This is a genomic window from Streptomyces sp. NPDC033131, assembly GCF_055578365.1.
The window spans coordinates 479446-643407 of the sequence record NZ_JBVIPA010000001.1; the positions used below are offsets into that span (position 1 = coordinate 479446).

Consider the following 163962-nt stretch of genomic DNA (forward strand, 5'->3'; position numbering starts at 1 on the left):
CGCGGACGAACGTCCCGAACTCTTCGACAGCGCGGGTGTGCCCCTGCAGCCCAACGGCGGCATCAGCGGCGAGTTCTGGTTCGGCCTGGAACCGGGCAACGGCTACGACGTCTTCACCAAGCTGCTCTACGGCATCCGCAACTCCCTGATGATCTCCCTGGCCGTCACGGTCGCCACGGTCGTCACCGGCATCCTCCTCGGCGTCGCCGCGGGCTACCTCGGCGGCAGGCCCGACTTCTGGATCAGCCGGCTGATCGACTTCCTGCTCGCCTTCCCCTCGCAGCTCTTCTTCATCGCGAGCATGCCGGTCGTGGTCTCGCTCTTCGTGAGCCCCAGGGACGAGACGCCGGTGTACGTCCGGGTGGTCGCGCTCATCACGGTGATGTGGTTCCTGGGCTGGATGAGCCTGGCCCGCATCCTGCGCGGCACCACCCTGGCCCTGCGAGAACGGGAGTTCATCGAGGCGGCCAAGGTGAGCGGGGCGCCGCCCGGCCGCATCATCCGCAAAGAGGTCCTGCCCAACGTGGTCACGCCGATCCTGGTGCAGTCGACCTACATGCTCCCCAACTTCGTGACCGCCGAGGCCGGTCTGTCCTTCCTCGGCGTCGGGATCGTCGAACCGACGCCGGACTGGGGGCAGATGTTCTCCAAGGCGTCCACCGAACTCGTGATGCAGAACGACATCACCTACATGTTCTTCCCGGGCATCTCGATGATCATCTTCATCGTGGCGTTCAACCTGCTCGGGGACTCGGTCAGGGACGCCTTCGACCCCAAGTCGGAGCGCTGACCGAGAGATCGTGGGCATCCCGCCCGACGCGTACCGGATGGCACTTGTACCGGTCGGCATTTCATTGGCACTGGTGACACAAGATGGGTGGAATCTGTGATGGGTAAGGGTGGACGCCCCGCGTACGCCGCACTGTCACTGCTCGCGGCGGGGGCTCTCGTGCTCACCGGCTGCAGCGAAGGTGGCAGCAAGGACAGCACCAACGACAAGGAGAACGAGGAGAACGCCGCACGGCAGCAGGCCGGCATCGACTTCGGCGACGCCAAGGCCTCGACCGGTCCGGCGGCCGAGATCGCCGGCGCCAAGCCGGGCGGCACGATCACGGTTCTCCAGCGCGACAGCTTCGCGCACCTCGACCCGGGACAGATCTACGTCTCGGACGAGATGGCGCTCTCGCAGCTGATCCACCGTGGTCTGACGAGCTACAAGGCCACCAGCGACGACGGGCAGAAGCACGAGGTCGTCGGAGACCTGGCCACCGACAGCGGCAAGACCACCGACGGCGGCAAGACCTGGACGTACAAGCTGAAGGACGGCATCAAGTGGGCCGACGGCTCCGCGATCACCGCCGCTGACGTCCGGCACACCTTCGAGCGAATGTTCGCGCCGTTCGTCTCCAACGGCCCGACGTACATCCAGCAGTGGATGGCCAACACCCCGGGCGCGGAGTACCGCAAGCTCCTCCCGGACGGCCCGTACAAGGGCAAGCACCTGCCGGACACCGTCCTGTCGACGCCTGACGACAAGACCATCGTCTTCCACTTCGAGCAGGCGAAGCCCGACCTGCCGTACGCGCTGGCCATGGCGGGCTACTCCATGGTGTCGGAGAAGAAGGACACCAAGGAGAAGTACGACAAGGCCCCGATGGCCGCAGGCCCGTACAAGATCCAGGAGTTCAAGTCCGGCAAGTCGATGAAGCTGGTGAAGAACACCAACTGGGACCCGGGCACCGACGCCGTCCGCCACCAGTACGTCGACCAGTTCAACTTCGAGTTCAACAAGCAGTACGAGGACTCGACCAAGGCCATCCTCGACGACAGCGGCGTGAACGCCACCGCGATCAGCTTCAGCAACCAGGTCGACGCGGGCAACCTGTCGAAGGTCCTGCGCGACTCGGCGCTGAAGCCCCGTACGGTCTCCGGCTACCAGCCGTACGTCGGGCAGATGAACATCAACCTGTCGCAGCCCGAGATGCAGGAGAAGGCGGTCCGCGAGGCCATCGCCTACGCCCTGCCGATCACCCCGTTCGTGCGGGCCTACGGCGGCACCGACGCGATGGAGACCGCCGGCGGTCTGATCAGCCCGACCGTCTCCGGCTACGACGCGACCTTCGACCCGTTCGGCAAGAAGAAGAAGCCCGCCGGTGACCCGGCCAAGGCCAAGGAACTGCTGGAGAAGGCCGGCAAGACGGGCCTGAAGCTGACCTTCGGCTACATCAACACCCCCGAGGGCCAGCAGTACTCCACCGCCATGGCGGCGGGCCTGGAGAAGGCCGGCTTCGACGTCCAGCGCCAGGAGATCCCGGCCGAGACCTACTACGACCAGGTCAGCAAGGTCAAGAACAACTACGACATCTACCACACCGCGTGGGGTGCCGACTGGCCGAGCGCGTCGACCGTGATCCCGCCGCTGTACGACGGCCGCCAGATCCAGGACGGTGCCTCCAACTACTCGCACATCAACGACGACAAGGTCAACGCGGACATCGACCGGGTCTCCGCCATCACCGACCCCGTCAAGGCCGCGGAGGAGTGGAACAAGATCAACGAGTACATCGTGAAGGATGTCGTCTCCAACATCCCGACGGCGTACTACAAGCAGACCCAGATCGCCGGGTCCAAGATCGGCGGCCTCGTGTACGACGACGTCATCGGCGGCGTCGACCCGCGCAGGCTGTTCGTGAAGTAACGCCCGTCCAAGCGGCGTCAGGTGCGCCCCGTCCCGTGACGGGGCGCACCCCGCCGCAGGCTTCCGACGCCCGAAAGCTGCCCTGAGATGCTGCGCTTCCTCTTCCGCCGGATCCTCGGCTCACTCGTGATCCTGGTCCTGCTGACCGTGGTCGCCTTCCTGCTCTTCTTCGGCATGCCCCGTGACCCGGCGCTGCTGATGTGCGGCAAGACGTGCACTCCCGACGCTCTGGCGAACATCCACCAGACCCTCGGGCTCGACAAGTCGATTCCGGAGCAGTTCTGGATCTTCCTGCAGGGGCTCGTCATGGGCCGCGACACCTTCCCGCAGGGGCCGTGCCCCGCCCCTTGCTTCGGCTACTCGTACCACACCAACGAGGCCGTCTGGTCGACCCTGATCGACAGGCTGCCGCTGACGCTGTCGCTGGCCTTCGGCGCCACCATCCTGTTCCTGCTCGTCGGGCTCGGCACCGGCCTGCTGGCCGCGTGGAAGCGCGGCACCCTCATCGACAAGTCGTTCACCGCGGGTTCCATGGTGATCAGCTCGATGCAGATCTACTTCCTGGGCCCCCTGGCGCTGGCGCTCCTGGTGTACCAGGCGCACCTCTTCGACGAGCCCAAGTACACCAGCATCACCGAGAATCCGGCCGCCTGGTTCACCGGGCTGCTGATCCCCTGGGCCGTCCTGTCGACGATCTTCGCCGCGCAGTACACCCGTATGGCGCGCTCCGCGATGATCGAGCAGCTTCAGGAGGAACACGTCCGCACGGCCCGGGCCAAGGGCATGAGCGGTCGCTACGTCTTCTTCCGGTACGCCTGGCGCGGCTCCCTCATCCCCATCATCACCATCCTCGGCATCGACCTCAGCTCGCTGCTCGGCGGCGCGATCATCACCGAGTACACCTTCGGACTGCCCGGGCTCGGGCGGCTCGCGGTGGACTCGGTGCAGTTCAGCGATCTGCCGCTGCTGCTCGGCGTGATGCTGTTCTCCGCCGCCGTGATCCTGCTGTGCAACATCGTCGTCGACGCCTGCTACGCCCTCATCGACCCGCGCGTGCGGCTGTCCTAGGAGCACTGTCGTGACCACTCTGACCAAGGAAGCCGCATCCCCGAACCCGGCGGACGCGGACGCCTTCCTGTCGGTGCGGGACCTGCATGTGAGGTTCAGGACCGAGGACGGCATCGTCAAGGCCGTGGACGGGCTCTCCTTCGACCTGCAACGCGGCAGGACCCTGGGCATCGTCGGAGAGTCGGGTTCCGGCAAGTCCGTCACCAACCTGACCATCCTCGGGCTGCACAACCCGAAGTTCACCACCGTCGAGGGCGAGATCCTCCTGGAGGGACAGGAGCTGACCACCGCCCGGGAGTCCGAGCTGGAGAAGCTGCGCGGCAACAAGGTCGCCATGATCTTCCAGGACCCCCTCACGGCACTGTCGCCGTACTACACGGTGGGCCGGCAGATCGCCGAGCCCTTCATGAAGCACACCGGCGCCTCCAAGAAGGCGGCCTGGGAACGCACGGTGGAGATGCTCGGCAAGGTCGGCATCCCCCACCCCAAGGAGCGGGCGAAGGACTATCCGCACCAGTTCTCCGGCGGTATGCGCCAGCGCGCGATGATCGCGATGGCGCTGGTGTGCGACCCCGACCTGCTGATCGCCGACGAGCCGACCACCGCCCTGGACGTGACCGTCCAGGCGCAGATCCTGGACCTGCTGAAGGACCTGCAGAGCGAGTTCGGCACGGCGATCGTCTTCATCACGCACGACCTCGGGGTCATCGCCGACATGGCCGACGACATCATGGTGATGTACGCGGGCGGCGCGGTGGAACGCGGCACGGTGAACGAGGTGCTGCGCTCGCCCCAGCACCCCTACACCTGGGGTTTGCTGAATTCGATGCCCCGGCTGAACTCCGACCTCGACGCCCCCCTCGCGCCGATCCCCGGCGCACCGCCGTCGCTGCTCACGCCTCCGTCCGGCTGCCGTTTCCATCCCCGCTGCACCTTCCAGGACCGGGTCGTCGGCACGCGCTGCGTGGACGAACGCCCGCTGCTGGGCCCGGACCGCGACTCGGCCTGCCACCTCACGGCGGAGCAGAAGCGGACCATCTTCATCGAGGAGATCAGGCCCCGCCTGGGGTAGGACGACATCGTCGTGACGGGCATGGTCGTGGCGGACACGGCAGTGATGGACACGGCAGTGGCGGAACACGGCAGTGGCGGACACGGTCGCGGCAGACACGGTCGTGACGGACACGAAAGAGGAGTCATGAAAGAGGATCTCGTCCTCCCCGCCCCGCGCGAGGCCGTCACCGGCGGCGCCGGGGAGCCGCTGCTCGTGGTGGAGGGGCTCACCAAGCACTTCCCGGTCAAGGGCGGCTTCCCGATCCGGCGGACCGTCGGCGCCGTGCAGGCCGTCGACGGCATCGACCTGACCGTGAACGTCGGCGAGAGCTTCGGGCTGGTCGGCGAGTCGGGCTGCGGCAAGTCGACGACCGGACGCCTGATCACCCGGCTCCTGGAGCCGACCGGCGGCACGATCTCGTACCGCGGCCAGGACATCAGCCATGCGAGCCGCAAGCAGCTCGCGCCGATCAGGTCCGAGATCCAGATGATCTTCCAGGACCCGTACTCCTCACTGAACCCGCGGCAGACGATCGGAAAGATCATCTCCGGTCCGATGGAGGTCAACGGGATCGAGCCGGAGGGCGGGCGCGAGAAGCGCGTCCGTGAGCTGCTGGAGACCGTCGGTCTCAACCCCGAGCACTACAACCGCTTCCCGCACGAGTTCTCCGGCGGCCAGCGGCAACGTATCGGTGTGGCACGGGCGTTGGCCCTGGAGCCGAAGCTGATCGTGGCCGACGAGCCGGTGTCCGCGCTGGACGTGTCGATCCAGGCGCAGGTGGTCAACCTGCTCAAGAAGGTCCAGCAGGAGCTGGGCATCGCGTTCCTGTTCATCGCCCACGACCTGGCGGTGGTACGGCACTTCTCGCACCGCGTGGCGGTGATGTACCTCGGCAAGATCATCGAGGTCGGCGACCGCACCTCCATCTACACCCGCCCCCGCCACCCCTACACCCACGCCCTGCTGTCCGCCGTACCCGAGGTGGACCTCACGGACGCCGGGGCGGGCCGACGCGAGCGCATCCGCCTGGCCGGCGACGTCCCCTCTCCCATTTCGCCGCCCTCCGGCTGCCGGTTCCGTACCCGGTGCTGGAAGGCGCAGGACAAGTGCGCGGCGGAGGAACCGCCGCTGATCCGGCTCTCCGGCAACCACGACGGCCATCTGACGGCCTGCCACTTCCCGGAGGAGCCGACGATCGAGGGCCGCGAGGAGGACATCGTCCTGGACCCGGCGCTGGCGGCGCTGGAGGAGGAGTAGGGGAGGGCTGCGGCAGGACTGCGGGGAGGATTGCCGGGAGGACCAGGGCTGTCCGGCGGACCAGTGCAGGAGAACGGCGGTGACCCGGCAACACCGGCGACCCGGCAACACCGGCGCGGCGGGCTCGGGGTCCGCGAACGACCGGTGGGCCAACACGGCAGTCCGCCACGACGAGGTGCGGCGGCGGATGACAGGATCGGGGGTTCATGCGGGTCTGTTGCCGTGCGGGCCTGTTGCCGTGTGGCCTGTCGCCACGGCTTGGAGAGGGCGGACGTTGCTGCATCACGCGGAGCTGTGGGTGCCGGATCTGGAGCGCGCGGTGGGCTCCTGGGGATGGCTGCTGGAGCGGCTGGGCTACCAGGAGTACCAGCGCTGGGCGGCCGGGCGCAGCTGGCGGATGGCGGACACGTACATCGTCCTCGAACAGTCACCGGCACTGCGTCCGGGCGAGCCGTACGACCGTATGCGCCCGGGTCTGAACCACCTGGCCTTCCACGTACCGAGCCGCGCGGACCTCGACGCGCTGGTCGAGGCGGCGCCGGAACACGGCTGGACCCTGCTCTTCCCGGACCGGCATCCGTACGCGGGTGGGCCCGAGCACTGCGCGGGATATCTGGAGAACGGGGACGGGTTCGAGGTGGAGCTGGTGGCTCGGAAGGACTGAGTGGGCTCACCGGCAGCCCGCAACCTCAAGGATTCGCTTAATGGTTCGACACCCGGTCGCCGGTCCGGGAGCATCCTCCTCGATGACAAGAACAGACACTCCTCCCGCGTGGGACGAGCGCACCCAGCTGACCACCTTCCTCGACTACGCCCGCGACACCGCCCGCGCCAAGTGCGAGGACGTGTCGCCGGAGAACGCCCGCAAGGCCCCGCTGCCGGGCTCGCCGCTGATGACTCTGAGCGGGCTGGTCAACCACCTCCGCTGGGTCGAGTACTTCTGGTTCCAGGTGGTCTTCCTCGGCGAGGAGGACGAGGGTCCCTGGACGGACGAGGACCCCGACCGCGAGATGCGCATCGCCGTGGACTTCCCGCTCCCGGACCTCCTCAAGGAGTACGCCGAACAGGCGTCCCGCTACCGGGAGTTGGTCGCCGCCCACGACCTGGACACCAAGGCCAAGCGCACGAACAGCTCCGGCCGCCGGGTCGACCTGCGCTGGATCCTCCTCCACCTGACCGAGGAGACGGCCCGGCACAACGGGCACCTAGACATCCTGCGGGAGATGGTCGACGGCAGAACGGGTGTCTAGGTCTGGTCGGCGAATCAGCGATTCAGGTTGACGACTCGGGTGAAGTGCTTCTCGTAAAGGCCGGGGCGGACCGTCGCGATGAAGGGGTCTTCGTACTCCTCGCCCACGCGGCGGGCTGCCTCCACCGCGGCGGCGGCACCGAACGTCAATCCCTCCTGGTGTAGTTGGCAACACGTCAGTACGGCGGAGTAGTCGAGGTCGACGGTGGCGATGCCGAGTTGTCCGATATGGGCGGCGATGCCCGCCCGCTCACGCTCGGCCTCGATGACGCAGAGCGCCGGCGTGTGCAGAAACACGAACGGCTCCATCCTGGCCGCGTGCACGAGACCGGAGACCTGGCGGTTCCCGCCCAGAGCCAGCAATGTCACGTCATCGAGGATGTAGTGCTCTCGGATCACGCCGCGCCCTGCTCGTCGGCGTAATGCGCCACGACCTGGCCGCGCACGTTGCGCAACACGTCGATGCTGGACTCGTCCGTGACGGCGACGCCGAAGTGCTCGGCGAGATAGTCGGCGGTGTGAGCGGCGCGCTCCTGCAGCTCGGCGGGCGTGAGGGTGCTCTCGGCGAACTCCTCGATCAGGCGGCGCATGGTCGTCCCGCGGGCTTCAGCGAGGACGGCGAGGCGGTCACGGGTCTTCGCGTCGACCTTGATCGTGGTGTCCATGGCTGGAGTATACCGGCCGGAATACCGGGTGCGGGGTTGGATGAGCTGCGATTGGCTCATGCCTCTTCCTCCTTCGGTGAAACGCTGAACCACACCGCTTTGCCGTACGGATAGTCCCGCACGCCCCACTGGTCGGCGCACGCTTCGACGATGCCGAGCCCGCGACCGCGCTCGTCGTCGGCGCCAGGGTTGCGAGTCGCCGGCGTGCCGGGAGCGTGGTCCCAGACGGTGACCCGGAAGTCGTCGGGCGTGCGTTCCATGCGGACGTAGGTCTCCATGGGGGAGTAGCGGTAGGCGTTGGTGACGACCTCGGAGACGAGCAACTCGACCGTGTCCATGATGCAGTTGAGCTTGGCGGCGGCGAGGATGCTGCGGATCGTGGCTCGGAGAGAATCCTCCTCGGGTCCACGCCATCGTTCACGAGGCGGCGTTGCACCCGTCGTACGGAGATGGGCGTGTCATGCGTGATCAGCTGGTTCGGCTGATCGAGCTGTCACGTCTGCCTCACGTCACCGTCCAGGTGCTGCCCTTCGACGGTCCGGTGCCCTTCGGTACGTCCTTCACCATGCTTCTGCCGCCTGTGAAGCGACTCGGCACGGTGGTCGTCGCGCACGTCGAAAGGTCCTTGTATCTGGGCGATGCCGAGGCCCTTGCTCGGTACACCGACCTGTTCGCTAGGCTGCGGAACACGGCCCTCCCGCCTGTGGACGTGGCCGTACCGCCCGAGGGACACCTGGCGAAGGACTCCTTGGGGCTGATCCAGAGACTCCTCTATCCCCTCCTCTGAGAAGGCGAGCATGACCGGGCTGCGGTGGCAGAAGTCGACCTACAGCGAAGGCGGTGCCGACACCTGCGTCGAGGTCGCCCGCGACGACACCGGCACCGTCCACCTCCGCGAGAGCGACACCCCCGGCACAGTCCTCGCCTCTGCTCCGTCCGCCCTCGCGGCGCTGCTCGGCGGGATCAAGGGCGGCGGGACGGCCCCTTGGCCGTCGTCGTAACCGGTTGATGGCACGACTGGCGTACAGGTGACGAACAGCCGTAAATGGTGAAGGCCCGCGCCTGGGTGGGCGCGGGCCTTCGTCCCCTGGACCGGACGTTCGTGGGCTCGGGTCAATGGGCCGGGAAAGCCCGGTCCGCAAGGAGGCGGCTGACGGAATTGGGGTGTTGTCAGGCCGCCGCCTGGGGGTCCTTGGAGAGGCGGGGAGCAGGGACCGTGTCCGCCGTCTCGGGGTAGTGGCAGGCGGTGAGGTGGCCTGGCTTGTTGCCCTCGACCTGGACCAGCGGCGGGGCCTCGCTCGCGCACTTGTCCGTCGCCTTCCAGCAGCGGGTGCGGAAGCGGCAGCCGGAGGGCGGGTTGATCGGGGACGGCACGTCGCCCTTGAGGAGGATGCGCTCACGGGCCGGCACGTCGTCCGCGGTGGCCTCGGGCACGGCGGACAGCAGGGCCCTCGTGTAGGGGTGGCGCGGATTGCCGTAGAGGTCCTCGCGGTCGGCGATCTCGACGATCTTGCCGAGGTACATGACCGCCACGCGCTGGGAGAAGTGGCGGACGATCGCCAGGTCGTGGGCGATGAAGACGAAGGCGATGCCCAGGTCCTTCTGCACCTGCTGGAGCAGGTTCACGACCTGCGCCTGGATCGACACGTCCAGCGCCGACACCGGCTCGTCGGCCACGATCAGCTTCGGCTCCAGGGCCAGCGCGCGGGCCACACCGATGCGCTGGCGCTGGCCGCCGGAGAACTCGTGCGGGAAGCGGTTGTAGTGCTCGGGGTTGAGGCCGACGATCTCCAGCAGCTCCCGGACGCGGTTCTCGCGGCCGGCCGCCGGGTTGATGTCGTTGATCTCCATCGGACCGGCGATGATCTTGCCGACCGTCTGCCGCGGGTTCAGGGACGCGTACGGGTCCTGGAAGATCATCTGGATCTCGGACCTGATCGGCGCGAGCTGCTTGCGGCCGGCGTGCGTGATGTCCTGGCCGCGGTACGAGATCGTGCCGCCGGTCGGCTCCAGGAGCCGGGTGATCAGGCGTCCGGTGGTCGACTTGCCGCAGCCGGACTCGCCGACCAGGCCCAGGCTCTCGCCCTCGGCGACCGAGAAGTCGAGCCCGTCGACGGCCTGCACGGCACCGACCGTGCGCCGGATCGGGAAGCCGCCCTTGATCGGGAAGTGTTTGGTCAGGCCGCTGACGTCCAGGAGGGGGTTCGCGTTGCTCATGATGGTGAAGTCCCGTCTCGTGTCCGTCAGTTGTGCCGTGATGCGGCGAAGTCGGCGAAGAATTCCCGGCGCTGGTCCGGCGTGAGGTGGCAGGCGGAACCCCTGCCCTCCACGACCTCGAGCGCCGGCTGCTCGGTCGAGCACAGCCCGCCCGCGACCTTCTCGGCGAAGGTGCACCGCGGGTGGAAGCGGCAGCCCGTGGGCGGGTTGAGCAGCGAGGGCGGCGAGCCCGGGATCGGCGACAGCGGCACGTCGACCGGACCGTCCAGGCTCGGCATCGAGTTCATCAGACCCAGCGTGTAGGGGTGCCGCGGGGCGCGCAGCACCTCCCGCTTGGTGCCGCGCTCCACGCACCGGCCGCCGTACATCACCAGTACGTCGTCCGCGATGTCGGCGATGACACCGAGGTCGTGGGTGATGAAGACGATCGCCGTGCCGAACTCCTGCTGGAGATCCTTGAGGAGGTCCATGATCTGCGCCTGGACCGTCACGTCGAGGGCCGTGGTCGGCTCGTCCGCGATCAGCAGCTCGGGGTCGCACACCAGCGCCATCGCGATCATCGCGCGCTGGCGCATACCGCCGGAGAACTGGTGCGGGTAGTCGTCCACCCGCATGTCCGGCTGTGGGATCCCCACCCGCTTCAGCATCTCGATCGCCCGCGCCCGGGCCTCCTGCTTGGAGGCGCCGGTGTGCTTGCGGTACGTCTCACCGATCTGCTTGCCGATGGTGTGGTACGGCGACAGCGAGGCCAGGGCGTCCTGGAAGATCATCGCCATCTTGTTGCCGCGCAGCCGCTCCAGTTCCTTCTCGGAGGCGGTGAGCAGTTCCTTGCCGTCGAGCAGGATCTCCCCGTCGATCGCCGTGCGGGCACGGTCGTGCAGGCCCAGGATCGTCAGGTTGGTGACGGACTTGCCGGACCCCGACTCGCCCACGATGCCGAGCGTCTTGCCCTTGGCGACGTCGAAGCTGAGGCCGTCGACGGCCTTGACGATGCCGTCCTCGGTGGAGAAGTGGACTTTCAGGTCCCTGACGGACAGGAAGGGCTGCTGATCGGTGCTCGTCACGGGGACGCTCCTGAGGGGGGTGATGCGAGGTCGGGGCTGGGGCGGAGGTCAGGCGAGCCGGATCCGCGGGTCGATGAGGGCGTAGACGGCGTCCACGATGATGTTGGCGAAGACGATGCCGGCGGCCGCGACGACCGTGACACCGAGCAGCATAGGCAGGTCACTGTCGGTGACCGCGCGGACGGCGAGCGTGCCGATGCCCTGGAGGCTGAAGGTCGACTCGGTGATGATCGCGCCGCCGATCAGCGTGCCCATGTCGATGCCGAAGATCGTCACGATCGGGCCCATGGCCCCGCGCCAGGCGAAGCGGAAGAAGACCGAGCGGCGTGACAGACCCTTGGCCCGGGCCGTGCGGACGTAGTCCTCACTCAGCTGCTCCACCAGCTGGGAGCGGGTCATACGCGTGTAGTTGGCCGTGAAGATGATGGACAGCACGAGCCACGGCAGCAGGAGGCCCGAGACCCAGGCGCCCGGGTTCTCGGTGACCGGTGTGTACGAGGGCTGGCTCAGGATGCCGGCCTGCTGGACCAGGAAGAACATCGCGATGTAGCCGACGAAGTAGATCTGCATCGACGAGCCGAGCAGCGACACCGAGCTGGCGATCTTGTCCAGGGCCGTGCCCTGCTTGACGGCTGCCAGCATGCCCGCGCCGACACCGATGATCAGGAAGAAGAAGGCCGCACCGAAGGCGAGGGACAGCGTCGTCGGGAAACGGTCCATGATCGTCTGGAAGACCGGCTCGCTGTTGGCGAACGAGTAGCCGAGGCACGGTGCGTCGCAGTTCCCGACGCCCGTGTACTCACGGCCCACGAAGATGCCCTGCAGCCAGTGCCAGTACTGGACCGGCATCGGATCGGCGATCCCGAGGTTCTGCCGTACCTGCGCGAGCAGTTGGGCGTCACAGACCTTGCCGCAGGCCATCCGCGCGGGGTCGCGCGGGATGGCGTAGAACAGGAAGAAGGTGACGGCGCTGATGATCAGCAGAATGACGAGCGCGCCGAGCACTCGACGGATCAGGAAACGGAACATGGGTGAGGGCTTTCCGGACGGGGCGCCGTCGCCGGGGGGTGTGGGGAGCGTGGACGGGGCCGGGGCGGCGGTCGCGAGGACCGCCGCCCCGAGGAAACGTCAGGCCTTGGCGAAGACCTTGCCGATGGCGACGCAGGTGTCACCGGCGTTGTAGATGACGCCGCCGACCTTGGAACCGTAGAAGTAGTTGCGGACCGGGTTGTAGTCCGGGACGCAGGCCGCCATCTCCATGATCTGCTTGTCGATCGCGCCCCAGGCCGCGTTGGCCTTGTCCGCGTCGGTGATGGCGGTGGCCGCGGCGATGGCCTTGTTCACGCTGGTGTTGTTCAGCTGCGACCAGTTGACGCCGCCGTCGGAGATCTGGCTGCCGTCCCAGCAGGGCTGGATGACCGCGTAACCGGCCGGCCAGTCCGGGCCCCAGCCCGCGGCGAACATGTCGAACTTGTTGTCCAGCTGGCCGATCTGGCTGTAGAAGGTCGTCTTGTCGACCTGCTGGGTCACCACCTCGAAGCCGGCCTTGGTGAGCGCGGTCTTGATGGTGACGGCCGACTTGACGGCCTGGTCGGACTGCTGGAAGGCGATGACGATCTTCTGGCCCTCGGCACCGGCCTCCTTCAGCAGCGCCTTGGCCTTCTCCGGGTCGCCCATCGGCTTGGTCTTCTTGCCGTACAGGTCGAAGTCCACGTGGCCCGGGGTGAGCGGGCTGATGATGGTGGTGGCGGTCGAGGTGACGGCCGAGCCACCGCGCAGCTGCTTCAGCTGGGCCGCGGGCCACGCCCAGTTGAGCGCCTGGCGGACCTTGACGTCCTTGACGCGGGTCAGGTTGATCGGGAAGTAGTAGCAGGTCGTGTCGACCTGGGTCAGCACGCGCTTCTTCAGCGTGGCGTCGCCGAGCACCTTCGTGATGCGCTCGGGGGCGACCTCGTTGAGCAGGGAGAGCGAGAACTGGTCGTTGCCCGAGTCCGCGATGTAGCGGTCCGTGGAGGCCAGCGACTGGAAGCCGAACTGCATGACGACCTTGTCGGGGTAGCCGTTGCGGCACGGGTCCTTGGCGGCGTCCCAGTGCTCGTTGCGCACCAGGGTCAGCGACTTGTCGACGCTGCGGGACTGGATCTTGTACGGGCCGCAGGAGTAGGGGCGCTTGTCGTACTTCTTCTGCGTGTCGTGCTTCTTCGGCACGATCGCGAAGCCGCGCATGGCCAGCATGAACGGGAAGTCGGCGTGCGCCTCCTTGAGGCGGAAGGTGATGGTGCTGCCGTCGACTTCGATCGACGACAGGTGCTTGCCGTCGTAGGGACCCTTGTACTTGTCGCCGCCCTCGAGCCAGTTCTGCGGGTAGCGGGGGCCCTCGGTGACGAAGTCCGCGAAGAGGCGCTCGAAGCTGTGGCGGACGTCGTCGATGGTGACGTCGGCGCCGTCCTCCCACTTCACGCCGTCCTTCAGGGTGAAGGACCAGGTCTTGCCGCCGTCCTTCACGGTGCCCGCGTCGGTGGCGAGGTCGCCGACCAGGGTGGTGTTGCCCTTGGCGTCGACCCGGTAGCCGGTCAGACCGCGCAGGAACAGGACCGAGCCGGCACCCGTGTACGACGAGTAGATCTGCGCCGGGTCCAGGTGGTCGAAGTCGATCTGGTCGAGCGTGTAGATCGTGCCGCCCTTGACCGCGCCCGGCATCTCGGGGGCGGGGCCCGCGGAGTCGGCCTTGGTGCCGACGTCGATCTTGGCGGCCTTGCCCTGGGGAGCCTTGGTCGTGCCACCGCTGCCACCATCGGCGTTGCCGCTGCTGCACGCGCTCAGAACGGTGGACGCACCTGCAGCCACGGTGGTGGCTATCAGGAAGTTTCTGCGGGAAAAGGACATGGCTACCTGCCTAGACGTGATGGATGAGAGAGACGGGCTACGAGCTGCCGGTTTCCGGACGACGGCGACCGGGCCGGCGTGTGACTCAGCGCTTGGACTTCGGGTCGAGTGCGTCGCGGACCGAATCGCCGAGGAGGTTGAACGCCAGGACGAAGAGAATCATCGAGACGCCCGGGAAGATCATGAAGGTGATGTCGTCCGTGTAGAACTGCGCACCGCGCTGGATCATCACGCCCCAGTCCGGGGTCGGGTCGATGATGCCGACGCCGAGGAAGGCGAGGCCCGCCTCCGCGGTCACGAAGGCCGGGAGGGCGAGGGTGGACTGGATCAGAATCGGAGTCCACAGGTTGGGCAGCAGTTCCTTGAAGATGATGCGGGCCGGCGAGGCCCCGGTCACCTTCGCCGCCTCCACGAACTCCCGCTCCCGCAGGGCCAGTACCTGGCCGCGCAGGAGACGGGCGATGGACGCCCATCCGAAGGCCGTGAGGACGAGGATCAGGCAGGTGGCCCGCAGCGAGGTGGGGATGTCGTCGTCGGGCGCGACGAACACGCCGTACACGACGGGCATGAAGGCGATGAAGAACAGCGTGGACGGGAACGACAGCAGGATGTCGATGACCCGGCCGATGAGGTAGTCGGTCTTGCCGCCGAGGTAGCCGGCGGTGATGCCGATGACCACGCCGATGATCGTGACCAGGACCGTGGTGGCCGTCGCGATCATCAGCGAGGTGCGGATGCCGTAGAGCAGGAAGGTGAAGACGTCACGGCCCAGTGCCGGCTCGACGCCGAACCAGAAGTCGCCGTCGATGCCGCCGTTCGGCTTGATGGGGAAGCCGGCCTCGTTCAGCAGGCCGGCCTGCTCCTGGCCGTAGAGCGTGTACGGGTCCTTGCCGTACAGCGCGGAGATCAGCGGGGCGCAGATCGCGATCACGAAGAAGAAGATCACGATGTAGGCGGAAATCACGCCCGTCCGGTCCCGCTTGAACCGGGTCCAGGCGAGGCGGCCCGGGGAGCGGCTCTCGGCGCCCTTGAGGGTGGGGGACGCCGCCGGCTTCTCGACGGTTTCGTCGGTCACCTCGAGCGGGGCAGCCGCAGATGGAGATGGGGGGGTCATGGTGCTCCTGGCCCACGGGAAAGTCTGATGACTCCGCAGGGCACTCCCCTACGGGCTACGCCGGACTTTTTCAACGCAATTCGTTCAAGGTCAATAAAATCTGGGTCGACTTGGGTTTCTCTTTACCTTCTTTACCTCTACATGACCATCCCGTAGCTACGCGTGTAGCGTGCCGTGATCGACTCGTGTCCTACATCAGGCGAATCGGGCCATTCAGGCAATGAGTTCGATATACGGACGCCTCAGTGTCGGAATGCGTACACCAGGAGGTTCTTTTCCAACGGTTCGGCATCGCTTCGTGAAGATCCATTGCGCCCCGTGGCGAAGATCCACTGCTCCCGAAACGGAACGTCCGTTTCGTCGCCCCGACCGGACGCGTGCATCCGGATGACCCGTCCCTCCAAAGGGCCGAGCCCGTGTGCGGCATCTCCCGTTTGCCCGGATATTTACCGATAACGGATCGGCGCCCGAGCGTCGGCGTCACAGGGCATTTCATAGGAGGCACTCCATGCGTGGAGCCACGCACGCCACATGGGTCGCCTGCGCGGCGGCGGCAGCCCTCGCGGCGACGGCTTGCGGGGGCGGGGGGAGTGGCAGCGCGGGCGACACCGGCGCGGTGCTCAGTTCCTCCTGGGGAGACCCGCAGAACCCGCTGGAGCCGGCCAACATCAACGAGGTGCAGGGCGGCAAGGTCCTCGACATGATCTTCCGGAGCCTGAAGCGGTACGACCCGCAGACCGGCGAGGCCACCGACATGCTCGCCCAGAAGATCGACACCTCGGACTCGCAGAACTTCACCATCACCATCAAGGACGGCTGGACCTTCAGCAACGGCGAGAAGGTCACCGCCAGGTCCTTCGTCGACGCCTGGAACTACGGCGCGAGCCTGAAGAACAACCAGAAGAACGCGTACTTCTTCGGCTACATCGAGGGCTACGACAAGACCCACCCCGAGGACGGCGGCAAGCAGAGCGCCGACACGCTCTCCGGCCTCAGGGTCGTCGACGACACGACCTTCACCGTCAGGCTCAACCAGAAGTTCTCGATGTTCCCCGACACCCTCGGCTATCCCGCCTTCGCCCCGCTCCCGCGGGCCTTCTTCGACGACCACGACGCCTGGGTGAAGAAGCCGGTCGGCAACGGGCCGTACGCGATCGACTCGTACACCAGGGGCTCGCAGATGTCGCTGCGGGCCTGGGCCGGCTACCCCGGCACGGACAAGGCGCAGAACGGCGGCGTGGACCTGAAGGTCTACACCGACAACAACACCGCCTACACCGACCTGATGGCCGGCAACCTCGACCTCGTCGACGACGTTCCCGCCGCCCAGCTCAAGAACGCCAAGAACGACCTCGGCGACCGGTACATCAACGCCCCGGCCGGCATCATCCAGACCCTCGCCTTCCCGTTCTACGACGCCCGGTGGAACAAGGCCGGCATGGAGAAGGTCCGCACCGGACTGTCCCGGGCGATCAACCGCCGGCAGATCACCGACACGATCTTCCAGAAGACCCGTACCCCCGCGAGCGACTGGACCTCCCCGGTCCTCGGCGAGGAGGGCGGCTTCAAGCAGGGCCCGTGCGGGGACGCCTGCGAGTACGACGCCGGCGCCGCCAGGAAGCTGATCGAGGAGGGCGGCGGCCTCCCCGGCGGCCAGGTCAAGATCACGTACAACGCGGACACCGGCTCCCACCGGGAATGGGTCGACGCGGTCTGCAACTCCATCAACAACGCACTCGACAACGACAAGGCGTGCGTCGGCAACCCGATCGGCACCTTCGCCGACTTCCGCAACCAGATCACCGACCGGAAGATGCCCGGCCCGTTCCGCGCCGGCTGGCAGATGGACTACCCGCTGATCCAGAACTTCCTCCAGCCGCTCTACTACACCAACGCCTCCTCCAACGACGGCAAGTGGACCAACAAGGAGTTCGACCAGCTCGTCGACGAGGCCAACGCCGAGACCGACACGGCGGCGGCGGTGAAGAAGTTCCAGCAGGCCGAGGAGGTACTCCGGGACAACATGGGCGCCATCCCGCTCTGGTACCAGAACGGCAGCGCCGGCTACTCGGACCGGCTCTCCAACGTGAGGCTCAACCCCTTCAGCGTCCCGGTCTACAACGAGATCAAGGTCGGCTGAGCGTCGATGGGACGGTACGTCGTCCGGCGGCTGCTCCAGATGATCCCGGTCTTCATCGGGGCCACCCTGCTGATCTTCCTCATGGTGAACGTGATGGGCGACCCCATCGCGGGCCTGTGCGGGGAGCGGCAGTGCGACCCGGCGACGGCCGCCCGGCTGGAGAAGGAGTTCGGCCTCGACAAGCCGGTCTGGCAGCAATACCTGACCTACATGGGGAACGTCTTCACCGGCGACTTCGGCACCGCCTTCAACGGCCAGGAAGTCACCGAGCTGATGGCGACGGCCTTCCCGGTCACCATCCGGCTGACGATCGTCGCCATCGTCTTCGAGATCGTCATCGGCATCACGCTGGGCGTGATCACGGGGCTGCGCCGCGGCCGGCCCGTCGACACCTCGGTCCTGATGTTCACCCTCGTCGTGATCTCCGTCCCCACCTTCGTCACCGGCCTGCTGCTCCAGCTCCTGCTCGGCGTCGAGTGGGGCTGGATCAAACCGTCGGTGTCGACGGACGCCACCTTCGGCGAGCTGATCGTGCCGGGCCTGGTCCTCGCCTCGGTCTCCCTCGCCTACGTGACCCGGCTGACCCGCACCTCCATCGCGGAGAACAAGCGGTCCGACTACGTCCGTACGGCGGTCGCGAAGGGGCTGCCTCGTCGCCGGGTGATCACCCGGCACCTGCTGCGCAACTCGCTCATCCCCGTCGTCACCTTCATCGGCACCGACATCGGAGCGCTGATGGGAGGCGCGATCGTCACCGAGCGCATCTTCAACATCCACGGCGTCGGCTACCAGCTGTACCAGGGCATCCTCCGCCAGAACACCCAGACCGTCGTCGGCTTCGTGACGGTCCTGGTCCTGGTGTTCCTGGTCGCCAACCTGATCGTCGACCTCCTGTACGCCGTCCTCGACCCCAGGATCCGCTATGCCTGAGCCCCGGGAACCCGAGGGTGCGATCGCCGCGACCGGCATGGGCGGCGCCATGGACCTGGCCACGAGCGAGGGCGGGACGCTGGAGAAGCGCCCCGCCGGCCAGGACGGCTCGGACCCCTTCGACAAGCCCCGCTCCCTCTGGTCCGACGCCTGGCGCGACCTGCGCCGCAACCCGGTCTTCGTCATCTCGGCCCTGGTCATCGCCTTCCTCGTCGTCATCTCCCTGTGGCCGTCCCTGATCGCCTCCGGCAACCCCCTCAAGTGCGACCTCGCCAAGGCCCAGGAGGGCTCCCAGCCCGGTGCGCCGTTCGGTTACGACGGCCAGGGCTGCGACGTCTACACCCGCACCGTCTACGGGGCCCGTACGTCCGTCACGGTCGGCGTCTGCGCCACGCTCGGGGTGTCCCTGCTCGGCTCGGTGCTCGGCGGGCTCGCCGGGTTCTTCGGCGGGTTCTGGGACTCGGTCCTGTCCCGGGTCACCGACGTCTTCTTCGCGATCCCGGTCGTCCTCGGCGGCCTGGTCCTGCTGTCCGTCGTCACCAGCAACACCGTCTGGCCGGTCATCGGCTTCATGGTGCTGCTGGGCTGGCCGCAGATCTCCCGGATCGCCCGCGGCTCGGTCATCACCGCCGGGCAGAACGACTACGTGCAGGCCGCCAGGGCGCTCGGCGCCTCCAACTCCCGGCTGCTGCTGCGCCACATCGCACCCAACGCGGTCGCGCCGGTGATCGTCGTGGCGACCATCGCGCTCGGCACCTACATCGCGCTGGAGGCGACCCTGTCGTACCTCGGCGTCGGACTGAAGCCGCCGACGGTCAGCTGGGGGATCGACATCTCCTCGGCCTCCGCCTACATCCGGCAGGCCCCGCACATGCTGCTGTGGCCGGCCGGAGCGCTCGCCCTGACCGTGCTCGCGTTCATCATGCTCGGCGACGCGGTGCGCGACGCCCTCGACCCGAAGCTGAGGTGAGCCGCCGTCATGCTGCTCGAAGTGCGTGACCTGCACGTGGAGTTCCGGACCCGGGACGGGGTCGCCAGAGCCGTCAACGGCGTCGACTACGGCGTGGACGCGGGCGAGACCCTCGCCGTGCTCGGCGAGTCCGGCTCCGGCAAGTCGGTCACCGCACAGGCGATCATGGGCATCCTCGACATGCCACCGGGGCGGATCACCGGCGGCCAGATCCTCTTCCAGGGGCAGGACCTGCTGCGGCTCAAGGAGGAGGAACGGCGGAAGATCCGCGGCGCGGAGATGGCGATGATCTTCCAGGACGCGCTGTCGTCGTTGAACCCCGTGCTCTCCGTCGGCGACCAGCTCGGCGAGATGTTCGTCGTGCACCGGGGGATGTCACGCAAGGACGCGCGGACCAAGGCGGTCGAGCTGATGGACCGGGTCCGCATCCCCGGCGCCGGGGAGCGGGTGAAGCAGTACCCGCACCAGTTCTCCGGCGGTATGCGCCAGCGCATCATGATCGCGATGGCGCTGGCCCTGGAACCCGCGCTGATCATCGCCGACGAACCGACGACGGCCCTGGACGTGACCGTTCAGGCCCAGGTCATGGACCTGCTCGCCGAGTTGCAGCGCGAGTACCACATGGGGCTCATCCTCATCACCCACGACCTCGGCGTGGTCGCGGACGTCGCCGACCGCATCGCCGTCATGTACGCGGGCCGGATCGTGGAGTCGGCGCCGGTGCACGACATCTACAAGGCGCCGGCCCATCCGTACACCCGCGGCCTGCTGGACTCCATCCCGCGCCTGGACCAGAAGGGCCAGGAGCTCTACGCCATCAAGGGCCTGCCTCCCAACCTCACGCACATCCCGCCGGGCTGCGCCTTCAACCCGCGCTGCCCGATGGCCGAGGACGTGTGCCGGACGAAGGTACCCCCGCTGTACGAGGTCTCCGACGACCGCGGGAGCGCCTGCCACTTCTGGACGGAGTGCCTGTATGGCTGAGCCGATTCTGGAGGTGAGCGGGCTGGTCAAGCACTACCCGCTCACCACGGGCATCCTCTTCAGGAAGCAGGTCGGCGTGGTGAAGGCGGTCGACGGTGTCGACTTCGCCCTGGGCCGCGGCGAAACCCTCGGCATCGTCGGCGAGTCCGGCTGCGGCAAGTCGACGGTCGCCAGGATGCTGGTCAACCTGGAGAAGCCGACGGCCGGTTCGATCAGGTACCGGGGCGAGGACATCGGCAAGCTGTCCGGCCGCGCCCTGAAGGCCGTACGACGCAACATCCAGATGGTCTTCCAGGACCCCTACACCTCGCTCAACCCCCGGATGACGGTGGGCGACATCATCGGGGAGCCGTACGACATCCACCCCGAGGTGGCGCCGAAGGGCGACCGCCGACGCAGGGTCCAGGACCTCCTCGACGTCGTCGGCCTCAACCCCGAGTACATCAACCGCTACCCGCACCAGTTCTCCGGCGGCCAGCGCCAGCGCATCGGCATCGCCCGGGGGCTGGCCCTGCGCCCCGAGGTCATCGTCGCCGACGAGCCGGTGTCGGCGCTGGACGTGTCCGTGCAGGCACAGGTCATCAACCTGATGGCGAGCCTGCAGGACGAGTTCGGCCTCTCGTACGTCTTCATCGCCCACGACCTGTCGATCGTCCGGCACATCTCCGACCGGGTCGGGGTGATGTACCTGGGCCGGATCGTCGAAATCGGCAAGGACGCCGAGATCTACGACCACCCCACCCACCCCTACACCCAGGCGCTGCTGTCCGCGGTCCCCGTACCCGACCCCGAGGCCCGCGAACACCGGGAGCGGATCATCCTGGCGGGTGACGTGCCGTCCCCGACGCACATCCCGTCCGGCTGCCGCTTCCGCACCCGCTGCTGGAAGGCCCGGGAACGCTGCGCCCTGGAGGTCCCCGCACTGGCGGTGCCCGCCGGGTTCCGCCACGCCCCCGGCCCGGCGGCCCACGACTCGGCCTGCCACTTCGCGGAGGAGAAGCAGGTGGTGACCCCGGACGATCACGCAGCGGGCGCGGCATAAACGTACAAATGCACAGCAACCGCGTTTACAAGCAGGCAACTCGGCTGACCCGATCCCGATATACGGACGCGTCAGTCTGAGCAGCGTACGGCCGTGCGGGTGCCGTAAACGGGCCGGAGCGCGCCATGTCGCTCCGGCCCGTTGCCATACCCGAACCCCTTACGTCAGCTTCAAGGACCGCTTCAGGAAGTCCAGTTGGAGCCGGAGCAGGTTTTCGGCGACGGTCTCCTGCGGGGTCATGTGGGTCACGCCGGACAGCGGCAGCACCTCGTGCGGGCGGCCGGCGGCCAGCAGGGCGGAGGACAGGCGCAGCGAGTGGGCGACCACCACGTTGTCGTCCGCGAGGCCGTGGATGATCATCATCGGGCGGTGCGGCTCCGCGGCGTCCACCAGTCCGGCGTCGTCGAGCAGGGAGTTGCGGCGGTAGACCTCCGGCTGCTCGTCCGGGTGGCCCAGGTAGCGTTCCTGGTAGTGGGTGTCGTACAGCCGCAGATCGGTGACCGGGGCACCCACCACGGCCGCGTGGAAGACGTCCGGGCGGCGCAGCGCCGCGAGCGCGGCCAGGTAGCCGCCGAAGGACCAGCCGCGGATCGCGACCCGGGTCAGGTCGAGCGGGAAGTCGGCGGCCAGCGCCTGGAGCGCGTCGACCTGGTCCTGCAGCACCACCTCGGCGAGGTCGTCCCGGACTGCCTTCTCCCAGGCGGGGGACCGGCCCGGCGTGCCCCGGCCGTCCGCGACGACCACCGCGAAGCCCTGGTCGGCGAACCACTGCGAGGTCAGGTACGGATTGCGCGCGGCGACCACCCGCTGGCCGTGCGGACCACCGTAGGGATCGAGGAGAACCGGGAGAGGAGTGTCGCCGTGGTAGTCCGCAGGCATAAGCACGGCGCACGGGATTCGGCGTGCGCCCCCCTGGGTGAGGGTCACGCGCGGGGACATACCGGGATCTTCGGCGTACGAGATGACAGTCGCCATCGGCTTCCCGTCCCGCAGGACCTGGGCCCGGGCGCCCGGGCGGTCCAGTGCGGCGGACACCAGCACGGTCACGCCTCCGGCGCGTACCGCCGAGTGCACGCCGGGCTCCTGCGAGACGCGCTCCAGGCCGAGCTCGTTCACCCGGTAGACGTGCACCTCGCCGGTCTCCGGGGACTCGGCGTCCTCGCCGGCCGACGCCGAGACCAGTACGTCGTCGTCGGAAACGTCCAGCACCGCCCGCACGTGCAACTGGGCGCGCGTCAGTGGCCGTTCACCCACCGCGAGCACCCGCGCGCCCCCCTCGTCGGCGATGCGCACCAGCTGCCCGGAAGGGCTCCAGGACGGCACTCCGGGGAAAAGATCCAGCCAGATCGGATCTTCGTCCGCGTGCACCATCCGGGTCGCGCCCGTCTCCGGATCCACCGCCAGGTACAGCTGACTGCGCTGGTCGCGCGCCTGTACGAGCAACAGCGGCGCACCCGCCGCTGACCAGTGCACATGCGCCAGATACGGATAGCGCGCCCAGTCCCAGACAACCTCCGTGCGCACCCCGTCCAGCCCGACCACGAACAGCCGTACGTCCGCGTTGTCGGTGCCGGCCGCCGGATACGCCACGTGGTGTGGCTCACGCTCCGGGTGAGCCGGATCGGAGATCCACCACCGCCGTACCGGCGTGTCGTCCACCCGCGCCACCAGCAGCCGGTCCGACTCCGGCGACCACCAGAAGCCCCGCGAACGGCTCATCTCCTCGGCGGCGATGAACTCCGCCAGACCATAGGTGACCTGCTCCGACTCGCGCTCGGCGAGCGCCCGGTCGCCCTCCCCCTCGGCGCCCACGACCCGCAGGGCGCCCTGCGCGACGTAGGCGATGTGCCGCCCGTCGGGGGAGGGGCGCGGGTCGATCACCGGTCCGGGGACGGGCAGTTCACGGGCGGTACCGGCCCGCAGCTCCGCCGCGAAAAGCCGCCCTGACAAGGCGAAAGACGCCAACTCGACGGCGGCGTCGGTGGCGTAGCCGACGATGCCGGCACCGCCCTCACGGCTGCGCTCGCGCCGCGCCCGCTCCTCGGGCGAGAGGTGCTCCTCGGCACCGCCCAGGAGGGCGCGCGGGTCCGCCGCGACGCGCTCCCCGGCGTCCGGGAGGTCGAGCACCCACAGTGAGTTGGCCCGGTCGGTGCCGGAGCTCGAACGCAGGAAAACGACACGGGAACCGTCGGGCGCCACGGTGAACGCGCGTGGCGCGCCGAGCGTGAACCGCTGGGTGCGGGCGTGCCGGCGGGGGAAGGAGTCAGGCTCGGTCGTCATGCCCCGACCATATTGGCCGTGCGCCCCCTTGTGAGGCTGTGCGCCGACCGATGCGCACGTACGGATAGTTATGATCACTAGCGCATAGTGGGTATCAACCTGCTGGCCTCTTGTATGGATTTATCTGCCCCCATGGTTCCGTCCTGTCCGACTCCCCACGTCCCTGGGTCCTTTGGAGGTGAGCCGCCGTGGCACTCTCGATTTCGGCGGTGGTGCTGCTGGCGATCGTCGTCTTCCTTCTGATCAAGAAGTCAGGACTGAAGGGCGGGCACGCGGTCGTGTGCGTCCTGCTCGGCTTCTACCTGGCTTCGTCGACGGTGGCGCCGACGATCAGCGAGCTGACGACGAACATCGCGGGCATGATCGGAAGTATCAAGTTCTGACCAGCCCTTTAGGGTGGGGTCCATGACGGAACTGCCCGCCCGGCGTCTGCTGCTGGTGCACGCGCACCCGGACGACGAGTCGATCAACAACGGCGCGACCATGGCCCGGTACGCGGCCGAGGGCACCCGGGTGACCCTGGTCACCTGCACCCTCGGCGAGCGTGGCGAGGTCATCCCGCCCGGGCTCGCGCATCTGACCGGCGCCGACCTCGGCGCCCACCGGCTGCGCGAGCTCACGGCCGCCATGCGTGAGCTCGGCGTCGAGGACTTCCGTCAGCTCGGCGGCGCGGGCCGTTACCAGGACTCCGGGATGATGGGCCTCGCCGACAACGACGACCCGGCCTGCTTCTGGCAGGCCGACGTCGACGAGGCCGCCGGGCACCTGGCCGAGGTGATCCGCGAGGTACGCCCCCAGGTCCTCGTCACCTACGACGAGAACGGCGGGTACGGCCACCCCGACCACATCCAGGCGCACCGCGTCGCCATGCGCGCGGTCGAGCTCGCCGCCGAAGCGGGCTTCGAGGTCGCCAAGGTCTACTGGAACCGGGTGCCTCGCTCGCTGGCCGAGAACGCCTTCGCACAGCTCGAGCGGGACCTGCCCGGTCTCCCCTTCACCAAGTCCGCGGTCGTCGACGACGTACCGGGCGTGGTCGAGGACGAACGCATCACCGCGGAGATCGACGGCACCGCGTACGCCGCCGCCAAGGCCGCCGCCATGCGCGCGCACGCCACGCAGATCACGGTGACCGAGCCGTACTTCCTGCTCTCCAACCACCTCGGGCAGCCTCTCTTCACGACCGAGTACTACGAGTTGGTACGCGGCGAGCGGGCGTCCGACTCACGGGAGACCGACCTTTTCGCCGGTGTCGGGGAGACGTCATGAGCGGCCGGACGACTTCCGCACTGGCCCAGCCCCTGCGGCGGCCCTCCCTGGGGCGGACCGCCGCCCACCTCGGGCTGTTCGGGCTCGGCGCGCTGGTCGGGGTGGCCGGGGCGCTGCTGCAGTCCGCCTGGTTCCCGGGCGGGCTGCTGCTCGCGCTCGCCGCCGAGGCCGGGCTCTGCCTGGGCGGGGCGCAAGTCACCGGCAGCCGGGCCGGGGCCGTCGCGCCCGCCGGTGGCTGGATGCTCGCGGTCATCCTGCTCACCGCCAGCCGCCCGGAAGGCGACTTCGTCTTCGCCGCGGGCAGCGGTTCGTATCTCTTCCTGCTCGGCGGGATGGCTGTGGCTGTGATCTGCGCCACGCTTGCCCAGGGGCGGCAACCGGGCGGTGATGGCGTCCGACTTGGCAAGTGACGTACCACTTCGCCACACGCAGTGCGTGGGAGTCCGGTGATGGTTTCCCCGGCGGTCGTGGGATACGCGCCAGAAGTGGCCAGTATGGTGGTGCGCGCCGCCGAGTCGCCCGAGAGAGGTCGTAACGCGGGCGGCGGAGCCAACCGGGAGAACCTGCCTTGAGTCGTGAAACTGACAGTCCGTCCTCCGGGCCCAACGGGCGCGGCGGAGCCGCATACCCCTCGGGCACGCCGCCGTACGGGACGCCCACGGCTTCCGACGGCGGCCCGGACGCGGGCCGTTCGGCCGCGCAGCCGGAGGAACGCAAGACCGAGACCACGCTGACGACCCGGATCCGGATCAACATCCCCGGATCCCGCCCCATTCCGCCGGTCGTCATGCGCCAGACCGTCACCGAGGCCGAGGTCGAGGGCACCGACGACGGCACGGACACCGAGGCGTCGGTGCCGAGCGCAGCCACGCCCACGGGCGCCGCCGAGCCTCCCGCCGAGGCCGGTCCGCCCGGTGACGAGAAGACGAGCGACTGGTTCGCGCCCCGCAAGTCCGGGCCGGCCAAGGGCAGTCCGGGCGGCGACTCCACCAACGGGGCCGGTCTGCCGGGTGGTTCGGGCCCGGCCGGTGCCGGTGCCGCCGCGGGTGCGGCTGCGCCCGGCGGTACGCGGCCCGGTGGCGCCCGTCCCGGTGGCGTGGTCGGCTCCATGAACGTGCGGGGCGGCTCCCGGCCCGGCGGTGCGAACGGCACCGGGACCGGTGGCGCCCGCCCGGGCGGGACGAACGGCTCCGGGCTCCCCGGCGGTGCCACCGGCGGCCCTGTCGCCCCCGGGCACGGCGGCGGCACCGGATCCTTCGACGTGACCGAGGCGCTGTCCGCGGGCGGCCCCCCGCCCGGCGGCTCCCGCCCCGGCCCGGGCCGCGACGACCTGCCGTACTTCTCGGAGAACGGCAACGGCCAGAACGGCAACGGCCAGAACGGCAACGGCCAGAACGGCAACGGCCAGAACGGCAACGGCCAGAACGGCAACGGCCAGAGCGCCCTGAGCGGCTACGACAGCGATCTGAGCGGCTACGGCCAGAGCGGTCCGAACGGACCAAGTCCCTACGGCGTCCAGGGCGGCCCGGGCGGCCCCAGCGGGTTCAACGGCCCGAACGGCCCCGGCGGTCCTGGCGGATCCGGCCCGCAGGGCCCCGCAGGTCCGACCGGCGGCCCGGTCACCGGCGACGGTTCGCTGATGCCGCCCGGCGGAGGAGGGCCCGACACCCTCGGCGGTTCCTACGACTTCAACGGACCCGACGGGCTCGGCGGCTCCGGTGCACCCGGCGGACCCGGTGGCCCGGCCGGTCCTGCCGGGGTCCGCGGCCCAGGCGCTCCGACCGGCCCCTCCGGCCCCGGTGGGCCAGGCGCACCCGGCGGCCGCCCCGGTACTGCCCCCAACCCCTCCGGCCCGGGCGGCCCCGCCGCAGGCCCTGGTGCCCCCGGCGGTTCCGGTGCGTCGCAGGCCTTCGGCCCTCCCGCCGGACCCGGCAGCGCCCCCCACGCCGGGCGCGGCCCCGGTGGCGGACTGAGTGACGACACCGCGATCCTCACCCCGCAGAAGCCGGCCCCCGAACCCGGCGGCCACGGCTACGGCGGTGCCGCCGACAACGTCTCCGGGCACACCGTCACCAGCGGTATCCCCGTCGTGCCGTCGGACCGCAACGCGACCTTCCCCCCGGGCGCCCGCACGGACGCCCCGGCGCCGCCCGCGGCTCCGAAGCCCGAGTCCGGCAAGCCGGCCGCCGCCGCGGCCAAGAAGGCCAAGAAGAAGGGCCGCAACAAGCCGGCGCTCCTCGGCGGCCTGCTGATCGTCATCGCGGCCGGTGCCTACGGCGCCGGGCTCCTGATGAACAGCTCCGACGTGCCCAAGGGCACCACCGTGCTCGGCGTCGACATCGGTGGCGGCACCCGGGACGACGCCGTCGAGAAGCTCAACAAGGCCTTCGACCCCCGGGTGAACAAGGACCTGAAGCTCACGGTCGACGGCAGGACCGTCACGCTCAAGCCGGAACAGGCCGGCCTCCAGTTCGACATGGCGGCCACCGTCAGCGGGGCGGCGCACAGCGACTACAACCCGGTCTCCGTGATCGGCTCGCTGTTCGGCAACCACCGGGTCGTCGATCCGGTCATGCCGGTCGACGAGGAGAAGCTGCACGCCGAGCTCCAGGACACCGCGGGCGGCACCGGCTCGGCGACCGATGGCACGATCCAGTTCAAGTCCGGCAAGGCCGTCGCCGTGTACGGCAAGGCGGGCAAGAGCATCGACGTCACCAAGTCGACCGCGGCGGTCGAGGAGGCGTACCGCACCCAGGTGGAGACCGGTACGGCCCCCGCGGTGACGCTCCCGACGACCACCAAGGAGCCGACGGTCTCGAACGCCGAGGTCGACCGGATGATGAAGGAGTTCGCGGAGCCGGCGATGTCCGAGCTGGCCACCGTTCAGACCGACGCCGCCCACAGCATCCAGTTCGGCTCCTTGTCACTGCCGAAGATCCTCGGCTTCAAGGCCGTCGACGGCAAGCTCGTGGAGACGTACGACCTGGATGCGCTCAAGGAGGCGTACGGCGCCACCTTCGAGGGCGTGCAGATCGACGGCGCGAGCGGCAAGCGGGACATCCTGCCGCAGGACGTCGCCTCCGCACTGGGCAAGGCCCTGCGCGGCACGACGACGGCGGAGCGCACGGTGGTCATCGACACCACCCCGAACTAGCGGAGCACCGCCACGACGAGGGGTCACCCGGCACCACGCCGGGTGCCCCCTCGTCGTGGGGGTGGGGGACCACCGTGAGAGCCGTATGACATCTGTCATCCGTTGGTCAGGATCACCGGCACTGCCGGGCGCCCGGGCGCTCACGGCCACCCTCCCGCTGCGGCTCGCACGGCTGACCATCCCGGCGGTGGCCGCCCTGCTGACGGCGACCGCCCTGGCCGTACCGGACGGCGTGAGACGCCGACAGGGGCAGCGGCCCCACGCGACGAGCCACGCCGCACCCGCGGTCGCGCGACAAGGGTCAGTTCAACCTGGACCGCGCCGCATGAGCCTGCTGCCGGACGCGAGCCGCAGCAGCCTCGTCCACCGCGACCACCACCTCGGCATACGCGTCCAACTCCGCCGCCCCCGCCACGAAGTCACCCCGCTGCACCAGCAACTGCGCCCGCTCATAGCGCAGCCGCGCAGGATGCGAAGGCAACAGCAACGACAGCTCCACCGCCCACAACGACACGTCCGACCGCTCCGGGCGCGCCGCGGCCCACGCCCGGATGTTGTTCAGGATCCGCAGCACCACCTCCAACGGCTCCGCGGGACCGAGCATCGACGGCTGCAGCGAGGCCCCCGTCGCCCCGGCCACCATCAGCTCGGCGTCGCCCCCGGTCAGCACCCGCCCCCCGTCGAACGGATCGGCGAGGACCTGCTCGTCCGGCGGACCGAAGCCGACGACGAAATGCCCGGGCAGGGCCACCCCGTACACCGGCGCCCCCGCCCGCCGCGCCACCTCCATCCACACCACGGACAGCAGGATCGGCAGCCCGCGCCGCCGCCGCAGCACCTCGTGCAGCAGTGAGGACTCCAGCCGCTGGTAGTCGGCAGGGGCGCCACGGAAACCGCACCGGTCCCCGAGCAGCTCGCGCAGCGACACCGCCCAGGAACGGGGCCCGCCGGGCCGGAACGGCAGGTGTCCGGCCAGCCGGTCCAGCTCGACCTGCGCGGCGTCCAGGCCCGCCTCGTCCAGCGCGCCGTCCGCCTCGGCGCCCACCAGCAGGCACAGCGCGGACAGGTCGGGCCGCTCGGAGCGGGCTTCCTCGGCGAACCGGCGGCGCAGTTCGGCGGAGCGTTCGGGGGGCGGGGGGTACGGGGGACGCATAGCTGGCTCGTGCCCTTTCACGGCGATCGCTACCGGTGGTTTCGCTACCGTTCGTCGTCGGCACGTCCGGGCGCGCGGTAGTGGTGGTACGCATGATGCGCCGCGAAGCCCATCCCGGCGTACATCGCCCGCGCACCGGCGTTGTCGGTCTCGACCTGGAGCCACGCCGCCGAGGCGCCCTCGTCGAGGGCCCGCCGGGCGAGCGCGGCCATCACGGCCGAGGCCAGCCCCTGCCGCCGTAGCGCGGGATCCACCTCGACGGCGGCGAAACCGGCCCACCGCCCGTCGACGACACACCGGCCGATGGCGGCGGGCGCGCCCGCACCGGGAACCGTCGCGAACCACACGGAAGGCCCGCTCCCCAGCACCTTCAGGGCCACCTCGCTCATCCCCTTGCGCTGATACCGGGCCAGCCAGGCCTCGTCCGCCTCCCGGGACAGCACCACCGCGGAGCTCTCCGGGCGGTCGGCGAGCGGTGCCAGCGCCCCGATCCACAGCTCGGCGGTCACCTCCCGCGTCCAGTCCCGCCGCTCCAGCTCCGCGCACAGCAGCTCCTGCGTGCCCTCGGCGCCGGTCGCGGTCTGGACGTAGGCGGGCAGCCCGCGTTCGCCGTACCAGCGTCGTACGGCCGTCAGGGCCTCGTCGAGGGGCATGCCCGGGTCGCCGAGCGGCAGCACCGAGTTGGCGCGGCGCGTGAACCCGGCGGCGGCCCGCAGCTCCCACTCGCCGAGATCTTGGCGCTCCACCGGCCGCCAGGCCCGGGAGGCGATGCGCGCCAGCTCCTCGTACGAGGCCGCCGGACCCCGTCGGCGGGCCGGTGCGGGCGGCACGACCTTGCCCGCTACCAGCGAGGATTCCGGAATCCGGACGCTCTCCCCGTCCCGTCGTGTGATCAGCAGCACACCGTTGTCCCATGATGTGAGAACACCCACCGTGTCGGTGAACTTCTCACCGGTCACCCCAGGTTCGCCCAGGCGCCGTACGGACACCCGTTTCCCCACGTCAGCAGCGGTGATGCGGACGACGAGACGTCCGGTCGCAGATATTTCCACAGGTCGGTCCACCCCTCCTGTTCGGATCATGCCCCGGAACGGAGATACTAGGGGCGGGCATCGACGACGCCGCGCTCCCGCGCGCCAGGCGGCGGAGCCTGAGGAGGCCCGCCAGCGCCCTATCGAGGAGGAACGACAGCGTGACCTACGTCATCGCGCAGCCTTGTGTCGACGTCAAGGACAAGGCGTGCATCGAGGAGTGCCCGGTCGACTGCATCTACGAGGGCTCCCGGTCCTTGTACATCCACCCGGACGAATGCGTCGACTGTGGTGCCTGTGAGCCGGTCTGCCCGGTCGAGGCGATCTTCTACGAGGACGACACTCCGGAGGAGTGGAAGGACTACTACAAGGCGAACGTCGAGTTCTTCGACGAACTCGGCTCTCCCGGTGGTGCCAGCAAGCTGGGGCTGATCGAGCGCGACCACCCCTTCATCGCCGCGCTGCCGCCGCAGAACGGCTGAGAGCGGCCCGCGTCACCAGCGCCGCCTCGGTCCCGTACGGCCTGATCTCCTTGATCATGACCGTCGTACGGGACCGAGGCGTTTGCCGTACCAGAAAGTGAGCCAGACCCGTGTCCGCAGTCTCCGACCGTCTCCCCACCTTCCCCTGGGACAAGCTGGCGCCGTACAAGGCCACGGCCGCCGCGCATCCGGACGGCATAGTCGACCTGTCCGTCGGCACCCCGGTCGACCCGGTCCCCGAGCTGATCCAGAAAGCACTGGTCGCCGCTGCCGACTCGCCGGGCTACCCGACCGTCTGGGGCACGCCGGAACTGCGCGACGCGATCACGGGCTGGCTGGAGCGCCGCCTCGGCGCCCGCGAGGTCACCCACCGCCACGTCCTGCCGATCGTCGGCTCCAAGGAACTCGTCGCCTGGCTCCCGACCCAGCTGGGCCTCGGCCCCGGCGACCGGGTCGCCCACCCGCGGCTGGCCTACCCGACCTACGAGGTCGGCGCGCGCCTGGCCCGCGCCGGGTACGAGGTCTACGACGACCCGACCGACCTGGACCCGGCCGGTCTGAAGCTGCTCTGGCTGAACTCGCCGTCCAACCCCACGGGCCAGGTCCTGTCGAAGGCCGACCTGACCCGGATCGTCGCCTGGGCCCGCGAGCACGGCGTCCTGCTCTTCTCCGACGAGTGCTACCTGGAGCTGGGCTGGGAGGCCGAGCCGGTCTCCGTCCTCCACCCCGACGTGAACGGCGGCTCGTACGACGGCATCGTCGCCGTCCACTCCCTGTCCAAGCGCTCCAACCTGGCCGGCTACCGCGCCGCGTTCCTGGCGGGCGACCCGGCCGTCCTGGCCCCGCTCCTGGAGATCCGCAAGCACGGCGGCATGATGACGTCCGCGCCCACGCAGGCAGCGGTGGTGGCGGCGCTGGGCGACGACACCCACGTCCGCGAGCAGCGCGAGCGCTACGCGGCCCGCCGCACGCTCCTGCGCGAGGCGCTGGTGGGCCACGGCTTCCGCATCGAGCACAGCGAGGCCAGCCTCTACCTCTGGGCCACCCGCGACGAGTCCTGCTGGACCACGCTCGCCGACCTGTCCGACCTCGGCATCCTCGTGGCCCCGGGCGACTTCTACGGCGAGGCCGGCGAGAACTTCGTACGCGTGGCGCTCACGGCCACGGACGAGCGGGTGCGGGCGGCAGTGGAACGGCTCGCGTAGAGCAGGCACAGGGAGCAGGCGGACCGCAGGCGCCGCGAGCAGACAGAGCGACGGGGCCCAGGAGAATCCTGGGCCCCGTCGTCGGATCCGGGTGCCTAGCCGAGCGGCAGGCCGCCCTTCACCGGCAGCGAGTCGGCCGCCGGCAGTCCACCCTTGGTGAGGGAGTCCGTGGGCAGTCCGCCCTTCGTCGCCGTCGACGTGGTGCCGCCGAGGACGTCTCCGGCGGAGCCCGCCGCGTCGCCCGCGGTCTTCTGTGCGGTGGGCGCCGCCTTCTTCACGGCCTTCTTCACGGCCTTGCCGCCGGTCTTGCCCGCGGTGTCGGTCACGTTCTTGGTCGCACCGTCGACCGTGTTGCCGACGCTCGCCCCGTCCAGGGCGGTCAGCCCACCGAGGTTCGGGGCGGCCGGCAGCTCGGGGGCCGCGCTGGCGGAGCCGGCCGCACCGACCCCGGCAGCCGCTCCCGCAGCGACGAGCAGCGCGGCACGGGCGATCCGTCGGGTCAGGGGGAGGGACATGTTGCTCCTTTGACGGAAGAGAACGAGGAAGTGTCCGACCTGCCCGGCAGTGGACCGACTGGCTGTCGGTCCGGCTGTTGATCTCCGGGCTCGGACGCAGTGACTACCGCTCGAGGCCCGGGAAGGTTGCGGCGGGCCAACGTAAAGAGTTGGCAATGCGTCGCATTATCGGCTGCGGATAAACACGGGCAAAAAGCGCCCGGTCCGAAAGTCTGCCGAATCCTTACAGCCCTTTGTTCTCAAGGGTTTCTCCAGATACGGGGGTGACGCGACGAAAACCTGCACACACCCACGCCCGAACCCGGCGGACGTAACCCTTCCGAGTGAGCGTCCGTACTACTGCGCAGTGACGATCCGGACCGAGTCCGCGGTCCGCTCCGCGCCTGCGGCGCCCTTGGTGTCGGCGCTGCGCCACTGGCTGTCGGTGTTCCCGGCCGTCCACTGCCGTCCCGCGTACGAGACCCGTTCGATGTGCAGCGCGGAGGCGTTGGCCACGGCCCAGTGCGCCAGCTGCCAGCCCCGCTGCCGCAGGCTGCGACCGGAGCCGGAGCCCGCCTCGCTCACCGGCAGCGTGACGGTCCGTCCGCCGCCTCCGGCCCCGCCCGCGGAGGGCGTCGGCGTGGGAGCCTGCGCGCCCACCTCGGCCGAGGCCGGCTCCAGCACGTCCCGCCCGAAGTCCCGCACGAGCGCCGTCCGCACCGCGTCCGTACCCGCGGCCTGCGTCATGGCCGGACGGCCCTCGCAGGTCAGCGTGGCCGCGGACTGCCCGGTGAGGGCGGCGGCGAGCAGGGTGGCGTCCGGTTCGTGCTTGGCGTACGCCGTCGGAAAGCCGCTGCGCTGCACCTTCTGCGCGGCGACGGTCAGCGGCAGCCGCGTGTAGTCGGGCACCTTGGCCAGGTGCGTGTAGAAGGCGTTCGCCGCGTACGTCGGGTCCAGGATCTCCGTCGGCGTGCCCCAGCCCTGCGAGGGCCGCTGCTGGAACAGGCCGAGCGAGTCGCGGTCGCCGTGGTCGATGTTGCGCAGCGCCGACTCCTGGAGCGCGGTGGCGAGCGCGATCGTCACGGCCCGCTCGGGCATCCCGCGCCCGGTGCCGACGGCCGCGATGGTCGCCGCGTTCACCGCCTGCTCCGGCGAGAACTCGTACGTGGCGCCGTCGCTCCTGCCCGAGACGACCTTGCAGCCTGGTGTGCCCGCGCCTCCGGTGAGGTACTGCACCACGAGGTAACCGGCGACGGCACACATGACAACCAGGGCCGCCAGGGAACGAAACAGGCGGCCGCGGCGCTTGGGAGTGGGGGACAGCTCTGGCACGCGCCACAAGATACTGGAGAGTACTGTGCGGCTGCGCCGGGTGCGGAAAGTCTGTGCGAAGGCACGGGGCGTTAGGGTCGACAGCATGGCCGACACCTCACTTGACCTGACGCTGGACGCAGCGAAGCTCACCGCGCAGCTCGTGGACTTCCCCTCCGAGAGCGGCTCCGAGAAGCCCCTCGCGGACGCGATCGAGATCGCGCTGCGCGCCCTGCCCCATCTGACGGTCGACCGGTACGGCAACAACGTCGTCGCCCGCACGCACCTGGGCCGCCCGGAACGCGTCATCCTGGCCGGCCACATCGACACCGTCCCGATCGCGGACAACGTCCCCTCCCGGCTCGACGACGAGGGCTACCTGTGGGGCTGCGGCACCTGTGACATGAAGTCCGGGGTGGCCGTGCAGCTCCGCATCGCGGCGACGGTCCCCGCCCCGAACCGCGACCTCACCTTCGTCTTCTACGACAACGAAGAGGTCGCCGCACACCTCAACGGCCTCAAGCATGTGGCCGCGGCCCACCCCGAGTGGCTGGCGGGCGACTTCGCCGTCCTCCTGGAGCCGACGAACAACCAGGTCGAGGGCGGCTGCCAGGGCACGCTGAGGGTGTTCCTCAAGTTCACGGGGACACGGGCGCACTCCGCGCGCGCGTGGATGGGCTCCAACGCGATCCACGCCGCCTCCCCGGCTCTCGCCAAGCTCGCCGCGTACGAGCCGCGCAAGCCCGTCGTGGACGGCCTCCAGTTCCACGAGGGCCTCAACGCCGTGGGCATCGAGGGCGGTGTCGCCACCAACGTCATCCCCGACGCCTGCACCCTCGTCGTCAACTTCCGCTACGCGCCGGACCGCAGCGAGGAGGAGGCGGAGGCCTTCGTCCGGGACTACTTCGCGGACTGCGGCGTCGACGAGTTCGTCGTCGACGACCACACCGGCGGCGCCCGCCCCGGCCTCACCCACCCGGCCGCGCAGGCCTTCATGGCGGCCGTCGGCGGCGAGGCCCGCCCCAAGTTCGGCTGGACGGACGTGGCCCGTTTCAGCGCCCTCGGGGTACCCGCGGTGAACTACAGCCCCGGCGAGCCGCTTCTCGCCCACAAGGTGGACGAGAAGGTGAAGGCGTCGCTCATCCCGCAGGCGGAGGAGCGTCTGAGGTCGTGGCTGACGGCATGAGGGGGCGCGTGAGGCCGTGATGGTGCTTGACGGCGCTTCATGGCGGACATGCTCACGTCCCCCGTCCGTAACCCGCGTAGATCTACGCTGAGGTGGAAAGACGGCAAGCGGAGGGAGCGCACATGGCTACTGGCAACCCCGAGGGCAAGAAGCAGCCACCGGAGGAGCAGCGCCTGGGACCTGTCCTCCGGAGGCGCGAACAGGTCCAGGCCAGCACCACCGACCAGCGTCTGCTGGACGCGGGCGGCCCCTCGGACTGGGTCCACACCGACCCGTGGCGGGTCCTGCGCATCCAGTCGGAGTTCATCGAGGGCTTCGGCACACTCGCCGAGCTCCCGCCCGCCATCAGCGTGTTCGGCTCCGCGCGTACGCCCGCCGACTCGCCGGAGTACGAGGCGGGTGTGCGGCTCGGCCGCGGCCTGGTGGAAGCGGGCTTCGCCGTGATCACGGGCGGCGGCCCCGGGGCGATGGAAGCCGCCAACAAGGGCGCCTGCGAGGCGAAGGGCATCTCCGTCGGCCTGGGCATCGAGCTCCCCTTCGAACAGGGCCTCAACCCCTACGTCGACATCGGGCTCAACTTCCGCTACTTCTTCGTCCGCAAGATGATGTTCGTGAAGTACGCCCAGGGCTTCGTGGTCCTGCCGGGCGGCCTCGGCACGCTGGACGAGCTGTTCGAGGCGCTGACCCTGGTGCAGACCCAGAAGGTCACCCGCTTCCCGATCGTCCTCTTCGGTACGGAGTACTGGGGCGGGCTGGTGGACTGGCTGAAGAACACACTGATCGCCCAGGGCAAGGCCTCCGAGAAGGACCTGCTCCTGTTCCACCTCACGGACGACGTGGACGAGGCAGTGGCGTTGGTGTCGAAGGAGGCGGGCCGCTAAGGGCGCGCTTCTTCGCCCCCGCCGCGCTTCGCGCTCGTCCTCGAACGCCGGACGGGCTGAAAATCCAGCCCCTCCGGCGTTTGAGGAGCGGGGTCTGGGGCGGAGCCCCAGAAGGACGGGAACGGGAAGGGGCGGCGGGGGCGACGAAAAACCTACGCCAGCCCCCGCCGCGCCACCGCCGGCGCCCGGTGCCCCGCGATCGACGCCACCATGTCCACCACCTGCCGGGTCTCCGCCACCTCGTGCACCCGGTACACCTGGGCACCGAGCCACGCGGACACGGCCGTCGTGGCCAGCGTCCCCACCACCCGCTCCTTCACCGGCCGGTCCAACGTCTCGCCCACGAAGTCCTTGTTGGACAGCGACACCAGCACCGGCCACCCGGTGTCGACCATCTCCCCGAGCCGCCGCGTCGCCTCCAGACTGTGCCGCGTGTTCTTCCCGAAGTCGTGCCCGGGATCGATCAGCACGGACTCCCGGGGGACCCCCAGCGACACCGCCCGCTCGGCCAGGCCCACGGTCACCCGCAGAATGTCGGCCATGACGTCGTCGTACGTCACCCGGTGCGGCCGCGTACGAGGCTCCGCACCGCCCGCGTGCGTACACACCAGCCCCACCCCGTACCGCGCGGCGACCCCCGCCAGCCCCGGGTCCACGCCGCCCCACGCGTCGTTCAGCAGATCGGCGCCCGCCTCGCAGACGGCCTCGCCGACCTCCGCCCGCCAGGTGTCCACGCTGATGACGACATCGGGGAAACGCCGCCGGACCTCCGCCACGAAGCCGACCGTCCGCCGCGCCTCTTCCTGGGCCGTCACCTCTTCGCCCGGCCCGGCCTTGACCCCGCCGATGTCGACGATGGCCGCGCCCTCCGCCACCGCCTGCTCCACGCGCGCGAGCGCCGGTTCGTCGCGGAAGGTGGCGCCCCGGTCGTAGAAGGAGTCCGGGGTCCGGTTCACGATCGCCATGATCACCGGCTCGTGCGCGCCGAATTCACGCCTGCCCAGCCTGAGCATCCCCTGTGACCTCTTCTCGTACGTCGTGGTCCTCGGCGTCTGTGACCGCCTGCGACCCTAACTGTCAGACTCGCATGGCACGATCGGACCCTGACACATTCGACGCCGGCGCCCAGCACGCCGGCACGGATCATGGGGACCTCAGCGATGGTTATGTTCTTGTTCCTGGTCATCGCGCTGGCCGTGGTGGTCGCCGCGGTGACGCTCGCCGTCGTGGGGGGAGGCGAGGGCGGCGGCCCGCTGCCGGAGGCCGCTCCGGAGCGTCTGCAGGACCCGCTGCCCCCGGACCGCCCGGTGAACCGCGCGGACATCGAGACCCTGCGCTTCCCGCTCGCCGCCCGCGGCTACCGCATGGCGGACGTGGACGATGCGCTGGGCCGCCTCGGCGCGGAGCTCGCCGAGCGGGACGCCCGGATCGCCGACCTGGAGTCCGCGCTGGCCGGTGCGCAGGCCGCCGTGCACCACGTCTCCATGGAGAAGCCGGCACAGGAGGAGCGGCCGTGAGCGACAAAGCCGCCATCGCCGGTCCGGACGGCGCGCTGCGCTGTCCCTGGGCCCTGTCGGCCGCGGAGTACGTGACCTACCACGACGAGGAGTGGGGCCGCCCGGTCCACGGCGACGACGCGCTCTTCGAGCGGCTCAGCCTGGAGGCCTTCCAGTCCGGCCTGTCCTGGATCACGATCCTGCGCCGCCGCCCCACCTTCCGCGACGCCTTCGCCGGCTTCGAGATCACGAAGGTCGCCGCCTTCACGGACGACGACCGCGCGCGCCTGCTCGCCGACGCGGGCATCATCCGCAACCGCGCCAAGGTCGACGCGACGCTCGCCAACGCGCGCCTGCTGGCCGACTGGGCCCCGGGCGAACTCGACGACCTGATCTGGTCCCACGCCCCCGACCCGGCGGACCGCCCGACCCCGAAGACCCTCTCCGACGTCCCCGCGGTCACTCCCGAGTCGACCGCCCTGTCGAAGGCCCTCAAGAAGCGCGGCCTGCGCTTCGTCGGGCCGACGACGGCGTACGCGCTGATGCAGGCGTGCGGGCTGGTGGACGACCACCTGGAGGCATGCGTGGCGAGGCGGGGCTGAGCCCGCCCCCGCCCCGCGCCCTCGGCCGCGCCTCCCGGCTCAGCGGCCGAGGTACTTCGGCTTCTCCTTGTTCACGAACGCCTGCACCGCGATCGCGTGGTCCTCGGAGGAACCCGCCCGGGTCTGCAGCTCATCCTCCTTCTCCAGGGTCTCGGCCAGGGAGTGGGACAGCCCGTAGGCCATCGCCTCCTTGATCGCCCCGTACGCCACCGTCGGCCCCTCCGCCAGCGCCCGTGCCACCTTCTCCGCCTCGGCCCGCAGGTCGGCCGACGGCACGATCCGGTTGGCGATGCCCAGCTCGTACGCCTCCTGGGCCGTGATGCTGCGCGGGAAGAGCAGCAGGTCGGCCGCCCGGCCCGGTCCGATCACCCGGGGCAGCGTCCAGGAGATGCCCGAGTCGGCGGTCAGCGCCACGCCGGCGAACGACGTGTTGAAGGCCGCGGTGTCCGCCACGATCCGGTAGTCCGCGGCCAGCGCGAACCCGAATCCGGCCCCGGCCGCGACGCCGTTCACCCCGGCCACCACGGGCTTGCGCATCTCCGTCAGCGCCCGCGCGACGGGGTTGTAGTGCTCCCGCACCGTGCTCATGGTCTGCCCGGTTCCCGCCTCGCGGTCGGAGGCCAGCAGCCCGATGTGCTCCTTGAGGTCCTGCCCCACGCAGAACGCCCGCTGTCCGGCGGCCGTCAGCAGGACCGCCCGTACGGCCTCGTCGGCCGCCGCGGCCTGGACCGCGTCCCGCAAGGCGACCTTGGTGGCGATGTTCAGCGCGTTCATCGCCTCCGGGCGGTTCAGCACGATCGTCGCGAGTCCGTCGTTCACCTCGTACAGCACAGTGTCGGCCATGGCGTGTCCCCTCCGGTCCGCGGCTCGGACGTACTCGTCGGTACGTCCCTGTGTCCGAAGGACAGCATGGCGGAGATCACCGTCCGGGGACCGGACCGGACGTGTGACCTGCGTCAAAGATTTCGGGACCGCTTCCGCCCGGCGGATGTCCGTGCGGCGGCGAAGTATCGCAGTCACATCGCCGAATTGAGTGGTTTTGCTCGCGCGCGTTGCCCAAGCGATGCCGACTGATGTTGGTCATCGGGTCCTGAGATGCGGGATAATGGCCTGGAAGCAATGTGTTCGATGCCGGTGTCGTGCGTCCCACCCCGGGACGAGCGTGCCCTCCAGGGCCGTCGGCTTTGACGATGAGCTGGTTTCAGGAAGGGGAACGAGCATGGCGGCCATGAAGCCGCGGACGGGCGATGGCCCGCTCGAGGTGACCAAGGAGGGGCGGGGCATTGTCATGCGCGTTCCGCTCGAAGGCGGCGGGCGGCTCGTCGTCGAGCTGACCCCCGATGAGGCCGACGCGCTCGGTGACGCCCTCAAGAAGGTCGTCGGCTGACGCGGAGCGCGACCATACCCTTTCGGCGACCCCGGTACCGCATGCGGTACCGGGGTCGCGGTTTGTCGTCCGCAAGGCCGTTCCGATGCCGTTGCCGGAAGGGTCAGCGCTTGACCGCGCAGAGCAGCCCGTCACCCACTGGGAGCAGTGACGGCACGAGTTCCTGGCTCTCGCGCACGGCGCGCAGCAGCTCTCGCAGCCGCAGGACCTCCGTGGGCTGCGGGCCCGAGTCGACCGTCCGGCCGTTGGCGAAGACGCCCTCGAAGACGACCAGGCCGCCGGGGCGCAGCAGCCGCAACGATTCAGCGAGGTAGTCCATGACCTCCTGCCGGTCGCCGTCACAGAAGACGAGGTCGTAACCGGCGTCCGCGAGCCGGGGCAGGACGTCCAGGGCGCGGCCCGGGATGAAGCGGGCCCGGTTGCTGGCGAAGCCGCAGGCGCGGAAGGCCTGGCGGGCGAACTGCTGGTGTTCCGGCTCGGGGTCGACCGTGGTCAGGACACCGTCCGGACGCATTCCGTACAGCAGATGGATCCCCGACACGCCGGTGCCGGTTCCGATCTCCGCGACCGCCTTGGCCTCCACGGTGGCAGCGAGCAACCCGAGCGCCGCGCCCGTGCCGGGCGACACCGAGCGCAGCCCCGCCTCGCGGGCCCGGTCACGGGCCCAGTGCAGGGCTTCCTCCTCGGCGACATAGGCGTCGGCGAACGCCCAGCTCGTCTGCCGGTTGCCGGTAATGACCCTCTCCTGTCCCCGTGGTTGCCTGGGCGTGACTGTATCCGTTGGCGTCGGGAACCCGCAGATGGGACCGGGCGTTTAGAGGGGTGGGAGACAGGGCGGAGGACACGGTTGGATCACGATGACGAGCAGGCGCTCGAGCAACTGCTGACGCAGCCGCACGAGCCGTGTCAGCACAGATCAATTTCTCGTAAAACCGCTTATCCGGAGCTAACGGGCGAGGTGGCTATGGTAGGGGCTCCACTGGACACCACCAGAGCCGACAGGGGAGGTGCGGCTGCACCTGTGGATCGGGGAGGAGTGCTGCGGCGCTTCCTCGGATCGGCGGGCAGGCCGAAATCCGTGAACGACACCGCTGCTGACCACAGTCACGCCGCCGAGTACGCCCAGACCGCGACCTTCTCCACCGACGCGGACGGGCAGGCGTGGACTCCGCCCACCTGGGAGGAGATCGTCAGCACCCACAGCGGCCGGGTATACCGGCTCGCCTACCGTCTGACGGGCAACCAGCACGACGCCGAGGACCTCACCCAGGAGGTCTTCGTCCGCGTCTTCCGCTCGCTGTCGACCTACACGCCTGGCACCTTCGAGGGCTGGCTGCACCGCATCACCACCAACCTCTTCCTGGACATGGTCCGCCGAAAGCAGCGCATCCGTTTCGACGCCCTCGGGGAGGACGCGGCCGAGCGACTGCCCAGCCGCGAGCCGTCTCCGCAGCAGGTCTTCAACGACGCGCACTTCGACGCCGACGTCCAGCAGGCCCTCGACACCCTCGCCCCCGAGTTCCGCGCCGCGGTCGTCCTGTGCGACATCGAAGGACTGTCGTACGAGGAGATCGCCGCGACCCTGGGCGTCAAGCTCGGCACGGTCCGGTCCCGCATCCACCGCGGCCGTTCCCAGCTGCGCAAGGCCCTCGCGCACCGCTCGCCGGAGGCCCGGGCCCAGCGCCGTTCCTTCATGGCCCGTGTTCCCGCGCTGGGGGGAGGGGGCGCGACCGCGTGAGTGGATCACGGCCTACCCCGTCCGAACAGCATCTGGGAGACCGACTCGCCGCCCTCGTGGACGGAGAGCTCGGTCATGAGTCGCGCGACCGTGTCCTCGCGCACCTGGCCACCTGTGCCAAGTGCAAGGCGGAGGCCGACGCACAGCGCCGACTGAAGAACGTCTTCGCGGAGGCGGCACCCCCGCCGCCCTCCGAAAGCTTCCTCGCACGCCTCCAGGGTCTTCCCGCGGGAGGCGACGCCGACGGCGGCGGCGACTCGCCGTTCGGCGGCTCCGGCTTCGCCGGCCCACTGGCCGGACGGCCCGGGTCCACCGGGGTCTTCGGCCTGAGGCGCGGCGAGCGGTTCGAGTTCGACTACCTGCCCGCCCGCCCGCATACCCCGGTGTTTCCGCCCTCCCCGGCGAACCGCGGCTTCCGCATCCACGACGTCAGCCGTCACGAGGCCGAGCGGTCGGCATCACGCGGGTTGCGGTTCGCGTTCGTCGCCGCCGGGGCGGTGTCCCTGGCCGCGATCGCACTGGGCGGGGTCGCCACGGTGACTCCGGGCGACACCGTCGCCGACGCCCGCGGCGGGTCCGGCACGGGGAGCAACGTGACACCGGCCCGCACGCAGGGCGCGGGAGCCGTCACGGCGCCCGAGAGCCAGCGACGCCGTGGGCTCGGCCCGCTGCTCGCCCAGGGCCAGAGCCAGGGCTCGCTCGGTGACACCCCGGTCGCCCCGACCGAGGTCTCGGCACCCTTGCTGCCCGGGGTGCAGGCCGCCGCGGTGGGCCGGCTGCACGAGGGAGTCCACTCGCTGGCCGCGCCCGTCATGGCCGGTGCGGCCGCCATGTCCCCCCTGATACGTCCGCTCAGCGCGGCCCCGCCGATCGACCTCACCGCGTGGTCCGCGACCCCGGACCTCCTCGCCACCCCCGGCCTCCTCGCCGCGACGGTCCCCGACTCGGCCTCCTCCCCCTCGGCGTCCTCCGTCACCCCCCGCTGACTCGCCGGCCGATCCCGGCCGACGCCCCGCCTGACCTGCCCCTGCGCGGCGGCTCGGGAACCTGGTTGAATCCAGGGAGTCGTACGTTCGGCGCGTGGGGGCCGCGAGGCGGAGCCCGAGCTGTGGGGGAAGCATGAACGAGGGGAAGCCCGCGAAGGCGAAGTGGTGGAGCCGTCCTCGACCGCAGGACCTCGCGGACCAGGCACAAGCGCCCGGTCCGGTCGAGGACGCGGTGCCCGGCGACGCCGGGAACGGCGTCCACGGCACCGGCGCCGACGGAGACTTCGAACTGAAGGCTCCGGAGAAGAGGCCCGACACGGGGGGCGACTTCGAGCTGGCCCTGCCCAGCGCGATGCCCGCGGTGCCGGAAGGGGAAGCGGCGGTGCCCGGGTCCGCCGCCGACCGCGTGACCGGGGCCGGAGTCGAGCGAGCCCCCGTGCCGGTGGCGGACCGTTCCGGCCGCACCGACCGCCTCGTCCAGCCGGAAGCCGAGACGGCCGCTCCCGCCGCGCCGGCCTCCGAGCAGTCCCCTGTGCCCGTTGCCGATGCGCCCGTTGCCGAGCGTCCCCGGCCCCTGCACGACCCGGACCCCTACAGCACCCCGCCCTACGGCGAGCCGGGCCCCTGGGCCCCTGCCCCGCCCGTACAACACCCGGCGACCACGCCGGCGCACGGCACGCCCGCACTGGCGCCGACCGGGCAACCCGGCCCGTACGTCCCGGCCCCGGGCGCCGACGTCCCCGTCTCGGACCCACACGCCTTGCCGACCCCGACCCTGGCCCCGGCCGTCGACACGCAGGTTCCGGCCTCCGCGCACCCCGCGGTCCCCGCCCCCGGCGTGCCCACCCCGCCCCGCCGGCCCGCCGTCGCCCCGGCGGCCCCTGGAGGCCCGGCTGCGCCCGGCGGGGCCCCGGAAGCGCCCCCTGCGCTTTCGTTCGCCGCGGGGCCATCAGCGGCCCCGCACAGCCCCGCGCAGGGTGCGCCCCCCTCCACCCCTTGGCAGAACTACGACCCCTGGGCCCCGCTTGCCGCCGCTCCCCTCCAGCAGAACGGTGCGGCCGTCCTCAGCAAGGACCAGCGGCGCAGGCACGTGAGGAAGGCGCTCGTCGGCGGGGCCGCGCTGCTGGCGCTCGTGTCCGGCGGCGTCGGCGGCGTCGTCGGGACGTATCTGGAGCGCAACGGCGGGGTCGGGGCCGTCGAGCTGCCGCAGGCCGGGGCCGAGTCGGCGGGCCGGGCTCCGGACAGCGTGGCGGGGATCGCCGCGCGGGCGCTGCCCAGTGTGGTGACCCTGCATGTGAACGGGTCCGACGAATCGGGTACCGGCACCGGATTCGTGCTCGACGACCGCGGTCACATCCTCACCAACAACCACGTCGTCGAACCCGCCGCCGCGGACGGCGAGATAACCGTGACCTTCCACAGCGGTGACACCGCCGAGGCCACCGTCGTCGGCAGGGACAGCGGCTACGACCTCGCCGTCGTCAAGGTCAGCGGTGTGACGGGGCTCAGGCCCCTGACCCTCGGCAACTCCGACAACGTCCAGGTCGGCGACCCCGTCGTCGCCATCGGCGCCCCCTTCGATCTGGCGGGCACCGTCACCTCCGGCATCATCAGCGCCAAGGGGCGGCCCATCACGGCCGGCGGCGAGAGCGGGGACGGGAGCGACGTGTCGTACGTCGACGCCCTGCAGACCGACGCGCCCATCAATCCCGGCAACTCCGGCGGGCCCCTCCTCGATGCGCAGGCCCGTGTCGTCGGCATCAACTCCGCCATCCGGTCCGCCGACAGCGGCTCCGCCCCGGACGGCGGCCAGGCCGGTTCGATAGGCCTCGGTTTCGCCATACCGGTCAACCAGGGCAAGCGCGTCGCGGAGGAGCTGATCAACACCGGCAAGGCGACCCACCCGGTGATCGGCGTCACCCTCGACATGGACTACGCCGGCGACGGCGCCCGCGTGGGCACGAAGGGAAGCGACGGCGGCCCCGCGGTCACCGTCGGCGGTCCCGGCGACCGGGCCGGCATCGAGGCAGGCGACGTCATCACCGAGGTCGACGGCCAACGCGTCCACTCCGGCGACGAGCTCATCGTCAAGACCCGCGCCCACCGCCCCGGCGACCGCCTCGAGATCACCGTGGAGCGCGACGGCAGGGAGAGGACGATCTCGCTGGTCCTCGGATCCTCCGACGGCGGATGAGACTCACACGGACATCACAGAAGAGGGCCCGTAATGGCCCGATCAGTGGCCTCACAAGGCAAACAACCCGGAAAACCCCACACGTACCCGCACTCGGAGGGCTCGGGACAGTACCCGTCCGACGGGAAGGCCGGGTACCGTGGACCCGGCCCGGACCACGGAAGACCGCACTGACCCCCGAGGGCCGAGGACCGAGGACATCGCAAGGAGCTTCAGGTGTTCAATGACATAGGACCGCTCGAGCTGATCACGCTCGTTGTCCTCGCCGTGCTCGTCTTCGGTCCGGACAAGCTCCCGAAGGTCATCCAGGACGTCACGCGGACCATCCGCAAGATCCGGGAGTTCTCGGAGAGCGCCAAGCAGGACATCCGCAGCGAACTGGGCCCGGAGTTCAAGGACTTCGAGTTCGAGGACCTCAACCCCAAGACGTTCATCCGCAAGCAGCTGGACAACGACGAGCTGGGGCTCAAGGAGATCCGCAACGGCTTCGACCTGAAGAAGGAGATGGCCGAGGTCACGGACGCGGTCCACGGCCGTGACAGCGACTCGTCGTCCTCTTCGTCGTCGTCCGCGTCCTCCGGCGGCACCGTCGACATGACGAAGAAGCCCGAGACGCCCGCGGAGCGCCCGCCGTACGACGCGGACGCCACCTGAGCGTGCGCCCGGGCGCACGCTCCGCCGTACGTGACGCGTTTCATACTCCTGAGGGACCCTCCACGGCCTGAACGCGCCCTCTGGGCGACCCACCCGCCGGGCGGTTTCCCGGCTGTCCGCAGCGGGGTGGCTATGCTGCCGAGTTGTTGTGCGGAGCGGACGAGTACGCCCGAAGGGGGGCGGGCCGTTCGTTCCGACGAGAGCGAGGAGGCGTCCGGGCACATGGAGACGACGAGTCGGGCAGTCGGGCAGGCGTCGGCCGCGGAGGGTGGACAACAGGTCCCCACCGCCCGGCGCACGGTCGACGGCTACCTGCTGGCGCCCTTCCCGTGGTACGGCCTCGACGAGGCCTTCACGGGACCGCGCTGGCTGATGCAGGTCGGTACGGCGGCCGACGGAGCCGTCGAGCACGGTTCCATCGGGCACGGCGACGAGCCCTCCGTACGGAACGAGGCGTCGGAGGACAAGGAGAAGTTCGCGGTGGTGGTCACCGTCGCGGCCAACCCCGTGCGGCGCAGCGCCGACGGCACCGGCCTCCTGGAGGCCACGTCGGTGTCCTCGGCGGCCTGGCTGGCGGGAGTGGGGCTGCTGTCCTTCACCTGGCCCGGCCAGATGGACCACAGCCTGCGTGACGACTGGCTGGACCAGCAGACCGAGACGGCCTGGGCCCTCGCGGACGACCTGGACGGCGACGACTGGTCGACGCTGTCCCTGCCCGTGGACGGCGTTCCGACGACCTTCCACTACCGCGAGTCCGAGTTCGGCTGGGTGCTGGCCGGGTCGACTCAGCAGGGGGTTCACGTGGGGGCGTACGGAAGAGGCATGAGCGCGTACGGGCTCGGCTTCGCCATGATCAAGGACATCGGCACCTACGCATGAGAAAGGGGCGCCGGTGGTGTCCGGCGCCCCTTCGCCCGCGCCCCCAGGGCGTTCTAGAACTTGTTCCTCGGCGTGATGCCCAAGGACAGTCCCGACAGACCCCGCTGCCGTCCCCCCAGCTTCCCCGCGATCGCCCGCAGGGCCGCGCCCGCCGGGGAGTCCGGGTCGGTCAGGACGACCGGCTTGCCCTCGTCGCCGCCCTCGCGGAGACGGACGTCGATGGGGATGGAGCCGAGGACCGGGACGGTGGCGCCCGTGGTACGGGTCAGGCCGTCCGCCACCGACTGGCCGCCGCCCGTGCCGAAGACGTCGACCATCTCGTCGCAGTGCGGGCAGGGCAGGCCGGACATGTTCTCCACCACGCCGACGATCTTCTGGTGGGTCTGGACGGCGATGGAGCCCGCCCGCTCGGCCACCTCGGCCGCCGCCTGCTGAGGCGTCGTCACGACCAGGATCTCGGCGTTCGGGACCAGCTGGGCCACCGAGATGGCGATGTCGCCCGTGCCGGGCGGCAGGTCGAGCAGGAGCACGTCCAGGTCGCCCCAGTACACGTCCGAGAGGAACTGCTGCAGCGCCCGGTGGAGCATCGGGCCGCGCCAGACGACCGCGGAGTTGCCCGGGGTGAACATGCCGATCGAGATGACCTTCACGCCGTGCGCGGACGGCGGCATGATCATGTTCTCGACCTGGGTGGGACTGCCGTCGGCGCCCAGCATGCGGGGCACGCTGTGGCCGTAGATGTCGGCGTCGACGACACCGACCTTCAGCCCGTCCGCGGCCATCGCCGCCGCCAGGTTCACCGTCACCGACGACTTGCCGACGCCGCCCTTGCCGGAGGCGATCGCGTACACACGGGTCAGCGAGCCCGGCTTCGCGAAGGGGACCTCGCGCTCGGTCTGGCCACCGCGCAGCGCGGTCGCCAGTTCCTTGCGCTGCTCGTCGCTCATGACGTCGAGTTCGACGTCGACACGGGTGACGCCCTCGACCGCCGAGACCGCATCCGTCACGCGCTGCGTGATCGTTTCGCGCATGGGGCAGCCGGAGACCGTCAGGTACACGGCGACCGCGACCGCTCCGTCCGCGCCGATCTCCACGGACTTGACCATCCCCAGTTCGGTGATGGGTCGGTTGATCTCGGGGTCGTTCACCGTCGCCAGTGCTTCACGCACCGCGTCTTCCGTAGCCATAAGGACGATGGTACGGCGCCCGGAGGGGGCTGCGGAAAGCCCCGTCACCGGTCGTCTACGTCACGTGCCCGCGACCGTTCTGCCGGGAATACGACATGGCCGTCGTGCCGCCCGTCCAGTTCCTTCACCAGGTCCTGCAGTTCGGAGCGGATCCAGTCCCGGGTCGCGACCTCGCCGAGGCCGATCCGGAGCGAGGCGATCTCGCGGGTCAGGTACTCGGTGTCGGCGATCGACCGCTCGCTCGCCTTGCGGTCCTGTTCGAGGTTGACCCGGTCACGGTCGTCCTGCCGGTTCTGCGCGAGCAGGATCAGCGGGGCCGCGTAGGAGGCCTGGAGCGACAGCATCAGCGTCAGGAAGATGAACGGGTAGTTGTCGAAGCGCAGGTCACTGGGCGCGAAGATGTTCCACAGCACCCACAGGATGATGACGATCGTCATCCAGACGATGAACCGGCCGGTGCCCAGGAACCGCGCGATGCGCTCCGACAGCCGTCCGAAGGCCTCCGGGTCCCACTCGGGCAGGAGCCGGCGCCGGGGCGGGCGGGGCTGGTCGAGGCGGGGACGGGAGCGGGTGGTGGCGGTCGCGCCCGCCAGAGTGCGCTCGCGGGCGGCCTCGCGGGTGCTCTCGCGCTCAGGAGCCATGAGGGGCCACCTCCTCGTCCTCGTCCTCGTCGAGGTGGAACTCGGTCTCCCGCCAGTCGTCGGGCAGCATGTGGTCCAGGACGTCGTCCACGGTCACCGCGCCCAGCAGCGACCCCGCCTCGTCCACGACGGGCGCCGCGACCATGTCGTACGTCGCGAAGAACCCGGCGACCAGGGGAAGCGCCGCGTCCGGCGCCAGTGACTGCAGGTCGTCGTCGAGGATGGAGCTGACCAGGGTGTACGGAGGGTCGCGCAGCAGCCGTTGGAAATGGACCGTGCCGAGGTACTTGCCGGTCGGGGTCTCGTCGGGTGGCCGGCAGACGTAGACCTGGGCGGCGAGGGCGGGGGACAGGTCGGGATTGCGGACGCGGGCGAGCGCGTCCGCGACGGTCGCGTCGGGCCGCAGCACGATCGGCTCGGTCGTCATCAGACCGCCGGCCGTGTGCTCCTCGTACGCCAACAGGCGCCGCATGTCGGCCGCGTCGGAGGGCTTCATCAGGCTCAGCAGCCGCTCCTGGTCGCCCTGGGGCAGCTCGGAGAGCAGGTCGGCCGCGTCGTCCGGGTCCATCGCCTCCAGGACGTCGGCGGCCCGCTCCTCCTTCAGCTTGCCGAGGATCTCGATCTGGTCGTCCTCCGGCAGTTCCTCCAGGACGTCGGCCAGGCGGTCGTCGTCGAGGGCGGCGGCGACCTCGGCGCGCCGCTTGGGGGAGAGGTGGTGCAGAACGTTGGCGAGGTCGGCCGGGCGCAGCTGCTCGAAGGTGGCGAGGAGGCTCTCGGCGCCCTGTCCGTGCTCCTCGAGGGAGAAGCCGGTGACGGCGGACCACTCGGCGGTCAGGGTCTCGCCCTTGCGCCGGAAGGCGCCGCCCTTGCCGCCCTTGCGGACGAAGACGCGGTCGATCTCCCAGTCCCGGCGGGCCGGCAGCTGCTGCACCGCGACGTCCAGGACCGTGACCTCCTCGTTGGTCTCGACGAGCGTGACGCGCCGGTCGAGGAGTTCCCCGAAGACCAGCCGCTCGGTGGGCCGCTGCTCGAAGCGGCGGACGTTGAGGACGCCGGTGGTGATGACCTGGCCGGACTCGATGCCGGTCACGCGGGTGATGGGCAGGAAGATGCGGCGGCGCGTGGCGAGTTCGACGACCAGGCCGAGCAGGCGTGGCGGCCGCCGTCCGACGCGCAGCATGACGACCAGGTCGCGCAGGCGGCCGACCTGGTCGCCGGCCGGGTCGAAGACGGCGACGTCGGCGAGGTGCGAGACGAAGATCCGGGGGGCGCCCGCTGCCATGGCTGTGCTTCCTTTTCGTGCGGGATTCGTACGGAGTTGTGTCCTGGGCCGCTGGGTGGGTCTCTTTTCCGAATTGCCCGCTCGGGTGGGCTTCAGGCTAGCCCGTCCCGTTCGGATACGCGCTGGTGAGGAGTCCGGACGGTCTGGCTCCGCCCGTGCTGCCGGGCCCCGGTACGCTGCCGTACGCCGCTGAAGGACCCTTGTCAGAAAGGCAGCCCCATCTGTGACTGCGATTCCCCGGCGCCGTACCCGCAGGGCCGCACTGGCGGGCGCGCTGTGCGCCCTCGTCGTGACGGGGACCGGCCTGACGGGATGCGGCGAGGACCCGGACGCGGGGACCAACGGCGTCGGCAAACTGCCGGCCGACCAGATCCAGTCCAGGACGCGTACCGCGGCCGGGTCGGCCGTGGCGGTCCGGCTCTCCGGGAACGTGGTCGCCAGCGGGCGGACGTACAAGCTCGACATGCGCCTGAAGTCCGACGGGGGCTCCGGCTCGGTCACCTCCGAGGACGCGACCTTCCACCTGCTGCGGATCAAGGAGCAGCTCTTCCTCAAGGCGGACGCGGGCTTCTGGACCGACGCGGACGGCAAGGGCGACGGCTCCGACGCGGACGCGGCGGCGGCCGACAAGCTCGACGGCAAGTACGTGAAGGTGCCGCAGGGCGACCCCTCGTACAAGAAGTTCAGCGGCTTCACGGACATGGACGTCCTCCTCGACGGTCTTCTGACGCTGCACGGCACGCTGGAGAGGGACGGCCACCACGAGCAGGCGGGTGTGCGCACCATCCGCATCGCGGGCGACGACGGTTCCGGCGGCACGCTGGACGTCTCTTTGGAGGGCAAGCCGTATCCGCTCCGCCTGGTACGGGCGGGCGGCGCCGGCACCCTGACCTTCTCGGCCTGGGGCAAGACCTTCGCTCTGACGGAGCCGGACAAGGACGAGACGGTGGACTACGGCAAGAAGCTGCCGACGTCCTGACGGCTACCGTCGCTTGCGACGCTTCAGCAGCAGTCGCGGCAGCCCCGCCGGAACCGGCTCACGCGTCGTCGCCGGCGTCGGCAGCGGCGCCTGCGCCAGATCGCCGTCGGGCAGCGGTGACGTCGTGCCTGTCGGCTCCAGGCGGAGTACCCGGCATTCGCGGGCCCAGCGCTCCGTCATGGCCTCGCCGTCCGGGGCGTTCAGCCGTTTGCCCTTGAGCTCCGCGACCGCCGCCTCCCACTCGGGGGAGCGGGACGCCAGCTCCACGACCGTCGCCGCCCAGGAGACCAGCCGGCCGCCCTTGTCCTTGCTGCGGACCGTGACCTGGGCCGTGGTTCCGTCGGCGAGCCCGGGCAGCGGCTGTTCGCCGGGCCCGTCGCCGATCAGACAGGCCGCGCCCTCGTGCCACACGTGCCACAGTGCGCGGGCCGGGCCGCCGGGTCCCTCGACCCAGATGAGGCCGGACTTCTTCGTGGCCTCCTCGACGAGGGCCTGGTCGAGCAGCTCGCTAGTCATGGGCTCAGCCTATCCAGGGGTCTTCAGAGCCAGCCGTTGCGCTTGAGGGTGCGGTGGATGCCCACACAGAGGGCCACCGTGACCGACATGATCACGGGATAGCCGTACTTCCAGTGCAGCTCCGGCATGTGGTCGAAGTTCATGCCGTACACGCCGCACACCATCGTCGGTACGGCGATGATCGCGGCCCACGAGGTGATCTTGCGCATGTCCTCGTTCTGCGCGACGGACGCCTGCGCGAGGTTGGCCTGAAGGATCGAGTTGAGGAGTTCGTCGAAGCCGAGGACCTGCTCCTGGACGCGGGCGAGGTGGTCGGCGACGTCCCGGAAGTACTTCTGGATGTCCGGGTCGATCAGCCGCATCGGGCGCTCGCTCAGCAGCTGCATGGGCCGCAGCAGCGGAGAGACGGCCCGCTTGAACTCCAGTACCTCACGCTTGAGTTGGTAGATCCCGGCCGAGTCGACACCGCGCGAGACGCCGCCCCGGCGGCCCGGTGAGAAGACCTCGGTCTCCACCTCGTCGATGTCGTCCTGCACCGCGTCCGCGACCGCGATGTAGCCGTCGACGACATGGTCGGCGATCGCGTGCAGTACCGCCGAGGGTCCCTTGGCGAGCAGCTCGGGGTCGTCCTGGAGCCGGTGGCGCAGTGCCCGCAGGGAGCCCTGGCCGCCGTGCCGGACGGTGATGAAGAAGTCCCGGCCGGTGAAGCACATGACCTCGCCGGTCTCGACGACCTCGCTGTTGGCGGTGACCCGGTCGTGCTCGACGTAGTGGATGGTCTTGAACACGGTGAACAGGGAGTCGTCGTAGCGCTCCAGCTTGGGGCGCTGGTGGGCCTGCACCGCGTCCTCCACGGCCAGCGGGTGCAGCCCGAACTCACCGGCGATGCCGGAGAATTCGGCCTCGGTCGGCTCGTGCAGCCCGATCCAGACGAAGCCCCCGTCGCGGCGCACCAGGCGCATCGCCTCGCTCGGGCTGAGCGGCTTCGGCATGTCGACGCGGGCACCGTCGCGGTAGACGGCGCAGTCGACGACGGCGGACGGGGTCGAAGGGTCGCGGGTGGTGTCGTAGACGCTGCTGCTGTCCTTGCGCAGGGAGACGCGGGACGGGCGGACGACGGCACGCAGGTCGCGGATCATCGACATGGCAGGCTCCTTCGTGACAGGCAACGAAAGGCCGCCGAGGCGGTTGGAACTGCCCGGAATGGGGACGTCCTGACTGCGGATGTTTGGCACGTCCACAAAGCGGGGAGCACCGCACCGTCGCGGTGGCGAGCTTCGCTACTGATTCAGCTACTGCCTGGAACGGGCAGTTCGGACAGATCAGGTAAAACGAAACGAAGCGCTCTTCCGCGGTGAAGCGAGTGCGAGAGGTGGCAGCCAGCCAGAGCCAGAGCAGCTACATCAGCGGCGGGAAGAGCGGGTGCTACTGCACGGTCGACTTCGGTCCATTGCAGCCCCACCTCCTCCGGCCGGTCCCTCGTAAGGGAGTTCCTTCGGCGTCGGGGCTTGATCGCGACGCTTCTGCGTGCTGCCCCGAACCACCGGGCCAGAGTACCAGTCGACCGAAGTGTCAAGGCGCTGCTTTGCCCGGTACTGACGAGTTCTATGCTCGCGTCATGGCTGATGTTCTTCCTCTGGTCGAGGCCCGGTTGCGCAGCGCGCTGGGCGAGCCGGACGCGCGCGCGGCGGTCACCTTCCTCGGCACGGACCGTATCGAGGTGCTGCGTTTTCAGGACACCGGCCAGGAGGGCGGTGTGGTCCGCTACGCCACGCTCGGCATGTCCGCGCAGCCCATGGCCGACCCCACCGCGGTGCTCGCCGACCCCGTCAAGGGCCCGCGCGCCGAACTGGTCCTTTCGGTACGAAGCGGTCTCGCCGAAACCGACAAGGTACTCCGCCCGCTCGCCGTGCTCGCCGCTTCCCCGCAGGTCGAGGGCGTGGTCGTGGCCTCCGGCGCCTCCCTCGACGTCGGTGAGCCGCTGTGGCCCGGCGCCCCGTTCACCTCGGTCCTGGTCGGCGAGCCGGGCGGCCTGGTCGAGGATCTGGAACTGGACGAGCCACTGGACCCCGTACGGTTCCTGCCGCTGTTCCCGATGACGCCGAACGAGGCGGCCTGGAAGCGGGTGCACGGCGCGCAGGCCCTCCAGGAGCGCTGGCTGACGAACGGGACGGACCTGCGGGATCCGTCCCGCAAGTCCGTCCCTCTGGAGTGAGCGATCTCACCAACCGGTGGCTGAAAACCGTCAGTTGACTCAGCCGGCGAAGACGGTGACGCCGTCCTCGGCCGCGTGCCTCGGCTCCAGCTCCTGGGCCTCGTGCGCGAGTGCCTTCCGTCGTACGACGACCACGAGCGCACCCAGGGTGGCCGTCACGGCCGCGACGACGAACGGCATGTGGATGTCGCTCCACTCCTCGATCTTCGGCGCGAAGTAGGGAGCGGCGGCGGCCGCGAACCAGCGCACGAAGTTGTAGCCCGCGCTCGCCACCGGGCGCGGGGCGTCCGACACCCCGAGCGCCAGCTCCGTGTACACGGTGTTGTTCACGCCGATGAAGGCGCCGGACAGGATCGTGCAGACGATGGCGGCGGTGTGGCTGCCGTACCCGAGGACGAGCACGTCGACCGCGAGCAGTAGCAGTGAGCCGCCGAGCACCTTCAGCGAACCGAACCGCTCCTGCATGCGCGGGGCCACGATCACGGAGAAGACGGCGAGCGGCACACCCCAGGCGAAGAACACGGCACCCGACTTGTACGGGGTCATGTCCAGTACGAACGGGGTGAAGGCCAGCACGGTGAAGAACGTGTAGTTGTAGAAGAACGCCGACACCGCCGCCGAGGCGAGTCCGCCGTGGCCGAGTGCCTTGATCGGGTCGAGCAGTGCGATCTTCCGGGCCGGCTTCGGCTGCTCCTTCAGGAACGCCGTGATGCACAGGAAGCCGATCGCCATCAGGAACGCGGTGCCGAAGAAGGGGTAGCGCCAGCTGGCGTCGCCGAGCAGCGCGCCCAGCAGGGGCCCGCAGGCCATGCCGAGGCCGAGGGCGGACTCGTACAGCAGGATCGCGGCCGCGCTGCCGCCGGCCGCCGGCCGCCGGCCGACGATGACCGCGAGGGCGGTGGAGACGAACAGCGCGTTGCCGAGGCCCCAGCCGGCCCGGAAGCCGACGAGTTCGCCGACCGAGTTCGAGGTGCCCGACAGGGCGGCGAAGAGCACGACCAGGGCGAGGCCGAGCAGCAGGGTCCTGCGGCCGCCGATCCGGCTGGAGACGAAGCCGGTCACCAGCATCGCGATCGCGGTGATCAGGAAGTACGAGGTGAAGAGCAGCGAGACCTGGCTCGCCGTGGCGTCCAGGCCCGAGGCGATGGACGGCAGGATCGGGTCGACGAGTCCGATGCCCATGAAGGCGACGACGGACGCGCCCGCGGTCGCCCACACCGCCCTGGGCTGCCGCAGGATGCCACCGCCTCCCGCGTCGAAGGGGTCCTTGGGGTCTCCCATCGTGTTCTCCCGCCACGGCGAAGATAGTTGGTATATGCACATAGTAAGTTAGCTCGGCTAAGTAATGCAAACTACACGCAACTTCGCCGGTGAGGCGCTTCCGCCCGGACGGGTGATCAGTCCTTGACGTGGAGGAGCGGGGGTAGGACCGTGGGGCCCTATGAGGGGCGAACCCAGTTGCCCGAAGTGTGGTGGCCGGGTCAGGGCTCCCGGACTCTTCGCCGATACCTGGCAGTGCGATGCGCATGGCACCGTGCACCCGGTGCAGCCCGTGATCCCGCCCAGCGTCGAGGCCCTCGAAGTCGTGGTGCACCGCACGCAGGTGCCGGTGTGGATGCCGTGGCCGCTGCCCGTCGGCTGGCTGTTCACCGGTGTGGCCTGCGCGGGCGACGACCGCGGCGGCGGCCGGGCCACGGCCGTGGCGTGCTCCGGGCCCGGACCGCTCGGCGGAATGGGCGAGCTGATCCTGGTGGCCGAGGAACTCGGCGTCGGCCTCGGCGCGCGGTACGCGGGCATCGACGGCCCGGACCCGGGGCCCTACATGAGCGTCGAGAAGCCGCCCCAGGCCAAGGTCCTCGCCGCCGGCCGCCCGACCCCGCTGTGGCATGTGGCCGGCGCCCCGGACGACCGGGCGGTCTTCGCGGGCGAGGCGCTCGGGCTGTGGGTGTGGGCGGTCGTGTGGCCCGAGCAGTCCGGGCTGCTGATGTACGACGAGCTGGTGCTGACGGATCTGCGGGACGCGGGGGCCGAGCTGGAGCTGGTGCCGTGCGGGGCGTTGTCGCCGAGGCTGCTGGAGCCCTAGGCGGCGGCTGAGCGCTTGTGTAGGGGGCGCTATGGGGTTGCGGGTGTGACAGAGGAGCTCGAAAATCCGGTTATCCTTGAGCGTTCCTCCGTCCCGTCATCGCTTGGAGTCCGCGTCGTGCGCATCGACCTGCACACCCACTCCACGGCCTCCGACGGTACGGACACCCCGGCCGAGCTGGTGCGCAACGCCGCCGCGGCCGGTCTGGACGTGGTCGCGCTGACCGACCACGACACCACCCGCGGACACGCCGAGGCGATCGCCGCGCTGCCGGAGGGGCTCACGCTGGTCACCGGCGCAGAGCTGTCCTGCCGGGTCGACGGGGTCTCCCTGCACATGCTGGCCTACCTCTTCGACCCCGAGGAGCCTGCCCTGCTCGCCGAGCGCGAGCTGGTGCGGGACGACCGGGTGCCGCGGGCGCGGGCCATGGTCGCCAGGCTCCAGGAGCAGGGTGTGCCGGTCACCTGGGAGCAGGTGGCGCGGATCGCGGGCGACGGCTCGGTCGGACGCCCCCATGTCGCGACCGCTCTGGTCGAGCTCGGTGTCGTACCGACGGTGAGCGACGCCTTCACGCCGGACTGGCTGTCCGACGGCGGCCGGGCCCACGTGGCGAAGCACGAGACCGACCCCTTCGAGGCGATCCGGCTGATCAAGGGCGCGGGCGGCGTCGCCGTGTTCGCCCACCCGGGCGCGAGCAAGCGCGGGCGTACGGTCCCGGAGTCCGCGATCGCGGAGCTGGCCACGGCCGGACTCGACGGCATCGAGGTCGACCACATGGACCACGACCCGGACACCCGGGCGCGGCTGCGCGGCCTCGCCAAGGAGCTCGGGCTGCTGATCACGGGGTCCAGCGACTACCACGGCAGCCGCAAGACGTGTGTGCTCGGCGAGAACGTGACGGATCCCGAGGTGTACGGGGAGATCACGCGACGGGCGACGGGGGCGTTCCCGGTGCCGGGGGCCGGCGGAGCCTGAGGGCCACGCCCTCGCGCACGTCACGATCGTCGCGCTCATCGCGCTGGTCACGTTCGCCGCGTTCTTCGCACTGGTCACTGGTCGCGTTCTTCGCGCTGGTCACGTTTCTCGTGACCTCAGATCCCCATCCGTTTGTCGCTCAGCAAGGCCCTCATGTTCGACCTCGCCGTCTTCGGCTCCCTGTTCCTGACCCTCTTCGTCATCATGGATCCCCCCGGGATCACCCCGATCTTCCTCGCGCTGACCTCCGGGCGCCCCGGCAAGGTGCAGAAGCGGATGGCGTTCCAGGCCGTCTGCGTGGCCGGCGGCGTGATCACCGTCTTCGGGCTGCTCGGGCACCAGATCCTCGACTACCTGCACGTCTCCGTGCCCGCGCTGATGATCGCGGGCGGGCTGCTGCTCCTGCTGATCGCGCTGGACCTGCTCACCGGCAAGACGGACGAGCCGAAGCAGACCAAGGACGTCAACGTCGCCCTCGTGCCGCTGGGCATGCCGCTGCTGGCCGGGCCGGGTGCGATCGTGTCGGTCATCCTCGCCGTGCAGAAGGCCGACAGCGTCCCGGCGCAGGTGTCGGTGTGGACGGCGATCCTCGCCATCCATGTCGTCCTGTGGGTGGTGATGCGGTACTCGCTGCTGATCATCCGGGTCATCAAGGACGGCGGCGTGGTCCTGGTGACACGGCTCGCGGGCATGATGCTCTCCGCGATCGCCGTGCAACAGATCATCAACGGGGTCACCCAGGTCATCCAGGCGAGCTGAGAGCGGGAACCCGCCGGGTACGCGCAGAGCCCCCGTACGGCATCGACGCCGTACGGGGGCTCTGAAACCTGTCAAGGGATCCCGGGGTTACGAGGCCGAGGTCTCGGCCGGCCGGATCCACAGTCGCTGGCCGATCGCGGCAGCCTGCTGAACGATACGGTTGACGGAGGCGGCGTCCACGACGGTGCTGTCCACGGCCGTGCCGTCGACATCGTCGAGTCGCATGATTTCGAAGCGCATCGGCTTCTCCCTTCGTCTGGTCATCCTCCTGCGGAGAACTACTTCAGTTGCTTGCGTCTTGTGGCGTTGCGCCATCTGTACGTAGTCAACGGGCTGTGTGTTACAAACATTCCCTACGCTAAAGAAATTTTTCGCACGACTAATTACTGACCGGTAAGCCACATGGGCGGGACCGACCGGGACCAGTTGTGTTCGCAGCGTGACCGCCAGGACAATGGAGGCGATGAACGACGACCTCGCGGCCCTCAGCGCCCGCATCGACCGCACCAACGAGCTGCTTCAGCGCATGCTCGCCGAGGTGGCGAAGACGCCCTCGACCCATGCGATCTTCGTCGACGCGGGATATCTGTACGCGGCCGCGGGGCGCCTGGTCTCCGGGACGGAGGACCGCCGCGCCTTCGACCTGGACGCGGAAGGTCTCATCGAGGCGCTGATCGACAAGGCCCGCACGATCTTCGCGGACAGCAGGCTGCTGCGGGTCTACTGGTACGACGGCGCGAGACGCCGTATCCATACCGCGGAGCAGCAGTCCATCGCCGAGCTCCCGGACGTCAAGGTCCGGCTGGGCAACCTGAACGCGAACAACCAGCAAAAGGGCGTCGACTCCCTCATCCGCTCCGACCTGGAGTCCCTCGCCCGCCACCGCGCCATCAGCGACGCGGCACTCCTCGGCGGCGACGAGGACCTGGTCTCGGCCGTCGAGGCGGCCCAGGGGTACGGCGCCCGCGTCCACCTCTGGGGCATCGAGACACCGGAGGGCCGCAACCAGGCCGAGCCCCTGCTCTGGGAGGTCGACAGCCAGCGCACGCTGGACCTCGACTTCTTCAAGCCGTACGTGTCCCGCCGCACGGCCCCCGCCTACGAGTCGACGGCGTCCCGCCCCACCCGTGAGGCCGTCCGCTTCGTCGGCGCGCAGATCGCCGCGAAGTGGCTCGCGGCGAGGGGCCGCGAGTCGCTGGTGGAACTGCTGCCGGGCCATCCCTATCTGCCGGGCTCGGTGGACCAGGACCTCCTGGTGGAGGCGGAGGGCCTGCTCCAGTACTCGCTCCGTGGACAGCCCGACCTGAGACGCGCCCTGCGGGACGGCTTCTGGGAGCACCTGCAGGCGCAGTACTAGCCCGAACCGGCGCTGGTCCTGGTCTAGGTCCTGGTCTAGGTCCTGGTCCTGGTCGGTTTCGGTCCTTGCCGCGCGCCGCAGTCAGTTCTTGTCCGGCTGGAGGCCGTCCCAGAAGCCCGCGAGGGCGCGGGCGGTGGGCAGGGGCTGGTCGGTGTTGGGGGAATGCTCGGCGCCCGGGACGACCGTCCGCCGCGCCTTCAGCCGTACGGCCATGTCGTCCAGCAGCGCCACCGGCCAGGTGTCGTCGTGGGCGCCCGACAGGACGTGCAACGGGAGCGGGACGGCGGCCAGTTCGGCAACGCGGTTCGGCTCGGTGCACAACTGGTGGCCCGTCGCCCGGAGTTGGGCGGGCTTGTTGCCCAGCCAGCGGCGGCGCAGCTGCTCCATGCCGCCGATGCCGCGGGCCGGGCCGCCGACCTCCTCCGGTGGCCCCATGGCCAGGATGGCCTCCCACACCTCGGCCATGCCCATCACGGCGAGCGCGTCCCGCAACAGCTTCACGCGCTGCTGCTGGGAGTCGGAGATCTGAGCCGGTCCGGAGGCGACCAGGGTGAGCGAGCGGAACGGGGAGTGGTCGAGCAGGACGGCAGCGCGGGCGATCTGACCGCCGAGAGAGTGCCCGAGCAGATGTACCTGGCCATCAAGGGCGCCGGCCTGGGCGAGGACGTCCCGCGCCAACTCGTCCTGTGCGTAGGCGGATTCGTCCTCCTCGGGCCCGTCCGACTCGAACTGCCCCCGCCCGTCCACGGCCACGACACGGTAGCCGCGCCCGGCGAGCGGCCCGTGCAGCAGCGTGAAGTCCTCCTTGCTGCCCGTGAACCCGGGCAGCATCAGCACGGTGCCCTTCGGTTCGACACCGGGGGGCACGGGCGAATCGACGACGGCGAAGTCCCCACGAGGAGTGGGGAGGGGGTAGGCGCGGGCGTTGGGGGGTACGGCGAAGGAGGCTCGGCTGCTCACGGAGGGAGGGTATCGGGTCGGGGTTCCGCCTCCGGGCGCCGGTGAGGGCCGGGAACGCCGACGGCCCGGTTCGCGCGAGGCGAACCGGGCCGTCGGGCGGGAGATCAGCTCTCCGCGGGCTCCGTGGCCACCGCGGCCTTACGGGCCCGGCGCCGAGGCGCGGCCACCGGTTCTGCGGCGGCCTGGGCCGGGATGGCGGCGGTCACCGCGGGCTCCGCGGCCTTGCGGGTGCGACGACGAGGCTTCGTCTCCCCATCCTCTGCCGCGTCCACGGCCGGTTCGGCCGCAGCGGCGGTCTTGCGCGTACGGCGGGGCTTGACCTCAGCCGCCGCCTCGACCGCGTCACCCTCAACTGCCTTGGCGGCGGCGGTCTTCCGGGTACGACGCGGCTTGGCCTCCGCACCTTCGGCAGTGTCGACGGCTGCCTCGGCCGGAGCCGCGGCAACCGTCTTGCGCGTGCGGCGCGGCTTGGCCTCCACGGCCTCGGCGGTGTCGACCGCTGCCTCGGCCGGAGCCGCGGCGGCGGACTTGCGCGTGCGGCGCGGCTTGGTCGCCGTGCCCTCGGCGGTGTCGACCGCTGCCTCGGCGGTGGCGGCGGTCTTGCGCGTACGGCGGGGCTTGACCTCGGCCGGCTCCGCCTCCGGGGCCGGCTGCGCCGGGATCTCGGCGGCGACGGCGGGCTCGGCGGCCGCGGTCTTGCGGGTACGGCGACGCGGCTTGGCCTCCACGGCCTCGGCGGTGTCGAGGGCGGCCTCGGCCGGAGCCGCTGCCGCCGTCTTACGCGTACGACGGCGAGGCGTGGCCTCGGCTGCTTCGGCTTCCGGCGTGCCGGTCCCCTCGGCGGTGTCGACCGCGACCTCGGCCGCAGGGGCAGTCGCAGCCGTGGCCTTGCGGGTACGCCGGCGCGGCGCGGCGGCGGGAACCTCGGCCTCCGGCACCGCCGGGGCCTCCGTCACCGTCTCGGGCGTGTTGGACTCGGCCGTGTCGACCGCGGTCTCCGCGGCCTTGCGGGTACGGCGGCGGCGCGGCTTCGCCGGGATCTCGGCGGTGTCGAGCACAGCCGTGCCCTCGGCCGTGGCGACGGCGGCCTCCGCGGCCTCCGTGACCGGGGCGGCCTCGGACACCGTCGGCTCGGCCGTCACGGCTGCCGTGGCCGGCGCCGCCTCCGACGATCCGCCGCGGGTGCGGCGACGGCGACGCGGGGTCCGGGTCGCGGTGGTGGTGGCGTCCTCCGGCGCGGTGGTCTCCTGCGGGGAGACGACACCCTCGACGGGAGCCGTCCCGGCGGGAGCGGTCGTGTCCAGCGGGGTGCCGTTGCGCGTGCGGCGACGGCGACGCGGCGTACGCGCCGAACGCTCGTCATCGGCCGAACGGGACTCGTCCCGACCGCCTCGGCTGTCGCGGTCACCGCGGCCTCCTCGGTCACCACGTCCGCCGCGGTCACCACGGCCTCCGCGGTCACCGCGCGCACCACGGCCGCCCGTCTCGCCCAGGTCCTCCAGCTCCTCCGCCCCGAGCCCGGCGCGTGTGCGGTCGGCGCGCGGCAGAACACCCTTGGTGCCCGCGGGGATGCTCAGCTCCTCGAAGAGGTGCGGGGAGGTCGAGTACGTCTCCGGCGGGTCGTTGAACCCGAGGTCCAGCGCCTTGTTGATGAGCTGCCAGCGCGGGATGTCGTCCCAGTCGACGAGCGTGATCGCGATGCCCTTGGCGCCCGCGCGGCCGGTGCGGCCGATGCGGTGCAGGTACGTCTTCTCGTCCTCGGGGGACTGGTAGTTGATGACGTGGGTGACACCCTCGACGTCGATGCCGCGGGCGGCGACGTCGGTGCAGACGAGGACGTCCACCTTGCCGTTGCGGAACGCGCGCAGCGCCTGCTCGCGGGCGCCCTGGCCGAGGTCGCCGTGGACCGCGCCGGAGGCGAAACCGCGCTGCTGGAGCTGGTCGGCCAGATCGGCCGCCGTCCGCTTGGTACGGCAGAAGACCATCACGAGACCGCGGCCCTCGGCCTGCAGTATCCGCGCGACCAGCTCGGGCTTGTCCATGTTGTGCGCGCGGTAGATGTGCTGCTTGGTGTTCGCGACCGTCTTGCCCGCGTCGTCCGGCGAGGTGGCGCTGATGTGCGTGGGCTGCGACATGTAGCGGCGCGCGAGGCCGATGACCGCGCCCGGCATGGTCGCCGAGAACAGCATCGTCTGGCGGCGGGCCGGCAGCATGTTGATGATCTTCTCGACGTCGGGCAGGAAGCCCAGGTCGAGCATCTCGTCGGCCTCGTCGAGGACGAGCGCCTTGATGTGCTTGAGGTCGAGCTTCTTCTGACCCGCGAGGTCCAGCAGACGGCCCGGGGTGCCGACGATCACGTCGACGCCCTTCTTGAGGGCCTCGACCTGCGGCTCGTACGCCCGGCCGCCGTAGATCGCGAGAACGCGCACGTTGCGGACCTTGCCCGCGGTGAGCAGGTCGTTGGTGACCTGGGTGCACAGCTCGCGCGTGGGGACGACGACGAGCGCCTGCGGGGCGTCGGTGAGGTCCTCGGGCCGGGCGCGGCCGGCCTCGACGTCGGCGGGGACGGTGACGCGCTCGAGGAGCGGGAGGCCGAAGCCCAGCGTCTTGCCGGTGCCGGTCTTGGCCTGGCCGATGACGTCGCTGCCCGAGAGGGCGACGGGGAGCGTCATCTCCTGGATGGGGAAGGGAGTGATGATGCCGACGGCCTCAAGTGCTTCGGCCGTCTCGGGAAGGATTCCGAGCTCTCGGAAAGTCGTAGTCAGGGTGCTGCCTCTTCTGTGTGCGCGGCGCGAGGGCGAGCGCGGGGGTCGTCTAGGACCGTGCTGGGGACGTCGACTACTGCCTTACGGGCGAGCCGTATGACACGGGACCACTGCCGACGCTCTAGCGCTCGAACCGCTGAGGGTCCCCCTCCGAACTTCGTACGCACTGCGTCGTACGGGCGAGGAGGGCTGTCGGGTCGGAGCCGATCGGGCCACCGACCGGGCATCCTCATACATGCAGCCCGTCGAATAGTCGGCAGGCGCATTACCACTGTACCCCGGAAACGCGCACACGCGATGGCCGATTTGGTCACGTAGTCGTCGTCACACTGATTGAGCAGGGACTTCCGTGGCGCGGCGAGCGAGCTATTGTGCGCTGCATGACGACCTCTGACAAGCCTGACAACGCCTCCGCCGGATCTGTCGCACACACCGGAGTCGCCGCCCAGGACTGGACGCAGGCCTCCGCCGAACCTCAGTACCGCGCCGCGGTCGTCGACCTGCTCGGCGCGCTCGCTTACGGCGAACTGGCGGCGTTCGAGCGGCTCGCGGAGGACGCGAAGCTGGCGCCGACGCTGGCGGACAAGGCGGAGTTGGCGAAGATGGCGTCGGCCGAGTTCCACCACTACGAGAAGCTGCGCGACCGGCTGACGGAGATCGGCGAGGAGCCGACCTCGGCCATGGAACCGTTCGTCGCCGCGCTGGACGGGTTCCACAAGCAGACGGCGCCCTCGGACTGGCTCGAGGGACTCGTCAAGGCGTACGTCGGCGACTCCATCGCCAGCGACTTCTACCGGGAGGTCGCCGCCCGGCTCGACACGGACACCCGCGAACTCGTCCTCGCCGTCCTCGACGACACCGGCCACGCCGGCTTCGCCGTCGAGAAGGTGCGCGCGGCGATCGACGCCGAACCGCGCGTGGGCGGCAGGCTCGCGCTGTGGGCGCGGCGGCTGATGGGCGAGGCCCTGTCGCAGTCCCAGCGCGTGGTCGCCGACCGGGACGCGCTGTCGACGATGCTCGTGGGCGGCGTCGCGGACGGCTTCGACCTCGCCGAGGTCGGCCGGATGTTCTCCCGGATCACCGAGGCGCACACCAAGCGGATGGCGGCGCTGGGGCTGGCGGCCTAGCTTGCCGGCCGGTCTCGCGCCGACCCTGGCCGGCCGAGCCGGCTCGCTGAGCCGGCTCACTCGCCTGGCTGACTGACCCGGCTCGCTGATCTGCTCAACGGGGACGCCGCGACCGGCGGTGGATCAGGCGGTTGCCGATCGGCGGCGGAGTCTTCCCGCCGGGCGCAGCAGGAGCGAGAGCGAGGCCGTGGAGACGATCGTCGCGCCGACGAGGGTCAGCAGGGCGCCGCCCGCGTCCAGTGCGCTGTGCGTGACGAAGGAACCGAAGAGGGCGCCGGCCACGCCGGTCGCGAGGACCAGCGAACGGGCCGGCAGTCGGTGGGACAGCCGGTGGACCGCCAACCCCGCCAGCACAAGACCGAGCAGAGCGGAGCCGAGCGCTTCCAACAACATCATGGGGTCCCTCCCACACGGCCACACTGCGCGTTACGGTCGTACCCCGTCCTACCCGTGACCTGCGGAATACAATCCTCCCCTGTGCGCAAGTTGTGCTCCATACGTGGAGGAGAAATGCGGGGGAAAAGCGAGAGGGGCCCGGCGACACACGGTCGCCGGGCCCCTCTCGCCGCGTATGACTACAGCGCGCCGAAGCCCACCTTGCGGGGGGCCGGCTCACCGAGCTCGACGTAGGCGAGACGGTCGGCCGGGACGAGGACCTTGCGGCCGTGCTCGTCCACCAGGGTCAGCAGCTGCGACTTCCCGGCCAGCGCCTCGGACACCGCCCGCTCGACCTCATCGGCACTCTGACCGCTCTCCAGAACGATCTCGCGAGGCGCGTGCTGCACGCCGATCTTGACCTCCACGGCTATGTCCCTCCGACGGTCAGTGAAGTGCGCGACCTTCCGCGCCGTACTCCGCACACATTAGCCCGGTGAGGGGATGTCCATGTTCCGCGCAAGAACGCCAGAAGCGAACAGCGGGCGGGAACAAACCCTCGGGGCCGGTGCGGTCAGTGGTGCTCGGTGCCGTGCAGCGGGAAACCGGCGATGCCCCGCCACGCCAGCGAGGTCAGCAGCTGGACCGCCTGGTCGCGCGGGACACTGCGGTCGCTGTGCAGCCAGGAACGTGCCACCACCTGGGCGAGACCGCCGAGTCCGGAGGCCAACAGCATCGATTCCGCGCGGGAGAGGCCGGTGTCCTCGGCGATGACGTCGCAGATCGCCTCCGCGCACTCGTTCGTGACCTTGTCGACGCGCTCGCGCACCGCGGGCTCGTTGGTCAGGTCCGACTCGAAGACCAGGCGGAAGGCCCCGCCGTCGTCCTCGACGTACGCGAAGTAGGCGTCCATGGTCGCCCGGACGCGCTGCTTGTTGTCCGTCGTCGACGCGAGCGCCGTGCGTACGGACTGGATCAGCGACTCGCAGTGCTGGTCCAGCAGCGCGAGGTAGAGGTCGAGCTTGCCGGGGAAGTGCTGGTAGAGCACCGGCTTGCTGACGCCGGCCCGCTCGGCGATGTCGTCCATCGCGGCCGCGTGGTAGCCCTGTGCCACGAAGACTTCCTGCGCGGCGCCCAGCAACTGGTTCCGTCGGGCACGGCGCGGCAGGCGCGTGCCTCGCGGGCGTGCCGCCTCTGTCTGCTCGATGGCTGTCACGCCGCCTCCCAAAGTCGTCCCTCTGCGGTGTGCGCCGCGCCGCCATCGTACTTTTCGGTAACCGTGGTGTGCGCGGTGCGAGCGCAGAATTTCACGGACCGGACGCTGACGATTACCACGCACGGTGCCTCTAACCGGGACGGAACGGTCGCTCTCACCGATAGTCGTCCTCGTCGATGGAGACGACGCGGGCCTGTTCGATGAGGTCGGCCTCGCTGGCCCGGTCCGGGTCCACGCCGGTCAGCGGGTCGTCGCGGTCCGGCTTGACCTCTGTCAGTTGCTCCGCGGCGTCGTTCTCCGGCGCCTCGACGTCGATCTCGGTCGCCTGCTCGGCGTCCTCGTGCACGAACGTCTCGGGGTCGGTGGGGTCGACGGCCATGATGGGCTCCCTTCCTAGAAGATCCCTGAACAGAACAGGGGGCCACATGCGGGTGCCCTGTGCACGAGCCTAGGAGACACCCGATCTGCACGCCATGCGATCCGAGTGCCCTCTGTGACGCCGAACACATGAGCCACTGCGTGATCATCTCGTAACATTGCCGCATGTCTTCGACCGAGCAGCCGTTCGTGCCGCCCGCCAACGTGCTCCCCAAAGTGGCGCCCGTCAGGGTCGCGGAGGGTGAGAGGCTCAGGTCGGTCGGGCTGCCCGGGATCACGCTGTCCGTGCGGGCGAGGCCGCCCGCGCGCGCGGGACTGCCGCCCGCGCTGTACGTCCACGGCCTCGGCGGTTCCTCCCAGAACTGGTCGGCGCTGATGCTGCAACTGGAGGACGCCGTCGACGGCGAGGCCGTCGACCTGCCGGGTTTCGGCGACTCCCCGCCGCCGGACGACGGCGACTACTCGATCACCGGGCACGCGCGCGCGGTGATCCGCTATCTCGACGCCTCCGGACGCGGTCCGGTGCACCTCTTGGGGAACTCGCTCGGCGGCGCGGTCTCCACGCGCGTCGCCGCGGTCCGCCCCGACCTCGTCCGCACCCTCACCCTCGTCTCGCCCGCGCTGCCGGAGCTCCGCGTCCAGCGCACGGCCGTGCCGACGGGGCTGCTGGCGGTGCCCGGCGTGGCGGGCCTCTTCACCCGCTTCACCAAGGAGTGGACGTCGGAGCAGCGGGTCCGCGGGGTCATGGCGCTTTGTTACGGCGACCCCGGGCGGGTGACCCCCGAAGGGTTCCGACACGCCGTGGAGGAGATGGAGCGGCGGGTGCGGCTGCCCTACTTCTGGGACGCGATGACGCGTTCCGCGCGCGGGCTGGTGAACGCGTACACCCTGGGCGGTCAGCACGCGCTGTGGCGCCAGGCCGAACGCGTCCTCGCGCCGACCCTCCTCGTCTACGGCGGCCGTGACCAGCTCGTCGGCTTCCGCATGGCCCAGCGGGCGGCCCGCTCCTTCCGCGACTCCCGCCTCCTCACCCTGCCCGAGGCGGGGCACGTGGCGATGATGGAGTACCCCGAGACCGTGGCGGGAGCGTTTCGCGAACTGCTCGCCGACACCAGGGCCGTTGGCGGCGGGGTGGCGGCCGATGGCGGCGGCGAGGGTACCGTTGGCGACAGAGAAGGAGTCTCCGGCGACAGGGCCGGGATGTCGGACAGCATGAACTCGGGGAGCTGAGAGGCTACGTGGGACGCCACAGTCGACGTGGACCTGCTCCCAGGAGTGGCCCCACGGGGGACGGCGCTGATCCGACGGGGCGGGGCCGGACCCAAGGCCCACCGCCCGCACGGCAGGCACCGCCCGCCCCTCCGGCGGAGTACGGGCCACCGGCTCGTCCGGTTCCGAGATTCGCCGACGGCACGCCCGCGCGCGGGGTGCCGAGGTTTGCCGACGGGACGCCTGCTCACGGCGTACCCCGGCTTCCCGACGGCACGCCCGCGCGGGGTGTGCCGCGATTCCCCGACGGCACACCGGCGCACGGGTTTCCTCAGGTCCGTGGGGGGCACCCCGAGCAGCGTGAACCAGGTGGCGGATGGGGAGAGTTGAGCGGGCGCGGCGGCGGCGGGTACGGCAGGCCGGGCGGCCAGGGCAGTGCGGGCGGCCCGGGCGTCGGCCTTCCGCGGCAGCGGCAGGCGCCGCCCGCGGGGCTGAGGGGGCCCCGGCAGGACTACCTCGACGCGTTCGAGGGGGAGGACGAGGAATTCGAGTGGGAGGACGACGTCTTCGCGCCCCGTGCCCCCGCCACCGTGCCGCACCGCGACCCGGCCGTGGCGCACGCCTCCGGCCCGTACTCCTCCGCCACCGCCTGGCCCACCGAGACCGGCCGTGACGGCGTCGATGACGACGACGCGCCTCCCACGGGCGAGCCTGCGCCCGTCAGGGGCGGCAAGGGGCGGACGTTCACCGGCATCGCGGCCGCCGCCGTGACCACCGTGCTGGCCGTCGTCGTGGCCGGCCAGGTCGCCAACGGGCGGGACGACGACGCCGTGCGGTCCCAGTCCGCCACCGACCAGGCCCGGGACGCCCGCGACCCCGCCTCGCGCGGGGACGGCCGGCCGACGCCTTCCGGATCACCCGGCGTGGCGACGCTGACCTACGAGCAGAAGATGGACAAGCGGTACGCGCTCGGCGCCACGTCCAAGGGGCCGGGGGAGTTCGACGCCGTCAAGGGCATCGCCAAGGCGCCCGGCCGGGGGCAGAAGTACACCTACCGCGTCGACGTCGAGCAAGGGCTCGGCCTGGACGGCGAACTCTTCGCGCAGGCCGTACAGAAGACGCTCAACGACGACCGGAGCTGGGCCCACAACGGAGCCCGCACCTTCGAGCGCATCCACTCCGGCAAGCCCGACTTCGTGATCACTCTGGCCAGCCCCGGAACCACCGCCACCTGGTGTGCCAAGTCCGGTCTGGACACCACCGTGGACAACGTCTCGTGCGACTCGGCCGCCACCGAACGCGTGATGATCAACGCATACCGATGGGCGCGGGGATCCGAGACCTACGGTGACCAGATCCATGCGTACCGGCAGATGTTGATCAACCACGAAGTCGGCCACCGGCTCGGCTTCAGCCACGTCACGTGCGACAAGAACGGCGATCTCGCCCCGGTCATGCAGCAGCAGACCAAGTTCCTCGACCATGACGGAATCCGCTGCCGAGCCAACCCCTGGCCATACCCGGGGAGTTGACGGGGCCGCCCGCCGAGGAGCCGCTGGCGCACGCACCGGCGCTCGCCCACGAAACGGGGTGACGACCGGTGCGCGCATGATCTCCTAGCGCGACGGAACGCCACCCGCACGGGAAAGTTACGACCGTTCACCCCTTTTGGTGGCGTGATGGACAACCGTCCGTCGCGCCACCGCCTTGTCCGCATACGTTCGTCCCGCTGCGAGCCGCCGGGTCAACGGCGGCTCCCCATACGGGAGATCGGGGGTGCGCTGGTGCGCATCGGACTGCTTACGGAGGGTGGCTATCCGTATGTGAGCGGTGACGCCAGGCTCTGGTGCGACCGGCTCGTGCGCGGGCTCGAGCAGCACGAGTTTCACATCTACGCGCTCAGTCGCAGCGAGCGCCAGGAGGACGAGGGCTGGGTTCCGTTGCCGCCGCAGGTCAACAGGGTGCGCACGGCATCACTGTGGACGGCCGAGGACGACGGGGCCGGGTACGGACGGCGCGCGCGCCGGCGGTTCGCCGAGTGTTACGGCGAGTTGGTGGCCGCTCTGTGCGAGGGAGGTGCCGCAGAGGCGCCCGAAGGGCCTTCGGCCACTGAGGCGGACCGTTTCGCCAGTGCCCTGTACGGGCTCGCCGAACTCGCCCGCGACGAGGGCGGACTGGTGCGGGCGCTCCGCTCCGAGGCCGCCGTGGGCGCCCTGGAGCGCGCCTGTCGTGCGCCCGGCGCGCTACGCACGGCGCGCGAGGCTCGCGTACCGGATCTGCTCACCGTCGCCGCGCACCTGGAACGCGCTCTGCGCCCCCTCTCGCTCGACTGGTACGAGGACGACGACCTCGGCTCCGTCGACCTGTGCCATGCGACGTCCGGAGGCGCGGCGGCCCTGCCCGGACTGCTCGCGCAGCACTTCTGCGGCGTCCCCCTGCTGGTCACCGAGTACGGAGTGCGGCTGCGCACCCACTACCTGACCGCCACGGAGTCCTCGCCTCCGGTACGCGCCCTGCTCACCGCCTTCCACGGCAGGCTCGCCACCGAGACCTACGGCCGGGCCGCGATCGTCACGTCCGGCAACGCGCACGCGCGCCGCTGGCAGGCACGCTGTGGCGCCGACCGCGCCAGGCTCCGCACGGTCTACCCGGGCATGGACGCCTCCCGCTTCACGGATGTCGGCGAGTCGTCCGCCTGCGCGGACCCGCACACCCTGGTCTGGGTCGGCCGCGTGGAACCGGCCAAGGACCTGGTCTCCCTGCTGCACGCCTTCGCGGAGATCCGCAAGGAGGAGCCCAAGGCACGACTGCGGATCGTCGGCGCGCCCGTGGGTTCCGAGGGCACGGCCTACCTCGGCCACTGCCGGGCGCTGGCCGCGCAGCTCTTCCCCGACGAGGCCGACGGCCCGCACGCCGTCGGCGACAACCCGGTGTCCTTCGAGGAGATCGGCGGCCCGGAGCTGCTGGCCCTGGCCGACGCGTACGCCGCGGGCGCGGTGACCGTCCTGTCCAGCGTCGTCGAAGGCTTCCCGCTCAGCCTGGTCGAGGCCATGTTCTGCGGTCGCGCGACGGTGTCCACGGACGTCGGCGCCGTCGTGGAGGTCATCGGCGGCACCGGTCTCGTGGTCCCCCCGCGCAATCCGCGGGCACTCGCCGAGGCGTGCGTGGCGCTGTTGCGCGACACCGAGCGCCGCGAGCGCCTGGGCGCCGCCGCCCGCGCCCGCGCGCTCGAACTGTTCACCGTCGAGCAGAACATCACCGCTTTCCACGGCATCTACCTGGACATCGTCTCGCAGACCCCGGTCCGCCGCGTTCTTCTCGACGAGACCGGCAGACCCCTGCCGTTCGCCACCCCCGCCGAGGCCCACGTGCCCGGCCGCTGGACCGAGCGAGGCGTGCGCGTCGTGACCGGCGGCGGCCCCGGCTGGGCCGCCGGACCGCCCGTACGTGCCACCGCGCCGACCGCCGTCACGGAGGGAGCGTCATGAGCGAACTGGGCGAACTGGACCGCCCCGGCACCCCTGACAGTCCCGGAACCTGGGACCCCCGGTCGGAGGAATGGCTGGTCACGGAGCCGGACGTACCGGACTCGCAGGAACCGGCCGTGGGCCACGACTCCGTATCGGCGTCCGACCACGACCACGTAGCCGCGTCCGACCACGACCACGCCCCTGTTCCCGCGGCCGACCACGATCCTGAGCCCCACGCAGCCGTCGACCGAGGCTCACGCGGCACCGGAACGAGCGGAGCGCGCAGCCCCGTCACGCCCCGCCGCACCGCCGCGGATCCGGTGAAGGCCCTGATGCACCGTCACCGGGACCTGTGCGAGCGGGCCGTGGACCCTCTGGAGATCGCGGCGGGTCTGGAGGCTCACGGTGTGACGGACCGCACCGCGGCCCGTTTCCGCCACCGCGACGTCTTCTCGCTGGCCGAGGAGATGTACGCCCGGATCCCCCGCGACGGAGAGTCCCCGAAACGCCCCGCCCCTGAGGCTGCCCCCCGCCCACGAGCGGACTGGGCCCTGCTCACCCTCCTCCCCGGCGCGCTGTGCACGGCGACCGTGATCGGCCTGTACCTCACCCAGGGACGGACCCGCCCCACGGTCGCCGCCGCAGGCGTCCTCGCCGTGGCTCTGGCCCTGCGCGCGGCCCTCACCCGAGGACCACTGAGCCACAGACCCCCCAGCCCCGGCGCACCCGCGAGCGGCACCAGCACCTGGACGTACTGGCTCGTCGCGTACGCCCTCCTCGGTGACGGCCTGCTCCAAGCCGCCCTGCGCGGAGGCCCCGACGGACTGCCCGACGGCACCCCGGACGCCCCCTGGCCCCTCACCGCGGCCCCTCTCCTCGCCCTCGCCTGGGCCTGCGCTCCGGCGGCCTGGAGCACTCACCTCCTCACCGCACGAGCCCGCCGCAAACTGACGGCCAGCCGCGGCCTCGAGGACTTCGCCGCCTCCGTACGCCCCCTCCTGCTCGGCACGTTCGCCCTGTTCCTGTGCGCCCTCACCGCCCTCCTCACCGTGACCACCACAGCTCTGGACGAGCCCCCCGCCTACGCCCAGACCACCGCCCTGGGCGCTCTGCTCCTCCTGTCCCGCCTCCTCGCCATCCACCGCTTCACCCACGCCCCCGCGGTCATCCTCGCCGCCACCGCCACCGCCCAGGCAGCAGCCCTGGCCACGGTCTTCGCAGCCCGCCTCCCCGGTTGCGACCTCCTGTCGGTCCCGGTCCAGACCCTCACCGACACCTGGGGCCCGGGCAGCGTCCAAACGCTCACCTGCGGCACCGGGGCGCTGATCCTCCTGTTCCACGCAGCCCGCACCCTCACCAGGGCCTCGGCCCACGCCCCGGCGGAGAAGCAGTGGTGACGCGGCCGGCCCCGCCCCGGCGGCGCGGCACCCGCGTACGACGGCAAGGGGACGTGCCGGAGGGCGTCGGCCCGCGGCGGATGGCGTGTCCACACGTTCGCCCCGGTACGAGACCGATTCCGCGCCAGACCGAGGCCGGACACCCCCCGACGCGGCCCCGCCCCACGCACCCGCCGTAGGCGCGCACCCACTACTCGCACAGGCCGCCGCAGGCATTCCGCCCTGCCGCGGGAGGCACCCCGCATGACCTCCAAGAAGGAGACCACCAAATGATCACCTCCCGACCCGACGCCTCGGCCCCGGGAGCCGCCCGATGAGAGTTCTGCTGATCGGAGCCAACGGCTACCTCGGCCGCTTCGTCGCCGACCGCCTGCTCGCGGACCCGGCCGTCCAGCTCACCGCCCTCGGTCGCGGCGACGACGCCGACGTCCGTTTCGACCTCGCGTCCGGCAGCCCCGGCGCGCTCACCCGCTTCCTCGACGCGGTCCACCCCGGCGTCGTCGTCAACTGCGCCGGCGCCACCCGGGGCGGCGCCCGCGAACTCACCCGCCACAACACCGTCGCCGTGGCCACCGTCTGCGAGGCCCTGCGCCGCAGCGGCTGCGGCGCCCGGCTCGTGCAGATCGGCTGCGGCGCCGAGTACGGCCCCAGCCAGCCCGGCTCCTCCACCGCGGAGGACGCCGTCCCCCGCCCCGGAGGCCCGTACGGCGTCAGCAAACTCGCCGCCACCGAACTCGTCCTCGGCTCCGGCCTGGACGCGGTGGTTTTGCGCGTCTTCTCACCGGCAGGCCCCGGCACCCCCGCCGGCTCCCCGCTCGGCCGCCTCGCCGAGGCAATGCGCCGGGCCATGCAGTCCGGCGACGGCGAGCTCAAACTCGGCGGCCTCGGCGCCCAGCGCGATTTCGTCGACGTCCGAGACGTGGCCCGTGCCGTACACGCGGCCTCGCTCTCCGCCGCGCAGGGCGTCATCAACATCGGCTCGGGCCGCGCCGTCCGTCTGCGCGACGCCGCCGCGGTCCTCGCCCGCGTGGCCGGGTACGGCGGCGCCCTCCACGAACTCGACGGGCCGCCCGGCCCGTTGCGGGCGACCATCGGCCACCCCCGCATGGAGTCGGACCACGCGGCCCCGGTCGCGTACCCGTACCCCGACGGCTGCGGCAGCTGGCAGCAGGCCGATGTGCGCACCGCACGCGACCGGCTCGGCTGGCGTCCCCGGATCGGACTCGAGGAGTCCCTCGCCGACATCTGGATGGAGGCGGCATGCCGCATCTGACCCGCGCCAAACCGGGCACGGCGAGCACCGGCCTCCGTACCGGCGTAGGCATCCCCGGTTTCGCCCACCCCCTCGTCGCCGCGGCCGAGTGGGCCGAACTCACCCGCCCCGGCACCCCCCTGCACTGGGTCGTGCTCAACGTCTCGGACGGCCCCGGCAGCCGTCCCGACCCGCACTGCCTGGAGGCGGCCGGCCGGCTGCGCAACGCGGGTATCCGTGTCCTCGGCAGCCTCGACACCACGTACGGCGCCCGCGCCTTCGGCGAGGTGATCTCCGAGGCGCACCGCTACCTCGACTGGTACCAGGCGGACGGCTTCCTCCTGGACCGCTGCCCGACCGACCGCGCCGCGCTCCCCGAGATCCGCCGCACGGTCTCGACGCTCCGCGCGCTGCGTGACGACGCCCATATCGTCCTCGGCCACGGCATCCACCCGTATCCCGGTTTCGCCGAGAGCGCGGACCAACTCGTCACGTTCGCCGGCCCCTGGAGCGACTACCGCTGGTCGCAGGTGGCGGAGTGGACCGCCGACCACCCGCCCGAGCGCTTCTGCCACTTGGTCCACGGAGTGCCGCGCCCCCACCTTGAGGAGGCGTTGCGCATCGCCCGCTGGCAGGGCGCGTCGACGATCTACTTCACCGACCGCACGGACCGCGGCGGCCGCACCGACCCCTGGGAGGCCATGCCCGGCTACTGGGACGAATTCGTCTCGCGGATCGGAACGGGTGTCTCGGAATGAAAAAGGACATGGCACTGTTACGGGGAGAGCAACCGTAATGATTGACCGACCAACGGAGTCCCCGTGTCGCTGCCACCCCTGGTCGAGCCCGCTGCCGAGCTCACCGTAGACGAGGTCCGCAGGTACTCCCGCCACCTGATCATCCCCGACGTCGGGATGGACGGGCAGAAGCGGCTGAAGAACGCCAAGGTGCTCTGTGTGGGCGCCGGCGGCCTGGGCTCGCCGGCGCTGATGTACCTGGCCGCCGCGGGCGTGGGCACGCTCGGCATCGTGGAGTTCGACGAGGTCGACGAGTCGAATCTGCAGCGCCAGATCATCCACAGCCAGGCCGACATCGGCCGCTCCAAGGCAGCGTCCGCGCGCGACTCCGTCCTCGGCATTAACCCGTACGTGAACGTGGTCCTTCACGAGGAGCGGCTCGAGGCCGACAACGTGATGGACATCTTCAGCCAGTACGACCTGATCGTCGACGGCACGGACAACTTCGCGACCCGCTACCTGGTCAACGACGCGTGCGTGCTGCTCAACAAGCCGTACGTGTGGGGTTCGATCTACCGCTTCGACGGCCAGGCCTCCGTCTTCTGGTCCGAGCACGGTCCCTGCTACCGCTGCCTCTACCCGGAGCCCCCGCCGCCGGGCATGGTCCCCTCCTGCGCCGAGGGCGGCGTCCTGGGCGTGCTGTGCGCGTCCATCGGCTCCATCCAGGTCAACGAGGCCATCAAGCTCCTCGCGGGCATCGGCGAGCCGCTCCTCGGCCGCCTGATGATCTACGACGCCCTGGAGATGCAGTACCGCCAGGTCAAGGTCCGCAAGGACCCGAACTGCGCGGTCTGCGGCGAGAACCCGACCGTCACCGAGCTCATCGACTACGAGGCCTTCTGCGGCGTCGTCTCCGAGGAGGCCCAGGAGGCGGCCGCCGGCTCGACGATCACTCCGAAGCAGCTCAAGGAGTGGATCGACGACGGCGAGAACATCGAGATCATCGACGTCCGTGAGATCAACGAGTACGAGATCGTCTCGATCCCGGGCGCCAAGCTGATCCCGAAGAACGAGTTCCTCATGGGCACCGCCCTGGAGACCCTCCCGCAGGACAAGAAGATCGTCCTGCACTGCAAGACGGGTGTCCGCAGTGCGGAAGTCCTCGCGGTCCTGAAGTCGGCGGGCTTCTCCGACGCCGTGCACGTCGGCGGCGGCGTGATCGGCTGGGTCAACCAGATCGAGCCGAGCAAGCCGATCTACTGACCCGGTATCCCGGCCTGAACGGCGGGGGCCTCGCGCACCGACGGTGCCCGGGGCCCCCGCCGTCGTCATGAGCAGATCCTGCCGTCCCTCGGCACCGTCCCGGCCAGCAAGTACGCGTTCACCGCGGAGTCCACACAGTCGCTCCCGCTCCCGTACGCACCGTGCCCCTCGCCCTTCCAGGTGAGCACCACACCGACGTCCTTGCCCAGCTCGTCCGCCATCTTGCGGGCGCCCTCGTACGGGGTGGCCGGGTCGCCGGTGTTGCCGACCACCAGGATCGGCGCCGCACCGGGTGCGCTCACCTCCGGCGTCTCGTGCTGGCCGGCGACCGGCCAGTCGTGGCACCAGCCGGCCGTGTCCCAGCCCAGGAACGTTCCGAAGACCGGCGAGATCTTCTCGAACTGCGGCAGCAGCTTCTTGGTCTCCGCGGCTGTCGGCCGCTGCTTGTCGTCCAAGCACGATATGACCCGTTGCGAATGGGTCGTGGTGCCGTAGCGGCCCGAGGGGTCGCGCTCGTTGTAGCCGTCGGCGAGCGCCAGGAGCTCCGATCCGTCTCCCTGCTCCGCCGCCTCCAGGGCGCTGGTCAGCGTCGGCCAGCTGTCCTGGCTGTACAGCGGCAGGATGATGCCGGTGACGGCGAGCGTCTGCGTCAGCTTCCGCCCGGACGATGTCGACAGCGGTTTCGCGTCGATCTCCTTGAGCAGGTTCGCGATCTTCTGGCTGCCCTGCTTCGGGTCCTGGCCGGTGGACTTCAGGTAGCCGTCCAGCGCGCGCTGGAAGCCCCGGGCCTGGTTCTGCGCGTGGCCCACGGTGTCCGCGCTCGGGTCGACGACCGCGTCCAGGACCAGTCGGCCCACGTTCTTCGGGAACAGGTGGGCGTACACACCGCCGAGTTCGGTGCCGTACGAGATGCCGAAGTAGTGCGTCTTCTTGTCGCCCAGGACCTGGCGCATCAGGTCCATGTCGCGGGCGGTGTCGGTGGTGGAGACGTGCGCCAACATCTTTCCGGCGTCCTTCGCGCAGCCCTTGCCGAAGTCGGCGGCGTCCTGGAAGTAGGCACGTTCCTCGGCGGTGGTGTCCGGTGAGATGTCCACCGACTCGGCGGCCTGGATCTCCTTGTCGTCGCGGCAGCGGACGCCCCCGCTGGCGCCGACCCCGCGCGGGTCCCAGCTGACCAGGTCGTACCGCTCGCGAAGCGAGGAGACGGTGGCGGCATACGCCGGCATCGTGGACACACCGGAGCCGCCGGGGCCGCCGAAGTTGAACAGGAGCGAGCCGATGCGGTCGTCGCCCCGGGCCTTGGTGCGGATGAGTGCGAGGCGGATCGTCTCGCCGTCCGGCTTCGACCAGTCCAGCGGCGCCTTGAGCGTCGCGCACTGCCAGTCGCTGCCCGGCGCGGAGGAGTCCGCGGTGGCCTTGCAGCGCCCCCAGTCGAGCTTCTGGGAGGTCAGTGCCGAGGTCGGACCGGCGCCGGCCGTCCCGGACGACTGCGCCGACGGCTGCGCCCGCCCGGTCTTCCCACCGCTCTTGTCGTCACCGGACGAGCCGCCGCTGCAGCCCGTCACCAGGAGTGCGGCGGCGGTCCCCACCGCCGCCCACCGTACGAAACGCGTCATTGCAGGTTCCCCCCTCGCAGGCCCACCGCCCCGTGCTGCGGATGGCTGTTCGGCCATAGTAGGCGGATCGCAGCACGGTCGCTGCGGCCTGTGGATAACGTTCTGACCTGCGAGTTCGCCCGGGATTCGGGTGCGGTGTCAGGAGCAGGTCAGGAGCAGGTCAGGAGCAGACGGTTCCGGCCGCGGGAACCTTCCCGTCCAGCAGATAGCCGTCCACGGCGTCCCGCACGCACTTGTTCCTGCTGTCGTACGCCCCGTGCCCCTGGCCCTTGTACGTCAGCTCGACTCCGACTCCCGCGCCGAGCGCGTCCGCCATCTTCTTCGCGCCTTCGTACGGTGTTGCCGGGTCGCCGGTGTTGCCCACGACGAGGATCGGCGCGGAGCCGGGCGCGCTCACGTCGGGATGGTCGGCGGCGCCCGGCACGGCCCAGTCGGTGCAGCCGACCATGCCCCAGGCCAGGAAGTCGCCGAACAGGGCGGAGGCGGCCCGGAACTCGGGCAGCTTCCGCTCCACGTGGTCGGCGGTGTACCGCGCCTTGTCGTCGGCGCAGTTGATGGCGGTGTTGGCGGCGGTGATGTTGCTGTACTCGCCGTCCTGGTTGCGGCCGTTCATCGAGTCGGACAGTGCCATCAGGATCTGCCCGTTCCCGTCGTACGCCTGCTCAAGGCCTTCCGTGAGGTACTCCCAGAATTCCCGCGAGTACAGTGCCTGCGCGATGCCGCCGGTCGCGGCGGTCTGGGTCAGCTCGCGCGGGAAGATGCCGGGAATCGGCTTGCTGTCGAGGTCCTTGAGCAGCTTGGCGATGCGGCCCTTGACGTCCTGAGCGGTGTCGCCGACCGGGCAGTCCTCGGCCTGTGAGGTGCAGTCCTCGGCGTAGTTGTCGAGGGCGAGCTGGAATCCCCTGGCCTGCCCGAGCGAGCCCTGTTCGGCGGTCTGCGTCGGGTCCACGACCGCGTCGAAGACCGCACGGCCGACGTTCTTCGGGAACAGGTGGGCGTACACACCGCCGAGTTCGGTGCCGTACGAGATGCCGAAGTAGTGCAGCTTGCGGTCGCCGAGGATGTGACGCATCAGGTCCAGGTCGCGAGCGGCGTCGGTGGTGCGGACATGCGGCAGCACCTTCTCGGAGTTCGTCTCGCAGGCCTCGTTGAACTCCCTGGTGTTGTCCAGGAACGTGGCGCGCTCGGCCGTGTCGTCGGGGGTCGCGTCCTGCTGGAAGAGGACGTCGAGCTGGAGGTCGGTCTCGCACTCCACGGGGGCGCTGCGGCCGACCCCGCGCGGATCGAAGCTGACCAGGTCGTAGCGGGTGCGCAGTTTCGCGTACTCCTCGCCGAGGGCGGGCAGCGTGGTGACGCCGGAGCCGCCCGGGCCGCCGAAGTTGAAGACCAGCGAGCCGATGCGCGCGCTCTCGGCGCCACTCGCCTTCGCCCGGATGAGCGCCAGCTTGATCGTGTCGCCCTTGGGCTTGTCCCAGTCCAGGGGTGCCTTCATGGTGGCGCACTGCCACCTGTCGCCGTCCGCAAGAGGTGACGGAGCGTCACCGCCGCCCTCCGCCGCGGACGGTGCCGGACAGTCCTTCCACTTCAGCTTCTGGGCCGACACGTCCTCGTCCTGGGAGTCGTTGCCGCAGCCCGCCAGCACGGTGGACAGCACAAGAGCTGCGGCGGTCAGGGCAGCGGCGCGCAGCCGGCAAGGGTTCGGCATGATCCCATCCTGCGGGCGCGCCGGAGGGGGCGCGCGGGACGCGGGCCGTACGAGGTACGCCGTCGAGACCGCCGTACCGGAGGGTGGACTACAGCGCGCCCTTGCGCGTGAGGTGGTTGAAGACGAGCCAGCCCGGCAGCACCGGCAGCCACAGTGTCAGCAGGCGGAACAGCAGCACCGCCGGGGCGGCGACCTCCTTGGGAAGGCCGACGGCGATCAGACCGACCGTCAGGGTCGCCTCCACCGCGCCCACACCGCCGGGCGTGGGGGCCGCGGAGCCCAGCGCGTTGCCGGCGAGGAAGACGACGGCGACGCTGGCGATGCTGATCGAGGTCCCCTCGGTGCCGAACGCCCGGATCGACGCGTCCAGGCACATCACGAAGCAGGCCGTCAGGAGCAGCATCCCGCCGATGCCGGTCACCAGCTTCTGGGGCCGCTGAAGCACGTCGAGCATGCGCGGCACCACGCCCGCGAACAGCGACCGCACGCGCGTGACGACGAACTTCCGCAGGAACGGCACCGAGGTCACCACGAGCACGAGCACCGCCACCGTCAGCAGACCCGCGATGACCGTCCGGGACGGCGACAGCGACGGCGTCTTCTCGGTACCGGTCAGATAGCCGAAGGACAGCAGCATCAGGATGTGGCAGCCGAGCCCGAACAGCTGCGACGCTCCGACGCTCGCCACCGCGAGTCCGGGGCGTACACCGGCGCGTTGCAGGAAGCGCGTGTTGAGGGCGACGCCGCCCACGGCGGCCGGAGCGACGATCTTCACGAACGATCCGGCGACCTGGGCCGCCACGGTCCGCACGAACGGCACCCGCTCGGGCACGAAGCCCAGCAGGGCCATCGCCGCCGCCACGTAGCTCAGCGCGGAGAAGGCCACGGCGGCGGCGACCCAACCCCACTCGGCGTTCTCGATGAGCGGGCCGAACTCGATGTGCGTGAGCTGCGTCAGCAGGAAGTAGGCACCGATCGCGCCGGCGATGACGCTCAGCAGTGTGCGCGGCCGCACCCGCTCCAGGCGGGCCGGCTCCACCGGGGCCTGGGGCCGGATCAGCAGCACCTCGTGGCGGATCTGCGTGAGCAGGTCCTCCTCGCGCGCTTCGTCGAGGGCATCGTCGATGGCCCGCTTCTCGGCCCTGGCCTCCGCCTTCACCGCCTTCTTGGCAAGCTTTTCGAGTACGGGCCCGGCCTCGTGCGGCGCCTCCTCCAGGCGGGCCTGCTTGTCCTGCCGGGACGCCTCCAGGACCGCCTCCCGCTCGCGCTCGGCCCGCTCCCGGGCGAGTCTGCGCAGCGTCGCGCGCGTGGACCGGCTCAGGGCGATGGGCTGCAGCATCGGCAGACAGTCGGCCACGGCATCGGGGCCGAGCACACCGACCGCCGCGGTCACGGCACGCTCGGCGCCCACCCTGAGGCCGAGCGTGACCAGCAGCTGGGAGATGTCCATGCGCAGGAGCAGGTCGCCGGCCGCGATCTCGCCGACGCGCAGGTCCGTGAGGATCACCGTGCCGGAACGATCCACCAGAATCGCGTCGCCCACGAGCCTGCGATGCGCGATGCGCCGGGACTGCAGCGCCCGCACCTGGTGCCAGGTGTCGCGCAGCAACTCGTCGGTGATCTCCTCGTCGGAGAGGGAGTCCAGGGTGCGCCCGCCGGTGTGCTCGTAGACGAGCATCACCGCGTCGGGACCCAGTTCGGAGGTCGCGATCAGCTTGGGCGCGTTGGCGCCGGCCGCGATGGCGGCGTACGCGAGCAGTGCCTCCTGCTCCAGAGCCTGCCGCAGTGACTGGAGGCTGCTGCGGGTGGCGAAGCCGCGCAGCGTGAGGTTGCGCCAGGCGCGGTAGAAGAAGCCCTGGGCCTGTTGCTCCCGGTCGACCACCGTGACGTCCAGCGGTGGACCGTCCTCCAGGGCGACGAAGTAGCGCCGGCCGCGGTCTCCGGTCTCCGGAGTGTCCGGCACCTCCTCGCGGGACGCGCTCACCGGGTGGAAGCCGACGTGCCTGAGGCCCGCCATCAGTGTCCGTCCGGTGGGGCGGACGTTGGGCGAGCCGACCGCGTAGAGCGTGCCGTAGGCGACGGTCCAGCCGATGAGCACCGTCAGGATGATCGAGAAGGGTGTCGTGTAGCCGGTGACGAGCATCGAGAACGCGTCGAGCATCAGCACGATCCACAGCACGGCCCGCCAGCGCGGTCGGCGCGACATGCCGACGGCCGTCATATAGGCGATGACGGGCGCCAGATAGCCGTGTACGGGATCGGTGAGGGCGTGGATGTCGCCGGGGGAGGGCTGGGTGAGCGCGTCCTGGATGGAGTCGGGGGCGGCCTTGGCGACCCACAGATCGGTGGCGAGGGTCACCCCGTGCGCGAGGACGGCCGCGAGGACGCCGTCGGCGATGCGCAGCCCGTCGCGTTTGATCAGCCGCTCGATCGCGAACGCGACCGGCACCAGGAGGATCGCGATGCTGGAGGCCAGCCCCGCGATCTTGATCAGCAGGTCCGGTGCCTGACCGGTGCCCTTGTTGATGTCCTGTTCGAGACCCGAGGTGGTGCCGTGGGCGAACGCGGCGATCCCGATCAGAACGACCACGGCCAGCACGCCGACCATGAGCCGCATGAGGTCGGAAGGCCGGTGCACGCGCGCGGGGAGCAGCGGTTCGTCACCTTCGACCTCGTCGGCGTGCACCTCGTCGGGGTCGTCGGCGTCAGGTCCGGACCGGGTCGCGGGTGCCTCCTTGTCGGCGCTCACCTCGCCCTTCTCGTCTGTCGTCCCGTTCTGGTCGGCGGTGCCCGGGCGCGACGATGCGGCAGGGGTGCTTTCCGCGTCCTCGGGATGCACACCCTGCTCTTTCATCGTCTCTTCTTGGTCTCGTATCACCTGTCACCGCCCGCACGATGGTGGCATGCCCCACCGACACACAGCGGCGCCAGGGTGCACATGCGGGGGCGCACAGTCTGCCGGAAGCGCTGTCTCAGGGCGAGGGACGCCCGCCGTCGCGAGCGCGTCGCATTGTCGGTGGGGTGGGGCAGGATGGATCGGATGAGTGAGGAGAGCCTTCCGGACGACGCCCGCGCGGAGCATGCGGACGCGCTGCCGGAGTACGCCGAGCGGGTCCTCGACGTGGCCGAACGCATTCCGCCCGGTCGCGTCATGACGTACGGGGACGTGGCGGAGTGGCTGGAGGAGGGCGGGCCCCGGCAGGTAGGACGCGTCATGGCCCTCTACGGAGGAGCCGTTCCGTGGTGGAGGGTCGTCCGCGCGGACGGTGTCCTGCTCCCGGCCCACGAACTGAGGGCGCTCGGCCACTATCGCGCGGAGGGCACGCCCCTCAAGGAGGCGAGCAGGACCGCCGAGGGTCACCTGCCGCGGCTCGACATGAGACGGGCGCGGTGGGACGGCGGCGAACGCGCGGAGGGTCACACCTGACAGCTTCCGCCATCGGACGCCCCCACGGGCGGCCTGAGGTCCGTACGGGCGAAATGGGGCGCGTCCGTGACATGCCGGGGGAAACAGGGCATGTCCGTGGCATGGCGTACGTTCGTGGGGCGAGGGACGCAGGTGTCGTGAGTGTCCTGAGGGAAGAAGAGGAAGCCCTGCTTCCGCGTCTTCCCTGGGCGTAGCGTCGGCTGCGCGCGTCCCTCTCATCCCGCGATCACCGTTCTCCCCGCGCGGAGGTCGTCCCACCCGTCACCGACCACCACCCCCGAACGACGGCGCTTCGCGCCCGCAGCGACAGATGGCACACCCACCAGGACCGGCGAACCACGTGAGCTCCTTCTCCTCCACCAAGCGCCTGTCGCACCCGCAGGGGCGACAGGGAAACCGTGGCGCTTACCGACTGGTGCGTACCCCGCCGGTCCGCGTGGATCCCCCTCGTCTGGACGCCGCACAGCGCGCCGTGGTTGACCACACGACCGGCCCGCTGCTCGTTCTCGCAGGTCCGGGCACCGGAAAGACCACCACGCTCGTCGAGTCGGTGGCAGCGAGGATCGCCCGGGGCGGTGAACCCGCGCGCGTGCTCGTGCTGACGTTCAGCCGCAAGGCGGCCGTCGAACTGCGCGACCGCATGGCGCTGCGCATAGGGGCGGCCCGCGCCCCTATGGCGACCACCTTCCACTCGTTCTGCTACGCCCTGGTCCGCGCCCACCAGGACACCGACCTGTTCGTGGAACCCCTCAGGCTGCTGTCCGGCCCCGAGCAGGACGTCGCCGTCCGTGAACTGCTCGCGGGCCAGCCCGGCCTGGAACGGCTCGGCCTCGCGCACGTGCGCTGGCCGGACGAGCTTCGTGCCTGTCTGACCACCCGCGGCTTCGCCGACGAGGTCCGCGCGGTCCTCGCCCGCAGCCGCGAACTGGGCCTCGGCCCCGGCGCCCTGGACGCCTTCGCCCGACGTATCGGCCGCCCCGACTGGCGCGCGGCGGCCGCCTTCCTCGCCGAGTACCTCGACGTGCTCGACCTGCAGGGCGTGCTCGACTACGCCGAACTGGTCCACCGCGCGGTCCTCCTCGCCCGCCGCCCCGAGGTCGCCCGGCGACTCGCCGCCCAGTACGACGCCGTCTTCGTGGACGAGTACCAGGACACCGACCCGGCGCAGGTACGGCTGCTGCACGCGCTCGCCGGCGGCGGCCGTACCCTCGTCGCCTTCGGCGACCCCGACCAGTCGATCTACGCGTTCCGCGGCGCGGACGTGAACGGCATCCTGGACTTCCCCCGGACCTTCCCGCGCGCGGACGGCCACCCCGCGCCCGTGGAGGTCCTGCGCACCTCCCGCCGCTCCGGCGCGGGCCTGCTCGCCGCGACCCGGCTGCTGACCCAGCGCATGCCGCTGACCCGCCTTCCGGCCGACAAGGTGCGCGCCCACCGCGAGCTCGCCCCGGTCCGGGACGGGGGCCGCGTCGAGGTGTACACGTACCCGACGCCCGGCACCGAGCTGGACAACATCGCCGACATCCTGCGCAGGGCGCACTTGGAGGACGGCGTTCCGTGGGGCGAGATGGCCGTCCTGGTGCGCGCAGGATCCCGCACCATCCCGACGGTCCGGCGCGCGCTCACCGCGGCCGGCGTCCCCCTGGACATCGACGGCGACGACCTCCCGCTGCGGCACGAGCCCGCGGTGGCACCGCTGCTGACGGCGCTGCGGGCGGTGGCCGCGGCTGAGGCTGCGGAGGCTATGGAGCAGGCCGAAGCAGCGGTGGCTGCGGAGCAGGCCCAAGGAGCGGTGGCTGCGGAGCAGGCCGAAGTGCAGGCCGATGAGCAGCCTGAAGGAGCGCGGCCCACCGAGCAGCCCGAAGAAGCGGCGACCAGGAAACCCCCGGAAGAGGGGGATCCCTCTGACGTACGGGAGCCGGACACCTGCTGGCTCGACACCGAAACCGCCCTCACCCTCCTCGCCTCCCCCCTCGCGAGCATGGACGCCGCCGACCTGCGCCGCCTCGGCCGTGCCCTGCGCGACGAGGAGCGGGCCGCGGGCAACCCCCTGCCGCCGCCCTCGGACGAGCTGCTCGCCCGGGCGCTGGCCGAGCCGGAGCGCCTGGCCGTGCACGATCCCAGCTATGCGCGCGGTGCCCAGCGGCTCGGCGCGCTGCTCAGGAAGGCCCGCGAGCGTCTCGCGGGCGGCGGTACGGCCGAGGAGGCGCTGTGGGACCTCTGGGAAGGCACGCCGTGGCCCACGCGCCTGGAGCGGGCCGCCCGGCGCGGCGGCGCGGCCGGTCGCAACGCGGACCGCGACCTGGACGCCGTGTGCGCGCTGTTCGCGACCGCGGCCCGCGCCGAGGAGCGCACCGGCGGCCGGGGCACCCTGAACTTCCTGGAGGAGATCGACGCGGAGGACATCGCCGCCGACACGCTCACCCGGCGTGCCGTTCGCCCCGACGCCGTCCGCCTGATGACCGCACATCGTTCCAAGGGGCTGGAGTGGCGGCTCGTCGTCGTCGCGGGCGTCCAGGAAGGGCTGTGGCCGGACCTGCGCCGCCGTGGTTCCCTCCTGGAGGCCGACCGCATCGGCCGCGACGGCCTCGCCGAACCGCTCACTCCGGGAGCGCTGCTCGCCGAGGAGCGCCGTCTGTTCTACGTGGCGGCCACACGCGCGCGTGAACGCCTGGTCGTCACCGCGGTGAAGGCGCCCGCGGACGACGGCGACCAGCCCTCCCGCTTCCTGACCGAACTCGGCGTCGAACCGCGAGACGTCACGGGCCGCCCCCGCCGCCCCCTGTCGGTCGCCGCGCTCGTCGCCGAACTCCGCGCCACCACCGTCGATCCGCGCGTCTCGGACACCCTCAGGGAGGCCGCCGCCCGGCGCCTCGCCCGGCTGGCCGCACTCGCCGACGAGGACGGCCGCCCGCTGGTGCCTTCCGCCCATCCCTACCGCTGGTGGGGCATGTTCGAGCCGACCGAGAGCAAGGTGCCGCTCCGCGACCGGGACCAGCCCGTCGTGCTCTCCGGCAGCGCCCTCGACCAGCTCGCCAACACCTGCGCCCTGCAGTGGTTCCTGGGCCGCGAGGTGAAGGCCGACGCGCCCGCGACGGTCGCCCAGGGCTTCGGCAACGTGGTGCACGTCCTCGCCGACGAGGTCGCCTCCGGGCACACCCCGGCCGACCTCGCCGTCCTCATGGAGCGCCTGGACTCGGTGTGGAACGCGCTCGCCTTCGACGCGCCGTGGAAGTCGGCGCAGGAGAAGGACAACGCGCGCGTGGCGCTCGAACGCTTCCTGAAGTGGCACGTCATGGACCGCACCGGGCGTACGCCGGTCGCCAGCGAGCACGACTTCGACGTCACCCTGGACGCGGGCGAGGTCGAGGTGCGCATCCGCGGCCAGATGGACCGAGTGGAGACCGACGGCGAGGGCCGCGCCTACGTCGTCGACTTCAAGACCGGCAAACAGGCGCCCACCACGGCCGAGGTGGAGCGCCACCCCCAGCTCGCCGTCTACCAGCTCGCCGTCCGCGAGGGCGCTGTCGACGAGGCCTTCGACGGAGTGCGCCCCGAGCCGGGCGGCGCCGAACTCGTCCAGTTGCGCCAGGGCGCGCCCAAGCGGGACGGCGGCGAGACCCTGCCCAAGGTGCAGGCCCAGGAGCCGCTGGAAGGGGAGTGGGTCGGCGACCTGCTCGCCACGGCCGCCGGCAAGGTCCTCGACGAGCGGTTCACGCCGAGTGCGGGCCAGCACTGCACGCACTGCGCGTTCCGGGCGTCGTGCAGCGCGCAACCCGAGGGACGGCACGTGATCGAGTGACGGACGTGACCCTCCGCACTCCGTGTGATCGACCGCACCACACGTGCTGACCTGCTCTTCTCCCGGCCCCGAGGGCGATGTGGTCTCCGCTGTCAGTGGCCGCCGCTAGCCTCTCCGACATGCCCGCCCGTATCACCGATCCCGATCAGCTCAAGGAGCTCCTCGGTATCCCCTTCACCCCGGAGCAGACGGCCTGCATCACCGCGCCGCCCGCGCCGCAGGTGATCGTGGCCGGAGCCGGATCGGGCAAGACGACGGTGATGGCGGCCCGCGTGGTGTGGCTGGTCGGCACCGGCCAGGTCGCCCCCGAACAGGTGCTCGGCCTCACCTTCACCAACAAGGCCGCCGGTGAACTCGCCGAACGTGTCCGCAAGGCCTTGATCAAGGCCGGCGTCACCGACCCCGACGTCATCGACCCGGACTACCCCCCGGGCGAGCCGGTGATCTCCACGTACCACGCCTTCGCGGGCCGTCTCCTGACCGACCACGGCCTGCGGATCGGCCTCGAACCCACCTCCCGGCTGCTCGCCGACGCCACCCGCTTCCAACTGGCCGCGCGGGTGCTGCGCGAGGCCCGTGGCCCCTACCCGGCGCTGACCCGCTCCTTCGCCGACCTGGTCAGCGACCTCCTCGCGCTCGATGCCGAGCTCGCCGAACACCTCGTACGACCCGAGGACCTGCGCGCGTACGACGCCGATCTGCTGCGTGCTCTCCAGGGCGCCAAGCTCACCAACGAGGCCTTGCGCAAGGTGCCCGAGACGGCCGCCGCCCGCCGCGAACTCGCCGACCTCGTCGTCCGCTACCGCGCCGCCAAACGCGAACGCGACCTGCTGGACTTCGGCGACCAGATCGCCCTGTCCGCCCAGCTCGCCCAGGTCCCCGAGGTGGGGCGCGTCTTGCGCGACGAGTTCCGGGTGGTGCTCCTGGACGAGTACCAGGACACCTCCGTGGCTCAGCGCATCCTCCTGGCGGGCCTGTTCGGCGCCGGCACCGGCCACCCGGTCACCGCGGTCGGCGACCCCTGCCAGGCGATCTACGGCTGGCGCGGCGCCTCCGTCGCCAACCTAGACGACTTCCCCGAGCACTTCGCCGACGCCGACGGCCGCCTCGCCACCCGCCAGTCGCTCAGCGAGAACCGCCGCAGCGGCGGCCGCCTCCTCGACCTCGCCAACGGCCTCGCCGAGCCCCTGCGCGCCATGCACGCGGGCGTGGAGGCCCTGCGCCCGGCCCCCGGCGCCGAACGCGACGGCATGGTCCGCTGCGCCCTCCTGCCGACCCACGGCGACGAGATCGACTGGCTCGCCGACTCCATCGCGCACCTGGTGAACACGGGCAAGGCGCCCGGCGAGATCGCCGTCCTGTGCCGCACCGCCACCGACTTCGCCGAGATCCAGGGCGCGCTCGTCGCCCGGGACGTCCCCGTCGAGGTCGTCGGCCTCTCCGGCCTGCTCCATCTGCCCGAGATCGCCGACCTGGTCGCCGTCTGCGAGGTCCTTCAGGACCCCGGCGCCAACGCCTCTCTGGTGCGTCTGCTGACCGGCCCGCGCTGGCGTATCGGCCCGCGCGACCTCGCCCTCTTGGGACGGCGCGCCCGGCTGCTCGTGTCCCACGCGCGCGTGGACGGCGACGACGACCCCGACCGCAGGCTCGCGGAGGCGGTCGAGGGGGTCGACCCGTCCGAGGTGATATCGCTCGCGGACGCCCTCGACACGTTCCTGGAGACGCCGCTCGACGGTGACGGGGACGACGACGGGCTGCCCTTCTCACCGGACGCACGCGTGCGGTTCGCGCGCCTGGCCACCGAACTGCGCGACCTGCGCCGCTCCCTGTCCGACCCGCTGATGGACGTCCTGCACCGCGTCCTTGCCGTCACCGGCCTGGAGGTGGAACTGTCCGCGTCCCCGCACGCCCTGGCCGCCCGCCGCCGAGAGACCCTGTCCAACTTCCTGGACGTCGCCGCCTCCTTCGCCGCCGGCGACAACGAGGCCAGCCTGCTCGCCTTCCTCGCCTTCCTGCGCACCGCCGCCCAGTACGAGAAGGGCCTCGACAACGCCCTTCCCGGCGGGGAGAACACCGTCAAGGTGCTCACCGCGCACAAGTCCAAGGGCCTGGAATGGGACGTGGTGGCCGTCCCCGGACTGGTCACCGGCACCTTCCCCAGCACCCAGGGCCGCGAGAAGTGGACCGCCCAGGGCAAGGTGCTGCCGCACCGACTGCGTGGCGACACCGACACCCTCCCCGACGTCACCTCCTGGGACTCCCGCGGCCTGAAGGCCTTCCACGAGGACATGAAGGAGCACCAGCACACCGAGGAACTCCGCCTCGGCTACGTCACCTTCACCCGACCCCGCTCCCTCCTCCTCGGCTCCGGCCACTGGTGGGGACCCACCCAGAAGAAGCCCCGCGGCCCGTCCGACTTCCTGCAGGCCCTGTACGACCACTGCGCGGCCGGACACGGCGAGATCGAGGCGTGGGCGGACGAGCCCGCCGAGGACGAGCAGAACCCGGCCCTGCACCGGGAGACCGCCGACCAGGTGTGGCCCCTGCCCCTGGACGAGACGTCCATGGCCCGGCGCCGAGCGGCCGCCGAGACGGTCCTGTCCCACCTGGAACACCTCGCCTCCCACGAGGACGGCCACCCCGCGGCCACCCATGACCCTGACACCTTCGACGACCCGGACTGGCCCGTGCCGCCGGACGACGACACGGTTGTCGCGGATGACCTCTCCGAGGGGGACCTCGATGACCTCTACGAAGGGGACCCCTATGAAGGGGACCCCCACGAGGACGACCCCTTCGTCGCGGAGGACTCGGCCGACTGGGACTCCTGGAGCCCGGACCGCCCGACCGTCCCGCACCAGGCCGTGCGACCGGACGCCACCGAGCACCCCCGTACGGAACCCGCGCGCCCCCACCCCACGCAGCCCGGGCGTGCTCCTCTCACCCTGGAGGAGGCCCGCACCATCGCCTCCTGGGACCGTGACCTGGACGCCCTCAGCGGCGAACTCCTGCGCGCCCGCGCGAGCGTCACCGACGTCCCCCTGCCCGCGTCGCTGACCGCCTCCCAGCTGATGCGCCTGGCCGCCGACCCGGACGGCCTCGCACAGGAACTGGCCCGCCCCATGCCTCGCCCGCCCCAGCCCGCAGCACGCCGTGGCACCCGTTTCCACGCCTGGGTCGAGTCCCGCTTCGAGGCACTGACGCTGCCCATGCTGGAGCCGGAGGAACTGCCCGGCAGCGAGGCCGAGATCGCCGACGAACGCGACCTGGAAGCCCTCAAGGAAGCCTTCGAGCGCACCGACTACGCCCAGCGAACGCCCCACCGCGTCGAGACCCCCTTCCAGCTCGCGATCGCCGGCCGCGTGGTCCGGGGCCGCATCGACGCCGTCTACAAGGAAGGCGACGGTCCGGCTGCGACGTACGAGATCGTCGACTGGAAGACCAGCCGCACCCGTACCGCCGACCCGCTCCAGCTCGCCGTCTACCGGCTTGCCTGGGCCGAGCAGCAGGGCGTACCCCTGGAGTCGGTCACGGCGACCTTCCTCTACGTGCGCAGCGGCGAGGTCGTTCGACCAAACGACCTGCCGGGCCGGGCCGCGCTGGAGCGGCTGCTCCTCGAGGAGCCGGGAGGTGAGGAACCGCACGACGAGGATGTCGGTGCGGGCGGATAGGCTCGTGACCATGAGCCAGCCCGTTGACAGTGCCGTCAGCGCCGTCCGTACGTACATCGAGCAGCACCGTGCCGCCTTCCTCGACGACCTCGCCGAGTGGTTGCGCATCCCGTCCGTGTCGGCCCAGCCCGGCCACGCGACCGATGTACGCCGCAGCGCCGACTGGCTCGCCGCCAAGCTCCGGCAGACCGGCTTCCCGGTCACCGAGGTCTGGGAGACCCCGGGTGCGCCCGCCGTCTTCGCCGAGTGGCCCTGCGACGATCCCGAGGCGCCCACGGTTCTCGTCTACGGCCATCACGACGTACAGCCCGCCGCCCGCGAGGACGGCTGGGACAGCGAGCCTTTCGAGCCCGTCGTCCGTGACAACCGCCTCTACGCGCGCGGGGCGGCCGACGACAAGGGCCAGGTGTTCTTCCACACACTCGGCGTCCGCGCCCACCTCGCCACGACCGGCCGCACCGCCCCGGCCGTGCACCTCAAGCTGCTGATCGAAGGCGAGGAGGAGTCCGGCTCCCCGCACTTCCGGGCGCTGGTCCAGGAGCACGCGCAAAGGCTCGGCGCCGACGCGGTGATCGTCTCCGACACCGGCATGTGGTCCGAGGACACCCCCACCGTGTGCACCGGCATGCGCGGCCTCGCCGAGTGCGAGATCCGGCTGTACGGCCCCGACCAGGACATCCACTCCGGCTCCTTCGGCGGCGCCGTCCCCAACCCGGCCACGGCCGCCGCCCGCCTCGTCGCCGCCCTGCACGACGAGCACGCGCGCGTGACGGTCCCCGGCTTCTACGACGGCATTGTCGAACTCACCGACCGTGAGCGCGCACTCTTCGCCGAGCTGCCCTTCGACGAGTCGAGGTGGCTGCGCACGGCCAAGTCGTACGCCACCCACGGCGAGGCCGGGCACACGACCCTGGAGCGCATCTGGGCCCGTCCCACCGCCGAGGTCAACGGCATCGGCGGCGGCTACCAAGGCCCCGGCAGCAAGACGATCGTCCCCGCCTCCGCCATGGTGAAGCTGTCCTTCCGACTGGTCGCGGGCCAGGACCCCGACCACATCGAGAAGGCCGTCCGCGAGTGGGCCGCCGAGCAGGTTCCCGCGGGGATCCGGCAGGAGATCACCTTCACCGGTGCCACGCGCCCGTGCCTCACGCCTCTGGACCACCCGGCCCTGCAGTCCGTCGTCCGCGCCATGGGCCGCGCCTTCGACAAGCCCGTCCGCTTCACCAGGGAAGGCGGTTCGGGACCGGCCGCCGACCTCCAGGAAGTCCTCGGCGCCCCCGTGCTCTTCCTCGGCATCTCCGTCCCGTCCGACGGCTGGCACGCCCCGAACGAGAAGGTCGAGCTGGACCTCCTCCTCAAGGGCGTCGAGACCGCCGCGTATCTGTGGAGCGACCTCGCGGAGCACTGGCGCCATGCGCCCTGACGGTCCCGCGCCGCCCGGACCGGCGCGGCACACGGGGCACACTGGAACAACCGTCCCGTACCGCCACGCCCTGCCGGACCCGGTCGCCTCCCGCCGTACGTCCCGCTGAACCGCCCACGAAACACCCTTTCCACCGGGGGAGTTGGAAGCACTCGTGACCACCTGGACCGACCAGACCGCCGACCGCCCCGTCTCGCTCACCGCCCCGAGCGGCATCGACCGGGCCGCCCACCACCGGCTCGACGAGGCCTGGCTCGCGGCGGCCTGGAGCCACCCCACCACCCGCTGCTTCGTGGTCTCCGGCGGCCAGGTCCTCATCGACGAGACGGCCGACGGGCGTACCGAACTCGTCATGACCCCGTCCTTCGAAGCACCCCTCACCGAGGCACACCGCTATTTCCTCGGCATCGACGAGGACGGCGTGCGCTACTTCGCCCTCCAGAAGGACGCGTTTCCCGGCCGCATCGACCAGTCCGCGCGCGCCGCGGGGCTGCGCGAGGCGGGTCTGCTCCTGTCGCCCCGCGAGGCCGGGCTGATGGTGCACGCGGTCGGCCTGGAGAACTGGCAGCGCACACACCGCTTCTGCTCCCGCTGTGGCGAGCGCACGATCATCGCGGCGGCCGGTCACATCCGCCGCTGCCAGGCCTGCGGCGCCGAGCACTACCCGCGCACCGACCCCGCCGTGATCATGGCCGTCACGGACGAGGACGACCGCATCCTGCTGGGCCGTCAGGTCCACTGGCCGGAAGGCCGCTTCTCGACGCTCGCCGGCTTCGTCGAACCCGGCGAGTCCATCGAGCAGTCGGTGCGCCGCGAGGTCTTCGAAGAGGCCGGCATCAGCATCGGCCGCGTCGAGTACGTCGCCAGCCAGCCCTGGCCCTTCCCGTCCAGCCTCATGCTGGGCTTCATGGCCCGCGCCACCTCTACCGACATCAACGTCGACGGCGACGAGATCCACGAGGCCCGCTGGTTCTCCCGCGACGAACTGCGCGCCGCCTTCGATTCCGGCGAGGTGCTCCCGCCCTACGGAATCTCCATCGCGGCCCGCCTGATCGAGCTCTGGTACGGCAAGCCGCTGCCGATGAGGAGTTTCGTCTGAGGCGCGGGACATGCCGGACCCGTACTGGAACCACAACGTCCACTATCACCCGGTCGTGCTCGCCGCCGTGCCGGACGGCTGCGGCGCGGCCCTCGACGTCGGCTGCGGCGACGGACTGCTCGCGCGCAAGCTCGCGGCCAGGGCCCAGACCGTCACCGGCGTGGACCGCTCGCGGGAGATGATCCGGCTCGCGCGCGAGAGCGCGCGGGAGTACGGCGACGTGACGTTCCTCGAAGGGGACTACCTGGACGACCCGCGCCTGCCCGAGGAGACCTACGGCTTCCTGAGCGCGGTCGCCGTCGTCCACCACGCGGAGTTCGAGCACGCGGTGCGACGACTGGTACGGCTCCTGGCCCCCGGCGGGCGGCTGGTGATCGTAGGCCTGGCGCGCGACCGGGCACCGCTCGACCGGGTGATCGGCTCCCTGGGTGTGCCGCTGAACCTGGTCCACCGGCTCTTCCGGGGCGAGGGCGGCCCGGCAGGCATGCCCATGGAGGACTCGATGATGTCCTGGAGCGAGGTCCGGCAGGCCGCGCGCCGCGTGCTTCCCGGATCGCGCTTCCGGCGCAGGCTGCTGTGGCGCTACACGCTGGTGTGGGACAAACCACAAGACGGCGGCCCCTGAAACAACGTCAGGGACCGCCTGCCGACCGCTAGGTCCGTGCGGCCGTTACGCGCCGATCTTCTGCTTGACCTGAGCCAGCGAAGGGTTCGTGAGCGTCGACCCGTCCGGGAAGAGCACGGTCGGCACCGTCTGGTTTCCGCCATTCGCCTTCTCGACGAACGCGGCGGAATCCGGGTCCTGCTCGATGTTGATCTCGTTGTACGCGATGCCCTCGCGGTCCATCTGGCTCTTGAGCCGGCGGCAGTAGCCGCACCACGTGGTGCTGTACATCGTCACAGTGCCCGGCATGTCTCTCGTGCTCCTTCGGCGGTCGGGGATGTGCGCTCGCAGTGGGGAAACGTACGTGAAAGGGCCACCATTCCCAGCGGCCGGGTTCGCCGGACGTGACGCCTGCCGCATTAGTACGACTACGAGTGCCTGCCTGTGGACAACCGGCTCACCCGTCTCGGCCGACCTGGCAGCATGGCCGTGTGACAGCAGCAACGCACTCCCCGCCCTTCCCGCAGACACCGGGCTCTGCCGACGCGGTGCTCGAAGGGCTCGACCCCGAGCAGCGCGAGGTGGCCACCGCCCTCCACGGCCCGGTGTGCGTGCTGGCCGGCGCCGGCACGGGCAAGACGCGGGCGATCACCCACCGCATCGCCTACGGGGTGCGGGCCGGGATCCTCCAGCCCTCCAGTGTGCTGGCCGTCACGTTCACCAACCGTGCCGCAGGCGAGATGCGTGGCCGGCTGCGCCAGCTCGGCGCCGCCGGCGTCCAGGCCCGCACCTTCCACTCGGCCGCCCTGCGCCAACTCCAGTACTTCTGGCCGAAAGCCGTCGGTGGCTCCATGCCCCGGCTGGTCGACCGCAAGATCCAACTCGTCGCCGACGCTGCCGCCGCCTGCCGCATCCGCCTCGACCGCGGCGAGCTGCGGGACGTCACCGGCGAGATCGAGTGGTCCAAGGTCACCCAGACCGTCCCCGCCGACTACGCGCCCGCGGCCGCCAAGTCCGGCCGCGAGTCCCCCCGCGCCCCGGCGGAGATCGCCCAGATCTACTCCGCCTACGAAGACCTCAAGCGGGCCCGCGGGGTCATCGACTTCGAGGACGTCCTACTGCTGACCGTCGCAGTCCTCCAGGACCGGCACGACATCGCCGAGCAGGTCCGCTCCCAGTACCAGCACTTCGTGGTCGACGAGTACCAGGACGTCAGCCCGCTCCAGCAGCGCCTGCTGGAGCTGTGGCTCGGCGAGCGGGAGAACCTGTGCGTCGTCGGCGACGCCAGCCAGACGATCTATTCGTTCACGGGAGCAACTCCCGACCACCTGCTCGATTTCCGCACCCGCCACCCCGGCGCCACCGTCGTCAAGCTGGTCCGCGACTACCGCTCCACTCCGCAGGTGGTCCACCTCGCCAACGGCCTGCTCGCCCAAGCCCGGGGCCGTGCCGCCGACCACCGGCTGGAGCTGGTCTCCCAGCGTGCTGCCGGACCCGAGCCCGTCTACACCGAGTACACCGACGAGCCCGCCGAGGCCGAGGGCGCCGCCCGCCGCATCCGCGAGCTCATCGACGCAGGCAGCCGGGCCAGCGAGATCGCCATCCTGTTCCGCACGAACTCCCAGTCCGAGACCTACGAACAGGCCCTCGCCGACGCCGGAGTGCCCTACCAGGTGCGCGGTGCCGAGCGGTTCTTCGACCGCCCCGAAGTGCGCAAGGCGGGAGTCGCGCTGCGCGGCGCGGCCCGCTTCGGCGGCAACGACTCCCTTCTCGACGACGCCGTCGACCTGCCCTCCCAGGTGCGGGCCGTGCTGTCGGGCGAGGGCTGGACCACCCAGCCCCCGGCCGGCTCCGGGGCCGTCCGAGAACGCTGGGAGTCGCTGGCCGCCCTGGTGAACCTCGCGCATGACTTCGCCGTCTCCAGAGCCGGCGCCACCCTGAGCGACCTGGTGGCCGAGCTCGACGAACGGGCCGCCGCTCAGCACGCCCCGACCGTCGAGGGCGTCACGCTCGCCTCCCTCCACTCGGCCAAGGGACTGGAGTGGGACGTCGTCTTCCTGGTCGGTGTGGCCGAGGGCATGATGCCGATCACCTACGCAAAGACCGACGAGCAGATCGAGGAGGAACGCCGCCTCCTCTATGTCGGCGTCACCCGCGCCAGAGAGCGCCTGCACGTCTCCTGGGCCCTGTCCCGTGCGCCTGGTGGCCGTCCGAGCCGCAGGCCCAGCCGCTTCCTCGACGGCCTGCGCCCGGGCTCGGCGGGCGCCGCCGGGCGGAGTGCCGCGGTCGGCTCCGGGGGAGTCGAGCGCGGCTTCACCACCACCGGCAGGGCCGGCGCCGTCCCGCGGCGCACCCAGCGCACCCCGGCGCGCTGCCGGGTGTGCGGGCGCACGCTCACGGATGCCGGTGAGATGAAGCTGATGCGCTGCGAGGACTGCCCGTCGGACATGGACGAGGGGCTTTACGAGCGGTTGCGCGAGTGGCGTGCGGTCCAGGCGCAGCGCAGCGGGCAGCCCGCCTTCTGCGTCTTCACGGACAAAACACTGATCGCGATCGCCGAGGCCGTCCCTGACGACGACGGGGAGCTGGCGCGGATCCCCGGGGTCGGGGCGCGCAAGCTCAACCGCTACGGAGCCGATGTTCTGGCGATCTGCGCAGGCCAGGACCTCGGGGGAGAAGAAGTTGAAGGCTGACGCGAACTCGTCGAGAAAATAGTTTGCGCATGCCCCAGCAATCCCCATAGGTTCGTAGCCACGAGGACGGAGGCCTTCTCGGAGGCCCCGCTTTCGTGCTGTACTTGCATATCCGTCGGACTGGTTCACCCCGGTCCCTCCAGACGCCGAGAGGAGGCGATTCCAGTGATCAGCATCAACTTCAGCTCCATCAGCACCGCCAAAGTGACCGATCGCTCGGTCGTCTCCACGTGCATCCTCGGCGCCTCGAACCCGGGCACCGGTCTGTCCGGCATCCGTGCCGTCCGTCCGGTCTCCTCCGTGTCTCTCGCGGCCCTTCCTGTCCGGGAGCGCAATGAGCGACCGACCAAGGCACTGGAAGCAGTAAAGGCACAGGCGCATGTCTATGCCTTTGCGCCCGCCGGTGCCGGAAGCCGGAAGCAGACGACACAGCACCACCTGATGTGGGCCTTCCGTGGGCCAGAACCCTGGAGTGATCCAGCCTGATCGTCGATCAGGCCGGCGCCTTCAGGGCCGCGGAACCCCATCCGGGATCCGCGGCCCTTCTGTTTGTCCCCGAACGGGGACGACGGAGCGAAGGGGCCTCGGGACAAGAAAAGAACCCGGTACCAGCCGCCACTCGGCCCAACAGGGCCGAAACGACAGACGAGGAAGACGAACCGTGCAACTCGAAGCGCACGCCCCGTCCGTACCGCCTTCCGAAACGATCCCCCCGCCCGGCCTCACGGAGGACTCCCCCTTGATCCCGCTCACTGCGCTCACCGCGCTCGACGACGCCATCGAGAACCTCGGCGTACCCGTCCCCTGCCGTTCGTACGACCCGGAGGTCTTCTTCGCGGAGTCCCCGGCGGACGTCGAGTACGCCAAGTCCCTGTGCCGCACCTGCCCGCTGGTCGAGGCCTGCCTCGCCGGTGCCAAGGAGCGGCGTGAGCCCTGGGGCGTCTGGGGCGGCGAGCTGTTCGTCCAGGGTGTCGTCGTTGCCCGGAAGCGGCCTCGTGGCCGCCCGCGCAAGAACCCGGTCACGGCATGAACACCCCGGGAACCATCGACCGTCCTTTCACGCACGACCCCAAGAAGCAGGCCCCGATGAAGCCGTCCACGTACGAACCCGCAGGCACCGCGCCTGAAGACTTCACCACCAGTGGTGCGATCGACTCGCGCCAGAACAGGACCCGAGAGATGCAACTCATCCCAGAAGCCCTCGCTCGCGCGCATATGCACGAGCGACTGCATGAGGCCGAGCAGGAACGCCGGGCCGTGCGCCTGGCGACCGCTCGCCGGATGCAGCGCCGGGCGGAGCGCGCCTCGCTGCGTGCTCGCCGTGCGCTCGCCCTGGCCGTCATGCAGTAATCCCGAACACACCTGAAGCGGTGGCCTCCCGGTAAGGGAGGCGAAGCTCCCCGTCGGGGGCCGGTCCGTCCGAACGGACCGGCCCCCGCAGTGCGTTGTGCCAGCCGACGCACGTCACGGGGATATCGTCAGCGGGGTGACGAGTCTTCCCGGAGGCAGTGACGACGACGGCTCCGCCGAGCAGCCCGAGGCCCTTGTGTGCGCCCGGTGCGGCACCGCGGCCCAGGCACCGCAGCCCACCTGGATGTGCTCCGTGGAGAACGGCGTGCGCCAGTACTTCTGCGACACCTGCTCCCGGGAGAACCTCAGGGCGATCGAGGGGCGGCTGGACTCGGCCTGGTGGTGAGACCTCCGAGGAACCTCACGCCTCCGCCGCCGGCTTCTCCTCCAGGTCTTCTTCCAGACTCTTCTCCGGCACGAATCCGGGCAGCCACTCCTCCAGCTCCTCGCGCAGCCGCACCGTCGAGCCGAGCTGGCACAACACGCCGATCGTGCTCAACGTCACCCGGTGGATGAGCAGATACGCCGGGGGCAGGTTGATCTGCTTGCCCAACTGGTAGGCGGGGGAGCGCGGATCACCGATCCGGGTCGCCTGGCTGCGCATCCAGCCGCGATTGAAGGTGAACTCCTCGACCTGGGCCGGTTCGATGATCGGCAGGAGGTAGTCGAGGACGGCGTCGGGGTCCAGCTCTATGGACTCCTTGACGAAGCCTTCGGCGCACAGGAGCTCATAGACGGCTTCCGCCTCACCGTCGAGGGTCATCCTCAGGGACTTGCCGATCGTGGCCGGCAGGCCGCCCGGAAGGCGGTCGACCGTGCCGAAGTCCAGGACCCCCAGGCGCCAGTCGTCCTCGCCTTCCGGGCCGCCGGGCACGAGGCGGAAGTTGCCCGGGTGCGGGTCGGCGTGCAGGAGCCCGGTGCGGGCGGGGCCCGAGAAGAGGAAGCGGGCCAGGAGCTGGCCGGCCCTGTCGCGCTGCTCCTGGGTGCCGTCGGCGATCACCTCCGACAGCGGGACGCCGTCCAGCCATTCCGTGATCAGCACCTGGTCGCACTGGTGGACCACATCGGGCACCACGACGTCCGGATCGCCGGCGAACTCCTCGGCATGCGCATGCTGGGCCTGTGCCTCCAGGCCGTAGTCCAGTTCCTCGGAGACCCGGTCCCTGAGCTCCGAGATCAGCGGCTTGATGTCCACGCCCGGGATGAGGGGACCCAGCAGCCGGGCGAATCGACTCAGTTGGTTCAGGTCGGACAACAGCGCCTCGCCCGCCCCGGGGTACTGCACCTTGACGGCCACCTCACGGCCGTCGCTCCACACCCCGCGGTGCACCTGGCCGATCGAGGCGGCCGCCGAGGGCTTGTCCTCGAACTCGAGGAACAGCTCCTGCCAGTTCTCGCCGAGCCGCTCCTCCAGCACCGCGTGCACGGTGCGTGTGGGCATCGGAGGCGCCGCCTCCTGGAGTTTCGTCAGCGCCGCGCGGTAGGGGCCGGCGATCTCCTCGGGGAGGGCCGACTCGAAGACGGACAGGGCCTGGCCGAACTTCATGGCCCCGCCCTTGAGCTCGCCGAGCACCTTGAACAGCTGCTCGGCCGTGCGCTGTTGCAGCTCGCGGCCGACCAGCTCGGCGGACTCGCCGACGATCCGCTTGCCCAGTCCCCAGGTCGCCCGTCCGGCGAAACCGAGCGGCAGCGCGGCGAGCTTGGCGGTACGGGTGACCGCCTTGCGGGGAAGATCAGACATGCGCCCTCCAGGTCCCAGCCAGCCGCGCCGCGTGGGTCGTGCGGCGTAACTCCTTCGACGGTTGTTGCTCCGCCATTGTCTCGTGTGACTCCACTTCCTTGGGTGTGTGTTCCCCCTTACCTTTCTCCGCCGCCCCGCAAGGACATGCGGGGTGCCCCCAGACAGGCCGCGCATGCCAGTGGAGGGCGGGCAGCGAGACCTCCCAGCGTGCGCCGGCACTGGACGGAACCTGGCCGTCCAGGAAGGCCAGGGCGTGCGCGGCGGCAAGGCCCGCGACCGTCGTGGCCAGCGCCAGATCGCAGGACCGCACCTTGCGCTGTGTACCGGAGCGCCACTGGGCGATCAGACGGGGCCAGGTCTGGTCACGGTCCGTGCGGGCCTCGTGCAGACAGCCGGCGCAGCCCGTCTCACCGGGCAGCACGAACGGGCCGACCATCCCGGTCGCCTCCACCACGCCGACGTACAGATGGGGTGTGCCCGAGGTGATCAGCGGATCGGCGGCGGACGGGACGGGTGCGTGCACGTCGACGTCGTCCCGTGGGGCGAGGATCACCAGGGACAGGCCGGGGTCCTCGCCCTCGGAGGGCGTGCGGGTGCCGCGGCGCGGTGGGCGGTCCGGCGCCGACCGCCGTACGGCCCGCCGCGCCGCCTCCTCCCTGCGGTCGCCGACGGACTCGGCCGGCAGACCGCCCGGCGCGACGTCACCCGGCTCGACCGAGCCGACGTCGCGCACCTCGACCTCGCCGACCCCGGCGCCGGAAAGCAGTGAGGCGAGGACAGCGCCCACCCGTCCGGCACCCCTGACCTGGACGCGCAGGGAGCGGCGGGCGGCCAGGAGCCTGATCGCCTCGCCCGGTTCGGATGTGGTCAGGGAGAGTGAGGCCAGGTCGGGGCCAAGCCGGTCGAGCACCTCTTTCTTGGCGCGCAGTGTCTCGGCGGCGGGGCCGCCGCCCTTGGCGTCGTCGACGAGTCCGGCCCGTGACAGCCGCTCCACCAGCGCGTCGACATGCCCGTCCGGCAGGTCCATCCGACGGCCCTCCTCCCGTAGGAGCGGCAGTCCGCGCGTGCCGTTGAGCAGGTCCAGAAAGCTGCCCGTCGCCGTGTCCATCGGACCCAGCGTCATCGCGTGCGCCGGGGTCATCCCGAACTGCACGGTGTTGAGATCCCGCCAGCCGCGCCGGAGCGCGGGCTTCACGAGCGGAACCAGCGGAACGGTCGGAACCGGCGGAATCATTGGATGCGGATCCAGCGACTGCATGACAGGCCCCCGTAGCCCTCGTAGCCCTTGAAGAACATTCCCGCCTGCCGGTGGAGGTCGGCCGCAGCTCCGCCGGTGGTGCCAGCATGCCCGGGCCCGCCACCCGGCGCCGAAAGTTGTCCACAGGCAGTGGATATTCGTCGTACAAGTCAGTCGCATGAATCAAACGCATGTGGGGGATCGGAAGCGAACCGCCCCGGAGTCGGGACTTCCCGCGTGCGCAGCGGGTAACGTCGGGGCGTGCCCGCCGACCCACTACACCGCGCCGGAACACCACAGCGCAGTACGACGAGCCTGCCGCCGAGCGGCTCGGGGGCGAGCGCGATCGAGGTGCGCAGGAGTTCCCGTCGACGCCGGACGGTCTCCGCGTACCGCGAGGGCGATCGCACCGTGGTGCTCATCCCTGCCCGGATGTCCGAGGCAGAGGAGCAGCGCTGGGTGAGCGTCATGCTCGACAAGCTGGCCGCGCAGGAGAGCAAGCGAGTCCTCGGTGATGCCGAGCTGGCCGAGCGGGCGCAGCGCCTGTCGGCCCAGTACTTCGAGGGCAAGGCCCGGCCGAACTCGGTGCGCTGGGTCACCAACCAGAACACCCGCTGGGGCTCGTGCACCCCCTCCGAAGGCAGCATCCGGCTGTCGCACCGTCTGCAGGGCATGCCTGAGTACGTCGTCGACTACGTCCTTCTGCACGAACTCGCGCATCTGCTGGTCCCCGGGCACGGGCCCCGCTTCTGGCGGCTGCTGGAGGCCTATCCGCGCACCGAGCGGGCCCGGGGATATCTCGAAGGGGTCGTGGCCGCCGAGCGGTTGCCGCACCTGCCGGACGTACGGGGGGAGTGACGGCGGCCCCACGTGGGATTTTGTACCGGATCTGTACCGAGATCCTCTGGTGTCCGAGTTTGCCGTTAGCCTGTCGCGACGTACTTGCATTCGGGATGGGGGACGGTCGTTACGCATGGCCAGGGAATTCCAACGCGGCCACAAGGCCAAGATCAGTGACCTCACCGCGGGCACCGATCTGTACGTGGGTGTACAGATCTCCGGCCCCGGGCTGACCTTCGACATCAGCTGCTTCGGTCTCGACGCCGACGAACGGCTTTCGGACGACCGGTACTTCGTCTTCTTCAACCAGCCGAAGTCTCCCGAGGAATCCATTCAGCTGCTGGGCGCGCAGGCGGGCGACACGGAGGCCTTCAGGGTCACCCTCGACAAGATCCCGCCGCAGATCCACAAGCTCTCGTTCACGGCGACGATCGACGGCGCCGGACAGATGTCGCAGATCGCCCCGGGATACGTCCGTATCGTCGCCGGTGGCGAGGAGGTGGCCCGGTACTCCTTCGACGGCAGCGAGTTCTCCACGGAACGTGCCGTCATGCTGGGCGACCTCTATCTCAAGGACGTGTGGCGGTTCGCCGCGGTCGGGCAGGGCTTCGACGGCGGCCTCGACGCGCTGCTGAAGAACTTCGGCGGAGAGGTCGCCGAGGAGGAGCCCGCCCCCGCCGCCCCGCCGCAGACCCAGGCACCGGCCTTCGCACCTCCGCCGCAGCAGGCCGCCCCGCCATCGGCGCCCCCGGCGCCCAGCTTCGGAGCTCCCGCACCGGCGGCCCCGTCCCTCCACTCGGCTCCGACGATCGTCGGGACCACCCCGCCCGCCGGAACCGGCACCCCGCCCGGCGTTCCGCCGCAGGCGCCGCCCGCGCCGACGAGCCCGCAGATGTTCACGCCCCCCGGCGCCGTCCCCGGAACGTTCGCGCCCCCAGGCGCCCCCGCGGCCTTCCCGGGCCAGGGCCAGCCCTTCGGCGGTGCCACGACGATCGCGCCGGTGCCGCCCGAGGCGAACGTCCGCGTCGTCCTGACGAAGTACGCGGAGGCCCCCGTAGGGGACCGCTGGACGGAGCAGAACCCCCAGCTCGTGCGGGCCACGCTCACCAAGGGCGCCCCCATCCTTGCCAAGCAGGGCAGCATGGTCGCCTACCAGGGCGACATCGACTTCGCCCACAAGGGCTCCGGGCTGCTCGGCAAGCTCACCGGGGCGCTCACCGGCCAGGGCATGTCCCTGATGCGCTGCGCCGGCGACGGCGAGGTGTTCCTCGCGGACGAGGCCAGCCGGGTGTTCGTCATCCGACTTCAGGGGGAGCAGATCTACACCAGCGCCCAGGGCGTGCTGGCCTTCGACGAGGCACTGGACACCGAGGTGCGTCGCATCGAGGGTGCGGGGCTGCCTGGTGGCGGCCTGTTCAGCATGCTCTTCTCGGGGACCGGGGCGGTCGCCGTGAAGACCCGCGGCGTGCCGGTCGTCATCCCGGTGGGCCCGGCCACCTACGTCGACGGCAACGCCGTCATCGCCTGGTCCGCCGGTGCGCAGGCCGTCACCACGACCGCGCTCAGGCTGCGCCGTTCCGGGTACTCCCGGCAGACCTCGGAGGCCGTGAACCTCCAGTTCCGCGGCGCTCCCGGCAACTTCGTCGTCGTACAGCCCTTCGAGGTGTGAGGCCCATGGACACCCAGACTCTCAGCGCGCACCGCGCCGCTTCGACCGGCGTCCGGATGACGGTGCACAGCTCCAAGACGCTCAAGGTCACCATGGCCACCGGGCACGATCTGCTGGCCAAGGCCGGCTCGATGATCGCGTACGAGGGCTATGTGCAGTTCGACGGGCCGCCCGCCACCCTGCGCCGTTCGGCGGAGGAGATGGTCACCGGTGAGGGCGGCAAACTGATGCTGTGCCGCGGCGACGGCGATCTCTACCTCGCCGACTATGGGGGCGACATCCTCGTCCTCCACCTGAACGGCGAAGCACTTTCGGTCAACGGCGCCACGCTGCTGGCCTGCGACGCCTCGCTGGAGCTGGCCATCGAGCCCGTCAAGGGGCTCGCCAAGCTCTCCGGCTCGGGCCTGACGAACCTCGTCATCCGGGGCACCGGATGGGTCGCGCTGGTCAGCCGGGGCATTCCGATGGCCCTGGACTGCGCCGAACGGGAGACGTACGTCGACCCGGACGCGCTGATCGCCTGGACGACCGGCCTGGACATGAAGGCGCGCCGCACGGTCAAGGCGAGCGCCCTCATCGGCCGGGGCAGTGGTGAGGCCTTCCAGATCGGCTTCAAGGGACAGGGCTTCGTGGTCGTCCAGCCGAGCGAGGACACCGGCGACCGATTCAAGATCCGGGGCTGAAGGGAGCACCACGCACATCATGCACAGCACACTCTTCGCACACGTCCCGGTGGAGTCCACCGGCCGCTACACCCTGCAGAACCCGCAGCTCCTCAAGACCGACGTCACCCAGGGCAGCAGCGCCGTGCTCGCCCGCCAGGGTGCCATGGTGGCCTTCGAGGGGCAGGTGGAGTTCGACAGCCAGTACCGCAACCGCAGCTGGCGCAACGTCGAGCGGATGACCGGCGAGCGCCTGGAGCTCATGCGCTGCAAGGGCAACGGCGTCGTCTACCTCGCCAACCTCGCCCAGCACCTGCACATCATGGAGGTCGGCCGCGGCCTGACCGTCGACAGCTCCTACGTCCTCGCCTTCGACGGCTCCCTGGGCGTCGGCATCGTCGCGGTCGACAGTGCCGTGGAGATCGCGTCGGCGGGGGCCTACAACCTGGAGCTGTCAGGTTCCGGGCAGGTCGTCCTCATGACCTCGGGCGAGCCGCTGGTGATGGAGGTGACCCCGGAGAAGAACGTCTGCTGCGACGCCGACGCCGTGGTCGCCTGGTCCACGTCCCTGCGGACCCAGCTCCAGGCCCCCACCTCCACGTCCGCCGTGTGGCGCCGCAAGGGCTCCACCGGCGAGGGCTGGGAGATGCAGTTCTCCGGCACGGGACACGTCCTCGTACAGCCCAGTGAGCTGCTGCCGCCGCAGCATCTGCGCAACTCGGGGATGCTCGGCCAGTTCAACATGCGGGGGAACTCCCTCGGGGGGAGCAACGCCTGAGCCTCCGGCATCGCCCGGGAGGCAAACGTAAGGGGCGACCGCCATGGCGGTCGCCCCTTACACACGTTAAGAGCCTGGCGCGGGTCGCGTCCAGCAGTCGTACGACCGACTCGTCCGCCACGGCCGCCACCTCGTCGTATTCGAACCAGCGCACGTCAAGAGACTCGTCGCTCACCGCGTGCGCCGCGCCGGGCGGGGCGACGACCGCGTACTGGACGTCGAAGTGGCAGTGGCACGGCGGCGGGATCGGATGCCGGTCCAGGCGCACCGGACCGCCCGGAAGCGGCGTCAGCCCCTCGACGCCGGACTCTTCCGTGGCCTCGCGCAGGGCCGCCGCCTCCAGGGAGGCGTCCTGCGGCTCGCAGTGGCCGCCCGTCTGGAGCCACATGCGCAGCTTCTTGTGGAGCGTGAGCAGCACCCGCCCGCGCTCCGGGTCGATCACCAGGGCGCTCGCCGTGAGGTGACCGGCCCGGCATGCCTTCCACATGCCGTCCGGGTGTGCCGCGAGGTGGTCCAGGTAGGCCTGGCTCAGCTCTTGCTGGTCCTCGTAGCCCTTCAGCACGAGGACCGCGTCGTCGTACAGGCTCACTCGGTGTCGTCGCCCTTGTCCGCGTCCTTGGAGTCGTCCTTGGAGTCGTCCTTCTTCTTGAGGTCGGGCTTGCCGGCCGCCTCGCCGAGCATCTTGTCCAGCTCGGAGAAGTCCAACTGCTCGCGGTGCACGAAGCCGTCCGGGTCGTCCAGGTCGGAGGCCGTGGGCAGCATGTCCGGGTGGGCCCACAGGGCGTCCCGGCCGTCCACACCGCGCGCGTCGGTGAGCGAGGCCCACAGACGGGAGGCGTCCCGCAGACGGCGCGGGCGCAGCTCCAGGCCGATCAGCGTGGCGAACGTCTGCTCGGCCGGGCCGCCCGAGGCGCGACGGCGACGCAGGGTCTCGCGCAGCGCGTCCGCCGACGACAGGCGTGGCTTGGCGGCCGCGTGGACCACCGCGTCCACCCAGCCCTCGACAAGCGCCAGGGCCGTCTCCAGACGAGCCAGGGCGGCCTTCTGCTCGGGCGTGTCCTCCGGCTGGAACATGCCCTGCTGGAGGGCGTCCTGCAGCTGCTCGGGGTTCTGCGGGTCGAACTGGCCGACCACATCCTCCAGCTTGGCGGTGTCGACCTTGATCCCGCGCGCGTAGCCGTCGACCGCGCCGTACAGGTGCGAGCGCAGCCACGGCACGTGCGCGAAGAGGCGCTGGTGGGCGGCTTCCCGCAGGGCGAGATACAGCCGCACCTCCTCCTTCGGCACGCCGAGGTCCTTGCCGAACCCCTCGATGTTCACCGGCAGCAGTGCGGCCTTGCCGGCCGGACCGAGCGGCAGGCCGATGTCGGTGGAGCCGAAGACCTCGCCCGCGAGCACGCCGACGGCCTGCCCGATCTGCGTGCCGAACATGGCGCCGCCCATCGAGCGCATCATGCCGATCAGCGGGCCGGCCATGGCCTGCATCTCCTCCGGCAGGACGTCACCCATGGCCGCGCCGACGCGCTCGGCGACCGGGTCCACGAGCTCCTTCCACGCGGGCAGGGTCGCCTCGACCCACTCCGCGCGGCTCCACGCCACCGCGGAGCCCGCGCCCGACGGCAGGGACGTCGCGTCGTCCAGCCACAGGTCGGCGAGCCGGACGGCCTCCTCGACGGCATTGCGCTCGGCCGGGCCGACGCTCGCGTCCTTGGTGCCTTCCGCCGTGCCCTGGGAGACCGTCTGGCGGGCGATCTGTTTGGCCATGTCCCAGTTCACCGGGCCGCCCTCGTACGAGAGCATCTGGCCCAGCTGCTGGAAGGCGGCGCCCAGGTCGGTGGGGTTCAGCGAACCGAACATGGCGGCGAGCGGATTGTCCGCACCGGGGCCGCCAAAGCCTCCGGCACCGGGCAGCCCGCCGAAACCGAACGGGTTGGCCGGCCCCTGACCACCACCGCTCTCCTGGTCCTTCTTCTTGCCCTCGTCGCCGTCGTCCGGCTCCTCCGGCGGAAGGCCGAATCCGAATGGGGTGTCACTCACGGGATTCCTCGGCTGGTAAGGCCGTCGGTTGTCCGACGGCACGGCTGCCCGATAACACCACCCAGCGTAGACACCATGGGCGCTTCGGGCCTCGGTGCTTCGCCGACTCTCGGCCTGCGGCAGGATGGATGCCACCTGGTACGTACGCGTCACGCGCGTTCGTACTGAAGACAACCGCTGGAGACGCCCGGTGAGTTCCCCAGATCCGCAGGTTCGCGCAGCGCGAAACCACTCAACCACGTCCGGTGTGCGCGGGCCCGTCGTCGCGGTCACCGGTGCCGCGTCCGGAGTCGGCGCACTGCTCACCGAGCGGCTCGCCGCGTCGGACGAGATCAAGCAGGTCATCGCCATCGACGAGCGGCGCGGGGAGTGCGCGGCGGCACAGTGGCACATCCTCGATGTGCGGGATCCGGCCATCGCCGAGAAGCTGCGCGGCGCCGACGTGGTCGTGCATCTCGCGCTCGACCTGGACCTGGAGACCGACGCGGCCGCCCGTACGGCCTACAACGTACGGGGGACACAGACCGTGCTGACGGCTGCCGCGGCGGCCGGGGTGCACCGGGTCGTGCTGTGCACGTCGGCCATGGTCTACGGCGCTCTGCCGGACAACGAGCTGCCGCTCTCCGAGGACGCGGAACTGCGGGCCACCGCGGAGGCGACCGGGGTCGGCGACCTGCTGGAGATCGAACGGCTCGGGCGGCGCGCCCCGCGGGCGCATCCGGGACTCAACGTCACCGTGGTCCGGCCGGCCGTGCTGGTGGGGGAGACGGACACCGCCCTGACCAGGTATTTCGAATCCCCTCGGCTCCTGGTCGTGGCCGGCTCGAGGCCCGCTTGGCAGTTCTGTCACGTCGAGGATCTGTGCAGCGCTCTGGAGTACGCCGCCCTGGAGAAGGTCGACGGGGAACTCTCGGTCGGGTGCGACGGCTGGCTGGAGCAGGAGGAGGTCGAGGAGCTCAGCGGCATCCGGCGGATGGAGCTGCCGTCCGCCGTCGCTCTGGGAGCGGCGGCCCGGCTGCACCGGATCGGGCTGACGCCGTCCCCGGCGGGGGACCTGGCGTACACGATGTACCCCTGGGTGGTGAGCGGGAGCCGGCTGCACGACGCGGGATGGCGGCCGCGGTGGACCAACGAGGAAGTCCTCGCGGAACTCCTGGGGGAGGTCGCCGGGCGGCACACCGTGGCCGGGCGGCGGCTCGGGCGCAGGGACGCGACGGCGGCGGGCGCCGCGGGGGCGACGGTGGCTCTGCTGGGCGCGGCGGCGGTGGTGCGGCGGGCGCGGAAGGCTCGGCGGCGAATCTGAGGCGTACGGGGAGCGTCCTCGTGAGGTGCGCGGTGTGCGGCCCGGGCGGGGGCGCTGACGGAGGCGCCGCCGCCTGCGCCCATCCGTGCCGCCGTGCGGCACGGCTGCCCGCAGGCCGACGGAGGCCATCTGCCGGCATTCCCCGTTGTTCGCGGCGTGCGGCACGATAGGGGCATGGCACCCACACACGACCACCCCGGTGAGCAGGCCGCACAGGATCCCGTCAAGCTCCTCGCCATCCGGGAGACGCCTCTGTCCCTGGACGAGGTGTTCCGGGCCGTCGGGGACGACGCCGCGGGCGGGACCGCGCTGTTCGTCGGGACCGTGCGGAATCACGACGGTGGTGCCGACGTAGACGAGCTCGGCTACTCCTGCCACCCCAGTGCCGAGGCCGAGATGCGGCGGATCGCCGAGAAGGTCGTCGCCGAGTACCCGGTGCGGGCCCTGGCGGCGGTGCATCGGATCGGCGACCTCCGGGTCGGGGACCTCGCCGTCGTGGTCGCCGTGTCGTGCCCTCACCGTGGAGAGGCCTTCGAGGCCTGCCGGAAGCTGATCGACGACCTCAAGCACGAGGTGCCCATCTGGAAGCACCAGAAGTTCTCCGACGGCACCGAGGAGTGGGTCGGCGCCTGCTGACCCGCCTCACTCCCCGTGACGCGTTTTCCGGTTGCGTAACCGCACCCCTGGCGTGAGCGTTGTCAGTGCGGATGGTTAATCTGCTGATCAGTCAGGCGTGGTCACTCATCAGGGCAAGGAGGACGGCATGGCGGCGCTCGCCTGGTTGTTGATTCCGCTTGCGGCTGCGATCGGCGCCGGTCTCTGGGGCGGTTGGGCCACTCGGACCAGAAAAGCGCGCAGCGACGGCCCCGAACTCGACGGGTACGCCCGCTTCCGTGCCGCCATGGAGAAGCCCCGGTCCGGCACGTGACCCGGACGCGGCCCTGACGGTGCGCTGACAGAGGCGTCCCGTACTGTCGTGGCATGCCACGCCGCACCGCGACGATGCTCGCCTCCACTCTGATGCTGATCGGGCTCCTGTGCGCGGGAGTCTTCATCAACGTCCCGTATGCGGAGATGTCACCGGGCCCGACGGTGAACACGCTCGGGGACCACGGCGGCGAGCCGGTGCTGCAGATCTCGGGGCGGAAGACGTACACGACGAGTGGGCATCTGAACATGACCACCGTCCGGGTGACCAGCGCGGACTACAAGATGAACCTCGTCGAGGCCGTCTACGGGTGGCTTGCGCACGACAACAAGGTCGTGCCCCACGACACCCTCTACCCGGACGGCAAGACGGAGGAGCAGTCCACCCAGGAGAACGCCGAGGAGTTCAGCCAGTCCCAGGAGAGCGCCAAGGTCGCCGCCCTGGAGCAGCTGGACGTGCCGGTGCAGTCCTGGGTGATCGTCTCGACCGTGGTCAAGGACTCCCCGGCCGAGGGCAGGCTGCACGCCGGTGACGTGATCAAGGCCGTCGACGGCACGGCGGTGAAGGAGCCCGACGACGTCGCGAAACTGGTCACCAAGCACCAGCCCGGCCAGGACGTCGTCTTCACGATCGTGCCCGCCAAGGAACAGGCCGCCGCGGAGAAGGAGAACAGGGCGGCGACCGGGACCGAGGACATCACCATCACGACGAGGACGTCCGACGACGACGGCGACAAGCGTGCCATCGTCGGGATCTCCGCGGGGACGGACCACACGTTCCCGTTCACCATCGACATCAAGCTCGCGGACGTGGGCGGGCCGAGTGCCGGGCTGATGTTCGCGCTCGGCATCTACGACAAGCTCACCCCGGGCAGTCTCACCGGCGGCAAGTTCGTGGCCGGCACCGGGACCATCGACGACGACGGCAAGGTCGGCCCCATCGGCGGCATCGAGATGAAGACCGTCGGCGCGCGCAGCAAGGGCGCCCAGTACTTCCTCACCCCTGCCGACAACTGCGCGGCCGCCGCAAGCGACACCCCCGACGGGCTCACCCTCGTCAAGGTGAAGACCATCGACGATGCCCTCGGCGCCCTCAAGGACATCCGCGCCGGCGACACCGCCGACCTGCCGAAGTGCACGACCAAGGGCTGACGGGCTCGGGTTTGTACGCGGCTGGGGGCGCCCTTCACACAGGCGGACGCCCCCATCGCCGTACCGGAAGAACTCAGTCCTCGAACGTCGCCGACAGCGCCTCGGCAAGGCCGGGCACCAGGTCGCCGCCCGTGAGGACCTCCGTCGGTGAGTCCTTCTCGCGCAGTCGCAGGGCCGAGTCGCGTGCCCCGTCCCGCAGGACCGCGACCGTCATGCGGACCTCCTGACGGTCCGGATGCCCGGCCACCCACTGGGCGAGCTTCTTCTCGGTCAGCCCTTCCGGGACGGACGCCTCCGCCGACGGCGGCAGCATCAGGCGCTCCACCGTGAGAGCGCAGCCGACCACCGCGTCGGGCCAGGCGATCGTGCCGAGGAACTCGTCGAGCGGTTTGCCCGCGGGGATCTCCTCCTGCTCGATGGGGGTGAGGCCGGTGGTCTGCTGCTCCGCGTCGAGGCCGAGCTGGGCCGCGAGGGCGGGTTCCTGGGTGCGCAGCCGGGCGGTGTCTACGAGGGCGAAGAGGCGGGCGGGCTGGTCCCAGCCGAGGCCGGAGGTGTACTCGTCGATCTCGAGAACGGCCCGGGTGAGCGGGCTCGCCGCCATGGGGGTGTTGGACATGGTCACAATCCTCTCTCGTTCAGGGCCGGAATCGGGAACCGAGTAAAGCGTGAGTAAGTTGCATAGGTGAGGGCCTACGATCACGTGGCCCATGCACGGCCCGTGACGACGCGGGTCTGACGGACCAACAGCGAACTTCGAGGTGCGCACCTTGGCTTTCCAGATGCCGGACCGCGGCGGAGGCCCGACGGGGCCACGGATCAGAGTGGGCCGCCCGTCCCGGCGTGTCCGGACCCTGCTCATGACACTGGGCGTGCTTGCCGTCCTCGGCATGGCGTTCACCATGTTCGCCGGGTTCTGGACGGACTGGCTCTGGTACCGGTCGGTGAACTACTCGTCCGTGTTCACGACCACCCTGTGGACCAAGATCGGACTCTTCTTCGTCTTCGGCCTGCTGATGGCCCTGGCGGTCGGCCTCAACATCTGGCTGGCCCACCGGCTGCGCCCGCCGCTGAGCGCCATGTCGATGGAGCAGCAGAGCCTCGACCGCTACCGGATGGGCATCGCGCCGTACAAGAGGTGGCTGCTCCTCGGGATCACCGCCCTGGTGGGCCTCATCGCCGGCGCCTCGGCATCCAGCCAGTGGCGGACCTGGCTGATGTGGGTCAACGGCGTGCCCTTCAACCAGAAGGACCCGCAGTTCCACCTGGACGTCTCCTTCTATGCCTTCGACCTGCCCTGGTACCGGTTCCTGCTCGGCTTCGGCTTTGCCGCCGCGATCCTCTCCGTGATCGCCGCCGCGCTCACCCACTACCTGTACGGCGGGCTCAGGGTCACGTCCCCGGGCGCACGGGCCACGGCCGCCGCGACCGGGCACCTGTCGGTGCTGCTGGGCATCTTCGTCGCCCTGAAGGCGGTCGCGTACTGGCTCGACCGGTACGGACTGGCCGTGAAGTCCAGCGACTTCAAGGCCACCGACAGCTGGACCGGCCTAAGGTACGTGGACGCCAACGCCTACCTGCCGGCCAAGACGATCCTGTTCTGCATCGCGGTGATCTGCGCCGTGCTGTTCTTCGCCACCCTGTGGCGGCGGACCTGGCAGCTGCCGGTGATCGGGTTCGGCCTGATGGTCCTGTCCGCCATCCTCATCGGCGGCCTGTACCCGGCGATCGTCCAGAAGTTCCAGGTCCAGCCCAACGAGCAGGCCAAGGAAGCGCCGTACGTCGAGAAGAACCTCAAGGCGACGCGTGAGGCCTACGGCATCGACGACACCAAGGTCACCGAGTACGCGGGCAAGCCCACGACCACGGACAAGACCAAGCTGCGCGACGACGTGGACGGTGCGGCCAGCATCCGCGTCATGGACCCGAACGTCGTCTCGCCGACGTTCCAGCAGCTCCAGCAGATGCGTAACTACTACGCCTTCCCGACCAACCTGGACGTCGACCGTTACAGCAAGGACGGCAAGGACCAGGACACGGTCATCGGTCTGCGTGAGCTGAACCTCAACGGCATTCCGAAGAACAACTGGATCAACGACCACTTCCGCTACACCCACGGGTACGGCGTGGTCGCCGCCAAGGGCACCACGGCCGACGCCGAGGGCCGTCCGGTCTTCACCGAGTCCGACCTGCCGTCCCAGGGCGACCTCGGGACGTACCAGCAGCGGATCTACTACGGCGAGAAGACCACCACGTACTCGATCGTCGGCGGTCCCCAGAAGGAGATCGACTACTCCGACGACAGCGGCGAGAAGACCTTCAGCTACACGGACGACAGCGGGGTCAACCTCTCCAGCCCGGTCAACCGGGCCGCGTACGCGGTGGCCTTCAGCGAGCCGCAGATCATGTACTCCGGAGCGATCGGCGAGGGGTCGCGGATCCTCTACAACCGCACGCCCAAGCAGCGCGTGGAGGCGGTGGCGCCCTGGCTGACCATCGACGGCGACGCCTACCCGGCGGTCGTGGACGGCAAGATCCAGTGGATCGTCGATGCGTACACGACGACGAACGGCTACCCGTACTCCTCGCGTACGACCCTCGGTGACACGACGGCCGACTCGCTGACCGCGACGAACAACTCGCGTGCGGTGGTGGCCCAGCAGAACCAGGTCAACTACATCCGCAACTCGGTGAAGGCGACCGTCGACGCGTACACGGGCCAGGTCAAGCTCTACCAGTGGGACACCCAGGACCCGGTCCTGAAGACCTGGATGAAGGCGTTCCCGGGCACGGTGAAGGCCAAGAGCGACATCTCCGAGCCGCTGATGGCCCATCTCCGGTACCCGCAGGACCTGTTCAAGGTCCAGCGCGAGCTGCTCAGCCGCTACCACGTCGAGGACGCGGACACGTTCCTCAGTGGCAGCGAGGTGTGGCAGGTGCCGAACGACCCGACCAACAAGTCGGGTGACGCGGTGCCGCCGTACTACCTGAGCATGAGGATGCCCGACCAGTCGGCGCAGGCGTTCTCGCTGACGACCACCTTCACCCCCAACGGCCGTGACAACCTCAGTGCGTTCATGGCGGTCGACGCGGAGGCGGGCACACCCGACTACGGCAAGATCAGAATCCTGAAGCTGCCGACCAGTACGACCGTCAACGGGCCCAAACAGGTGCAGAGCCAGTTCAACTCCGAACAGGACATCGCCGAGTCCATCAGACTTCTGCAGGGCGGCGACTCCGAGGTGGAGTACGGCAACCTGCTGACGGTGCCACTCGACGGAGGACTGCTCTACGTGGAGCCGGTCTACGTACGCGGTGGTGGACTCAAGTACCCGCTGCTGCGGAAGGTGTTGGTGTCCTATGGAGGCAACACCGCCTTCGAGGACACCCTCGACCAGGCCCTCAACAAGGTCTTCGGTGCGCAGGGCCCGACCACCGAGCCACCGGACGAGGGCGAGGATGACGGCGGTACGGCCACACCACCGCCGACATCCGGCAACCCGACGGTCCAAGCCGCGTTGGACGACGCCCAGAAGGCCTTCGACGCCGGCCAGGAAGCCCTGAAGAAGGGTGACTGGGAGGCGTACGGCCGGGCCCAGAAGGACCTGGAGGACGCGCTCCAGCGGGCCGAGGACGCGCAGGCCGCAGCCGACAAGACGGGTGGTGGCGGCACCAGCAGCCCCCGTCCCAGCGGCAGTCCGAGCCCGAGCGGCAGCCCCGACAGCGGCTGATCAAAAGCCCACCCCGCGCCGTGATACGGTTGCAGAACAACGGCGCGGGGTGGAGCAGCTCGGTAGCTCGCTGGGCTCATAACCCAGAGGTCGCAGGTTCAAATCCTGTCCCCGCTACTACAGGTCGGCGATGAGAGTCGTAGGCCGACGAAGGCCCGGATCCTGAAAAGGATCCGGGCCTTCGTGATGTGCGAACGCATGTGCCGACACGAGGGACGGCTGTGCCGCCGTGGGGAGTTGGGCGGTCTGTGTTTGACTTGTCTCTCTGTGGGCATGTCGACAAAACGCTGTAGTGACCTCACTGGCTGCGGTATACCAGGTGTACCCAGGTTGCAGGTGGTGCGACGATGGACGTTATGGGGGACAAGGCAACTCTGTTCGAGACAGGGCGTTTTGTGCAACCTTCCGGGCGGGACGAGGCCGGGGAGGTGGTCGAGGGTGTCGCCGAGGACGCGGCCGAAGAGATCCGCCGACGGATCGCCGCCGAGACCGGCGACGTCGAGGCGATGAGCGTCCTCGGGGCCATGCTGCTGCGCCGCGGTGATCTCGGCGGAGCCGAGCCCCATCTGCGTGCCGCCACCGCGGCCGGTGACCGGGCCGCCGCCAACAACCTGGGAGTCCTCCTCCACCAGCGCGGATACGCCGACGACGCTGCCGGATGGTGGCGGGTCGCCGCCGTCGCCGGGTCCGCCGCGGCGGCGCACGCGCTGGGCCGGCACCACCGGGAGCGGGGCGACGAGCCGGCCGCGGAGTACTGGCTGCGGCAGTCCGCCGAACAGGGGCACGCGCTGGGCGCGTACGCCCTCGCCGATCTTCTGGAGCATCGCGGGGACGCCGGGGCCGAGTTGTGGATGCGGTCCGCTGCCGAGCGGGGGCATCGGGAAGCCGCGTACCGGCTGGCCCGCGCGCTTGATCGCAAGGCGATGGGCGAGGGGGACGCCGGGGTTGACGACGGCGTCTCCGGCGTCTCCCGCGCCTCCCGAGTCTCCGCTGCCTCCGGTGTCTCCGGTGCTTCTGCGACGGAAGAGGCCGAGCAGTGGTATCGGCAGGCCGCCGCGCGCGGACACCGGCGGGCCGCGCTGCACCTCGGGGCGATTCTGGAGAGGCGCGGTGAGCTCAAGGAGGCCGGGCGCTGGTATCTGACCTCCGCCAAGGACGGCGAGGCGCGGGCCGCCTGCGCGCTCGGGTTCCTGCTGAGGGACGCCGGGGACACCGACAGCGCCGCCGTGTGGTGGCTGCGGGCCGCGCAGGACGGTGACGGCAACGCCGCCAACGCGCTGGGCGCGCTGCACGCCGAGCGAGGTGAGCCGCAGACCGCCGAGCGGTGGTACCGGGCGGCGATGGATGCCGGCGACGACAACGGGGCGTACAACCTCGCGCTGCTCTGCGCCGAGCAGGGGCGTACCGCGCAGGCCGAGCAGTGGTACCGGCGGGCCGCGTACGCCGGGCACCGTGAGGCGGCGAACGCGCTGGCCATCCTGCTGCTGCAGGGCGGGGACGCGACGGGCGCGGAGCCGTGGTTCTCCAAGGCCGCGGAGGCCGGGAGCGTCGACGCCGCGTTCAACCTGGGGATTCTGTTCGCAGGGCGGGGCGAGGACGCCGTCGCGCTGCGGTGGTACGAGCGGGCGGCGGGCGCCGGGCACACGGAGGCGGCACTCCAGGTCGGGATCGCGCGGCTGCGGGACGGGGACGACCGAGAGGCGGAGCGGTACCTGCGGTGTGCGGCGGGGGGTGGCAGTGCCGAGGCGGCGTACCGGCTGGCCACCGTGCTGGACGCGCGGCGGCCGCCGGTGCCTTCCCATGAGCTCGGCGAGACGGTGCACGAGAAGAGCGAGTGCGAGGAGTGGTACGAGCGGGCGGCTTCGCTCGGGCATCGTCGGGCGCAGGTGCGGGTCGGGATGCTGGCCGCGGCTCGGGGGGACGTGGTGGAGGCCGCGCGGTGGTACCGGGAGGCCGCAGAGGCCGGGTCCCGTAATGGAGCGTTCAACCTGGGGCTGCTGCTGGCTCGGGAAGGGAGCGAGCCGGAGGCTGCGGTGTGGTGGACCCGGGCGGCTGATGCGGGGCATGGGCGGGCGGCGTTGCGGCTGGCGCTCGTCTACGCGCGTCGGGGGGAGCTGGCGGAAGGGCAGCGGTGGGCCGACCGGGCGGTGGTGCTTGGTCCCGGGGAGGTCGCGGAGCGGGCGGCTCGGTTGCGGGACGCGTTGCGGCAGGAACTGTCGGCGTGAGGCTGCGCTGAGCTGGGGCGGGGTTGGGTTGCCGGGCCGCTGTGGTTGGCGCCGGGCTGCTTCTCACCCCCGCCGCCCCTACTCGTCCCGTCCGCAGGGGCTCCGCCCCTTCGACCCCGGTGGGGACTGCGTCCCCTGCACCCCTTGGGGGCTGTGCTCGTGGGTTCCGGCGGCGGGTTCCGCCCTTGGCCGTGGCGGGGTTGCGTCCTGCTCCCTCGGGCTCTGCCCTTGGGTCCTGCGGGGACTGCGTCCCCTGCGCCCCTTGAGGGCTGTGTCCCCAGGTTCCGGCGGCGGTTCCGCCCGTGGGTCTTGGTGGGGGCTGCCCCGTTCTTCGGGTGGGGCGCGGTCTCCGGGCTCCTGGCGGGCTCTGCCTGTGGGAGGTGCGGGGTGGGGTCTGGTGGTGTGACCTGCGTTGATGGGGGGTCGGTAATCGATTTGCCTCTCTTGGCTTCCTTGACGTAGTGTTCCATTCATCGCCGCGGGGTGGAGCAGCTCGGTAGCTCGCTGGGCTCATAACCCAGAGGTCGCAGGTTCAAATCCTGTCCCCGCTACTGAAGGCCGAGGGCCGGAATCCAGAAATGGGTTCCGGCCCTCGGTGTTTGTCGGGAGTGGTGCCTCAGGGGCGGTGGCCAACCGCCGGCGAATTCCAGGGGTCGTAGCAACACGTGGTGAGTTGATCAAGCCGCGAGCGGCTTAGCGAGGCGCTTGGCTGGGGTTTCCCAGCCGAGCGTTTTGCGTGGGCGGCCGTTGAGTTCGGCGGCGACAGCGGCCAGGTGCTCGCGGCTGTGCTGGGACAGGTCGGTGCCTTTCGGCAAGTACTGCCGCAGCAGGCCGTTCGTGTTCTCGTTGGAGCCGCGCTGCCAGGGGCTGCCGGGGTCGCAGAAGTAGACCGGGATGTCGGTGGCGATGGTGAACGCCTTGTGTGCGGCCATCTGCGTGCCCTGGTCCCAGGTCAGGGACCGCTTCAGGTGCGGCGGGAGCGATGTGACGGCTTCGACCAGGGCGTCGCGGGTGCTGGATGCGCTGTGGTCGGTGGGAAGCGGGGCCAGCAGCACGTAGCGGGTACTGCGCTCGACGAGCGTGGCGATGGCCGACTTGCCGTCCTTGCCGATGATGAGGTCGCCTTCCCAGTGGCCGGGGACGGCCCGGTCGGCGGCTTCGGCGGGGCGCTCGCTGATCATCACCATGTCCCGGATGCGTTGCCGGCGCTTGTAGGACTGCCGGTGCGGCCGGCGCATGGCCCGGCCGGTCCGCAGGGCCCGGGTCAGTTCACGGCGGAGCTCTCCGCGGCCCTGGACGTAGAGGGCCTGGTAGATCGTCTCGTGGACCACGTGCATCTCCGGCCGGTCGGGAAAGGCGGTCCGCAGAGCGTTGCGGATCTGTTCCGGGCTCCAGCGCAGTTCGAGATGGCGCTGGATGAAGTCCCGCAGCTGCTGACTCTGGCCGATCTTGCCGGACTTGGGGCGCGGGCGGCGCTGCTCGGCACGGCGCTGGGCGGCGTGCGGCCGGTAGGCCCAGCGGGAGGCATCCCCGCGCAGGGGGATGCCGTTGCGGCGTATCTCCCGGCTGACCGTGGACGGGCTGCGGCCCAGCTCGGCGGCTATCTGCCGGACGGAGGCGTTCTCCCGAAGCCGGTCGGCGATGTGGATGCGGTCGGCCTCGCGCAGGTAGCGCGACGGCTCGGAAGCCGGACCTCCACGGTGATGGGAGGCTTCGGCTTCCCCGTCGGCGGAGAGTGCCGGCCGTTGCGCCACCGCTTGCCGGTCCGCGGGTTGATGCCGACGATCCGGCTGGCCTCTCGATTGCTGTAGCCCTGCTGCATGAGCTGGAGATATACCTCCCGCTCACGCAGCAGACGACCACCGCCCCCCGGTCCCCGGTTCTCCCGGATCTCGAAGTCCATCGCACCCCTTGAGCTGGGGTGTTGCCACGACCACTAGAACTCAAGCAGGGTGCCGGGGCTTGCGAAAGGGAGAGTGCTACGCCGCCGCGCAGTTCGGGCACAGGCCCCGGTACGTCACCTCGACGTCCGAGACGGTGAAGCCGAAGCGCTCCGAGTCGGGGAGATCGGCCAGCGGGTTGCCGCCGGGGTGGACGTCCCGGATGGTGCCGCACTGGGCGCAGACCAGGTGGTGGTGCGGCTGGTGTGCGTTCGGGTCGTAGCGCTTGGCGCGCTGGTCCGTGGCGACCTCGAGGACCTCGCCGAGGGAAACCAGCTCGCCCAGCGTGTTGTAGACGGTCGCCCGCGAGATCTCGGGCAGCTTGGCGACCGCCCGCGAGTGGACCTCGTCGGCCGTCAGGTGGACGTGTTCGCCGTCGAGCACCTCGGCCACGACGCGCCGCTGCGCGGTCATCCGCCATCCGCGTCCGCGCAGCCGTTCCAGAAGGTCACTCATGCGACCAGCCTAACAGCCAGAAGGACCAGGTCGCGACCAGGTGTTACTTTGGATGAATGCATGACTTGGACTTTGTCCATTGTGGTAGTTGCGGCTGAACGAACCACCAGCACTGGATCGCTTGTCGTGGGCGGGTGGGCCGGACTTCCCGGGAGGGGGTCCGGCCCCTTCGCGTGCGACGACGGGCTCTAGGCCGGTACCTGCTGCCGGACCGGGGCCCAGCAGCGGATGATGTCGCGGACGGAGACGATGCCGACCGGCTCGTCGTGGTCGAGAACGATGAGATGGCGGAAGCCGCCGTGCGCCATGGCGCGGGCCGCCTCCTCCAGGGTCCAGGTCGGGGCGGCGAACACGACGTCGGTGGTGGTGTGGGCGTGGACGGGTTCCGAGTCCGGGCTCTGGCCGAGGCCGACCGAGTTGAGGACGTCGCGTTCGGTGAGGATGCCGATGCCCCCGGCGTCCGGGTCGTGGACGATGGCCGCGCCGATCCGGCGGGCGGACATCAGGGCGGCGGCCTGGCGGAGGGTGTGGGTGGGGCCGATGGTGAGAACGACCGTGCTCATGGCGTCGCGGACCAGCATGGGTTCCGAGTCACCTCCTAGGAACCGCTGCGATAGTTCAGCGGTTCACAAGTTCACAAATGAGGGTCCCCTCAGAGTGGCAGGCAAAGCGGAGGTCAACAAGAGGGCGCGTGCGGCCGATCGGGGGCGTGCGCACTCTATCGTGCCGCTCAGTAGCGCTCGTATTGAACCGCCTCCCGGGCCACGTGCGATGTTGGGCCGCATCCGGCCTGAGGCCTGCGCGGTTGCCGTCGACCTTGGTCGTTGTTGGTCGTCGCCGGCCACCCGCGGACGGCCCACAGGCGGCCCGGTGGGGTGCCTGTGAGCCGTCTCTCCGGCTGTGCAGCCAAAGCGTCGTAGCCGACCGCAACAGGCGGACGCGAAAGCCACTCTGAACGGGCCAGGTTCGCGATAAGATTCAGCATGTCGTATGACGCGCGCGTTTTTACCGTACTGGTCGCATCCCCCGGGGATGTTGAGGAAGAACGCCAAGCAATTGCCGAGATTATCCACGAGTGGAATAATCTGAATTCTAGAGATCGAAGCGTTGTACTCCTGCCTCTCCGCTGGGAAACGCATGCGCATCCTGAAATGGGTGCCGAGCCACAATCGATCATCAATCGGCAACTTGTCGACGGCTGCGATATGGCGGTAGGCGTGTTCTGGACACGTCTGGGTACACCCACGACGACGGCAGGGAGTGGATCAGAGGAAGAAATTACCCGCGTCGGTGAATCCGGAAAACCAGTCATGGTGTACTTTTCGAACGCCCCAGTCCCCCCAGGAAACCTGGATTTGGCAGAGCTGTCGAGGCTAAGGGAATTTCAGGCACGGCAGTACCCTCAGGGTCTTATTGAAGCGTACTCTTCAATTCAAGAATTTCGGGATAAATTTTCGCGTCAAATTTCTGCAAAGATTATGGAGATGGCGGCCAATGACGCGAAGCGTCAGTCGGCTGAAGCGGAGACTTCAGGCGGAACTGCAGAAGGCTCCGAGCTTTTGACTCTTTCCGTAGCCAGGGAGCCGGGTAAGCAGGTCCTCGAGAATTCTCTACATATGCAAAAGCTAGTCTGTGTCGACAGGGACAAGATTCCTGACTATGTGACCCCCAAGGAAGTTGGTGGCGAGCACAGAACGTATTTGACTGGATCTGATCCAACCTCCCGAATCTACATCAGCGCTACAGGGGAGGATAAAAACTACTACAGGAAGGTTGTGGATTATACGGAGAAGATCTCAACTCAGATTTTTTTCAGTTTTGGACTAGAAGCAGATTATAAAGCCGTACGCGATGTGCACGTTCAAATGCGCATGACAACCGAAGGGTCCGTGACGCTCAGCAGATCGCCGCTTTACTCCCCGCCTAATAAAGGTGGCTCAGGCGTTGCCATCGGTGGGTTGTCTTTCCATTCGGTCGACCCGATGGAAATTTCCAGGGTTTCACGAAGTGAATGGGCGATCGAGTTCGATGTTTCGGTGGTGCAGGTGGGCCGCACAATCTTCTCGCCTGGTCTCTATATGCGCACTGATGGCACTGCCAAATTGCGATATGAAGCAACCGTTTATTCCAGCGAATCAAAGCCCTTCCTCCTGGCTAATGAGATTCAAATCCACGTAACGCCGAGAGAGCTTACGTATCTCGATATATTGAAAACTATGGGAGAAAGTTTGAAGAGCGTGAGTACGGAGTGAAAGGTACCTTGTAGATGCATGGGTGCCCGAGATTTCGACTCGGTTTGTTGGGGTCGCAGCGCATCGACGGCAGCGCAGCACCCACTTGCAGCCGTCTTCCGGCTGGGTGGAACAAGTACGGGCACAGGCTGCTCCGTTGACCGATCGTGCCTGCCTCTCACGGCGAAGGGATCCGGGCCCGCGAAGCAGGTGTTCGCGCTACCCAAGGGTGGCAAGGCGCGTACCGTCCCTCTGCCTGAGAGCGTCGCTCGCGCGCTTGAGGTTCATATCGCGCAGGATTCGCCCTTGGCAGTGACATTGCCGTGGCGGTCGGTTGACGGCTCACCGGTCACGGTGTCCCTCCTCTTCCCCAACGCCGAGGGGCGCGCGGTGAACCGCTTTGTCTTCAACGACAAGGCATGGCGGCCCGCTCTCGACAAGGCGGGTATCCCGCGCGGCAGGGAGAACGGCATGCACGCGCTCAGGCATTTCTACGCGTCCGTTCTGCTGGATGCGGGGGAGAGCATCAAGGCGTTGTCGGAGTACCTGGGACACCATGACCCCGGCTTCACGCTGCGGACGTACACGCACCTGATGCCGAGCAGCGAGAAGCGCACGCGGGAGGCGGTCAACCGCGCGTTCGCGGACGGCCCGAAGACCGATGACGGCCCCACGACGGCCCAGGAGGGGTGAGGACGGTCCTAACGCGCAGGTTCAAGCCGCAAGTGGCGTCAGTAGCGCTCGTTCAGATAGCCCAGGAACTCGTCGTGCAGCAGGCCGTTCGAAGCGGCCGCGTTGCCGCTGTGCGGGCCGGGGCGGCCGTCGAGGCCGGTGAAGGTGCCGCCGGCCTCCGTCACGACGATCGCGGTCGCGGCCATGTCCCACAGGGAGAGCTCGGGCTCGGCGCACAGGTCGACCGAGCCCTCGGCGACCATCATGTACGGCCAGAAGTCGCCGTACGCGCGCGTGCGCCACACCTCGCGGGTCAGGTCCAGGAAGCCGCCCAGGCGGCCCTGGTCCTCCCAGCCGGTGAGCGAGGAGTACGCGAAGGAGGCGTCCGAGAGCTTCGAGACGCGGGAGACGTGCAGTCGGGAGGCCGAGGTGAGGCTGCGGCCGGAGAAGGCGCCGTGCCCCTTGGCGGCCCACCAGCGGCGGCCGAGGGCGGGCGCGGAGACCACACCGACGACGGGCTGGTAGCCGCCCTCCGCCGCCTCCATGAGCGAGATGAGGGTGGCCCAGACGGGGACGCCGCGTACGTAGTTCTTCGTGCCGTCGATGGGGTCGATGACCCAGCGGCGGGGCCCGGTGCCCTCGATGCCGTACTCCTCGCCCAGGATCGCGTCCCGGGGACGGGCGCGCTGGAGCTGGCCGCGGATGAGTTCCTCCGCGGCCTTGTCCGCCTCGCTGACCGGAGTCATGTCCGGCTTCGTCTCCACCTTGAGGTCGAGGGCCTTGAAGCGGGCCATGGTCGCCGCGTCGGCGGCGTCCGCGAGGACGTGGGCGAGGCGGAGGTCGTCGTGGTAGTCCGGCATGTGAGGAACGCTATCTGTCGGTGGTGGTGCGGGGCTACAGGGGGCCTGGTGGTGGGGGGTCCGGGGTGGGTGCCGGGCGCGGCCCCGGGTGGTGGTCCGCTCGCGGCCGTGGCGGCAGCGGGGCGCCCACAGCTCGCGAAAGCCGCTCGGGCGCCCCCGCGTGCCGTCGCGAACCCTTGACAGTGACTCCGTCCGCGTCAAATCTGGGCGCAGTGCCGCTCGCCCTCGGGAGGCGAAGATGCCTGCAGCGCGGGAATCCCTGCTGGACGCCGCATACACGGCGCTGGTCCGTCGGCCGTGGTCCGCTGTGCGGATGGTGGACGTGGCGGCGGCGGCCGGAGTGTCCCGGCAGACGCTCTACAACGAGTTCGGGAGCAAGGAAGGTCTGGCCCGCGCCCTCGTCAGGCGAGAGGCGGACGGCTATCTCGTCGGGATCGAGCGTGCGCTCACCGCGACCGGCGACGCCCGCGACCGGCTGACCGCCACCGCCGAGTGGACCGCGTCGACGGCCCGCGACAACGTGCTCGTACGCGCCATGCTCACCGGCTGCTGGAGCGAGCGGCTGCCCTCGCCGACCCTGTCGGCGGTGCCGTCCTCCTCGGCCGTACCGGCACAGCGCCGGGCGGACGGCCCGCTGCCGTCACCCGGCGACTTCGTGGCCCTGGTGCGCGACCGGGCCGTGACGGTTCTCGCCGGACCCGGCACACCGAAGTCGGAGACCGCCGAACTGGCCCGCTCCTGCGAACTCGTCGTCCGGCTCGCCCTGTCCTGCGTGTCGGCCCCGCCCGGTGAGGGCGGCGTCGCGGATCTCGTACACAGCGCCTTACAGCGCCAGTTCGTCTTATGAGCGTCCTCTGCTCGGTCGGACCCTCTCGGATGCTCCCGGACGCGCTCAGTGGGCGGAGCCCGACAGCTGGAGGCCGATCACCCCGATGATCACCAGGCTGATCGAGACGATCTTCAGCGTGGAGACGATGTCGCCGAGGAAGATCATCCCGTAGATCGCCGTCCCCGCCGCGCCGATGCCCGTCCACACGGCGTACGCCGGCCCCACGTCGAGCTTTCTCAGCGACAGGGTCAGCAGGCCGAAGCTGCCGAGGGCGAAAATGCAGAAGGCGACGGTCGGCCAGAGTCTGGTGAAGCCGTGCGACAGCTTCAGACAGACGGCGAACCCGGTCTCGAGCATTCCGGCCACGACGACCAGCAGCCACGCCATGTGCTGTCCTCCCGTAGATGTCCACGTGTCCCAGCGTTGTGTGACCGCTTCATCAGGTTTTGGTCAGGCTCGGATCCGGCTCGGTGCGATTATGCCCTTACCGGCCGTACCCCGGGACAAACAACGCGGAGGTCAGTCGCCTTCCGTGCGCTCCTTCGTCGCCAGCATCCGGCGCAGCGAGTACAGCCGGGCCGGGTCCGCGTGGCCCTCCGCCACCCAGGCGTCCAGCGCGCAGTCCGGCTCGTCGTGACTGCACGCGCGCGGGCAGCCCTCGGTGCCGGGCTCCAGGTCGGGGAAGGCGTGGATCACCCGGGACGGATCCACGTGGTGCAGGCCGAACGACCGCAGGCCCGGGGTGTCGACCACCCAGCCCGCGTCGCCCGCGAGCGGCAGTGCCAGTGCCGAGGTCGTGGTGTGGCGGCCGCGGCCCGTCACCGCGTTCACATGGCCGGTCAGCCGGCGGCGTTCCTCCGGGACCAGCGAGTTGACCAAGGTCGTCTTGCCGACCCCGGAGTGGCCCACGAAGGCGGTGATCCTGCCGTCGAGCTGCTCGCGGACCCGGCCCACCGCGTCGCCGCTCTCCAGTTCCGCACGGCTGGTGACCACGTACGGGATGTCCAGGTGGCCGTAGAGCTCCAACAGCTTGTCGGGCGAGGCGAGGTCCGACTTGGTCATGACCAGCAGGGGTTCCAGGCCCGCGTCGAACGCCGCCACCAGGCAGCGGTCGATCAGGCGGGGGCGGGGTTCCGGGTCGGCGAGGGCCGTGACGATGGCGAGCTGGTCGGCGTTGGCGACGATCACGCGCTCGTACGGGTCGTCGTCGTCCGCCGTGCGGCGCAGGACCGACTTCCGGTCCGCGATGCGGACGATGCGGGCGAGGGAGTCCTTCTTGCCGGTCATGTCGCCGACGATGGCCACGCGGTCGCCGACCACCGCGGCCTTGCGGCCGAGCTCGCGCGCCTTCATCGCCATCACGATCCGGTCGTCGACCAGGCAGGTCAGACGGCCCCGGTCGACGGTGAGGACCATGCCCTCGATCGCGTCCTCGTGCTTGGGGCGGATGTGCGTACGCGGCCGGTTGCCCTTGCGGTTCGGGCGGGAGCGGATGTCGTCCTCGTCGGTGTGCTTGCCGTAGCGGCGCATGAGATGAGTCCCTACGCCCCGAGCATCCCGGTCCACAGGCCGGGGAAGTCCGGGAGGGTCTTCGCCGTCGTCGCCACGTTCTCGATCTGTACGCCCTCCACCGCCAGCCCGATGATCGCGCCGGCCGTCGCCATGCGGTGGTCCTCGTAGGTGTGGAAGATCCCGCCGTGCAGTCGGCGCGGACGGATGTGCAGGCCGTCGGCGGACTCGGTGACGTCACCGCCGAGTTCGTTGATCTCCTTGGTGAGCGCGGCCAGCCGGTCCGTCTCGTGCAGCCGCAGGTGCGCGACGCCCCGGAGGGTGGAGGGGGAGTCCGCGAGGGCCGCGACCGCCGCGATGCCCGGGGTCAGCTCGCCGACCTCGCCCAGGTCGACGTCGATGCCGTGGATCGCGCCCGAGCCGGTGAAGACCAGGCCGTACTCGGTGAGTTCGCAGGAACCGCCCATTTCGGTGAAGATCTCCCGCAGCCGGTCACCGGGCTGGGTGGTGCGGGCCGGCCAGTCGGGGACGAGGACCTTGCCGCCGGTCACCAGGGCCGCCGCCAGGAACGGCTGGGCGTTCGACAGGTCCGGCTCGATGGTCAGGTCCCGGCCGAGCAGGGCGCCCGGCGTGACCCGCCAGACGTTCGGCTCGCCGCCCGACTCCGGGGTGTCCACCTGGGCGCCGACCGAGCGCAGCATGTCGACGGTCATCCGGATGTGCGGCATGGAGGGCAGCGCCGAGCCGATGTGGCGGACCTCGACGCCCTGGTTGAAGCGCGGGCCGGAGAGAAGCAGGGCCGACACGAACTGGGAGGACGACGACGCGTCGATCTCGACCGTGCCGCCGTCCAGCGCGCCGCCGCCGTGGACCGTCAGCGGCAGAGCGCCGCGGCCCTCGTCGTCGATCCGGGCGCCGAGGACCCGCAGGGCGTCGATCACACCGTTCAGGGGACGCTCGTACGACCTCGGGTCGCCGTCGAAGCGGACGGGGCCGTCGGCGAGCGCGGCGACCGGCGGCAGGAAGCGCATCACCGTGCCGGCGTTGCCGACGTCGACCGTGGCCGGGCCGGACAGGCCCGTGGGCAGCACGCGCCAGGCCTCGCCGGAGCCGTCGGGGCCGACCCCTTCCTCGATGGCGACGCCCATCGCCCGCAGCGCGCCGGCCATCAGCAGGGTGTCGCGGGAGCGGAGCGGGCGGCGCAGCCAGCCGGGCTCGGAGGCGAGGGCGGCCAGCACGAGGGCGCGGTTGGTGACCGACTTGGACCCGGGCACGTGGACCGTCGCGTCGACGGCTCCGCTTGCGTGCGGGGCGGGCCAGAGGGCGGTGTGTGCGGGGTTTGGGGCCATGGAGCCCACTTTAATGGTCGGCCGTGGTTCGGGTGCGGCGCCGTCGGGGCTGGTCGCGCCATGTGGCACAACCGCATGCCGGCATGGCCCCGCGCCCCTGGGGAGGTGCTTCAGACCTCCAGCAACCAGCGGCCACCGCCTATCAGGGAACACAGTGAGACCGCGTGGAACAGGAACAGCCACAGCCCCGCCGGAACATGCGTCAACCGCGACAACTGGTCCGCGTCCGAGTCCCCCGCCCCGCCTCGCGACCGCTTCGCCTGGAGCTCGAACGCCGGGCGCACCCCGCCGATCAGCAGGAACCACACCACCGCGTAGGCGAACGCCGCCTGGACCTGGGGTCCCGCCAGCCAGGACACCAGCACGAACGTGCCGCCGGTGACGAGGACCGTCACCGCGCCGTACGCGTTGCGGATCATCACCAGCATCGCCACCAGCAGCAGCGTCGCCAGCCACAGCAGTGCGGTGATGTGGCCGGCGCCGAGGAGCGCGGCGCCGCCGAGGCCGAGGAGCGGGGGAGCGGTGTAGCCGGCCGCCGCGGTGAGGATCATGCCGATGCCGTGCGGCTTGCCGCGGCTGACGGTCAGGCCGCTCGTGTCGGAGTGCAGGCGTATGCCGGTGAGGGTGCGACCGGTGAGCAGGGCGACCAGGCCGTGGCCGCCCTCGTGGGCGATGGTGATGGCGTTGCGCGCCACACGCCACAGGGTGTGCGGGACGACGACGGCGAGCGCGGCGACGAGGGTCGCGATCACCACCCACAGATCGGGGTCGGGCTGGCTGCCGAAGACCTCGTCCCAGAGGGAGGCGAGCGAGTCGGATGCGATGGTGTGCATTGTCGGCGGTGGCTCCCGTAGGTCTCGTCGAATCTGGCAGTGTGGCACGTATGTGCGGACGGTATGCAGCGAGTCGTGGGCCCGAGGATCTCGCAGGAATCTTTGAGGTCGAGAAGTGGGAGCCCGAGGAGACCTTGGCGCCCGACTACAACGTGGCGCCGACCAAGGAGGTCTACGCCGTCGTGGACCGCCCTCTCAAGGACGCGGAGGACCCGAGGCCGGTTCGGCAACTGCGCAAGCTGAAGTGGGGACTGGTCCCGTCCTGGTCGAAGACGCCCGAGGGCGGCGCCCGGATGATCAACGCCCGCGCGGAGACCGTCCACGAGAAGCCGTCGTACCGCCGTGCCTTCGCCACCCGGCGCTGCGTGATCCCCGCCGACGGCTACTACGAGTGGGTCACCGGCACGCAGGAGCGGGACCTGGAGGTCGAGGGGAAGAAGAAGCGGCCGCGCAAGCAGCCGTACTTCGTGCTCCCCGCCGACGGGTCGGTGTTCGCGATGGCCGGCCTGTACGAGTTCTGGCGGGACAAGACCCTGCCCGACGACCACCCGCGGGCCTGGTGGGTGACGTGCTCCGTGATCACCACGGAGGCGGAGACGACCCCGCTGGCCGTCGCCCCGGCGGACGGGCCGCACGCCCTCGCCGACATCCACCCGCGCATGCCCCTGATGCTGACCCCGGACCGCTGGGACACCTGGCTCGACCCGTCCCGCACGGACCCCGACGACCTGCGCGAACTGCTCGCCCCGCCGCCCGCCGGGCTGATGCGCGCGTACCCCGTCTCCACGGCCGTCAGCAACGTCCGCAACAACGGACCGGAACTGCTGAAGGAGCTGGAGGGCCCCGAAGAGGGCACACTCTTCTGACGTGACGCAACAGACCACGCAGAGCATCGAGACCGACGCCGGGGCCGCCCGCGTCACCTGGCACCGGGCGAGGCGGCCCCGGCTGCTGCTGGCCGTCAGTCACGGCGCCGGCGGCGGCATCGAGGCACGCGACCTCCAGGCGCTCGCGCGGGTCCTCCCGGCGCAGGGCGTCACCGTCGCCCTCGTGGAACAGCCCTGGCGGGTGGCGGGCAAGAAGGTGGCGCCCGCGCCGAAGACGCTGGACGCGGGATGGCGGGGCATCTGGCCGGCCCTGGCCGAGCCGGGCCTCCCGGTGGTCTCCGGCGGCCGCAGCGCCGGCGCCCGGGTCGCCTGCCGTACGGCTGTCGAGCTCGGCGCGCACGCCGTTCTCGCGCTCAGCTTCCCCCTGCACCCGCCGGGCAGGCCGGAGAAGTCCCGCGCCGGGGAACTGCTCGGCGCCGGGGTGCCCACGCTCGTCGTCCAGGGCGGCAACGACCCGTTCGGGAAGCCGGAGGAGTTCCCGCAGGGGTCGTACGAACTGGTCGAGGTGCCGTACGCCGATCACGGCTTCGTCGTGCCGAAACGAGCGGACATCGGCCAGGAGGAGGCCGTGACAGTTGTCACGGACGGGGTGGTGGAGTGGGTCCGGTCACTCGGGTAAAGGCTCGGGAATGTTGAGCGGCGGACCTCTGTTGAGCGGGACAGAAGTGCTGAGGAGACCGGCACCGACGTCGTAGGAGAGGAAGTCCGCCGCATGGGTTCGACCATCTGCCCGAGCCGCAGCAGCCGCGCCGACCTGGACTGGACGGTGCTGCATGCGGCCAAGGCCGCCCCGATTCGGGCGGCGGGCGGACCGGATCGTGTTCTATCCTCCGATTCTGGTGGGACCGGTCTCGGCCCCGCCCGAAATCTTGAGGAGGTGGGTCCGGTTCCCGGTACCGACGCAGGGACCGAACACGGCCAGGCGGAGCAGCCCGAGGGCCAGGGCAGCACGAGCGCGGAGTCGCCCGCGGAGCGCAGCGCGCGCTTCGAGCGGGACGCGCTCGAGTTCCTCGACCAGATGTACTCGGCGGCGCTGCGCATGACGCGCAACCCGGCCGACGCCGAGGACCTGGTGCAGGAGACGTACGCCAAGGCGTACGCGTCCTTCCACCAGTTCCGTGAGGGCACCAACCTCAAGGCGTGGCTGTACCGCATCCTCACCAACACCTTCATCAACTCGTACCGCAAGAAGCAGCGCGAACCCCAGCGCTCCGCGGCCGAGGAGATCGAGGACTGGCAGCTCGCGCGCGCCGAGTCGCACATGTCGACCGGTCTGCGCTCCGCCGAGTCGCAGGCGCTGGACCACCTGCCCGACTCGGACGTGAAGTCGGCCCTGCAGGCGATCCCCGAGGAGTTCCGCATCGCCGTCTACCTCGCGGACGTAGAGGGCTTTGCGTACAAGGAGATCGCGGACATCATGGGGACACCTATCGGTACGGTGATGTCCCGGCTGCACCGGGGCCGCCGTCAACTGCGCGGCATGCTCGAGGACTACGCCCGTGAGCGCGGGCTGGTCCCGGCCGGCGCCGGAGAGTCGAACGAAGCGAAAGGCTCGGGCTCATGAGCTGCGGAGAGCCGCACGAAACGGATTGCAGCGAGATCCTCGATCATCTCTACGAGTTTCTCGACCGGGAGATGCCCGACACCGACTGCACCAAGTTCGAGCACCATTTCGAGGAGTGCTCGCCGTGCCTGGAGAAGTACGGCCTGGAGCAGGCCGTGAAGAAGCTGGTCAAGCGGTGCTGCGGGCAGGACGACGTGCCGACCGACCTGCGCTCCAAGGTCATGGGGCGGATCGAACTGATCCGTTCCGGGCAGGCCGTGCCCGAGCATGACGTGACAGCTACCCCGCAGGAGTCCTGAACTCCCGCCCGGGAACGGGCTGTCGTCACTCGAACGTGCTAATCCGCGGGTTATCGGCCCGCGGACTCCCCCTCGCCGTCTTAGGCTCCGGACGCTGGACAGTCATGGCCGGGCTCGGGGGAGGGTCGTATGGAGGCGGTACCGGCACGGGCGCGCGTGTACGTCACCTGTGTGGTCCTCGGCGCCCTGTGCTGTCTGCTTCCGCCGCCCACCGTGCGAACGCCCTGGTGGGCGGTCGTCCTGCTCGCCGCGCTCTACGGCGGCTGCGAGCGGGTCGCCGCCCGCTTGCGGTTCACCGGGACGTTCTACCCCGTCCTGCTCGCCGGGGCCTTTCTGCTGCCTCCGTCCGCCGCCGCACTGGTGGTGCTGCCGGGGGCCCTGCTGTCCCGGGTCGAGCAGCGGCCGCAGTGGCTGCGGCGGGTCTGGCGGGCCGCCCAGCTCGTCCTCGCCGTGTGGGCGGCCGCGCGCGTGCACCGGGCGCTGGACGGGCGGGACGCCGTCCACGCCTCCGACTTCCCGTACGCGCTCGCGCCCGCCGCGGCCGCGGTGCTGGCCTTCTGCCTGGTGCTGACCGTGCTGGACGGGGGGATCCTGGCGCTCGCCGAGCGCGTCCCGGCGCGCAGGGCCTGGCGGGGCCTGTTCGTCCGGTCGCTCGCACCCGCCGTCGTGCACGGGCTCGCCGGGCTGATGATGGCCGTGCTGTGGCGCAGTCCGTACGGGCCCGTCGCCGCCCTGCTCGTGCTGCTGCCGATGTGCGTGTCCTGGTGGGTGTTCGCCCAGTACCACCGGGAACGGGCCGCCCATCAGGCGACGATCCGGGCGCTCGTGCAGGCCGTCGACATCAAGGACGGATACACGCGCGGGCACAGCGAGCGGGTCGGGCAGGCGTCGATGATGATCGCGCGCGAGCTGGGCATGCCCGACGAACGGGTCGAGGTGCTGCGGTTCGCCGGAATCCTGCACGACGTGGGCAAGCTCGGGGTTCCCACCCGGCTGCTGCGCAAGGACGGGCCGCTGACTCCCGAGGAGCGGCGGGTGATCGAACTGCATCCCGAGTACGGCCACGAGATGGTGCGGGGGATCTCCTTCCTCGGCGAGGCCCGTGCGGCGGTGCTGCACCATCACGAGCGGCTGGACGGGAGCGGCTACCCGTACGGGCTGGCCGGGGGTCAGATCCCGGAGTCCGCCCGGGTGGTGGCGGTGGCGGACGCCTTCGACGCGATGACGTCGACCCGCTCCTACAGCAGGGCCCGGCCCGTCCCCGTCGCCCTGGCGGAGCTGGAGCGCTGCGCCGGAACCCACTTCGACCCCCGGATGGTGACGGCACTGGTCCGCGCACTGAGCCGGCACGGCTGGCACCCCGCGGTCACCGCGGACGAGGCGCACACGCCCCGCCCCCGCCCGCCGGTCCCCAGCCAACCGGGAGCACGTCGATGACCGGCTGCCGGCGGGCGACGACGAGCAGCTGCCGGCCCCCGTTCCTCCTCGTCCTCATCCACGCCTCCGCCGCCCTCCTCGCCACCCTCTCCCTCGCCACCACCCTCTGGACCGGCCTCGACGAGCGCGGTGCCGCCCTCGCCTTCGGCGTGCTGGTCACCGTCGGTGAGCTGAGCCGATGGACCGGCGCGCAGGTCAGGGAGGCGGCGCCGCTCGGGGCCGCGGCGGCGCTGTCGTACGCCCTGCTGGGGGCGTACGCGGGGGCACCGACGCGGCACGGCGTGGCTCAGGTCGTCGCCGTCGTGCTCGCCGCCTCGCTCCTCGGCGCCGTGCCGCACATCGCGCGCGGACGGCGTGGGACGTTCGACCATCTGGCCCGGCGCATCCTCACCGTGGGGTTCGCCGCCGTCTGCTTCCAACCCCTGTACAACCAGGGCACGTTCCGCGACTGGGTCGGGCCCGCCTACGCCCTGCTGCTGCTCGCGCTGCTCTCCCTCACCGCGCTGTGCGACGCCGTGCTCGCCGCCGCGCTGGCGCACTCCCGTACCCGGTGGCCCTTCGGACCGCTGCTGCGGGACGAGCTGCGGGCGCTGCTGGGGATCGGGTCGGCCGTCTGCGCGACGGGGGCCGTGATGGCGCTCGCGGTCGCCGTGGCGGGGCTGTGGGCGCTGCCCGTGTTCTCGCTGCCCCTGCTGCTCACCCAGATGTCCTTCCGGCGGTACGCGGCCGTCCGGGCCACCTACCGGCAGACCATCGCCTCCCTCGCCCGGGCCACCGAGATCGCCGGGTACACCCCGGCCGGGCACGCCCGCCGGGTCGCGGCGCTCGGGCAGGCCGTCGGGCGGGACCTGGGGCTCACGGAGCCCGAGCTGACCGTGCTGGAGTACGCGGCCCTGATGCACGACATCGGGCAGCTCAGCCTCGTCGATCCGGTGCCGGCGGGCGCCACGGCCGGGCTGCCCGCCGGGGAACAGCGCCGGATCGCGCTGCTGGGCGGGGCCGTCGTACGGCAGACCGGCGTGAATCCGCAGGTGGCGATGGTCGTGGAGCGGCAGGCCGCCCCCTGGCGGGAGCAGCCGGTCGCGGCGCGGGTCGTCCGGGCCGTGAACGCGTACGAGGAGAAGGCCCGGGACGCCGGGCCCGGCGGGCCCCTGAAGGCGCTGGAGGAGCTGCGGCTGGCGACGGCGGAGGAGTACGCGCCCGAGGTCGTCGAGGCGCTGGCCCGTGTCCTGTCACGGGACTGTCTGACCCTGCCTCTGGCTGGGTAACCCATGGGTAATGAGCGCCCTTCCAGCCGTACGTGGTTGGATGCGAATGAGAGGGTGTCCGGGGGCACAGCCAGCCCACTGAACGGAACTGGCAGGCGGGAATCGTGAGGATCTTCGGCAAGGGACGGAACCGGCCCTCCGCCTCCTGGCGGCAGGCCACAGACCGTGCGTTCACGCTGATCGGGGACGGTCGGTACGAGGACGCGGGGGCGCTGCTGACGCGCGCCGCCGATCTGGAGCCCTGGCTGTCCGAGTCCTGGTTCAACCTCGCCCTTCTCCACAAGTTCCGGCACGACTGGGAGCAGGCGCGGGCGGCCGGTCTGAGGGCCGTGGCCCTGCTGGACCGGGAGACGGGCGCACCTGACTGGTGGAACGTGGGCATCGCGGCCACCGCCCTGCAGGACTGGCCGCTGGCGCGGCGGGCCTGGCAGGCGTACGGCCTGCGGGTGCCGGGCGGTGCCACCGCCGCCGGCGAGCCCGTCGGGATGGACCTCGGCAGTGCGGCCGTACGGCTGTCCCCGGAGGGCGAGGCCGAGGTGGTGTGGGGGCGCCGGCTGGACCCCGCGCGGATCGAGGTGCTGTCCATTCCGCTGCCGTCGTCCGGGCGGCGCTGGGGCGAGGTCGTGCTGCACGACGGGGTGCCCCACGGGGAGCGGACCACCGCCGTCGGGCACTCCTACCCGGTGTTCGACGAGATCGAGCTGTGGGCGCCCTCGCCCGTGCCCACCTGGGTGGTCCTCCTGGAGGCCGCCACCGAGGCCGACCGGGACGCCCTGGAGCAGCTCGCCTCCGACGCCGGCTTCGCAGCGGAGGACTGGTCCTCGTCCGTGCGGCTGCTGTGCCGGATGTGCTCGGAGTCCCGGATGCCGTCCGACGAGGGCGACGGGGAGCATCTCGACCCGCACGACCACAGTGAACCCGGGCATCCGGGGCCGCTCGGGCATGTGACCGACGGGCAGCTGTGGGTGCCGGAGCGGGAGTGCGGGGTGGCGGCGCCGGCCTCGCTGGTGCGCGGGCTGCTGGACGGGTGGGTCGCGGACAGCCCGGACTCCCGGGAGTGGCGGGACCTCGAAGAGGTCTGCTGAGGCCGTGGCGCCTCGCCGTCCCCTGAAGGGGCAAGGACCCCTTTAGGCTGTAGTCGCAGAATTCCCAGGAATGCAGGAAGGCGTACGTCGGTCATGGCGCAGCAGGACACCGATCAGCAGCACGCGGGCGTGTTCCCCGTGGACGACGAGGGCTTCGTCATCGACACCGAGGACACCGAGGAGCGCGAGAACGCCTGGCGTGAGCGGGGCACCTCGCGGCCGATCACGGTGGTGGGGAACCCCGTGCTGCACAAGGAGTGCAAGGACGTCACCGAGTTCGGCGCGGAGCTGGACCAGCTGGTCGCGGACATGTTCGCCTCGCAGCGCACGGCCGAGGGCGTGGGCCTGGCCGCCAACCAGATCGGCGTCGACCGGAAGGTCTTCGTGTACGACTGCCTGGACGACGAGGGCAAGCGGCACGTCGGTGTCGTCTGCAACCCGAAGCTCGTGGACCTGCCCGCCGACAAGCGCCGGCTGGACGACAGCAACGAGGGCTGTCTGTCGGTACCCACCGCGTACGCGCCGCTCGCCCGCCCGGACTACGCGGAGGTGACCGGGCAGGACGAGAAGGGCAACCCGATCAAGGTGCGCGGCACCGGCTACTTCGCTCGGTGTTTGCAGCACGAGACCGACCACCTGTACGGGTACCTCTACATCGACCGTCTCTCCAAGCGGGAACGCAAGGACGCGCTGCGGCAGATGGCCGAGAACGAGCCCCGCTACCCCGTGGTCGCCAACGACTGAGTGCCCCGCCGCCTCACAACTCCCTCACGTACGGCGTCTGTTCAGGAGAACCTTCCTGACCAGGCGCCGTTCGTCGTGCGTCGTACGGTCGATCCCCTGTGCTCTCACGGTGATCCAGAACCAGTCACGCAAGGGGGGATCTCAGCACTGTGGGGTAGTGAATGGAGCAAATCCGTTCCCAGATCGGTCAGTTGTGGTGCTGAATGGGATGAGCGGGGATACGCAACGGCGCACGCCTGGCACAGCGGGAGGGGTGTGTGCGCCAACTGGCGGCTGGAAGGGGTTTGTTCGTGCCTGCTTTCCCACACAGCACCACATCGACACCGACGGCGATCGCGGTTCCACCGTCGCTCTCTCTCCCGGTGATCGAGGCAGCGTTTCCCAGGCAACTGCACCCTTATTGGCCCAGGCTCCAGGACAAGACCCGGACCTGGCTACTGGAAAAGCGGCTCATGCCGGCCGACAAGGTGGAGGAATATGCCGATGGCCTGTGCTACACCGACCTGATGGCGGGGTACTACCTCGGTGCCCCCGACGAGGTCCTCCAGGCGATTGCGGACTACAGCGCGTGGTTCTTCGTCTGGGACGACCGCCACGACCGTGACATCGTCCACGGCCGTCCGGCCGCCTGGCGGCGGCTCAGGTTCCGCCTGCACGCGGCCCTCGACTCGCCACGGACCCACCTGCACCACGAGGACTCGCTGGTCGCCGGGTTCGCGGACAGCGTGGCGCGGCTGTACTCGTTCCTGCCCGAGACCTGGAACGCCCGGTTCGCCCGGCACTTCCACGAGGTGATCGAGGCGTACGACCGCGAATTCCACAACCGCACCGAAGGGATCGTCCCCACCGTCCAGGAATACCTCGCGCTGAGGCGGCTCACCTTCGCGCACTGGATCTGGACCGATCTGCTGGAGCCGGCCGCGGGGTGCGAACTCCCGGACAGTGTGAGGAAACACCCGGCATACCGGCGGGCGGCCCTGCTGAGTCAGGAATTCGCCGCCTGGTACAACGACCTCTGTTCGCTCCCCAAGGAAATAGCGGGCGACGAGGTGCACAATCTCGGAATCAGCCTCATCAAGCACGAGGGGCTGACTCTGGAAGAGGCGGTCGCCGAAGTCCGGCGACGAGTCGAGGAATGCGTGTCCGAATTCCTCGTCGCCGAACGCGACGCTTTGCGTTTCGCCGACGACCTCGCCGACGGAACGGTGCGCGGAAAGGAACTGAGCGCCGCCGTGCGGGCCTGTGTCGCCAATATGCGGAACTGGTTCAGCACCGTCTACTGGTTCCACCACGAATCCGGCCGGTACATGGTCGACAGCTGGGACGACCGGTCCACGCCCCCGTACGTCAACAACGAAGCGGCAGGTGAGAAATGACCGTCGAATCCGTGAAGCCCGCGGCACCCGAGGCCCGGGAGCTGCGCGAGCCGCCCCTGGCGGGCGGCGCCGTCCCGGTCCTCGGCCACGGCTGGAAGCTGGCGCGCGATCCGCTCAGCTTCATGGCCCGGCTGCGTGACCACGGCGACGTCGTACGCCTCAGGCTCGGCCCCAAGACGGTGTACGCCGTCACCACGCCGGCCCTCACCGGAGCCATGGCGCTGAGCACCGACTACATCATCGCCGGCCCGCTGTGGGAGTCGCTGGAGGGACTGCTCGGCAAGGAGGGCGTGGCCACCGCCAACGGGCCCACGCACCGGCGCCAGCGGCGCACCATCCAGCCCGCCTTCCGGCTCGACGCCATCCCGGCGTACGGGCCGATCATGGAGGAGGAGGCGCACGCGCTGGCCGAGCGTTGGAAGCCCGGCGAGACGGTCGACTGCACCTCCGAGTCCTTCCGGATCGCGGTGCGCATCGCGGCCCGCTGTCTGCTGCGCGGCGACTTCATGGACGAGCGGGCCGAGCGGCTGTGCGTCGCCCTCGCCACCGTCTTCCGGGGCATGTACCGGCGGATGGTGATTCCCGCCGGGCCGCTCTACCGGTTGCCGCTTCCAGCCAATCGCCAATTCAACCGCGCGCTGGCCGATTTGCATCTCCTCGTCGACGAGATCGTCGCCGAACGAAGGGCATCTGGTCAAAAGCCGGACGATTTGCTGACGGCATTGCTGGAGGCGAAGGACGAGAATGGCGAACCCATCGGGGAACAGGAGATCCACGACCAGGTCGTCGCCATCCTCACACCCGGCAGCGAAACCGTCGCGTCCACGATCATGTGGCTGCTCCAGGTCCTTGCGGAACATCCGGAACACGCGGACAGGGTGTGCGCGGAAGTCGAAACCGTCACCGGCGGGCGTCCGGTGGCATTCCAGGACGTCCGGGCCCTCAGCCACACGAACAATGTCGTCGTCGAAGCCATGCGTTTGCGGCCCGCCGTATGGATTCTGACGCGGCGGGCGGTGCGGGACACCGAACTCGGTGGCTGTCGCATCCCGGCCGGTGCCGACATCATCTACAGCCCGTACGCGATCCAGCGCGACGGCCGGTCCTATGCGGACAACCTGGCGTTCGACCCCGACCGCTGGCTGCCCGACCGGGTCAAGGACGTGCCGAAGCACGCCATGAGCCCGTTCAGCGTGGGCAACCGCAAGTGCCCGAGCGACCACTTCTCGATGGCCCAGCTGACGCTCGTCACGGCGGCACTGGCGGCGAAGTACCGCTTCGAGCAGGTGCCCGGATCCGACGACGCGACCCGGGTGGGGATCACGCTGCGCCCGCAGCGGCTGCTGCTGCAGCCGGTGGCCCGGTGACAGGTGAGGCCGCCTCCGGGCCCCGGAAGGTGCGCCGGTAGGCGTTCGGGGTGGTGCCCACCGCCCGGACGAACTGGTGGCGCAGCGCGGCCGCGTTGCCGAACCCCGTTCGACCGGCGATCGCGTCCACCGTCTCGTCCGTCGCCTCCAGCAACCGCTGGGCCAGCAGGACGCGTTGGCGCAGGATCCAGCGGTAGGGGGTCGTCCCCGTCTCCTGCTGGAAGCGACGGGCGAAGGTGCGCGGGGACATGTGGGCGCGGTCGGCGAGCTGCTCGACGGTGACCTCCTCGTCCAGGTGCTGCTCCATCCACACCAGCACCTCGCCGACGGTGTCGCACTGCGACCGGGGCAGCGGCCGCTCGATGTACTGCGCCTGTCCGCCGTCCCGGTGCGGCGGGACCACCATCCGCCGGGCGATCTTGTTGGCGACCTCGGGCCCCTGTTCCTTGCGCACGATGTGCAGACAGGCGTCGATGCCGGCGGCGGTGCCGGCCGAGGTGATGACGGGGTCCTCGTCCACGTACAGCACGTCCGGCTCGATGACCGCCTTCGGGTAGCGCCGGGCCAGCTCCTCCGCTTGCAGCCAGTGCACGCTGCACCGCCGGTCGTCCAGCAGTCCGGCGGCGCCGAGCAGGAAGACGCCGGAACAGACGCTGAGCACCCGGGCCCCGCGGTCGACGGCTGCGACCAGGGCGTCCAGCAGATCGCGCGGGTAGGTGCGGGTGACGTAGTCGTTCCCGGCCGGTACGGCGATCAGGTCGGCCTCCGCCAGCCGGTCGAGGCCGTACGGCGTGGAGACGGTGAGGCCGCCGACGTGCGTGCCGAGCGAGGGGCCTTCCGCCGAGACGACCGCGAAGTCGTAGGTCGGCAGGCCCTCGTCGCTCCGGTCGATGCCGAAGACCTCGCAGACCACCCCGAGTTCGAAGGGGTGCACGCCGTTGAGCAGGACCACGGCCACGTTGTTCAGCATGCTGCCAGTGTGCCTCGAAACTGGCAGTAAATCGAGGGTCCACGGCAGTCCTGCCACTGTTTGTCAGGAGTGTCCTGCGGGACAGTGGTGTCCATGAACGCGACACAGACAGAAGGCCTGATCGGAATGCTCACCGTCCTCGGGATCCTGGTCCTCCTGGTCCTCCCGTCAGTGATCGGTCTCGCGCACGACCGGCGCGTCGACCGTCAGATCAGGGAGGCCCAGGAGGCCCAGGAAGGCCGGGAGGCCCGTGAGGACCACGAGGATCAGAAGTCCTCGTCCAGGTCCACGGTGCCCTCCACCGCGACCTGGTACGCCGACGGACGCCGCTCGAAGAAGTTGGTCAGCTCCTGAACACCCTGGAGCTCCATGAAGGAGAACGGGTTCTCCGAGCCGTAGACCGGGGCGAAGCCGAGGCGGGTGAGGCGCTGGTCGGCGACGCACTCCAGATACTGGCGCATGGACTCGGTGTTCATGCCCGGGAGGCCGTCACCGCACAGATCCCGCCCGAACTGGAGCTCCGCCTCGACGGCCTCCTTGAGCATGTCGACGACCTGCTGCCGCAGCAGGTCGTCGAACAGTTCCGGCTCCTCCTTGCGGACGGTGTCGACCACCTCGAAGGCGAAGCTCATGTGCATCGTCTCGTCCCGGAAGACCCAGTTGGTCCCGGTGGCCAGACCGTGCAGCAGACCACGGCTGCGGAACCAGTAGACGTACGCGAAGGCGCCGTAGAAGAACAGGCCCTCGATGCACGCGGCGAAGCAGATGAGGTTGAGGAGGAAGCGGCGGCGGTCGGCCTTGGTCTCCAGCCGGTCCAGCTTCTCGACCTCGTTGATCCACTTGAAGCAGAACTCGGCCTTCTCGCGGATGGAGGGGATGTTCTCCACGGCGTCGAAGGCGGCAGCCCGGTCCTGTGGGTCGGGCAGGTAGGTGTCCAGGAGGGTCAGGTAGAACTGGACGTGGACCGCTTCCTCGAAGAGCTGCCTGCTGAGGTACAGCCGCGCCTCGGGGGAGTTGATGTGCTTGTACAGGGTCAGCACGAGGTTGTTCGCGACGATCGAGTCGCCCGTCGCGAAGAACGCGACCAGCCGGCCGATCATGTGCTGCTCGCCCGGCGTGAGCTTCGCGAGGTCGGCGACGTCCGAGTGGAGGTCGACCTCCTCGACGGTCCAGGTGTTCTTGATGGCGTCCCGGTAGCGCTCGTAGAAGTCCGGGTAGCGCATGGGGCGCAGGGTCAGCTCGAAGCCCGGGTCGAGCAGGTTCTTGGCTTCGCTGGTCATCACTGGCAGGCCTCGCAGGACTCGGGGTTTTCCAGGGAGCAGGCGACGGCCTCTTCGGGGGCCGGCTGCTGGACGGGGGCGGCGGCGGACCGGGCCGCGCGGGCGATGCGGGTCGCCGGGCGCGAGCGCAGGTAGTACGTCGTCTTCAGGCCCGACTTCCAGGCGTACGCGTACATCGAGGAGAGCTTGCCGATGGTCGGCGTCTCCAGGAACAGGTTCAGGGACTGGGACTGGTCCAGGAACGGGGTCCGGGCCGCCGCCATGTCGATGAGGCCGCGCTGCGGGATCTCCCACGCCGTGCGGTACAGCGCCCGTACGTCCGCGGGGATCCAGGTGAAGTCCTGTACCGAGCCGTTGGCGTCGCGCAGCGCCTCACGGGTGCGGGCGTCCCAGACGCCGAGCCGCTTCAGCTCGTCCACCAGGTACGAGTTGACCTGGAGGAACTCGCCCGACAGGGTCTCGCGCTTGAACAGGTTGGACACCTGCGGCTCGATGCACTCGTAGACACCCGCGATCGACGCGATGGTGGCGGTCGGCGCGATCGCGAGGAGCAGGGCGTTGCGCATGCCGGTCACGGCGACGCGGGCCCGCAGGGCCGCCCAGCGCTCCGGCCAGGTCAGTTCGACGTCGTAGTGGTCGGGATGCAGAACCCCCTTGGCCGTACGGGTCTTGTCCCAGGCCGGCAGCGGGCCGTTGCGCTCGGCCAGGTCGGCGGAGGCCTCGTACGCGGCGAGCATGATGCGCTCGGCGATGCGGGTGGAGAGCTGACGGGCCTGTGGCGAGTCGAAGTGCAGCCGCAGCTGGAAGAAGACGTCCTGGAGGCCCATCACGCCGAGGCCCACCGGGCGCCACCGGGCGTTGGAGCGGCCCGCCTGCTCGGTCGGGTAGAAGTTGATGTCGACCACGCGGTCGAGGAAGGTGACGGCGGTGCGGACGGTCTCGTCGAGGCGGTCCCAGTCGATGTCCCCGGCCGTCCGGTCGACGAACGCGCCGAGGTTCACCGAGCCCAGGTTGCAGACCGCCGTCTCCCCGTCGTCCGTGACCTCCAGGATCTCCGTGCAGAGGTTGGAGGAGTGCACGACATGACCCGGCTCGGCCGTCTGGTTGGCCGTGCGGTTGGCGGCGTCCTTGAAGGTCATCCAGCCGTTGCCGGTCTGCGCGAGGGTGCGCATCATGCGGCCGTAGAGGTCGCGGGCCGGGATGGTCTTGCGGGCGAGGCCCTTTTCTTCGGCCTCGCGGTAGGCGGCGTCGAACTCCTCGCCCCACAGGTCGACCAGTTCCGGCGCGTCGGCGGGGGAGAACAGCGACCACTGCGCGTCCGCGTTCACACGGCGCATGAACTCGTCCGGGACCCAGTGCGCGAGGTTCAGGTTGTGCGTACGGCGGGCGTCCTCACCGGTGTTGTCGCGCAGCTCCAGGAACTCCTCGATGTCGGAGTGCCAGGTCTCCAGGTAGACCGCGGCGGCGCCCTTGCGCCGGCCGCCCTGGTTCACGGCGGCGACCGAGGCGTCGAGGGTCTTCAGGAACGGGACGATGCCGTTGGAGTGGCCGTTCGTGCCGCGGATCAGGGAGCCCCGGGAGCGGATGCGGGAGTAGGCGATGCCGATGCCGCCCGCGTGCTTGGAGAGCCGCGCGACCTGGTGGTAGCGGTCGTAGATGGAGTCCAGCTCGTCCTTCGGGGAGTCGAGGAGGTAGCAGGACGACATCTGCGGGTGCCGGGTGCCGGAGTTGAAGAGGGTGGGGGAGGAGGGGAGGTAGTCGAGACGGCTCATGAGCCGGTAGAGCGCGGCGACTTCGTCGAGAGCCCTGACCGTGTCGTCCTCGGCGAGCCCGGACGCCACCCGGAGCATGAAGTGCTGCGGCGTCTCGATCACCCGGCGGGTGATCGGGTGCCGGAGCAGATAGCGGCTGTGCAGCGTGCGCAGGCCGAAGTAGCCGAACCGGTCGTCGGCGTGCACGTCGACCAGGGCGTCGAGGCGGTCGGCGTGGACCCGTGCGAACTCGGCCGTACGGTCCGCGATGAGGCCCTCGCGGTGGCCCACCGCGACCGACTCCCTGAAGGACGTGACGCCCTGGGAGGCGGCTTCCGCGCGGATGTTGACGGTCAGCAGGCGGGCGGCGAGCCGCGAGTAGGCGGGGTCCTCCGAGATGAGGCCGGCGGCCGCCTCGGTGGCCAGCTCGCGCAGTTCCGTCCCATCCGCCCGCGCGGACCGGCCGCGGAGCGCGGCGGCGGCGACCCGGCCGGGGTCGGCGTCGGGGAGGTCGGCGGTCAGCTCGGTCAGGGTCCGCAGCAACACGGTCCCGGGACCGTCGTCGGCCACCGGGGTCACTGAAGCCGGATCTGCTGGCGCGATGGTCACGTGGGGCTCTCCCTCGCTCGGCACGGGGGCCCTGCGGAGGGCAGGCGGCAGCACACGAGCGCACGCGGCGTCGCGTCCAGCCGGCCCATTCCACGAGGCCCGGACGTCATGGCACCCGGACCTGATGGCCGGGCGCGCTGTCGACAGGTCCTCGGACTGACTCTCGTGCCCGTATTTACGCGCATGAGTACACCGTTGCGGGACAGTTCCGGATTCGCACCGGATTCCCCTGCGACGACAGCGAGCATGAGCATACATCTTGTGCCGGGCGGCGACAGCACCCCCATATGTTGTGTCGCGCCGGTTTCGGAGTGTCAACTGGTCGGTGTGGAGAGTGATCTCCTCGACGTCCCCTCGCGGCCGTCGGAGGCAGGCGGGGAAACGACGACGGGCCGCCGGATCACTCCGGCGGCCCGTGCTGACGTACGACTCAGTGCGTGGTGCCCGCGGTCGCCGGCGGCAGCTCCACCTGGACGCCCGGGTCGCCGGCGTCCGCCGTGTAGTCCGCCGGGGACGTCTCGTCGATGCCCTCGGGGGCCTTGAGCGCCTTCAGGACGAAGGTGAGGACCACCGTGACGGCGACGTTGAGGAGGAACGCGGTCAGGCCGATGTAGCCGATCTCCCCGATGCCGGGGATCTCCTTGGACGAGCCGCCGAAGTGCTTCTGCGTCGGCGAGGCCACGCCGTACGCGGCGACCGTGCCGTAGATCATGCCGACCGCCCAGCCGGCGAGCAGGGCCCAGCGGTGGAACCAGCGCGTGAACAGGCCGCCGACCAGGGCGGGGAAGGTCTGCAGGATCCAGATGCCGCCGAGCAGCTGGAAGTTGATGGCGACCGTCTTGTCCATGGTGAGGACGAAGGCCAGCGCGCCGACCTTCACCAGCAGGGACACCAGCTTGGAGACCTTGGTCTCCTGCGCCGGCGTGGCGTCCGGCTTGATGAAGTCCTTGTAGATGTTGCGGGTGAAAAGGTTCGCGGCCGCGATCGACATGATCGCCGCCGGCACCAGCGCGCCGATGCCGATCGCCGCGAAGGCCACGCCCGCGAACCAGTCCGGGAACATGTTCTCGAACAGCTGAGGGATGGCCAGCTGCGGGTTGGCGACGTCGACACCGCTCGCGATGGCCATGAAGCCGAGCAGGGCGAGCAACCCCAGCATCAGCGAATACAGCGGCAGGATCGTGGTGTTGCGGCGGATCACCTCACGGCTCTTGGAGGACAGCGTCGCCGTGATCGAGTGCGGGTACATGAACAGCGCCAGTGCGGAGCCGAGCGCGAGGGTCGCGTACGTCCACTGGCCGGCCTCGGGCGGGACCAGTCCGCCCGCCTTGGCGGCGGTGTACTTCTCGTTCGCCGAGGCGAAGATGTCGTCGAACCCGCCCAGCTTGATCGGGATGTAGATGATCGCCACCGCGATGACGATGTAGATCAGCGTGTCCTTCACGAACGCGATCAGCGCGGGCGCGCGCAGCCCCGAGGAGTAGGTGTACGCCGCGAGTACACCGAAGGCGATCAGCAGCGGCAGGTCCTTGACGAACCAGTTGGTGTCCTCGCCACCGCCGACGCCCATCACGTCGAGAACGGCCTGGATGCCGACCAGTTGGAGCGCGATGTACGGCATCGTCGCCAGGATGCCGGTCACGGCCACGGCGAGGGACAGGCCCTTCGAGCCGAAGCGGCCGCGCACGAAGTCCGAGGTCGTCACGTACCCGTGCTTGTGCGAGACCGACCACAGGCGCGGCAGGAACGTGAAGATCAGCGGGTAGACCAGGATCGTGTACGGCACCGCGAAGAAGCCGGCCGCGCCCGCCGCGTAGATCGCCGCCGGTACGGCGACGAAGGTGTACGCCGTGTACAGGTCGCCGCCGAGGAGGAACCAGGTGACCCAGGTGCCGAACGACCGGCCGCCCAGGCCCCACTCGTCGAGGCTGTGCTCGTTCTCGGCCTTGCGCCAGCGTGCGGCCAGGAAGCCCAGGACGGTGACGGCCAGGAAGAAGAAGATGAAGACGGCGAGTGCGACGCCGTTCACGCCCTCGTTCACTTGTCGGCACCTTCCTGACGGCCGCTCTGGTCACGGCGCCACAGCTTGTACGCGATCATCGTGAGCGCCGTGGAGATCAGCACCCATGCCATCTGGTACCAGTAGAAGAACGGGATGCCGATGAAGGCGGGGTCGGTCTTCGCGTACGAACCCACCCACAGCATGGCCACGAAGGGGGCGAAGAGGCAGAGCGCGATGACCACGCGGACCGGTGTCACCACCGGTGGTCTCATTTCAGGCGCATTGGACATACCGCGGCTCCGTCCCCTCGTTGATCACCGGTGCGATGCGCAGGCAATCTAGGCGACGGTGTCAGGAGAGCGGAAGCCCTCGTCCGTATATCGGTATGTGGTGGTTCTGTGCTCCCTCGGCGCTGTTTCCGCCCTCGGCAGCAGGGGAATGCCTGCCGGAATCCCTAGTCCTGGGGCCTCTTGAGGCGGGCGACGAACTTGTAGCGGTCGCCGCGGTAGACGGACCGCACCCACTCCACCGGCTCGCCCTGCCGGTCCAGCGAGTGGCGGGACAGCATCAGCATCGGCAGGCCGACGTCGGTGCCGAGCAGGCCGGCCTCGCGCGGGGTGGCCAGCGAGGTCTCGATGGTCTCCTCGGCCTCGGCGAGATGGACGTCGTACACCTCGGCGAGCGCGGTGTAGAGGGACGTGTACTTGACCAGGGACCTGCGCAGGGCCGGGAAGCGCTTCGCGCTGAGGTGGGTCGTCTCGATGGCCATCGGCTCCCCGTTGGCCATGCGCAGGCGCTCGATGCGCAGCACCCGGCCGCCGGCCGTGATGTCGAGCAGGCCGGCGAGGCGGTCGTCGGCGGTGATGTAGCCGATGTCGAGCAGCTGGGAGGTGGGTTCGAGGCCCTGGGCGCGCATGTCCTCGGTGTACGAGGTCAGTTGGAGCGCCTGCGAGACCTTCGGTTTGGCGACGAAGGTGCCCTTGCCCTGAATGCGTTCCAGGCGTCCCTCGACGACCAGCTCCTGAAGAGCCTGGCGCACGGTGGTGCGCGAGGTGTCGAACTCGGCGGCCAGCGTGCGCTCGGGCGGCACGGGGGTGCCGGGCGACTGCGTCTCCGTCATGTCGAGCAGATGCTTCTTCAGGCGGTAGTACTTGGGCACGCGCGCGGTACGGACGATCGCCCCACCCTCGTTCTCCGCACTGCTGACGTCGGTGCTCATGCTCTGCCTTCCCGGCTCCGGGTGCCGAAGCGGCCGACATCCCGTCGGCCACGGCTCACATCGTGGCACGGCAGCGTACCGGGATCTCCCGCGCGCTGCGTGATCTCCTCTGTATACCCCTGAGATCGCTGCTGGTCTAGTCCACCAGGCCTCCTTCCCTCGCGGGTGGTCGCCGGAACTGGTCCGTCCGATCTGTCGCTTGTCTGGCGCTTGCGGAATGAAAGGTCCCTGCATATCTCGGTACCGCAACGGACGCCCGGAGCCTGCTGGAACACCCTTGACAGCCCTATTGGTCTGGGCCAAGCTCCCCCTACTGGTCTACACCATTGGTCCAGGTCCCGGCCCCATGGGCGGTAGGTGCGTTCGACGCCGTTCACCGCAGGGAGCAGGGGGGTTTATGGCATCCCTGAGGAGGGTGGCGTGAAGCGCAAGCTGACAGCCGCGATCGGTATCGCGGGCATGATGGTCTCCATCGCGGCGTGCGGGGGCGACAGCGGCAGCGGGGACTCGGACAAGAGCGGCGCGGACGCCAAGGAGCTGACCGTCTGGCTCACCGTCGACGCGCAGAACAACTGGCCGGAGCTGGTGAAGGCGGCCGACGCCGCGGTCATCAAGGCGCACCCCGGCATCAAGATCAACCACGAGTACTACGGCTGGCCGGACAAGAACGCGAAGCTCGACGCGGTCCTCGCCACCGACAAGGCCCCCGACGTGGTCGAGATGGGCAACACCGAGATGCTGGGCTACATGGTCAAGGGAGCCTTCGCGCCCCTGGACCCGGCGAAGTTCGACAACTCCGCCGCCTGGCTGGACGGCCTCAAGGCCTCGGTGACGTACGAGGACAAGACCTACGGCGTCCCCTACTACGCCGGCGGCCGGGTCGCCAACTGGCGCAAGGACCTGTTCGCCTCCGTGGGCGTCAAGTCCGTCCCGAAGACGTACGACGAGCTCACCGCCGCCCTGGACAAGCTCCAGAAGGACAAGGGCGACAAGTTCAGCGCCTGGTACCAGCCCACCCGTGACTGGTACGCGGCCATGTCCTTCGTCTACGACGCCGGCGGCTCGATCGCCGTCGAGTCCGGCGGTCAGTGGAAGGGCAACCTCTCCGCGCCCGAGTCCCTCAAGGGCCTCGAGGAGTTCAAGAACGTCGTCGACGAGTACATGCACGGCGACAAGACCAAGGACGAGTCCGACCGCTACATCGTCTACGGCCAGGGCAAGTCCGGCATGATCTTCGCCCCCGCCTGGGAGGGCGCGACCGCCGCGGCGAAGGAGAACGACAAGACCGGCAAGCTCGCGGGCAACGTCGAGAACTTCGTGATGCCCGGCCCGTCCGGCAAGAGCCTCCCCGTCTTCCTGGGCGGCAGCGACCTCGCCGTCCCGGTGAAGTCCGACGCGCAGGCCGTGGCCGCCGAGTGGATCAACGCGTTCACCAACTCCACCGGCCAGAAGGGCCTGATGGCCAAGGGCAACCTGCCCAACAACAAGACCGACCTCGCCACCCTGAAGAACGACCCGGCGACGGCGGTCCCGGCCACCGCGGCCGAGTCCAACTGGTTCGTCCCGATGGCACCGGGCTGGGGTCAGGTCGAGAAGGCCCAGATCCTGCAGACCATGCTGCAGAGCATCGGCACCGGCAAGAAGTCGGTCGAGGACGCCGCGAAGGACGCGGACACCGCGATCGACAAGGTCATCAACAACAAGTGACCGGACGCAGGGCCCCGTTCGACCCCGGGAGCATCCGGGGGCGGGGCCCTGCTTCCCGTACGACCCGCCGGGTGGGCGTACGAGGGCTTCGGACGACCCGAGGGACCGCTGAGGAGCGCGCGGATGAGTGCCGACACGACCACCCCTGCCAAGGTGCCGCCACCGCGGCAGGCACCGCCACCACCGGCCGTGGCGAAGAAGCCGCCCAGAGTCCGGACTTCCGGCCAAGCGGGTACCCCCTGGCTCCTGCTCGCCCCCTGCCTCCTGATCCTGGCGCTCGTCCTCGGCTATCCGCTGGTCCGCCTGGTCGTCCTGTCCTTCCAGACGTTCGGGCAGTCCCAGCTGTGGGGCTTCCTGCCGGCCGAGTGGGTCGGGTTCGACAACTTCACGGGTGTGCTCGGCGACGCCGAGTTCTGGGCCGTCGTGGTCCGCACGATCGTCTTCGCGGCCGGCTGCGTGATCTTCACGATGGTCGCCGGCATGCTGATAGCGCTGCTGCTCCAGCGGGTGTCCGGCTGGGTGAAGACGCTCATCAACATCGCGCTGGTGGCCAGCTGGGGCATGCCGATCATCGTCGCCACCACCGTCTTCAAATGGCTCTTCGACGCCGACTACGGCATCCTCAACGCGCTGCTCAGCAAGCTGCCGGGGGTCGAGATGATCGGCCACAACTGGTTCGCCAGCGGGCCGCAGGGCCTGGCCGTGATCATGCTCCTGGTGGTCTGGGGGGCCGTACCCTTCGTCGTGATCACGCTGAGCGCCGGTCTCACCCAGGTCCCCAAGGAGCTGGAAGAGGCCGCCCGGCTCGACGGCGCGGGCGCCTGGGGCGTCTTCCGCTACGTCACCCTCCCCATCCTCAAGCCGATCATCGTGATGCTCACGACCCTGTCGGTCATCTGGGACATGGGCGTCTTCCCGCAGGTCTTCGTGATGCGCAACGGCCATCCCGAAGCCGAGTTCCAGATCCTCACCACGTACTCGTACGACCGCGCCTTCGTGGTCAACGACTACGCCCAGGGCTCGGCGATCGCCCTGCTCACCGTGCTGTTGCTGCTCGGCGTGGTCGCCGTCTACATGCGCCAGATGCTGAAGATCGGAGAGGTCGAATGAGCACACTGACGACTCCCGTGCACCGGAAGTCGAAGGCCGGCTGGAACCTCCTCGGTCTTCTCGTCTTCGTCACCGCCGGCTTCCCCGTCTACTGGATGCTCAACACGGCGTTCAAGCCGGCCAAGGACGCCATCGACCCGGACCCGAGCGTGCTGCCCACGGGCCTCACCCTCTCCAACTTCAGCCGCGCGCTGGACATCGCCGACTTCTGGGGCCCGGTCGGCCGCAGCCTCGTCGTGTCCCTCGCGGTGGTCGTGATCGGCATGGTCGTCGGCATGCTGGCCGCGCTCGCCATCTCCCGGTTCGCCTTCCGCGGCCGGAAGATCGTGATCGTGGGCATCCTCGCGGTCCAGATGGTCCCGCTGGTCGCGATGATCATCCCGGTCTTCCTGCTCCTGAACGACCTGGGCCAGTATGACCGGCTCACCGGCCTGGTCATCACGTATCTGACCTTCGTCCTCCCCTTCACGGTGTGGACGCTGCGCGGCTTCATCGTCAACATCCCCAAGGAGCTGGAGGAGGCGGCGATGGTCGACGGCTGCAGCCGCACCGGCGCCTTCGTCCGGGTGGTGTTCCCCCTGCTCGCCCCCGGCATGGTCGCCACCTCGGTCTACGGTTTCATCCAGGCCTGGAACGAGTACCTGTACGCCCTCATGCTGCTCAGCCAGAAGAACCAGACGGCGACCGTGTGGCTCGGCAACTTCACCACCAAGCACGGCACCGAGTACGCCCCGATGATGGCCGGATCCACCATGATGGCCGTGCCGATCGTCGTCCTGTTCCTCCTCGTCCAGCGCAAGATGGCCGCGGGCCTGACCGCGGGCGCCGTGAAGGGATAACGCCCCCGATGACGACATTCGCCAGCGGTACAGACACCCTGACCCGCGACGCCCTCACCGTCCTCCAGCCCGGCTTCACGGGCACCACCGCCCCGGACTGGCTGCTGCGCCGCCTGGGCGAGGGCCTCGCGTCCGTCGGCCTGTTCGGCCGCAACATCGCCTCTCCCGACCAACTGGCCGCCCTGACCGCCCAGTTGCGCGCCGAACGCGACGACGTCCTGGTCGCGATCGACGAGGAGGGCGGAGACGTGACGCGCCTGGAGGTGCGGACGGGCTCCAGCTTCCCCGGCAACCACGCGCTGGGCGCGGTCGACGACGTCTCGCTCACCCAGGAGGTGGCCTTCGAACTCGGCCGCCGCCTCGCCGCCTGCGGCGTGAACTTCAACTGGGCGCCGTCGGCCGACGTGAACTCGAACCCGTCGAACCCCGTCATCGGCGTACGGTCCTTCGGCGCCGACCCCGGCCTCGTCGCCCGGCACACCGCGGCCTACGTCACCGGCCTCCAGTCGGCCGGCGTCGCCGCCTGCACCAAGCACTTCCCGGGCCACGGCGACACCGCGATCGACTCCCACCACGCGCTCCCGCGCATCGACGCGGACCCGTCGGTGCTCCACGTCCGCGAACTGGGCCCGTTCAGCGCGGCGATCGCCGCCGGCACGCGGGCCGTGATGACCGCGCACATCCTGGTCCCGGCCCTGGACCCCCACCGCCCGGCCACGCTGTCCCGCCGGATCCTCACCGATCTGCTGCGCGGCGAACTCGGCTACGACGGCCTCATCGTCACCGACGGCATGGAAATGCAGGCCATCGCCGGCACCTACGGCATCGAACGCGGCAGCGTCCTCGCCCTCGCCGCCGGCGCCGACGCGATCTGCGTGGGCGGCGGCCTGTCCGACGACGCGACGGTACGCCGCCTGCGCGACGCCCTGACCACCGCGGTACACACCGGCGAACTCCGCGAGGAACGTCTGGCGGAGGCGGCGGAACGGGTCCGTGGGCTGGCTCGGTGGACGGCGTCACAAGGGCCAGGCCCGGTGCCGGCGTCCGGGGATGCCTCTCCCGCGCGCGAGTCCTTCGGAGGGGACATCGGCCTGCGTGCGGCCCGCCGTGCCCTTCGGCTGACCGGCGCCGAGGACTTCACCCCGCTCACCGAAGCGCCGTACGTCGCCGCACTCACCCCCGTCGCCAACTTCGCCGTCGGCGACGAGACCCCGTGGGGCGTCGCCGCGGAACTCACCCGCCTGCTGCCCGGCACGGAGACCGGGAGCTACGCGGGGGAGGAGGCAGGGGCCTCGGCCCTGGCGTCGGCCGGCCCGCGCCGCATCGTCGCCGTGGTCCGCGACGAACACCGCCACCCCTGGATGGCCGCGGCCCTCGACACCCTCCTGGCCTCGCGCCCGGACACGATCGTCGTGGAAATGGGCCTCCCCCAGGCCACCCCCCGAGGCGCCCTCCACATCGCCACCCACGGCGCCGCCCGCGTCTGCGGCCGAGCGGCGGCGGAGATCATCGCGGGGGCGTAACCACACGGCGAGCGGCGGAACGGCTTGGCGCCACCCACTTTGCGGCCGGCCTCCAGACCCACCCCGAGGGCTTTCCCGGCACTGGGGGTGGGGGGCCGGGGGGGACCTGGGCCGAGCCTCGGCGCAGGCCGGCCCGTCCTACGCAGATGGACCCTCGTAGCGCCCGGCCGACAGGCTCTCCACGTCGGCGGGCTTCCATTCACGCGGATTACCAGCCCGTCCACCGCGCGGTGGGACAGGCACGCTGCTGCGCGGGGGAGCCTCCATTCCGGTGGGCGGACTTCCTGCATCGGCAGGCCTCCACGCTGCCCGGCAGGCAGGCTCATACGCGGGCGGGCCTCCATTCCGGTGGGCGGGCTCCCTCATGGTCGGAGCTTCGCCCTGCTTGGTGGGTGGGCTCCCGTGCCGACGGGTCTCCGCCCCGCGCCGGGCATGCTCCCAAGCGGCCGGGCGCGCTCCCGCACGGCCGGGCGCGCTCCCGAGCGCGGGTGAGCCTCCGCCCCGCCGAGCCCGCACGGGCCGTCCGCACCACGAAGGTGCCGGTCACAGCCCTCCCCGGGTGAGCCCGCCCCGCCCCTGCCCTCGCTAGATCCCCTGCCACTCCGGCTTGTTGGCGTACGTGTGGCGGAAGTAGTCCGCCAGCTTCAGCTTGGACGCGGCGGCATCGTCGACGACGACCGTCGCGTGCGGATGGAGCTGGAGTGCCGAAGCCGGGCACACCGCGGCGATCGGTCCCTCGACGGTCGCGGCGACCGCGTCCGCCTTGCCCTCGCCGGTCGCCAGCAGCACCAGGTGCCGGGCCTCCAGGATGGTTCCGATGCCCTGCGTGATGACGTGGTGCGGCACCTGTTCTATGACGCCGTCGAAGAAGCGTGCGTTGTCGAACCGCGTCTGCTCGGTCAGCGTCTTGATCCGCGTGCGCGAGGCCAGCGAGGAGCAGGGCTCGTTGAAGCCGATGTGTCCGTCGGTCCCGATCCCCAGCAGCTGCAGATCCACCCCGCCGGCCTCGGCCAACGCCCTGTCGTACGCCTCGCACGCCCCCTGGACGTCCTCGGCGGTGCCGTCCGGCCCCATGAACGCGTCCATCCCGATGCCGAGCGGCTCCAGTACCTCGCGCCCGAGCACCGAACGGTACGACTCCGGATGCTCGGCGGGCAGCCCCACGTACTCGTCGAGCTGAGCGATCCGGACCCGCGAGGCGTCCACGGCGCCGGAACGCACCTTCGCCGCCAGCGCCTCGTAGACGGGCAGCGGCGTCGAGCCGGTGGCCACGCCGAGCAGGGCCCCGGGCTTGCGCCGGAGCAGTTGTGCCATGGCCTCGGCGATGAGCTCGCCGCCCGACTTGGCGTCCGGAACGATGACAACTTCCACGCTGCGCCTGCCGATCTGAAGAGGGGGACGCGACTCTGAAGAGGGGACCTCGACTGTGACCCGAAAGGGCCTATGTGGTTTAGACCAATCTAACAGAGGCCGGTCTCACGGCCCAGGTGGCAGAAGGCACACAGGCCGACGGCGTCGGCGCCGAGACGCTCGCCCCGGCGCCCCCGCCCGGCTACTTCAGCGAGCCCCCCGTTGCGTCGACCCAGCTCCCCGTGACCCATGCGCCGGCCTCCGACGCCAAGAACGCCACCACGTCGGCGACGTCGCCCGGCGTCCCGACCCGCCCCAGCGCCGACACGGCCGCCGCGCCCGCCCAGGCCGCGTCGTCGGCCCGCAGCCAGTCGGCGTTGACGTCGGTGTCGATTATCCCGGGGGCCACGGTGTTCACGGTGATGCCCCGAGGCCCCAGCACCTTGGACAGATCGCGGGTGAAGACGTCGAGGGCCGCCTTCGTCATCGCGTACGCCATCTTGTCCGGCATTGCGGCGTTGCGCGCGAGGCCCGAGGAGATGTTGACGACCCGCCCGCCGTCCCGCAGCCGTGATGCGCCCTGCTGCGTGATGAAGTGCGGCGCCTTCACGTTCACCGCGAAGACCCGGTCGTACTCCTTCTCGTCGATCTCCTCGAACGGCCGCGACGTCCCGATTCCGGCGTTGTTCACCAGGATGTCCAGCCCGTCCGCGTGCCGGTCGAACTCCTCCCACAAGGCCTCGGCGTCACCGGGGCGCCCCAGCTCGACGCCGACCGCGAATGCCGAGCCGCCCGCCTCCTCGATCGCGGCGACCGTGTCCTTCGCGGCCGCCTCGTTCCTGCCGTAGTGCACGGCGACCCGCGCGCCGTCACGTCCCAGCCGCTCGGCGATCCCTCGCCCGATTCCCCTGCTCGCCCCCGTGACGAGTGCCGTCCTGCCGGTGAACACGCCCATGTCGGCGCCCCCTTCGTATTTGTCTAGCGGTCGCTACAGAAAAACCGTACAACACCCCGCCGCCATTTCTCTAGCACCCGCTATAAAATGCACTCCATGGTGAACACCGAGGACACCCAGGTGAAGTCCGGGCCGGCGTCCAGGCCGCGCGGCCGTCCGCGCTCCTTCGACCGTGCGACCGCGCTGGAGAGGGCGGTCATGGCCTTCTGGGAGCACGGCTACGAGGCGACCTCGGTCTCCGACCTCACGCGGACCATGGGTATAGGCGCCCCGAGCCTGTATGCGGCCTTCGGCGACAAGCGGTCACTGTTCGAGGAAGTCGTCCGCGTGTACGGCGGGACGTACGGCTCGTTCGCGCAGCGCGCCCTGGAGGAGGAACCCGCCGCGCGCGCCGCGGTCCAGCGGCTGCTGCGCGAGGCCGCGGTGGAGTTCACCGATCCCGCCCACCCGTACGGATGCCTGGTGATCCACGCGGCCACCAACTGCACGACACCCGAGGTGGAGGGCGCCCTGCGCCGGCAGCGCAACGCCAACATCGCCGTCATGGAGAGTCGCATCAGGACGGACATCGCCACCGGCGAGCTGCCACCGGACACCGACGCCGCCGCGCTCGCACGGCACTCGGCCGCCGTCTTCCAGGGCATGTCCCAACAGGCGCGCGACGGCGCGAACCGGGGGGAGTTGGAGGCGCTCGCGGAAATTGCCATGGCCATCTGGCCCCGCACATGAACCCACACGGGTTAGGCTGCGTGAAGGATGCCAGAGGCTCCGAACACGGGGACCAGCGGTCGCGCCGCACGGAAAAGTCCCAACAACAAACAGGCTTCAACGCATGGACACATGTAGTGGTCTAGTCCACAATGCGTAGGGACAAGAGAATACGAGCACACTTCCGCCTTCCCCGCACAGGAAGGCGGACCGAGGAACCGGAGCTCTCTGCCCTGACTGCCCCGGCTCCTCATCCTTCGGCCGACCGGGACCGCACACCCCACGGCCGATGTTGCTCCGGGCTGCGGTGCCGGGAGGGTTGAGGGTCCCTCCCAGGCGCCGCGGCCCGCGGGTGTTTTACGGGCCCGTCCACCTGCCCAGGTACGCTCGCACACGTGCCCTCCATGAACGAACTCGTACACCAGCACACGGCTCTCGACGACTCCGACCTCGAGTGGCTGCACCTGCTGGTCTCGGAGTGGCAGCTGCTCTCCGACCTCTCCTTCGCCGACCTCGTGCTGTGGGTTCCCACCCGCGACGGCACCCGCTACGTCTCCGTAGCCCAGATGCGGCCCAACACCGGCCCCACCTCGTACCAGGACGACATGGTCGGCCACCTCGTCCCGCGCGGCCGCCGCCCCCTGCTGGACGCCGCCCACGACGAGGGCCGGATCGTGCGCGAGGGCGACCCCGAGTGGCGCGAGGAGGTCCCGGTCCGCGTCGAGTCGATTCCCGTACGACGGGAAGGGCGCGTTCTCGGCGTCATCGCGCGCAACACCAACCTCCTCACGGTGCGCACCCCGAGCCGCCTGGAGCTGACGTACCTCCAGAGCGCCTCGGACCTCGCGCAGATGATCGCGGCCGGTTCCTTCCCGTTCGCGAACCAGCAGGTCGACATGGACGCCTCGCCCCGTGTCGGCGACGGCCTGATCCGCCTCGACGCGGACGGCATCGTCCAGTACGCCTCGCCGAACGCGCTGTCCGCCTACCACCGCATGGGCCTGGCCGCCGACCTCGTCGGCCACCATCTGGGCGAGACCACCGCGGAACTGGCCCCGAGCCACGGGCCGGTGGACGAAGCGCTCGCCAAGGTCGCCAGCGGCTGGGCACCGCGTGAGTTCGAGATCGAGTCCCGCGACGGGGTGATCCAGTTCAGGGCGATCCCGCTCAAGCCCAAGGGCACCCGCATCGGTTCGCTGGTGCTGCTCCGCGACGTCACCGAACTGCGCCGCCGTGAGCGCGAGTTGATCACCAAGGACGCCACCATCCGGGAGATCCACCACCGCGTCAAGAACAACCTTCAGACGGTGGCGGCCCTGCTGAGGCTCCAGGCCCGGCGCATCGAGTCCGACCGCGGCCGGGAAGCGCTCGAAGAGGCCGTACGGCGGGTCGGGTCGATCGCGATCGTGCACGAGACGCTGTCCCAGAACCTGGACGAGCGCGTGGAGTTCGACGAGATCGCCGACCGCGTCCTCGCGATGGTCGCCGAGATCTCGCCGGGCAAGGTCACCGGCCGGCGCAGCGGCCGCTTCGGCATCCTGGACGCGGAGGTCGCCACGCCCCTGTCCATGGTCCTGACCGAGATCCTCCAGAACGCCCTGGAGCACGGGTTCCGCGAGGGCGAGACCGGCACTGTCGAGGTCACCGCGGTCCGCGGCGGCACCACCAAGGAGGCCCGCCTCCTCGTCACCGTCCAGGACGACGGCGTCGGCCTCCCCGAGGGCTTCGACCCGCGCACCTCCGGCAACCTGGGCCTGCAGATCGTACGAACCCTGGTCGAGGGCGAGTTGGGCGGCACGTTCGACATGGTTCCGGCACCGGAGCGGGGGACCCAGGTGATCCTGGACCTCCCGGTGCGGCCGAACAAGTAGGACACAACGAGCAGCGCACAGCAAAGAGCCCCGGACCGTTCAGGGTCCGGGGCTCAACATGCTCGTTGCCAGCTTTTGCTGCGCATCGGGGGTACTGCGCGCTGCGGCTCGGGGGCGGGAGATGCGTACGCGCTGTACGCGCCGCCAAGCTGAGGCTGTTGTGGGGCGGGTGTGTCAGGCGGAGGCCTGACGGGCCCGGTTGCGGGCGGCGCGGCGCTTCATGGCGCGGCGCTCGTCCTCGCTGAGACCACCCCAGACGCCGGAGTCCTGGCCGGACTCGAGCGCCCACTGCAGGCACTGCTCCATGACGGGGCAGCGACGGCAGACGGCCTTGGCTTCCTCGATCTGCAGCAGCGCAGGACCGGTGTTGCCGATGGGGAAGAAGAGCTCGGGGTCTTCCTCGCGGCAAACGGCGTTGTGACGCCAGTCCATGGCTGCTACCTCTCCTTGGTATTACATGCAAGTTGCTTGTGAATGTGAACGCTTTCACGAATCCCTCAACAAGTGAAGGGCCGACCGCCAGGTTCCCTGGTGTGGTCCTGTGTGTGTTGAGGGGTTCTGGTGATCAGTGGAGGCCGGTGTTGCGGGCCGTCTCGATCGCCACGTAGAGACTCGCAAACCTCAGCGGCGGATACAACCCCTACCGGAAAGTTTTTTTTGATTCCTCGGTGTCGACTAGGTCACAGCCGTACTTCCATGGGGTGGACCCTGGTCTAAACGTTCGAGTGAAAGGACTTTGGCCTTTTCTGCTCACACAATCACACGCAGTGCACGGCGTACGCCTGTGAACGTCACGCTCGTTCGCAGTCCGAGGTGGTCGCCGTCCATCTGGAGGGGTAGCGGCACCTTCGAATGCAAGGTGAACTGGTCCGCGTCGTGCAGGGAGAAGGCGTGCTTGCCGTGCGGTCCGCGCTCGGGGGACGAAGTGAGCAACTGGGTGCCATACCGGGCTACAGCGGTCGGCGTCATGCGGCTGAGACCGAGTACGTCGAGGCCTTTATCGAACGAGGCCTTAGGTGACGCGTACATCGGGTGATTGCCCAGGAAGGTCCACGGAGAGGTGTTCGAAACTATGGACAGCACCAGATCGGTCACCGGCTCCGCGTCCGGCCGCTCCAGCGTGATCGTCCCGTGCCGGCGGTGCGCCTCGCCGAAGAACTGGCGCAGCGCCTGGCGTACGTAGAGCGCGTGCGTGGACTTCCTGCCGCGCTCGCGCTGCTGCTCGACCCGCCCGACCACGCCGGCGTCGAAGCCGAGGCCCGCGTTGAAGGTGAACCAGCGGGACGGCACGGCCTCGTCGTCCGAGCCGGGCGTGCCGGAGGTCAGACCGAGGCCGACCGTGCGTTCGCTGCCCTCGCGCAGGGCGTCCAGCAGGGCGCCGGTGGCCTCCACGGCGTCGTTGGGCAGGCCCAGAGCGCGGGCGAAGACGTTCGTCGAGCCGCCGGGGACCACCGCGAGGCCGGGCAGACGCTCCGGATCGGGGCCGGAATGCAGGAGGCCGTTGACCACCTCGTTGACCGTGCCGTCGCCGCCGAGCGCCACGACCAGGTCGATGTCCGAGCTCTCCGCGGCCTGCCGGCCCAGGTCGCGCGCGTGGCCGCGGTACTCGGTGGTGACCACCTCGAGCTTCATCTCGCTCGCCAGCGCGTGGATCAGGACATCGCGCGTACGTGCGCTTGTGGTGGTTGCCGCCGGATTGACCACGAGAAGTGCACGCATGGGTTGCAGCGTACCTACTGGGTGGTACCGGGCACAGGGCGAGGTAGTGATCAAGTAAGACTTCCGGGCGTGAACCTCGCCACGGGGGCATACGGCCCGAGGGCTACCCTTCTGGGGTGAGCGCTGAGCAGAACCCCGCCCCCGAATCCGCGGAAGCCGCCCGGGACACGGAGCCCCGTCCGGGCCGGCTGACCGCCGCGGCGGCGCTGGCCGCACTGGAGGGGCTCGCCCTGGCAGTCGGCGGCGGCTGGATGCTGGTGGAGGGCTTCGCGGGGGACGCGGGCGACCGGCAGTCGGCCGTCACCGGGGGTATCACCCTGGTCGTGCTCGCACTGCTGCCGCTGCTCGCCGTGCGAGGGCTGCTCGCCCGGCGCAGCTGGAGCAGGGGGCCGGCCGTCATCACGCAGATCATGGCGCTGCCGGTGGCCTACAACCTGCTGCAGGCCGACAGCCTGGCGATTCCGGCGGGGATCGCGCTCGCGGTGGTGGCCGTGACCGCGCTGGTCCTGCTCGTCAACGCGGAGACGACCCGGGCCCTCGGGATCCGGGGGCCCGGCAACGTACAGAAGTAACTGCCACAGGCGTTACCTCTGACGCGTACGCCTGAGGCGCTACTCCTCCACCAGCAGCTTCTCCCGCAGCTGGGCCAGGGTCCGGGCCAGCAGCCGGGAGACGTGCATCTGTGAGATGCCGACCTCCTGCGCGATCTGCGACTGGGTCATGTTGCCGAAGAACCGCAGCAACAGGATCCGCTTCTCGCGCGGGGGCAGGTCCTCGAGGAGTGGCTTGAGCGACTCCCGGTACTCGACGCCCTCCAGCGCCTCGTCCTCCGCGCCCAGGGTGTCCGCGACCGCGGGGGACTCGTCGTCGGTGTCCGGGACGTCCAGGGACAGCGTGGAGTACGCGTTGGCGGACTCCAGGCCCTCCAGGACCTCCTCCTCCGAGATGGCCAGCTTCTCGGCCAGCTCGTGCACCGTGGGGGAGCGGCCGTGCTGCTGGGAGAGCTCGGCGGTGGCCGTGGTCAGCGCCAGCCGCAGCTCCTGGAGCCTGCGCGGGACGCGCACCGCCCAGCCCTTGTCGCGGAAGTGCCGCTTGATCTCGCCGACGACCGTAGGCGTCGCGTACGTCGAGAACTCCACGCCGCGGTCCGGGTCGAAACGGTCGACCGACTTGATCAGGCCGATGGTGGCGACCTGGGTGAGGTCGTCCAGCGGCTCGCCGCGGTTGCGGAAGCGGCGCGCGAGGTGCTCGACGAGCGGCAGGTGCATACGGACCAGCCGGTTGCGCAGCTCCGCGTACTCCGGGCTGCCGTCCGGCAGGGTCCGCAGCTCCAGGAACAGGGCCCGCGCCCCGCTGCGGTCCTGTGGGTCGTGCCGTGTGGCCTGCACGCGCTGCGGGGCCTTCTCGTCGTCTCGCTCGTGCTCGCTCATCGTCCCGCCCGTAGCCCTTCCCCGAGCCCTCGCCTGCGCTCGGACAGGGGACACCCCGATCCGTCCGTCCAGAGGCGTGCTCTGTACGGCACCTTCCCGATCACGCTGCCCGTCGTCCGGGAAGCCGGTCTCCGAGGAGCCGTCCTCCGGGTGCGGCCGGGCCTGCTCGGGGATGCCGTCGATGCCGTCCGCCATGCGTCGGGATGTGCTCGGGCCGCCCGTGCTCTCGGCGGTCGGCAGCTCCCGTGTGCCGCGCTCTTCGTCCCGCACCGGCCCGTCCCCGTCCCTCACGCCGGCCCGGGTCCCGCGCCGCGTTGTTTGTAGAGGCTGATCGAAACGGTCTTGTCCTCGTCGACGGCCGAGGAGACCTTGCCCGCGAGTGCCGACAGCACGGTCCACGCGAAGGTGTCCCGCGCCGGAGCGTGACCGTCCGTGGTCGGCGCCGAGACGGTGACCTCCAGCGAGTCGTCGACGAGCCGGAAGACGCAACTGAGTACCGAGCCTGGCACGGCCTGCTGCAGCAGGATCGCGCAGGCCTCGTCCACCGCGATGCGCAGATCCTCGATCTCGTCGAGGGTGAAGTCCAAACGGGCCGCGAGGCCGGCCGTGGCCGTACGCAGCACCGACAGGTAGGCACCCGCAGCCGGCAGCCGGACTTCCACGAAGTCCTGGGTCGCGGGCTCGCCTGCGATCTGGGACACCCTCACCTCCAAGGTGGTACAAGCATTTCGGGGCCGGGGGTCGCCCCCGGGGGTAACGCGATACGTGGTTCAGCGGTGACGCTACCGCGCTCTCAGCATTCCTGTCCCCGGGACCCCAACCCCTTGCTGTCACTCATAGTAAACACACGAACACGCTCCGTGGCTAGGGGGTTCGCGGGCCCAATTGGGAAGAGGGTGCGCCGGGTTGACGTACCCAGACGTCAGACGGTCGAACCGTCCGGATCCCGGGTCAGACGAGCACGTGGTCGACGAAGCACCAGCGCCATGCTTCTCCGGGCTCGAAGGTCCGCATGATGGGGTGTCCCGAGTCCTTGTAATGCTCTGTCGCGTGGCGTTTTGGTGAGGAGTCGCAGCAGCCGACGTGGCCGCAGGTCAGGCACAGCCGAAGCTGTACCGGATGGGTGCCGGTCGCCAGACACTCCAGGCAGGTGTCGCTCAGCGGCCCGGGCTCGGGGAGAGGCAGCGCGTCGGCGTGCGTGCACTGTTTCATGATTGCCAGGTTACGACGGGCGCGCGGAAAACCGAGGGTGGGCGAACGACGATGGACAAGAGGGGGCGAGGGCCATGGACGTGATGCCCCTGCTGTTGCTGGTGGCGGGCAGCGCCATGATCGCCGCGGCCGCCAGGCGGACCCCCGTGCCGGCACCGCTGCTGCTGGTCGCCGCCGGGCTCGTGATCTCCTACGTCCCAGGGGTGCCGGAGTACACCCTCGACCCGCATGTCGTCCTGCCGCTCATCCTGCCCCCGCTGCTGTACACGGCCGCCACCGACAGTTCGTACCTGGATCTGCGCGCGCAACTGAGGCCCGTGGCGCTGCTGTCGGTCGGGTATGTCCTGTTCGCGACCTTCGCCGTGGGCTGGGCCGCCTACCTGATCGTGCCGGACCTGCCGCTGACCGCGGCACTGGTGCTGGGCGCGGTGGTGGCGCCGCCGGACGCGGTCGCCGCCACCGCGGTGGCACGCCGGGTCGGGCTGCCCTCCCGGATCACGACGATCCTCCAGGGCGAGTCCCTGGTGAACGACGCCACCGCGATCACCGCCTACCGGGTGGCCCTCGCGGCGGCTGTCGGCGAGGGCGCCACCTGGGCCGGCGGGATCGGCGAGTTCCTGCTGGCCGCGGTCGGCGGCGTTGGCTTCGGCCTGGTGCTCATGGTGCCGCTCCACTGGCTGCGCACCCACCTCAAGGAGGCGCTGCTGCAGAACACGCTCTCCCTGCTGATCCCGTTCGTCGCGTACGCGGCCGCCGAGCAGGTGCACGCCTCCGGTGTCCTCGCGGTCGTGACCGTCGCGCTCTACCTCGGACACCGCGCGTGGCAGGTCGACTTCGCCACCCGTCTGCAGGAGGAGGCCGTCTGGAAGATGGTCGCGTTCGTCCTGGAGTCCGCCGTCTTCGCCCTGATCGGACTACAACTGCCGGTGGTCCTCAAGGGCCTCGGGGAGTACGAGGGCGCCCGCGCCGCCTGGTACGCGGTCCTCCTCTTCCTCGTCGTCGTCGTGTCCCGGTTCGTGTGGGTGTACCCGGCGACCTTCCTGCCCCGCCGCCTGTCGGCGCGCATCAGGGAACGCGAGCCGAATCCCACCTGGAAGGGGCCCTTCGTCATCGCCTGGGCCGGCATGAGAGGCGTGGTCTCCCTGGCCATCGCCTTCTCCATCCCGATGACCATGCACGGCGGCGAACCCTTCCCCGAGCGCAACCTCATCCTGTTCCTCACCTTCACGACGGTCATCGGCACGCTGGTCCTCCAGGGCCTCACCCTGCCCACGCTGGTCCGCCTCCTTAAGCTGCCCGGCCGGGACGCCCAGGCCGAGACGCTCGCGGAGGCGAACGCCCAGGCGCAGGCCTCCCGGGCCGCCGAGCGCCGCCTGGAAGAACTCCTCTCCGACGAGCGCAACGCGCTCCCGGCACCCCTCGCCGAGCGCCTGCGCAGCGTCCTGGAGCGCCGTCGCAACGCCGTCTGGGAACGGCTCGGCCAGGTCAACCCCCTCACCGGCGAAACCGCCGACGACACCTACCGCCGGCTGTCCCGGGAGATGATCAGCGCCGAGCGTGCGATCTTCGTCAGGCTGCGCGACGCCCGCCACATCGACGACGAGATGCTGCGCACGCTGCTGCGCAGGCTGGACCTCGAAGAGGCGGCCGCCTTTCGCGAGGCGGCGTGATGATTCCCGTACCGTGCCGGAGGACCGCCGGTCACCCGGCGAACGGGGCCCCGGTCACCACCGCGGCCACCGCGGAGCCCTCCTCGAACGCGCCCTCCTCCGCCAGCACGACAAGCCCGTACAGCAACTTGGCGACATAGAGACGCTCGACCGCCACCCCGTGCCGCCCCTCGAAGTCCTCGGCGAAGGCGTCGAGTGCCGACGGGGTCCGGCCGTAACCCCCGAAAGAGAAGCGGTCGTCGAGGGTCCAGTCGCCGCGTCGCCCACCGAAGGCCTGCTTCTGGAGGGCCGCTGTGTCGGCGGTCAGGAAGCCGCCCTTCAGCACGGGAATTCCCAGCGCTCGCTGTCCGGACTCCAGTCCCGCCGCGACACCCGCCAGCGTGCCGCCGGTGCCGCAGGCGAGCGCGATCACGTCCGCCTGCCCCCGCAGCTCCTCGCCGAGCGCCCGGCACCCTCGTACGGCAAGCGCGTTGCTGCCACCCTCCGGTACGACGTACGCGTCTTCGGCGCCGGCCGCCCGCGTCAGCTCCGCCAGGACCTCCGGGTCGCCCTTGCGTCGATATGCCGGTCTGTCGATGAAACGGAGTCGCATGCCGTCGGCGACGCACCGGGCCAGGGACGGGTTGAGGGGGCGGTCGGCCAGTTCCTGGCCGCGCACGATGCCGATCGTGGGCAGGCCGAGGAGGCGGCCCGCGGCGGCCGTGGCGCGTAGGTGGTTGGAGTACGCGCCGCCGAAGGTGACGACCGTGCGGCCGGCCGCGGCGGTGAGGTTGGGGGCCAGTTTGCGCCATTTGTTACCGACGAGTTCCGGGTGGATCAGGTCGTCGCGCTTGAGCAGCAGACGGATGCCGCGGCGGGTGAAACGGTCGTCGGTGACCTCCTGCAACGGCGACGGGAGCCGGGGGCGGAGGGCGGCGAGGTCGGGGGTGTCCGGGCTGGTCACCGCACTATTGTCACCATCCGGCGATGCAGTCCGGCACGGCGGGTCACTTCAGGCGGTCCCGGATCCGCTTGCGCATCGCCGCCATCGTGAAGCCCCGCGGATCGACCTTCCCCGGCTGCCACTCCAGGTGGCCGATGACCGATCGTTCCGTCCAGCCGTGGTGGCGGCAGATCGCGGCGGCCGCTCTCTCGATCGCGTCGAGCTGGGCCTCGGGCCACGGGTCCCGGCCGTCGCCGAGGTTCTCGCACTCGAAGCCGTAGAAGTGGCGGTTTCCGTCGGTGTTGGCCTCGTTGTCATGGGGGAGTGCCTTCTCGGCGATCACCGCGCGCAGGACGTCGTCGTCGCCGAGACCGGCGTGGTTGGCGCGGCCGTAGCCGACGAGGTGGACGGTGCCGTCCTTGGTGATGACGCCGTGGCACAGCGGGCCGGGAAGGTCCGCGTAGCCGTCGCGGCACAGTCGTACCGTCCGCTCGCTGCCCTTGGTCACGGTGTGGTGGATCATCACCCCGTGGACCGGGCCCCAGGGGCCTTTGTGGTTGCGATTGTGGTGCTCCCAGTCACCGACCTCGACGACGGTGAGACCCTCCGCCCTCAGACCGGCCAGGAAACCGCCCGCGGACATGGGTGAGGCCATGGCCGCCTCCTTCGCGCTCGCGTGTCGGCCGCCGTGCGCGGCCGACTCGTACCGCTTGCTTGTACCGGAAGCGGAGTGGCCGGACTACTCGCTCGCACGGCGTGCGAGCCGATCCGGACAACTTCCTTCCGCTGGCGGGAAACGGCCGTCGAAGCGAGGCACTGGACAGGATCCCCCCATGTGCCCAGTGGATCGGTGATCCATTCCCGCTCTTTCGTGTAATAGCACCGGCACGGTCCGTGATGGAAGGCTTGTGCATGCAGATCGATGCGGGGCGCAGATCAGCGCCGCGCAAACCGGGAGGGCAATTCCTTATGTCGGTAGGCGAAGAGGTCCGCACCGAGCAGGACAGGCCGCAGCAGAGCCTCGGCACGGCGGCCGCGCGGAACCTGGCCACCACCACCAAGTCCGCACCACAAATGCAGGAGATCAGCTCCCGCTGGCTGCTGCGCACGCTGCCCTGGGTCAATGTGCAGGGCGGAACATACCGGGTGAACCGGCGGCTGACCTACGCCGTGGGGGACGGCCGGGTCACGTTCGTGAAGACCGGGGACCGCGTCGAGGTGATCCCCGACGAGTTGCGCGAACTGCCCGCACTGCGGTCGTACGAGGACGAGGACGTGCTCACCGAGCTCGCCCGGCGCTGCGAGCAGCGCGAGTTCAATGCCGGGGATGTGATCGCCGAGTTCGGAAGCCAGGCGGACGAGGTCTTCCTGCTGGCGCACGGCAGGGTGGAGAAGGTCGGCACCGGCCCGTACGGCGACGACGCGGTCCTCGGAGTCCTCGCCGACGGCGCCTACTTCGGCGACCAGGGACTCCTCGACCCGGACTCCATCTGGGAGTACACGGCCCGGGCGGTCACCGCCTGCACGGTGCTCGTCCTGCCTCGTCAGGATGTCGAGCAGGTCGCGGAGCGCTCCGAGTCCCTGAGCGGACACCTCCAGGATCAGCGGGCGATCCCCTCGCAGCGCACCAACAAGTTCGGCGAGAAGGAGATCGACCTCGCGGCCGGTCACGACGGCGAGCCGGACATCCCGCACACCTTCGTCGACTACGAGGCCAGGCCCCGCGAGTACGAACTGAGCATCGCCCAGACCGTCCTGCGCATCCACTCGCGCGTGGCCGACCTCTACAACCAGCCGATGAACCAGACCGAGCAGCAGATCAGGCTGACGGTCGAGGCATTGAAGGAACGCCAGGAGCACGAGCTCGTCAACAACCGCCAGTTCGGCCTGCTGCACAACTGCGAGTACGACCAGCGCCTCCAGCCGCACGACGGCGTGCCCGGCCCCGACGACCTGGACGAGCTGCTCAGCAGGCGGCGCGGCACCAAGCTGCTGCTCGCCCACCCGCGCGCGATCGCGGCGATCGGGCGTGAGCTCAACAAGCGCGGACTGGTCCCGGAGACCATCGAGGTGGCCGGCAACCGGATTCCCACCTGGCGCGGGGTGCCGATCTACCCGTGCAACAAGATCCCGGTCACCGAGGCCCGCACGACCTCGATCATCGCCATGCGTACCGGCGAGGCCGAGCAGGGCGTCATCGGCCTCCAGCAGGCCGGCATCCCGGACGAGATCGAGCCCAGCCTGTCCGTCCGCTTCATGGGCATCAATGAGCAGGCGATCATCAAGTACCTGGTGACGGCCTACTACTCGGCCGCGGTCCTGGTGCCGGACGCGCTCGGTGTCCTGGAGAACGTCGAGATCGGCCGCTGGAGGTGACGTCCGCGCACCTGAACGCCGTGTCCCCGCCCTTCGGGGCGGGTACACCCCGGTCGTATGCGCCCAGCCACAGCGGAAGCGCCACCGCTCTCCGAGGGGGATCCCATGGCCGAGTTCATGACGGACACCAAACAGAGCGCCGGCCCACACTCCACCGGGGCCCGTCCGCTCGACGGGCAGGAGGCGGGGGCGATCCTGGAGCGGGCCCGCACCTCGGTCGATCCCGTGCTGCGGGCCGCCCTTGAGTCGCTGCCCGGCTCCATGCGCCGCGTCGCGCTCTACCACTTCGGCTGGGAGCACGCGGACGGCACCCCGGCAGCCGGCAATGCCGGCAAGGCGATACGTCCCGCGCTCGTCCTCACCGCGGCCGCCGCGCTCGGCGGACCGGGGGCGCGGACGGCGGCCGTGCGGGCGGCCGCCGCGGTGGAACTGGTCCACAACTTCACACTGCTGCACGACGACGTGATGGACCGGGACGCCACCCGGCGGCACCGGCCCACCGCGTGGACCGTGTTCGGCGACGCCGACGCGATCCTCGCCGGGGACACCCTCCAGGCACTCGCCCTGCGGCTGCTGGCAGAAGATCCGCATCCGGCGTCCTCACGGGCCGCCGCCCGGCTCGCGGACTGCGTCGTCGAACTGTGCGCCGGGCAGCACGCGGACACGGCCATGGAACTGCGAGGGCCGGGCGAGGTCACCCTCGACGAAGTGCTCGCCATGGCCGAGGCCAAGACGGGCGCGCTGCTCGGGTGCGCCTGCGCGTTGGGCGCGCTGTACGCGGGTGCGGCGGAGGAGGATGTCGAGGCGCTGGACGCGTTCGGCCGTGAGGCGGGGCTCGCCTTTCAGCTCATCGACGACGTGATCGGCATATGGGGCGACCCGCGCAGCACCGGCAAGCCGGCCGGCGCGGACCTCGTCGCCCGCAAGAAGTCGCTGCCGGTGGTCGCCGCGCTCACCTCGGGCACACCGGCGGCCGGAGAACTGGCCGAGCTGTACGGCGTTCCGTTCCAGGAAGGCGACCTGGAGCGGACGGTACTCGCCGTGGAGCGGGCGGGCGGGCGTGACTGGGCGCAGGTCCAGGCCGCCGACCGGATGGCCCGCGCCATGCAGGAGCTGGCCCGCGCGGTGTCCGACCCGGAGGCGGCGGGCGGGTTGCTGGCGCTGGCGGAGTTCGTGACGCGGCGCAGCAACTGAGGTCGCCGGGACCCCGTCACCAGACCCGCCGACCGGCATCGAACGCCGTCGCACCCGTCACCAGGACCCCGGAGCCGCCGGGGCCGCGCGGTCCTGACCCCGCGCGGCTGCCGGCGGCTCCGGTCGGGCGGGTCCCGCACATCCCCACGGTGTGCGGGCCTCGCCGGTTCGTTCGTGCCGATGGCGCGTTCACGCCCACCCGCAAGCGCAACGGCCTTACGATCAAGGTCCGTTGACGCGAAGGGGCGGGGACATGGGCGTGGAGATCCGGACGGCGAGCGCAGGCGACCGTGAGCTGGTCGTCCGGCTGCTGGACGCGGCCTTCCAGGACGATCCGGTCAGCCGCTGGGTGTTCCCCGGTGACGAGTACCGCCGTACGACGCACCACAGGTTGATGGCCGCGTTCACCGACATCGTGCTCGGCGAGGGGCGCGTCGACATCACCGAGGACGGCACGGCCTGCGCGCTGTGGCTGTCCGTACCGGCCGCGGACGGCCACGGTCAGGACACCGGTGAGGACGACGGCCCGGCCCAAGTGCGCGCCGCCGTCGACCCCGGGAACGAACGCGTCGAACTCATCGGCCGGCTCACCGCCGACATCCACCCCTCGGGCCGTGCCCACGCCTACCTGTGGATGATCGGCGTGGCCCCCGAGCGCCAGGGCGAGGGCCTCGGCACGGCGCTCATCGCCCCGGTTCTCGACAGCTGCGACCGCGACGGTCTGCCCGCCTACCTGGAGGCAAGCAGCGCCCGCAGCCGCAAGCTGTACGAGCGCCTCGGCTTCGAACTCGCCGACCGCCCCCTCGACCTGCCGGAAGGCCCGCAGATGTGGCCGATGTGGCGCGAGCCGCGCACCTGAGTGCGGCCGCCGGCCGCCCGCTTCGGTCCGCTGCCCGCGCTTCCGGCCCCTCGGCTTGTCCCTCTCCGGCCGTGGCTCACCCGCCTCGGCTCGTCGGCCTGCCTTTCTTCGGCCGCTGGCCTGCCCCTCGTGGCCTGCCCTCGCTGGTCCGCCGGCCGCTCCCTCCAGTCCGGTGCCCGGGCTCCCGGCCCGCAGGCCCTGGCTCTCCGGCGGGGTGGGCGGGGCCGCTGGCCTGCCCCTGGCCTGTCCGTCGACCGCCCCGTTCGGGCCGCTGACCGTGCTTCCGGTTGGTCGGCCTGCCCCTCTCCGGCCGTTGGCCGCCTGCCCCTGGCTTGTCCGTCGACCGCCCCGTTCGGGCCGCTGACCGTGCTTCCGGTTGGTCGGCCTGCCCCTCTCCGGCCGTTGGCCGCCTGCCCCTGGCTTGTCCGTCG

Annotated in this window: 149 protein-coding genes, 2 tRNA genes, 3 pseudogenes and 1 riboswitch (1 of these 155 only partly in view); of the genes and pseudogenes, 92 read left to right on the forward strand and 62 right to left on the reverse strand. The window is 70.4% G+C overall.

The window, feature by feature from the left end:
* The 7 genes from ACZ5XS_RS02100 to ACZ5XS_RS02130 form a co-directional block, all read left to right on the forward strand.
* Positions 1–790 carry the 3' portion of an ABC transporter permease gene (locus ACZ5XS_RS02100; RefSeq protein WP_217241118.1) on the forward strand. It extends 245 nt beyond the left edge of the window, so 790 of the gene's 1035 nt are visible here — the last part of the coding sequence; its start codon lies beyond the left edge, outside the window; it ends in the stop codon at positions 788–790.
* Between the two features lie 99 nt (positions 791–889).
* The gene (locus ACZ5XS_RS02105; protein WP_468647294.1) at positions 890–2698 is read left to right on the forward strand and encodes an ABC transporter substrate-binding protein; all 1809 of its coding nucleotides are present in this window, start codon (positions 890–892) and stop codon (positions 2696–2698) included.
* Positions 2699–2785: 87 nt separating this feature from the next.
* Positions 2786–3766, forward strand: a complete 981-nt coding sequence (locus ACZ5XS_RS02110; RefSeq protein WP_468647295.1) for an ABC transporter permease — start codon at positions 2786–2788, stop codon at positions 3764–3766.
* A gap of 10 nt (positions 3767–3776) precedes the next feature.
* Positions 3777–4838 (forward strand): ABC transporter ATP-binding protein, encoded by a 1062-nt coding sequence (locus tag ACZ5XS_RS02115; protein ID WP_468647296.1) that lies wholly within the window; start codon positions 3777–3779, stop codon positions 4836–4838.
* A 126-nt stretch (positions 4839–4964) separates the two neighbouring features.
* Entirely contained in the window at positions 4965–6077 is a 1113-nt protein-coding gene (locus ACZ5XS_RS02120; protein ID WP_468647297.1) for an ABC transporter ATP-binding protein, read from the forward strand.
* Positions 6078–6351: 274 nt separating this feature from the next.
* Complete coding sequence (locus tag ACZ5XS_RS02125; RefSeq protein WP_468647298.1) at positions 6352–6741, forward strand: VOC family protein; 390 nt, start codon at positions 6352–6354, stop codon at positions 6739–6741.
* A gap of 82 nt (positions 6742–6823) precedes the next feature.
* The gene (locus ACZ5XS_RS02130; protein ID WP_468647299.1) at positions 6824–7327 is read left to right on the forward strand and encodes a DinB family protein; all 504 of its coding nucleotides are present in this window, start codon (positions 6824–6826) and stop codon (positions 7325–7327) included.
* Between the two features lie 14 nt (positions 7328–7341).
* Here the strand turns inward: ACZ5XS_RS02130 and ACZ5XS_RS02135 are convergent, their stop codons facing one another.
* The 3 genes from ACZ5XS_RS02135 to ACZ5XS_RS02145 are packed head-to-tail and all read right to left on the reverse strand — an operon-like array spanning position 7342 to position 8329.
* A complete protein-coding gene (locus ACZ5XS_RS02135) occupies positions 7342–7695 on the reverse strand; it encodes a PIN domain-containing protein (protein WP_468647300.1) in 354 nt (117 codons plus the stop codon).
* 26 nt (positions 7696–7721) lie between these two features.
* Entirely contained in the window at positions 7722–7991 is a 270-nt protein-coding gene (locus ACZ5XS_RS02140; RefSeq protein WP_468647301.1) for a hypothetical protein, read from the reverse strand.
* Positions 7992–8047: 56 nt separating this feature from the next.
* Positions 8048–8329, reverse strand: coding sequence for an ATP-binding protein (locus ACZ5XS_RS02145; RefSeq protein ID WP_468647302.1), 282 nt, complete (start codon positions 8327–8329; stop codon positions 8048–8050).
* A 92-nt stretch (positions 8330–8421) separates the two neighbouring features.
* Between ACZ5XS_RS02145 and ACZ5XS_RS02150 the strand changes: the two genes are divergently transcribed.
* Together ACZ5XS_RS02150 and ACZ5XS_RS02155 are read left to right on the forward strand one after the other, a co-directional pair.
* Positions 8422–8778, forward strand: coding sequence for a Scr1 family TA system antitoxin-like transcriptional regulator (locus ACZ5XS_RS02150; protein ID WP_468647303.1), 357 nt, complete (start codon positions 8422–8424; stop codon positions 8776–8778).
* Positions 8779–8788: 10 nt separating this feature from the next.
* Positions 8789–8992 (forward strand): DUF397 domain-containing protein, encoded by a 204-nt coding sequence (locus ACZ5XS_RS02155; RefSeq protein ID WP_468647304.1) that lies wholly within the window; start codon positions 8789–8791, stop codon positions 8990–8992.
* A gap of 169 nt (positions 8993–9161) precedes the next feature.
* Here the strand turns inward: ACZ5XS_RS02155 and ACZ5XS_RS02160 are convergent, their stop codons facing one another.
* From ACZ5XS_RS02160 to ACZ5XS_RS02180, 5 genes are all read right to left on the reverse strand, one after another.
* A complete protein-coding gene (locus ACZ5XS_RS02160) occupies positions 9162–10208 on the reverse strand; it encodes an ABC transporter ATP-binding protein (RefSeq protein ID WP_468647305.1) in 1047 nt (348 codons plus the stop codon).
* Between the two features lie 26 nt (positions 10209–10234).
* Positions 10235–11272: an ABC transporter ATP-binding protein gene (locus ACZ5XS_RS02165; protein WP_468647306.1), complete on the reverse strand. Its 1038-nt coding sequence runs from the start codon at positions 11270–11272 to the stop codon at positions 10235–10237.
* Positions 11273–11320: 48 nt separating this feature from the next.
* On the reverse strand, positions 11321–12301 hold the full coding sequence (locus ACZ5XS_RS02170) for an ABC transporter permease (protein ID WP_217241104.1): 981 nt from the start codon (positions 12299–12301) through the stop codon (positions 11321–11323).
* A gap of 99 nt (positions 12302–12400) precedes the next feature.
* On the reverse strand, positions 12401–14158 hold the full coding sequence (locus tag ACZ5XS_RS02175) for an ABC transporter substrate-binding protein (RefSeq protein WP_468647307.1): 1758 nt from the start codon (positions 14156–14158) through the stop codon (positions 12401–12403).
* Positions 14159–14243: 85 nt separating this feature from the next.
* Positions 14244–15272 carry an ABC transporter permease gene (locus ACZ5XS_RS02180; protein WP_468647308.1) on the reverse strand — a complete coding sequence of 343 codons (1029 nt, stop codon included), beginning with the start codon at positions 15270–15272 and terminating at the stop codon, positions 14244–14246.
* A gap of 508 nt (positions 15273–15780) precedes the next feature.
* Here ACZ5XS_RS02180 and ACZ5XS_RS02185 point away from each other — a divergent pair.
* The 5 genes from ACZ5XS_RS02185 to ACZ5XS_RS02205 are packed head-to-tail and all read left to right on the forward strand — an operon-like array spanning position 15781 to position 21338.
* Positions 15781–17412, forward strand: coding sequence for a peptide ABC transporter substrate-binding protein (locus tag ACZ5XS_RS02185; RefSeq protein ID WP_468647309.1), 1632 nt, complete (start codon positions 15781–15783; stop codon positions 17410–17412).
* 6 nt (positions 17413–17418) lie between these two features.
* On the forward strand, positions 17419–18342 hold the full coding sequence (locus ACZ5XS_RS02190; protein WP_468647310.1) for an ABC transporter permease: 924 nt from the start codon (positions 17419–17421) through the stop codon (positions 18340–18342).
* Entirely contained in the window at positions 18335–19312 is a 978-nt protein-coding gene (locus ACZ5XS_RS02195; protein WP_468647311.1) for an ABC transporter permease, read from the forward strand. Before ACZ5XS_RS02190 ends, ACZ5XS_RS02195 begins: the two co-directional genes overlap by 8 nt.
* Before the next feature lie 9 nt (positions 19313–19321).
* Positions 19322–20296, forward strand: a complete 975-nt coding sequence (locus tag ACZ5XS_RS02200) for an ABC transporter ATP-binding protein (RefSeq protein ID WP_468647312.1) — start codon at positions 19322–19324, stop codon at positions 20294–20296.
* Complete coding sequence (locus ACZ5XS_RS02205; protein ID WP_468647313.1) at positions 20289–21338, forward strand: ABC transporter ATP-binding protein; 1050 nt, start codon at positions 20289–20291, stop codon at positions 21336–21338. The genes ACZ5XS_RS02200 and ACZ5XS_RS02205 overlap by 8 nt, the downstream gene beginning before the upstream one ends.
* A 159-nt stretch (positions 21339–21497) precedes the next feature.
* Here the strand turns inward: ACZ5XS_RS02205 and ACZ5XS_RS02210 are convergent, their stop codons facing one another.
* On the reverse strand, positions 21498–23618 hold the full coding sequence (locus ACZ5XS_RS02210; RefSeq protein ID WP_468647314.1) for a S9 family peptidase: 2121 nt from the start codon (positions 23616–23618) through the stop codon (positions 21498–21500).
* A 188-nt stretch (positions 23619–23806) separates the two neighbouring features.
* Between ACZ5XS_RS02210 and ACZ5XS_RS02215 the strand changes: the two genes are divergently transcribed.
* The 4 genes from ACZ5XS_RS02215 to ACZ5XS_RS02230 all read left to right on the forward strand — a co-directional run bounded on the left by ACZ5XS_RS02215 (position 23807) and on the right by ACZ5XS_RS02230 (position 28038).
* Positions 23807–24001 (forward strand): hypothetical protein, encoded by a 195-nt coding sequence (locus ACZ5XS_RS02215; RefSeq protein ID WP_053749487.1) that lies wholly within the window; start codon positions 23807–23809, stop codon positions 23999–24001.
* A 22-nt stretch (positions 24002–24023) separates the two neighbouring features.
* Positions 24024–24884 carry an N-acetyl-1-D-myo-inositol-2-amino-2-deoxy-alpha-D-glucopyranoside deacetylase gene (gene mshB, locus ACZ5XS_RS02220; RefSeq protein WP_468647315.1) on the forward strand — a complete coding sequence of 287 codons (861 nt, stop codon included), beginning with the start codon at positions 24024–24026 and terminating at the stop codon, positions 24882–24884.
* Positions 24881–25294 carry a DUF6113 family protein gene (locus tag ACZ5XS_RS02225; RefSeq protein WP_468647316.1) on the forward strand — a complete coding sequence of 138 codons (414 nt, stop codon included), beginning with the start codon at positions 24881–24883 and terminating at the stop codon, positions 25292–25294. The genes mshB and ACZ5XS_RS02225 overlap by 4 nt, the downstream gene beginning before the upstream one ends.
* Before the next feature lie 158 nt (positions 25295–25452).
* Positions 25453–28038, forward strand: coding sequence for a hypothetical protein (locus tag ACZ5XS_RS02230; protein ID WP_468647317.1), 2586 nt, complete (start codon positions 25453–25455; stop codon positions 28036–28038).
* Between the two features lie 301 nt (positions 28039–28339).
* Here the strand turns inward: ACZ5XS_RS02230 and ACZ5XS_RS02235 are convergent, their stop codons facing one another.
* The gene (locus tag ACZ5XS_RS02235; RefSeq protein ID WP_468647318.1) at positions 28340–29191 is read right to left on the reverse strand and encodes a transglutaminase family protein; all 852 of its coding nucleotides are present in this window, start codon (positions 29189–29191) and stop codon (positions 28340–28342) included.
* Positions 29192–29235: 44 nt separating this feature from the next.
* The gene (locus tag ACZ5XS_RS02240; RefSeq protein WP_468647319.1) at positions 29236–30243 is read right to left on the reverse strand and encodes a GNAT family N-acetyltransferase; all 1008 of its coding nucleotides are present in this window, start codon (positions 30241–30243) and stop codon (positions 29236–29238) included.
* Between the two features lie 140 nt (positions 30244–30383).
* On the opposite strand from ACZ5XS_RS02240, the gene fdxA reads away from it, so the two are divergent.
* Together fdxA and ACZ5XS_RS02250 are read left to right on the forward strand one after the other, a co-directional pair.
* A complete protein-coding gene (gene fdxA, locus ACZ5XS_RS02245; RefSeq protein ID WP_003985062.1) occupies positions 30384–30704 on the forward strand; it encodes a ferredoxin in 321 nt (106 codons plus the stop codon).
* A 110-nt stretch (positions 30705–30814) separates the two neighbouring features.
* Positions 30815–31909 carry a bifunctional succinyldiaminopimelate transaminase/glutamate-prephenate aminotransferase gene (locus ACZ5XS_RS02250; protein WP_468647320.1) on the forward strand — a complete coding sequence of 365 codons (1095 nt, stop codon included), beginning with the start codon at positions 30815–30817 and terminating at the stop codon, positions 31907–31909.
* Between the two features lie 95 nt (positions 31910–32004).
* Here the strand turns inward: ACZ5XS_RS02250 and ACZ5XS_RS02255 are convergent, their stop codons facing one another.
* Positions 32005–32424 (reverse strand): ATP-binding protein, encoded by a 420-nt coding sequence (locus ACZ5XS_RS02255; RefSeq protein WP_468647321.1) that lies wholly within the window; start codon positions 32422–32424, stop codon positions 32005–32007.
* A 336-nt stretch (positions 32425–32760) separates the two neighbouring features.
* Positions 32761–33735, reverse strand: a complete 975-nt coding sequence (locus ACZ5XS_RS02260) for a VldE C-terminal domain-containing protein (RefSeq protein WP_468647322.1) — start codon at positions 33733–33735, stop codon at positions 32761–32763.
* A gap of 85 nt (positions 33736–33820) precedes the next feature.
* Here ACZ5XS_RS02260 and dapE point away from each other — a divergent pair, with 85 nt between their 5' ends.
* The gene (gene dapE / locus ACZ5XS_RS02265; RefSeq protein ID WP_468647323.1) at positions 33821–34900 is read left to right on the forward strand and encodes a succinyl-diaminopimelate desuccinylase; all 1080 of its coding nucleotides are present in this window, start codon (positions 33821–33823) and stop codon (positions 34898–34900) included.
* 122 nt (positions 34901–35022) lie between these two features.
* Positions 35023–35781 (forward strand): LOG family protein, encoded by a 759-nt coding sequence (locus ACZ5XS_RS02270; RefSeq protein WP_217241086.1) that lies wholly within the window; start codon positions 35023–35025, stop codon positions 35779–35781.
* A gap of 152 nt (positions 35782–35933) precedes the next feature.
* On the opposite strand, the gene folP is transcribed toward ACZ5XS_RS02270, so the two are convergent.
* Positions 35934–36794 carry a dihydropteroate synthase gene (gene folP / locus ACZ5XS_RS02275; protein ID WP_468647324.1) on the reverse strand — a complete coding sequence of 287 codons (861 nt, stop codon included), beginning with the start codon at positions 36792–36794 and terminating at the stop codon, positions 35934–35936.
* Positions 36795–36947: 153 nt separating this feature from the next.
* Here folP and ACZ5XS_RS02280 point away from each other — a divergent pair, with 153 nt between their 5' ends.
* Together ACZ5XS_RS02280 and ACZ5XS_RS02285 are read left to right on the forward strand one after the other, a co-directional pair.
* The gene (locus ACZ5XS_RS02280) at positions 36948–37298 is read left to right on the forward strand and encodes a DivIVA domain-containing protein (RefSeq protein WP_468647509.1); all 351 of its coding nucleotides are present in this window, start codon (positions 36948–36950) and stop codon (positions 37296–37298) included.
* The gene (locus ACZ5XS_RS02285; RefSeq protein WP_468647325.1) at positions 37295–37879 is read left to right on the forward strand and encodes a DNA-3-methyladenine glycosylase I; all 585 of its coding nucleotides are present in this window, start codon (positions 37295–37297) and stop codon (positions 37877–37879) included. The genes ACZ5XS_RS02280 and ACZ5XS_RS02285 overlap by 4 nt, the downstream gene beginning before the upstream one ends.
* 39 nt (positions 37880–37918) lie before the next feature.
* On the opposite strand, the gene chcB is transcribed toward ACZ5XS_RS02285, so the two are convergent.
* Positions 37919–38722 (reverse strand): 2-cyclohexenylcarbonyl CoA isomerase, encoded by an 804-nt coding sequence (gene chcB, locus ACZ5XS_RS02290; RefSeq protein ID WP_468647326.1) that lies wholly within the window; start codon positions 38720–38722, stop codon positions 37919–37921.
* Between the two features lie 376 nt (positions 38723–39098).
* Here chcB and ACZ5XS_RS02295 point away from each other — a divergent pair, with 376 nt between their 5' ends.
* Positions 39099–39266, forward strand: a complete 168-nt coding sequence (locus ACZ5XS_RS02295) for a DUF3117 domain-containing protein (RefSeq protein WP_003966491.1) — start codon at positions 39099–39101, stop codon at positions 39264–39266.
* Positions 39267–39369: 103 nt separating this feature from the next.
* Here the strand turns inward: ACZ5XS_RS02295 and ACZ5XS_RS02300 are convergent, their stop codons facing one another.
* Complete coding sequence (locus tag ACZ5XS_RS02300; protein ID WP_308406918.1) at positions 39370–40068, reverse strand: O-methyltransferase; 699 nt, start codon at positions 40066–40068, stop codon at positions 39370–39372.
* 162 nt (positions 40069–40230) lie between these two features.
* Between ACZ5XS_RS02300 and sigE the strand changes: the two genes are divergently transcribed.
* From sigE to ACZ5XS_RS02325, 5 genes are all read left to right on the forward strand, one after another.
* A complete protein-coding gene (sigE, locus tag ACZ5XS_RS02305) occupies positions 40231–41004 on the forward strand; it encodes an RNA polymerase sigma factor SigE (protein WP_266434131.1) in 774 nt (257 codons plus the stop codon).
* Positions 41001–41990 (forward strand): anti-sigma factor family protein, encoded by a 990-nt coding sequence (locus ACZ5XS_RS02310; RefSeq protein ID WP_468647327.1) that lies wholly within the window; start codon positions 41001–41003, stop codon positions 41988–41990. The genes sigE and ACZ5XS_RS02310 overlap by 4 nt, the downstream gene beginning before the upstream one ends.
* A gap of 133 nt (positions 41991–42123) precedes the next feature.
* Positions 42124–44184: a S1C family serine protease gene (locus ACZ5XS_RS02315; RefSeq protein ID WP_468647328.1), complete on the forward strand. Its 2061-nt coding sequence runs from the start codon at positions 42124–42126 to the stop codon at positions 44182–44184.
* A 216-nt stretch (positions 44185–44400) separates the two neighbouring features.
* Positions 44401–44838, forward strand: coding sequence for a sec-independent translocase (locus ACZ5XS_RS02320; protein WP_468647329.1), 438 nt, complete (start codon positions 44401–44403; stop codon positions 44836–44838).
* Between the two features lie 222 nt (positions 44839–45060).
* Positions 45061–45717, forward strand: coding sequence for a hypothetical protein (locus ACZ5XS_RS02325; RefSeq protein WP_468647330.1), 657 nt, complete (start codon positions 45061–45063; stop codon positions 45715–45717).
* Between the two features lie 53 nt (positions 45718–45770).
* On the opposite strand, the gene ACZ5XS_RS02330 is transcribed toward ACZ5XS_RS02325, so the two are convergent.
* The 3 genes from ACZ5XS_RS02330 to ACZ5XS_RS02340 are packed head-to-tail and all read right to left on the reverse strand — an operon-like array spanning position 45771 to position 48827.
* Complete coding sequence (locus tag ACZ5XS_RS02330; RefSeq protein WP_468647331.1) at positions 45771–46904, reverse strand: Mrp/NBP35 family ATP-binding protein; 1134 nt, start codon at positions 46902–46904, stop codon at positions 45771–45773.
* A gap of 44 nt (positions 46905–46948) precedes the next feature.
* A complete protein-coding gene (locus ACZ5XS_RS02335; protein ID WP_217241077.1) occupies positions 46949–47545 on the reverse strand; it encodes a DUF1003 domain-containing protein in 597 nt (198 codons plus the stop codon).
* Positions 47535–48827, reverse strand: coding sequence for a magnesium transporter MgtE N-terminal domain-containing protein (locus tag ACZ5XS_RS02340; protein ID WP_468647332.1), 1293 nt, complete (start codon positions 48825–48827; stop codon positions 47535–47537). Before ACZ5XS_RS02340 ends, ACZ5XS_RS02335 begins: the two co-directional genes overlap by 11 nt.
* Positions 48828–49050: 223 nt before the next feature.
* Here ACZ5XS_RS02340 and ACZ5XS_RS02345 point away from each other — a divergent pair, with 223 nt between their 5' ends.
* Complete coding sequence (locus ACZ5XS_RS02345; protein ID WP_468647333.1) at positions 49051–49806, forward strand: hypothetical protein; 756 nt, start codon at positions 49051–49053, stop codon at positions 49804–49806.
* Between the two features lie 3 nt (positions 49807–49809).
* On the opposite strand, the gene ACZ5XS_RS02350 is transcribed toward ACZ5XS_RS02345, so the two are convergent.
* Together ACZ5XS_RS02350 and ACZ5XS_RS02355 are read right to left on the reverse strand one after the other, a co-directional pair.
* Positions 49810–50322, reverse strand: a complete 513-nt coding sequence (locus ACZ5XS_RS02350) for a hypothetical protein (protein ID WP_468647334.1) — start codon at positions 50320–50322, stop codon at positions 49810–49812.
* A gap of 23 nt (positions 50323–50345) precedes the next feature.
* The gene (locus ACZ5XS_RS02355; RefSeq protein WP_468647335.1) at positions 50346–51467 is read right to left on the reverse strand and encodes a magnesium and cobalt transport protein CorA; all 1122 of its coding nucleotides are present in this window, start codon (positions 51465–51467) and stop codon (positions 50346–50348) included.
* A gap of 473 nt (positions 51468–51940) precedes the next feature.
* Here ACZ5XS_RS02355 and ACZ5XS_RS02360 point away from each other — a divergent pair, with 473 nt between their 5' ends.
* Positions 51941–52537 (forward strand): suppressor of fused domain protein, encoded by a 597-nt coding sequence (locus tag ACZ5XS_RS02360; protein WP_468647336.1) that lies wholly within the window; start codon positions 51941–51943, stop codon positions 52535–52537.
* 39 nt (positions 52538–52576) lie between these two features.
* On the opposite strand, the gene ACZ5XS_RS02365 is transcribed toward ACZ5XS_RS02360, so the two are convergent.
* A complete protein-coding gene (locus ACZ5XS_RS02365) occupies positions 52577–53818 on the reverse strand; it encodes an MFS transporter (RefSeq protein WP_468647337.1) in 1242 nt (413 codons plus the stop codon).
* A gap of 160 nt (positions 53819–53978) precedes the next feature.
* Here ACZ5XS_RS02365 and ACZ5XS_RS02370 point away from each other — a divergent pair, with 160 nt between their 5' ends.
* The 3 genes from ACZ5XS_RS02370 (at position 53979) to ACZ5XS_RS02380 (ending at position 56354) form a co-directional block, all read left to right on the forward strand.
* Positions 53979–54620, forward strand: coding sequence for a DUF6758 family protein (locus tag ACZ5XS_RS02370; RefSeq protein WP_217241070.1), 642 nt, complete (start codon positions 53979–53981; stop codon positions 54618–54620).
* 117 nt (positions 54621–54737) lie between these two features.
* Positions 54738–55595 (forward strand): PHP domain-containing protein, encoded by an 858-nt coding sequence (locus ACZ5XS_RS02375; RefSeq protein ID WP_468647338.1) that lies wholly within the window; start codon positions 54738–54740, stop codon positions 55593–55595.
* A gap of 153 nt (positions 55596–55748) precedes the next feature.
* The gene (locus ACZ5XS_RS02380) at positions 55749–56354 is read left to right on the forward strand and encodes a MarC family protein (protein WP_217241174.1); all 606 of its coding nucleotides are present in this window, start codon (positions 55749–55751) and stop codon (positions 56352–56354) included.
* A gap of 87 nt (positions 56355–56441) precedes the next feature.
* Here the strand turns inward: ACZ5XS_RS02380 and ACZ5XS_RS02385 are convergent, their stop codons facing one another.
* On the reverse strand, positions 56442–56594 hold the full coding sequence (locus ACZ5XS_RS02385) for a hypothetical protein (RefSeq protein ID WP_217241068.1): 153 nt from the start codon (positions 56592–56594) through the stop codon (positions 56442–56444).
* 223 nt (positions 56595–56817) lie between these two features.
* Between ACZ5XS_RS02385 and ACZ5XS_RS02390 the strand changes: the two genes are divergently transcribed.
* Positions 56818–57711 carry an NYN domain-containing protein gene (locus tag ACZ5XS_RS02390; protein ID WP_468647339.1) on the forward strand — a complete coding sequence of 298 codons (894 nt, stop codon included), beginning with the start codon at positions 56818–56820 and terminating at the stop codon, positions 57709–57711.
* A gap of 81 nt (positions 57712–57792) precedes the next feature.
* Here the strand turns inward: ACZ5XS_RS02390 and ACZ5XS_RS02395 are convergent, their stop codons facing one another.
* Both ACZ5XS_RS02395 and ACZ5XS_RS02400 read right to left on the reverse strand, forming a co-directional pair.
* On the reverse strand, positions 57793–58671 hold the full coding sequence (locus ACZ5XS_RS02395) for an alpha/beta fold hydrolase (RefSeq protein WP_468647340.1): 879 nt from the start codon (positions 58669–58671) through the stop codon (positions 57793–57795).
* Positions 58672–58775: 104 nt separating this feature from the next.
* Entirely contained in the window at positions 58776–61343 is a 2568-nt protein-coding gene (locus tag ACZ5XS_RS02400; RefSeq protein WP_468647341.1) for a DEAD/DEAH box helicase, read from the reverse strand.
* Positions 61344–61807: 464 nt separating this feature from the next.
* Here ACZ5XS_RS02400 and ACZ5XS_RS02405 point away from each other — a divergent pair, with 464 nt between their 5' ends.
* Positions 61808–62563, forward strand: coding sequence for a ferritin-like domain-containing protein (locus ACZ5XS_RS02405; protein ID WP_217241064.1), 756 nt, complete (start codon positions 61808–61810; stop codon positions 62561–62563).
* Positions 62564–62686: 123 nt separating this feature from the next.
* On the opposite strand, the gene ACZ5XS_RS02410 is transcribed toward ACZ5XS_RS02405, so the two are convergent.
* The 4 genes from ACZ5XS_RS02410 to ACZ5XS_RS02425 all read right to left on the reverse strand — a co-directional run bounded on the left by ACZ5XS_RS02410 (position 62687) and on the right by ACZ5XS_RS02425 (position 64533).
* Positions 62687–62956 carry a hypothetical protein gene (locus ACZ5XS_RS02410; protein WP_468647510.1) on the reverse strand — a complete coding sequence of 90 codons (270 nt, stop codon included), beginning with the start codon at positions 62954–62956 and terminating at the stop codon, positions 62687–62689.
* 182 nt (positions 62957–63138) lie between these two features.
* Positions 63139–63366, reverse strand: a complete 228-nt coding sequence (locus ACZ5XS_RS02415) for a DUF3107 domain-containing protein (RefSeq protein WP_217239500.1) — start codon at positions 63364–63366, stop codon at positions 63139–63141.
* Between the two features lie 146 nt (positions 63367–63512).
* Positions 63513–64154, reverse strand: coding sequence for a TetR/AcrR family transcriptional regulator (locus ACZ5XS_RS02420; protein ID WP_217239499.1), 642 nt, complete (start codon positions 64152–64154; stop codon positions 63513–63515).
* A gap of 154 nt (positions 64155–64308) precedes the next feature.
* Entirely contained in the window at positions 64309–64533 is a 225-nt protein-coding gene (locus tag ACZ5XS_RS02425; protein WP_468647342.1) for a hypothetical protein, read from the reverse strand.
* 164 nt (positions 64534–64697) lie between these two features.
* On the opposite strand from ACZ5XS_RS02425, the gene ACZ5XS_RS02430 reads away from it, so the two are divergent.
* The 7 genes from ACZ5XS_RS02430 (at position 64698) to moeZ (ending at position 73860) form a co-directional block, all read left to right on the forward strand.
* Positions 64698–65762, forward strand: coding sequence for an alpha/beta fold hydrolase (locus ACZ5XS_RS02430; protein ID WP_468647343.1), 1065 nt, complete (start codon positions 64698–64700; stop codon positions 65760–65762).
* Positions 65763–65770: 8 nt separating this feature from the next.
* Positions 65771–67273, forward strand: a complete 1503-nt coding sequence (locus ACZ5XS_RS02435) for a DUF3152 domain-containing protein (RefSeq protein WP_468647344.1) — start codon at positions 65771–65773, stop codon at positions 67271–67273.
* Between the two features lie 252 nt (positions 67274–67525).
* The gene (locus ACZ5XS_RS02440) at positions 67526–69229 is read left to right on the forward strand and encodes a DUF3492 domain-containing protein (RefSeq protein WP_468647345.1); all 1704 of its coding nucleotides are present in this window, start codon (positions 67526–67528) and stop codon (positions 69227–69229) included.
* Complete coding sequence (locus ACZ5XS_RS02445; protein WP_468647346.1) at positions 69226–70608, forward strand: hypothetical protein; 1383 nt, start codon at positions 69226–69228, stop codon at positions 70606–70608. The genes ACZ5XS_RS02440 and ACZ5XS_RS02445 overlap by 4 nt, the downstream gene beginning before the upstream one ends.
* Positions 70609–70921: 313 nt before the next feature.
* Positions 70922–71881 (forward strand): NAD-dependent epimerase/dehydratase family protein, encoded by a 960-nt coding sequence (locus ACZ5XS_RS02450; protein WP_217239494.1) that lies wholly within the window; start codon positions 70922–70924, stop codon positions 71879–71881.
* On the forward strand, positions 71869–72618 hold the full coding sequence (locus ACZ5XS_RS02455) for a spherulation-specific family 4 protein (RefSeq protein WP_468647347.1): 750 nt from the start codon (positions 71869–71871) through the stop codon (positions 72616–72618). The genes ACZ5XS_RS02450 and ACZ5XS_RS02455 overlap by 13 nt, the downstream gene beginning before the upstream one ends.
* 63 nt (positions 72619–72681) lie before the next feature.
* On the forward strand, positions 72682–73860 hold the full coding sequence (gene moeZ / locus ACZ5XS_RS02460; protein ID WP_468647348.1) for an adenylyltransferase/sulfurtransferase MoeZ: 1179 nt from the start codon (positions 72682–72684) through the stop codon (positions 73858–73860).
* Positions 73861–73925: 65 nt separating this feature from the next.
* Here moeZ and ACZ5XS_RS02465 read toward each other — a convergent pair whose 3' ends face one another.
* The 3 genes from ACZ5XS_RS02465 to ACZ5XS_RS02475 all read right to left on the reverse strand — a co-directional run bounded on the left by ACZ5XS_RS02465 (position 73926) and on the right by ACZ5XS_RS02475 (position 80035).
* Positions 73926–75476, reverse strand: a complete 1551-nt coding sequence (locus ACZ5XS_RS02465; RefSeq protein ID WP_468647349.1) for an alpha/beta hydrolase — start codon at positions 75474–75476, stop codon at positions 73926–73928.
* Positions 75477–75636: 160 nt separating this feature from the next.
* Positions 75637–77181: an alpha/beta hydrolase gene (locus tag ACZ5XS_RS02470; RefSeq protein WP_468647350.1), complete on the reverse strand. Its 1545-nt coding sequence runs from the start codon at positions 77179–77181 to the stop codon at positions 75637–75639.
* Positions 77182–77269: 88 nt separating this feature from the next.
* Positions 77270–80035, reverse strand: coding sequence for a lysylphosphatidylglycerol synthase transmembrane domain-containing protein (locus ACZ5XS_RS02475; RefSeq protein WP_468647351.1), 2766 nt, complete (start codon positions 80033–80035; stop codon positions 77270–77272).
* A gap of 186 nt (positions 80036–80221) precedes the next feature.
* On the opposite strand from ACZ5XS_RS02475, the gene ACZ5XS_RS02480 reads away from it, so the two are divergent.
* The 6 genes from ACZ5XS_RS02480 to ACZ5XS_RS02505 all read left to right on the forward strand — a co-directional run bounded on the left by ACZ5XS_RS02480 (position 80222) and on the right by ACZ5XS_RS02505 (position 91228).
* Positions 80222–80608 carry an MGMT family protein gene (locus tag ACZ5XS_RS02480; protein WP_468647352.1) on the forward strand — a complete coding sequence of 129 codons (387 nt, stop codon included), beginning with the start codon at positions 80222–80224 and terminating at the stop codon, positions 80606–80608.
* Between the two features lie 340 nt (positions 80609–80948).
* Complete coding sequence (locus tag ACZ5XS_RS02485; protein WP_468647353.1) at positions 80949–84410, forward strand: ATP-dependent helicase; 3462 nt, start codon at positions 80949–80951, stop codon at positions 84408–84410.
* Positions 84411–84529: 119 nt separating this feature from the next.
* Positions 84530–88081 (forward strand): UvrD-helicase domain-containing protein, encoded by a 3552-nt coding sequence (locus tag ACZ5XS_RS02490; RefSeq protein ID WP_468647354.1) that lies wholly within the window; start codon positions 84530–84532, stop codon positions 88079–88081.
* A gap of 10 nt (positions 88082–88091) precedes the next feature.
* Positions 88092–89504 (forward strand): dipeptidase, encoded by a 1413-nt coding sequence (locus ACZ5XS_RS02495; protein WP_468647355.1) that lies wholly within the window; start codon positions 88092–88094, stop codon positions 89502–89504.
* Positions 89505–89658: 154 nt separating this feature from the next.
* Positions 89659–90603 (forward strand): NAD(+) diphosphatase, encoded by a 945-nt coding sequence (nudC, locus tag ACZ5XS_RS02500; protein WP_468647356.1) that lies wholly within the window; start codon positions 89659–89661, stop codon positions 90601–90603.
* A gap of 10 nt (positions 90604–90613) precedes the next feature.
* On the forward strand, positions 90614–91228 hold the full coding sequence (locus ACZ5XS_RS02505) for a class I SAM-dependent methyltransferase (protein WP_468647357.1): 615 nt from the start codon (positions 90614–90616) through the stop codon (positions 91226–91228).
* A 45-nt stretch (positions 91229–91273) separates the two neighbouring features.
* Here the strand turns inward: ACZ5XS_RS02505 and ACZ5XS_RS02510 are convergent, their stop codons facing one another.
* Positions 91274–91516: a mycoredoxin gene (locus tag ACZ5XS_RS02510; protein ID WP_115906059.1), complete on the reverse strand. Its 243-nt coding sequence runs from the start codon at positions 91514–91516 to the stop codon at positions 91274–91276.
* A gap of 182 nt (positions 91517–91698) precedes the next feature.
* Between ACZ5XS_RS02510 and ACZ5XS_RS02515 the strand changes: the two genes are divergently transcribed.
* The 5 genes from ACZ5XS_RS02515 to ACZ5XS_RS02535 all read left to right on the forward strand — a co-directional run bounded on the left by ACZ5XS_RS02515 (position 91699) and on the right by ACZ5XS_RS02535 (position 95596).
* Positions 91699–93900: an ATP-dependent DNA helicase UvrD2 gene (locus ACZ5XS_RS02515; protein WP_468647358.1), complete on the forward strand. Its 2202-nt coding sequence runs from the start codon at positions 91699–91701 to the stop codon at positions 93898–93900.
* A 165-nt stretch (positions 93901–94065) separates the two neighbouring features.
* Positions 94066–94386 (forward strand): hypothetical protein, encoded by a 321-nt coding sequence (locus tag ACZ5XS_RS02520; protein WP_468647359.1) that lies wholly within the window; start codon positions 94066–94068, stop codon positions 94384–94386.
* 175 nt (positions 94387–94561) lie between these two features.
* Complete coding sequence (locus ACZ5XS_RS02525; RefSeq protein ID WP_217239481.1) at positions 94562–94930, forward strand: WhiB family transcriptional regulator; 369 nt, start codon at positions 94562–94564, stop codon at positions 94928–94930.
* Entirely contained in the window at positions 94927–95250 is a 324-nt protein-coding gene (locus tag ACZ5XS_RS02530; RefSeq protein ID WP_468647360.1) for a hypothetical protein, read from the forward strand. The genes ACZ5XS_RS02525 and ACZ5XS_RS02530 overlap by 4 nt, the downstream gene beginning before the upstream one ends.
* Positions 95251–95386: 136 nt before the next feature.
* The gene (locus ACZ5XS_RS02535; protein WP_217239519.1) at positions 95387–95596 is read left to right on the forward strand and encodes a hypothetical protein; all 210 of its coding nucleotides are present in this window, start codon (positions 95387–95389) and stop codon (positions 95594–95596) included.
* 15 nt (positions 95597–95611) lie between these two features.
* Here ACZ5XS_RS02535 and ACZ5XS_RS02540 read toward each other — a convergent pair whose 3' ends face one another.
* Together ACZ5XS_RS02540 and ACZ5XS_RS02545 are read right to left on the reverse strand one after the other, a co-directional pair.
* Entirely contained in the window at positions 95612–96991 is a 1380-nt protein-coding gene (locus ACZ5XS_RS02540) for an ABC1 kinase family protein (RefSeq protein WP_468647361.1), read from the reverse strand.
* Positions 96984–98198: a TOMM precursor leader peptide-binding protein gene (locus ACZ5XS_RS02545; RefSeq protein WP_468647511.1), complete on the reverse strand. Its 1215-nt coding sequence runs from the start codon at positions 98196–98198 to the stop codon at positions 96984–96986. The genes ACZ5XS_RS02540 and ACZ5XS_RS02545 overlap by 8 nt, the downstream gene beginning before the upstream one ends.
* A gap of 291 nt (positions 98199–98489) precedes the next feature.
* On the opposite strand from ACZ5XS_RS02545, the gene ACZ5XS_RS02550 reads away from it, so the two are divergent.
* From ACZ5XS_RS02550 to ACZ5XS_RS02565, 4 genes are all read left to right on the forward strand, one after another.
* Positions 98490–99086, forward strand: coding sequence for a M48 metallopeptidase family protein (locus ACZ5XS_RS02550; protein ID WP_468647362.1), 597 nt, complete (start codon positions 98490–98492; stop codon positions 99084–99086).
* A gap of 115 nt (positions 99087–99201) precedes the next feature.
* Entirely contained in the window at positions 99202–100737 is a 1536-nt protein-coding gene (locus tag ACZ5XS_RS02555; protein WP_468647363.1) for a TerD family protein, read from the forward strand.
* A 5-nt stretch (positions 100738–100742) separates the two neighbouring features.
* A complete protein-coding gene (locus tag ACZ5XS_RS02560) occupies positions 100743–101420 on the forward strand; it encodes an AIM24 family protein (protein WP_217239476.1) in 678 nt (225 codons plus the stop codon).
* Positions 101421–101439: 19 nt separating this feature from the next.
* Entirely contained in the window at positions 101440–102177 is a 738-nt protein-coding gene (locus tag ACZ5XS_RS02565) for an AIM24 family protein (RefSeq protein WP_217239475.1), read from the forward strand.
* Positions 102178–102247: 70 nt separating this feature from the next.
* Here ACZ5XS_RS02565 and ACZ5XS_RS02570 read toward each other — a convergent pair.
* Positions 102248–102766, reverse strand: a pseudogene (locus ACZ5XS_RS02570) (NUDIX hydrolase); the annotation flags it as partial.
* Positions 102763–104214 carry a zinc-dependent metalloprotease gene (locus ACZ5XS_RS02575; protein WP_468647364.1) on the reverse strand — a complete coding sequence of 484 codons (1452 nt, stop codon included), beginning with the start codon at positions 104212–104214 and terminating at the stop codon, positions 102763–102765. The pseudogene ACZ5XS_RS02570 and the gene ACZ5XS_RS02575, both read right to left, overlap by 4 nt.
* Before the next feature lie 190 nt (positions 104215–104404).
* On the opposite strand from ACZ5XS_RS02575, the gene ACZ5XS_RS02580 reads away from it, so the two are divergent.
* The 4 genes from ACZ5XS_RS02580 (at position 104405) to ACZ5XS_RS02595 (ending at position 107596) form a co-directional block, all read left to right on the forward strand.
* A complete protein-coding gene (locus ACZ5XS_RS02580; protein WP_468647365.1) occupies positions 104405–105517 on the forward strand; it encodes an SDR family oxidoreductase in 1113 nt (370 codons plus the stop codon).
* 174 nt (positions 105518–105691) lie between these two features.
* The gene (locus tag ACZ5XS_RS02585) at positions 105692–106153 is read left to right on the forward strand and encodes a molybdenum cofactor biosynthesis protein MoaE (RefSeq protein ID WP_468647366.1); all 462 of its coding nucleotides are present in this window, start codon (positions 105692–105694) and stop codon (positions 106151–106153) included.
* A gap of 97 nt (positions 106154–106250) precedes the next feature.
* Positions 106251–106445: a hypothetical protein gene (locus ACZ5XS_RS02590; protein ID WP_468647522.1), complete on the forward strand. Its 195-nt coding sequence runs from the start codon at positions 106251–106253 to the stop codon at positions 106443–106445.
* A gap of 53 nt (positions 106446–106498) precedes the next feature.
* The gene (locus ACZ5XS_RS02595) at positions 106499–107596 is read left to right on the forward strand and encodes a YlbL family protein (RefSeq protein WP_468647367.1); all 1098 of its coding nucleotides are present in this window, start codon (positions 106499–106501) and stop codon (positions 107594–107596) included.
* Positions 107597–107669: 73 nt separating this feature from the next.
* On the opposite strand, the gene ACZ5XS_RS02600 is transcribed toward ACZ5XS_RS02595, so the two are convergent.
* On the reverse strand, positions 107670–108212 hold the full coding sequence (locus ACZ5XS_RS02600) for a PPA1309 family protein (protein WP_468647368.1): 543 nt from the start codon (positions 108210–108212) through the stop codon (positions 107670–107672).
* Positions 108213–108375: 163 nt separating this feature from the next.
* Here ACZ5XS_RS02600 and ACZ5XS_RS02605 point away from each other — a divergent pair, with 163 nt between their 5' ends.
* The 4 genes from ACZ5XS_RS02605 to ACZ5XS_RS02620 all read left to right on the forward strand — a co-directional run bounded on the left by ACZ5XS_RS02605 (position 108376) and on the right by ACZ5XS_RS02620 (position 114100).
* Entirely contained in the window at positions 108376–111324 is a 2949-nt protein-coding gene (locus ACZ5XS_RS02605) for a UPF0182 family membrane protein (RefSeq protein ID WP_468647512.1), read from the forward strand.
* A 43-nt stretch (positions 111325–111367) separates the two neighbouring features.
* Positions 111368–111441, forward strand: a tRNA-Met gene (locus ACZ5XS_RS02610).
* A gap of 230 nt (positions 111442–111671) precedes the next feature.
* Positions 111672–113549 (forward strand): tetratricopeptide repeat protein, encoded by a 1878-nt coding sequence (locus tag ACZ5XS_RS02615; RefSeq protein ID WP_468647369.1) that lies wholly within the window; start codon positions 111672–111674, stop codon positions 113547–113549.
* Between the two features lie 477 nt (positions 113550–114026).
* Positions 114027–114100 (forward strand) — tRNA-Met (locus ACZ5XS_RS02620).
* Positions 114101–114226: 126 nt separating this feature from the next.
* Here the strand turns inward: ACZ5XS_RS02620 and ACZ5XS_RS02625 are convergent.
* The 4 genes and pseudogenes from ACZ5XS_RS02625 to ACZ5XS_RS02640 all read right to left on the reverse strand — a co-directional run bounded on the left by ACZ5XS_RS02625 (position 114227) and on the right by ACZ5XS_RS02640 (position 116526).
* On the reverse strand, positions 114227–115384 hold the full coding sequence (locus tag ACZ5XS_RS02625; RefSeq protein WP_468647513.1) for an IS30 family transposase: 1158 nt from the start codon (positions 115382–115384) through the stop codon (positions 114227–114229).
* Positions 115333–115452: pseudogene (locus tag ACZ5XS_RS02630) on the reverse strand (hypothetical protein); the annotation flags it as partial. The pseudogene ACZ5XS_RS02630 and the gene ACZ5XS_RS02625, both read right to left, overlap by 52 nt.
* Before the next feature lie 76 nt (positions 115453–115528).
* The gene (locus ACZ5XS_RS02635) at positions 115529–115945 is read right to left on the reverse strand and encodes a Fur family transcriptional regulator (RefSeq protein WP_468647370.1); all 417 of its coding nucleotides are present in this window, start codon (positions 115943–115945) and stop codon (positions 115529–115531) included.
* A gap of 188 nt (positions 115946–116133) precedes the next feature.
* The gene (locus ACZ5XS_RS02640; protein ID WP_468647371.1) at positions 116134–116526 is read right to left on the reverse strand and encodes a CBS domain-containing protein; all 393 of its coding nucleotides are present in this window, start codon (positions 116524–116526) and stop codon (positions 116134–116136) included.
* A gap of 402 nt (positions 116527–116928) precedes the next feature.
* Here ACZ5XS_RS02640 and ACZ5XS_RS02645 point away from each other — a divergent pair, with 402 nt between their 5' ends.
* On the forward strand, positions 116929–118197 hold the full coding sequence (locus ACZ5XS_RS02645) for a hypothetical protein (RefSeq protein ID WP_468647372.1): 1269 nt from the start codon (positions 116929–116931) through the stop codon (positions 118195–118197).
* Between the two features lie 183 nt (positions 118198–118380).
* Positions 118381–118869 (forward strand): annotated as a pseudogene (locus ACZ5XS_RS02650) (tyrosine-type recombinase/integrase); the annotation flags it as partial.
* Between the two features lie 38 nt (positions 118870–118907).
* Here the strand turns inward: ACZ5XS_RS02650 and hisN are convergent.
* The gene (gene hisN / locus ACZ5XS_RS02655; protein ID WP_217239462.1) at positions 118908–119708 is read right to left on the reverse strand and encodes a histidinol-phosphatase; all 801 of its coding nucleotides are present in this window, start codon (positions 119706–119708) and stop codon (positions 118908–118910) included.
* A 238-nt stretch (positions 119709–119946) separates the two neighbouring features.
* Between hisN and ACZ5XS_RS02660 the strand changes: the two genes are divergently transcribed.
* A complete protein-coding gene (locus ACZ5XS_RS02660; RefSeq protein ID WP_468647373.1) occupies positions 119947–120555 on the forward strand; it encodes a TetR/AcrR family transcriptional regulator in 609 nt (202 codons plus the stop codon).
* 45 nt (positions 120556–120600) lie between these two features.
* On the opposite strand, the gene ACZ5XS_RS02665 is transcribed toward ACZ5XS_RS02660, so the two are convergent.
* From ACZ5XS_RS02665 to ACZ5XS_RS02680, 4 genes are all read right to left on the reverse strand, one after another.
* On the reverse strand, positions 120601–120924 hold the full coding sequence (locus tag ACZ5XS_RS02665) for a DMT family transporter (protein ID WP_468647374.1): 324 nt from the start codon (positions 120922–120924) through the stop codon (positions 120601–120603).
* 132 nt (positions 120925–121056) lie between these two features.
* Positions 121057–122067 carry a ribosome small subunit-dependent GTPase A gene (gene rsgA, locus ACZ5XS_RS02670; RefSeq protein WP_217239459.1) on the reverse strand — a complete coding sequence of 337 codons (1011 nt, stop codon included), beginning with the start codon at positions 122065–122067 and terminating at the stop codon, positions 121057–121059.
* An 11-nt stretch (positions 122068–122078) separates the two neighbouring features.
* The gene (gene aroA, locus ACZ5XS_RS02675) at positions 122079–123395 is read right to left on the reverse strand and encodes a 3-phosphoshikimate 1-carboxyvinyltransferase (protein ID WP_468647375.1); all 1317 of its coding nucleotides are present in this window, start codon (positions 123393–123395) and stop codon (positions 122079–122081) included.
* A 110-nt stretch (positions 123396–123505) separates the two neighbouring features.
* A complete protein-coding gene (locus tag ACZ5XS_RS02680) occupies positions 123506–124228 on the reverse strand; it encodes a M50 family metallopeptidase (RefSeq protein ID WP_468647376.1) in 723 nt (240 codons plus the stop codon).
* A 50-nt stretch (positions 124229–124278) separates the two neighbouring features.
* On the opposite strand from ACZ5XS_RS02680, the gene ACZ5XS_RS02685 reads away from it, so the two are divergent.
* The 10 genes from ACZ5XS_RS02685 (at position 124279) to ACZ5XS_RS02730 (ending at position 134255) form a co-directional block, all read left to right on the forward strand.
* Positions 124279–125094: an SOS response-associated peptidase gene (locus tag ACZ5XS_RS02685; protein ID WP_217239456.1), complete on the forward strand. Its 816-nt coding sequence runs from the start codon at positions 124279–124281 to the stop codon at positions 125092–125094.
* A gap of 1 nt (position 125095) precedes the next feature.
* The gene (locus ACZ5XS_RS02690; RefSeq protein WP_468647377.1) at positions 125096–125734 is read left to right on the forward strand and encodes an alpha/beta hydrolase family protein; all 639 of its coding nucleotides are present in this window, start codon (positions 125096–125098) and stop codon (positions 125732–125734) included.
* A 258-nt stretch (positions 125735–125992) separates the two neighbouring features.
* Positions 125993–126679 (forward strand): RNA polymerase sigma factor SigR, encoded by a 687-nt coding sequence (gene sigR, locus ACZ5XS_RS02695; protein WP_468647514.1) that lies wholly within the window; start codon positions 125993–125995, stop codon positions 126677–126679.
* Positions 126676–126978: a mycothiol system anti-sigma-R factor gene (rsrA, locus tag ACZ5XS_RS02700; RefSeq protein ID WP_217239453.1), complete on the forward strand. Its 303-nt coding sequence runs from the start codon at positions 126676–126678 to the stop codon at positions 126976–126978. The genes sigR and rsrA overlap by 4 nt, the downstream gene beginning before the upstream one ends.
* A 129-nt stretch (positions 126979–127107) precedes the next feature.
* Positions 127108–128415 (forward strand): HD-GYP domain-containing protein, encoded by a 1308-nt coding sequence (locus ACZ5XS_RS02705; RefSeq protein ID WP_468647378.1) that lies wholly within the window; start codon positions 127108–127110, stop codon positions 128413–128415.
* Complete coding sequence (locus ACZ5XS_RS02710; protein ID WP_468647379.1) at positions 128412–129683, forward strand: HD-GYP domain-containing protein; 1272 nt, start codon at positions 128412–128414, stop codon at positions 129681–129683. The genes ACZ5XS_RS02705 and ACZ5XS_RS02710 overlap by 4 nt, the downstream gene beginning before the upstream one ends.
* Before the next feature lie 104 nt (positions 129684–129787).
* Positions 129788–130768: a tetratricopeptide repeat protein gene (locus ACZ5XS_RS02715; protein ID WP_217239450.1), complete on the forward strand. Its 981-nt coding sequence runs from the start codon at positions 129788–129790 to the stop codon at positions 130766–130768.
* A gap of 93 nt (positions 130769–130861) precedes the next feature.
* On the forward strand, positions 130862–131512 hold the full coding sequence (gene def / locus ACZ5XS_RS02720; protein WP_468647380.1) for a peptide deformylase: 651 nt from the start codon (positions 130862–130864) through the stop codon (positions 131510–131512).
* Positions 131513–131802: 290 nt separating this feature from the next.
* Positions 131803–132888 carry an epi-isozizaene synthase gene (gene cyc1 / locus ACZ5XS_RS02725; RefSeq protein WP_468647381.1) on the forward strand — a complete coding sequence of 362 codons (1086 nt, stop codon included), beginning with the start codon at positions 131803–131805 and terminating at the stop codon, positions 132886–132888.
* The gene (locus ACZ5XS_RS02730; protein ID WP_468647382.1) at positions 132885–134255 is read left to right on the forward strand and encodes a bifunctional albaflavenone monooxygenase/terpene synthase; all 1371 of its coding nucleotides are present in this window, start codon (positions 132885–132887) and stop codon (positions 134253–134255) included. Before cyc1 ends, ACZ5XS_RS02730 begins: the two co-directional genes overlap by 4 nt.
* Here the strand turns inward: ACZ5XS_RS02730 and ACZ5XS_RS02735 are convergent.
* Positions 134209–135225 (reverse strand): GlxA family transcriptional regulator, encoded by a 1017-nt coding sequence (locus ACZ5XS_RS02735; protein ID WP_468647383.1) that lies wholly within the window; start codon positions 135223–135225, stop codon positions 134209–134211. The genes ACZ5XS_RS02730 and ACZ5XS_RS02735 overlap by 47 nt on opposite strands.
* Positions 135226–135318: 93 nt before the next feature.
* Here ACZ5XS_RS02735 and ACZ5XS_RS02740 point away from each other — a divergent pair, with 93 nt between their 5' ends.
* Positions 135319–135579: a hypothetical protein gene (locus ACZ5XS_RS02740; RefSeq protein WP_468647384.1), complete on the forward strand. Its 261-nt coding sequence runs from the start codon at positions 135319–135321 to the stop codon at positions 135577–135579.
* Here the strand turns inward: ACZ5XS_RS02740 and ACZ5XS_RS02745 are convergent.
* The 5 genes from ACZ5XS_RS02745 to ACZ5XS_RS02765 all read right to left on the reverse strand — a co-directional run bounded on the left by ACZ5XS_RS02745 (position 135492) and on the right by ACZ5XS_RS02765 (position 142086).
* Positions 135492–136505, reverse strand: coding sequence for a ribonucleotide-diphosphate reductase subunit beta (locus ACZ5XS_RS02745; protein ID WP_468647385.1), 1014 nt, complete (start codon positions 136503–136505; stop codon positions 135492–135494). The genes ACZ5XS_RS02740 and ACZ5XS_RS02745 overlap by 88 nt on opposite strands.
* Positions 136505–138865: a ribonucleoside-diphosphate reductase subunit alpha gene (locus tag ACZ5XS_RS02750; protein ID WP_468647386.1), complete on the reverse strand. Its 2361-nt coding sequence runs from the start codon at positions 138863–138865 to the stop codon at positions 136505–136507. The genes ACZ5XS_RS02745 and ACZ5XS_RS02750 overlap by 1 nt, the downstream gene beginning before the upstream one ends.
* Positions 138866–138990: 125 nt before the next feature.
* Positions 138991–139119: riboswitch (cobalamin riboswitch) on the reverse strand.
* A 176-nt stretch (positions 139120–139295) separates the two neighbouring features.
* Positions 139296–140906, reverse strand: coding sequence for a monocarboxylate uptake permease MctP (mctP, locus tag ACZ5XS_RS02755; RefSeq protein WP_468647387.1), 1611 nt, complete (start codon positions 140904–140906; stop codon positions 139296–139298).
* The gene (locus ACZ5XS_RS02760) at positions 140903–141157 is read right to left on the reverse strand and encodes a DUF3311 domain-containing protein (protein WP_217239442.1); all 255 of its coding nucleotides are present in this window, start codon (positions 141155–141157) and stop codon (positions 140903–140905) included. Before ACZ5XS_RS02760 ends, mctP begins: the two co-directional genes overlap by 4 nt.
* A gap of 164 nt (positions 141158–141321) precedes the next feature.
* Positions 141322–142086 carry a GntR family transcriptional regulator gene (locus tag ACZ5XS_RS02765; protein WP_217239441.1) on the reverse strand — a complete coding sequence of 255 codons (765 nt, stop codon included), beginning with the start codon at positions 142084–142086 and terminating at the stop codon, positions 141322–141324.
* A gap of 420 nt (positions 142087–142506) precedes the next feature.
* On the opposite strand from ACZ5XS_RS02765, the gene ACZ5XS_RS02770 reads away from it, so the two are divergent.
* The 4 genes from ACZ5XS_RS02770 (at position 142507) to ACZ5XS_RS02785 (ending at position 147265) form a co-directional block, all read left to right on the forward strand.
* The gene (locus ACZ5XS_RS02770; protein ID WP_468647388.1) at positions 142507–143793 is read left to right on the forward strand and encodes an extracellular solute-binding protein; all 1287 of its coding nucleotides are present in this window, start codon (positions 142507–142509) and stop codon (positions 143791–143793) included.
* A 123-nt stretch (positions 143794–143916) separates the two neighbouring features.
* Entirely contained in the window at positions 143917–144903 is a 987-nt protein-coding gene (locus ACZ5XS_RS02775; protein WP_217239439.1) for a carbohydrate ABC transporter permease, read from the forward strand.
* Positions 144900–145742: a carbohydrate ABC transporter permease gene (locus tag ACZ5XS_RS02780; RefSeq protein WP_468647389.1), complete on the forward strand. Its 843-nt coding sequence runs from the start codon at positions 144900–144902 to the stop codon at positions 145740–145742. Before ACZ5XS_RS02775 ends, ACZ5XS_RS02780 begins: the two co-directional genes overlap by 4 nt.
* A gap of 8 nt (positions 145743–145750) precedes the next feature.
* Positions 145751–147265 (forward strand): glycoside hydrolase family 3 protein, encoded by a 1515-nt coding sequence (locus tag ACZ5XS_RS02785; RefSeq protein WP_468647390.1) that lies wholly within the window; start codon positions 145751–145753, stop codon positions 147263–147265.
* 585 nt (positions 147266–147850) lie between these two features.
* Here the strand turns inward: ACZ5XS_RS02785 and nagB are convergent.
* Both nagB and ACZ5XS_RS02795 read right to left on the reverse strand, forming a co-directional pair.
* Positions 147851–148636 carry a glucosamine-6-phosphate deaminase gene (gene nagB, locus ACZ5XS_RS02790; protein ID WP_468647391.1) on the reverse strand — a complete coding sequence of 262 codons (786 nt, stop codon included), beginning with the start codon at positions 148634–148636 and terminating at the stop codon, positions 147851–147853.
* Between the two features lie 181 nt (positions 148637–148817).
* Positions 148818–149570 carry an SDR family oxidoreductase gene (locus ACZ5XS_RS02795; protein ID WP_468647392.1) on the reverse strand — a complete coding sequence of 251 codons (753 nt, stop codon included), beginning with the start codon at positions 149568–149570 and terminating at the stop codon, positions 148818–148820.
* Positions 149571–149666: 96 nt separating this feature from the next.
* Here ACZ5XS_RS02795 and ACZ5XS_RS02800 point away from each other — a divergent pair, with 96 nt between their 5' ends.
* The gene (locus ACZ5XS_RS02800) at positions 149667–150299 is read left to right on the forward strand and encodes a TetR/AcrR family transcriptional regulator (protein WP_468647393.1); all 633 of its coding nucleotides are present in this window, start codon (positions 149667–149669) and stop codon (positions 150297–150299) included.
* Between the two features lie 374 nt (positions 150300–150673).
* Positions 150674–152149, forward strand: a complete 1476-nt coding sequence (locus ACZ5XS_RS02805) for a sensor histidine kinase (protein WP_468647394.1) — start codon at positions 150674–150676, stop codon at positions 152147–152149.
* Between the two features lie 174 nt (positions 152150–152323).
* Here the strand turns inward: ACZ5XS_RS02805 and ACZ5XS_RS02810 are convergent, their stop codons facing one another.
* The gene (locus ACZ5XS_RS02810; protein WP_016639615.1) at positions 152324–152581 is read right to left on the reverse strand and encodes a WhiB family transcriptional regulator; all 258 of its coding nucleotides are present in this window, start codon (positions 152579–152581) and stop codon (positions 152324–152326) included.
* A 318-nt stretch (positions 152582–152899) separates the two neighbouring features.
* Positions 152900–153868 (reverse strand): diacylglycerol/lipid kinase family protein, encoded by a 969-nt coding sequence (locus ACZ5XS_RS02815; protein WP_217239432.1) that lies wholly within the window; start codon positions 153866–153868, stop codon positions 152900–152902.
* A 116-nt stretch (positions 153869–153984) separates the two neighbouring features.
* Here ACZ5XS_RS02815 and ACZ5XS_RS02820 point away from each other — a divergent pair, with 116 nt between their 5' ends.
* Complete coding sequence (locus tag ACZ5XS_RS02820; RefSeq protein WP_468647395.1) at positions 153985–154440, forward strand: hypothetical protein; 456 nt, start codon at positions 153985–153987, stop codon at positions 154438–154440.
* Between the two features lie 39 nt (positions 154441–154479).
* Here ACZ5XS_RS02820 and ACZ5XS_RS02825 read toward each other — a convergent pair whose 3' ends face one another.
* The 3 genes from ACZ5XS_RS02825 to ACZ5XS_RS02835 all read right to left on the reverse strand — a co-directional run bounded on the left by ACZ5XS_RS02825 (position 154480) and on the right by ACZ5XS_RS02835 (position 156510).
* Positions 154480–155589, reverse strand: a complete 1110-nt coding sequence (locus ACZ5XS_RS02825) for an RNA polymerase sigma factor SigF (protein WP_468647396.1) — start codon at positions 155587–155589, stop codon at positions 154480–154482.
* A complete protein-coding gene (locus ACZ5XS_RS02830) occupies positions 155586–155999 on the reverse strand; it encodes an ATP-binding protein (protein WP_019058277.1) in 414 nt (137 codons plus the stop codon). Before ACZ5XS_RS02830 ends, ACZ5XS_RS02825 begins: the two co-directional genes overlap by 4 nt.
* 250 nt (positions 156000–156249) lie before the next feature.
* Positions 156250–156510 carry a UBP-type zinc finger domain-containing protein gene (locus tag ACZ5XS_RS02835; protein ID WP_217239429.1) on the reverse strand — a complete coding sequence of 87 codons (261 nt, stop codon included), beginning with the start codon at positions 156508–156510 and terminating at the stop codon, positions 156250–156252.
* Positions 156511–156584: 74 nt separating this feature from the next.
* Between ACZ5XS_RS02835 and ACZ5XS_RS02840 the strand changes: the two genes are divergently transcribed.
* Positions 156585–158180 carry a Na+/H+ antiporter gene (locus ACZ5XS_RS02840; protein ID WP_468647397.1) on the forward strand — a complete coding sequence of 532 codons (1596 nt, stop codon included), beginning with the start codon at positions 156585–156587 and terminating at the stop codon, positions 158178–158180.
* A 31-nt stretch (positions 158181–158211) separates the two neighbouring features.
* Here ACZ5XS_RS02840 and ACZ5XS_RS02845 read toward each other — a convergent pair whose 3' ends face one another.
* On the reverse strand, positions 158212–159123 hold the full coding sequence (locus ACZ5XS_RS02845; RefSeq protein WP_468647398.1) for a 1-aminocyclopropane-1-carboxylate deaminase/D-cysteine desulfhydrase: 912 nt from the start codon (positions 159121–159123) through the stop codon (positions 158212–158214).
* A 43-nt stretch (positions 159124–159166) separates the two neighbouring features.
* A complete protein-coding gene (locus ACZ5XS_RS02850; RefSeq protein ID WP_468647399.1) occupies positions 159167–159757 on the reverse strand; it encodes an N-acetylmuramoyl-L-alanine amidase in 591 nt (196 codons plus the stop codon).
* 314 nt (positions 159758–160071) lie between these two features.
* On the opposite strand from ACZ5XS_RS02850, the gene ACZ5XS_RS02855 reads away from it, so the two are divergent.
* From ACZ5XS_RS02855 to ACZ5XS_RS02865, 3 genes are all read left to right on the forward strand, one after another.
* Positions 160072–161478, forward strand: coding sequence for a family 2B encapsulin nanocompartment shell protein (locus tag ACZ5XS_RS02855; RefSeq protein ID WP_468647400.1), 1407 nt, complete (start codon positions 160072–160074; stop codon positions 161476–161478).
* Between the two features lie 117 nt (positions 161479–161595).
* Entirely contained in the window at positions 161596–162672 is a 1077-nt protein-coding gene (locus ACZ5XS_RS02860) for a family 2 encapsulin nanocompartment cargo protein polyprenyl transferase (RefSeq protein WP_468647515.1), read from the forward strand.
* 253 nt (positions 162673–162925) lie between these two features.
* Positions 162926–163531 (forward strand): GNAT family N-acetyltransferase, encoded by a 606-nt coding sequence (locus tag ACZ5XS_RS02865; RefSeq protein WP_468647401.1) that lies wholly within the window; start codon positions 162926–162928, stop codon positions 163529–163531.
* The last annotated feature ends 431 nt before the right edge of the window (positions 163532–163962 follow it).

Excerpts from the sequence above, each read along its gene's own strand:
- ACZ5XS_RS02450 (WP_217239494.1), top strand. The coding sequence starts at position 70,922 with ATGAGAGTTCTGCTGATCGGAGCCAACGGCTACCTCGGCCGCTTCGTC.
- ACZ5XS_RS02205 (WP_468647313.1), top strand. The coding sequence starts at position 20,289 with ATGGCTGAGCCGATTCTGGAGGTGAGCGGGCTGGTCAAGCACTACCCG.
- ACZ5XS_RS02145 (WP_468647302.1), bottom strand. The coding sequence starts at position 8,329 with ATGGACACGGTCGAGTTGCTCGTCTCCGAGGTCGTCACCAACGCCTAC.
- ACZ5XS_RS02490 (WP_468647354.1), top strand. The coding sequence starts at position 84,530 with ATGCCCGCCCGTATCACCGATCCCGATCAGCTCAAGGAGCTCCTCGGT.
- ACZ5XS_RS02360 (WP_468647336.1), top strand. The coding sequence starts at position 51,941 with ATGGCTGATGTTCTTCCTCTGGTCGAGGCCCGGTTGCGCAGCGCGCTG.
- ACZ5XS_RS02815 (WP_217239432.1), bottom strand. The coding sequence starts at position 153,868 with ATGCGTGCACTTCTCGTGGTCAATCCGGCGGCAACCACCACAAGCGCA.
- ACZ5XS_RS02505 (WP_468647357.1), top strand. The coding sequence starts at position 90,614 with ATGCCGGACCCGTACTGGAACCACAACGTCCACTATCACCCGGTCGTG.
- ACZ5XS_RS02355 (WP_468647335.1), bottom strand. The coding sequence starts at position 51,467 with ATGTCGATGATCCGCGACCTGCGTGCCGTCGTCCGCCCGTCCCGCGTC.
- ACZ5XS_RS02480 (WP_468647352.1), top strand. The coding sequence starts at position 80,222 with ATGAGTGAGGAGAGCCTTCCGGACGACGCCCGCGCGGAGCATGCGGAC.
- ACZ5XS_RS02665 (WP_468647374.1), bottom strand. The coding sequence starts at position 120,924 with ATGGCGTGGCTGCTGGTCGTCGTGGCCGGAATGCTCGAGACCGGGTTC.
- ACZ5XS_RS02425 (WP_468647342.1), bottom strand. The coding sequence starts at position 64,533 with ATGGCCGTCGACCCCACCGACCCCGAGACGTTCGTGCACGAGGACGCC.
- ACZ5XS_RS02775 (WP_217239439.1), top strand. The coding sequence starts at position 143,917 with ATGAGTGCCGACACGACCACCCCTGCCAAGGTGCCGCCACCGCGGCAG.
- ACZ5XS_RS02785 (WP_468647390.1), top strand. The coding sequence starts at position 145,751 with ATGACGACATTCGCCAGCGGTACAGACACCCTGACCCGCGACGCCCTC.
- ACZ5XS_RS02380 (WP_217241174.1), top strand. The coding sequence starts at position 55,749 with ATGTTCGACCTCGCCGTCTTCGGCTCCCTGTTCCTGACCCTCTTCGTC.
- ACZ5XS_RS02765 (WP_217239441.1), bottom strand. The coding sequence starts at position 142,086 with ATGAGCACCGACGTCAGCAGTGCGGAGAACGAGGGTGGGGCGATCGTC.
- ACZ5XS_RS02365 (WP_468647337.1), bottom strand. The coding sequence starts at position 53,818 with ATGGGAGACCCCAAGGACCCCTTCGACGCGGGAGGCGGTGGCATCCTG.
- chcB (WP_468647326.1), bottom strand. The coding sequence starts at position 38,722 with ATGGCCGACACTGTGCTGTACGAGGTGAACGACGGACTCGCGACGATC.
- ACZ5XS_RS02855 (WP_468647400.1), top strand. The coding sequence starts at position 160,072 with ATGTCGGTAGGCGAAGAGGTCCGCACCGAGCAGGACAGGCCGCAGCAG.
- ACZ5XS_RS02210 (WP_468647314.1), bottom strand. The coding sequence starts at position 23,618 with ATGACGACCGAGCCTGACTCCTTCCCCCGCCGGCACGCCCGCACCCAG.
- ACZ5XS_RS02295 (WP_003966491.1), top strand. The coding sequence starts at position 39,099 with ATGGCGGCCATGAAGCCGCGGACGGGCGATGGCCCGCTCGAGGTGACC.
- ACZ5XS_RS02225 (WP_468647316.1), top strand. The coding sequence starts at position 24,881 with ATGAGCGGCCGGACGACTTCCGCACTGGCCCAGCCCCTGCGGCGGCCC.
- ACZ5XS_RS02540 (WP_468647361.1), bottom strand. The coding sequence starts at position 96,991 with ATGTCTGATCTTCCCCGCAAGGCGGTCACCCGTACCGCCAAGCTCGCC.
- ACZ5XS_RS02795 (WP_468647392.1), bottom strand. The coding sequence starts at position 149,570 with ATGGGCGTGTTCACCGGCAGGACGGCACTCGTCACGGGGGCGAGCAGG.
- ACZ5XS_RS02740 (WP_468647384.1), top strand. The coding sequence starts at position 135,319 with ATGAACGCGACACAGACAGAAGGCCTGATCGGAATGCTCACCGTCCTC.
- ACZ5XS_RS02120 (WP_468647297.1), top strand. The coding sequence starts at position 4,965 with ATGAAAGAGGATCTCGTCCTCCCCGCCCCGCGCGAGGCCGTCACCGGC.
- ACZ5XS_RS02185 (WP_468647309.1), top strand. The coding sequence starts at position 15,781 with ATGCGTGGAGCCACGCACGCCACATGGGTCGCCTGCGCGGCGGCGGCA.
- ACZ5XS_RS02710 (WP_468647379.1), top strand. The coding sequence starts at position 128,412 with ATGACCGGCTGCCGGCGGGCGACGACGAGCAGCTGCCGGCCCCCGTTC.
- ACZ5XS_RS02235 (WP_468647318.1), bottom strand. The coding sequence starts at position 29,191 with ATGCGTCCCCCGTACCCCCCGCCCCCCGAACGCTCCGCCGAACTGCGC.
- ACZ5XS_RS02270 (WP_217241086.1), top strand. The coding sequence starts at position 35,023 with ATGGCTACTGGCAACCCCGAGGGCAAGAAGCAGCCACCGGAGGAGCAG.
- sigE (WP_266434131.1), top strand. The coding sequence starts at position 40,231 with ATGGTAGGGGCTCCACTGGACACCACCAGAGCCGACAGGGGAGGTGCG.
- ACZ5XS_RS02170 (WP_217241104.1), bottom strand. The coding sequence starts at position 12,301 with ATGTTCCGTTTCCTGATCCGTCGAGTGCTCGGCGCGCTCGTCATTCTG.
- ACZ5XS_RS02140 (WP_468647301.1), bottom strand. The coding sequence starts at position 7,991 with ATGGACACCACGATCAAGGTCGACGCGAAGACCCGTGACCGCCTCGCC.
- dapE (WP_468647323.1), top strand. The coding sequence starts at position 33,821 with ATGGCCGACACCTCACTTGACCTGACGCTGGACGCAGCGAAGCTCACC.
- ACZ5XS_RS02325 (WP_468647330.1), top strand. The coding sequence starts at position 45,061 with ATGGAGACGACGAGTCGGGCAGTCGGGCAGGCGTCGGCCGCGGAGGGT.
- ACZ5XS_RS02760 (WP_217239442.1), bottom strand. The coding sequence starts at position 141,157 with ATGTCCAATGCGCCTGAAATGAGACCACCGGTGGTGACACCGGTCCGC.
- ACZ5XS_RS02350 (WP_468647334.1), bottom strand. The coding sequence starts at position 50,322 with ATGACTAGCGAGCTGCTCGACCAGGCCCTCGTCGAGGAGGCCACGAAG.
- ACZ5XS_RS02735 (WP_468647383.1), bottom strand. The coding sequence starts at position 135,225 with ATGCTGAACAACGTGGCCGTGGTCCTGCTCAACGGCGTGCACCCCTTC.
- ACZ5XS_RS02605 (WP_468647512.1), top strand. The coding sequence starts at position 108,376 with ATGCCGGACCGCGGCGGAGGCCCGACGGGGCCACGGATCAGAGTGGGC.
- ACZ5XS_RS02835 (WP_217239429.1), bottom strand. The coding sequence starts at position 156,510 with ATGAAACAGTGCACGCACGCCGACGCGCTGCCTCTCCCCGAGCCCGGG.
- def (WP_468647380.1), top strand. The coding sequence starts at position 130,862 with ATGGCGCAGCAGGACACCGATCAGCAGCACGCGGGCGTGTTCCCCGTG.
- ACZ5XS_RS02195 (WP_468647311.1), top strand. The coding sequence starts at position 18,335 with ATGCCTGAGCCCCGGGAACCCGAGGGTGCGATCGCCGCGACCGGCATG.
- ACZ5XS_RS02645 (WP_468647372.1), top strand. The coding sequence starts at position 116,929 with ATGTCGTATGACGCGCGCGTTTTTACCGTACTGGTCGCATCCCCCGGG.
- ACZ5XS_RS02745 (WP_468647385.1), bottom strand. The coding sequence starts at position 136,505 with ATGACCAGCGAAGCCAAGAACCTGCTCGACCCGGGCTTCGAGCTGACC.
- ACZ5XS_RS02660 (WP_468647373.1), top strand. The coding sequence starts at position 119,947 with ATGCCTGCAGCGCGGGAATCCCTGCTGGACGCCGCATACACGGCGCTG.
- rsrA (WP_217239453.1), top strand. The coding sequence starts at position 126,676 with ATGAGCTGCGGAGAGCCGCACGAAACGGATTGCAGCGAGATCCTCGAT.
- ACZ5XS_RS02810 (WP_016639615.1), bottom strand. The coding sequence starts at position 152,581 with ATGGACTGGCGTCACAACGCCGTTTGCCGCGAGGAAGACCCCGAGCTC.
- ACZ5XS_RS02315 (WP_468647328.1), top strand. The coding sequence starts at position 42,124 with ATGAACGAGGGGAAGCCCGCGAAGGCGAAGTGGTGGAGCCGTCCTCGA.
- ACZ5XS_RS02780 (WP_468647389.1), top strand. The coding sequence starts at position 144,900 with ATGAGCACACTGACGACTCCCGTGCACCGGAAGTCGAAGGCCGGCTGG.
- ACZ5XS_RS02255 (WP_468647321.1), bottom strand. The coding sequence starts at position 32,424 with ATGTCCCTCCCCCTGACCCGACGGATCGCCCGTGCCGCGCTGCTCGTC.
- ACZ5XS_RS02400 (WP_468647341.1), bottom strand. The coding sequence starts at position 61,343 with ATGACGCTCCCCGTCGCCCTCTCGGGCAGCGACGTCATCGGCCAGGCC.
- ACZ5XS_RS02175 (WP_468647307.1), bottom strand. The coding sequence starts at position 14,158 with ATGTCCTTTTCCCGCAGAAACTTCCTGATAGCCACCACCGTGGCTGCA.
- ACZ5XS_RS02370 (WP_217241070.1), top strand. The coding sequence starts at position 53,979 with ATGAGGGGCGAACCCAGTTGCCCGAAGTGTGGTGGCCGGGTCAGGGCT.
- ACZ5XS_RS02560 (WP_217239476.1), top strand. The coding sequence starts at position 100,743 with ATGGACACCCAGACTCTCAGCGCGCACCGCGCCGCTTCGACCGGCGTC.
- ACZ5XS_RS02280 (WP_468647509.1), top strand. The coding sequence starts at position 36,948 with ATGTTCTTGTTCCTGGTCATCGCGCTGGCCGTGGTGGTCGCCGCGGTG.
- ACZ5XS_RS02200 (WP_468647312.1), top strand. The coding sequence starts at position 19,322 with ATGCTGCTCGAAGTGCGTGACCTGCACGTGGAGTTCCGGACCCGGGAC.
- ACZ5XS_RS02430 (WP_468647343.1), top strand. The coding sequence starts at position 64,698 with ATGTCTTCGACCGAGCAGCCGTTCGTGCCGCCCGCCAACGTGCTCCCC.
- ACZ5XS_RS02510 (WP_115906059.1), bottom strand. The coding sequence starts at position 91,516 with ATGCCGGGCACTGTGACGATGTACAGCACCACGTGGTGCGGCTACTGC.
- ACZ5XS_RS02860 (WP_468647515.1), top strand. The coding sequence starts at position 161,596 with ATGACGGACACCAAACAGAGCGCCGGCCCACACTCCACCGGGGCCCGT.
- ACZ5XS_RS02385 (WP_217241068.1), bottom strand. The coding sequence starts at position 56,594 with ATGCGCTTCGAAATCATGCGACTCGACGATGTCGACGGCACGGCCGTG.
- ACZ5XS_RS02455 (WP_468647347.1), top strand. The coding sequence starts at position 71,869 with ATGCCGCATCTGACCCGCGCCAAACCGGGCACGGCGAGCACCGGCCTC.
- aroA (WP_468647375.1), bottom strand. The coding sequence starts at position 123,395 with ATGGCCCCAAACCCCGCACACACCGCCCTCTGGCCCGCCCCGCACGCA.
- ACZ5XS_RS02155 (WP_468647304.1), top strand. The coding sequence starts at position 8,789 with ATGACCGGGCTGCGGTGGCAGAAGTCGACCTACAGCGAAGGCGGTGCC.
- ACZ5XS_RS02585 (WP_468647366.1), top strand. The coding sequence starts at position 105,692 with ATGGCACCCACACACGACCACCCCGGTGAGCAGGCCGCACAGGATCCC.
- ACZ5XS_RS02705 (WP_468647378.1), top strand. The coding sequence starts at position 127,108 with ATGGAGGCGGTACCGGCACGGGCGCGCGTGTACGTCACCTGTGTGGTC.
- ACZ5XS_RS02105 (WP_468647294.1), top strand. The coding sequence starts at position 890 with ATGGGTAAGGGTGGACGCCCCGCGTACGCCGCACTGTCACTGCTCGCG.
- ACZ5XS_RS02390 (WP_468647339.1), top strand. The coding sequence starts at position 56,818 with ATGAACGACGACCTCGCGGCCCTCAGCGCCCGCATCGACCGCACCAAC.
- ACZ5XS_RS02730 (WP_468647382.1), top strand. The coding sequence starts at position 132,885 with ATGACCGTCGAATCCGTGAAGCCCGCGGCACCCGAGGCCCGGGAGCTG.
- mshB (WP_468647315.1), top strand. The coding sequence starts at position 24,024 with ATGACGGAACTGCCCGCCCGGCGTCTGCTGCTGGTGCACGCGCACCCG.
- ACZ5XS_RS02495 (WP_468647355.1), top strand. The coding sequence starts at position 88,092 with ATGAGCCAGCCCGTTGACAGTGCCGTCAGCGCCGTCCGTACGTACATC.
- ACZ5XS_RS02850 (WP_468647399.1), bottom strand. The coding sequence starts at position 159,757 with ATGGCCTCACCCATGTCCGCGGGCGGTTTCCTGGCCGGTCTGAGGGCG.
- ACZ5XS_RS02465 (WP_468647349.1), bottom strand. The coding sequence starts at position 75,476 with ATGACGCGTTTCGTACGGTGGGCGGCGGTGGGGACCGCCGCCGCACTC.
- ACZ5XS_RS02530 (WP_468647360.1), top strand. The coding sequence starts at position 94,927 with ATGAACACCCCGGGAACCATCGACCGTCCTTTCACGCACGACCCCAAG.
- ACZ5XS_RS02335 (WP_217241077.1), bottom strand. The coding sequence starts at position 47,545 with ATGGCTCCTGAGCGCGAGAGCACCCGCGAGGCCGCCCGCGAGCGCACT.
- ACZ5XS_RS02445 (WP_468647346.1), top strand. The coding sequence starts at position 69,226 with ATGAGCGAACTGGGCGAACTGGACCGCCCCGGCACCCCTGACAGTCCC.
- ACZ5XS_RS02865 (WP_468647401.1), top strand. The coding sequence starts at position 162,926 with ATGGGCGTGGAGATCCGGACGGCGAGCGCAGGCGACCGTGAGCTGGTC.
- ACZ5XS_RS02800 (WP_468647393.1), top strand. The coding sequence starts at position 149,667 with ATGGTGAACACCGAGGACACCCAGGTGAAGTCCGGGCCGGCGTCCAGG.
- ACZ5XS_RS02130 (WP_468647299.1), top strand. The coding sequence starts at position 6,824 with ATGACAAGAACAGACACTCCTCCCGCGTGGGACGAGCGCACCCAGCTG.
- ACZ5XS_RS02565 (WP_217239475.1), top strand. The coding sequence starts at position 101,440 with ATGCACAGCACACTCTTCGCACACGTCCCGGTGGAGTCCACCGGCCGC.
- ACZ5XS_RS02475 (WP_468647351.1), bottom strand. The coding sequence starts at position 80,035 with ATGAAAGAGCAGGGTGTGCATCCCGAGGACGCGGAAAGCACCCCTGCC.
- ACZ5XS_RS02685 (WP_217239456.1), top strand. The coding sequence starts at position 124,279 with ATGTGCGGACGGTATGCAGCGAGTCGTGGGCCCGAGGATCTCGCAGGA.
- ACZ5XS_RS02190 (WP_468647310.1), top strand. The coding sequence starts at position 17,419 with ATGGGACGGTACGTCGTCCGGCGGCTGCTCCAGATGATCCCGGTCTTC.
- ACZ5XS_RS02110 (WP_468647295.1), top strand. The coding sequence starts at position 2,786 with ATGCTGCGCTTCCTCTTCCGCCGGATCCTCGGCTCACTCGTGATCCTG.
- ACZ5XS_RS02680 (WP_468647376.1), bottom strand. The coding sequence starts at position 124,228 with ATGCACACCATCGCATCCGACTCGCTCGCCTCCCTCTGGGACGAGGTC.
- ACZ5XS_RS02600 (WP_468647368.1), bottom strand. The coding sequence starts at position 108,212 with ATGTCCAACACCCCCATGGCGGCGAGCCCGCTCACCCGGGCCGTTCTC.
- ACZ5XS_RS02635 (WP_468647370.1), bottom strand. The coding sequence starts at position 115,945 with ATGAGTGACCTTCTGGAACGGCTGCGCGGACGCGGATGGCGGATGACC.
- ACZ5XS_RS02160 (WP_468647305.1), bottom strand. The coding sequence starts at position 10,208 with ATGAGCAACGCGAACCCCCTCCTGGACGTCAGCGGCCTGACCAAACAC.
- ACZ5XS_RS02555 (WP_468647363.1), top strand. The coding sequence starts at position 99,202 with ATGGCCAGGGAATTCCAACGCGGCCACAAGGCCAAGATCAGTGACCTC.
- ACZ5XS_RS02840 (WP_468647397.1), top strand. The coding sequence starts at position 156,585 with ATGGACGTGATGCCCCTGCTGTTGCTGGTGGCGGGCAGCGCCATGATC.
- ACZ5XS_RS02180 (WP_468647308.1), bottom strand. The coding sequence starts at position 15,272 with ATGACCCCCCCATCTCCATCTGCGGCTGCCCCGCTCGAGGTGACCGAC.
- ACZ5XS_RS02615 (WP_468647369.1), top strand. The coding sequence starts at position 111,672 with ATGGACGTTATGGGGGACAAGGCAACTCTGTTCGAGACAGGGCGTTTT.
- ACZ5XS_RS02340 (WP_468647332.1), bottom strand. The coding sequence starts at position 48,827 with ATGGCAGCGGGCGCCCCCCGGATCTTCGTCTCGCACCTCGCCGACGTC.
- ACZ5XS_RS02410 (WP_468647510.1), bottom strand. The coding sequence starts at position 62,956 with ATGTTGTTGGAAGCGCTCGGCTCCGCTCTGCTCGGTCTTGTGCTGGCG.
- folP (WP_468647324.1), bottom strand. The coding sequence starts at position 36,794 with ATGCTCAGGCTGGGCAGGCGTGAATTCGGCGCGCACGAGCCGGTGATC.
- ACZ5XS_RS02595 (WP_468647367.1), top strand. The coding sequence starts at position 106,499 with ATGCCACGCCGCACCGCGACGATGCTCGCCTCCACTCTGATGCTGATC.
- ACZ5XS_RS02330 (WP_468647331.1), bottom strand. The coding sequence starts at position 46,904 with ATGGCTACGGAAGACGCGGTGCGTGAAGCACTGGCGACGGTGAACGAC.
- ACZ5XS_RS02470 (WP_468647350.1), bottom strand. The coding sequence starts at position 77,181 with ATGCCGAACCCTTGCCGGCTGCGCGCCGCTGCCCTGACCGCCGCAGCT.
- ACZ5XS_RS02640 (WP_468647371.1), bottom strand. The coding sequence starts at position 116,526 with ATGCTGGTCCGCGACGCCATGAGCACGGTCGTTCTCACCATCGGCCCC.
- hisN (WP_217239462.1), bottom strand. The coding sequence starts at position 119,708 with ATGCCGGACTACCACGACGACCTCCGCCTCGCCCACGTCCTCGCGGAC.
- rsgA (WP_217239459.1), bottom strand. The coding sequence starts at position 122,067 with ATGCGCCGCTACGGCAAGCACACCGACGAGGACGACATCCGCTCCCGC.